Annotated in this window: 219 protein-coding genes, 3 tRNA genes, 8 pseudogenes and 1 riboswitch (1 of these 231 running past the window's edge); of the genes and pseudogenes, 88 read left to right on the forward strand and 142 right to left on the reverse strand. The window is 65.7% G+C overall.

What is annotated here, in order from left to right; translation table 11 throughout:
• A protein-coding gene (locus ACQY5A_RS17375; protein ID WP_428341606.1) for an HAD family hydrolase crosses the window boundary here: on the forward strand, positions 1 to 549 show its 3' portion. 120 nt of this gene lie to the left of the window's left edge; 549 of the gene's 669 nt are visible here — the last part of the coding sequence; its start codon lies beyond the left edge, outside the window; its stop codon occupies positions 547 to 549.
• Between the two features lie 18 nt (positions 550 to 567).
• On the opposite strand, the gene ACQY5A_RS17380 is transcribed toward ACQY5A_RS17375, so the two are convergent.
• On the reverse strand, positions 568 to 1257 hold the full coding sequence (locus ACQY5A_RS17380) for a class I SAM-dependent methyltransferase (RefSeq protein WP_428341607.1): 690 nt from the start codon (positions 1255 to 1257) through the stop codon (positions 568 to 570).
• A gap of 45 nt (positions 1258 to 1302) precedes the next feature.
• Between ACQY5A_RS17380 and ACQY5A_RS17385 the strand changes: the two genes are divergently transcribed.
• A complete protein-coding gene (locus tag ACQY5A_RS17385) occupies positions 1303 to 1722 on the forward strand; it encodes a MarR family winged helix-turn-helix transcriptional regulator (protein ID WP_428341608.1) in 420 nt (139 codons plus the stop codon).
• Positions 1723 to 1737: 15 nt separating this feature from the next.
• Here ACQY5A_RS17385 and ACQY5A_RS17390 read toward each other — a convergent pair whose 3' ends face one another.
• The 3 genes from ACQY5A_RS17390 to rpsB are packed head-to-tail and all read right to left on the reverse strand — an operon-like array spanning position 1738 to position 4824.
• A complete protein-coding gene (locus tag ACQY5A_RS17390; RefSeq protein ID WP_428341609.1) occupies positions 1738 to 3147 on the reverse strand; it encodes an amidase in 1410 nt (469 codons plus the stop codon).
• A 10-nt stretch (positions 3148 to 3157) separates the two neighbouring features.
• Positions 3158 to 3973, reverse strand: coding sequence for a translation elongation factor Ts (tsf, locus tag ACQY5A_RS17395; protein WP_428341610.1), 816 nt, complete (start codon positions 3971 to 3973; stop codon positions 3158 to 3160).
• A gap of 11 nt (positions 3974 to 3984) precedes the next feature.
• Positions 3985 to 4824, reverse strand: a complete 840-nt coding sequence (gene rpsB / locus ACQY5A_RS17400; protein ID WP_428341611.1) for a 30S ribosomal protein S2 — start codon at positions 4822 to 4824, stop codon at positions 3985 to 3987.
• A 300-nt stretch (positions 4825 to 5124) separates the two neighbouring features.
• Between rpsB and ACQY5A_RS17405 the strand changes: the two genes are divergently transcribed.
• Complete coding sequence (locus ACQY5A_RS17405) at positions 5125 to 5586, forward strand: M23 family metallopeptidase (protein WP_428343210.1); 462 nt, start codon at positions 5125 to 5127, stop codon at positions 5584 to 5586.
• On the opposite strand, the gene ACQY5A_RS17410 is transcribed toward ACQY5A_RS17405, so the two are convergent.
• The 6 genes and pseudogenes from ACQY5A_RS17410 to ACQY5A_RS17435 form a co-directional block, all read right to left on the reverse strand.
• A complete protein-coding gene (locus ACQY5A_RS17410; protein ID WP_428341612.1) occupies positions 5587 to 6489 on the reverse strand; it encodes a tyrosine recombinase XerC in 903 nt (300 codons plus the stop codon). It abuts the gene before it with no gap.
• Positions 6490 to 6521: 32 nt separating this feature from the next.
• Positions 6522 to 7682 carry an alpha-hydroxy-acid oxidizing protein gene (locus ACQY5A_RS17415; protein WP_428341613.1) on the reverse strand — a complete coding sequence of 387 codons (1161 nt, stop codon included), beginning with the start codon at positions 7680 to 7682 and terminating at the stop codon, positions 6522 to 6524.
• A 39-nt stretch (positions 7683 to 7721) separates the two neighbouring features.
• Positions 7722 to 8570 (reverse strand): siderophore-interacting protein, encoded by an 849-nt coding sequence (locus tag ACQY5A_RS17420; protein WP_428341614.1) that lies wholly within the window; start codon positions 8568 to 8570, stop codon positions 7722 to 7724.
• A gap of 50 nt (positions 8571 to 8620) precedes the next feature.
• Positions 8621 to 9761: pseudogene (dprA, locus tag ACQY5A_RS17425) on the reverse strand (DNA-processing protein DprA).
• Positions 9758 to 11269: a YifB family Mg chelatase-like AAA ATPase gene (locus tag ACQY5A_RS17430; protein WP_428341615.1), complete on the reverse strand. Its 1512-nt coding sequence runs from the start codon at positions 11267 to 11269 to the stop codon at positions 9758 to 9760. The pseudogene dprA and the gene ACQY5A_RS17430 overlap by 4 nt, the downstream one beginning before the upstream one ends.
• On the reverse strand, positions 11269 to 11637 hold the full coding sequence (locus ACQY5A_RS17435) for a YraN family protein (RefSeq protein ID WP_428341616.1): 369 nt from the start codon (positions 11635 to 11637) through the stop codon (positions 11269 to 11271). The genes ACQY5A_RS17430 and ACQY5A_RS17435 overlap by 1 nt, the downstream gene beginning before the upstream one ends.
• Positions 11638 to 11780: 143 nt before the next feature.
• Positions 11781 to 11841: riboswitch (Fluoride riboswitch) on the forward strand.
• Positions 11842 to 11976: 135 nt separating this feature from the next.
• Here ACQY5A_RS17435 and ACQY5A_RS17440 point away from each other — a divergent pair.
• Both ACQY5A_RS17440 and ACQY5A_RS17445 read left to right on the forward strand, forming a co-directional pair.
• Positions 11977 to 12276, forward strand: a complete 300-nt coding sequence (locus tag ACQY5A_RS17440) for a PE family protein (RefSeq protein ID WP_428341617.1) — start codon at positions 11977 to 11979, stop codon at positions 12274 to 12276.
• A gap of 14 nt (positions 12277 to 12290) precedes the next feature.
• Entirely contained in the window at positions 12291 to 13625 is a 1335-nt protein-coding gene (locus ACQY5A_RS17445; protein WP_428341618.1) for a PPE family protein, read from the forward strand.
• On the opposite strand, the gene ACQY5A_RS17450 is transcribed toward ACQY5A_RS17445, so the two are convergent.
• Positions 13617 to 15617 carry an APC family permease gene (locus ACQY5A_RS17450; protein WP_428343211.1) on the reverse strand — a complete coding sequence of 667 codons (2001 nt, stop codon included), beginning with the start codon at positions 15615 to 15617 and terminating at the stop codon, positions 13617 to 13619. The two genes, ACQY5A_RS17445 and ACQY5A_RS17450, sit on opposite strands and share 9 nt — an antisense overlap.
• 215 nt (positions 15618 to 15832) lie before the next feature.
• Positions 15833 to 17770, reverse strand: a pseudogene (locus ACQY5A_RS17455) (APC family permease); the annotation flags it as partial.
• A gap of 143 nt (positions 17771 to 17913) precedes the next feature.
• Between ACQY5A_RS17455 and ACQY5A_RS17460 the strand changes: the two are divergent.
• Entirely contained in the window at positions 17914 to 18663 is a 750-nt protein-coding gene (locus ACQY5A_RS17460) for an ANTAR domain-containing protein (RefSeq protein WP_428341619.1), read from the forward strand.
• A gap of 12 nt (positions 18664 to 18675) precedes the next feature.
• On the opposite strand, the gene ACQY5A_RS17465 is transcribed toward ACQY5A_RS17460, so the two are convergent.
• From ACQY5A_RS17465 to ACQY5A_RS17505, 9 genes are all read right to left on the reverse strand, one after another.
• The gene (locus ACQY5A_RS17465; RefSeq protein ID WP_007171389.1) at positions 18676 to 18981 is read right to left on the reverse strand and encodes a DUF2469 domain-containing protein; all 306 of its coding nucleotides are present in this window, start codon (positions 18979 to 18981) and stop codon (positions 18676 to 18678) included.
• Positions 18978 to 19751 carry a ribonuclease HII gene (locus tag ACQY5A_RS17470; RefSeq protein ID WP_428341620.1) on the reverse strand — a complete coding sequence of 258 codons (774 nt, stop codon included), beginning with the start codon at positions 19749 to 19751 and terminating at the stop codon, positions 18978 to 18980. Before ACQY5A_RS17470 ends, ACQY5A_RS17465 begins: the two co-directional genes overlap by 4 nt.
• A gap of 2 nt (positions 19752 to 19753) precedes the next feature.
• Positions 19754 to 20611 carry a signal peptidase I gene (lepB, locus tag ACQY5A_RS17475; RefSeq protein WP_428341621.1) on the reverse strand — a complete coding sequence of 286 codons (858 nt, stop codon included), beginning with the start codon at positions 20609 to 20611 and terminating at the stop codon, positions 19754 to 19756.
• 72 nt (positions 20612 to 20683) lie between these two features.
• A complete protein-coding gene (gene rplS, locus ACQY5A_RS17480) occupies positions 20684 to 21025 on the reverse strand; it encodes a 50S ribosomal protein L19 (protein ID WP_428341622.1) in 342 nt (113 codons plus the stop codon).
• 255 nt (positions 21026 to 21280) lie between these two features.
• Complete coding sequence (gene trmD / locus ACQY5A_RS17485; protein ID WP_428341623.1) at positions 21281 to 21970, reverse strand: tRNA (guanosine(37)-N1)-methyltransferase TrmD; 690 nt, start codon at positions 21968 to 21970, stop codon at positions 21281 to 21283.
• Between the two features lie 12 nt (positions 21971 to 21982).
• On the reverse strand, positions 21983 to 22504 hold the full coding sequence (gene rimM / locus ACQY5A_RS17490) for a ribosome maturation factor RimM (protein ID WP_428341624.1): 522 nt from the start codon (positions 22502 to 22504) through the stop codon (positions 21983 to 21985).
• Between the two features lie 11 nt (positions 22505 to 22515).
• Positions 22516 to 22758, reverse strand: coding sequence for an RNA-binding protein (locus tag ACQY5A_RS17495; protein WP_025736282.1), 243 nt, complete (start codon positions 22756 to 22758; stop codon positions 22516 to 22518).
• An 8-nt stretch (positions 22759 to 22766) separates the two neighbouring features.
• Positions 22767 to 23285, reverse strand: a complete 519-nt coding sequence (rpsP, locus tag ACQY5A_RS17500) for a 30S ribosomal protein S16 (RefSeq protein ID WP_428341625.1) — start codon at positions 23283 to 23285, stop codon at positions 22767 to 22769.
• 189 nt (positions 23286 to 23474) lie between these two features.
• Positions 23475 to 23906 carry a nuclear transport factor 2 family protein gene (locus ACQY5A_RS17505; RefSeq protein ID WP_428341626.1) on the reverse strand — a complete coding sequence of 144 codons (432 nt, stop codon included), beginning with the start codon at positions 23904 to 23906 and terminating at the stop codon, positions 23475 to 23477.
• 61 nt (positions 23907 to 23967) lie between these two features.
• On the opposite strand from ACQY5A_RS17505, the gene ACQY5A_RS17510 reads away from it, so the two are divergent.
• The gene (locus ACQY5A_RS17510) at positions 23968 to 24837 is read left to right on the forward strand and encodes a D-alanyl-D-alanine carboxypeptidase family protein (protein WP_428341627.1); all 870 of its coding nucleotides are present in this window, start codon (positions 23968 to 23970) and stop codon (positions 24835 to 24837) included.
• A 200-nt stretch (positions 24838 to 25037) separates the two neighbouring features.
• Positions 25038 to 25433 carry an STAS domain-containing protein gene (locus ACQY5A_RS17515; protein WP_428341628.1) on the forward strand — a complete coding sequence of 132 codons (396 nt, stop codon included), beginning with the start codon at positions 25038 to 25040 and terminating at the stop codon, positions 25431 to 25433.
• Between the two features lie 3 nt (positions 25434 to 25436).
• On the opposite strand, the gene ACQY5A_RS17520 is transcribed toward ACQY5A_RS17515, so the two are convergent.
• The 4 genes and pseudogenes from ACQY5A_RS17520 to ACQY5A_RS17535 form a co-directional block, all read right to left on the reverse strand.
• Complete coding sequence (locus ACQY5A_RS17520) at positions 25437 to 26033, reverse strand: TetR/AcrR family transcriptional regulator (RefSeq protein WP_428341629.1); 597 nt, start codon at positions 26031 to 26033, stop codon at positions 25437 to 25439.
• Positions 26034 to 26041: 8 nt separating this feature from the next.
• Positions 26042 to 27866, reverse strand: a pseudogene (locus tag ACQY5A_RS17525) (N-acyl-D-amino-acid deacylase family protein).
• A 36-nt stretch (positions 27867 to 27902) separates the two neighbouring features.
• Positions 27903 to 28166 carry an MmgE/PrpD family protein gene (locus tag ACQY5A_RS17530; protein ID WP_428341630.1) on the reverse strand — a complete coding sequence of 88 codons (264 nt, stop codon included), beginning with the start codon at positions 28164 to 28166 and terminating at the stop codon, positions 27903 to 27905.
• Positions 28163 to 28645 carry an NUDIX hydrolase gene (locus ACQY5A_RS17535; protein ID WP_428341631.1) on the reverse strand — a complete coding sequence of 161 codons (483 nt, stop codon included), beginning with the start codon at positions 28643 to 28645 and terminating at the stop codon, positions 28163 to 28165. Before ACQY5A_RS17535 ends, ACQY5A_RS17530 begins: the two co-directional genes overlap by 4 nt.
• A 105-nt stretch (positions 28646 to 28750) precedes the next feature.
• Here ACQY5A_RS17535 and ACQY5A_RS17540 point away from each other — a divergent pair, with 105 nt between their 5' ends.
• Positions 28751 to 29173 carry a tautomerase family protein gene (locus tag ACQY5A_RS17540; protein WP_428341632.1) on the forward strand — a complete coding sequence of 141 codons (423 nt, stop codon included), beginning with the start codon at positions 28751 to 28753 and terminating at the stop codon, positions 29171 to 29173.
• Positions 29174 to 29186: 13 nt separating this feature from the next.
• Here ACQY5A_RS17540 and ACQY5A_RS17545 read toward each other — a convergent pair whose 3' ends face one another.
• The gene (locus ACQY5A_RS17545) at positions 29187 to 30254 is read right to left on the reverse strand and encodes an amidohydrolase family protein (protein ID WP_428341633.1); all 1068 of its coding nucleotides are present in this window, start codon (positions 30252 to 30254) and stop codon (positions 29187 to 29189) included.
• Positions 30254 to 31816 carry a signal recognition particle protein gene (gene ffh / locus ACQY5A_RS17550; protein WP_428341634.1) on the reverse strand — a complete coding sequence of 521 codons (1563 nt, stop codon included), beginning with the start codon at positions 31814 to 31816 and terminating at the stop codon, positions 30254 to 30256. Before ffh ends, ACQY5A_RS17545 begins: the two co-directional genes overlap by 1 nt.
• A gap of 95 nt (positions 31817 to 31911) precedes the next feature.
• Here ffh and ACQY5A_RS17555 point away from each other — a divergent pair, with 95 nt between their 5' ends.
• Positions 31912 to 32697: an alpha/beta hydrolase gene (locus ACQY5A_RS17555; RefSeq protein ID WP_428341635.1), complete on the forward strand. Its 786-nt coding sequence runs from the start codon at positions 31912 to 31914 to the stop codon at positions 32695 to 32697.
• Here ACQY5A_RS17555 and ACQY5A_RS17560 read toward each other — a convergent pair.
• The 3 genes from ACQY5A_RS17560 to ACQY5A_RS17570 are packed head-to-tail and all read right to left on the reverse strand — an operon-like array spanning position 32694 to position 36997.
• On the reverse strand, positions 32694 to 35183 hold the full coding sequence (locus ACQY5A_RS17560) for a [protein-PII] uridylyltransferase (protein ID WP_428341636.1): 2490 nt from the start codon (positions 35181 to 35183) through the stop codon (positions 32694 to 32696). The two genes, ACQY5A_RS17555 and ACQY5A_RS17560, sit on opposite strands and share 4 nt — an antisense overlap.
• Before the next feature lie 51 nt (positions 35184 to 35234).
• Entirely contained in the window at positions 35235 to 35573 is a 339-nt protein-coding gene (locus tag ACQY5A_RS17565) for a P-II family nitrogen regulator (RefSeq protein WP_428341637.1), read from the reverse strand.
• Between the two features lie 2 nt (positions 35574 to 35575).
• Positions 35576 to 36997 carry an ammonium transporter gene (locus tag ACQY5A_RS17570; protein ID WP_428343212.1) on the reverse strand — a complete coding sequence of 474 codons (1422 nt, stop codon included), beginning with the start codon at positions 36995 to 36997 and terminating at the stop codon, positions 35576 to 35578.
• Positions 36998 to 37129: 132 nt separating this feature from the next.
• Between ACQY5A_RS17570 and ACQY5A_RS17575 the strand changes: the two are divergent.
• Positions 37130 to 37201: pseudogene (locus ACQY5A_RS17575) on the forward strand (adenosylhomocysteinase); the annotation flags it as partial.
• A 121-nt stretch (positions 37202 to 37322) separates the two neighbouring features.
• Here the strand turns inward: ACQY5A_RS17575 and ftsY are convergent.
• The 8 genes from ftsY to sepIVA form a co-directional block, all read right to left on the reverse strand.
• Positions 37323 to 38627 (reverse strand): signal recognition particle-docking protein FtsY, encoded by a 1305-nt coding sequence (gene ftsY, locus ACQY5A_RS17580; RefSeq protein ID WP_428341638.1) that lies wholly within the window; start codon positions 38625 to 38627, stop codon positions 37323 to 37325.
• Between the two features lie 13 nt (positions 38628 to 38640).
• Positions 38641 to 42243: a chromosome segregation protein SMC gene (gene smc, locus ACQY5A_RS17585; protein WP_428341639.1), complete on the reverse strand. Its 3603-nt coding sequence runs from the start codon at positions 42241 to 42243 to the stop codon at positions 38641 to 38643.
• Positions 42244 to 42254: 11 nt separating this feature from the next.
• A complete protein-coding gene (locus ACQY5A_RS17590; RefSeq protein ID WP_428341640.1) occupies positions 42255 to 42536 on the reverse strand; it encodes an acylphosphatase in 282 nt (93 codons plus the stop codon).
• The gene (locus ACQY5A_RS17595) at positions 42523 to 42936 is read right to left on the reverse strand and encodes an OsmC family protein (protein ID WP_428341641.1); all 414 of its coding nucleotides are present in this window, start codon (positions 42934 to 42936) and stop codon (positions 42523 to 42525) included. The genes ACQY5A_RS17590 and ACQY5A_RS17595 overlap by 14 nt, the downstream gene beginning before the upstream one ends.
• Positions 42937 to 43026: 90 nt before the next feature.
• Positions 43027 to 43887 carry a DNA-formamidopyrimidine glycosylase gene (gene mutM, locus ACQY5A_RS17600; RefSeq protein WP_428341642.1) on the reverse strand — a complete coding sequence of 287 codons (861 nt, stop codon included), beginning with the start codon at positions 43885 to 43887 and terminating at the stop codon, positions 43027 to 43029.
• On the reverse strand, positions 43888 to 44586 hold the full coding sequence (gene rnc, locus ACQY5A_RS17605) for a ribonuclease III (protein WP_428341643.1): 699 nt from the start codon (positions 44584 to 44586) through the stop codon (positions 43888 to 43890).
• Entirely contained in the window at positions 44579 to 45166 is a 588-nt protein-coding gene (locus ACQY5A_RS17610) for a YceD family protein (protein WP_428341644.1), read from the reverse strand. Before ACQY5A_RS17610 ends, rnc begins: the two co-directional genes overlap by 8 nt.
• A 51-nt stretch (positions 45167 to 45217) precedes the next feature.
• The gene (gene sepIVA / locus ACQY5A_RS17615) at positions 45218 to 45955 is read right to left on the reverse strand and encodes a cell division protein SepIVA (protein ID WP_428341645.1); all 738 of its coding nucleotides are present in this window, start codon (positions 45953 to 45955) and stop codon (positions 45218 to 45220) included.
• A gap of 176 nt (positions 45956 to 46131) precedes the next feature.
• Here sepIVA and ACQY5A_RS17620 point away from each other — a divergent pair, with 176 nt between their 5' ends.
• On the forward strand, positions 46132 to 47367 hold the full coding sequence (locus ACQY5A_RS17620) for a permease (protein ID WP_428341646.1): 1236 nt from the start codon (positions 46132 to 46134) through the stop codon (positions 47365 to 47367).
• 387 nt (positions 47368 to 47754) lie between these two features.
• Here the strand turns inward: ACQY5A_RS17620 and ACQY5A_RS17625 are convergent, their stop codons facing one another.
• On the reverse strand, positions 47755 to 48207 hold the full coding sequence (locus ACQY5A_RS17625) for a MarR family winged helix-turn-helix transcriptional regulator (protein ID WP_428341647.1): 453 nt from the start codon (positions 48205 to 48207) through the stop codon (positions 47755 to 47757).
• A gap of 203 nt (positions 48208 to 48410) precedes the next feature.
• Between ACQY5A_RS17625 and ACQY5A_RS17630 the strand changes: the two genes are divergently transcribed.
• Positions 48411 to 49034, forward strand: coding sequence for a hypothetical protein (locus tag ACQY5A_RS17630; protein WP_428341648.1), 624 nt, complete (start codon positions 48411 to 48413; stop codon positions 49032 to 49034).
• Positions 49035 to 49086: 52 nt separating this feature from the next.
• Here ACQY5A_RS17630 and coaD read toward each other — a convergent pair whose 3' ends face one another.
• The 6 genes from coaD to ACQY5A_RS17660 all read right to left on the reverse strand — a co-directional run bounded on the left by coaD (position 49087) and on the right by ACQY5A_RS17660 (position 56320).
• Positions 49087 to 49575, reverse strand: coding sequence for a pantetheine-phosphate adenylyltransferase (gene coaD, locus ACQY5A_RS17635; RefSeq protein ID WP_428341649.1), 489 nt, complete (start codon positions 49573 to 49575; stop codon positions 49087 to 49089).
• Positions 49576 to 49660: 85 nt separating this feature from the next.
• A complete protein-coding gene (gene rsmD, locus ACQY5A_RS17640) occupies positions 49661 to 50215 on the reverse strand; it encodes a 16S rRNA (guanine(966)-N(2))-methyltransferase RsmD (protein WP_428343213.1) in 555 nt (184 codons plus the stop codon).
• On the reverse strand, positions 50212 to 53595 hold the full coding sequence (locus ACQY5A_RS17645; protein WP_428341650.1) for a pyruvate carboxylase: 3384 nt from the start codon (positions 53593 to 53595) through the stop codon (positions 50212 to 50214). Before ACQY5A_RS17645 ends, rsmD begins: the two co-directional genes overlap by 4 nt.
• Before the next feature lie 36 nt (positions 53596 to 53631).
• A complete protein-coding gene (locus ACQY5A_RS17650; RefSeq protein WP_428343214.1) occupies positions 53632 to 54216 on the reverse strand; it encodes a vitamin K epoxide reductase family protein in 585 nt (194 codons plus the stop codon).
• Positions 54217 to 54263: 47 nt separating this feature from the next.
• Entirely contained in the window at positions 54264 to 55031 is a 768-nt protein-coding gene (locus ACQY5A_RS17655; RefSeq protein ID WP_428341651.1) for a DsbA family protein, read from the reverse strand.
• Between the two features lie 182 nt (positions 55032 to 55213).
• Entirely contained in the window at positions 55214 to 56320 is a 1107-nt protein-coding gene (locus ACQY5A_RS17660) for an alpha/beta hydrolase (RefSeq protein ID WP_428341652.1), read from the reverse strand.
• Between ACQY5A_RS17660 and ACQY5A_RS17665 the strand changes: the two genes are divergently transcribed.
• The 3 genes from ACQY5A_RS17665 (at position 56319) to ACQY5A_RS17675 (ending at position 58828) form a co-directional block, all read left to right on the forward strand.
• Positions 56319 to 57161 (forward strand): aldo/keto reductase, encoded by an 843-nt coding sequence (locus tag ACQY5A_RS17665; protein WP_428341653.1) that lies wholly within the window; start codon positions 56319 to 56321, stop codon positions 57159 to 57161. The genes ACQY5A_RS17660 and ACQY5A_RS17665 overlap by 2 nt on opposite strands.
• A gap of 3 nt (positions 57162 to 57164) precedes the next feature.
• The gene (locus ACQY5A_RS17670) at positions 57165 to 58010 is read left to right on the forward strand and encodes an aldo/keto reductase (RefSeq protein WP_428341654.1); all 846 of its coding nucleotides are present in this window, start codon (positions 57165 to 57167) and stop codon (positions 58008 to 58010) included.
• A 371-nt stretch (positions 58011 to 58381) separates the two neighbouring features.
• Entirely contained in the window at positions 58382 to 58828 is a 447-nt protein-coding gene (locus ACQY5A_RS17675) for a RidA family protein (protein WP_428341655.1), read from the forward strand.
• A gap of 115 nt (positions 58829 to 58943) precedes the next feature.
• Here the strand turns inward: ACQY5A_RS17675 and ACQY5A_RS17680 are convergent, their stop codons facing one another.
• The 3 genes from ACQY5A_RS17680 to ACQY5A_RS17690 are packed head-to-tail and all read right to left on the reverse strand — an operon-like array spanning position 58944 to position 60000.
• Positions 58944 to 59084, reverse strand: a complete 141-nt coding sequence (locus ACQY5A_RS17680) for a hypothetical protein (protein WP_428341656.1) — start codon at positions 59082 to 59084, stop codon at positions 58944 to 58946.
• On the reverse strand, positions 59066 to 59488 hold the full coding sequence (locus ACQY5A_RS17685) for a TetR/AcrR family transcriptional regulator (protein ID WP_428341657.1): 423 nt from the start codon (positions 59486 to 59488) through the stop codon (positions 59066 to 59068). The genes ACQY5A_RS17680 and ACQY5A_RS17685 overlap by 19 nt, the downstream gene beginning before the upstream one ends.
• Before the next feature lie 41 nt (positions 59489 to 59529).
• Positions 59530 to 60000, reverse strand: coding sequence for an ion channel (locus ACQY5A_RS17690; RefSeq protein WP_428341658.1), 471 nt, complete (start codon positions 59998 to 60000; stop codon positions 59530 to 59532).
• Positions 60001 to 60269: 269 nt separating this feature from the next.
• Here ACQY5A_RS17690 and ACQY5A_RS17695 point away from each other — a divergent pair, with 269 nt between their 5' ends.
• Positions 60270 to 60788, forward strand: coding sequence for a hypothetical protein (locus ACQY5A_RS17695; RefSeq protein ID WP_428341659.1), 519 nt, complete (start codon positions 60270 to 60272; stop codon positions 60786 to 60788).
• 338 nt (positions 60789 to 61126) lie between these two features.
• Complete coding sequence (locus tag ACQY5A_RS17700) at positions 61127 to 61759, forward strand: hypothetical protein (RefSeq protein WP_428341660.1); 633 nt, start codon at positions 61127 to 61129, stop codon at positions 61757 to 61759.
• A gap of 127 nt (positions 61760 to 61886) precedes the next feature.
• On the opposite strand, the gene ACQY5A_RS17705 is transcribed toward ACQY5A_RS17700, so the two are convergent.
• The 5 genes and pseudogenes from ACQY5A_RS17705 to ACQY5A_RS17725 all read right to left on the reverse strand — a co-directional run bounded on the left by ACQY5A_RS17705 (position 61887) and on the right by ACQY5A_RS17725 (position 67836).
• A complete protein-coding gene (locus ACQY5A_RS17705) occupies positions 61887 to 62117 on the reverse strand; it encodes a hypothetical protein (protein WP_428341661.1) in 231 nt (76 codons plus the stop codon).
• A 584-nt stretch (positions 62118 to 62701) separates the two neighbouring features.
• Positions 62702 to 63412, reverse strand: a complete 711-nt coding sequence (locus ACQY5A_RS17710; RefSeq protein WP_428341662.1) for an HNH endonuclease family protein — start codon at positions 63410 to 63412, stop codon at positions 62702 to 62704.
• Between the two features lie 94 nt (positions 63413 to 63506).
• Positions 63507 to 63953 (reverse strand): annotated as a pseudogene (locus ACQY5A_RS17715) (hypothetical protein); the annotation flags it as partial.
• Complete coding sequence (recG, locus tag ACQY5A_RS17720; RefSeq protein ID WP_428341663.1) at positions 63950 to 66172, reverse strand: ATP-dependent DNA helicase RecG; 2223 nt, start codon at positions 66170 to 66172, stop codon at positions 63950 to 63952. The gene recG and the pseudogene ACQY5A_RS17715, both read right to left, overlap by 4 nt.
• A 2-nt stretch (positions 66173 to 66174) precedes the next feature.
• Positions 66175 to 67836 carry a DAK2 domain-containing protein gene (locus ACQY5A_RS17725; RefSeq protein ID WP_428343215.1) on the reverse strand — a complete coding sequence of 554 codons (1662 nt, stop codon included), beginning with the start codon at positions 67834 to 67836 and terminating at the stop codon, positions 66175 to 66177.
• Between the two features lie 225 nt (positions 67837 to 68061).
• Here ACQY5A_RS17725 and rpmB point away from each other — a divergent pair, with 225 nt between their 5' ends.
• Positions 68062 to 68256 (forward strand): 50S ribosomal protein L28, encoded by a 195-nt coding sequence (gene rpmB, locus ACQY5A_RS17730; RefSeq protein ID WP_428341664.1) that lies wholly within the window; start codon positions 68062 to 68064, stop codon positions 68254 to 68256.
• 13 nt (positions 68257 to 68269) lie between these two features.
• On the opposite strand, the gene ACQY5A_RS17735 is transcribed toward rpmB, so the two are convergent.
• The 3 genes from ACQY5A_RS17735 to ACQY5A_RS17745 are packed head-to-tail and all read right to left on the reverse strand — an operon-like array spanning position 68270 to position 70225.
• Positions 68270 to 68953, reverse strand: coding sequence for a uracil-DNA glycosylase (locus ACQY5A_RS17735; RefSeq protein WP_428341665.1), 684 nt, complete (start codon positions 68951 to 68953; stop codon positions 68270 to 68272).
• On the reverse strand, positions 68950 to 69240 hold the full coding sequence (locus ACQY5A_RS17740; protein ID WP_428341666.1) for a DUF1330 domain-containing protein: 291 nt from the start codon (positions 69238 to 69240) through the stop codon (positions 68950 to 68952). The genes ACQY5A_RS17735 and ACQY5A_RS17740 overlap by 4 nt, the downstream gene beginning before the upstream one ends.
• 4 nt (positions 69241 to 69244) lie before the next feature.
• The gene (locus ACQY5A_RS17745; protein WP_428341667.1) at positions 69245 to 70225 is read right to left on the reverse strand and encodes a thiamine-phosphate kinase; all 981 of its coding nucleotides are present in this window, start codon (positions 70223 to 70225) and stop codon (positions 69245 to 69247) included.
• 74 nt (positions 70226 to 70299) lie between these two features.
• On the opposite strand from ACQY5A_RS17745, the gene ACQY5A_RS17750 reads away from it, so the two are divergent.
• Entirely contained in the window at positions 70300 to 70836 is a 537-nt protein-coding gene (locus ACQY5A_RS17750; protein ID WP_428341668.1) for a DUF3515 domain-containing protein, read from the forward strand.
• 7 nt (positions 70837 to 70843) lie between these two features.
• Here ACQY5A_RS17750 and ACQY5A_RS17755 read toward each other — a convergent pair whose 3' ends face one another.
• Together ACQY5A_RS17755 and ACQY5A_RS17760 are read right to left on the reverse strand one after the other, a co-directional pair.
• Positions 70844 to 71965 (reverse strand): D-alanine--D-alanine ligase family protein, encoded by a 1122-nt coding sequence (locus ACQY5A_RS17755; protein ID WP_428343216.1) that lies wholly within the window; start codon positions 71963 to 71965, stop codon positions 70844 to 70846.
• A 57-nt stretch (positions 71966 to 72022) separates the two neighbouring features.
• A complete protein-coding gene (locus ACQY5A_RS17760; protein ID WP_428341669.1) occupies positions 72023 to 73024 on the reverse strand; it encodes an NAD(P)H-dependent glycerol-3-phosphate dehydrogenase in 1002 nt (333 codons plus the stop codon).
• Positions 73025 to 73199: 175 nt separating this feature from the next.
• Here ACQY5A_RS17760 and cofC point away from each other — a divergent pair, with 175 nt between their 5' ends.
• From cofC to ACQY5A_RS17775, 3 genes are all read left to right on the forward strand, one after another.
• Entirely contained in the window at positions 73200 to 73865 is a 666-nt protein-coding gene (gene cofC / locus ACQY5A_RS17765; protein WP_428341670.1) for a 2-phospho-L-lactate guanylyltransferase, read from the forward strand.
• A gap of 72 nt (positions 73866 to 73937) precedes the next feature.
• Positions 73938 to 76130, forward strand: coding sequence for an RNA degradosome polyphosphate kinase (locus ACQY5A_RS17770; protein ID WP_428341671.1), 2193 nt, complete (start codon positions 73938 to 73940; stop codon positions 76128 to 76130).
• 68 nt (positions 76131 to 76198) lie between these two features.
• Complete coding sequence (locus ACQY5A_RS17775) at positions 76199 to 77131, forward strand: NUDIX hydrolase (RefSeq protein WP_428341672.1); 933 nt, start codon at positions 76199 to 76201, stop codon at positions 77129 to 77131.
• A 71-nt stretch (positions 77132 to 77202) separates the two neighbouring features.
• Here the strand turns inward: ACQY5A_RS17775 and ACQY5A_RS17780 are convergent, their stop codons facing one another.
• The 3 genes from ACQY5A_RS17780 to leuC form a co-directional block, all read right to left on the reverse strand.
• Positions 77203 to 77829, reverse strand: coding sequence for an HU family DNA-binding protein (locus ACQY5A_RS17780; RefSeq protein ID WP_428341673.1), 627 nt, complete (start codon positions 77827 to 77829; stop codon positions 77203 to 77205).
• Positions 77830 to 78028: 199 nt separating this feature from the next.
• Positions 78029 to 78625: a 3-isopropylmalate dehydratase small subunit gene (gene leuD, locus ACQY5A_RS17785; RefSeq protein ID WP_428343217.1), complete on the reverse strand. Its 597-nt coding sequence runs from the start codon at positions 78623 to 78625 to the stop codon at positions 78029 to 78031.
• A gap of 14 nt (positions 78626 to 78639) precedes the next feature.
• Positions 78640 to 80073: a 3-isopropylmalate dehydratase large subunit gene (gene leuC, locus ACQY5A_RS17790; RefSeq protein WP_428341674.1), complete on the reverse strand. Its 1434-nt coding sequence runs from the start codon at positions 80071 to 80073 to the stop codon at positions 78640 to 78642.
• Positions 80074 to 80124: 51 nt separating this feature from the next.
• Between leuC and ACQY5A_RS17795 the strand changes: the two genes are divergently transcribed.
• Both ACQY5A_RS17795 and ACQY5A_RS17800 read left to right on the forward strand, forming a co-directional pair.
• Entirely contained in the window at positions 80125 to 80826 is a 702-nt protein-coding gene (locus ACQY5A_RS17795; protein WP_428341675.1) for an IclR family transcriptional regulator, read from the forward strand.
• Positions 80827 to 81004: 178 nt separating this feature from the next.
• Entirely contained in the window at positions 81005 to 81505 is a 501-nt protein-coding gene (locus ACQY5A_RS17800) for a PPOX class F420-dependent oxidoreductase (protein ID WP_428341676.1), read from the forward strand.
• A gap of 36 nt (positions 81506 to 81541) precedes the next feature.
• Here the strand turns inward: ACQY5A_RS17800 and ACQY5A_RS17805 are convergent.
• The 3 genes from ACQY5A_RS17805 to ACQY5A_RS17815 all read right to left on the reverse strand — a co-directional run bounded on the left by ACQY5A_RS17805 (position 81542) and on the right by ACQY5A_RS17815 (position 82786).
• A tRNA-Glu gene (locus ACQY5A_RS17805) sits at positions 81542 to 81614 on the reverse strand.
• A 95-nt stretch (positions 81615 to 81709) separates the two neighbouring features.
• A tRNA-Gln gene (locus tag ACQY5A_RS17810) sits at positions 81710 to 81781 on the reverse strand.
• Between the two features lie 225 nt (positions 81782 to 82006).
• Positions 82007 to 82786, reverse strand: a complete 780-nt coding sequence (locus ACQY5A_RS17815; RefSeq protein ID WP_428341677.1) for a fumarylacetoacetate hydrolase family protein — start codon at positions 82784 to 82786, stop codon at positions 82007 to 82009.
• A gap of 205 nt (positions 82787 to 82991) precedes the next feature.
• Between ACQY5A_RS17815 and ACQY5A_RS17820 the strand changes: the two are divergent.
• Positions 82992 to 84059 (forward strand): annotated as a pseudogene (locus ACQY5A_RS17820) (MFS transporter); the annotation flags it as partial.
• 142 nt (positions 84060 to 84201) lie between these two features.
• Here ACQY5A_RS17820 and ACQY5A_RS17825 read toward each other — a convergent pair.
• A complete protein-coding gene (locus ACQY5A_RS17825; RefSeq protein WP_428341678.1) occupies positions 84202 to 85212 on the reverse strand; it encodes a 3-isopropylmalate dehydrogenase in 1011 nt (336 codons plus the stop codon).
• Positions 85209 to 86795, reverse strand: coding sequence for a phosphoglycerate dehydrogenase (gene serA / locus ACQY5A_RS17830; protein WP_428341679.1), 1587 nt, complete (start codon positions 86793 to 86795; stop codon positions 85209 to 85211). Before serA ends, ACQY5A_RS17825 begins: the two co-directional genes overlap by 4 nt.
• A gap of 102 nt (positions 86796 to 86897) precedes the next feature.
• On the opposite strand from serA, the gene ACQY5A_RS17835 reads away from it, so the two are divergent.
• Positions 86898 to 87380 carry a DUF4262 domain-containing protein gene (locus ACQY5A_RS17835; protein ID WP_428341680.1) on the forward strand — a complete coding sequence of 161 codons (483 nt, stop codon included), beginning with the start codon at positions 86898 to 86900 and terminating at the stop codon, positions 87378 to 87380.
• A 56-nt stretch (positions 87381 to 87436) separates the two neighbouring features.
• Here ACQY5A_RS17835 and ilvC read toward each other — a convergent pair whose 3' ends face one another.
• From ilvC to ACQY5A_RS17850, 3 genes are read right to left on the reverse strand one after another with little or no spacing between them, the layout of a single operon-like run.
• Positions 87437 to 88438: a ketol-acid reductoisomerase gene (gene ilvC, locus ACQY5A_RS17840; RefSeq protein ID WP_428343218.1), complete on the reverse strand. Its 1002-nt coding sequence runs from the start codon at positions 88436 to 88438 to the stop codon at positions 87437 to 87439.
• Between the two features lie 53 nt (positions 88439 to 88491).
• Entirely contained in the window at positions 88492 to 89004 is a 513-nt protein-coding gene (gene ilvN / locus ACQY5A_RS17845; RefSeq protein ID WP_428341681.1) for an acetolactate synthase small subunit, read from the reverse strand.
• The gene (locus ACQY5A_RS17850) at positions 89004 to 90821 is read right to left on the reverse strand and encodes an acetolactate synthase large subunit (RefSeq protein ID WP_428343219.1); all 1818 of its coding nucleotides are present in this window, start codon (positions 90819 to 90821) and stop codon (positions 89004 to 89006) included. Before ACQY5A_RS17850 ends, ilvN begins: the two co-directional genes overlap by 1 nt.
• Before the next feature lie 352 nt (positions 90822 to 91173).
• Between ACQY5A_RS17850 and ACQY5A_RS17855 the strand changes: the two genes are divergently transcribed.
• A complete protein-coding gene (locus tag ACQY5A_RS17855; RefSeq protein WP_428341682.1) occupies positions 91174 to 91578 on the forward strand; it encodes a PH domain-containing protein in 405 nt (134 codons plus the stop codon).
• Here ACQY5A_RS17855 and ACQY5A_RS17860 read toward each other — a convergent pair.
• Positions 91575 to 92432 (reverse strand): DoxX family protein, encoded by an 858-nt coding sequence (locus ACQY5A_RS17860; protein WP_428341683.1) that lies wholly within the window; start codon positions 92430 to 92432, stop codon positions 91575 to 91577. The two genes, ACQY5A_RS17855 and ACQY5A_RS17860, sit on opposite strands and share 4 nt — an antisense overlap.
• 166 nt (positions 92433 to 92598) lie before the next feature.
• Between ACQY5A_RS17860 and ACQY5A_RS17865 the strand changes: the two genes are divergently transcribed.
• Positions 92599 to 93720, forward strand: a complete 1122-nt coding sequence (locus ACQY5A_RS17865; RefSeq protein ID WP_428341684.1) for a PQQ-dependent sugar dehydrogenase — start codon at positions 92599 to 92601, stop codon at positions 93718 to 93720.
• A gap of 8 nt (positions 93721 to 93728) precedes the next feature.
• On the opposite strand, the gene ACQY5A_RS17870 is transcribed toward ACQY5A_RS17865, so the two are convergent.
• Positions 93729 to 94580 (reverse strand): alpha/beta fold hydrolase, encoded by an 852-nt coding sequence (locus tag ACQY5A_RS17870; protein WP_428341685.1) that lies wholly within the window; start codon positions 94578 to 94580, stop codon positions 93729 to 93731.
• A 105-nt stretch (positions 94581 to 94685) separates the two neighbouring features.
• Here ACQY5A_RS17870 and ACQY5A_RS17875 point away from each other — a divergent pair, with 105 nt between their 5' ends.
• Positions 94686 to 95753, forward strand: a complete 1068-nt coding sequence (locus tag ACQY5A_RS17875) for a hypothetical protein (protein ID WP_428341686.1) — start codon at positions 94686 to 94688, stop codon at positions 95751 to 95753.
• A gap of 7 nt (positions 95754 to 95760) precedes the next feature.
• Here the strand turns inward: ACQY5A_RS17875 and gatB are convergent, their stop codons facing one another.
• From gatB to gatC, 4 genes are all read right to left on the reverse strand, one after another.
• Entirely contained in the window at positions 95761 to 97284 is a 1524-nt protein-coding gene (gene gatB, locus ACQY5A_RS17880) for an Asp-tRNA(Asn)/Glu-tRNA(Gln) amidotransferase subunit GatB (RefSeq protein WP_428341687.1), read from the reverse strand.
• A gap of 54 nt (positions 97285 to 97338) precedes the next feature.
• Positions 97339 to 98370 carry an ATP-dependent 6-phosphofructokinase gene (locus ACQY5A_RS17885; protein ID WP_428338535.1) on the reverse strand — a complete coding sequence of 344 codons (1032 nt, stop codon included), beginning with the start codon at positions 98368 to 98370 and terminating at the stop codon, positions 97339 to 97341.
• A 92-nt stretch (positions 98371 to 98462) separates the two neighbouring features.
• Positions 98463 to 99944, reverse strand: coding sequence for an Asp-tRNA(Asn)/Glu-tRNA(Gln) amidotransferase subunit GatA (gene gatA / locus ACQY5A_RS17890; RefSeq protein ID WP_428341688.1), 1482 nt, complete (start codon positions 99942 to 99944; stop codon positions 98463 to 98465).
• Positions 99941 to 100240, reverse strand: a complete 300-nt coding sequence (gatC, locus tag ACQY5A_RS17895; protein WP_428341689.1) for an Asp-tRNA(Asn)/Glu-tRNA(Gln) amidotransferase subunit GatC — start codon at positions 100238 to 100240, stop codon at positions 99941 to 99943. Before gatC ends, gatA begins: the two co-directional genes overlap by 4 nt.
• A gap of 88 nt (positions 100241 to 100328) precedes the next feature.
• On the opposite strand from gatC, the gene ACQY5A_RS17900 reads away from it, so the two are divergent.
• Together ACQY5A_RS17900 and ACQY5A_RS17905 are read left to right on the forward strand one after the other, a co-directional pair.
• The gene (locus ACQY5A_RS17900; protein WP_428338531.1) at positions 100329 to 100988 is read left to right on the forward strand and encodes an amino acid-binding protein; all 660 of its coding nucleotides are present in this window, start codon (positions 100329 to 100331) and stop codon (positions 100986 to 100988) included.
• A 31-nt stretch (positions 100989 to 101019) separates the two neighbouring features.
• Positions 101020 to 101562 carry a hypothetical protein gene (locus tag ACQY5A_RS17905; RefSeq protein ID WP_428338530.1) on the forward strand — a complete coding sequence of 181 codons (543 nt, stop codon included), beginning with the start codon at positions 101020 to 101022 and terminating at the stop codon, positions 101560 to 101562.
• Here ACQY5A_RS17905 and ligA read toward each other — a convergent pair.
• From ligA to ACQY5A_RS17925, 4 genes are all read right to left on the reverse strand, one after another.
• Positions 101551 to 103629, reverse strand: coding sequence for an NAD-dependent DNA ligase LigA (gene ligA, locus ACQY5A_RS17910; protein ID WP_428341690.1), 2079 nt, complete (start codon positions 103627 to 103629; stop codon positions 101551 to 101553). The genes ACQY5A_RS17905 and ligA overlap by 12 nt on opposite strands.
• A gap of 40 nt (positions 103630 to 103669) precedes the next feature.
• On the reverse strand, positions 103670 to 104383 hold the full coding sequence (gene msrA, locus ACQY5A_RS17915) for a peptide-methionine (S)-S-oxide reductase MsrA (RefSeq protein WP_428341691.1): 714 nt from the start codon (positions 104381 to 104383) through the stop codon (positions 103670 to 103672).
• A 70-nt stretch (positions 104384 to 104453) separates the two neighbouring features.
• Complete coding sequence (locus ACQY5A_RS17920) at positions 104454 to 104996, reverse strand: nuclear transport factor 2 family protein (protein WP_428341692.1); 543 nt, start codon at positions 104994 to 104996, stop codon at positions 104454 to 104456.
• Between the two features lie 46 nt (positions 104997 to 105042).
• Positions 105043 to 106056, reverse strand: a complete 1014-nt coding sequence (locus ACQY5A_RS17925; RefSeq protein WP_428341693.1) for a methionine synthase — start codon at positions 106054 to 106056, stop codon at positions 105043 to 105045.
• A 73-nt stretch (positions 106057 to 106129) separates the two neighbouring features.
• Here ACQY5A_RS17925 and ACQY5A_RS17930 point away from each other — a divergent pair, with 73 nt between their 5' ends.
• Complete coding sequence (locus ACQY5A_RS17930; RefSeq protein WP_428341694.1) at positions 106130 to 106753, forward strand: sensor domain-containing protein; 624 nt, start codon at positions 106130 to 106132, stop codon at positions 106751 to 106753.
• Positions 106754 to 106764: 11 nt separating this feature from the next.
• On the opposite strand, the gene mnmA is transcribed toward ACQY5A_RS17930, so the two are convergent.
• Genes mnmA through ACQY5A_RS17950 form a run of 4 tightly spaced genes read right to left on the reverse strand, consistent with a single transcriptional unit; the run spans position 106765 to position 110794 of the window.
• The gene (gene mnmA, locus ACQY5A_RS17935; RefSeq protein WP_428341695.1) at positions 106765 to 107838 is read right to left on the reverse strand and encodes a tRNA 2-thiouridine(34) synthase MnmA; all 1074 of its coding nucleotides are present in this window, start codon (positions 107836 to 107838) and stop codon (positions 106765 to 106767) included.
• Positions 107835 to 109016 carry a cysteine desulfurase family protein gene (locus ACQY5A_RS17940; protein WP_428341696.1) on the reverse strand — a complete coding sequence of 394 codons (1182 nt, stop codon included), beginning with the start codon at positions 109014 to 109016 and terminating at the stop codon, positions 107835 to 107837. The genes mnmA and ACQY5A_RS17940 overlap by 4 nt, the downstream gene beginning before the upstream one ends.
• A gap of 33 nt (positions 109017 to 109049) precedes the next feature.
• Positions 109050 to 109964: a lysophospholipid acyltransferase family protein gene (locus ACQY5A_RS17945; protein WP_428343220.1), complete on the reverse strand. Its 915-nt coding sequence runs from the start codon at positions 109962 to 109964 to the stop codon at positions 109050 to 109052.
• The gene (locus ACQY5A_RS17950; protein WP_428341697.1) at positions 109961 to 110794 is read right to left on the reverse strand and encodes a GNAT family N-acetyltransferase; all 834 of its coding nucleotides are present in this window, start codon (positions 110792 to 110794) and stop codon (positions 109961 to 109963) included. The genes ACQY5A_RS17945 and ACQY5A_RS17950 overlap by 4 nt, the downstream gene beginning before the upstream one ends.
• Before the next feature lie 149 nt (positions 110795 to 110943).
• On the opposite strand from ACQY5A_RS17950, the gene ACQY5A_RS17955 reads away from it, so the two are divergent.
• Entirely contained in the window at positions 110944 to 112722 is a 1779-nt protein-coding gene (locus tag ACQY5A_RS17955) for a flavin-containing monooxygenase (protein ID WP_428341698.1), read from the forward strand.
• On the opposite strand, the gene ACQY5A_RS17960 is transcribed toward ACQY5A_RS17955, so the two are convergent.
• Positions 112715 to 113110, reverse strand: coding sequence for a PPOX class F420-dependent oxidoreductase (locus ACQY5A_RS17960; protein WP_428341699.1), 396 nt, complete (start codon positions 113108 to 113110; stop codon positions 112715 to 112717). The genes ACQY5A_RS17955 and ACQY5A_RS17960 overlap by 8 nt on opposite strands.
• Positions 113111 to 113173: 63 nt before the next feature.
• On the opposite strand from ACQY5A_RS17960, the gene ACQY5A_RS17965 reads away from it, so the two are divergent.
• Both ACQY5A_RS17965 and ACQY5A_RS17970 read left to right on the forward strand, forming a co-directional pair.
• Positions 113174 to 114658: a cryptochrome/photolyase family protein gene (locus ACQY5A_RS17965; protein WP_428341700.1), complete on the forward strand. Its 1485-nt coding sequence runs from the start codon at positions 113174 to 113176 to the stop codon at positions 114656 to 114658.
• On the forward strand, positions 114658 to 115038 hold the full coding sequence (locus ACQY5A_RS17970; RefSeq protein WP_428341701.1) for an SRPBCC family protein: 381 nt from the start codon (positions 114658 to 114660) through the stop codon (positions 115036 to 115038). The genes ACQY5A_RS17965 and ACQY5A_RS17970 overlap by 1 nt, the downstream gene beginning before the upstream one ends.
• 7 nt (positions 115039 to 115045) lie before the next feature.
• Here ACQY5A_RS17970 and ACQY5A_RS17975 read toward each other — a convergent pair whose 3' ends face one another.
• A complete protein-coding gene (locus ACQY5A_RS17975; RefSeq protein WP_428341702.1) occupies positions 115046 to 115546 on the reverse strand; it encodes a DUF427 domain-containing protein in 501 nt (166 codons plus the stop codon).
• Between the two features lie 103 nt (positions 115547 to 115649).
• Here ACQY5A_RS17975 and glgX point away from each other — a divergent pair, with 103 nt between their 5' ends.
• A complete protein-coding gene (glgX, locus tag ACQY5A_RS17980; RefSeq protein WP_428341703.1) occupies positions 115650 to 117803 on the forward strand; it encodes a glycogen debranching protein GlgX in 2154 nt (717 codons plus the stop codon).
• A gap of 25 nt (positions 117804 to 117828) precedes the next feature.
• Here the strand turns inward: glgX and ACQY5A_RS17985 are convergent, their stop codons facing one another.
• Positions 117829 to 118104 carry a hypothetical protein gene (locus ACQY5A_RS17985; protein ID WP_428341704.1) on the reverse strand — a complete coding sequence of 92 codons (276 nt, stop codon included), beginning with the start codon at positions 118102 to 118104 and terminating at the stop codon, positions 117829 to 117831.
• Between the two features lie 230 nt (positions 118105 to 118334).
• On the opposite strand from ACQY5A_RS17985, the gene ACQY5A_RS17990 reads away from it, so the two are divergent.
• Positions 118335 to 118901, forward strand: a complete 567-nt coding sequence (locus ACQY5A_RS17990) for a dihydrofolate reductase family protein (protein WP_428341705.1) — start codon at positions 118335 to 118337, stop codon at positions 118899 to 118901.
• Between the two features lie 25 nt (positions 118902 to 118926).
• Here the strand turns inward: ACQY5A_RS17990 and ACQY5A_RS17995 are convergent, their stop codons facing one another.
• From ACQY5A_RS17995 to ACQY5A_RS18005, 3 genes are read right to left on the reverse strand one after another with little or no spacing between them, the layout of a single operon-like run.
• Positions 118927 to 119268 carry a DUF3253 domain-containing protein gene (locus ACQY5A_RS17995; RefSeq protein ID WP_428341706.1) on the reverse strand — a complete coding sequence of 114 codons (342 nt, stop codon included), beginning with the start codon at positions 119266 to 119268 and terminating at the stop codon, positions 118927 to 118929.
• Between the two features lie 54 nt (positions 119269 to 119322).
• Complete coding sequence (locus ACQY5A_RS18000; protein ID WP_428341707.1) at positions 119323 to 120279, reverse strand: electron transfer flavoprotein subunit alpha/FixB family protein; 957 nt, start codon at positions 120277 to 120279, stop codon at positions 119323 to 119325.
• A gap of 36 nt (positions 120280 to 120315) precedes the next feature.
• Positions 120316 to 121116 carry an electron transfer flavoprotein subunit beta/FixA family protein gene (locus ACQY5A_RS18005; RefSeq protein WP_428341708.1) on the reverse strand — a complete coding sequence of 267 codons (801 nt, stop codon included), beginning with the start codon at positions 121114 to 121116 and terminating at the stop codon, positions 120316 to 120318.
• A 252-nt stretch (positions 121117 to 121368) separates the two neighbouring features.
• Here ACQY5A_RS18005 and ACQY5A_RS18010 point away from each other — a divergent pair, with 252 nt between their 5' ends.
• From ACQY5A_RS18010 to ACQY5A_RS18025, 4 genes are read left to right on the forward strand one after another with little or no spacing between them, the layout of a single operon-like run.
• Complete coding sequence (locus ACQY5A_RS18010) at positions 121369 to 122190, forward strand: class I SAM-dependent methyltransferase (RefSeq protein WP_428341709.1); 822 nt, start codon at positions 121369 to 121371, stop codon at positions 122188 to 122190.
• Positions 122187 to 123767, forward strand: coding sequence for a 1,4-alpha-glucan branching protein domain-containing protein (locus tag ACQY5A_RS18015; RefSeq protein WP_428341710.1), 1581 nt, complete (start codon positions 122187 to 122189; stop codon positions 123765 to 123767). The genes ACQY5A_RS18010 and ACQY5A_RS18015 overlap by 4 nt, the downstream gene beginning before the upstream one ends.
• Positions 123764 to 125008, forward strand: coding sequence for a glycosyltransferase family 4 protein (locus ACQY5A_RS18020; protein ID WP_428341711.1), 1245 nt, complete (start codon positions 123764 to 123766; stop codon positions 125006 to 125008). Before ACQY5A_RS18015 ends, ACQY5A_RS18020 begins: the two co-directional genes overlap by 4 nt.
• A gap of 39 nt (positions 125009 to 125047) precedes the next feature.
• Positions 125048 to 126400, forward strand: a complete 1353-nt coding sequence (locus tag ACQY5A_RS18025) for a TIGR01777 family oxidoreductase (RefSeq protein ID WP_428341712.1) — start codon at positions 125048 to 125050, stop codon at positions 126398 to 126400.
• An 8-nt stretch (positions 126401 to 126408) separates the two neighbouring features.
• On the opposite strand, the gene ACQY5A_RS18030 is transcribed toward ACQY5A_RS18025, so the two are convergent.
• The gene (locus ACQY5A_RS18030; RefSeq protein WP_428341713.1) at positions 126409 to 127032 is read right to left on the reverse strand and encodes a TIGR03085 family metal-binding protein; all 624 of its coding nucleotides are present in this window, start codon (positions 127030 to 127032) and stop codon (positions 126409 to 126411) included.
• 134 nt (positions 127033 to 127166) lie between these two features.
• On the opposite strand from ACQY5A_RS18030, the gene ACQY5A_RS18035 reads away from it, so the two are divergent.
• The 8 genes from ACQY5A_RS18035 to ACQY5A_RS18070 are packed head-to-tail and all read left to right on the forward strand — an operon-like array spanning position 127167 to position 134754.
• On the forward strand, positions 127167 to 128357 hold the full coding sequence (locus ACQY5A_RS18035) for a polyprenyl synthetase family protein (protein WP_428341714.1): 1191 nt from the start codon (positions 127167 to 127169) through the stop codon (positions 128355 to 128357).
• Positions 128357 to 129889: a phytoene desaturase family protein gene (gene crtI / locus ACQY5A_RS18040; RefSeq protein WP_428341715.1), complete on the forward strand. Its 1533-nt coding sequence runs from the start codon at positions 128357 to 128359 to the stop codon at positions 129887 to 129889. Before ACQY5A_RS18035 ends, crtI begins: the two co-directional genes overlap by 1 nt.
• Positions 129886 to 130848 (forward strand): phytoene/squalene synthase family protein, encoded by a 963-nt coding sequence (locus ACQY5A_RS18045; protein WP_428341716.1) that lies wholly within the window; start codon positions 129886 to 129888, stop codon positions 130846 to 130848. Before crtI ends, ACQY5A_RS18045 begins: the two co-directional genes overlap by 4 nt.
• Entirely contained in the window at positions 130848 to 131219 is a 372-nt protein-coding gene (locus tag ACQY5A_RS18050; protein ID WP_428341717.1) for a lycopene cyclase domain-containing protein, read from the forward strand. Before ACQY5A_RS18045 ends, ACQY5A_RS18050 begins: the two co-directional genes overlap by 1 nt.
• Positions 131216 to 131527, forward strand: coding sequence for a lycopene cyclase domain-containing protein (locus tag ACQY5A_RS18055; RefSeq protein ID WP_428341718.1), 312 nt, complete (start codon positions 131216 to 131218; stop codon positions 131525 to 131527). The genes ACQY5A_RS18050 and ACQY5A_RS18055 overlap by 4 nt, the downstream gene beginning before the upstream one ends.
• Positions 131514 to 132239 carry a class I SAM-dependent DNA methyltransferase gene (locus ACQY5A_RS18060; RefSeq protein WP_428341719.1) on the forward strand — a complete coding sequence of 242 codons (726 nt, stop codon included), beginning with the start codon at positions 131514 to 131516 and terminating at the stop codon, positions 132237 to 132239. The genes ACQY5A_RS18055 and ACQY5A_RS18060 overlap by 14 nt, the downstream gene beginning before the upstream one ends.
• Entirely contained in the window at positions 132236 to 133759 is a 1524-nt protein-coding gene (locus ACQY5A_RS18065; protein ID WP_428341720.1) for an FAD-dependent oxidoreductase, read from the forward strand. Before ACQY5A_RS18060 ends, ACQY5A_RS18065 begins: the two co-directional genes overlap by 4 nt.
• Positions 133756 to 134754, forward strand: a complete 999-nt coding sequence (locus tag ACQY5A_RS18070) for a DUF5914 domain-containing protein (protein WP_428341721.1) — start codon at positions 133756 to 133758, stop codon at positions 134752 to 134754. The genes ACQY5A_RS18065 and ACQY5A_RS18070 overlap by 4 nt, the downstream gene beginning before the upstream one ends.
• A gap of 19 nt (positions 134755 to 134773) precedes the next feature.
• On the opposite strand, the gene ACQY5A_RS18075 is transcribed toward ACQY5A_RS18070, so the two are convergent.
• Positions 134774 to 136246 carry a DUF2867 domain-containing protein gene (locus ACQY5A_RS18075; protein ID WP_428341722.1) on the reverse strand — a complete coding sequence of 491 codons (1473 nt, stop codon included), beginning with the start codon at positions 136244 to 136246 and terminating at the stop codon, positions 134774 to 134776.
• 234 nt (positions 136247 to 136480) lie between these two features.
• Here ACQY5A_RS18075 and ACQY5A_RS18080 point away from each other — a divergent pair, with 234 nt between their 5' ends.
• From ACQY5A_RS18080 to ACQY5A_RS18090, 3 genes are all read left to right on the forward strand, one after another.
• Positions 136481 to 136699, forward strand: coding sequence for a DUF2945 domain-containing protein (locus tag ACQY5A_RS18080; RefSeq protein WP_428341723.1), 219 nt, complete (start codon positions 136481 to 136483; stop codon positions 136697 to 136699).
• A 17-nt stretch (positions 136700 to 136716) separates the two neighbouring features.
• Positions 136717 to 137442: a GAF and ANTAR domain-containing protein gene (locus ACQY5A_RS18085; RefSeq protein WP_428341724.1), complete on the forward strand. Its 726-nt coding sequence runs from the start codon at positions 136717 to 136719 to the stop codon at positions 137440 to 137442.
• A 185-nt stretch (positions 137443 to 137627) separates the two neighbouring features.
• Positions 137628 to 138173 (forward strand): MarR family winged helix-turn-helix transcriptional regulator, encoded by a 546-nt coding sequence (locus ACQY5A_RS18090; RefSeq protein WP_428341725.1) that lies wholly within the window; start codon positions 137628 to 137630, stop codon positions 138171 to 138173.
• A gap of 24 nt (positions 138174 to 138197) precedes the next feature.
• On the opposite strand, the gene fni is transcribed toward ACQY5A_RS18090, so the two are convergent.
• Together fni and ACQY5A_RS18100 are read right to left on the reverse strand one after the other, a co-directional pair.
• Entirely contained in the window at positions 138198 to 139223 is a 1026-nt protein-coding gene (gene fni / locus ACQY5A_RS18095) for a type 2 isopentenyl-diphosphate Delta-isomerase (protein WP_428341726.1), read from the reverse strand.
• 41 nt (positions 139224 to 139264) lie between these two features.
• Entirely contained in the window at positions 139265 to 139777 is a 513-nt protein-coding gene (locus ACQY5A_RS18100; RefSeq protein ID WP_428341727.1) for a MarR family winged helix-turn-helix transcriptional regulator, read from the reverse strand.
• Between the two features lie 91 nt (positions 139778 to 139868).
• Here ACQY5A_RS18100 and ACQY5A_RS18105 point away from each other — a divergent pair, with 91 nt between their 5' ends.
• Both ACQY5A_RS18105 and ACQY5A_RS18110 read left to right on the forward strand, forming a co-directional pair.
• Complete coding sequence (locus tag ACQY5A_RS18105) at positions 139869 to 140351, forward strand: TspO/MBR family protein (RefSeq protein WP_428341728.1); 483 nt, start codon at positions 139869 to 139871, stop codon at positions 140349 to 140351.
• A 16-nt stretch (positions 140352 to 140367) separates the two neighbouring features.
• Positions 140368 to 141708 carry a cryptochrome/photolyase family protein gene (locus ACQY5A_RS18110; protein WP_428341729.1) on the forward strand — a complete coding sequence of 447 codons (1341 nt, stop codon included), beginning with the start codon at positions 140368 to 140370 and terminating at the stop codon, positions 141706 to 141708.
• Between the two features lie 8 nt (positions 141709 to 141716).
• On the opposite strand, the gene ACQY5A_RS18115 is transcribed toward ACQY5A_RS18110, so the two are convergent.
• Positions 141717 to 142454 carry an acetyltransferase gene (locus tag ACQY5A_RS18115; RefSeq protein ID WP_428341730.1) on the reverse strand — a complete coding sequence of 246 codons (738 nt, stop codon included), beginning with the start codon at positions 142452 to 142454 and terminating at the stop codon, positions 141717 to 141719.
• 222 nt (positions 142455 to 142676) lie between these two features.
• On the opposite strand from ACQY5A_RS18115, the gene ACQY5A_RS18120 reads away from it, so the two are divergent.
• Entirely contained in the window at positions 142677 to 143972 is a 1296-nt protein-coding gene (locus ACQY5A_RS18120; RefSeq protein ID WP_428343221.1) for a PQQ-binding-like beta-propeller repeat protein, read from the forward strand.
• Here ACQY5A_RS18120 and ACQY5A_RS18125 read toward each other — a convergent pair.
• The 9 genes from ACQY5A_RS18125 to ctaD all read right to left on the reverse strand — a co-directional run bounded on the left by ACQY5A_RS18125 (position 143969) and on the right by ctaD (position 155949).
• Positions 143969 to 144676 (reverse strand): esterase, encoded by a 708-nt coding sequence (locus ACQY5A_RS18125; RefSeq protein ID WP_428341731.1) that lies wholly within the window; start codon positions 144674 to 144676, stop codon positions 143969 to 143971. The genes ACQY5A_RS18120 and ACQY5A_RS18125 overlap by 4 nt on opposite strands.
• A 1434-nt stretch (positions 144677 to 146110) precedes the next feature.
• On the reverse strand, positions 146111 to 147319 hold the full coding sequence (locus ACQY5A_RS18130) for a THUMP-like domain-containing protein (protein ID WP_428343222.1): 1209 nt from the start codon (positions 147317 to 147319) through the stop codon (positions 146111 to 146113).
• Positions 147277 to 148245, reverse strand: a complete 969-nt coding sequence (locus ACQY5A_RS18135) for a class I SAM-dependent methyltransferase (RefSeq protein ID WP_428341732.1) — start codon at positions 148243 to 148245, stop codon at positions 147277 to 147279. Before ACQY5A_RS18135 ends, ACQY5A_RS18130 begins: the two co-directional genes overlap by 43 nt.
• Positions 148246 to 148284: 39 nt before the next feature.
• A complete protein-coding gene (locus ACQY5A_RS18140; protein WP_428341733.1) occupies positions 148285 to 150384 on the reverse strand; it encodes a cellulase family glycosylhydrolase in 2100 nt (699 codons plus the stop codon).
• 45 nt (positions 150385 to 150429) lie between these two features.
• Positions 150430 to 151188 (reverse strand): enoyl-CoA hydratase, encoded by a 759-nt coding sequence (locus ACQY5A_RS18145; protein WP_428341734.1) that lies wholly within the window; start codon positions 151186 to 151188, stop codon positions 150430 to 150432.
• Positions 151176 to 151994, reverse strand: coding sequence for an NUDIX hydrolase (locus ACQY5A_RS18150; RefSeq protein WP_428341735.1), 819 nt, complete (start codon positions 151992 to 151994; stop codon positions 151176 to 151178). The genes ACQY5A_RS18145 and ACQY5A_RS18150 overlap by 13 nt, the downstream gene beginning before the upstream one ends.
• Positions 151991 to 152833 carry an ABC transporter ATP-binding protein gene (locus tag ACQY5A_RS18155; RefSeq protein ID WP_428341736.1) on the reverse strand — a complete coding sequence of 281 codons (843 nt, stop codon included), beginning with the start codon at positions 152831 to 152833 and terminating at the stop codon, positions 151991 to 151993. The genes ACQY5A_RS18150 and ACQY5A_RS18155 overlap by 4 nt, the downstream gene beginning before the upstream one ends.
• Positions 152834 to 152942: 109 nt before the next feature.
• Positions 152943 to 154178: a phosphoserine phosphatase SerB gene (serB, locus tag ACQY5A_RS18160; protein ID WP_428343223.1), complete on the reverse strand. Its 1236-nt coding sequence runs from the start codon at positions 154176 to 154178 to the stop codon at positions 152943 to 152945.
• Between the two features lie 25 nt (positions 154179 to 154203).
• Positions 154204 to 155949, reverse strand: a complete 1746-nt coding sequence (gene ctaD / locus ACQY5A_RS18165; protein WP_428341737.1) for an aa3-type cytochrome oxidase subunit I — start codon at positions 155947 to 155949, stop codon at positions 154204 to 154206.
• Between the two features lie 185 nt (positions 155950 to 156134).
• On the opposite strand from ctaD, the gene ACQY5A_RS18170 reads away from it, so the two are divergent.
• Positions 156135 to 157235, forward strand: coding sequence for an ABC transporter substrate-binding protein (locus tag ACQY5A_RS18170; protein ID WP_428343224.1), 1101 nt, complete (start codon positions 156135 to 156137; stop codon positions 157233 to 157235).
• Positions 157236 to 157347: 112 nt separating this feature from the next.
• Positions 157348 to 158388: an NAD(P)-dependent alcohol dehydrogenase gene (locus ACQY5A_RS18175; protein WP_428341738.1), complete on the forward strand. Its 1041-nt coding sequence runs from the start codon at positions 157348 to 157350 to the stop codon at positions 158386 to 158388.
• A 1-nt stretch (position 158389) separates the two neighbouring features.
• Here ACQY5A_RS18175 and ACQY5A_RS18180 read toward each other — a convergent pair whose 3' ends face one another.
• The 3 genes from ACQY5A_RS18180 to nrdF form a co-directional block, all read right to left on the reverse strand.
• Positions 158390 to 158743 carry a DUF3349 domain-containing protein gene (locus ACQY5A_RS18180; RefSeq protein WP_428341739.1) on the reverse strand — a complete coding sequence of 118 codons (354 nt, stop codon included), beginning with the start codon at positions 158741 to 158743 and terminating at the stop codon, positions 158390 to 158392.
• Positions 158744 to 158994: 251 nt separating this feature from the next.
• The gene (locus ACQY5A_RS18185; protein ID WP_428341740.1) at positions 158995 to 159828 is read right to left on the reverse strand and encodes a PE-PPE domain-containing protein; all 834 of its coding nucleotides are present in this window, start codon (positions 159826 to 159828) and stop codon (positions 158995 to 158997) included.
• Between the two features lie 791 nt (positions 159829 to 160619).
• Positions 160620 to 161594, reverse strand: coding sequence for a class 1b ribonucleoside-diphosphate reductase subunit beta (nrdF, locus tag ACQY5A_RS18190; protein WP_428341741.1), 975 nt, complete (start codon positions 161592 to 161594; stop codon positions 160620 to 160622).
• Positions 161595 to 161790: 196 nt separating this feature from the next.
• Between nrdF and ACQY5A_RS18195 the strand changes: the two genes are divergently transcribed.
• Positions 161791 to 162237, forward strand: coding sequence for an SRPBCC family protein (locus ACQY5A_RS18195; RefSeq protein WP_428341742.1), 447 nt, complete (start codon positions 161791 to 161793; stop codon positions 162235 to 162237).
• Positions 162221 to 162760, forward strand: coding sequence for a TetR/AcrR family transcriptional regulator (locus tag ACQY5A_RS18200; protein WP_428341743.1), 540 nt, complete (start codon positions 162221 to 162223; stop codon positions 162758 to 162760). The genes ACQY5A_RS18195 and ACQY5A_RS18200 overlap by 17 nt, the downstream gene beginning before the upstream one ends.
• Before the next feature lie 14 nt (positions 162761 to 162774).
• On the opposite strand, the gene ACQY5A_RS18205 is transcribed toward ACQY5A_RS18200, so the two are convergent.
• Positions 162775 to 163344 carry a TetR/AcrR family transcriptional regulator gene (locus ACQY5A_RS18205; protein ID WP_428341744.1) on the reverse strand — a complete coding sequence of 190 codons (570 nt, stop codon included), beginning with the start codon at positions 163342 to 163344 and terminating at the stop codon, positions 162775 to 162777.
• 92 nt (positions 163345 to 163436) lie between these two features.
• On the opposite strand from ACQY5A_RS18205, the gene ACQY5A_RS18210 reads away from it, so the two are divergent.
• The gene (locus tag ACQY5A_RS18210) at positions 163437 to 164333 is read left to right on the forward strand and encodes an SDR family NAD(P)-dependent oxidoreductase (protein WP_428341745.1); all 897 of its coding nucleotides are present in this window, start codon (positions 163437 to 163439) and stop codon (positions 164331 to 164333) included.
• Here ACQY5A_RS18210 and ACQY5A_RS18215 read toward each other — a convergent pair.
• The 7 genes from ACQY5A_RS18215 to ACQY5A_RS18245 form a co-directional block, all read right to left on the reverse strand.
• The gene (locus ACQY5A_RS18215) at positions 164315 to 165874 is read right to left on the reverse strand and encodes a flavin-containing monooxygenase (RefSeq protein WP_428341746.1); all 1560 of its coding nucleotides are present in this window, start codon (positions 165872 to 165874) and stop codon (positions 164315 to 164317) included. The genes ACQY5A_RS18210 and ACQY5A_RS18215 overlap by 19 nt on opposite strands.
• 105 nt (positions 165875 to 165979) lie before the next feature.
• A complete protein-coding gene (locus ACQY5A_RS18220; RefSeq protein ID WP_428341747.1) occupies positions 165980 to 166729 on the reverse strand; it encodes a TetR/AcrR family transcriptional regulator in 750 nt (249 codons plus the stop codon).
• A 114-nt stretch (positions 166730 to 166843) separates the two neighbouring features.
• Positions 166844 to 167311, reverse strand: a complete 468-nt coding sequence (locus ACQY5A_RS18225) for a hypothetical protein (protein ID WP_428341748.1) — start codon at positions 167309 to 167311, stop codon at positions 166844 to 166846.
• 80 nt (positions 167312 to 167391) lie between these two features.
• Complete coding sequence (gene nrdE, locus ACQY5A_RS18230) at positions 167392 to 169569, reverse strand: class 1b ribonucleoside-diphosphate reductase subunit alpha (RefSeq protein ID WP_428341749.1); 2178 nt, start codon at positions 169567 to 169569, stop codon at positions 167392 to 167394.
• Entirely contained in the window at positions 169539 to 169994 is a 456-nt protein-coding gene (nrdI, locus tag ACQY5A_RS18235; protein ID WP_428341750.1) for a class Ib ribonucleoside-diphosphate reductase assembly flavoprotein NrdI, read from the reverse strand. Before nrdI ends, nrdE begins: the two co-directional genes overlap by 31 nt.
• Positions 169995 to 170025: 31 nt before the next feature.
• On the reverse strand, positions 170026 to 170265 hold the full coding sequence (locus tag ACQY5A_RS18240; protein ID WP_428341751.1) for a redoxin NrdH: 240 nt from the start codon (positions 170263 to 170265) through the stop codon (positions 170026 to 170028).
• Positions 170266 to 170685: 420 nt separating this feature from the next.
• On the reverse strand, positions 170686 to 171243 hold the full coding sequence (locus ACQY5A_RS18245; protein WP_428341752.1) for an NAD(P)H-dependent oxidoreductase: 558 nt from the start codon (positions 171241 to 171243) through the stop codon (positions 170686 to 170688).
• A 92-nt stretch (positions 171244 to 171335) separates the two neighbouring features.
• On the opposite strand from ACQY5A_RS18245, the gene ACQY5A_RS18250 reads away from it, so the two are divergent.
• Together ACQY5A_RS18250 and ACQY5A_RS18255 are read left to right on the forward strand one after the other, a co-directional pair.
• Positions 171336 to 171938 (forward strand): TetR/AcrR family transcriptional regulator, encoded by a 603-nt coding sequence (locus ACQY5A_RS18250; RefSeq protein WP_428341753.1) that lies wholly within the window; start codon positions 171336 to 171338, stop codon positions 171936 to 171938.
• Positions 171935 to 173002 carry a DNA polymerase IV gene (locus ACQY5A_RS18255; protein WP_428341754.1) on the forward strand — a complete coding sequence of 356 codons (1068 nt, stop codon included), beginning with the start codon at positions 171935 to 171937 and terminating at the stop codon, positions 173000 to 173002. The genes ACQY5A_RS18250 and ACQY5A_RS18255 overlap by 4 nt, the downstream gene beginning before the upstream one ends.
• Here the strand turns inward: ACQY5A_RS18255 and ACQY5A_RS18260 are convergent.
• Together ACQY5A_RS18260 and ACQY5A_RS18265 are read right to left on the reverse strand one after the other, a co-directional pair.
• The gene (locus tag ACQY5A_RS18260) at positions 172887 to 173837 is read right to left on the reverse strand and encodes an SDR family oxidoreductase (protein ID WP_428341755.1); all 951 of its coding nucleotides are present in this window, start codon (positions 173835 to 173837) and stop codon (positions 172887 to 172889) included. The genes ACQY5A_RS18255 and ACQY5A_RS18260 overlap by 116 nt on opposite strands.
• Before the next feature lie 19 nt (positions 173838 to 173856).
• Entirely contained in the window at positions 173857 to 174516 is a 660-nt protein-coding gene (locus ACQY5A_RS18265; RefSeq protein ID WP_428343225.1) for a TetR/AcrR family transcriptional regulator, read from the reverse strand.
• Positions 174517 to 174655: 139 nt separating this feature from the next.
• On the opposite strand from ACQY5A_RS18265, the gene ACQY5A_RS18270 reads away from it, so the two are divergent.
• On the forward strand, positions 174656 to 176134 hold the full coding sequence (locus ACQY5A_RS18270; protein WP_428341756.1) for a cytochrome P450: 1479 nt from the start codon (positions 174656 to 174658) through the stop codon (positions 176132 to 176134).
• Here ACQY5A_RS18270 and ACQY5A_RS18275 read toward each other — a convergent pair.
• The 3 genes from ACQY5A_RS18275 to ACQY5A_RS18285 all read right to left on the reverse strand — a co-directional run bounded on the left by ACQY5A_RS18275 (position 176131) and on the right by ACQY5A_RS18285 (position 179489).
• Entirely contained in the window at positions 176131 to 176613 is a 483-nt protein-coding gene (locus tag ACQY5A_RS18275; RefSeq protein ID WP_428341757.1) for a homocitrate synthase, read from the reverse strand. The two genes, ACQY5A_RS18270 and ACQY5A_RS18275, sit on opposite strands and share 4 nt — an antisense overlap.
• Positions 176614 to 176812: 199 nt before the next feature.
• Entirely contained in the window at positions 176813 to 178273 is a 1461-nt protein-coding gene (locus ACQY5A_RS18280; RefSeq protein ID WP_428341758.1) for a FadR/GntR family transcriptional regulator, read from the reverse strand.
• 22 nt (positions 178274 to 178295) lie between these two features.
• Positions 178296 to 179489, reverse strand: coding sequence for a thiolase family protein (locus ACQY5A_RS18285; RefSeq protein WP_428341759.1), 1194 nt, complete (start codon positions 179487 to 179489; stop codon positions 178296 to 178298).
• 45 nt (positions 179490 to 179534) lie between these two features.
• Between ACQY5A_RS18285 and ACQY5A_RS18290 the strand changes: the two genes are divergently transcribed.
• Positions 179535 to 179888: a Zn-ribbon domain-containing OB-fold protein gene (locus ACQY5A_RS18290; protein WP_428341760.1), complete on the forward strand. Its 354-nt coding sequence runs from the start codon at positions 179535 to 179537 to the stop codon at positions 179886 to 179888.
• Here the strand turns inward: ACQY5A_RS18290 and ACQY5A_RS18295 are convergent, their stop codons facing one another.
• On the reverse strand, positions 179889 to 180719 hold the full coding sequence (locus ACQY5A_RS18295; RefSeq protein ID WP_428341761.1) for a class I SAM-dependent methyltransferase: 831 nt from the start codon (positions 180717 to 180719) through the stop codon (positions 179889 to 179891).
• A gap of 109 nt (positions 180720 to 180828) precedes the next feature.
• Between ACQY5A_RS18295 and ACQY5A_RS18300 the strand changes: the two genes are divergently transcribed.
• A complete protein-coding gene (locus ACQY5A_RS18300) occupies positions 180829 to 181503 on the forward strand; it encodes a winged helix-turn-helix transcriptional regulator (RefSeq protein ID WP_428341762.1) in 675 nt (224 codons plus the stop codon).
• Between the two features lie 10 nt (positions 181504 to 181513).
• Here ACQY5A_RS18300 and ACQY5A_RS18305 read toward each other — a convergent pair whose 3' ends face one another.
• Entirely contained in the window at positions 181514 to 183679 is a 2166-nt protein-coding gene (locus ACQY5A_RS18305) for an acyl-CoA dehydrogenase (protein WP_428341763.1), read from the reverse strand.
• 166 nt (positions 183680 to 183845) lie between these two features.
• Positions 183846 to 184604, reverse strand: coding sequence for an SDR family NAD(P)-dependent oxidoreductase (locus tag ACQY5A_RS18310; RefSeq protein ID WP_428341764.1), 759 nt, complete (start codon positions 184602 to 184604; stop codon positions 183846 to 183848).
• A gap of 103 nt (positions 184605 to 184707) precedes the next feature.
• Between ACQY5A_RS18310 and ACQY5A_RS18315 the strand changes: the two genes are divergently transcribed.
• The 3 genes and pseudogenes from ACQY5A_RS18315 to ACQY5A_RS18325 all read left to right on the forward strand — a co-directional run.
• Positions 184708 to 186243, forward strand: coding sequence for an ATP-dependent DNA ligase (locus ACQY5A_RS18315; RefSeq protein ID WP_428341765.1), 1536 nt, complete (start codon positions 184708 to 184710; stop codon positions 186241 to 186243).
• A gap of 84 nt (positions 186244 to 186327) precedes the next feature.
• On the forward strand, positions 186328 to 188571 hold the full coding sequence (locus tag ACQY5A_RS18320; RefSeq protein ID WP_428341766.1) for a carbon starvation CstA family protein: 2244 nt from the start codon (positions 186328 to 186330) through the stop codon (positions 188569 to 188571).
• Between the two features lie 642 nt (positions 188572 to 189213).
• A pseudogene (locus ACQY5A_RS18325) lies at positions 189214 to 189768 on the forward strand (phosphatase PAP2 family protein); the annotation flags it as partial.
• A 108-nt stretch (positions 189769 to 189876) separates the two neighbouring features.
• On the opposite strand, the gene ACQY5A_RS18330 reads toward ACQY5A_RS18325, so the two are convergent.
• Complete coding sequence (locus ACQY5A_RS18330) at positions 189877 to 190815, reverse strand: D-2-hydroxyacid dehydrogenase family protein (RefSeq protein WP_428341767.1); 939 nt, start codon at positions 190813 to 190815, stop codon at positions 189877 to 189879.
• Positions 190816 to 190905: 90 nt separating this feature from the next.
• Here ACQY5A_RS18330 and ACQY5A_RS18335 point away from each other — a divergent pair, with 90 nt between their 5' ends.
• The 3 genes from ACQY5A_RS18335 to ACQY5A_RS18345 all read left to right on the forward strand — a co-directional run bounded on the left by ACQY5A_RS18335 (position 190906) and on the right by ACQY5A_RS18345 (position 191932).
• Positions 190906 to 191079 carry a CsbD family protein gene (locus tag ACQY5A_RS18335; protein ID WP_428341768.1) on the forward strand — a complete coding sequence of 58 codons (174 nt, stop codon included), beginning with the start codon at positions 190906 to 190908 and terminating at the stop codon, positions 191077 to 191079.
• A 128-nt stretch (positions 191080 to 191207) separates the two neighbouring features.
• Positions 191208 to 191657 (forward strand): SRPBCC family protein, encoded by a 450-nt coding sequence (locus tag ACQY5A_RS18340; protein WP_428341769.1) that lies wholly within the window; start codon positions 191208 to 191210, stop codon positions 191655 to 191657.
• The gene (locus ACQY5A_RS18345) at positions 191654 to 191932 is read left to right on the forward strand and encodes a GlsB/YeaQ/YmgE family stress response membrane protein (RefSeq protein ID WP_428341770.1); all 279 of its coding nucleotides are present in this window, start codon (positions 191654 to 191656) and stop codon (positions 191930 to 191932) included. The genes ACQY5A_RS18340 and ACQY5A_RS18345 overlap by 4 nt, the downstream gene beginning before the upstream one ends.
• An 11-nt stretch (positions 191933 to 191943) precedes the next feature.
• On the opposite strand, the gene ACQY5A_RS18350 is transcribed toward ACQY5A_RS18345, so the two are convergent.
• The gene (locus ACQY5A_RS18350) at positions 191944 to 192411 is read right to left on the reverse strand and encodes a VOC family protein (protein WP_428341771.1); all 468 of its coding nucleotides are present in this window, start codon (positions 192409 to 192411) and stop codon (positions 191944 to 191946) included.
• 165 nt (positions 192412 to 192576) lie between these two features.
• On the opposite strand from ACQY5A_RS18350, the gene ACQY5A_RS18355 reads away from it, so the two are divergent.
• Positions 192577 to 193392: an enoyl-CoA hydratase/isomerase family protein gene (locus ACQY5A_RS18355; protein ID WP_428341772.1), complete on the forward strand. Its 816-nt coding sequence runs from the start codon at positions 192577 to 192579 to the stop codon at positions 193390 to 193392.
• Here ACQY5A_RS18355 and ACQY5A_RS18360 read toward each other — a convergent pair.
• The 3 genes and pseudogenes from ACQY5A_RS18360 to ACQY5A_RS18370 all read right to left on the reverse strand — a co-directional run bounded on the left by ACQY5A_RS18360 (position 193359) and on the right by ACQY5A_RS18370 (position 194349).
• Positions 193359 to 193827, reverse strand: a pseudogene (locus ACQY5A_RS18360) (SDR family NAD(P)-dependent oxidoreductase). The gene ACQY5A_RS18355 and the pseudogene ACQY5A_RS18360 overlap by 34 nt on opposite strands.
• 10 nt (positions 193828 to 193837) lie before the next feature.
• Positions 193838 to 194140: a hypothetical protein gene (locus tag ACQY5A_RS18365; RefSeq protein ID WP_428341773.1), complete on the reverse strand. Its 303-nt coding sequence runs from the start codon at positions 194138 to 194140 to the stop codon at positions 193838 to 193840.
• Between the two features lie 65 nt (positions 194141 to 194205).
• Positions 194206 to 194349, reverse strand: coding sequence for a long chain fatty acid-CoA synthetase Faa4p (locus ACQY5A_RS18370; RefSeq protein WP_428343226.1), 144 nt, complete (start codon positions 194347 to 194349; stop codon positions 194206 to 194208).
• Between the two features lie 562 nt (positions 194350 to 194911).
• Between ACQY5A_RS18370 and ACQY5A_RS18375 the strand changes: the two genes are divergently transcribed.
• Entirely contained in the window at positions 194912 to 195568 is a 657-nt protein-coding gene (locus tag ACQY5A_RS18375) for a cutinase family protein (RefSeq protein WP_428343227.1), read from the forward strand.
• A gap of 20 nt (positions 195569 to 195588) precedes the next feature.
• On the opposite strand, the gene ACQY5A_RS18380 is transcribed toward ACQY5A_RS18375, so the two are convergent.
• The 6 genes from ACQY5A_RS18380 to ACQY5A_RS18405 form a co-directional block, all read right to left on the reverse strand.
• Complete coding sequence (locus ACQY5A_RS18380) at positions 195589 to 197067, reverse strand: glycoside hydrolase family 130 protein (protein ID WP_428341774.1); 1479 nt, start codon at positions 197065 to 197067, stop codon at positions 195589 to 195591.
• Positions 197064 to 198041, reverse strand: a complete 978-nt coding sequence (locus ACQY5A_RS18385; protein ID WP_428341775.1) for a glycosyltransferase — start codon at positions 198039 to 198041, stop codon at positions 197064 to 197066. The genes ACQY5A_RS18380 and ACQY5A_RS18385 overlap by 4 nt, the downstream gene beginning before the upstream one ends.
• Positions 198042 to 198076: 35 nt before the next feature.
• A complete protein-coding gene (locus ACQY5A_RS18390; RefSeq protein WP_428341776.1) occupies positions 198077 to 199228 on the reverse strand; it encodes a glycosyltransferase in 1152 nt (383 codons plus the stop codon).
• Positions 199229 to 199404: 176 nt separating this feature from the next.
• On the reverse strand, positions 199405 to 199986 hold the full coding sequence (locus ACQY5A_RS18395; RefSeq protein WP_428341777.1) for a TetR family transcriptional regulator: 582 nt from the start codon (positions 199984 to 199986) through the stop codon (positions 199405 to 199407).
• A gap of 9 nt (positions 199987 to 199995) precedes the next feature.
• Complete coding sequence (locus tag ACQY5A_RS18400; protein WP_428341779.1) at positions 199996 to 201747, reverse strand: N-acyl-D-amino-acid deacylase family protein; 1752 nt, start codon at positions 201745 to 201747, stop codon at positions 199996 to 199998.
• Positions 201744 to 202238, reverse strand: coding sequence for an SRPBCC family protein (locus ACQY5A_RS18405; protein ID WP_428341780.1), 495 nt, complete (start codon positions 202236 to 202238; stop codon positions 201744 to 201746). The genes ACQY5A_RS18400 and ACQY5A_RS18405 overlap by 4 nt, the downstream gene beginning before the upstream one ends.
• Before the next feature lie 65 nt (positions 202239 to 202303).
• Between ACQY5A_RS18405 and ACQY5A_RS18410 the strand changes: the two genes are divergently transcribed.
• The 7 genes from ACQY5A_RS18410 (at position 202304) to ACQY5A_RS18440 (ending at position 209738) form a co-directional block, all read left to right on the forward strand.
• Positions 202304 to 202441 (forward strand): hypothetical protein, encoded by a 138-nt coding sequence (locus tag ACQY5A_RS18410; protein WP_428341781.1) that lies wholly within the window; start codon positions 202304 to 202306, stop codon positions 202439 to 202441.
• 100 nt (positions 202442 to 202541) lie between these two features.
• Positions 202542 to 204326: a flavin-containing monooxygenase gene (locus ACQY5A_RS18415; protein ID WP_428341782.1), complete on the forward strand. Its 1785-nt coding sequence runs from the start codon at positions 202542 to 202544 to the stop codon at positions 204324 to 204326.
• Positions 204323 to 205900, forward strand: coding sequence for an SDR family NAD(P)-dependent oxidoreductase (locus tag ACQY5A_RS18420; protein WP_428341783.1), 1578 nt, complete (start codon positions 204323 to 204325; stop codon positions 205898 to 205900). The genes ACQY5A_RS18415 and ACQY5A_RS18420 overlap by 4 nt, the downstream gene beginning before the upstream one ends.
• Positions 205897 to 206766 carry an amidohydrolase family protein gene (locus ACQY5A_RS18425; protein ID WP_428341784.1) on the forward strand — a complete coding sequence of 290 codons (870 nt, stop codon included), beginning with the start codon at positions 205897 to 205899 and terminating at the stop codon, positions 206764 to 206766. Before ACQY5A_RS18420 ends, ACQY5A_RS18425 begins: the two co-directional genes overlap by 4 nt.
• A 147-nt stretch (positions 206767 to 206913) precedes the next feature.
• Positions 206914 to 207351 carry a hypothetical protein gene (locus tag ACQY5A_RS18430; RefSeq protein ID WP_428341785.1) on the forward strand — a complete coding sequence of 146 codons (438 nt, stop codon included), beginning with the start codon at positions 206914 to 206916 and terminating at the stop codon, positions 207349 to 207351.
• 222 nt (positions 207352 to 207573) lie between these two features.
• Positions 207574 to 208668 carry a DUF1611 domain-containing protein gene (locus ACQY5A_RS18435; RefSeq protein WP_428341786.1) on the forward strand — a complete coding sequence of 365 codons (1095 nt, stop codon included), beginning with the start codon at positions 207574 to 207576 and terminating at the stop codon, positions 208666 to 208668.
• Positions 208665 to 209738: an alanine/ornithine racemase family PLP-dependent enzyme gene (locus ACQY5A_RS18440; RefSeq protein ID WP_428341787.1), complete on the forward strand. Its 1074-nt coding sequence runs from the start codon at positions 208665 to 208667 to the stop codon at positions 209736 to 209738. Before ACQY5A_RS18435 ends, ACQY5A_RS18440 begins: the two co-directional genes overlap by 4 nt.
• A 16-nt stretch (positions 209739 to 209754) precedes the next feature.
• On the opposite strand, the gene ACQY5A_RS18445 is transcribed toward ACQY5A_RS18440, so the two are convergent.
• Complete coding sequence (locus ACQY5A_RS18445) at positions 209755 to 210210, reverse strand: DMT family transporter (protein ID WP_428341788.1); 456 nt, start codon at positions 210208 to 210210, stop codon at positions 209755 to 209757.
• A 311-nt stretch (positions 210211 to 210521) separates the two neighbouring features.
• On the opposite strand from ACQY5A_RS18445, the gene ACQY5A_RS18450 reads away from it, so the two are divergent.
• A complete protein-coding gene (locus tag ACQY5A_RS18450; protein ID WP_428343228.1) occupies positions 210522 to 212390 on the forward strand; it encodes a potassium transporter Kup in 1869 nt (622 codons plus the stop codon).
• Positions 212391 to 212424: 34 nt separating this feature from the next.
• Here ACQY5A_RS18450 and ACQY5A_RS18455 read toward each other — a convergent pair whose 3' ends face one another.
• The gene (locus ACQY5A_RS18455; RefSeq protein WP_428341789.1) at positions 212425 to 212883 is read right to left on the reverse strand and encodes a DUF732 domain-containing protein; all 459 of its coding nucleotides are present in this window, start codon (positions 212881 to 212883) and stop codon (positions 212425 to 212427) included.
• Positions 212884 to 213096: 213 nt separating this feature from the next.
• Positions 213097 to 213735: a VOC family protein gene (locus ACQY5A_RS18460; RefSeq protein WP_428341790.1), complete on the reverse strand. Its 639-nt coding sequence runs from the start codon at positions 213733 to 213735 to the stop codon at positions 213097 to 213099.
• 276 nt (positions 213736 to 214011) lie between these two features.
• Here ACQY5A_RS18460 and ACQY5A_RS18465 point away from each other — a divergent pair, with 276 nt between their 5' ends.
• Positions 214012 to 215484, forward strand: coding sequence for a heme-binding protein (locus ACQY5A_RS18465; RefSeq protein ID WP_428341791.1), 1473 nt, complete (start codon positions 214012 to 214014; stop codon positions 215482 to 215484).
• A 139-nt stretch (positions 215485 to 215623) separates the two neighbouring features.
• On the opposite strand, the gene ACQY5A_RS18470 is transcribed toward ACQY5A_RS18465, so the two are convergent.
• The 4 genes from ACQY5A_RS18470 to pgm form a co-directional block, all read right to left on the reverse strand.
• Positions 215624 to 216538: a hypothetical protein gene (locus tag ACQY5A_RS18470; RefSeq protein ID WP_428341792.1), complete on the reverse strand. Its 915-nt coding sequence runs from the start codon at positions 216536 to 216538 to the stop codon at positions 215624 to 215626.
• 199 nt (positions 216539 to 216737) lie between these two features.
• Positions 216738 to 216810, reverse strand: a tRNA-Ala gene (locus ACQY5A_RS18475).
• A 53-nt stretch (positions 216811 to 216863) separates the two neighbouring features.
• Complete coding sequence (locus ACQY5A_RS18480) at positions 216864 to 218108, reverse strand: MFS transporter (protein WP_428341793.1); 1245 nt, start codon at positions 218106 to 218108, stop codon at positions 216864 to 216866.
• The gene (pgm, locus tag ACQY5A_RS18485) at positions 218105 to 219736 is read right to left on the reverse strand and encodes a phosphoglucomutase (alpha-D-glucose-1,6-bisphosphate-dependent) (RefSeq protein ID WP_428341794.1); all 1632 of its coding nucleotides are present in this window, start codon (positions 219734 to 219736) and stop codon (positions 218105 to 218107) included. The genes ACQY5A_RS18480 and pgm overlap by 4 nt, the downstream gene beginning before the upstream one ends.
• A gap of 61 nt (positions 219737 to 219797) precedes the next feature.
• Between pgm and crcB (ACQY5A_RS18490) the strand changes: the two genes are divergently transcribed.
• The 4 genes from crcB (ACQY5A_RS18490) (at position 219798) to ACQY5A_RS18505 (ending at position 222686) form a co-directional block, all read left to right on the forward strand.
• The gene (gene crcB / locus ACQY5A_RS18490; RefSeq protein ID WP_428341795.1) at positions 219798 to 220205 is read left to right on the forward strand and encodes a fluoride efflux transporter CrcB; all 408 of its coding nucleotides are present in this window, start codon (positions 219798 to 219800) and stop codon (positions 220203 to 220205) included.
• Between the two features lie 2 nt (positions 220206 to 220207).
• Positions 220208 to 220567, forward strand: coding sequence for a fluoride efflux transporter CrcB (crcB, locus tag ACQY5A_RS18495; RefSeq protein ID WP_428341796.1), 360 nt, complete (start codon positions 220208 to 220210; stop codon positions 220565 to 220567).
• A complete protein-coding gene (locus ACQY5A_RS18500) occupies positions 220564 to 221646 on the forward strand; it encodes a DUF190 domain-containing protein (RefSeq protein WP_428341797.1) in 1083 nt (360 codons plus the stop codon). Before crcB (ACQY5A_RS18495) ends, ACQY5A_RS18500 begins: the two co-directional genes overlap by 4 nt.
• A gap of 473 nt (positions 221647 to 222119) precedes the next feature.
• A complete protein-coding gene (locus tag ACQY5A_RS18505; protein WP_428341798.1) occupies positions 222120 to 222686 on the forward strand; it encodes a hemerythrin domain-containing protein in 567 nt (188 codons plus the stop codon).
• A gap of 11 nt (positions 222687 to 222697) precedes the next feature.
• Here ACQY5A_RS18505 and ACQY5A_RS18510 read toward each other — a convergent pair whose 3' ends face one another.
• Positions 222698 to 224335, reverse strand: a complete 1638-nt coding sequence (locus tag ACQY5A_RS18510) for a glutamate--tRNA ligase (RefSeq protein ID WP_428341799.1) — start codon at positions 224333 to 224335, stop codon at positions 222698 to 222700.
• Between the two features lie 85 nt (positions 224336 to 224420).
• Here ACQY5A_RS18510 and ACQY5A_RS18515 point away from each other — a divergent pair, with 85 nt between their 5' ends.
• A complete protein-coding gene (locus ACQY5A_RS18515; RefSeq protein ID WP_428341800.1) occupies positions 224421 to 225884 on the forward strand; it encodes a protein adenylyltransferase SelO in 1464 nt (487 codons plus the stop codon).
• Here ACQY5A_RS18515 and ACQY5A_RS18520 read toward each other — a convergent pair.
• Positions 225860 to 226318, reverse strand: coding sequence for a DUF5994 family protein (locus tag ACQY5A_RS18520; protein WP_428341801.1), 459 nt, complete (start codon positions 226316 to 226318; stop codon positions 225860 to 225862). The two genes, ACQY5A_RS18515 and ACQY5A_RS18520, sit on opposite strands and share 25 nt — an antisense overlap.
• Positions 226319 to 226582: the final 264 nt, after the last annotated feature.

Consider the following 226582-nt stretch of genomic DNA (forward strand, 5'->3'; position numbering starts at 1 on the left):
ATCCTCGGTCTCATCGGCCGGTCGGGAGACGAGTTGATGAACGCTCTGCTGGGCGACGAGCTCGCCGACGCGCACGGCTCACGCGTGAAGAAGCTGCACACCAAATACTTCCTCGACTCCGCGCCGCTGCTGCGCCGGCTACCCGGCACGCGTGAACTGCTCGAGGCCATTGCCGAAAGAGGTTGGCAGTCGGTGCTTGCCACGTCCGCCGGAGACGAGGAGTTGGAAGTGCTACGCAGCGCACTCGACTCCGAGGACCTGATCACCGCCGTGACGTCCGCGGGCGATGCCGATCGCGCGAAGCCGCATCCCGACATCGTGGCCGCCGCGTTAAAGCGTGTCGACGCCACATCGGCCGACGCCATCTTCCTCGGCGATGCGGTATGGGATGTGCACGCTGCACAACGCGCCGGCGTGCCGGTTGCCGCGGTACTCACCGGCGGCACTTCGCGGGAAGCGCTGGTCGACGCCGGAGCCGCACAGGTTTACGACGGACCGCTCGATGTGCATGCGCACATCGAGCGGTTTGGTCAGCTCGTCGGAACCTGACGGGTTCCGTCGTCCGGCTCAGCCCAGGTGGGCCGACAGCAGCCAGGCCGGCAGCGACTTACGGCCGTTACCTTCGTCGCAAACGCCCTCGAAGGGGAACTCGGGGCTGTCGGTGCCGACGAAGTTGCCGTGAATGCGGGCCGGCCGGATCTCGTCGATGACCCAGTACTTCGACACGACGTCGCGAAGCTCGTCGTCGGTCACTGGGTTGGCCGGAGCGCCTTCGCCCGTTCTGGCGAAAACCAGTACGTAGTACGACGCGCCCGGCTTGGCGGCCCGCACGATCGAACGCTGGTAGCCGTCGCGCAGCTCGACGGGCATGGAGTGAAACAAGGTGCTGTCCACGATGGTGTCGAACCGGCCTTCGGAACCGGTTGGCCAGGTCGTGAAGTCAGCGATGTTGGCTACCTTGAAGGAGGCCTTCGTCAGCCCCTGCCTGGCGGCCTCCGCCGTGGCCAGCGTGATCGCGGTGGGCGAGGCGTCGAGTCCAACCGTGTTGTGGCCCAACGCGGCAAGGTGTAGCGATAACGCCGCTTCGCCGCAGCCGGCGTCCAGCACGTCGCCGGTGATCTTGCCTTGGTCGATGAGCGCGGCGATCTCCGGCTGCGGCTCGCCGAGGCTCCACGGCGGCCGCGCGCCCGCGAACTCAGTGGCCTCGCCGCGGTAGGCCGGATCGAAGTCGAAATCGAATTTCGGTGTTTCAGTCATATCCCAGGTATATCAACCAGGCTGATATATGTCAACATTGTTGATATGGGAGCAACCGAGGACGCACCGCTGGGCTATCTGCTGTTCAACGTGATGGCCGCGCTACGGCCCGAAGTAGCGGCCGCGCTCAGTCCGCTGAGCCTGACGCTTCCCGAATTCGTCTGTATGCGAATGCTTTCCACAAGCCCGGGGCTGTCCAGCGCCGACCTGGCCCGGCTCGGTAACGTCTCGCCGCAGGCGATGAACACGGTGTTGCACAAGTTGGAGAGTGCTCAGATGGTGGCTCGCCCCGCGTCGGTGGCGTCCGGCCGTGCGCTACCGGCCTCGCTCACCGCGGACGGTCGGGCACTGCTGGAACGCGCCGAGGCCGCGGTGGGTGAGGCAGACGCCCGGGTGCTGGGCAAGCTGTCGGCAGCCCAGCAACGCGAGTTCAAACGGATGCTGGCGACGCTGGGACCCGACTAGGCATATTTGTCCGAACTAGGCCTGCTGGTCGATGCGCGCCCAGGGCCGGGCGTCCTCGAGTTCGTAGGCCAGTTCCAATAGCTGCGCCTCGTGTCCGGTTGACGCGGAGAACATCATCCCCACCGGCAAACCGTTGGCGGACAACGCCAATGGCAACGAGATGGCCGGCTCCCCCGTGACGTTCTGCAGCGGCGTGAACGCGACCCAATCTTGCAGCCGGTCGATAATCTGCTCGTAGTCGGCCATCGGGTCGAGATACCCGACCTCCGGTGTCTCGTCGGCCAAGGTTGGCGTCATCACCACGTCGTAGGTGCGGGCCAGACGGGCCGTGTGCCTCCGAGTGCGGGACAGCCGCAACAACGCCACCGGGATGCGATGCAGATTGCGGCGCGCATGCCGATCCAAGCCCCGCGACAGGTTGTCCAGCCGGGTCACGTCGAATCCGTCGAAGGTGCGCTTGTTCATCTGGATCTGGCCCATTGCCAGCAGACCCCAGTACAGCACGAAGTCTGAGACGAAACTGGTCGGGACTGGCGGCTTTTCGAGGTGGTCGACGCGATGGCCGAGTTCTTCGAGCAGTGCGGCGGATTTTAGTGTCAGCTCGCGGACCTCGGGGCTGGACTCCCGCAGCAGCGAATGGGTGATGACGGCGATCCGCAGCCGCTTCGCGCCCGCGTGCTGCACATGGCCGATGGGTGGGAGCTTGCCGGCGGGCCAGATCCGCTCGGCCTCGGCGTAAAACGCCGCGGTATCCCGCACCGACCGGCTGACCATCCCGTTGGCGACTATGCGGATCGGCATCTGACTGACTTCTTTGTCCAGCGGTAGCCGACCGCGGGACGGCTTGAGCCCGACAAGCCCGTTGCACGACGCCGGAATTCGGATCGATCCGCCGCCGTCGTTGGCGTGCGCGATCGGGACGGCGCCCGCGGCGACGAACGCGGCGGAGCCCGACGACGACGCACCCGCGGTGTGGTCGGTGTTCCACGGGTTGCGCACCGGCCCGAGCCTGGGGTGTTCGGCCGAGGCGCTGAACCCGTACTCCGACATCTGGGTCTTGCCCAGCGGTGTCACGCCGGTAGCCAGGTACATCCGGGCGAAGTCGCTGTCGACGTCGGCCGGCCGCGGCGGCCACGCATCGGTGCCACGCATCGTCGGCAGTCCGGCGAGGTCGACGTTGTCCTTGATATACGTCGGCACGCCGCTGAACAGTCCCGCGCGAGCCGGTGCCGCCGCTTGAGTTCGAGCACGGTCGAATGCCTTGAAGGCCAAGCCATTCAGCGCAGCATTGACCGCCTCGGTGCGGGCGATGGCCGCCTCGACCACCTCGGACCTGCCGATGCGGCCCGCCTGTATCGCCTCGGAAACACCCACCGCGTCGAGGTGGCCCAGTGCGTCGTCACCGAATGCATGCACGTGTCGCATTCGGCTGATGCTACTGCTGGCCGACCTCGAACCGGGCGAACCGGGTCACGGTGACACCGGCTTCGTCGAGCAACGCCTTGACCGTCTTCTTGTTGTCCGAGACTGAAGGCTGCTCGAGTAGCACGGCGTCCTTGAAGAAACCGTTCAGCCGGCCCTCGACGATCTTGGGCAGAGCCTGGTCCGGCTTGCCCTCCTCCTTGGCGGTCTCCTCGGCGATGCGCCGTTCGCTAACCACCACCTCTTCGGGAACATCGTCCCGAGTCAGGAAGCGGGCCTTGAGCGCGGCGATCTGCAGTGCGACCGCGTGCGCCGCGCTGGTGTCGTCACCGGTGTATTCGACCAGCACACCCACGCCGGGCGGCAGGTCGGCCGCACGCTTGTGCAGGTAGGTCTCGACGTTGCCGTCGAAGAACGCGACCCGGCGCAACTCGAGCTTCTCGCCGATCTTTGCCGACAGCTCGGCGATCACCTGCTCGACCGTCTTTTCACCGACCTTGGCGGATTTGAGGGCATCGACGTCGGTCGCCTTGGCCTCGGCAGCAGCGCTGACGATCTCATTGGCGACCTTCTGGAACTCCGCATTCTTGGCGACGAAGTCGGTCTCGCTGTTCAGCTCGATCAGCGCGCCGCCCTTGGCGGCGACCAGGCCCTCGGCGGTAGCGCGCTCAGCGCGCTTGCCGACGTCCTTGGCACCCTTGATCCGCAACGCTTCGACGGCCTTGCCGAAGTCGCCGTCGGTCTCCACCAGCGCGTTTTTGCAGTCCAGCATCCCGGCGCCGGTCAGCTCCCGAAGTCGCTTGACGTCGGCAGCGGTGTAGTTCGCCATCTCGGCCTTTCCTAGGAAGGGTCAGGGGTTGATTCAGCTGCGACCGCGGCGGCTTGTTCGGCCGGCGCGGCGGTAGCGGTCGCCGATGCGAGCAGCTCCTGCTCCCATTCGGCCAGCGGCTCGGCACCTTCGGCTTCGGGCTTGCCGTCGCCGCGACCCACACCGGCACGCGCCTGCAGGCCTTCGGCCACCGCGGAGGCGATCACCTTGGTCAGCAGCGCCGCCGAGCGGATCGCGTCGTCGTTGCCCGGGATCGGGTAGTCGACCAGGTCGGGGTCGCAGTTGGTGTCCAGGATCGCGATGACCGGGATGCCCAGCTTGCGGGCCTCACCGACGGCGATGTGCTCCTTGTTGGTGTCGACCACCCAGACCGCCGACGGAACCTTCGCCATGTCGCGGATACCGCCGAGGCTGCGGTCCAGCTTGTTCTTCTCCCGGGTCAGCATCAAGATTTCTTTCTTGGTGCGGCCCTCGAAGCCACCGGTTTGCTCCATCGCCTCGAGCTCCTTGAGCCGCTGCAGGCGCTTGTGGACGGTCTGGAAGTTGGTCAGCATGCCACCCAGCCAGCGCTGGTTGACGTACGGCATGCCGACCCGGGTCGCCTCGTCGGCGATGGACTCCTGCGCCTGCTTCTTGGTGCCGACGAACAGCACCGAACCGCCGTGCGCGACCGTCTCTTTGACGAACTCGTACGCCTGGTCGATGAAGGTCAGCGTCTGCTGCAGGTCAATGATGTAGATGCCGTTGCGGTCGGTGAAGATGAACCGCTTCATCTTGGGGTTCCAGCGACGGGTCTGATGCCCGAAGTGGGTGCCGCTGTCAAGCAGCTGCTTCATGGTTACAACAGCCATGGATTTGCCGGCTTTCATTTGTCGGTTCATGCCTGGCGACGGGTGACGCCTGGCCCTGGCGACTGCTGCGATGCCGAACCCGCTGGTAAAGCTGTCAGACGGGACCGCCCGGCACGCGGTGCGAACTCCTGGTGAAACGGGAGACGCGATGCAGACGCGCGAAGTCAGCTCGTAATACGGGCTGCGCAGTGGAGTTTACACGGTTCTCCCCAGGTGCTTTGTCCACAGCGCTGGCTGGCCGGTTCGCGACTGCCGGGGTGAACTGGCCGGGTGCAACGGGCGGCGACGATCTCGGCGGTGATGCTGGTCTGCGCATCGCCGGCCGGCGGTGACGGTGTCCGGCTGCAGTGGCCGCTGCGACCGACGCCGGCCGTGCTGCGATCCTTCGACGCTCCCTCGCCGAACTGGAACCGTGGCCATCGCGGCGTGGACCTGGCGGGCAGGCCTGGTCAGCCGGTCTACGCCGCGGGCGACGCCACCGTGGTGTATACCGGGACGCTGGCCGGCCGCCCGCTGGTGTCGCTGACCCATCCGGGCGGCCTGCGCACCAGCTACGAGCCGGTGCGGGCCGATGTGCAGGTCGGACAGCGGCTGACCGGGGGGACGGCGATCGGCGAGCTCCTGGCCGGACATCCCGGTTGCCCGGTCGCGGCATGCCTGCACTGGGGCGCGATGTGGGGTCCGGCCTCCGGCGCCGACTACGTCGACCCGCTGGGGCTACTCGCGTCGACACCGATACGGCTGAAACCGCTGCACGGGTAGTCAGGCCCGCGGGTGGGCCTGGTCGTGCACCGCACGCAGCCGGGCCACGGTGACATGCGTATAGAGCTGGGTGGTCGCCAGGCTGGAATGGCCCAGCAGTTCCTGCACGACGCGCAGATCGGCCCCGCCCTCGAGCAGATGCGTTGCCGCGCTGTGCCGCAGGCCATGCGGACCCATATCGGGAGCGCCGTCCACGGCGCCGACCGTCTCGTGCACCACGGTGCGTGCTTGCCGTACGTCGAGCCGTCGTCCCCGCGCCCCCAGCAGCAGCGCCGGACCGGAATCCGCGGTGACCAGCTCCGGACGGCCATCGGTCAGCCACCCGCGCAAGGCGTCCGCCGCGGGCTCGCCGAACGGCACGCTGCGCTGCTTGTTGCCCTTACCCAACACTCGCAATAATCGGTGCCCGTTGTCGATGTCGTCGATGTCCAACCCGCACAGCTCGCTGACCCGAATACCGGTGGCATACAACAACTCGACGATCAGACGATCCCGCAACGCCATCGGATCACCTTGCTGGGAACCGGATTTGGCCGCCGACATGGCAGCCAGCGCCTGGTCCTGCCGCAACACCGCCGGCAGCGCACGGCGCGCCTTGGGCACCTGCAACCGAGCCGCGGGATCACCGGTCAGCAGACCCCGCCGCATCGCCCAGGCGGTGAAGGTCTTGACCGCCGACGTGCGGCGCGCCAGCGTCGTTCGGGCGGCGCCGGCACCCGCCCCGGCGGCAAGCCACGACCTCAGGATCGGCAGGCTCAATGCCTGCAGGCCGCTGTCGGGAGCGCGCTCGCCCAGGAATGCGAACAACGACCGCAGATCACCCAGATACGCGCGGCGGGTGTGCACCGAGCGAAGGCACTGCAGCTCCAGGTAGCTGTCGAATTCGTCGAGGATCGCCTCCACCACCTCACCGTCGCAGAGACGCGCGCCAGGACTCAGGTGACGCGCCGCAGGGTGTCCGGAGTGAGATCTTTCAGCGTCGGATAGCCGTCGACCGCCATCGTCAGGTCGGCCTCGGCCAGCAGCGTCCGCAGCACGTGCACAATGCCGTCGACGCCGCCGAGCGCCAAGCCGTAGGCGTAGGGCCGCCCGACACCTACCGCGGTCGCGCCGAGCGCCAACGCCTTGACGACGTCGGTGCCGCTGCGAACTCCCGAGTCGAACAGGACCGGCAACCCGTCAGCGGCTTCCACCACTCCCGGCAGGCAATCCAGCGCGGGCAGTCCCCCGTTGGCCTGACGGCCGCCGTGGTTGGAGCAGTAGATTCCGTCGACGCCACCGTCCCTGGCGCGACGCGCGTCGTCGGGGTGGCAAATGCCCTTCACGATCAATGGCAGCGTGGTCAGCGAGCGCAGCCAGGGCAGGTCGTCCCACGTCAACGGATTCCCGAACACCGAAATCCACTGCAGCACCGCGCCCTGCGGGTTCTCCTCGGGAGTTTGCGCCAGGCTCGCCCGGAACACCGGGTCGCTGGTGTAGTTGCTCAGACACTTGCCGCGCAGTTGCGGGAAATTCGACGTGCTCAAATCGCGCGGGCGCCAGCCGGTGACCCAGGTGTCCAGGGTGACGACGATGCCTTTGAAGCCGGCCGCCTCGGCCCGGTGCACCAGGCTGGCAGCCAGGTCCCGGTCGGTCGGTGTGTAGAGCTGAAAGAAGCCGGGCGTCTCGCCGAATTCGGCGGCCACGTTTTCGAGCGGGTCCTCGGTCAGCGTCGACATGACCATCGGCACCCCGGTGCGGGCGGCGGCGCGTGCGGTGGCCAGGTCGCCGTGGCCGTCCTGGGCGCACAGCGCGATCACGCCGATCGGCGCCATGAACAGCGGGCTCGGCAGCTTCAGCCCGAACAGATCGATCGAGAGATCGCGCTGCGCGGCGCCGACGAACATGCGCGGGACCAGACCCCATTGCTGGAAGACGTCGGCGTTGGCCCGCTGGGTGCGCTCGTCGCCGGCACCGCCCGCGACGTAGGACCAGATCGACGGGGGCAGAGCCTTTTCGGCCTTGGCTTCCCACTCCGCGAAGACCATCGGCAGCTTGGGCACTATCCCGCCGAGGCCCTGAAGGTAGATCTCGTTCTGATAGTCGCCGAATGCCATGCGATGAGCATGCCAGCCGACAATCAGGCTGACGAGGCCCTACTGGGCTCCGGCCTCGGCTGCGGCGAGTTCCTTCTTCCACTGCCGGAAAGTCTCTTCGGTGCGACCGCGACGCCAGTACCCCGATATCGAGGCCCATTTCGCATCCACGCCACGCTCTTTGCGGATATAGGGCCGCAGGTTGTGCATGACGGCCTGCGCCTCGCCGTGGATGAAGACCTGCACCTGTCCGGGAAGCCAGAGGACGGTGGTGACGGCTTCGACCAGAGGCGCGTTGTCGCCGGCTCGATCCTCGGCCACCAGGTCGGCCCGGCCGCCGCGGTAAAGCCAGTTGATCTGGACGCCGTCCGGGGCGGTCAGCGGAATTTCGTCTTCGGGCTCGGCGATTTCGATGAAGACCCGGCCAATTGCGTTGGCAGGCAATGCTTCCAAGGCGACACTGATGGCGGGCAGGGCGGTCTCATCACCCGCCAGCAGGTGCCAGTCCGCCGCCGGGTCCGGGGCATAGGCGCCGCTGGGACCCATCAGATACATCGGCTGCCCGGGTTGCGCCGCCGCGGCCCATGGCCCGGCGGCGCCGTGGTCACCGTGCACCGCGATGTCGACGACGATCTCGCGGGCAACCGGGTCGGCGCGACGAACAGTGATGGTCCGCACCACCGGCTTCTTGGCGGCCGGCAGGTCGGCGAAGGAATCCAGCGTCAACGGCTGCGGCAACGCGGCCACATCGACGTCGTCGGCCACGAAGACCAGCTTGACATAGGAGTCGGTGAACTCGCTCGGGGTAAACGTGTCGAAGCCGTTGCCGCCCAACACAACTCGAACCATGTGCGATGTGAGTTGCTCGGTGCGCACCACTTCAAACGTGTGCACTGGTCGACCTGACACCTGGTTCCTCTCCCTGGGCACTGACCCATTCGACTATAGAGGCGCACCGGTTATGGCGGTTGCCTACGAGTGCGCACGATCCGCCAGCCGCCGTCGCGACGCTCGGCCAACCCGGCGATCTCCAGCATCGCCAGTGGCGCAAGGAGCCGCGCCGGCTCCACTGCGGCGGCGACCGCGATCTCGTCGACTGTCGCGGTCCCGCGCCCGGGCAGCGCCTCGTAGACCCGCCGCTCGTCGTCGCTCAGTCCGTCGAGCGGGCTTGCCGGACTGAGCTGCTCGGAGGCCAGTTCCCCGATCCGGCCGACCAACTCGACGACGTCCTCGGCGCGGGTGATGACCTCTGCGCCTGTCCGTAGCAGCGCATGACAGCCGCCCGACGCCGAGGAGGTGACCGGGCCCGGGACCGCGCCGACGACTCGGCCCAGGGCCCGAGCCCACGCGGCGGTGTTGGCGGCGCCGCTGCGCAAACCGGCCTCCACCACGATCGAGGCCCCGGCGAATGCGGCCACCAACCGGTTGCGGGTCAGAAACCGGTGCCGGGCCGGACGAACCCCCGGCGGATATTCGGTGACCAGCAGTCCGTCGGTGGCAATGCGATGCAGTAGTGCGGAATGCCCTGCGGGATAGGGAATATCGATACCCCCGGCCAGAACCGCTACGGTGAGACCATCGACCGACAGCGCCGCGCGGTGCGCCGCACCGTCGATTCCGTACGCCCCGCCGGAAACCACGGCGACATCGCGCTCGGCCAAGCCCGACCGCGAGATCGGCGGCCACGTGCTCGCCGTAGCTGGTGGCCGCGCGGGTCCCGACGACGGCGGCGGCTCGCTGCGTAACGTCGTCGAGCCGCGCCGGGCCGAGCACCCACAACGCCATCGGCGGCCTGCCCTGCGGTCTCGCCGCAACCGCGGCGCCGCCGAACGCGGTGAACGCCAGGCTGGGCCATTCGTCGTCGTCCGATGCGATCAGCCGCCCACCGCGGCGCGTAAGCAATTCGAGATCCTCGACGGCGCGGTCGATGTCACGCCTCGCCTCGGTGCGTCCCGCAAGGGCGTCGTCGACCTGGCCTCGGCGCACCCGCTCGGCCGCTTCGACGGGACCCACCCGGGCCACCAGCGCGGCGAGCTCGATGCACGGCGGCTCGACGACGCGTGAAAGATACGCCCACGCGCGCTGCGTCACGTCGGTCACCGGGATTCCCCCGGCTGGCGGAAGCTCAGTGCGGTGGCCACCTCGTCGCGCCCCGGTGAGGTGCGGCCGGCCAGGTCGCTCAGCGTCCACGCGACCCGCAGCGTCTTGTCGAGCCCGCGAATACTGAGCAGCCCGTGATCCAGCGCGGTCCGCAACGGCTCCATCGCGGCGGTGCTCGGGCGAAACCGGCGTCGTAGCAGTGTTCCGCTCACCTCGGCATTGGTTCGGAAACCATGCTCGCGCCAACGCTGTGCCGCGGCGTCGCGCGCAACCGTGACCCGGCGGCGCACCTGCCCCGTCGACTCGGCCTCGGCGGTCGCAAACACACTCATCCGGACCGGATACATCTCCACGCGCAAGTCGACGCGGTCTAATAGTGGCCCGGACAGCCGCCCGAGATAGCGCCGTTTGACCGCCGCTGCGCAGATGCAGTCCTGCGGGTCAGCCGGCGCGCAGGGACAGGGGTTGGCCGCCAGCACGAGCTGAAAGCGGGCGGGATAACACGCCACCCCGTCGCGGCGGGCGAGGCGAATCTCTCCCTCTTCCAACGGTGTTCGCAAAGCCTCCAACGCACTGACGCCGATCTCGGCGCACTCGTCGAGGAACAGCACCCCGCGGTGCGCGCGGCTGACGGCGCCTGGCCGGGCCATTCCCGAACCGCCGCCGACGAGTGCGGCGACGCTGGAGCTGTGATGCGGCGCCACGAACGGCGGCCGGGTGATCAGCGGGGTGGCGTCCGAGAGCAGACCGGCCACCGAATGTATCGCGGTGACTTCCAACGACTCGCCATTCGACAGCGGCGGAAGTAGTCCCGGAAGACGTTGCGCCAGCATCGTTTTACCGACACCGGGTGGCCCGGTGAGCATCAAGTGGTGCGACCCGGCAGCGGCGACCTCGACCGCGTAGCGCGCCTGGGCCTGGCCCACCACGTCGGACAGATCTGCGGGCGGTTCCGCCTCGGGAAGTGACCCGCTGATCGGCTCGTCCAGCCGCGCCGAACCATTGAGCCATCCCAGCAACTGCGCCAGCGTACGCACACCCCAGACGTCGATGCCGTTGACTAAGCTGGCCTCGGGCAGGTTCTCGACGGGAACCACCGCGACGCCCCAGCCGGCGCTTTTGGCGGCGAGCACCGCGGGCAGCACCCCGCGCACCGGCCGGACCCGTCCGTCCAGTGCCAGCTCACCGAGCACTACGGCGGTTTCCAGTGTTCGCCACGGCGTTTTGCGCTGCGCCGACAAGACCGCGGCCGCGAGCGCCAGATCGTAAACCGATCCCATTTTGGGCAGTGTCGCCGGTGACAACGCGAGCGTCAGGCGCGACATCGGCCACTTGTCGTTGCAGTTCGTGATCGCGGCGCGGACGCGGTCGCGGGACTCCTGCAGCGCGGCGTCGGGCAGGCCCACCAGATGCACACCGGGTAAGCCGGACGTGATGTCGGCTTCGATCTCGACGATCTGGCCATCCAGTCCTAGCACCGCGACCGAGAATGCGCGTCCGAGCACCATCAGCCCAGGCCTTGCAGGTGCGTGAGTTCCGGGGTGCGCCGCCGGCCGATTCGCACGCCGATCACGTCGATCCGCACGGCTGCCCACCCCTGGTCCTGAGCGGCCAGCCAAATCCCGGCCAGGCGACGCAGTCGGCGTACCTTCTGCTCGGTCACCGCCTGCGCCAGGCCGCCGAAGCCGTCCCCAGTGCGGGTTTTGACTTCGACGAACACCACCGTGTCGACGGCCGGGTCGACGGCGATCACATCCAGCTCGCCGTAGCGGCAGCGCCAGTTGCGGGCCACGATCCGCAGCCCGAGATTCCTCAGGTGCTCAGCCGCCAACCGCTCACCCAGCGCCCCGATTTCGGCTCGCGTCAACGTCGTCATGCCGCCACCCTGTTGCAGGGCGCCGACTCCGGTCTCCGCCGCGCACCGATCACCACCGAACAACGGCCGGTTATCCCCAGTTAGGTAGTAATCCCCAATGAACCTGCGCGCCGCGTTGATCTACCGTTCAACCGTCATTAACATCGCGTTCAGGCGATGAAGCTCGCCTTAACCGCCGTATCGGCTGATGGCTTCTACCGACCGCACCGGGCTAGAAGGCGGGGTGGTAACCGTGACTCCAGGTTCCGCCGTTTTGCGGCCAATTCAACGAATTCACTTGCTGGCGTACGGTATTCGCGCGTCTTTAGTCGCATGTGATACCCACCGAGAGGAACTCCGATGTTATACGTCACGACGCACCCCGAGGCGCTGAGCGCCACCGCCGCCACCTTGGCCGGCGTCGGCGCCACGATGAGTGCACAGAACTCTGCCGCCGCGGCGCCTACGACGGGCGTGGTCCCGGCCGCCGCCGACCAGGTATCTGCACTGGCAGCCGCCCAATTCGCCGTCCACGCGCAGATGTACCAGGCGATCAGCGCCCAAGCCGAGGCGGTCCACCAGCAACTGGTCAGCACCCTGGAAAACAATGCGACGTCGTATGCGGCCACCGAAGCCGCAAACGCCACGACAGCCAGTTGAGTCGGGACAGCACAATGGATTTCGCGACTTTACCGCCGGAAGTCAACTCCGCTCGAATGTATGCCGGCCCCGGCCCGGGGCCGATGTTGGCCGCTGCCTCGGCGTGGGACGCACTGGCCGCCGAACTCCAGTCCACCGCGGCGTCCTACCGGACGGCGATCTCCGAGCTGACCGGCGGACCGTGGCTGGGCGCGTCGTCGGCGGAGATGACGGCGGCGACCACTCCATATCTGGCGTGGATGACCACGTCCGCCGCGCAAGCCGAACAAACCGCCACGCAGGCCAGGGCGGCCGCAGCGGCCTATGAAACCGCGTTCGCGATGACGGTGCCGCCGGCGGTGATCGCGGCCAACCGGAGTCTGCTGGTGACGCTGATCGCCACCAACGTGCTCGGGCAGAACACCGCGGCCATCGCGGCCACCGACGTCCACTACGCCGAGATGTGGGCCCAGGACGCCACCGCGATGTACGGCTACGCAGGCTCGGCTGCGACGGCATCGACGCTGACGCCGTTCGCGCCGCCACCCCCCACCACCAACCCGGCCGGCGGGATTCAGCAAGCCGCTGCGGCGGCGCAGTCGGTCGTGTCGAACGGTACGCGCGTGCTCACCACGATCCCGCAGGCCTTACAGGGACTCGCCACCGCGGCGGCACCTGCAGCGACAGCGTTCGATCCGACGACGCTGCTGCCGTTGGTGACGATCCCGTTTTCCGCGACCGCCGTAACCACCGGGACGATAGGCATCTCGACGTCTCTCATAGGACTCGGCACGACGGTGCGAGCGCTGCTCATCAACGCCGACCGCGACTTCGCCCTCGGCAAAGGCCCGTTCACCGGCAACGGCGTCGGCGGGACGATGCTGCCGCAGTGGATCATCAACGGGACCGGCGGCATTGGCGCCCCGTCGGACGCCGTCCCGGACTCGGAAGGATCGGCGAGGTTCGGCCAGGCGAACAAGGTCGGCCGGTTGTCCGTGCCGTCGGGTTGGACGGTCGCCGCCCCCGAACTCCGTCCGGCCGCCTACACACTGCCGATCACCAACGCCGCCGCGGCGCCGGAGGTCGGCGGGGCCGGCAACCTGTTCAGCAGCATGGGCTTGGCCGGCGCGGCGGGCGGTGCGGTCGGTAGCACCGCGTCGGCCGGACGCGGCAATGAGCGGGTGCGGATCACGCCGCGGCCAAGGCCGGCTCCGCCGAAGCAGCAGCCGCCGCAGGAGGCAGTCGCCGCGATCGCCACCGAACTGGAGGAGCTGGCCACGCGGGCCCAATCGCTGTTGAGCAAGTTGGCCGAATCCGGGCTGCTGACCACCGAGGAGGTCAGCGAGCAAAAGCGGCGTTTCCTAAGCTGACGAGTTCGCCGTCGCCTCGCCGGCCGCTTCACTCTTGTGCAGCCGAGCCGTCGCGGTCGCCTGCGCAATCCGCGATCCCACGTCGTAGGCCACGATCTGGGCGGTGGCACCCTCGACTCGGCTGACCGCGCCGGCCATCTTGTCCGCGGTGCGGTCATGCAGCAGCCGGCCCACCAGCGGCGCGTAAGTACGGCGCGGCAACAACACCGTCACCTTGGTGCTCGGGTCGTCCTCGATCTCGCGCATCACCAGTTCCTGTGCCGAACGACTGAGGTTGCGGTCGGGACACTCGAGCATCTGCAGCGGAATGTCGTCCTCGAAATGCTCCCAGCGGTCGTGCAGCCGCTGAGCATGACGAGTGTCGATGATGAAGTGCACGGCGCTCAATTTGTCGGCGCGCAACTCGCTCGCGTAGTGCAGAGCCTCGATGGTCGCGAAGTCGAAGTGGTCCACCAGAACGACGACAGTGTGGTGCGGGTGCTTGACCACCTCTTGACGCTCGGTCAGCTGCATCTCCAAAACCGAGTTCTCGCTGCGGTATTCCTTGTTCAGGCGCATCAATGCGAACACCAGGATCGGGAAGACCACGATCACCAACCAGGCGCCCTCGGTGAACTTCGCGATCGCAAAGATCAACACGACCGTCGTCGACAGGATCGCCGCGGACAGGTTGATCGCCAGCTTGCGACGCCACCCAGGATCACGGTGGCCCAGGTGGTATTTCGTCATGCCGTAACCGCAGATCGAGAAGCCCATGAACACGCCCATGGCGTACAGCGGCACGACAGCGTCGACCGAGCCGTTGGTGACGATGACGAGCAGGGTCGATGCCACGGTCAGCACGATGATGGCGTTGGAGAAAACCAGTCGGTGCCCGCGCTTCATCATCGGCCGCGGCAGGAAGCTGTCCTCCGCGACGAAGCTGGTCAACGCCGGAAAGCCGTTGAAGCTGGTGTTGGCGCCGAAGAACAAGATCGCCGCGCTCGCCGCCTGCAGCAGCGCGAACAGGATGTTGCCGAAGGTTCCGCCGCCGAAGACCGCTCGGGCGATCTCGGACAGCATCGAGGGGTATCCCGCGGCGTACGGGGTCGCGTGGGTGACGTGGGCGAGCCAAATGACGCCGAACAAGAGGAATCCGAGCAGGCTCGCCATCATGGTCAGCGCCTTGCGGGCGTTGGGGCCCTGCGGCTGGCGGAAGACGTTGACCGCGTCGGCGATCGCCTCGACCCCGGTCAGTGAGGTGCCACCGTTGGCGAACGCCCGGAGCAAAACCAGGATCGTGGCGCCCATGATGAAGCCGTTGCCTTGGTGAACCGATACTGCTCCCTCGATGTGCTCTGGGTCGTATTTCGTTAAGCTCCCGAATATTTCGCGAACCACACCGGTCACGATCAGCGTCGTCATCATCGCGGCGAAGGCATACACGGGGACGGCGAACAGCCGGCCGGCCTCTTTCATACCGCGGAGATTGCCGAACGAGAGCATCAGCAACGCTCCCACGGTGATCTCGAGGTGGTACGGGCCCAGACTGGGTATTGCGGAGACCACCGCGACGGTGCCCGCCGAGCACTGGATGGCGACCGTGACCACGTAGTCGATCAGCAGTGCGGCCGAGGAGAGCTGCGCGACTTTGGGTCCGAAGTTGGCGCGCGCCACCACGTACGAGCCGCCGCGCTGGGTGTAGACCATCACCACCTGCCGGTACGACGCGGTGACCAGCGCGAGGATCAGCAGGATGACCCCGGCGAGTGGAAGAATCAGCGTGAATGCTGCGATCCCGGCCGCGGGCAGTAGTTCGATCAAGATCTGCTCGGGACCGTACGCGGTCGACGAGACGGCGTCGGGCGAAAGAGCGCCTAGCGCAATGGGATTCGACAGACTCTCGTGCTCGAGGTCTTCGTTGATCAGCGGCTTTCCCAAGAAAAACCGCTTCCATGCGTCGGTGAAAGTCGACGGGGCCTTGTGCTCGTCAGCCAGCTCTACCACGGTGATGCTCTTCCCCGCCCTCACGGTAAAAATTTTTACGCGATACTTACGCCCGTGAGGGTAGCGGCTCTGCTTGTACTTAGCAGACCCAACTAGGTGGTAGCAGCGCTTATTCTCAGCCAATTACCAGGTCAGCTGGTCTGAGAAGATCAGAACCGCTGCGTGCTGGCCTGAGCTCGCCCCGTTGTCTCGGCGGGTCGGCCGGCGTCCTTGCCATCTGCGTCGCGGAGCGCCCGCGCTACCCGAGATCCGACGTCGTAAGCCAGGATCTGGGCACTGGCGCCCGGGATCCGGCTGATCACCCGGGCCATCATGTCCGCGGTCCGATCGTGCAGCAGTCTTCCGGCCAGCGGCGAATACATCCGGCGGGGCAGCAAGACGGTTACGGCGCTGTCCGGGTGGTCCTTTTTGACCTGCGCGACCAGCTGCTGGGCGGCGCGGCCGAGCTGTCGATCCTCGCAATCGACCATTCGTAGTTCGGTGCTCTCACCAAAACGCTGCCAGCGCACCTGCAGACGCGCGGCGCGGGCCTCGTCCAAAACGAAGTGCACCGCAGTCAGCCGTTCGGCGTGCAATCCCTTGGCATAGCGCATCGTCTCGACCTCGGCCGGGTCGATGGAGTCGATGAACACCAACACCCGATGCGACGCGTGCAGGGATAGATCAGGACGTCGGACCGTAGACATCTCCAGCACCGACGCTTCCGCGCGATACTGCTTGTTGAGCCGAATCAACACAAATACCAACGTAGGAAACACCACCACGATCAGCCAAGCGCCTTCGGTGAACTTCGCGATCGCGAAAATCATCACCACGATCGTCGACAACAGACCGGCCGAAAAGTTGACCGCCAGCTTGCGTCGCCAGCCGCTATCACGTTGGGATAGATGGTGTTTGGCCATGCCGTAGCCGGCCATCGCGAAGGCGCTGAACACCCCCATCGCGAACAGCGGAACCAGTGCGCTCACCGAGCCGCCGGTCGCCAGCAGCAGCGCGATCGCCAGGACCGTCAACAGAACAATCGCATTCGAAAACACCAGCCGGTGGCCACGTTTCAGCAGCGGACGCGGCAAGAAGCCATCCTCGGCGACGAAGTGTGCCAGCGCGGGGAAACCGTTGTAACTGGTGTTGGCGCCGTTGTAGAGAATCGCCGCGCTCGCCGCCTGCAGCGAGAAGTACAGCACGTTGCCGACCAGGCCGTCACCGAACACCGCACGGCCGATCTCGGACAGCATCGAGGGGTATCCCGCGAGGTATGGAGTCGCATGCGTCAAGGACGCCAACCACGCCACGCCGGCCAGCAGCAGCCCCAACGTCCAGGCCATCACGGTCAGCACCCGACGGGCATTGAACCCGGCCGGTTGCCGAAAAAGGTTGACCGTGTTGGAGATTGCCTCCACACCTGTCAGCGACGAACCGCCGTTGGCGAACGCCCGCAAGATCACCAGGATGGTCGCGCCCATCACTAGACCATTGCCCTGGTGCACCGGGACGGCTCCGGCGATGTGGGCGGGGTCGTAGGTCGGCAGATCGCCGAATACCGCGCGGACCATCCCCACCACGACCATCAGCGTCAGCATGGCGATGAACCAGTACGTCGGCACCGCGAACGTACGGCCGGCCTCGCGGAGCCCGCGGAGGTTGGCGAAGCAGAAGATCAACACCGAGCCGACGGTGATCTCCAGGCTGTAGGGGCCCAGCGCAGGTAGCGCGGACACCACCGCCACCGTGCCCGCCGCGCACTGGATCGCGACGGTGACCACATAGTCGATCAGCAGAGCCGCCGCGGCGACCTGCGCGACCCGTGGTCCGAAGTTCTCGCGGGCCACGACGTAGGAACCGCCGGCCCTGGTGTAGGTCACCACGACTTGACGGTAAGAGGCGGCGACCAGCGCCAGGATCAGCAGGATCACCCCGGTCAGCGGCACCAGCAGAACGAACGCCGCCATCCCCGCAGCTGGGAGCAACTCGACCATGATCTGCTCGGGGCCGTAGGCGGTCGAAGAGATGGCATCTGGCGAAAGCGCGCCCAAGGCAACAGGATTCGACAGCTTTTCGTGGCGAAGCTCGTCGGTGATCAACGGCTTGCCGAGAACGACCCGCTTCCACCCGTCGACGAACGACGGCGCGACCTTCTGCTTGGCAGCCGGAAGTGTCATCAGCCATTCCTAACCGATGGCAAAGCTGCCCGCCGCCATCCTTACGGCATCTTGACGCGCTTCGCCGAGTCGATCGACCCGAGACCACGACGGAAACGTCGATAGGGTGGGCGGCGACGCGAGCGGCTTGGAATGATGTAAGCGTGGCGCAGGAGGCAAACATCGGTCAGGGCGACGAACCCACGGCAGCGGACCCTGCCACGGTTTTCTCTACGCTGGCCGAGATCATCTACCAGGGGTCGGAGTCGAGCCAGATCTACGCGGCTATCTGCGTCGCCGCGACTCTGGTGGTCACCGGGTGCGATCATGCGAGTTTGCTGGTGCGCCGCGACGGTCGCTACGTCACCGTCGGAGCCAGCGACAGCATTGCGCAGCGCATCGACGACATGGAACGCCTCGCCGGCGACGGACCGTGCGTCGACGCGATCGAAGAAGAGACGCCACAGATCGAAACCGACCTGGCCACTCCGAATCAGTGGCCTGAACTGGCGAAACGGATTATCGCCGAGACGCCCGTCCGCGGGGCGATGGGATTTCGCATCCTGGTGGACAAACGCAAAACCGGGGCCCTCAACTTGTTCAGCGACAAAGCGGACGTCTTCAACACCGAATCTGCCGGGCAGGCCATCGTGCTGGCGTCCTTCGCCAGCGTGGCGATCAACGCAGTCGCGCAGGGGGAGGACGTCTCCACCTTGCGGCGCGGGCTGCTGTCCAATCGTGAGATCGGTAAGGCCGTCGGGATGTTGATGATGCTGCACGGCGTCGACGAGCAAAACGCCTTCGACATCCTGCGCCGGTATTCGCAGGATCTGAACATCAAATTGGCCGACGTGGCGCGCTCGGTCATCGACAGCCGCGGCAAGCCAATATTCGGCGAGGGCGACCGGGTCTAGCGCCTCGACGCCCTACTCGGGCAGGCGCAGCTCGGGCTTTTCAACCTCTTCGATATTGACGTCTTTGAAGGTCACGACGCGGACCTGCTTGACGAATCGAGCCGGCCGGTACATGTCCCACACCCAGGCATCGGACAACCGCAGCTCGAAGTAGACCTCGCCGTCGGCGTTGCGTGGAACCATCTCCACGCTGTTTGCCAGATAAAACCGGCGCTCGGTTTCCACCACGTAGCTGAACTGCCCCACGATGTCCTTGTATTCGCGGTACAGCGAGAGCTCCATCTCGGTTTCGTACTTTTCGAGATCCTCGGCACTCATCGGCTCAGCCGTCCTTCTCCGTCCCGCGGTCGATTGACCAGATCCATCTTTCCCCACTCATCCTCGATCTGCTGACCCGGCTGGCATTCCGCCAGGGTCCGGATGCCCTGCTGGTCCGGCAACGCCACCCGCCGCACGTTGATGAACGAATACCGATGCTCCGCGCAGGGGCCCAGCTCGCGCAGCGCCGACGAATGCGCCGGGGTGCTATAGCCCTTGTGTACGGCGAAGCCATAGCCGGGGTGATTGTTCTCCATCGCCACCATCAGGCGATCCCGGCTGACCTTGGCCAGCACGCTGGCCGCAGCGATACACGCCGCGGCCGCATCACCACCGATCACCGGCAGCGACGGCACGGCCAGCCCGGGCACCCGGAAGCCGTCGCTGAGTACATAGCCGGGGCGAACCGACAGTCCCGCCACCGCCCGTCGCATCCCTTCAATGTTGGCCACGTGCACGCCGCGCCGGTCGACCTCGGTCGACGGGATGAACACCACGTGATATGCCAGCGCGTATCGGCGGATCAACGGGAACAGCTTTTCCCGTGACTTCTCGGTGAGCTTTTTCGAATCATCAAGATTAGCAAGGCTTTCCAACCGACTGGGCCCGAGCACGCACGCCGCGACCACCAGCGGTCCGGCGCAGGCGCCTCGCCCGACCTCGTCGACCCCGGCCACCGGTCCGAGCCCGCTGCGATACAGCGCGGACTCCAGGGTTCGCAGGCCCGACGATTTGCGGATCACCGTCCGCGGCGGCCAGGTAGTGGCCATGCCTACTGATTCTGCTGCGGGTTCACCGCGCGCACACCACCCCATCGCGACGGCGGCCACACAATGAATCTCGCCTTGCCGATCACATTGTCGACCGGCACCGTGCCGGCCATCGGGTCACCGGTGCACAGCAGACCGTTCATCGCATCGCCGGGAGTGCTGGTGCAGTGGGCCCGGGAGTCCGCCGAATGGGTGCGGTTGTCCCCCATCACCCACACTCGTCCCTGCGGGACGTGGACGGGCCCGAATTCGGGCCCCAGGCACGGGTAGACCGCCGGGTCGGCGTTCAGCGTGGCCGGATCCAGGTACGGCTCGTTCAATCGCTTGCCGTCGACCGTCAGGCCGGTGTTGTTGCGGCACTGCACGGTCTGCCCGCCGGTCGCGATGACGCGTTTGACCAGGTCGTTCTCGTCGGGCGGCACGAAGCCGATGAACGACAGCGCGTTCTGCACCCAACGGATCGCCGCGTTGTGCGAGCGGATCGACTTGTAGCCCACGTTCCAGGGCGGCGGGCCCTTGAAGACGATGACGTCGCCGGGCTGCGGCGTGCTGAACTGGAAGGTGACCTTGTCGACCATGATCCGGTCTCCGACACAACCCGAGCACCCGTGCAGCGTGGGCTCCATCGATTCCGACGGAATCAGGTACGGGCGGGCCACGAACGTCAACATGACGTAGTAAAGGACCAGGGCGATGACCGCAAGGACGACGGTTTCGCGCAGCGCCGCCCGCTTTTTGCCGGTGTGCTCGTCCGCGTGAGCCGAGTCCGGATCCGGGGCGGACGGCGGGCTCTGCGCGACTTCTGAATCGGCCGTGCCGGAATCGGGTTGACCCTCGGACGAGTCGGTCGTTTCAGTCACGGCTTCAGCGTAGCCAGCATGGCCGTGTTGTTCGGCACGGCCGCCGGAGAATCGCCGACGGGGCGCTGAAAATCAGCGCTTCTCCTTGATTTTGGCTTTCTTGCCACGCAGTTCGCGCAAGTAGTAGAGCTTGGCGCGACGGACGGCACCGCGAGTCACGACATCGATGTGGTCGATGTTGGGCGAGTGCACCGGGAAGGTCCGCTCGACGCCCACGCCGTAGCTCTCCTTGCGGACGGTGAAGGTCTCGCGGACCCCGCCGCCCTGGCGGCGCAACACCACGCCCTTGAACACCTGGATACGCTCCTTGGCGCCCTCGATGACCTTCACGTGCACGTTGATCGTGTCGCCGGGGTTGAAGGCCGGGAGGTCGTCGCGCAGCGACGTCTTGTCGACGAAGTCCAGCGTGTTCATGTCGGAGACACTTCCTTGTGGTCGCGGCCATGTGCCGCTGCTCGCCGGGTGAGCAGGCAGCTCAGCCGATGGATTCGGACATCTGGGAGTCTCGCGGTGGGCGGCGGCGAGCCGACCGGCCGGCAACCGCTGGAGACAACTGGTCAATTGTGCCAGATCGGGCCCACGCGGCGAAATCACGGCGAATCGCGACGTCTCCCACCCCGTCCCGCCCAACCGCGACGTGGGCAAATGGCAGGCCACGGGCACCGACGGCTAGGTCCGATCTTCTCGCCACAGGTCCGGACGGCGTTCGCGGGTGCGCTGCTCGGATGCCTGACGCCGCCAGGCCGCCACCCGGGCGTGGTCACCGGACAACAACACCTCGGGGACATCGAGTCCACGCCAGCTCGGCGGCCTGGTGTAGGACGGCCCCTCGAGCACCCCGTCTGAGTGCGAGTCGTCCTGGTGCGACACCGGATTACCCAGGACGTTGGGCAACAGCCGCAGCACCGCCTCGATCATCACCAGCGCCGCGGACTCACCGCCCGGCAACACATAGTCGCCGATGGACACCTCCTCGACCCGCAACCGCGTGCCGGCGTCCTCGGCGACCCGCTGGTCGATGCCCTCATACCGGCCGCAAGCGAACACCAGATGCGATTCGCCGCCCCACCGCTGCGCGATCGACTGGGTAAACAATCTGCCTGCGGGTGTCGGGACTACGAGAAGTGTTTCCTCAGAACAGATCTCGTCGATCGCTTCACCCCAGACCGGCGCCTTCATCACCATCCCCGGCCCACCGCCGTAGGGTGAATCGTCGACCGAGCGATGCACGTCGTGCGTCCACCGGCGAAGATCGTGCACGTTGAGCTGGACCAGTCCCGACTCGATTGCCTTGCCCGGCAACGATTGTCGAAGTGGATCCAGATATGACGGGAAAATCGTCACGACGTCGATTCTCATATCGGCGCGTCCTCAGCTCTCCAAATCCAGGAGACCATCGGGCGGATCGACGTCGACGACACCGTCCTGCAACGACACTGACGTGACGATGGCGCTGACGAACGGCACCAGCAACTCCGGCGCCTGGTCGCGCCTGACGGCCAGCAGTTCGCCGGCTGCCGTGTGCAAAACCTCGGTGACAGTACCGAGTTCTACGCCGGCCGTCGTCCGCACCAGAAGACCTTCGAGTTGATGGTCGTAGTAGGTGTCCGCCTCGTCGATCGGTGGCAGGTCCGCTGTGTCGATCACGAAGACACTGCCTCGCATCGCGTCGGCGCCGTCGCGGTCGGCCACGCCTGCCAGCCGCAGCAACAGGCGAGTGCCGTGCGGGCGAACCGTCTCGACGGTGTAGGTGCCCTCGCGGCGGTCACGTCCTTTGGCGCGCAACACTGAACCCGGGGCGAATCGAAGCTCCGGGTCGTCGGTACGTATGTCGACGACAAGTTCGCCGGTGACGCCGTGCGCTTTGACCACACGCCCGACTGTCAACTCCACGGGAGTCTCCGCTACTGGTCGGTGTCCACCACGTCGACACGAATGCCGCGGCCACCGATGCCGGCGACCAGCGTGCGCAGCGCGGTTGCGGTCCGTCCGCCGCGACCGATCACCTTGCCGAGATCTTCGGGGTGGACGTGCACTTCGACGGTCCGGCCGCGCCGGCTGGTCACCAGGTCGACGCGCACATCATCGGGGTTGTCGACAATCCCGCGGACCAGGTGTTCGACGGCGTCGACGACGACGGTACTCATGGCGGCGGTCAGCTCTCGGTTGCCGGTTCGGCCTGCTCGGCGGCAGCGCCCTCCGCGGCCGGGGCAGCCTCAGCGGCTACGGCGGGCTCCGCCTCTGCGGCCTTGTCGGCCGGCTTGTCCGCGGCGGCCTTCTTCGCCGGAGCCTTCTTCTGCTTGGGCTTGGCGGCCTCGGTCTCGGGAGCGCCGTCGGCGGCGGCCAGGGCCGCGTTGAACAGCTCCAGCTTGCTCGGCTTGGGCGCGGCGACCTTCAAGCGACCCTCAGCGCCGGGCAGTCCCTTGAACTTCTGCCAGTCACCGGTGATCTTCAGCAGCTTGAGCACCGGCTCGGTGGGCTGAGCACCGACCGACAGCCAGTACTGGGCGCGCTCGGAGTCGAGCTCGATCAGGCTGGGCTCTTCCTTGGGGTGGTACCGGCCGATGACCTCGATGGCCCGGCCTTCGCGCCGCGTGCGCGAGTCGGCGACGGCGATGCGGTACTGGGGATTGCGGATCTTGCCGAGCCGCGTGAGCTTGATTTTCACAGCCATGGTGAAGCCACTTCTCCTACGAATGTCACGCTGCAATTCAGCGATTCGGGCGGGAATGCCCGGATCCGGTTTTGCCTCGCGTGTGTGACCGCCGAACAAGCACCGCAGTAACGGTGGGTCGCGCGACGGACAGCCGCCTATTGTGCCAGAGCCAGGGCCGAAGTCAGAAATTCGCCGAGAGCGCGATCGCTATAGGATCTTCTGGAAGCACTTGGTTTCGACTCGGCGGGTCATCCGCCAGCCGTCGACGGTCCGGGAGAACTCGTCGTCGTACCAGAGGCCGCAGAACATGATCTGATCTTGACCTTTCTGGGCTCCCCCCGGCAATACCATCGGGTTGAAGCAGATCGTCCGCGACGACGCGGTATCCCCATCGATGCGGACCGAGAAGTTGCCCAGCATGTGGGCGTACATCGGGAAGTTCGGCAACACGTCCGCCAGCCAGGCCTTGACCTCGGGATAGCTGCCTTCGATCCCGCCGAGGGCGGTGTAGTCGATGTAGGCGTCCGAGGCGAAGACGGCATCGAGATCGTCGAAGCGGCGGCTGTCGATCGCGGTGGAGTAATCGGTGATCAGCTGCTGGATTTCCAACCGGTCAGAGATTTCGGCGAGGCTCAACATGGCTTGATTGAACACCCGCCGACGCGGCGACCGGACGCGCGGGCCGGTATGGTCGCTTGCCATGCGGATGCTGATCGCCGCAGTCGCGACTGCGGTCACCTTCCTCGGCGCCGGCACCACAGCGTGGGCCGACTCCGGCGTGCAACCGGTCGGCTCGGTGCCCATCCCCGACGGCCCGGCCCAGACGTGGTTGGTGGCGGACCTCGATTCGGGCCAGGTGCTGGCCGCGCGTGACGAAAACCTTCGCCACCCACCGGCGAGCACGATCAAGGTACTGCTGGCGCTGGTCGCCCTCGACGAGCTGAGCCTCGACTCGAGCGTCGTCGCCGACATCGCCGACACCCAGGTCGAGTGCAGTTGCGTGGGCGTGAAAGCCGGTAGCTCCTACACCACACGCCAACTGCTCGACAGCCTGCTGCTGGTGTCGGGCAACGACGCGGCCAATACGCTGGCGCACGCGCTGGGCGGGCAAGACGCGGCCGTGGCCAAGATGGACGCCAAGGCTGCGTCGCTCGGCGCAGTGAACACGCAGGCGTCGACGCCGTCCGGCCTGGACGGACCCCGCGGACCGGGCTGGTCGACCGCCCACGATCTGGCGGTCATCTTCCGCGCGGCGATGGCCAACCCGGTGTTCGCTCAGATCACCGCCGAGCCGTCAGCGATGTTTCCGGGCGAGACCGGGGACCACCCGATCGTCAACCATGACGAGTTGCTGTCGCGTTACCCGGGCGCGATCGGCGGCAAGACCGGTTTCACCGACGCCGCACGCAAGACCTTCGTCGGCGCTGCCGCACGCGGCGGCCGCCGGTTGGTCGTCGCCATGATGTACGGGCTGGTGCACCAGGGCGGACCGACCTACTGGGATCAGGCCGGCAACCTGCTCGACTGGGGGTTTGCCCTCAGCCCGCAATCGGGAATCGGCACGCTGTAGGCCTCCGACGACAGGTGCCGCGCTTTCGGCTAGTCTTCTGTTGCCGTGGGATTCTATTGGACGGGAGTCCAATGTGGAGTCCGCGGCGTCCTGTCGACACGCGTCGGCACTGTCCGTAGGTTGAGTCGCCAGCCATTACCCACGATGTCTGCGTTACCGGCAGTCTTACGCAGGAACAGGTAAGGAAATGAGAGTCGATGATGGCTGACAACCAACACGCCGAATCTGATTCGCCACCTCAATCCGACAACGACGACTTCAGCGCCCGTGAATCAGAAGTCGACGGCCTGGCGGTGGTGTCCGTCAGCGGAAGCGTGGACATGCTCACCGCGCCCGGCCTGTCCGAGGCCGTCGAGGCCGCGCTCGCCAAAAAGCCGAAGGGCCTGATCGTCGACCTGTCGAAGGTCGAGTTTCTCGGTTCGGCCGGCATCAGCGTCTTGATGAAAACTCGCGACACCCTCGGCGACACCACCCCGTTCTGTGTGGTGGCCGACGGGCCGGCGACCCACCGGCCGCTGACCCTGCTGGGCATCAACGAGCTGATGACCCTGTGCCGCAGGCTGGACGACGCGGTCAGCAAGCTCACCGACAGCTGACGATCAGGTCGGCAGGCCGACCCCGCTCAGCAAGGACGACAACAAGGCGATGCGGCGGTCTTCTATGTCAGGCTGCGGCAGCACCGCCCGCAGCATGGCCGCTCCGTCAAAGGTGTTGGTCAGCAACGCCACCAGGACCGGGAACGTCTCCTGCGCGAAACCGTCGGCGCCGGGCAGCGCCCGCGCGGCGTCGCAGATCTTGCTGGTGTACTGCTCGAGGACGTGCTGCAGCGTGGCGTTGAGTTTCTCGTCGGTCCGCGCGGCGATCATCAACTCGTAGAGCACCGCGTTGGTGGGGCTGCTGGTGATGTCTCGAAGGATGGTCAGTCCCGCTTCCAGCGCCGGCCGGTCCGACGGGATGGCCGCGACCTGCTTGGTGAACGAATCGAGTTGGCGCCGTAGCACTTCGTAGGCTGTCGCGGCCATGAAGTCACCCATGGTGTCGAAGTGCCGGAACAGGGCACCGACCGATACCCCGGCCCGCTTGGTGATCACCGCGGCCGACGCACGCGCATACCCGACCTCGATGATCGTCGCGATGCTGGCTTCGAGCAGACGCGCCACCGTCTCCTCCCGGCGCTGCTGCTGGGTCCGTGCCATCGAAGGACCTAAGCGCCCGAGGCGGCGAGCTGTGGCTGACCCGCGCCCGCCCGCAAGTAGCGGCCCGACTTCACGGTCTTTCCGTACCCCTCACGGAACTGGCCGTCGCGGAACACAATTGCGCCGCCAACGCCCGTAGCCACCACCGCGGCGTCGTTGCGATTGACCATGCGGCTCAGATCGCCGTAGAACGGCACCTTCTCCTCGTGGTAGCCGTCCACCGCATCGTCCAGGCCTGTGGGGTCGATGACGACGAAGTCGGCGCGGTCGCCTTGGCGCAACGTCCCGGCGTCCAGGCCGAACCAGTCGGCCACCTCGCCGGTCAGCCGATACACCGCGCGTTCGATGGTCATGAATGGCTCGCCCTGCCGGTAGGCATCCAGCGTGCGCTTGAGGAACCGCAGCGAGAAGTTGTAGAACGCCATGTTGCGCAGATGCGCGCCGGCATCGGAGAAGCCCAAGTGGATACTCGGCTCTCCTGCGAGCTTGTTGAGCTGCTTGGGCCGGTGGTTGGCGACGGTCGTCGTCCAGCGCACGTTGCGCTCACCGTTCTCGACGAGAACATCGAGGAACGCGTCGAGCGGATGCAGCCCGCGTTCGTCGGCGATCGCGCCGAAACTCTTGCCGACCAGGTTTTCATCGGGGCATTCGACGATCATCGCCTCGTGAAAGTCCTTGTGCCACAGTGACGGTCCGAGTTTGACGCGATCGAACTGGCGACGGAATTTGCGGCGGTATTCCTTGTCGGCGAGCAGTTCGTTGCGCTCCAGCTGGTCCCGCAGGTGCAGCGCGGCGGTGCCGGCACCGAACTCCTCGAAGACCGGGAGGTCGATGCCGTCGGAGTACAGCTCGAACGGCACCGGCAGGTGCTGGAAGCGCACCTTGGAGCGCAGCAGGAAGTTCATCAGTCGAGTGCCCCGGCCGAAGACGTGCACGGCAAACGGCATCGACTTGGCGTCGGCGGATACCAGCAGGCTCATCCGAACCGCTTTGCGTAGCCCCAACATTGGGCTGCTCGACAGGAAGAACAACAGCGCCGACTCGGCCTTGGCGACATTGGGCGCGCTCTGCAGGATCCGGCCGCGCTTGCGAAGAACCTTGATGAGCTTGCGGCGTTCGCGCCACGTCGCGAAGGTCGAGGGCAACGCGCGGGAGCGGAAGCGGTCGCCGTCGAGCTTGTCGATCGCCGCGTCCATTCCAGACATGCCGAGCATTCCCGCCTCGAGCGCATCGTCGAGCAAGGCCGCCATCTTGTGGAGTTCGGCGTCGGTCGGCTCCACGTCGCGGGTGGTGGCGCGCTCCAGACCCAACACCGCAGTACGAAGATCCGAATGTCCCAGCAGCGAGCTGACATTCGGGCCGAGCGGCAGGCTGTCGAGTGTCTGAACGTATTCCGCGGGCGTCGACCACGTCTTGTCCTGCAATGCGCCCAGGACGAACTTGCGTGGAACCGCCTCGACGCGGCTGAACAGGTCGGCGGCGTCGTCGGCGTTGGCGTAGACCGTCGACAGCGAACACATGCCCAGCAGTACGGTGGTCACTCCGTGGCGCACCGACTCACGCAGGCCCGGATCCAGCAGAACCTCCGCGTCGTAGTGGGTGTGCACGTCGACGAAACCGGGCACGACCCACTTGCCTTTCGCGTCGATGATCTCGGCGCATCCGGTGTCGTCTAGCGGGCTCGACGCGACCGTCACCACCACTCCGTCGCGAATGCCCAGCGTGCGGGTCTGCGGCGCGCTTCCGGTGCCGTCGAACCACAATCCGTCACGGATGATCACGTCGTAGCTCACTGCTGTCCTCCGCATCGTTGGGGTGATGCGAAGCTAACATAGAGAGTAAGTACTCGCAATCTTTCTTTAGCCGGCCTTATAGTCGCACCAGCACCGCGTTGAAGAAGGCTGCCTGGTCCACCGACCCGCGGCCACCGCCCACAAACGTCGCGGTCGGGCGGCCGCTGAATTGTTCGGCGTGGGCGCGTATCGCGGGAATCACTTCACCGTCCAAGGCACCGGCCGCGCAGGCGATGCTGTCCAGGTCGTTGCGCTTCAGCGTGGTCCGGGCCGGCTCACGCAGATCGGATTGGCCGGCGCCGACCACGAATTCGGCGAGCCGATCGGCGGCGTACGTCATGCCGTCACCGTCTCGAACACGGTGGGGGCACGAAGATTGCCGTCCCTGGCGTACTCGATGCGCCGAAGCATGTCGTCGGACATGTCGGGCATGTGCGCCAGATCGAACCAGCGTGCCTCGAGGCTCTCGTCGTCGGCGGGAAACGGTTCGCCGCCTGCCCAGTCCATGCGGAAGACGTGGTCGAGATATTGCGCGTGGTCGCCGTTGACGTGGACGACCGGACGGCTCACATGCACCCACGCCAATCGCCGTGCGACCGCGTCGACACCGCTCTCCTCCAACACTTCTCGGACGGCGCAGTCGGCCGGGTTCTCTCCCGGATCGACGATGCCGGTGACCGGGGTCCACGCGCTGTTGTCGGACCGTTTGATCAGTAACACCTGGTGATTTCGGATCACCACCGCGGTGATGCCGGGCAGCCACAACGGCGCGTGCCCGATGTGCTCGCGGAGCTCAACGATGAATTCGGGTACCGGCACGCTCCCCTGTCTAACAGACACCGCGCAGCGGACACCTCGGGCTCTAGTCTTTCATCTCAAGCTCCGCCCATTCCCGTTCTCGGGTCACCGCCGGAAGGACCGCACATGCCGCTCGCTCGGATCGACCTCATCGAGGGCAAGTCGGCGGCATATCGCCGCACCATCGCAGACGTCGTGTACGACAAGATGATCGAATGTTTGGGAGTGCCCGAGGATCGCTTTCAGACCATCACCGAACACAAGGCCGAGAACTTCTTTTTCGACCCCGACTACCTCGGTCTGTACCGGTCCGAGAACTGCGTCTTCATCCAGCTGGTCTTTCTCGACGTCGCGACCCCCGAGCAGAAGGCCGCGTTCTACAAAGCGGTCGTCGACCAATTCCAGGAGAAGCTTCAGCTTCGGCGCGAGGACGTGTTCTTCAACCTCATGACTGTCCAACCGGCCGACTGGTCGATGGGCAACGGCGAGGCCACCTACATCAATGGGGTGCCGACCGACCGTCTCGATCCGAACTCTGTCGAGGGCTGAGTGGTCAGGTCGTTCAGAACAGCTGCCCGCGCAGAACGAGCACATCCGGGCGTTGCAGCACCTCGGGGCCGTGGCGGGGATCGTCCTTGTAGCACAACAGGTCCGCCGAAGCCCCGTGGTGCAGGGCCGGCCTGCCCAGCCATTGCCGAGCGTCCCAGCACGCCGCACCCAGCGCCTCGCCTGCGCTCATCCCGATGCCCTTGAGCGCCTCGACCTCGTCGGCGATACGCCCGTGGGCGATCATGCCACCGGCGTCGGTGCCGGCGAAGATGCGTACGCCGGCGTCCCGGGCTGCGGCCAGTCGTGGGTAGCAGTTGGCGTACAGGTCGCGCATGTGTGCGGCGTAGGTCGGATACTTCGCCGCGGCGTCAGCGATGCCGGGAAAGTTTTCGACGTTGATCAGCGTGGGCACCAGGGCCGTTCCGTGTTCGACCATCAACTCGATGGTGTCGTCGGTGAGCCCGGTGCCGTGTTCGATGCAGTCGATGCCCGCCCTGATCAGTCCGGGCAGCGCGTCCTCGCCGAAGACGTGTGCGGTGACCCGAGCGCCGTGGGCGTGGGCGGCCTCGATCGCGGCGGTGAGCACGTCGTCGGACCACAGCGGCGCCAAATCACCTATGCCGCGGTCGATCCAGTCGCCGACCAGCTTGACCCAGCCGTCGCCGCGCTGCGCCTGCAGGGCCACCGCGTCGGGGAGCTGTGTCTCGTCTTCGATGTCGATCGCCAGACCGGGGATGTAGCGCTTGGGGCGGGCCAGGTGCCGGCCGGCGCGGATGATGCGCGGCAGGTCGTCGCGGTCGTCGAGGCTGCGAGTGTCGATCGGCGATCCGCAGTCGCGCAGCAGCAGCGCGCCGGTCTCGCGCTCGGTTTCGGCTTGCGCGATCGCTTCCTCGAGGTCGACACCGCCGCCCGGCCCGAGCCCGACATGGCAGTGGGCGTCGACCAGCCCGGGCAGAATCCAGCCGCCGTCGAAAATGGTGTCGGCTGTGCCGATCGGTTCGCGGCTGATCCGGCCGTCGGCGATCCATAGTTCGATGGGTTCTTCGTCGGGTAGCCCGACCCCTCGAACGTGGTGAGGCACTACTTGTTGCCCGGGAACTTCAACTTGGACAAGTCGAAATCGGCCAGCCCCGGCGGTAATTCGTCGAGGCCCTGCGGCATGTTGGACAGGTCGGGGAAGCCGGCCGGCAACCCTGCGCCGAGCGGGCCGCGGACCTTCGGCTGGGTCGGCCCGAACTTCTTGCCCTTCTTTCCCTTGCCGCCCTTGCCTTTTGCGGCTTTACGGGTTGCCGACTTACGCCCCAGTCCGGGGATGCCCATACCGCTGACCATCGAGGACATCATCTTGCGAGCCTCGAAGAAGCGGTCGACCAGCTGATTGACTTCCGACACCGCCACGCCCGAACCGTTGGCGATGCGCAGGCGCCGTGAGGCATTGATGATCTTCGGGTCGGCCCGCTCCTGCGGCGTCATGCCGCGGATGATGGCCTGCAGCCGGTCTAGTTGGCTGTCGTCGACGGCGGCCAGGGCCTCCTTCATCTGCCCCGCGCCGGGCAGCATCCCCAACAGATTGCCGATCGGGCCCATCTTGCGGATCGCCAGCATCTGCTCGAGGAAGTCCTCGAGTGTGAGCTCGCCGGAACCGATCTTGACCGCGGCGGCTTCGGCCTGGCCCGCGTCGAAGACCTGCTCGGCCTGCTCGATCAGGCTCAAGACATCGCCCATGCCCAGAATGCGGCTGGCCATCCGGTCCGGGTGGAAGACGTCGAAGTCTTCCAGCTTCTCGCCGGCCGATGCGAAAAGAATCGGCACCCCGGCGATCTCTCGCACCGACAGCGCGGCACCACCACGGGCGTCGCCGTCCAGCTTGGTCAGCACCACACCGGTGAAGCCGACACCCTCGCCGAACGCCTGCGCGGTGGCCACCGCGTCCTGGCCGACCATCGCGTCCAGAACGAAGATGACCTCGTCGGGGTCGACGGCGGTGCGGATGGCGCCGGCCTGGGCCATCATCTCCTCGTCGATACCCAGCCGTCCGGCGGTGTCGACGATGACGACGTCGAAGTGCTTGGCGCGCGCCTCCGCGAGCCCGGCCGCGGCGACGGCAACCGGGTCACCGGGGGCTGCGCTGTGATCGGTGTCGACCGAGGAGCCTGGGTGCGGGGCGAAGACCGCAACCCCGGCCCGCTCCCCCACGATTTGCAGCTGGCTGACCGCGCCGGGCCGCTGCAAGTCGCAGGCGACCAGTAACGGGGTGTGACCCTGGTTGCGCAGCCACAGCGCCAGCTTTCCCGCCAGCGTGGTCTTGCCGGAACCCTGCAGACCGGCCAGCATGACGACGGTCGGCGGTGTCTTGGCGAAGGCCAGCGTGCGGGTCTGGCCGCCGAGGATGCCGACCAGTTCCTCGTTGACGATCTTGACGACCTGCTGGGCGGGGTTGAGGGCGCCAGAGACCTCCGCACCCTTGGCGCGCTCTTTGATGCGGCTGACGAACGACCGGACGACGGGCAGCGATACATCGGCCTCCAACAACGCCAGCCGGATTTCGCGGGTGGTGGCGTCGATGTCGGCCTCGGTCAGCCGGCCCTTGCCGCGAAGTCCTTGCAGGGCACCGGTGAGCCGATCGGAGAGCGATTCAAACACGCCGCCCAGCCTAATGGCGATCGCCGAGCGTCGGGTTGCTGGGCCAGATAGCTGGGAGTCGCAACGACAAGTCGACGCTGGGCCACGATGGACGCATGCTCGAGGTGATCGACAAGGGATCCTGCGACGATGCGCATCCGGTGCCGCTGCTGTTCGTCCACGGCGGTTGGCATTCCGCCTCGTGCTGGAGCAACTTCGTGGACTACTTCGCCGACGCCGGCTACCGCGCGGTGGCAGTGAGTCTGCGCGGCCACGGGGGCAGCCCGACCGACAAGCCATTCCACACGTGCTCGATCGCCGACTATGTCGATGACGTGCGCACCACCGCCGAGAACCTCGGCGGTCACCCGGTCCTCATCGCGCATTCGCTGGGCGGCTTCGTCGTGCAGCGATACCTGGAGACCCACGATGCGCCGGCCGCGGTGCTGGTGGCATCGGTGCCGCCGCAGGGCGTGCTTGGGCTGGCGACGCGAATCTGGAGCCGCCACCCGTGGATTTCCATGCGATCGCTGCCGGTCGGCAACCTGACCGGCTTCATCGGTACCGCGCCGCTGGTTCGCGAACACCTCTTCAGTGCCTGCACGCCCGACGACATCGTCGAATCATCCGCTGCGGGTGTGCAATCCGAGCCGGTGCGCGCTTCTCTTGTCGACCCGATGATTCGGCGGGTGAGAACAAAACGGGTCAGCACCCCGGTGTTGGTGTTGGGCGCCGCGGACGACGGCTTGGTGACCAGCGCCGAGGTGCTCGCCACAGCACGCGCCTACCAAGCCGAGGCCGAGTTCTTCTCTGACATGGGACACAACATGATGCAGGAGCCCGCCTGGACGAGCGTCGCCGACCGGATCGACGCCTGGCTGCGAAACCGCCGGCTCGGCTAGACCGCGGCCGCGTCCTGCGGGGCCTTGGGGCCTTCCAGGATCGCCAGCAGATGGTGCTCGATCGCCGACCGGGTGCTCGAGCCCGGCTCACCGGTCGCCTTGGAGGCCTTGCTGTGCTCCGGCAGCGCGATGCAGAACACATCGTCGACCATCGACCCTCGCGTGCTGACCTTCGCCCAATCGATGTCCACCCCGGCGCGCTCGAGTGCACCGGTGAGCAGTGCGAGCAGACCGGGACGGTCGTTCGCCCGGATCTCGATGATCAACCGGCCCGGCGTGCCCTCGAACCACATGATCCGCGGAGGCGCGAACGAGTGATGGACCGGAACCGCGGTGGGCGCCTCGCCGATCGGCTTGGGCTTGGTGTCGGCCGACCGCTGTTCCAGCGTGCCCAATACGTCGGTCTGCCCACCGAGCGCACGGATCAACTGCTGGCGCAGCAAGCCCGACGCGGGCGGGCTGCCGAAGTGGGGTGCCACCACGAATTCGCTGATCGCGACGCCGTCTTGGACGTTGATCGACGCCGAGTGGACGCGCAGCGAATTGAGCGTCAGCACCCCGGCCGCTTTGGAAAGCAGCCCGCGCTGGTCCGGGGCGATCACGACGGCATGGTGCAGCCGACGGTCAGTGCCCGGCCGCAGTTCGACGTGCACCTTGCGATCAGCGGCCAGCGCCATGTACTCGGGGTCCAGCGGATCGGCTTCGGGCAACGCCTCGCCGTTCATCGCCATCCGCGCCCGGCGCACCAGATCACCGACCAGCGAGGCTTTCCAGTCGCTCCACACCCCCGGCCCGGTAGCCAGCGAGTCGGCCTCGGTCAGTGCGTGCAGCACGTCCAGCAGCACGGGGTCGCCATTGAGCGCATCGCAGACCGCGGCGATGGTCTGCGGATCGTTCAGGTCCTGCCGGATCGCGACTTTGGCCAACAGCAAATGGTGAAGCACCAACGTGGACAGCATCTCGACGTCCGATGGCCACATGCCCAGCCTGGTGCCGATCTGGGTGGCCAGCTGCGCGCCCAGCACGCAGTGGTCGGCATCGCGGCCCTTACCGATGTCATGCAGCAACGCGGCCAGGATCAATAGGTCCGACCTCGCCGCTCGGGTGGTGAAAATCCTTGCCCGCGAGACAGTTTCGGCGAGGTGGCGATCGACGGTCCAGATGTGGACCACGTCGCGTGGCGGAAGGTCGCGCACCGCTCCCCACTCCGGGAAGAGCCGGCCCCACAGCCCGGTGCGATCCAGGGTCTCGATGACTGCGATGGTGTCCGGGCCTGCGGTCAACATGACCAGAAGATTGTCCAACGCGTCGCGCGGCCACGGCGTCGGCAATTCTGGCGCGGTATCGGCCAACCGGCTCAGCGTGGAAACCGAAATGGGTAACCCGGTGACCGCGGACGCGGCCGCCACCCGCAGCAGCAACGCGGGGTCGCTTTGCGGTCGGGCATCGCGGGCCAGCACGATCTCACCGGCGTACTCGACCACTCCCTCGTCGAGCGGTCGACGCGGGCGCCGACGGATCGCCGACATCCCGCGCCGCGGAAGCGCATTGGAGGCGGTCCGCAGCCCGGCGTCCACCCGATAGCTGATGGTGCGTCCCACATCGGAGAGCACCCGGGACAGGTCGAAGCGGTCGCCGATGTGCAGCGCGGCGCTGATCTCATCGGCAAACTGGGCCAGCACCTGGTCATGCCCGCGGCCCGAGACCCGATGCAGTTCGGTGCGGACGTTGAGCAGCATCAGATGGGCACCCGTCAGCGAGCCCAACGGGTCATCCGTCTCGCCCACGGCCAGCCGGTCGGTGAGGTGAGCGATGGCCAGCGCGTCGAGCAGTTGAATGTCACGCAGGCCACCGCGACCCGATTTCAGGTCGGGCTCGGCCCGGTGGGCGATCTCACCGAAGCGACGCCACCGCGCATGGGTTTCATCAACGACTTCGCCGAAGATGGATTGGATTCCCGAGCGCCACTGGCGACGGATTCCCTCGACGAGGCGGCCGGACAGCTCCTCGTCGCCGGCGATATGGCGGGTGTCGAGCATCGCCAGGCAGGCGGAGACGTCTGCGCCGGCGACCTTCAGCGTCTGAGCAACCGTACGCACACTGTGATCGAGACGAATGTTAGCGTCCCACAACGGATACCAGAGCGAATCGGCGACGTCTCGGACGGCGTCGGTGTTCATTCCGTCGTGCAACAGCAGCAAGTCCAGATCGGAGTAGGGCACCAACTCGCGGCGACCCAGTGAGCCCGTGGCGACGATGGCGAAGCCGCTGCCGGGCATGATGCCGATCTCGGAAGCCTTTGTCGTCAACCAGAACTCGTGCAGTTCGCCCCACGCTTCGCGTAGGGCGGCGGAGTCGAGTTCACTCGGCCCGCGGGCAAGCAGTTTCTCCCGGGCGGCAGCCAAATCGTTTGCCGCACCGGATATCTTGCCCGCCGTGGCCTCGTGTCCTGGCGGATCAGGTAACTCTTGCTCGCGCTGCGTCATTCCAATCCTGGGCGGACCGGCAAAGCCGACTGGGTCTCCATGCGGCCCGAGTCAGATCGCATCCGCTCCGCGCTCACCGGTGCGGACTCGCACGACGGTTTCCACGGGGCTGACCCACACCTTACCGTCGCCGATCTTTCCGGTCCGGGCGGAACGCACGATGCTGTCCAGCACTTTGTCGGCATCGTAGTCCTCAACCAGCACCTCGACCCGGACCTTCGGCACGAAGTCGACGGAGTATTCGGCACCGCGGTAGACCTCGGTGTGGCCCTTCTGCCGGCCGTACCCCTGAACCTCGCTGACCGTCATCCCGAGAATTCCGACCTGCTCGAGGCTGGCCTTTACGTCCTCGAGCGTGAACGGCTTGACGATCGCCGTGATCAGCTTCATTTCTATTCCGCCTCTACTTTGTCGCCCACTCGATCTTCCGAGCCATGACCACGAGCGCCCTCCGGCTCCGGCAGGCTTGCATGCGGAAGTGCAGAACCGGTCGCTGTCGCGAAATCGTAACCGCTCTCTGCGTGCTGAGACTCGTCGATGCCCACGGCTTCTTCCTCAGGACTCAGACGCAGCCCGATCGTGTACTTGAGTATCAGGGCAATTATCAGCGTGACGATGGCCGAGTAGAACAGAACGCTGAACGCGCCGATCGCCTGTCGCTCCAATTGGCCCCATCCGCCGCCGTAAAATAGGCCCTTCGTTGCGCCCACTACGCCGCCGTTGATGGCAGGGCTCTCCGGAGCGGCAACCAGACCGACCAGTAGCGTGCCCGCCAGCCCGCCGACCAGGTGCACACCGACCACGTCCAGCGAGTCGTCGAAGCCCAGCTTGAATTTCAGCCCGACCGCCACGGCGCAGAGGGAGCCGCCCACCGTGCCAATCACCAACGCGCCCAACACATTCACTGAGGAACAGGACGGCGTGATGGCGACCAGTCCGGCCACCACGCCCGATGCAGCTCCCAGCGTCGTCGCGTGGCCATCGCGGATGCGCTCCGTGACCAGCCAGGCGAGCATCGCCGCGGCGGTGGCCACCGTGGTCGTGATGAACGTCGACGCGGCGACACCGTTGGAACTGGTGGCCGATCCGGCGTTGAACCCGTACCAGCCAAACCACAGCAGACCCGCACCGAGCATCACAAACGGCACGTTGTGCGGGCGGAACAGCGTGCCGGGCCAGCCCTTGCGCTTGCCGAGGACGATCGCCAGGACCAGGCCGGCCGTACCGGAGTTGATATGGACCGCGGTCCCGCCGGCGAAGTCGATGGCGTGCAGCTTGTTGAGAATCCAGCCGCCGTGTTCCGCCGTGATGCCGTCACCTGCGAAGACCCAGTGCGCGACCGGGAAGTAGACGAGCGTCGCCCAGAGACCGGCGAACACCAGCCACGCGCTGAACTTCAGCCGGTCGGACACCGCTCCCGAGATCAATGCGACCGTGATGATCGCGAACATCAGCTGGAACGCCACGAACACGTTCATCGGCAGCGTGCCGGCCAGCGGGATGTTGGTCGCCGCAACGCCTTTGGCGGCATCCGCGGCCGCCGCGTTACCGCCGATGAGACCCTTCAGACCGAAGTATTCGGTGGGGTCACCGAATAAGTCGTCGGTGTCATTGCCGAAGGCGATCGAGTAGCCGTAGAGCACCCAGAGCACCGTCACCACGCCCATCGCGCTGATGCTCATCATGAGCATGTTGAGCACGCTTCTGGCGCGGACCATGCCGCCGTAAAAGAACGCCAGTCCCGGGGTCATCAACAGCACCAACGCGGAACTTGCCAGCATCCAAGCGGTGTCGCCGGTGTCGGGCTGGCCCATTATCGGGAAACTCACTCGCTATCACCTCCGGTAGGCCATGGAAAGCCGCCAGACAAATGCCTGCGGCCTGCACGAGAACCTTGCAAAGTAGTTGTTACAAAAAGCGGCGCTGAAAGGTTTCGCCGGTGTTACATCTGCTCAGAGCAGGCGGAGTACATCGGCGTCGATGTGGAAGGCCCGTACAAGCCGGACCACTACCGCTACGTGACCACCTCGCCGAGCGCCCGGCCATTCGGGCGTTCGGTGCCGAGTGCCCGGTTGGCGGGGCACTCGAGACCATCAATCAGCACAGCGCGGCGCAGCCGGGTGCGGCGGGTCGACGCCATCAACCGAGAAGCGCGTCGACGAAAGCGGCCGGCTCGAACGGCGCCAGATCGTCCGGCCCCTCACCCAGTCCGACGAGCTTGACCGGCACCCCAAGCTCCTGCTGGACGCGAAAAACAATGCCGCCCTTTGCCGTGCCGTCGAGCTTTGTCAGCACCGCTCCGGTGATCTCGACGACGTCGGCAAACACCCGCGCCTGCGCCAAGCCGTTCTGGCCGATCGTCGCGTCGAGGACCAGTAGCACCTCGTCGACCGCTGCGCGCCGACTCACCACCCTTTTGACCTTGCCGAGCTCGTCCATCAGCCCGGTCTTGGTGTGCAGCCGGCCCGCGGTGTCGATCACGACCACGTCGGCGCCCAACTCGATGCCTTTGTCGACGGCGTCGAAAGCAACCGCTGCGGGGTCGGCACCCTCGGGACCGCGCACCACATCGGCGCCGACACGAGAACCCCAGGCCTGCAGTTGATCGGCGGCCGCCGCCCGGAACGTGTCGGCGGCGCCCAGCACCACGCGGCGGCCGTCGGCAACCAGAACACGTGCGAGTTTGCCTACGGTGGTGGTCTTTCCGGTGCCGTTGACGCCGACTACCAGCAGCACGGACGGGTGGTCATCGTGCGGCAGCGCGCGCACCGAGCGGTCCAGGCCGGGCTGCAGCGCGGCGATCAGCACTTCGCGCAGGACCGCGCGCGCATCGGCCTCGGTGTGGACGTCTCTACTGGCGAGTTTGCTGCGGAGTTGAGCCACCACCGAGTTGGTCACGGTCGGACCCAGGTCGGCGATCAGCAGGGTGTCTTCGATCTGCTCCCAGGAATCTTCGTCGAGATCGCCGCCGCCGATGAGGCCCAGAAGGCTGCGGCCCAAGGCATTCTGTGATCTGGACAGGCGCCCGCGCAGTCGCTCCAATCGCCCGTCGGCCGGGGCGATCTCATCGATTGCGGGCTGTGCTGCGACCGGCGACGGCGCGGCGGGTTCCGGCTCAACCGGAGGCTCAACCGGTACGGCAGCCGTATCCGGCTGGGGCAGTTGAACATCGGAGACCGGCCGTTTGTATGCATCACGCGGAATGGCCGCGTCATCGCCGACACCGGGCAACCCGGTGGTATCGATCCGGTCGTCAGTATCGCTGCGGCTGAACGTGATTCCCGATGACGCAGCGTAGCCGCCGGAGCGGTCAAGGGTGGGAGTTTGCCCGCCCGACGACAGTCTGATCCGCCGTCGCCGGTAACGCACCAGTCCCACTACCAGGATGGCGATGACGGTCAGTGCGGCGACAACGGCAATCGCGATCCACAGGACTTGCGGCAACGTGTTTCCTCGCTTAGGTAATCGTGACCAGCTGGTCGACCTGGTGACCGCGCATCCGTTGCGAGATCACCGTGGTGATGCCGTCGTCGCGCATCGTCACGCCATACAGCGAGTCAGCGACCTCCATGGTCGGCTTCTGGTGAGTGATGACAATCAGCTGCGAGTTGGCCCGCAGCAGCTCGAACAGGCCGATCAACCGCCGCAGGTTGGTGTCATCAAGCGCCGCTTCGACCTCGTCCAGGATGTAGAACGGCGACGGGCGGGCCCGGAAGATGGCCACCAGCATCGCCACCGCGGTCAGCGACTTCTCGCCGCCGGACAGCAGGGAAAGCCGCTTGACCTTCTTGCCGGGTGGACGAGCCTCCACCTCGATACCGGTGGTGAGCATGTCGTCGGGGTCGGTGAGCAGCAGCCGGCCCTCACCGCCGGGGAACAGCGAGGCGAAAACCCCCTGGAATTCCCGTTCTACGTCGACGTAGGCCTCGGTGAACACCTGCAGAATGCGGGCATCGACATCGGCGACCACGTCCAGCAGATCCTTGCGCGCCGCCTTGACGTCCTCAAGCTGAGTGGACAGGAAGTTGAAGCGCTCTTCCAGCGCGGCGAACTCCTCGAGGGCCAACGGATTGACCCGGCCCAACTCGGCCAGCTCACGTTCGGCGCGTTTGGCGCGGCGCTCCTGGGTGGGCCGGTCGAACGGCAGCGGCGCCGGCACGGTCACCTGCTCGCCACGCTCGCGGGCCTGTTCGTATTCGGCCATCTCGAGCTCGGTCGGTGGCAGCGCGACCTCGGGTCCGTATTCGGCCACCAATACGTCCGGCGACATGCCGAATTGCTCGAGCACCATCTGCTCGAGCTGCTCGATCCGAAGCGCCGCTTGCGCTTTGGCGACCTCGTCGCGGTGCAGCGACTCGGTCAGCACTCCGATCCGAGCGCCCAGCGAGTTCACCTCGTCGCGGACCGCAACCATCGCGGCCGAACGCTGCTGGCGCTCGGCGGCCAGCTCGTCACGGTTTCGCGAGGCCGCGCCGACCACCTGACCCAGCCGGCCGGCCAACCGCCGACCGGCGTCGGCGACCGCGGCCGCGGCCGCGGCAGCATGCTGACGCGCGGCCCGGGCCTGCTGGGCGCGCACCCGCGCCTCGCGTTCGGCGGCGGCAGCGCGGCGAAGCGAATCCGCCCGCCCGCGAACGGCATTAGCGCGTTCCTCGGCGGTGCGCACGGCCAGCCGGGCCTCCACCTCGACGCCGCGTGCAGCTTCGGCGGCCGCGGCGATCTGCTGGCGGAGCTCGCCATGCTCGGGCTCGGCTAGAACACCCTGGGTTTGTTCGACGTTGCTGAGCCGGGTCTCGAGATCGCCGAGCTCGCCGAGAGTGTCGGCGCGCCCGGTTTCCAGCTCCTCCCGTTGCCGCATCAGCCGGTGCCACTCCTCGTCGGCGGCGCGGGCGTCCTGGCCCATCCGGCCGAGTTGCTCGTAGATCGCCGAGATGGCGGCATCTGATTCGTTGAGCGCCGCCAGCGCCTGCTCCGCCGAGTCCTGCCGGGCGACCTGTTCGCTCATCGCCCCGGACAGCGCCGCGCCCAACTCGCTGGTCTGCGCCTCAGCAGCGGCGAGTTCGGCTTGCGCCTTGGCGATTTCGGAGGTGAGCTCCAACGTCGACGGTTTGCGGTCCGATCCCCCGATGACCCGGCCGGCGCCGACCAGGTCGCCGTCGCGGGTGACCGCGCGCAGCTGTGGACGATCGGCGACCAAACTCATGGCTTCGCTGAGGCCGCCGACTACGGCGACACCGGACAGCATGGCGGCCAGCGCGCCGCGCAACCGTGCCGGCACCTCGACCAGATCGAGGGCCCAGCGTGTGCCGTCGGGCAGGGTGCCCAGTTGCGCCTGCTCGTGGACGGGCCAGTCGCTCAGCACGATGGTCGCGCGGCCACCGTCGGCGTGCTTCAGCGCGGTCACCGCATCGGTGGCGGCGCCGAAGCTGTCGGCGGTCAACGCGTCGGCGGCAGCACCGAGGACCGCGGCCAGCGCCGCCTCATAACCCGACTGCACTTTGACCAGCTTGGCCACCGAGCCGAAAATGCCTGCGCTGCTACGATTTTCAGTAAGCCACGCCGCGCCGTCGCGGCGTTCGAGGCCGACCGACAGCGCGTCGATGCGGGCCCGAAGCGACGCGACTTGACGTTCGGCGCCACGCTCGGCGGTTTGCAGCTCGGCGACCCGCTCGTCGGCCGACCGCATCGCAGCGACCGTCCGGTCGTGATGCTCGTCGAGACCGACTTCGCCCTGGTCGAGTTCGCCGACCCGGCCCTGCACGGTTTCGAACTCGACCTTGGCCTGCTGGGCCCGGGCGGCGGCCTCCTCGATTCGCTCCGACAGCTTGGCGACGCCGTCATCGATCGACTCGACGCGCGCGCGCATCGTCTCAACCTGGCCCGCCAGCCGGGCCAGGCCTTCGCGACGGTCGGCCTCGGCCTGCACCGCCGCCACGTGAGCCTGCTCGGCCTCGGTCGCGTCGCGCTCGCGGTCGGCCAACTCGGCACGGGCGGCGTCGAGCCGGCTGCGGGTGGCGGCGAGCTCGCTGAGCAGCTGTCGCTCGGCGGCCGCCACCTGTTCGGCCTGCGCCTCTAATTCGTCGGGGTCGGGGCCACCCGTCGACGCGGTTTCGACGTCCAGGTGCTGAGCCCGCTCACTGGCGATACGCACTGTCGCGCTGACCCGTTCGGCCAAGGCGGACAACCGAAACCAGGTCTGTTGCGAGCGCTCCGCGCGCTCCGAAAGGCGGGTCAGCGCCTTCTCGTTTGCGGCCAGTTCTTCGGACGCGAGCGCCATCCGGGCCGAGGCCTCCTCGTGCTCGCGGCGCAGCGTCGCCTCGGCGTGGTTGGTGTTGTTGAGCTCGGACTGGCGGGTCACCACGTCGTCGGCGGCCAGCCGCAACCGCGCGTCGCGCAGATCGGCCTGGATGGTTTGCGCGCGGCGAGCCACTTCGGCTTGGCGGCCAAGCGGTTTGAGCTGGCGACGCAGCTCGGTGGTCAGATCGGTCAGCCGGGCCAGGTTCGCCGACATCGACTCGAGCTTGCGGACCGCTTTTTCTTTGCGCTTGCGGTGTTTGAGTACACCGGCGGCTTCTTCGATGAAAGCCCGGCGGTCTTCGGGCCGGGATTCCAGGATCTCGTTGAGCTTGCCCTGGCCGACGATGACGTGCATCTCGCGGCCGATTCCAGAGTCGCTCAGCAGTTCCTGCACATCCATCAAACGGCAACTGCTGCCGTTGATTTCGTACTCGCTGGCCCCGTCTCGGAACATCCGCCGGGTGATCGAAACCTCGGAGTATTCGATCGGCAGCGCGTTGTCGGAGTTGTCGATGGTGACAGTGACCTCAGCGCGGCCCAGCGGCGCACGTGACGAGGTGCCCGCGAAGATGACGTCCTCCATCTTGCCGCCCCGCAGCGTCTTGGCGCCCTGCTCCCCCATCACCCACGCCAGGGCGTCGACGACGTTGGACTTACCCGACCCGTTGGGTCCGACAACTGCGGTGATGCCCGGCTCGAAGCGCAGAGTCGTCGGCGAGGCAAAGGACTTGAAGCCCTTCAGCGTCAGACTCTTGAGGTACACGGCGTGCCAGACTACCGCTCGACGAAGCCGCTGATGGCTTCGCCGCGCGGCGACCAATCCACCACAACGTTGTCGACGTGGCCAGGTGTTTTCCCACTACGTAACAGGCGTAACAGTTGTTCACAGGCGTCACGGGTTCCCTGCGCAACCACGTGCACCCGGCCGTCGGGGCGGTTGGAGGCGTAGCCGGTCAGCCCGAGCTCCAGGGCGCGGGATCGGGTCCACCAGCGAAAGCCGACACCCTGCACCCGGCCGTGCACCCACGCGGTGAGCCGAACCTCACCGCCCGACATCGACGACCTGGAAGTCGACTTTCGTTCCTGATTTCAGCGTTCGCCCGACCGTGCAAACCTGGTCGACCGCACGCTGGACCACAGTGCGGACCCGCGACTTCTCGTCGTCGTCCAAACCCGACAGGTCGATTTCGAGCACTTCGTCGAGCAGCGGATAGACCTCCTGCTGGCGGTCGGCGTCGCCCGACACCCGAACGGTCGCCCGGTAGTCGTCGCCCAGTCGCCGGGCCAGCGGCGAGTCGCTGGACATTCCGCTACACGCGGCGACCGCAATCTTCATCAGCTCACCGGGTGTGAACACCCCGTCGACGTCGTCGGATCCGATGAGCACCTCTGCTCCGCGCGAGCTCTGGCCGGTATAGCGACGCACTCCGGTGCGCTCGACCCACAGATCAGTCATGAGTAGTTTCTACCCGCCGGATGACTCTGCGCTCAGGGCGCGTGTCACTCGCACTTTCGCGCCGTGGACGCAGAGTGAACACGAGAAACCTCAGCGCCGCGGCCGTGGCTGGCAGCGCGGGCAATAGAACGACGACCGGTTCATGAATTTGTCGCGGCGGATCACCGCGCCGCAGCGCCTGCACGCCTGGCCTTCCCGGCCATAGACGTTCAGCGAGCGGTCGAAGTAACCCGATTGGCCGTTGACGTTGACATAGAGCGAGTCGAACGACGTACCGCCCTGCGCTAACGCATCACGCATCACCTCGGCGGCAGATTCCAGCAGCGCCGTCAGCTGTTTGCGAGTCAGCGCCTCGGCCAGCCGAGCGCCGTTCACCTTGGCGCGCCACAGCGACTCGTCGGCGTAGATGTTGCCGATCCCCGACACCACGGTCTGGTCGAGCAGCTGGCGTTTGATCTCGGAGTGCTTGCGCCGCAACACCTTTACCACCGCGTCGATGTCGAAGCGCGGGTCCAGCGGGTCGCGCGCCACATGCGCGACAGGCACCGGGACAAGGCTGTCGTCGACCGTAACCAGGTCGGCCAGCAGCCAGCCACCGAACGTCCGCTGGTCGACGAAGCTCAGCGTGGTGCCGTCGTCGAGCAGGGCGGCGATGCGCAGGTGCCCGACGTTAGGGACCTCCCCGAGAAGCATCTGCCCGCTCATGCCGAGGTGCACGACCAGCGCCTGCTCGTCGCCGCTCGGCCCGTCCAGGGTGAGCCACAGATACTTGCCGCGCCGATCGCTGCCGGTGATCCGGGCGTCGAGCAGGCGCGCCGTCAGGTCGGCGGGCCCGGCCTCGTGGCGACGGACGGCGCGGGGGTGATGCACGCGGACCGCGGTGATGGTCTTGCCCACCACGTGAGCCTGCAGTCCGCGCCGCACCACCTCGACCTCGGGTAGTTCAGGCATCTAGCCGGCAGTCTCCCTGGATGCGGCAGCGTCTACCTGGGTCAGCGCCTCGCAGGCCTTCTCGGCGGCCTTCTGCTCGGCTTCTTTCTTGGTCCGCCCGATTCCGGATCCGTATCGGGTGTCCCGCACGACGACGACCGCGGTGAACTCGCGCTTGTGATCCGGCCCGGTGGCGGTCACTTGATAGGAGACCGTGCCGAGGCCGCGGGCCGCAGCCAACTCTTGCAAGGTGGTCTTCCAGTCCAAAAGCCCGCCGGCGTCCAGCAATTCGCTGAACAACCGCAGGATGACCCGCCGCGCGGCCTCGATGCCATTGTGCAGATAAATGGCGCCGAGCAGGGACTCGAGCCCGTCGGCGAGGATGCTGGATTTTTCCGTGCCGCCGGACTTCAATTCGCCGCGACCCAACAGCAGGTGCGCGCCGAGTCCTTGATCGGTCAGCGACCGCGCCACCTCGGCCAGCGCCTGGGTGTTGACGACGCCGGCCCGCATCTTCGCCAGATCGCTTTCCGGGCGTTGCGGGTGACGGTGGTACAGCTCGTCGGTCACGGTCAGCCCCAGCACAGCGTCGCCGAGGAACTCCAGGCGCTCATTGGTGGGAAGTCCGCCATGCTCGTAGGCATAGCTGCGATGCGTCAGCGCGAGGGTCAGCAGATCGTCGGGCAGATCGACCTCGAGCGCGTCGAGCAGATCACTCATCGCCGGTTCCGTCGTCGTCGGACCCCAGCATCGTCGTCAGTTTCGCCCAGCGCGGGTCGATCTCATCGTGGTGATGACCCGGCTCGGCGGCGGCCAACGCGACGCCGCACGTTGCGCACAGTCCCGGACAGTCGTCGTGGCACAGCGGGGTAAACGACAGTTCCAGACCGACGGCGTCGATGATCGGCTGTTCCAGGTCGACGGTGTCGGCGATGACGCGCCCGACTTCGTCGTCCTCGGTGGTGGCTTCGGTGATGCTGTCCGGGTAGGCGAACAACTCGGTCACGTCCACCTCGACGTGCTCCTGGAACGGCGTCAGACACCGCGCACACTCGCCCGCGATCGGCGCCGACACGGTCCCGCTCACCAACACACCTTCGGACACCGATTCCATCCGGAAGTCGAGTTCCATGGGTGCACCGGCCGCGATGCCGACCAGGTCCAGGCCGATACGCGTGGGGTTCGCCACCGTCTCGTGCAGAGGGAACATCGCTCCGGGACGTCGCCCCAGTCGTGCGATGTCGACGACGAGCGGCGATCCCGAACGTGGTTGTGCCGTGTGGCTACGCTGGCGCGCCATGTCCGCGATTCTACGGACGCGACCAGTGACCCCGTGCCACCGGTGGAAGAGCTACCGCTGTGCGTAGTCGTGCACGCCCGCCGCGGTCCGTAACTGATGGCGGCCGCGATTGACCGAACGCAGGGTGGTGTTGAGGTGCTCCTCGAATTCGGCGAGTTTGCTGTCGACGTAGATGTCGCACTCGCCGCGCAGCCGGTCGGCCTCGACGTGTGCGTTATCGATCAGCCGCGCTGACTCGGCATTGGCCGATTGCACGACCTCGGTCTGGGACACCAGCCGCTGCTGTTCTTTGATGCCTTCCTGGACGGCTTTCTCGTAAGAGATGTTGCCGTTTTCGACGAGACGGTCGGCCTCCGACTTCGCCCGACCGGTGGCGGCCTCGTACTCGCGCTTGGCGGACGCTGCGGTGCGTGAGGCCTCTTCGCGCGCCTCGCCGACCATCCGTTCGCTGTGCTGACGGGCTTCACCGACCATCCGGTCCGCTTGCGCCTTGGCGTCGGCCAGGATGCGATCGGCCTCCGCGCGGGAGTGGTTCAGCAGCGATTCCGACTCGGTGGTCGCTGACAACACCATCGCGTCCGCATGCGCCTTGGCCTCGTGCAACAGCGAGTCGCGGGCGTCGAGCACGTCTTGGGCGTCGTCCAGCTCGCCCGGGATCGCGTCCTTGATGTCGTCGATCAATTCGAGCACGTCACCCCGGGGGACGACGCAGCCCGCGGTCATGGGGACGCCACGAGCTTCCTCGACAATGGCACCCATTTCATCGAGCGCCTCAAAAACTCGGTACACGGCAACACCCTCCCGGCTTCGTTGTTGTGACCAGTGTGCCTGGTGTTACTTCTGTGATTGCGTTGCCAGGCTCGGTGTGTCGGGCTTTTAGGTCTCAGATCGATCCCAATTACCTGCACACTTGACCTGAGTATGTCGACTCACCCGCTGGAGCGGCAATCCCGCACCGGCCCGAAATGCGGATCGGTGCAAGCACGCGGACGATAGGAATACCCCCAGGGGGTACTGAGGTTGCAGGTGTGATGGCACATGCGGTGGCACACGCGTTAGCCCTGTCGGGGTCCATGACGTGGGAGATCCTATGGGCGTTGATCCTGGGTTTCGCCCTGTCGGCCGTCGTGCAGGCCCTGGTGCGCCGCTCGACCATCGTGGCCCTGATCGGCGATGACCGGCCCCGAACGCTGGCCGTCGCGGCCGGACTGGGCGCGGCGTCGTCCTCGTGCTCCTACGCCGCAGTGGCGTTGGCCCGGTCGCTGTTCCGCAAGGGTGCCAATTTCACCGCCGCCATGGCGTTCGAAATCGGCTCGACCAACCTCGTCGTGGAATTGGGCATCATCCTGACGCTGCTGATGGGCTGGCAGTTCACCGCCGCGGAGTTCGTCGGTGGCCCATTGATGATCGTGATTCTGGCGGTGTTGTTCCGGCTCTTCGTGCGCTCGCGACTTGTCGATGCGGCACGCACCCAGGCCGACCAGGGACTGGCCGGTTCGATGGAAGGCCATGCGGCGATGGACATGTCGGTTCAAAGCGAAGGCTCCTTCCTGCGGCGGTTGTTCTCGCGGGAGGGCTTCACCTCGGTGTCCCATGTGTTCGTCATGGAATGGGCCGCGATACTCCGCGATCTGGTGATCGGGCTTCTGATCGCCGGCGCAATCGGGGCGTGGGTCCCCGAATCTCTCTGGCAGCACTTCTTTTTCGCCAACCACCCGGTGTGGTCGGCGGTGTGGGGGCCGATCGTTGGGCCAGTCGTGGCTATCGCCTCGTTCGTCTGCTCGATCGGCAACGTGCCGCTGGCCGCGGTGTTGTGGAACGGCGGCATCAGCTTCGGCGGCGTCGTCGCGTTCATCTTCGCCGATCTGCTCATCCTGCCGATCCTGAACATCTACCGGAAGTACTACGGCGTCGCGATGACGCTGACGCTGCTGGGCACCTTCTATGCCGCCATGGTCACCGCCGGCTACCTCGTCGAAATCCTCTTCGGAACCGCGGGTCTCATCCCGTCGCAGCGCAACGCGACGGTGATGGAGGCCGGCGTCTCGTGGAACTACACGACCTGGCTCAACATCGCCTTCCTCGGACTCGCCGCTCTGCTCGTGGCCCGCTTTGTGATCACCGGCGGCATACCAATGCTCCAGGCGATGGGTGGCCCGCCAGACACAGAGCACGAGCACGGCCACCACGACTGCCAGTAGACCTCTCAAACCATCTGCGTCACTTGGCTTCACGTGTGGATAACTTTCCACCAGTGCCGTCCTGTTGCCTCACGTCAAGATGCGCGCGAAGGTGGATTCGTTGCCTCATGTGATTGTGCGCGCTTGGGGACTCGGGCCCGGATGGCAGGTTGGGACTTGCTGCGCCCAACGCGTCGCCGCCGAACGGCAACGAAACCTCAACGCTCGCAACAGCCGCCGAGCCAGCCGTCCAAGCTACTTCGGACTCGCCCCACCGGTCAGCGACGACGACGACCGACCGCCCTTCTAGGGCGCGTCAGCTAGTGACGACGACGATCACGCCCGAAGCCTGATCGGAGACCTCCGGAGTCCGCGCCGATCTTATTTCGGTTCAGTCGCGGGACTCCGCTAGGAGGCAGGGCATGCCGCGGCGTTTTCGGTCGGCGGATTGCCGGCGCGATACAGCAGGCGCTTGAGTTGGCGCCGATCGGCGAGACTCAGGTGAGCCAGCAGCTGTTCGTCGGAGGATGCGACGGCGCTTTCGGCACGCTTGAGTAGGGCCTTGCCCTTGCGAGTGAGCTGAGCCGGGAGTGCACGACCTGCCGTCGCCGTCGCAGGCCGGGTCACCAGACCTATCTCTTGCAACCCTTGAAGTACCTGGTTCATCGCCTGCGCGGTGACATGGGTGTGGCGAGCGAGCTCGGCGCTGGTGCGGCCCGGGTCGTCGTCCAAGATGCGCAGGCAGACGAATTCGGGCAGCCCGAGCCCGAGCGGTCGTAATGCCTGCACCGCGTGGGGGCGCAAACGGGCCATCAGCCCGCGCACCAGGAAACCCAGCGGTTGATCGTCGATTTCGCTCATCTCCCCCATGCTGACATGGAAGTACGGGCCCCGCGTTGTAATAACGGGCGCGTCGCGCAGCAGTCGAGCGCCTTCTTCAGCTTTTTCTCTCAGCAATATCAAGTTTGTTGACACACATGTTTTCCTTCGGTATCAAGGAACTAGAGATGCAATGTGGCGATCGGGCCAACCGGCTCGTCGCCGTTACGCGAAGGAGAACAGCGATGTTTGGTGGAGGATTTTCTGGTGGGCCCGGTCGGGGTGGACCCGGTTGGGGTGGACCCGGTTGGGGTGGACCCGGTTGGGGTGGGCCCGGTTTCGGTGGACCCGGTTCGGGCGGTCCCGGTTTCGGGGGCCACGGCTGGGGCGGCCATGGCGGACCCGGCGGACGCGGTGGGCGCTACAAGCGGGTCGTAGTCGGTACAGCGGCCCTGTTGCTCGACGGACCGGCGAACGCCGAGCAGATCGTGCAGCGTGTTTCCGAGGCTACTGACGGAGCGTTCGCGCCGCCGGTGGAGATCGTCGAGCTGGCGATCGGCAAGCTGGCCGGCCGTGGTTTTGTAACGGTCAGCGACGGGGTCGCCACTCTGTCCGAGCTGGGCCGAAACGTGTTGCAGTGGAAGGGCGTCAGCAGCGAGAGCATCCACGCGCGGCTCGCCCAGGCCGGCAAGTTCAAAGACGTCGCGAAGATTCGATGGGGTCTGTTCGAGCTCGCCGGGCTGGCGCGGACCATCCACTGGTCAGGCACCGACGCTCAGAAGGAAAAGCTCGCTGAAGCGCGGGCCAAGGTTCTGGCAGCGATCACCGAGGCGAAGCAGTCTCTGCACGGCGCTCTCGCCGAGAGCTGAGATAACCACACCATCAGCGCGGCCGCGGCTTTCGCCCGGTCGCGCTGGTGGTTTACTGCCCTTTGGCCGAGTGCAGCTTCTCGGCGAGCCGACCGTTCACCGGATCGGGTAGCAGCTCGGTGACGTCGCCGCCGAGCAGCGCGACTTCTTTGGCCAGCGACGACGATACGAACGAATACCGCGCGGTGGTCGCCACGAAGAACGTGTCGACGCCGGCCACGTGCTTGTTCATCTGTGCCATCTGCAATTCGTATTCGAAGTCGGTGCCGGTTCGAAGACCCTTGACGATCGCCGTCATTCCGCGGGACCGGACAAAGTCGACCACTAGACCCTGGCCCGACTCCACTCGCAAGTTGGGCAGGTGGACCGTCGACTCCTCGATCATCGCGATCCGCTCGTCGATGTCGAACATGCCCTTCTTGGCGGGATTGATCAGGATGGCCACCACCACCTCATCGAACTGAGCCGCCGCTCGTTCAAAGACGTCGATGTGGCCCAATGTCACCGGATCGAATGAACCCGGGCAAACGGCGCCGCTCATATGCGCCGCTCCTGCTGCCCTTTTCGGATCGCACTGCTCTGTCGATCGTCGCCGGCGGTCATACGCGAAAACGGTACACGCAGACTCAGAGGCGTTCGGCCAGCTCCAAGCGGGTGTCGCCGTAAATCCGCGGCTGCCAGCAGTCCCACCCGTCGGGCCAATTCAATGGCGGACCGCTGGTTGCACGCTCCACCACGGCGACGCTTCCGTCCCGCACCCAGCCGTGGGCCGCCAGCGTCGTGAGGAGCGCCTCGACCTCGCGCCCGTCCACCTCATAGGGCGGGTCGGCCAGCACCAGATCAACCGGCGCGGTGGTTCCGGCCGCCAGCACCGCAGCCACCTGCCCGCGTCGCAGGGTCGCACCGGGCAGGCCGATCGTTGCGATGTTGCGTTCCAGCACCGCCGCCGCTCGACGATCGGACTCGACGAACACCGCCGAGCCCGCTCCGCGCGACAACGCCTCGAGTCCCAATCCCCCGGAGCCCGCATACAGGTCGAGCACCGACAGGCCGGTCAGATCCAGCCGCGCGGTCACGATGTTGAACAAGGATTCACGCACCCGATCGGTCGTCGGCCGGGTTCCGCGGGGCGGGACAGCGATGCGCCGCCCGCCGGCGACACCGCCAACGATGCGCGTCAGCCGAGCACCACCAGCAAATCGCCACCTTCGACCTGCGCGGTGTCCGAAACGGCCACGCGCTCGACCGTGCCGTCGGCGGGAGCGGTGATCGGCGCCTCCATCTTCATCGCCTCGATCGTGGCGATGGTCTGACCGGCGCTGACCTTGTCACCGGCCGAAACCCCTACGGTCACAACCCCGGCGAACGGAGCGGCGATGTGATTCGAGTTGCCTCGGTCAGCCTTCTCTGCGGCAGGAACCTCGCTGGCAATGCTGCGGTCCCGCACCTCCACCGGCCGCAGCTGACCGTTGATGATGAACATCACCGTGCGCATCCCGCGCTCGTCGGGTTCGGAGATCGCCTCCAACCCGATCAGCAGCTCGACACCGGGCTCCAACTGCACCCGGTGCTCCTCGCCTTGGCGAAGGCCGTAGAAGAACTGGTTGGCCGACAGCCGCGACGTGTCGCCGTAGGACTCTGAATGCGACTCGTATTCCTTTGTTGGGCCGGGAAATAACAGGCGATTGAGGGTGGCCTGGCGTTTGTGGCCTTGCAACCCCAGCGCCGTTTCGTCCTCGGGGGTCAGCTGCTCGACCGGCTTGGGCTCACCGCGGCCGGCTAAGGCTTTCGAACGCAAGGGTTCCGGCCAGCCGCCCACCGGGTCGCCGAGATCACCGCGCAGAAAGCCGAGGACCGACTCCGGGATGTCAAATTGCTCTGGGTGCAAGGCGAACTCGTCGGCGCTGAGGCCTGCGCCCACCAGTGCCAGCGCGAGGTCGCCAACCACCTTCGATGACGGCGTGACCTTGATCAGCCTGCCCAGCACCCGATCGGCACCGGCGTACGCCTCTTCGACTTCCTCGAACCGGTCCCCCAGCCCCAGCGCTATGGCCTGTTGGCGAAGATTCGACAACTGACCGCCGGGGATCTCGTGGTGATACACCCGTCCGGTTGGTCCGGGAAGCCCGGATTCGAAGGGCGCGTACACCTTTCGTAGTGCCTCCCAATACGGCTCCAGCGCGCAGACCGCTGCGAGTGACATCCCGGTGTCGTAGTCGGTGTGCGCGGCAGCCGCCACGATCGAACTCAGCGCCGGCTGACTGGTGGTTCCCGCCATCGGGGCCGATGCGCCGTCGACCGCGTCGGCGCCCGCCTGCCAGGCGGCGATGTAGCTGGCCAGCTGACCGCCCGGGGTGTCGTGGGTGTGCACGTGCACCGGCAGGTCGAAGCGACTGCGCAGCGCACCGACCAGTTGTCGGGCGGCTTGCGGACGTAGCAGGCCGGCCATGTCCTTGATGGCCAGCACGTGCGCTCCGGCGTCGACGATCTGGTCGGCCAGTTTCAGGTAATAGTCCAGCGTGTAAAGATTCTCGGCCGGATCGGACAGGTCCCCGGTGTAACACATCGCGACTTCGGCGATCGCAGAACCGGTTTCGCGTACCGCGTCGATCGCGGGGCGCATCGATTCGAGATTGTTCAGCGCATCAAAGATCCGGAAAATGTCGATCCCCGTCGCCGTGGCTTCGTCCACGAACGCCGAGGTGACCAACTCTGGATACGGCGTGTAGCCAACGGTATTACGGCCCCGCAGCAGCATCTGCAGACAGATGTTGGGCATCAATTCGCGTAGCTCTGCCAGCCGCTCCCAGGGGTCTTCCTTGAGGAACCGCAGCGCCACGTCGTAGGTCGCGCCGCCCCAACACTCGACCGACAGCAGCTGCGGCATGGTCCGCGCGATGTAGGGCGCAACCAGTCCCAGGCCGCTGGTGCGCACCCGCGTCGCCAGCAGCGACTGATGGGCGTCCCGGAAGGTGGTGTCGGTGACACGAACCCCCGATGAGTCACGCAACCAGCGCGCGAAACCTTCGGGACCCAGCTCGACCAGAAGTTGTTTGGAGCCCGCCGGTGGCGCCTTCGGCAGATCGATATCGGGCAACTTGTCCTGCGGGTACAGCGCCGACGGTCGGGATCCGTGTGGCTTGTTGACGGTCACGTCGGCCAGATAGTTGAGGATCTTGGTGCCACGGTCCGCCGATGACCGCGCGGTGAGCAACGCCGGGCGGTCCTCGATGAACGAGGTGGTGACATGGCCGGTCTGGAAATCGGGATCATCCAGGACTGCTTGCAGGAACGGGATATTCGTCGACACGCCACGGATCCGGAACTCCGCGATCGCCCGCCGCGCCCGGTTCACCGCAGTGGTGAAGTCGCGGCCCCGGCAGGTCAGCTTGACCAGCATGGAGTCGAAGTGTGCGCTGACCTCTGCGCCGAGATTGGTTCCGCCGTCAAGACGTATGCCCGCGCCACCCGGGCTGCGGTACGTGGTGATCCGTCCGGTGTCCGGCCGGAAGCCGTTGGCTGGGTCTTCGGTGGTGATCCGGCATTGCAGCGCGGCGCCGTGCGGGCGAATGTCCTCTTGGCGCAGGCCCAGATCGTCGAGGCTCTCGCCGCCCGCAATGCGCAGCTGGCTGGAGACCAGGTCGACGTCGGTGATCTCCTCGGTGACGGTGTGCTCCACCTGGATCCGGGGATTCATTTCGATGAAGACGTGGTGACCACGCTCGTCCAGCAGGAACTCCACCGTGCCCGCGTTGCTGTATCCGATGTGGCGGGCGAAGGCGACCGCGTCGGCACACATCTTGTCCCGCAGTTCTTCTGGCAGGTTCGGGGCGGGCGCCACCTCGATGACCTTCTGGTGGCGGCGCTGCACACTGCAGTCCCGCTCGTAGAGATGAATCACGTTGCCGTGCGTATCCGCTAGGATCTGCACTTCGATATGGCGCGGGTTGAGCACGGCCTGTTCGAGGTAGACGGTGGGATCCCCGAACGCCGACTCGGCTTCACGGCTGGCCGCCTCGATGGCTTCGGGCAGCGCGTCGGCGTCGGTGACCCGGCGCATCCCTCGGCCACCGCCGCCGGCGACCGCCTTGACGAACAACGAGAATTTCATCGCCGACGACGCCGACACCAACTCATCGACCGACGACGACGGCGCCGACGACGTCAGGACCGGCAGACCCGCTTCACGGGCCGCGGCGACCGCCCGGGACTTGTTGCCGGTGAGCGACAGCACTTCGGCTTTGGGGCCGACGAACGTGATGCCTTTCTTCGCGCACTCGGCGGCCAATTGCGGGTTCTCCGAGAGAAATCCGTACCCGGGGTACACCGCGTCGGCACCCGCGGCGCGCGCGGTGTCGACGATCTCGCTGACAGACAGGTACGCCCTGACCGGGTGGCCGATCTCGCCGATCTGATAGGACTCGTCGGCCTTCAAGCGGTGCAACGAGTTCCGGTCTTCGTACGGGTAGACAGCGACGGTGCCGACGCCGAGCTCGTAGGCGGCCCGGAACGCGCGAACGGCGATCTCGCCGCGATTGGCAACCAGCACTTTGGAGATCACGTACGTCCCTCTTCAATAACTAGGCGGGCAGGTTGTTCAGATCAGGGTGGACCAGTAGTCCCAGAACCGGACCACGATCAGCAGAAAGACGGCGGTGAACCAGATCGTGGCGATCGACCACCGCCAGTGGTGGAGCTCCCGCGCGACGACTCCGCCGCGGCCGTCACCATTGGGCCCGAACGCAATCGAGGCGACCACCACGAGCAGTGAGATGGTCGCCACCCACACCACCATGCAGTACGGGCACAGCGCCCCGATGCGATAGAGGCTTTGGATGATCAGCCAGTGCACGAACCCGGTCGCGGCCAGCGTCCCGAGGGTGATCCCGATCCAATACCAACGTGGCAGCGGCACTTTGGCCACCGCCAGCACACCGGTGACGAAGACGATCGCGAACGCGGCGATTCCGATCAGCGAGTTCGGGAAGCCGAACGCCGATGCTTGCGGCGTCGTCATTACCGAACCGCAGGACACAATCGGGTTGAGATTGCACGACGGCACATACGACGGATTGACCAGCAGTTCGATTTTCTCGATGGTCAGCGTGGCCGAGGCGATCAGGCCGGCCACACCCGCGATCAGAATCCACCACGCGCTGGCCGATGGGACTGGCGACGCTATCGTCGAATGTTCGACCGGCCCATCGGTTTTGGCTGCCGCCGAGGTGGTCACGACGCTGCTGGGGTCGCAGCCGAGTCGATTCCGGGCACGTCTCCGACGATTGCTTTGATCTTTGCGACGAATTCTTGCGGCGTCGTCCACTGGTAGTCCTGGCCGTTGATGCGCACCGTCGGGGTGGCGTGAATGCCTGCCGACGTGATCAAGCCGTCGACCATCGGGATATATTTGCCGGACTTGATGCACTCGGGCACCTTGCCCACCACGCCGGCTTCGCGGGCCAACTCGACCAGCCTCGCGTTGTCAGGGAATGCTGTCCCGGCTTCGTCGGGCTGAATGTCCTTGGTGTACAGGGCGGTGTGGAATCGGCGGAAGGCGTCGATCGACTCGTCGGCGACGCAGTACCCGGCGTTGGCGGCTCGCGACGAGTATTGCTGGTTCTGCGGCCTACTGAGAAAGCCGGTCATGTAGTAGTCGGCGGCGATCTCGCCGCCGTCGATCAGCTTCGAGACCGTCGGCCCGAATCCCCGCTCGAAGTTGCCGCAGGCCGGGCAGAGGAAGTCCTCGTAAAAGGAGACCACGGCCTTCGGATCGTGGGTGCCGTCCTTGACGACCAGCTTGCTCGACGTCACCCGGATGGCCCGGGCTCCGTCGGTAGAGGTCTTCTTGCTGTCCGGCAGCACGGCCCAGACGACAAAAACGGCGAACGCGATCACGATCGCGGTGAGCCCAGTCCGGACCGCCAAGTCACGTCGGCGTCCGGCGGCGTTGAGGTCGTATTTCGCTGGACGGTTCGATTTGGCGGCTTTTTCGCCCATGGGTCAGGTCACCATTTCCACATAGTCGGCTTCGTTGCCCGGCCGCGGTGCGGTCGGCGGTAGCGCCCTAGCCTACCGGCGTCGCAATAGCCAGGTCGCGTGGTGACGATTGAGGGCGGCGCGGCCTGAGGTGGGGGTGCCTCCCAGCCGCGCAGCGGCGAGGGGAGGGACGCGCAATCGACTCAGACGCGGCTGAGATGGGCTCGCAGCGCCGAAATCAACTCCGTAGTGGCCTGCGCGCTTCCACCGCCCAGCGGGAACAGGTTGGCAAATCCGTGCGTGAGAGATCGCATTGACCGCCAGTCGACGTGGGTCCCGGCCTTGTGGAGCGCCGCCGCGTAGCGGTCTCCCTCGTCACGCAACGGGTCGAAGCCCGCGGTGGCGACCAGCGCGGGCGGCAGCCCGGCCAACGAGTCAGCCAACAACGGCGAAATCCGCGGATCTGCCGGCTCGATGCCCGAGCCGTCCAGGTACTGGACCTCGAACCAGTCCATGTCGGCTTTGGTGAGCAGAAAACCCTCGGCGAACAGACTCAACGACCGGGTCTGCGCGGTGAAGTCGGTGCGCGGGTAGATCAGCCATTGCAGCACGGGCTGCGGGCCACCCTGGTCGCGCGCCAGTTGTGAGACGACGGCCGCCAGGTTGCCGCCGGCGCTGTCCCCGCCGACGGCCACTTTCCCGGGGATTGCGCCGAGTTCCTCGGCGTGTTCGCACGCCCACTTGAACGCCGCGTAGGCGTCGTCGACCGCGGCCGGTGCTTGGTGCTCAGGGGCCAGCCGGTAATCGACCGACAGCACGTGAACATCGGCGTCGCGGCAGGCCAGCCGGCATAACGCGTCGTGGGTGTCCAGGTCGCCAATAGTCCAGCCGCCGCCGTGGTAGAAAACCAGCAACGGGGTTGGCTTCGTGGCCGCCGGCCGATAATGCCGGGCCGGGATGGGGCCGGCCGGTCCCGGTAACGACAAGTCCCGGACGCCGACATGCACCTGCGGGCCGGCGAACGCCATCAACGATTCCCGCATCAGAGCCCGAGATGCCGCAACGTCGTCACCTACCGCCAAGCCCTCGATGCCCATCGCGTGCTGTGCCGACAGCATCAGCTGCAACGTCGGATCAAGCGTGTTGCCGTCGACCGTGACCGAACGGCCGCCGGCCAGCAGTCGCACGGCGCGCGTTGGTACCCACGGAATCACCTTGACGCCGACTTTGGTAGCGACGCTTTTCAGCCAGTTGGCCCAGCCACCGGTCGCGAGCTGCGGAGCCGGTGCGCCTGGCAGACTTCGTGTCATGGCTAGTCCCTCGAGTCCCTCGGTCCCACTGAACGACGGTCATTCCATCCCCGCGCTCGGATTCGGCGTTTTCAAAGTCCCGCCGTCCGACACCGAGCAAGCGGTGAGCACCGCGCTGCGAGCCGGATACCGCCATATCGACACCGCCTCGGTGTACGGCAACGAACGCGAGACCGGTCGCGCGGTCGCGGAGTCCGGCGTGCCCAGGGACGAACTTTACTTGGTCACCAAGCTTTGGAATTCCGAGCAGGGTTACGACAGCACACTGGCCGCGTTCGACGTCAGTATGGACCGGCTGGGCATCGATTACCTGGACCTTTACCTGATCCATTGGCCGATGCCCAAGCTGAACATGTTCATCGACACCTTCAAAGCCTTCGCTCACCTGCGCGACCAGGGCCGGATCCGGTCGATCGGGGTCAGCAACTTCGAGCCCGAACACATCAACGCGCTCGTCGACGCCACCGGGATCGTGCCGGCCGTCAATCAGGTCGAGCTGCATCCGCGGCTGCCGCAGACCGAACTGGGCGAGCTACACGCCCGCCTCGGTATCGCGACCGAGGCGTGGGGGCCGCTCGGGCAAGGATCGCTGCTGACCAGCCCTGCTGTCACTGCCGTCGCCGAGGCCCGCCACCGCACCCCGGCGCAGGTTCTGATTCGATGGCATCTTCACCTCGGTAATATCGTCATCCCCAAGTCGGTAAACCCCGAGCGGATTGCGAGCAACTTCGACGTGTTCGATTTCGAATTGAGCGAAAACGACATAGCGTCTATCTCCTCGCTCGATGACGGAAACCGGCTCGGTCCTGATCCACGAACCTTCGACTTCACAGGCAGGTGAAAGATGTCGGGCGGCCCTGACCTTTCAGTCCCCTCCATTGCACTCAACGACGAAAATACGATGCCGGTACTCGGCCTCGGGGTCGCCGAGCTGACCGAGGACGAAACCGAACGCGCCGTATCAACGGCGCTCGAGATCGGCTACCGGCTGATCGACACCGCCTCGGTATACGGAAACGAAGCCGCCGTCGGCCGGGCCATCGCGGCGTCGGGAATCCCGCGCGCCGAGTTGTTCGTCACCACCAAGGTCGCCAACGCCGACCACGGATTCAACGTCGCCCAGGACGCCGTCAAGGTGAGCCTGGACAAGCTCGGGCTGGACTACGTCGACCTCTTTCTCGTGCACTGGCCGCAGCCGCAGCTGGGAAAATACGTGGACACTTTCGGCGGCCTGATTCAGGCCCGCGGCGACGGCCATACCCGCTCGATCGGGGTGTGCAACTACACCGAGGAGTACCTGGAAACGGTCATCGACCTGACCTACGTCACCCCCGCGGTCAACCAGATCGAGCTGCACCCCCTGCTCAACCAGGCCGGATTGCGGGCGTTCAACGCTCAACACGACGTCGTCACCGAGGCGTACAGTCCGCTAGCGGTCGGCAGGGTGCTGGACAACGCCACCGTGACGTCGATCGCCGGCGAATACGGCCGCACCCCGGCGCAGGTGCTCATCCGGTGGAGCATCCAGCTGGGCAACGTGGTGATCCCGCGCTCCGGTAATCCCGAGCGGATCGCCAGCAACTTCGACGTCTTCGACTTCGAGTTGACCACCGCCCACATGGAAGCGCTGAACGGGCTCAACGATGGCACCCGAGTCCGCGAGGATCCGCTGACCTACACCGGCGTCTAGCGTCCGGTCGGGCAGGTCGTTGCGGCCTGCCGCAGCACGTTGCTCGAGACCAGGTCGATCGGGAGCCCGTATCTGCGCCTCCGGGCCTGCCGGCGTCGGCGGAAGGAATGCAGTTCCCGCACCAAGCGACTACGCCGCGGCTAGGCGCTGGGCCGTGGTACTGCTTTGCCAACAACACAGGAAATGAGACAGCGTGACTGCGGGAACGCCTCGCGAAACCGCGGCGCGAAGCCTGTCCCAAATCTCTACAAATGAGACTGAGGGCCGCCGCCTAGTCCCAAGCTCACCCTCATGGGCGTTGATTGGTTATCAACGACCGTCGCTGAGGCTCGGGACTGTAGGCGGTTGACACGGTGGGATGGAGAGCCGCGATGACCGCTGTCAAATACCTAAACCCGGAGTCCGCCGCCGCGCCAGCAGGCAAGTACAGCCACCTGAGCATCACCTCGGAGAAGGCGCGCATCGCGACGTTCGCGGGACAGATCGCTACAACCACCGGATCTAAAATGCCCGAAGGCGTCGCAGATCAGGCCCGTCTGGTCTTTGCCGCGATCGAGACACTGCTCGCCTCACAGGGTGCCGCGCCAGCGGATCTGATCAGACTCTTGACCCTCCTCGTGGGCCGCGACAGCCTGACGAAGTTCAATACGGTGCGCGATGAGGTATACGCCGACTGGTTTCCCGACGGTTCCTACCCGGTCAACACGGTGGCCATCGTCGCAGGGCTAGCAGCCGAGTCAATCCTCATTGAGATCGAGGGGAGCTTCGTGTGCCCACCACCGGTGAACCAAGAGCTGGGCGTAACCGCTCGCGAATAGCACCGTCGACTACGCCTGATCTTCGACAGCGAAACCATCGTGCGAGACGCGAAGTGGTCGGCTACGAATTTTCAGTAACGAGACAACCTGCCGGGCTCGCCCGTTGGTAGATCAATCAAAGGTAGCGAAGAATGGCTTCGTTGAACGTGTCGTCTATTGGTTCTCTAGAGAACCAGCGACGGTAGAACAAAGGGCCAACGATGCCCGCGACAACGTTAGCAGGGCTTCGGTTTAGCTCTACCTCGCCGCGTCCCAATGCTTGATTAATGACCTCAACGACTGGACCATCATTTGGGCATGAAGGGCAGCCTGCATTCGCGCCACGTGCTCGTCTCGTTCGGCGGCGTCAATGATCGACGGCAGAATGGACGTCCATCCGGCAGAAGCTAATTCTCGGGCTAGGGCTTCATTCAGCTCACGGATGTCGCTGGCGAAGCTACCGCTGTCTGGGGTCGCAGAGGCAGTACCGATGCGCGAACACGCGTCCAGCAGCAATGCACTGCGCGAGGGCCAATGTCGATAGATCGTGGTCTTGGCGACTCCCGAGCGGCGTGATACCTCGTCGATGCTGACGCCGCCGATGCCACCCTCGGTGAGTAGCCGATAGGTCTCGGTGAGCACAGCATCTTTGGACCGCTCGACACGCTTATCGGTCGCCATGTCTGAACTGTCACCAACGACAATTCCCATCGGAAAGCTGTCTAATCTTTCGGGTTAAGAACACGATTAAAAGCCGTAGCAATTGCACCCGAAATGAGCATAAGGCTCACCAGCATCTGTGCTGACACTAGAATGCGGACACTGTCGTTATTTGGTTTAATGTCCGCCATTCCCGTTGTTGTCGCAGTGCTCATTGTAAAGTACAGCAGTTGGATGTGGGATGGGTGCGCGGGACAGAAGGCGGCGGACGATGACTGATCAGACAGCAGAAGGTAGAACCAGGCAAACAACCCCTCGGTAAGCATAAGTACCGCGAACACAATTACGGCGTCATGCGCAACTGAGTTGAAAAGTTTTAGTCTAAAGACTGCGAACAACATTAGCACCGGGACAATTAGCAGTAGTAGCAATAAAATAAGTACACTTAACCACTCGGGAAGATCTATATCTGGGCCGAAGCCAAAGAAAAGAAACCACCACGGCAGCGTAGATGCTATGAAGATCAAAACCACATAGACATGGTCCCTCCGATGCGGCTTCTGTTGAGTTATGTCCGTCAACTCTCCCCCTTATGCTTCGCTCGACGAGGTGGCCATACCGCATTAACGCGGATCCGCTTACACGATGAACTCTCTCGGCGCGCCAGCGCGACGTTCCTTAGATCGACGTCATCAAAAACAGGCCCATCGCCGCGCTGACCGCACGGTCGTTTCGTGCGACACCGCGCTTCAGTATGCACGCCGATAACTCCGTGCCACCGTCGCTCTCAGCACTGTCACAGATGGCGAAAACTAAACTCGCCGCATCGTTCAACAAGCCCGCTGGAAGTGAGAAATCACGTTTGAGGTGGACCAAACTCCTCGCTGTCGCGACGGTGACGGCGGCGTTGATCGCCGCACCCGTATCGGCTAGTGCAGACGCCGTCCCCAGCACCGATGAGGTGGTCGCCGTCCTGGCTAAGCTGACCGACCCGGGCATTCCCGCGGAGAACAAGACTGACATCGTCACGCCGGGATTCACCCCTGATGAAGCCGGGACAATCGACAATCATCTGAACCGAATGAACGTGAACGTGTTCGGCGGGCTGCTTCCCCCGGCCTTCGTCGTGACCGACATCCAGCACGCACCCAACAACTCCGCTGGGGCCATCGTGGCCACCACAGGGGGATATAAACACGCCACTCACCCTCGGCCCATCGTGCTGATCGATCAGGGCGGGCACTGGCTGATCACGCACGACACCGCAATGACCGAGTTGGACGCGTTATGGAGCGCCGCCAATCGGGACCAGACTAATTAGTCAGATGCGGAATAGTCCCGCACTCATCACACTGAGCGTCGTCCCGGTCTGACTCGTTCTTGCTGTGTCTCGCCGGGCGTCGAATGTACTCACTACGTGCTGGCAATCTCCAACATTCCCTAGTCCGTCTCCGACCGTTGACGGCAACGAAACCATCGGAAAGCTAGATGGTCTGCTGCGAGCTCGTTCCAGCGTTGATTTTGGGCGAGCGGGACTGGAGCTTGTGAGTGGCTGGGATTGTCCTCGCCCCCTTCTCTGCTGAGTGCAAGCTGAGATAGGTTGAGCTCAGCCTTATATCGGCTATAGGGTCCACGTCCCCTTCTTGCAGAAGGACCCCCATGAAGAGCTTTGACCGCACTATTCATTGCGCGCTGCAGTGGACGGCCGGCGCCGCGTTGGCCGCGACCGCCGCGGCATCGGGCATGGGCGCCGCCGCGGCGGATACCCCCACCGACGTTCTGGGCCCCATCACCGATGCGGCCGCGACTGCGCCGCTGGCTGCCAGCCTAAGCAATGAGTACTTTCCGGCTGCGATTCCTTACAGCGCAGACCCGACCAACCCCTTTTCGCCGGTCTACACGATCGAGCCTGTCGGCGCCCCCGAGGTGTCGGTGACCACGGCCAGCGGCGAGGTGGACGGTACCCAAGCCTTCTCTGTCGACACTCTCGGTATCCCGGTCGGCACCTTCACCGGACAATTCGACTACTCGCCGATCTCGAGCCCGGCCTTTGTTTTTGGTAACCCCTACGGTGACTTCATCCTCGCGACCGACACCACCGGCACACCCGTTCCCGATGGCACCGGCTTTCTGCTCGACGAATTCGGGTTCGGCTTCGGCAACGTCTTCGAGTCCTCAGAAAACGCCGCCAACACCGCCTACACCGTCGGTGACTTCCTGCTCACACCCTACGGCGACATCAACATCAGCCCGATCGTCGAAGCACTGATGAACTTCACCGGCACCCTCTGAACCCTCGTTGCGGCGATCAAGACCACCGCGATCGCCGGCGCCCGGCGGTAAATACCGCGCTTTCGCTACGGCGTAGGCAATGGGGCTGGCAAGTCAGTACCGGGGTCGTGAGCCCGACGGTGGGGGATCACAGGTGACAGTACCGCCCCAGGCATTTCTTGAGGACCTCCGGCGTGGCCCACGCCACCATTCCCAGGACCTCCGGCGGGGCCCCCGTCACCAGGTCCACCGCCACCGGGTCCACTGCCAGCATGTCCACCGCCCCCAGGTCCACTGCCAGCATGTCCACCGTCGGCATGTCCACCCTCAGCATGTCCACCCTCAGCATGTCCACCCTCAGCATGTCCACCCTCAGCATGTCCACCGCCATGACCCCCGCGGGCAGGAACAGGCATCGGAGCGGCCTGCGCGACTGGCGCTGCACAGACCAGTGCGGAAGCGGACAACACCCCAGCAGCGACTTTCCGGCCTCTCACGGCGGCGATCTTAATTCCGGTATGTGAGTTCATTCGTGGTTTCTCGCTTCCAGCGGGCGTGTTCAACGTTGCGCCCCGAGGGTAGTTTTCTCCAACTGTGAGAGTGTTGAGAACGGAGTGGCTTTTGGTCTCGCACCGTGACCGATGCGCATGTGAGTGACGCGATCGGCCTTGGCAGCGTCGCGGTCTCGGTTCTCTCGGCGTGTTGGGCGGTGATCCGGCCGGACACTGGACGTCCGGCACTTATTCAAGGCGGTCAGGGTCAAATCACACGGCCGATCGCAGTATCCGCCCGAGGTGGCCTCCCTCGACGACACAGTGTCTCGATAACCAGAGTTTTCGGCACGCCGGCGCTGAACAGCATCGCGGGCGTCATTGCGGCTAAATCGTTTTGGACGAACGCTGCGGGGTCGTGTACGTCAAAGCGTCCTTCTGGGGCCGCAAACGAGGGGTGGCTTACCCATGCTCAACCTTTCGGGCAGTTTTCAGCAGCGCCACGCAAGACCGCGGCCGAAGGCGCATCGACAGGCAGCCCGTAACCCCGCAACACTGCGATGAATTGCATCGCGTACTGACAGTGGAACGCAGCGTTCGGCGGCATCCATAACACGGGTTCCTTATCGCCCTTGTCCTGGTTCGCCTGACCCTCTACCGCGAGCAGATTGGCCGGATCATTGGCAAATCGCACGCGCATTTCGTCGGTCCACCCATAAGCCCCCATATCCCATCCGTAAGCCAAGGGCGCGATGTGGTCGATCTGCACCGCCTCACCCACTTTCGCGCCACGATGAAAGTCGATGGTGGCGTTGGTATATGGGTCATGCAGGACTCCGGTGGCGACGGCATCCGGACATCGTTTGGTCGACACGTAGGTCTTGTCGACCAGGTCACGGTTGAGAATGTCATCACGGGTGTCGCAGCCGTTGCGGCCGCCAGGGGCGTCGTTATCGTCGGTCCACGCCTCACCGAATGCTGCACGCCGGTAGTCATAACGGCGGATCCGCAGTGGCACCACCGCAACTCCGGCCAACACGTCGACACCGGGCGCTACCGTCGGGACATCAGCCTGCGCGAGGAATTGCGCATATCGCTCGGTAGACGATTCCACCGTCTGGTAGGCCACCAGGATCGAAAGGATCGCCGCGACCGCCAGCCATGTCAGCTGCCTCTTCGTCATCGGACCACACGCCTCTTCATGATCAATGTCCGAACACTGTGAGCGGCATGTCATCAACGCATTCACCACAGCAAGTGCATCTGCTATGAGTCAGAGCTGCGGATACGATGTAGTCGATCTGGACGGCCTCGCCGACCTTGGCGCCGCGGTGGAAGTTGATGGTGGCGTTGGTATACGGGTCGTGCAGGGTGCCGGTCTCGACGGCGTCGGGACAGTGCTTGGCGAACACGTAGCTCTTGTCGACCAGGTCGCGAGTGAGGATGTCGTCGCGAGTATCGCAGCCGTTGTGACCGCCGGGTGCGTCGTTGTCGTCGGTCCACGCTTCGCCGAACGCGGCGCGGTGATAGTCGTAGTGACGAACTCGCCACGGCACTATGGCGATTCCACCCAGCACGTCGACTCCGGGCTGCACGGTCGGAACGTCGGCACGAGCCGCGAACTCCCGGTCGCGATCCCCCGCCGACGTGACCGCCACCTGATAGGCAACCAGCACAGCGAGAATCGCGATCGCCGCGAGCCACGGCCATCTTCTGCGGGTCACGACTTGTCCAGAAATTCGATGCGCTCGTTGCCGGTGAAGGGTGCACCCAGCAGCGCCAGACCCGGATACGCGTCCGGGTCCTCATAGGCCTGTTCGCAGAAGTCGCGCGCCGCCTCGATGACCTCTCGATGATCGATCAGCGACAACAATCGAAGCGTGATCGCGCGGCCAGACTGGCTGCGGCCCAACACATCTCCCTCACGCCGTTCCTGCAGATCCAAATCGGCGAGCTCGAAACCGTCGAGCGTTCCGGCGACCGCACTCAGTCTCCTGCCCGCACGCGAATCCGGCGTCATCCAACTGACCAGTAAGCAGACGCTGGCGTGCTCCCCGCGCCCGATGCGGCCACGCAGCTGGTGCAACTGGCTGACGCCGAAGCGGTCGGCATCCATCACCAGCATCACGGTCGCGTTGGGCACGTCGACGCCGACTTCGATGACGGTGGTGCACACCAGCACGTCGATCTCGCGGGCGCGAAACGCCGCCATCACGGCATCTTTCTCGTCGCCGCTCAACCGCCCGTGCATGAGGCCGAGCCGAAGATCTGCCAGTTGGCCGCTACCGAGCCGCGCATAGAGCTCTTCGACTGTGGCCGAGGGCCTTTGGTCTCGGTCGCTCTGGCCCCCGCTGTCGGAGTCGTCGATCCGCGGTGCCACGACGTAGGCCTGCCGACCTTGGCCCACCTCTTCGATGATGCGATGCCAGGCCCGGTCCAGCCAGGCAGGTTTGTCCTTGACGAAGATCGCGGTGGTGGTGATCGGCTGACGGCCGCGGGGAAGCTCGCGCAACGTCGACGTCTCGAGGTCGCCGAAGACGGTCAGCGCCACCGTCCTCGGAATAGGTGTCGCGGTCATCACCAGCAGATGCGGCGTGATACCGGCAGGTGCCTTGGCCCGCAGCTGGTCTCGTTGTTCTACACCGAACCGGTGCTGCTCGTCGACGACCACCATGCCGAGCTTGTGGAACTCGACCGCGTCTTGCAGTAACGCGTGGGTACCGACGACGATGCCGACCTCGCCGCCGGCGATAGCGGCGCGAACCTGTTTCTTCTGCGCCTGCGACATCGAGCCCGTCAGCAACGTCAGCCTGGTCGCGTTGTCCTCGGCGCCGAGCTGTCCACCCATCGCCAGCGGCCCGAGCACGTCGCTGATCGACCGGAGATGCTGTGCAGCGAGCACTTCGGTGGGCGCCAGCAAGGCGCATTGATAGCCGGCGTCGACCATCTGCAGCATCGCCAACACCGAGACGATGGTTTTGCCCGAGCCCACTTCGCCTTGCAGCAGCCGGTTCATCGGCCGGGACGTTGCCAACTCGCCGGAGAGCACGTCCAGCACCTCGCGCTGACCGGCAGTCAACTCGAACGGCAAGCGCTGCAACAGTTCCTGTTGGAGACCGGCCGTCGTCGACGGCGCCACCGGCCCGGACTGGGCGAGTTCGCCGTGGCGTCGACTGACCAACGCCCACTGCAGGCCCACCGCCTCGTCGAAGGCCAGCCGTTCGCGGGCTCTCCGCCGATCGGCGCCGTTTTCGGCAAGGTGGATTGCCCGCAGTGCCTCGTCTTCGGAAGCCAGCTGGTGTGTGGCGCAGAGCTTTTCAGGAAGAGGGTCCGGTACCGGATCGAGCACCTCGAGGACCTGCCGAACGCAGTTGAAGATGTCCCAGCTCTGCAACTTCGCGCTGGCCGGATAGATCGGATAGAAGGTGCGCTCGAATGCCTCTTGCAGCACTTCCCCGCTCACTGCCTGCGAGGCGTTGGCGATCATCGTCAGCGACCGGCTGCCGCGGTTGCGTCCGTCGGCCGCGTCCAGCACCAGGAAGTCGGGGTGGGTCAGTTGCATTGCACCTCGGAAGTACCCGACATCGCCGGACAACATGACGCGGGTGCCCTTGGACAGCTGGTCGGTGATCCACTTTTTCGGATGGAAGAACGTCGCGGTGACTTTGCCCCGGCCGGACCCGAGGGTCACCCGAAACAGCTTGTCTTTGGGGCGGCTTTTGATCGAAAGCAGCGCGGTGTCAGTGATCTCGTCGACGAGTGTGATGTGCTCGCCTTCCGGCGGTTGCTCGTCGTCGGCGCCGCGGACGGTGGCGCCTTCGACGTAGCTGCGCGGGTAGTGGCGCAGCAGGTCGTCTACCGTGCGGATGCCGAACACTTCCTCGAGGGGGCCGGCGGCTTTGGCGCCGACGACGTAGTCGAGCCGGTCGCTGAGCGACGCCACCGCTACTCGACTCCGATCAGCAGCGCGTCGCCGCGGTGCCCGGTCTGATAAATCGCTAGCTCACTTCCTGCGTGGTGGTCGTGCACGTGGGCGCGCAGCGCGGATTCGACGGAGTCCGCGTCGATGCCGCCGCCGACCAGCACGGTGACCAGTTCCCCGCCGGCGCCCAGCAGCAGATCGATCAGACCGGTCGCGGCCGAGGCGACATCGGGCGCCACGATCAGGACCTCGTCGCCGGCGATGCCGAGCCCGTTGCCCGGCTCGCAGGTGCCCGCCCACGTCAACGCGGTCTCGGTCGCGACGCGCACCGTGGCGTGCCGTGCGCTGCCCGCCGCGCGAGCCATCGTGTAGCCGTCGTCGACGGCTTGGCGGCCCGGTTCATGTACCGCCAGCGCCGCCAGGCCCTGCACCATCGACCCGGACGGCAGCGGCACCACGTCGATACCCCAGCCGATTGCCGCGGTGCAACCGGCGACCAGCTCCTCGGCCAGCACATAGCCGTTGGGCAGCACCAACACCTGCGCGGCGCCGGTGTCGACGACAGCGCGCAACAGTTGCTGCGCGGTGATCACCGTCGTCGGATTCTCGGCGTGCGGATCGGGCCGCAGCACGCAGGCGCCCTCATCGGCGAACAATTCGGCCGCCCCTTCGCCGTCGACAACGGCGAGCACCGCCCGCTCCCGCGTCCAGCTGCCCGGCGGCAGTCCGCTGGTACCGCTGCTCAGCATCGAGATCTGGATCCGTCGCGGGTCGCCGAACGCCAGGCCCGCTTCGATCGCCGCTCCGGCGTCGTCGGTGTGCACGTGAACCGAGTAGCCGCCGACGACGCCTGACGTCGCAATGGCGACCGATTCACCGAGTTCGTCCAGCCGCTCGCGCAGCTGTTCGGCTTCGTCGTCGTCACAACCGCCCAGCAGGTACATCACTTCGAATTGCGGCGCCGGTAGCCGCACGGCGAGCTCAGGTGACGGCCGGGGCGGTGCCGGCAGATACACCTTGCGGCTGGGGGCCTGGCCGGTGATCGTCGAGCGCAGCGCGTCGAGCAGGACCAACAGACCGCGACCGCCGGCGTCGACCACGCCGGCCTCTCCCAACACGTCCAGCTGCTCAGGCGTTCGCTCCAGCGCGACCACCGCGGCGTCACCGGCGGCGGTAACCGCCTGCGGCAGCCCGTCCCCCGCGGTCGCCGACTCTTCGACGGCCTCACCGGCGGCTTTCAGGACCGAGACGATCGTCCCCTTGACCTCGTGACCACCCATCGAGGCGACCACCAGGTCGACCCCACGGTGCAGCGCGGCGCCGAGCAGCGCAGCGTCGATGTCGTGCAGTCCGCCGCCGGATTCGGCGGAGGCATGCGCGGTGACGTCGGCGATGCCGCGCAGGATCTGCGACAAGATCACCCCGGAGTTGCCGCGCGCGCCATGGAGCGCGCCGGATGACAGGGCCGCCGCCGTTGTGACGACGTCAACGGATTTGGCCTCGGTATTGGCCTCGGCCAGCGCCGAGCGCATGGTGAACAGCATGTTGACGCCGGTGTCGGCGTCGGCGACGGGAAACACATTGAGCCGGTTGATCTCGTCGATATGGGTGATCAGGTCGCCCACGGCGGTGTGCGCCCAGTCACGCAACGCCGACGCGTCCAGCGCGCGACCCGGCCCGGCCAGCAGCCCCGATCCCACGTCACTGAATCCCACCTGGATGGCACCTCCTCACGCCGTCATCAGTGCGCGCCAGCCTATCCACTCGCGATGACACCGCAGGTCTCGTGACACCCGCCGTTTGTTGATCGTTTTGGCAGTTCTGCCCAGCGGCAGCTATTCTTTCCTGGTCGCCGGGCCACCCGTAACGTCGTCCAGGTCGTTGGCCCCAGAGTCTGAGGAGTTTCGAGTATGGCTGCCGTCTGCGATATCTGTGGGAAGGCCCCCGGCTTCGGCAAGTCGGTGTCGCACTCCCATCGCCGGACCAGCCGTCGCTGGGACCCCAACATTCAGCGCGTGCGCGTCGCCAACCGTCCGGGCGGCAACAAGCACCGTGTCAACGTCTGCACCTCGTGCCTCAAGGCCGGCAAGGTCGTGCGCGGCTGACCGTTCGCTTCTTCTACGGCAGCTGCCAGTCGACGGGCTCGGCGCCCAGCTGAGCGAGCAACTCGTTGGCGCGACTGAATGGACGCGACCCGAAGAATCCCCGTGCCGCCGATAGCGGTGAGGGATGCGGTGATTCGATCGACAGGCAGTCCTTGCCGGTCAGCATCGGCCTGAGCGTCGAGGCATCGCGCCCCCACAGAATGGCCACCATCGGCTGGCCGCGATCCACCAGGGCGCGAATCGCGCACTCCGTGACCGGTTCCCAGCCCTTGCCGCGGTGCGATGCCGAGTTACCCGGCTGGACGGTCAGAACTCGGTTGAGCATCAGCACCCCGCGTTGCGCCCACGGGGTGAGGTCGCCGTTTTCCGGCGGAGGAAAGCCGAGGTCGCTGGCATATTCTGTGAAGATGTTCTCCAGGCTTCGCGGGAGTGGTCGCACGTCCGGGGCCACCGAGAAGCTCAGGCCGACAGCATGTCCGGGGGTCGGATAGGGATCCTGGCCGACGATCAGCACTCGCACCTTGTCGAAGGGAAATGTGAAGGCGCGCAGCACGTTCTCTCCGGCGGGCAGGTAGCCACGGCCGGCTGCGATTTCGTCACGAAGGAACTGGCCCATGGTGGCGACCTGTCCCTCGACCGACTGCAAGGCGGTGGCCCACCCGTCGTCGATGAGGTCACGCAGTGGGCGGGCCGTCACGCCAACCCCTTCACCAGCAGCACCACCGAATCAGCCCCCGCCTCGCGGTCCTTCGAAATATTCTGGTATTGCGGCGATTCCGACCAGGAGCGGAATTCCGACTCGTCCGGAAACGACATCAGCACCACCTTGTCCCGATTCCAGCGGCCCTCGACGATCTCTGGTCGCTCGTCGGCGGCCAGCAGTGTGCCGCGGTATTGGCCGAACACCTCCATGAATCGCCTTTGGTACCGGTCGTAGGCGGCCCGGTCGGTGAACCGCAACTGGGCGATCGCGTAGACGGTCACCGCGTCACCCTACTGCCCCATCACCGACCTCAAAGGACTGCCAACCGGCATCACCGGCCCACGGCGCACCATCGACGAACACCGCCGGTGGCCCGCCGACCACCCGTCCGATCACCCGCCACCCCTGGGGAACACGACCGGGGAATGCGGCGACCAGAGCATGATCTTCGCCCCCGCCCAACACCCAGTTCCACGGGTCGACTCCGACGGCCTGTGCCGCGCCCGCCACGGCGTCGCGGTCGGCGCTCAGCGCGTCGGTACGCAGGTCGACGGCGACGCCGGACGCATCCGCAACATGACGCAGATCGCCGATCAGGCCGTCCGAAATGTCGATCATCGCCTGCGCCCCAGCCTCGGCAGCCACCCGGCCCTGCCGGTAGGGCGGCTGCGGCACGAGGTGGCGCTGCCGAAATTCGCCGAACCGATCAATACCTCTGGCCCACAACGCATATCCAGCGGCCGAAGGGCCCAATTGACCGGCGACGGCCAGCTGCGAGCCGGGTCGCGCGCCGGATCGCAGCACCGGCGCCAGGCCGCCCAGGTCGCCGAGCACGGTCACCGACACCACCCACTGCGGGCTGCTGACCAGGTCTCCCCCCACGATCCCGGCGCCGATCTGGCCGGCCTCGAACCACATCCCGTCGGCGAGCGCGTTGACCTGTCCAGCCGGGGTGTCGGCCGGCGCTCCGACGCCGACGACGAATGACGTGACTCGGGCGCCCATCGCTTCGATATCGGCGGCGTTCTGCGCCACGGCTTTACGGCCGATGTCGTGCGGTGTCGACCAGTCCAGCCGGAAATGACGACCTTCCACCAGCATGTCCGTGGACACCACGACGCGGCCGTCACCGGCCGACACCACCGCTCCGTCGTCGCCCGGCCCGACGATGACATCGGCCGATGCGGGCCGGTTCCGGGTCAGCCGGTCGATCACCTCGAATTCACCGACCTCGCCGAGCGTGCGATCCGACTCACCGTTAGCCACGCCGCCTCCTCGCCGATCGCCGTTTGCGCTCAACGGTAGGTTCTAGAACGCCGAGATCGAGCAGAGGGTGAGACATGGGCGATTCCGAGGGGACCGACACCGACGGTCCGCCACGGGCAGCGTTGATCGCCGCGTTGGTAGTGGCAGTCGGCACCATCGCCGTCGTTCTGGCCATCGCGGCCACCCACCACCGAACAACTCCTGCGGTGATCGCCGCTGTGCCTGCGCCGCAGGCGCAAGATTCGGCCTGCGTGAAGCTGACCGACGCCCTGCCCCAGCGACTGGGCGACTACAACCGGGCTCAGGTGGCGGCGCCGGCGCCGGCCGGCGCCGCCGCCTGGCAGCCCGCGGGCGCCGGGGATCCCGTTGTGCTGAGGTGTGGCCTCGAGCGTCCCCCCGATTTCGTGGTCGGATCTCCGATCCAAGTCGTCGACCGGGTGCAGTGGTTCGAAGTCAGCCAAGATCAGCGATCGACCTGGTACACCGTCGACCGAGAGGTCTACGTGGCGCTGACGTTGCCGCAGGGCTCCGGGCCGACGCCGATCCAGCAGCTGTCCGATCTGATCGACCGCGTCATGCCGGCCCGCCCGATCAACCCGTCGAGAGGCTGATGGGCGACTAACCCAGACCCGTCCCGCGAGACAGCGCGGTCTCCACCATGGTCGCCAGCAAGGTCTCATAGTCGACGCCGCTAGCCGCCCACATCCGGGGATACATCGAGATCGTGGTGAATCCGGGCATCGTGTTGACCTCGTTGATCAACGGCCCGTCGTCGGTGAGGAAGAAGTCCACCCGGGCCAGACCCCGGCCGTCGATCGCGTTGAACGCCCGAATTGCCAACTCGCGCACCGCGACGCTGTCGTCATCGTCGATTTTGGCGGGCACGTCGAGCTCGGCGGCGTCATCGAGATATTTGGTCGCGAAGTCGTAGAACGCGTCTTCGCGTCCGCGGACCCCGGCCACCCGGATCTCGCCAACGGTGCTGGCTTGCACTGTGCCGTTTGGAAATTCGAGGACGCCGCATTCCAGTTCGCGACCTACGATCGCGGATTCGATGATCACCTTCGGGTCGTGCTTGCGGGCATAGGCGATCGCATCGGGCAGTTCCTGGCGGCTGGTCACCCGGCTCACCCCGATCGACGAGCCGCCGCGCGCGGGCTTGACGAAAGCCGGAAGGCCAAGCCGGTCAAGCTGTTTGGCGTCCAGCGTTGACTCCGACGGACGCAGCACCGCATAGTCGCCGATCGGCAGCCCCTCGGCCACCAGCAGCTTCTTGGTGAATTCCTTGTCCATCCCGGTCGCGCTGGCCAGCACCCCGGCGCCGACGTACGGCACGCCGGCAAGCTCGAGTAATCCCTGGATGGTGCCGTCTTCGCCGTAGGGCCCGTGCAAGACCGGGAAGACCACGTCGACCGACGCCAGCACCTCGGCCCCGCCGGGCGACAGCGAGACCAGTTGACCGGCGCGGCGCGGGTCGGCCGTCAGCGCGAGCTCCCTGCCCGACTCCGAACTCACGCCCGGCAACTGCCGGCCGGCGATGGCCAGCGCATCGGGGTCCCCGTTGGTGAGGACCCACGAGCCTTCCGGGGTGATGCCGACCGCGACGACCTCGAACCTGTCCGGGTCGAGATTGCGCAGAATGCTGCCCGCTGAGACGCAGGAGATAGCGTGCTCGCTGCTGCGCCCGCCGAAGACGACGGCGACCCGGACACGACCCGAACCGGGCGTGCTGGATGACAGGCGGGCTTCCACAACCTAGAGAGGCTACCGGCTGGCGCCGCGGTGCTGGTTACGAGCTCATTCCGGCTTGGTGCTGCGGCCGAGCAGCAAGGCCACCGCTTGATCGACCGATAACCCCTTGTGACAAACCCGGTGCACGGCGTCAGTGAGGGGCATTTCGACGTCGTAACTCGAAGCCAATGCCAGCACCGACTCGCACGAGGTCACCCCTTCGACGACGTGGCCGTCGCGCGCCTGTAGCGCCGACTCCAGGGTCTGGCCCCTTCCCAGAGACTCGCCGAACGTGCGGTTGCGCGAATGGCTCGACGTGCAGGTAGCGACCAGGTCGCCGACCCCGGCCAGACCGGCCAGCGTGGCGCCTTTGGCACCGACCGCGATGCCGAGCCGCATGATCTCGGCCAGCCCGCGGGTAATGATCGCCGCCGCGGTGTTTTCTCCCAGACCTACGCCGGCCGCCATTCCGCAGGCCAGCGCGATGACGTTCTTGCACGCACCGCCGATCTCGGTGCCGATGACGTCGGCGTTGGTGTAGGGCCGGAAGTACCCGACGTTCAACATGCGCTGCAAGGCGACCGCCCGCCCGGAATCGCTGCAGGCGATGACAGTGGCCGCGGGTTGCCCCGCGGTGATCTCGCTGGCGAGGTTCGGTCCCGATATCACCGCTACTTGCGACGGGTCGACACTCGTCACATCGACGATCACCTGGCTCATTCGCATCAACGTGCCAAGCTCGATGCCCTTGGCCGCACTGACAAGCGTTGCGCCGGGCGTGACCAGGCCCGCCCAGTGCTCGAGGTTCGCCCGCATCGTCTGCGCGGGCACGGCCAGCAATACGGTGGTCACCCCACTGAGCGCTTCGGCTGGATCCGTCGTGGCGGTGATGCCCGGCGGTATCTCCACGCCGGGCAAGTAGTCGGGGTTGTAGCGGGTGTTGTTGATCTGGTCGGCGATATCGGATCGCCGCGCCCACAACGCGACCTTGCCGCCCGCGTCGGCCAGCAGTTTGGCCAGCGCCGTCCCCCACGCACCGGAACCCATTACTGCTGTCGTGGTGGGCATGGTCGACTGATCTCGTCCCGTCAGTGTGCTCTAACTCCCGGCGCTTCACCGTAGCTCAGCGCCCCAGCTCGGCGACGATGCAGATCGCTCCGCGATCTGAGGAGAAGCCGGGCCATCAAACCCAGCTCGGCGACGATGCAGATCGCTCCGCGAACGGCACTGGCAGGATGGTGCGGTGAGTCGCAGCCGAGCCGACGCCGACGGGGACGTCGGCCTGATCGTCGCCGTCAAGCGTCTGGCCGCCGCCAAGACCAGGCTCGCGCCGATGTTCTCTGCACCTGCCCGGGAGAACATCGTGTTGGCAATGCTGTTGGACACACTCAACGCCGCGGCGCGAGTCAGCTCGGTCGGCCGAATCACTGTCGTCACGCCCGACGACGCCGCCGCCGCTGCGGCAATCGAGCTCGGCGCGGACGTACTCGCCGATCCGACGCCAGGCGGTCACCCGAACCCGTTGAACAATGCGATCGCCGCCGCCGAGCGGGTGGTGTCCGAGTCATTCTCGAATATTGTTGTCCTGCAAGGCGATCTGCCGGTATTGCAAACCCGGGAACTCAGTGCGGCGATTGCGGAGGCTCGCCGCCATCACCGAAGCTTTGTCGCCGACCGGCTCGGCACGGGCACCGCAGCGCTCTGCGCGTTCGGCACCGCGCTCGACCCGCAGTTTGGGCTGAATTCATCTACACTGCACCGTAATTCGGGCGCGGCTGAACTCACTGGCGAATGGCCGGGATTGCGCTGCGACATCGACACCCCCGAGGATCTGGCGGTCGCACGCCGGCTGGGGATGGGGCCCGCGACCACGCGAGCGGTCGAAGGTTTGGAACACCAGGCGGGGTAACGACGGGTAAACAGCGCCTCAACGCCGAGTGTTCGATCCTCAGTCGGTGGCAGCACCCCCCACCGATGGGGAATGATCTCAAGGGTGACTGACATCGAAGCCCCGGACAAGAGCGTCGCCGAGTCGGCCGAATGGCCAGCCACCGATTCGGCGCCTGGTGCACCGCCGGCCACCACCGCCGCCGCAGTCGAGAACCCACTCCCCGAAGACCGCTACCTCAACCGCGAACTGAGCTGGCTGGACTTCAACTCGCGCGTCCTCGCGCTCGCCGAAGACACGTCGCTGGCGTTGTTGGAGCGCCTGAAATTCTTGGCGATCTTTGCTTCTAACCTCGACGAGTTCTACATGGTTCGCGTTGCCGGCTTGAAACGGCGCGACGAGATGGGCCTATCGGTGCGCTCCGCGGACGGACTGACCCCACGGGAGCAACTCCGCCGGATCGGCGAGCAGACTCAGCAGATCGCCACCCGGCACGCCGAGGTGTTTCTCAACTCGGTGGAGCCGGGGCTGGACGGCGAAGGCATTCACATCGTCACGTGGGCCGATCTGGATTCGGCCGAACGCGACCGGCTCTCGACCTACTTCACCGAGCAGGTTTTTCCGGTCCTGACCCCGCTGGCGGTGGACCCCGCGCACCCGTTCCCCTTCGTTAGCGGCCTGAGTCTGAACCTCGCGGTCACGGTCAGACAGCCGGATGACGGCGGTCAGCACTTCGCGCGAGTCAAGGTGCCTGACAACGTCGATCGCTTCGTCGAGCTCGACGACCGCGACAGCGCGGACCAGTCAGCGGTCCAGAAAGAAATTCGCTTTCTGCCGATGGAAGAGCTGATCGCAGCCTTCCTGACCGCGCTGTTCCCCGGCATGGAAATCGTTGAGCACCATGCATTCCGCATCACACGCAACGCCGACTTCGAGGTCGACGAAGACCGCGACGAAGACCTGCTGCAGGCGCTGGAACGCGAGCTTGCCCGCCGTCGGTTCGGATCGCCGGTGCGCCTCGAGGTGGCCGACGACATGACCGAACACATGCTGGAGCTGCTGCTGCGCGAACTCGATGTTCATCCCGGTGATGTCATCCAGGTGCCGGGACTACTTGATCTTTCCTCGCTCTGGCAGATCTACGGCGTCGACCGTCCGGCGTTGAAGGATCCCGCGTTCGTTCCGGCGACCAGCCCCGCGTTCGCCGACCGGGAGACGCCGAAAAGCATTTTCGCAACCCTGCGCGAAGGCGATGTGTTGGTGCACCATCCCTACGACTCGTTCTCGACGAGCACGCAGCGATTCATCGAGCTGGCCGCCGCCGACCCGAATGTGCTGGCGATCAAGCAGACGCTTTACCGCACCTCCGGTGATTCGCCGATCGTTCGGGCCCTCATCGAAGCAGCCGCTGCGGGAAAGCAAGTGGTGGCACTGGTGGAAATCAAGGCTCGGTTCGACGAACAAGCCAACATCAAGTGGGCGCGTGCGCTGGAGCAGGCGGGCGTCCACGTCGCCTACGGCCTTGTCGGCCTGAAAACGCACTGCAAAACGTGTCTGGTGGTGCGGCGCGAAGGTTCGACCATCCGTCGTTACTGCCACATCGGGACCGGTAACTACAACAGCAAGACGGCCCGGCTGTACGAGGACATCGGCCTGCTGACCGCCGATCCTGACATCGGCGCGGACCTGACCGATCTGTTCAACACACTGACGGGCTATTCGCGCAAGCTGTCCTATCGCAACCTACTGGTCGCACCGCACGGTATTCGTGTGGGCATCACCGAGCGCGTCAACCGGGAGATCGCCGCGCACAAGACAACCGGTAACGGGCACATCCGGTTGAAGATGAACTCCCTTGTCGACGAGCAGGTCATCGATGCGCTCTACCGCGCGTCGCAAGCCGGTGTGCACGTGGAGGTCGTGGTGCGCGGAATTTGTGCGCTGCGCCCCGGCGTCGAGGGTTTCTCCGAAAACATCACCGTGCGATCGATTCTCGGACAATATCTGGAGCACTCGCGAATCTTCAACTTCGGCGCCATCAACGAATACTGGATCGGCAGCGCCGACATGATGCATCGCAATCTCGATCGCCGGGTGGAAGTGTTGGTCCAGGTCAAGGATTCCCGCCTGACCGCTCAACTCAACGACATCCTCGACTCGGCGCTGGATCCCGCAACGCGCTGCTGGGAATTGCGGCCGGAAGGCGTGTGGAAGGCGTCACCGCAAGAGGGCCACTCGGTGCGCGATCACCAGGTGTCGCTGATGGAGCAGCACCGCAGCCCCTAACCGACAGGAAGACGCAAACTTCTGGCCGCAGGGTCCGAACGGGCCCGAATTGACATGCAGGAGTGCAGGTGTCGACACAATCCTCGTCGGGGCGATCGGCGAGCAAGACCGTTCTCGCCGCCGGCGGCGTGCTGTGGCGACCGGGGCACCGCCAATCCGCCCCCGAGGTTGCGGTGATTCACCGTCCGCGCTACGACGACTGGTCGCTGCCCAAAGGAAAAGTCGACCCCGGCGAAACGGAGCCGGTGACCGCTGTGCGCGAGGTGTTCGAGGAGACCGGGTACCACGTCGAGCTCGGCCGTCGGATCGCGTCAGTGAGCTATCCGATCGAACAACGCACCAAAAAGGTGCAGTACTGGTCGGCCCGCAGTCTCGGCGGCAGCTTCGCCCCCAACAACGAAGTCGACGAGCTCATCTGGCTGTCAGCCGCCGCCGCGATCAAGAAAGTGTCGTATCCGTACGACCGAAAAGTGTTGCGGCGGTGGGCTGAACAACCAGCGGATACCAAATCGGTCCTCATCGTGCGGCACGGCACCGCGGGCAGCAAGTCCCGATTCTCCGGGGACGACAAAATACGGCCACTGGACAAGAAAGGCCGGGCGCAGGCTGAAGCACTCGTCGCCCAGCTAACGACCTTCGGTCCCACCGATGTGTATTCCGCGGATCGCTTGCGTTGCCACCAGACGGTGGAGCCGCTCGCCGAAGAGCTGGGCGTTGCCATCAACAACGAGCCCGCCCTCACCGAAGAGGCGTACGCCGACAACCCGAAGCGCGCTCGACGCCGAGTTCTACAGATCGCGGACTCGTGTCGCACGCCGGTCATTTGCACTCAAGGCAAGGTGATTCCGGACCTGATCGCCTGGTGGTGCGAACGCGATGGGGTGCGCGCGGACAAGTCCCGCAATCGCAAAGGCAGTACGTGGATGCTGTCACTGGCCGACGGCCGGCTGATCGCGGCCGATCACATCGGCAGTGCGCTGGCCGCCAACGTGGAGGCCTGACACGCAAATTCGCCACGGACGGCTCAGGAAAGCCGGTTCCGCGGCGAATCTGCGTGTGGTGCGGCTAGTGCTTAGCGACGACCGCGACGGGCCGTCGTCTTCTTGGCCGGAGACTTCTTGGCCGCAGACTTCTTGGCCGGAGCCCGCTTGGTTGCGGCCTTCTTGACCGGAGCCTTCTTCGCGGCTGTAGTCGTCCGCTTGGTCGCGGCCTTCTTGGCCGGAGCCTTCTTCACTGCAGCCTTCTTGGCCGGAGCAGCCTTCTTGACGACCTTCTTCGCAGCCGTCTTCTTGGCCGGAGCCTTCTTAACGACCTTCTTCGCAGCCGTCTTCTTTGCGGGCGCCTTCCTGGCCACCTTCTTCGCTCCACCGCTTGCGACGACACCACGCTTCACAGCCGGTCCTTCCGATGGGAGTTTCTGTGCGCCAGAGACAACCGCTTTGAATTGTGCGCCGGGCCGGAAAGCCGGCACTGAGGTCGGCTTCACCTTCACCGTCTCACCGGTACGCGGGTTGCGGGCCACACGGGCCGCGCGGCGGCGCTGCTCGAACACACCGAAACCGGTAATTGTGACGCTCTCACCTTTTTGGACCGCGCGAACGACGGTGTCGACAAAATTCTCGACGGCCGCGGTTGCGTGCCGACGGTCCGAGCCCAATTTCTCAGTGAGTGTATCGATGAGCTCTGCCTTGTTGACCATCCATATCCTCCGAAGCTAGTGGCCCTCGTTGGACCGACTAGCAAACACGGTAAACCCTCAAGTGCCTGATTTCCAAGAGCCACGCGCAATTTCAATGGATCTCGGCGAATTTTTTAGCAATCCGCTTGCCGCGCTTGGTAGGTGGCGCAGCTGTTGAATACCGCCGTGTGCCGCCGCGAATTCGGGCTGAATCGAGCCGTTAGGCAACCGGCAAAGTCGTCGGCTTCCAGTCCGGGCGGCTCGCTTCGAAAACTTCTATGTGGGCGCGTTTCCGCAGCGTAAGGGCTATGTCGTCGAGACCTTCAATCAGCCGCCATGCGGTGTAATCGTCAATCGTGAACGGCACCACCACCGTTCCCGCCGACACATTCCGATCTTGAAGATTCACAGTGATTTCCAGCCCAGGGTTGCTCTCGATGAGCTTCCAAAGAAGTTCGACATCATCTTGAGCAACTTCGGCCGCTAACAGACCGGACTTGCCCGCATTGCCCCGGAAAATGTCACCGAAGCGCGACGAGATCACCACTCGGAAGCCGTAGTCCATAAGCGCCCACACGGCGTGCTCGCGGGACGAACCGGTGCCGAAATCCGGTCCGGCGACCAGTACTGAACCTCGGTCGAATGGGCTCAGATTAAGGATGAAGGACGGATCGTTGCGCCATGCCGCGAACAATCCATCGTCGAAACCTGTTCGGGTGACACGTTTCAAATAGACCGCGGGAATGATCTGGTCGGTGTCGACATTGGAGCGCCGCAGCGGCACTCCGATCCCGGTGTGGGTGCGAAAGGCGTCCATAATTTCTCGCTTGGTCAATTCAAGTCGTCCGGCGCGGAGAGTTTTCCGCGCACCGCCGTGGCGGCAGCGACGGCCGGCGAGACCAGATGTGTACGGCTCCCCTTGCCCTGACGGCCTTCGAAGTTGCGGTTCGACGTTGCCGCGCAGCGCTCCTGCGGTGCTAATTGGTCGGGGTTCATGCCCAGACACATCGAACAGCCCGCCTGACGCCACTCGGCGCCCGCAGCGGTGAAGATCTGGCCCAGGCCTTCACTTTCGGCCTCTTCACGGACCCGCATCGACCCTGGCACGACCAGCATCCGAACACCGTCGGCGACTTTTCGGCCGCGTAGGATCTCGGCGACCGCACGAAGATCCTCGATGCGGCCGTTGGTGCACGATCCGACGAACACCGTGTCGACCGCAATCTCCCGCATCGGCGTCCCGGGCCGAAGATCCATGTACGCCAGCGCTTTCTCAGCCGCCTGTCGCTCGTTATCGTCGGTCATCAACTCCGGGTCCGGGACGGCGGACCCCAGCGGCACGCCCTGGCCGGGATTGGTCCCCCACGTCACGAACGGGGTCAACGTTGCGGCGTCCAGATAGACCTCGGTGTCGAATTCGGCGCCGTCGTCGGTGCGTAGTTGGTCCCAATACGCCCGCGCCGCATCCCACTGGGCGCCCGTGGGGGCATGCGGGCGGCCGCGCAGATATTCGTAGGTGGTGGCATCCGGTGCCACCATGCCCGCCCTGGCGCCGGCTTCGATGCTCATGTTGCAGACCGTCATCCGCGCTTCCATCGACAGCGATTCGATGGCGCTGCCGCGGTATTCGATGACGTGGCCCTGGCCGCCACCGGTTCCGATCTTGGCGATCACGGCCAGGATGATGTCCTTGGCGGTCACCCCGGCCGGCAATTCGCCGTCGACGTTGACGGCCATTGTCTTGAACGGTCGCAGCGCGAGTGTCTGGGTGGCCAGCACGTGCTCGACCTCGGAAGTTCCGATGCCCATTGCGATTGCGCCGAATGCGCCGTGCGTGGAGGTGTGGCTGTCACCGCACACGACGGTCATGCCCGGCTGGGTCAGACCCAGTTGCGGCCCGACGACATGGACGATGCCCTGTTCGATATCGCCCATCGGGTAGAGCCGGATCCCGAATTCGTCGCAATTGCGGCGCAGCGTCTCCACTTGTATGCGGGACACCGGGTCGGCGATCGGCTTGTCGATGTCGATCGTCGGCACGTTGTGGTCTTCGGTGGCCAGCGTCAGATCCGGACGGCGCACCGGCCTGCCGGCCAGCCGCAGACCATCGAACGCCTGCGGACTGGTCACTTCGTGAACCAGGTGCAGATCGATGTAGATCAGGTCGGGTTCGGTGCCGTTGCCCGATGCCACCAGGTGGTCGTCCCACACCTTTTCCGCAAGCGTGCGCCGGCGCGCTGCGTCGTGGGCTGAAGTTTTAGTCACGAGCTCATCCCAATTCGTTGATCTCACTATGCGAGACGCTAGTATCTCTCTGTGAGACAGGATAGCGGCATCGGCGTTCTCGACAAAGCCGTGGAGGTACTGCAGACAATCGCGGAATCACCCTGCGGGCTAGCCGAATTGTGTAAACGAACCGGACTGCCGAGGGCCACCGCACACCGGTTGGCCGCCGGCCTGGAAGTTCACCGGTTGCTTGCGCGCGACGGCGAGGGGCGGTGGCGCCTGGGACCTGCAGTCAGCGAATTGGCGGCTCAAGTCAACGACCCGATCCTGGCGGCCAGCGCGACGGTGCTGCCGCGGCTGCGGGAGATCACCGGCGAGAGCGTGCAGTTGTACCGCCGCGAAGGCACTTCACGAATTTGCATCGCTGCGTTGGAACCTCCTGCGGGCCTTCGCGATACCGTCCTGGTCGGCGCACGATTGCCGATGACGGCAGGCTCCGGCGCCAAGGTGCTGTTGGCCTATAGCGACGACGCCACCCGGGCCGCGGTGTTGCCCGGCGCCAAGTTCAGCGACCGCACACTGGCCGAGGTACGGCGACGCGGTTGGGCGCAAAGCGCCGCGGAACGAGAGCCCGGGGTGGCCAGCGTGTCAGCGCCGGTCCGCGGTGCCGGCGGTTCGGTGGTCGCGGCCATCTCGGTGTCAGGCCCGATCGATCGCATGGGTCGACGGCCGGGCGAACGTTGGGCCGCAGATCTGTTGGCGGCCGCGGACGCCTTGACCCGGCGGTTGTGAGTCGAGCCTCGCCGAGTGTGCGTCCAAGGCGGAGCGCCCGATCGAGTGTGCTTCCAGGGTGGCGACACGCCGACGGCCGGCACCCTCAGCGCACACTCGAAGCCGTCGACGCGCACTCGACTCGAGATGTGATTGCCCGCGGTTCGGGCCGTAATGGGTGACCTGAGACACTGTCGCCATGGGAACGAACCAGCGTGCGCAGATCGTCATGTCCGAGGCGGAGATCACCGACTTCGTCGCCAGTAGCCGTACCGGCACGCTGGCCACCGTCGGTTCCGACGGACAACCGCATCTGACCGCCATGTGGTACGGCGTGGTCGACGGCGAGATCTGGCTGGAGACCAAAGCCAAGTCACAGAAGGCCGTCAACCTCAAGCGCGATCCGCGGGTGAGCTTCATGATCGAGGGCGGCAACACCTATGACAGCCTGCGCGGGGTGTCCTTCGAAGGCATCGCCGAGATCGTCGACGAGCCGGATGCGATCTTTCGTGTCGGTGTCAGTGTGTGGGAGCGCTACACCGGGCCCTACACCGAAGAGGTGAAGCCCGCAGTCGACATGATGATGAACAAGCGGGTCGCGGTACGTATCGTCGCGCAGCGCACCCGGTCGTGGGACCATCGCAAGCTCGGAATTCCGGAGATGCCGGTCGGCGGTTCGACCGCGCCTGCGGCCGGTTAGCGCGCCGGGCGCGCTAGCTAGGCGAAGAAGGATAAGTAGCCCCGATGGGATTCGAACCCACGCTACCGCCGTGAGAGGGCGGCGTCCTAGGCCGCTAGACGACGGGGCCGGAACCAATCCGAGGAGCCAGCATAGCTGACTGCCACACGCCCACCTAATCGCTCGGCGGCCCAACGACGTTGGAAGAGCGAAGTAAAAATACTGCTGGGGTACCAGGACTCGAACCTAGAATGGCGGTACCAGAAACCGCTGTGTTGCCAATTACACCATACCCCATTGGCTGCCTAAAACTGCTGGTCAGGGCCTTGCCAGTCGACCCTGCGCGGTCGTACGGGCAGTGCTGCCAGCCGTGATGGGCCGACGAGCAGACTACCAAACAAACAACTCATCTCTCACCAGCGCCCGACCGGTTGCGGCCGGAAGTCGACTCCCCGAAGTCGCTGCGCGACGAGGCCAACACCGGCGACGGCAGACACGACAGTTACGGGCCGATTGAGGAGTCTACGAATCCTGTTTTTGAACAACAGGATTCGATAGCGTCCCGATGCCTGAAATGGTGATGTTGACGGTGTCTCCGTCGACGATGGGGCCCACGCCCGCGGGTGTGCCGGTGAGGATAAGATCGCCCGGCAGCAAGGTCATCACCCCCGAGATCCATTCCACGATCGCCCCAACGTCATGGATCATCAGCGACGTCCGACTGTCCTGCTTGACCTCGCCGTTGACGTCGGTGCGCAACTCCAGATCGGCCGGGTCGACCTCGGTCTCGATCCACGGGCCGACGGGGCAGAACGTGTCATGGCCCTTGGCCCTGGTCCACTGACCGTCGGACATCTGTTGGTCGCGCGCGGACACATCGTTGGCGATCGTGTAGCCGAGGATGCTCTCGGCAGCCCGGTCGGCCGTGACGTCTTTACAGGGCCGGCTGATGACCGCCGCCAACTCGCCCTCGAAGTGCACCGGCGATGCGTTGGCGGGCAATCGAATCGGCACGTTCGGTCCGATGATCGCCGTGTTGGGTTTGAGGAAGATCACCGGGTCGGTGGGTGCGGCACCGCCCATCTCCGTGATGTGGTCGGCGTAGTTCTTTCCGATGCAGACCACCTTGCTGGCCAGGATCGGGGCCAGGAGTCGCACATCGGCCAACGGCCAGGAACGACCTGTGAAGGTGGGCGTGCCGAACGGATGCTCCGCGATCTCGCGGACGGTCATGTCATCGTGCTCACCCTCGATCGAGACGAACGCGACGCCATCGGGGCTGGCAATTCGGGCAAGGCGCATTCGCCTTAGCCTAGTGAGCGGTCGCAAGCGCGGCGAAGCCGGGCGCAGCGGGCCGTGACCAAAAGACGGCCGAGCGGTCGCAAGCGCGGCGAAGCCGGGCGCATCGGGCCGCGACCAAAAGACGGCCCAGCGGTCGCAAGCGCGGCGAAGCCGGGCGGTTGCCGCTTCGACCCCGGCCGCCATACTGCTGTGCGAGCATTGATCAATGCCGACGGACCCGACGGGCACGGTCGCACTCCATGCGAGACGGCGCTGGTCGATCGTCATTGTCTCGCTACTGGTGACCGCGAGCGCGTTCGTCTTCATCAACGGCGTCGCATTCCTGATCCCTGCCCTGGAAGAAGATCGAGGCGCACAACTGGCCGAAGCTGGGCTCCTGTCGTCGATGCCGAGTTTCGGCATGGTGGCGACACTGATCCTGTGGGGCTATCTGCTCGATCGGGTAGGCGAACGAATCGTGTTGACGATCGGTTCAGTGCTGACAGCCGGTGCCGCCTACGCGGCCTCTAACGCGCACTCGACGATTGGGTTCGGCGCCTGGCTGTTCGTGGGCGGCATGGCGGCCGCCAGCTGCAACTCGGCCGGTGGCAGGCTGGTCTCCGGATGGTTCCCGCCGGAGCAACGAGGCTTGGCGATGGGCGTCCGACAGACCGCGCAGCCGTTAGGAATTGCGTTGGGCGCGTTGGTCATTCCGGTATTGGCTGAACGCAGTCGGTCAGCGGTGTCGGGCATGATCTTCCCAGCCGTGCTGTGTGCGGCAGCGGCGGTGCTCAGTGTCGTTGCCATCAAGGATCCGCCACGCAAAGAACGGGCCGACGCGTCCGAACAAGAACTGGCCAACCCCTACCGCGGTTCATGGGTGCTACGCCGAATCCATGCCACCTCAGCGCTGTTGATGGTGCCGCAGACGCTGACTGTGACGTTCATGCTGATCTGGCTGATCGCGAATTACCAGTGTTCGATCTTCGCGGCAGGCTGTGTCGTCACGGTGTCGCAGGTGCTCGGCGCGGTGGGCCGGATCCTGGTCGGCAGATGGTCGGACCGGGTCGGCTCCCGGCTGCGTCCGGTCCGCGTGATGGCAGTCGTGGGCGTCCTGACCATGGCCGGGTTGGCGTTCGCCGATCATCTGCACCTGTTCATCGCTGTGCCGCTGATGGTCTCGGTGGCCGTCGTGTCGGTTCTCGACAACGGCCTGGAGTCCACGGCGATCACCGAGTACGCGGGACCGTTCTGGAGCGGGCGGTCGCTGGGCCTGCAGAACACGTATCAGCGGCTGATGGCCGCCGGCACGCCACCGGTGCTGGGTGACCTGATTGCCGGATCGGGTTATTCCCTGGCATTCGCGCTGTGCGGGATCTTCCCGTTGCTGGCGGTGCCGATCGTGCCGGCCAAAACGTTACCGCCCGGGCTGGAGACTAAAGCGCGGACGCTATCCTTTCGCCGACTTCGGCGGTGGATAGCTTTTCGCTCGGGCGACTGGCCAGATGGGCAGCCACGGCCCGGTCCACTCGCGCGGCGGCAGCGTCTTCGCCGACGTGGGAAAGCAGCAGCGCCACCGACATAACGGCGGCGGTTGGATCCGCGATCCCTTGCCCGGCGATGTCGGGCGCACTGCCGTGCACGGGCTCGAACATCGACGGGTTGGTCCGGGTGGCGTCGATGTTTCCGCTGGCGGCCAACCCGATACCACCGCACACCGCGGCGGCCAGGTCGGTGATGATGTCGCCGAACAGGTTGTCGGTGACGATCACGTCGAAGCGCCCGGGGTCGGTAACCAGGTGGATTGTCGCGGCGTCGACGTGCTGGTAGGCGATCTCGACGGCGGGATACTTCTCGCCGACCTCGGCCACGGTCCGTGACCACAGCGACCCGGCGAAGGTCAGCACGTTCGTCTTGTGCACCAATGTCAGATGTTTGCGGCGCTGCTGGGCGCGCGCGAAGGCGTCTTCGACGACGCGGCGGATCCCGAACGCGGTGTTGGTGCTGACCTCGGTGGCTACTTCGTGAGGGGTGCCGACGCGGATCGCGCCGCCGGTCCCGGTGTACGGGCCTTCGGTGCCTTCTCGGATCACCACAAAGTCGATCTTCGGGTCGCCGGCCAGCGGGCTGCTCACACCCGGATACAGCCGGCCTGGCCTCAAGTTGACGTGATGGTCGAGCGCAAATCGCAGTCGCAGCAACAGGCCTCGCTCCAGCACCCCGCTGGGCACCGACGGGTCACCGATCGCGCCCAATAAGATGGCGTCGTGCTCACGCAGTTCGGTCACCGTGGAATCGGGCAGCAGTTCGCCGGTGGCGTGGTAGCGCTTGGCGCCCAAGTCGTAGTGCGTCGTCGCCACGCCGGGTAGCACCGTGTCGAGAACCTTGACCGCTTCGGCAATCACCTCCGGGCCGATTCCGTCGCCCGGAATGATGGCCAGTTTCACGACAGGTCAACCACTTCGAGCTTGTTGGCTGAAACTGCGGACCTGATCTCGGATCGGACGTCGGCGGGCACATCGCGGTCCAGTCGCAGCAGGATCGTCGCGCCGGGACCTTCGGCGTCCTCGGACAGCTGCGCGGCCTGGATGTTGACCCCGGCGGTACCCAGCAGCGTGCCGATCTTGCCCAGTGCCCCTGGCTGATCGCCGTAGTTGATGACCAGATAGATGCCTTGGGCGCGCAGATCGAAGTTTCGGCCGTTGATCTGCACGATCTTCTCGACCTGCTGCGGACCGGACAGTGCTCCGGCCACGTTGACGACCGAACCGTCGGCAGCTACCGCCCGCACGTCGACGACGCTGCGGTGGTTGGGACTCTCGGTGGCGGTGCTGATGTCGGCGGCCACACCGCGCTCTTCGGCGATCGCCGGCGCGTTGACGAACGTCACCTGGTCTTCGATGACTGCCGAGAACAGGCCCCGCAGCGCCGAAAGTCGAAGCACCTCAACATCTTCACTGGCCAACTCGCCACGGACCTGCACCGACAACGATCCCGGAAGTTCGTCGCTGAGTGCACCGGCGAGGACGCCGAGCTTGCGCACCAGATCCAGCCACGGTGCCACCTCTTCGTTGACCACCCCGCCGCCGACGTTGACGGCGTCCGGGACGAACTCCCCCGCCAGCGCAAGCTTGACGCTGACCGCGACGTCGGTGCCGGCCCGGTCCTGGGCCTCTTCGGTCGAGGCGCCGAGGTGCGGCGTCACCACGACCTGGGGCAGCTCGAACAGCGGGCTGTCGGTGCACGGCTCCTTGGAGTACACGTCGAGCCCGGCGGCGCGAACGTGTCCGCTGGTGATGGCGTCAGCCAACGCGGCCTCGTCGATCAGCCCGCCTCGGGCGGCGTTGACGATGATGACGCCAGGCTTGGTTTTCGCCAGCGCCTCTTTGTCGATCAGCCCCGCCGTCTCCGGGGTTTTCGGCAGGTGCACGGAGATGAAGTCGGCGCGGCCGAGCAGCTCGTCCAGCGACAGCAACTCGATACCGAGTTGGGCGGCGCGCGCCGCCGACACGTAGGGGTCATAGGCCACGATGTGGGCCTCGAAAGCTGCCAGTCGCTGTGCGACGAGCTGCCCGATGCGGCCCAGCCCGACCACTCCGACGGTCTTGCCGAAGATCTCGGTGCCCGAGAACGAAGAGCGCTTCCAGGCGTGCTCGCGCAAGGTGGCGTCGGCCGCGGGGATTTGGCGGGCGGCGGAGAGCAGCAATGCCAAGGCGTGCTCGGCAGCACTGTGGATGTTCGACGTCGGCGCGTTGACCACTAGCACACCGCGTTCGGTGGCGGTCTTGACGTCGACGTTGTCCAGGCCGACGCCGGCGCGGGCGACGATCTTCAGTTTCGGCGCGGCGTCGAGCACTTCGGCGTCGACGGTGGTCGCCGAGCGGACCAGAAGTGCATCGGCTTCAGGCACCGCCGCGAGCAGTTTCTCGCGGTCCGGGCCATCCACCCAACGCACCTCGACCTGGTCGCCCAGGGCTTCGACGGTTGATTCGGCAAGTTTGTCAGCGATGAGAACAACAGGCAGGCTCACGCGGCCACTCTAATGGTCGGGCTTCTACCGAGTCGCGGAGCCTATGGGTGTCGGTGCCCCGGTGAATGCTGTCGGCAAGCACTACGACAGGAGGAATGGCACATGTGCTGGAAATGCGATCACCCGGATTCCACCATGCAGGAGTGGATGGAGCTCATCTACGAGAAGGTGAAAGAGAATGGTTGGATCGTGCAATACGTCAGCGGCCACATGTCGTTCGCCTACACGATCGGATTACACGAGCGCGGCCTGCCCGAGCTGTTGGTGACGGGGATGCCGCCAGAGCGGGCGAACCTTGTGCTCACCACCGTCGGCGAATATCTCCTCAAGGGTGGGCGGCCGGTACCCGGTGAGCGGATGTTGATCGGCGGTGAGCTCCTGCTCGATTTCGTCCAGGTGCAACACCCGAGCGCGCACCTGAAATTCGCGGCCAACTTCTACGGCCCCGATCTGCGGGCCCTACAGCTGGTCTGGCCGGACGAACACGGACATCGGCCGTGGTGCGCGGAGTTCAGCAACGGCGGGGTCCGGCAGCCGGTGTTCGGCATCCGCGTCGACCCACCCGAACGTCGAGATCGACGGTAGTGCAACGACACGCCGAAACTTGTTGCGCTAACGTCGATCTCGACGAAGCTTGGGTGCTAGGCAGTTTCTGTGATCGGCCGGTCGACCCAGCTCATCAGGTCGCGCAGCTTCTTGCCGGTGACCTCGATCGGGTGCTCGGCGTTCTCCTTGCGCAGACCCTCGAGCTCCTTGTTGCCGCCGTCGACGTTGGCGACCAGCTTCTTGGTGAAGCTGCCGTCCTGGATGTCGCGCAGGATCGCGCGCATACGCTCCTTGGTGTCGGCATCGATCACGCGCGGGCCGGACAGGTAGCCGCCGAATTCGGCGGTGTCGGACACCGAGTAGTTCATCCGGGCGATGCCGCCCTCGTACATCAGATCGACGATCAGCTTGAGCTCGTGCAGCACCTCGAAGTAGGCCATCTCCGGCGGGTAGCCCGCCTCGACCATCACGTCGAAACCGGTCTTCACCAATTCCTCTGTGCCACCGCACAACACGGCCTGCTCACCGAACAGGTCGGTCTCGGTCTCGTCTTTGAAGGTGGTCTTGATGACGCCGGCGCGAGTGCCGCCGATGGCCTTGGCGTAGGACAGCGCGAGCGCCTCGCCGGTGCCGGTCGGGTCCTGGTCGACCGCGATCAGCGCGGGAACGCCCTTGCCGTCGACGAACTGACGACGGACCAAGTGCCCCGGGCCCTTGGGTGCGACCATCGCGACGGTGACGTTGCCGGGCGGCTTGATCAGGTCGAAGTGGATGTTGAGCCCGTGACCGAAGAACAGCGCATCGCCGTCTTTGAGGTTGGGTTCGATGTCGTTCTTGAAGATGTCGGCCTGCGCGGTGTCGGGCGCCAACAGCATGATCACGTCGGCCCACTTGGCCACCTCGGCGGGGGTGTCGACGGTCAGGCCCTGCTCCTCGACCTTGCCGCGCGACTTCGAGCCTTCCTTCAAGCCGACCCGAACCTCGACACCGGAGTCGCGCAGGCTCAGCGAGTGCGCGTGGCCCTGGCTGCCGTAGCCGATCACACCGACTTTGCGGCCCTGAATGATCGACAGGTCGGCGTCGTCGTCGTAGAACATCTCCAAAGCCACGTGAATGTCTCCTTCGTTATTGGCTTTTCGAACTGATTGGGTTATTTGGCGGTCCCGATGGCGCGTGGTCCCCGGGTAAGTGAGACCACTCCCGATTGGGCGATTTCCCGGATGCCGAACGGCTCGAGCACCTTCAGCAGTGCTTCCAGCTTGCCGCGGTCGCCGGTGGCCTCGATGGTCAGCGATTCCGGCGACACGTCGATCACTTTGCCGCGGAACAGGTTCACCGCTTCGATCACCTGACTGCGGCTCCCGGCATCGGCGCGGACTTTGATCAGCGCCAGCTCACGAGACACCGAGTTGTTGTCGTCCTGCTCGATGATCTTGATGACGTTGATCAGCTTGTTGAGCTGCTTGGTGATCTGCTCGAGCGGGGTGCTCTCGGCGGAGACGACGATGGTCATCCGCGACATGTCTTTCTGCTCGGTGGCGCCCACTGCCAGCGATTCGATGTTGAACCCGCGCCGCGAGAACAGCGCCGCGACACGGGCCAGCACACCGGGCTTGTCTTCGACCAACACCGAAAGGGTGTGCGTGGTCGTCGTTCCTGTCATTATGCGTGCCCTTCGATTCCGTCGTCGAACAGCGGGCGAATGCCGCGAGCGGCCTGGATCTCATCGTTCGAGGTCCCGGCGGCCACCATCGGCCAGACCTGCGCGTCGGCGCCGACGATGAAGTCGATGACAACCGGACGGTCGTTGATCGCGCGGGCCTGGGCAATGACGTCTGCCACATCCTCTGCACGCTCGCAACGCAATCCGACACAACCGAGCGCCTCGGCCAGCTTGACGAAGTCGGGGATCCGGCGCGAGTGGGTGGCCAGGTCGGTCTGCGAGTACCGCTGCCCGTAGAACAGGGTCTGCCACTGGCGCACCATGCCGAGGTTGCCGTTGTTGATCAACGCCACCTTGATCGGTGCGCCTTCGATAGCGCAGGTGGCCAGCTCCTGGTTGGTCATCTGGAAGCAACCGTCGCCGTCGATGGCCCACACCTCGGCGTCGGGACGGGCGAACTTGGCGCCCATCGCCGCCGGGATCGCATAGCCCATGGTGCCCAAACCGCCTGAGTTGAGCCAGGTTCGGGGCTTCTCGTAGGAGACGAACTGCGCGGCCCACATCTGGTGCTGTCCGACGCCCGCGACGTACACCGCATCGGGACCGGCGATCTCGCCCAGTTTCTCGATGACGTACTCCGGGCTCAAGCTGCCGTCGCTCTGCGGCCCGTAGCTCAACGGGTAGGTGGACTTCACGTCGTCGAGGTAGGTCCACCAGTCGGTGATCTCGCTCTTCGAATGCGCATCATCGTGGCGCAGCGCTTCGATCAGCGCGGTGATGACGGCCTTGACGTCACCGACGATCGGCACGTCGGCGTGCCGGTTCTTGCCGATCTCCGCAGGGTCGATGTCGGCGTGGATGACCTTGGCCTCGGGCGCGAACGAGTCGAGCTGCCCGGTGACCCGGTCGTCGAAACGGGTGCCCAGTGCGATCAACAGGTCGCTGCGCTGGAGCCCGGCGACCGCCGCGACCGTGCCGTGCATGCCCGGCATGCCGAGGTGTTGGCGGTGGCTGTCGGGGAAGGCGCCGCGCGCCATCAGCGTGGTAACCACCGGGATGCCGGTCAGCTCGGCCAGTTCGCGCAGCTGCTCGGTGGCCTCGCCGCGGATGACCCCGCCGCCGACGTAGAGCACCGGCTTCTGGGCGGCAGCGATCAGCTTGGCCGCTTCGTGGATCTGGCGGTTGTGCGGTTTGGTGTTCGGCTTGTAGCCGGGCAGATCCATCTGCGGCGGCCAGCTGAACGAGCACGGCGCTTGCAGCACGTCTTTCGGGATGTCGACCAGCACCGCGCCGGGGCGTCCGCTGGCGGCGATGTGGAACGCCTCCGCCATCACCCGCGGGATCTCGTCGCCGTTGCGAACCAGGAAGTTGTGCTTGGTGATCGGCATGGTGATGCCGGAGATGTCGGCCTCCTGGAAGGCGTCCGTCCCGATCAGCGCACGCCCGACCTGGCCGGTCACCGCGACAACCGGGATGGAGTCCATCTGCGCGTCGGCCAGCGGGGTCACCAGGTTGGTGGCTCCGGGACCAGAGGTGGCCATCATCACGCCGACCTTGCCGGTGGCGTGGGCGTAACCGCTGGCCGCGTGGCCGGCGCCCTGCTCGTGGCGGACCAGGACGTGCCGCAGCTTCTCAGAGTCGAAAAGCGGGTCGTAGACCGGGAGCACGGCACCGCCAGGGATCCCGAAGATGACCTCGACGCCGAGCTCCTCCAGTGAGCGGATTACCGACTGCGCACCGTTAAGTTGCTCAGGCGCAACATTTTTCGGCCGAACCGTCGGCGGCTTGGCGGCGGACTTGGCCGCATCTGTGGCGATACGAGCCACATCCGGCGACGCAGGCTTCGGTGCCGGTGTCTGCGGCTCGGAGTGCGATCTGGTGGGTGCGCTCACGGTGTCCTCTGTCCCTCTTTGTCACTGCTTGGTTCTGCTTTTGCTCTGGAAAGTCGACGGGCAACAAAAAACCCCCGTCAGCTCAGCAGCTGCACGAGGGTTGCGCGTTGGTCTGGCTTGATCAGTCAGGCACCAACGCGCAGGCGGATTACTACGAGCTCTCCAGAAGTGTTCATCGCCCCACGACGGTAGCCGCCGTACTGGTCAAACGTCAAATCCCGGCAGCCGCCAGATTCCGGGGGCGACCCAGGTCAGGCGTCGATGCCATGATGCTTGCATGGCAGGAGATTCGTCGCAGGAAGCGGCGCCCGCACCGCCGGTGGTGCTCAGCATCTCACCGATGGCGCATATCGCGGTGGGCTTCTTCGCCCTCGGCCTACTCATCCCGGTGCAGACGTGGCCGGCGTCCGCTCCCCTGCTGATCATCCCGGTGGTGCTGTCGGCGTTGATCGTGCGGCTTCGGACCGAGGCTGACGACACCGGAGTCACCGTGCGTACGCTGCTCGGCAGCCAGTCGGTGCGCTGGGAGGAGATCGTCGGCCTGCGATTCAACAAAGGCTCATGGGCCCGCGCCCAACTGGAGAATGGACACCAGCTGCGACTACCCGCTGTCACCTTCGCGACCCTGCCGCAGCTGACCCGGGCCAGCGCAGGCCGCGTCCCCAACCCGTACGCGGATTAGCTCACCGGGTTCGCGCCGTTGAGCAGGATCCACAGCCCCACACCAGCGCCGATACCCACCACCAGGGCGGCGAACGATCCGATGAACGGTCGACGTGCCCAGCCGCGACCGGCGTCGAAGCCGTAACGTCCTGGTCCGGCCAGGATCACGGCGGTCGAGAGCACGATCAGCGTGATCTCGTATTCGTGCCCGTTGGGCAGGAAGTACGGGAACGAGCGCGGGTTGTGCTGTGCTGCCATCCCGGCGATCAGGCTGTTGGTCAGATAGGCCAGCGCGCCCGCCGCCGCCAGCGGCGTGAACAGTCCGAGTAACAGCAGCACGCCCGCAGCAATCTCGCCGCCGGCCGCGCCGTACGTGAGGATGTCGGCGTGCTGGTAGCCGATGTCGGACAGCTGGTTCTTGAAGCCGTTCAGGCCTTCCCCGCCCCACCAGCCGAACAACTTCTGCAGCCCGTGCGCGGCGAAGACGGCACCGAGGCCGACTCGGAGAATCAGCAGGCCGAGGTCTTGGGTGCCGCGGCGGTCGGCGGCGCGCATCGCCACGTCGTCGTGGTGCTCGTGCTCGTCGATGCCGTCGGACGCGAAGATCGCATGCTGACCGGTGGGCTGAGGCTGATACGGCAAGGGCTCCTGCCTGCCGCCGATCAGCCCGAACCCGCTGCTCGACGACCGGACACTGCCGGAGTCAGCAGCGTCGTAGTGCGGAATCATCGTCGTCTCGAAATCGCCCGCGTAGGTGTCCGACGGCAGATCGTCCTCGGGGTCGACCAGGCTCGCGGACGACGGCCGCGCCGGAGTCGGCACCGCCGAGGAGTCCTGTCGTTGCCAATGTGCGTCATTCGGTTGACTGCTCACCCGTGCCAGGGTAAGGGCAAATTCTGCCGAATCGGGGATTTGAGCGGCGCTTTCGCGGTTGCGATTTGCGCGTCGTGAGGCACGCGCCGGCGTTTGCGGACAAATGCGGGCGCTGCGCGGTACCCGTCACGGGCGCAAGCGCGAACGTATCCGTAATCTGGCAGCTATGCGGTTGTGGTGGTCGGGGCGGCGCGGCATGCCTGTGCTCTGCTCGGCGATGCTCGTTCTGGCTGGTTGTGCCCAGTTCAACGACGTGCAGTCGCAACCGTTCACCACCGAGCCCGAGCGGCACGGCGCGCCGAGTTCGACGCCACCCCCTCCGCCGCCGCTGCCTGACAAGCCGTTCCCCAAGGAATGTCCCGCGCCCGGGGTGATGCAGGGCTGTCTGGAGAGCACCAGCGGCCTGCTGATGCAGCCGGACAGCAAGTCGGCGCTCGTGGCCGAACGGACCACGGGCGCGGTGAAAGAGGTATCGGTGAGCGCCGAGCCGAAGGTCAAGACCGTCATCCCGGTCGACCCGGCCGGTGACGGCGGGTTGATGGACATCGTTCTCTCACCGACGTACTCGCAGGACCGGTTGATGTATGCCTACATCAGTACGCCCACCGACAACCGCGTCATCCGCGTCGCCGACGGCGACACGCCCAAAGACATCCTGACCGGAATTCCCAAGGGCGGCAACGGGAATACCGGTGCTTTGCTGTTCACCAGCCCGACCACGCTGGTTGTAATGACCGGCGACGCGGGTAACCCCGCGATTGCCAACGACCCGGCATCGCTGGCGGGCAAGGTGATTCGCATCGAGCAGCCCACCACGATCAACCAGGCGCCGCCGACGACGGCACTGCGCGGCATAGGCGTGGGCGGTGGCATGTGCACCGATCCTGTCGACGGCTCGCTTTTCGTCGTCGACCGGACGCCTACCTCAGACCGGTTGCAGCGAATCACCAAAGACTCCAAGGTTTCGACGGTCTGGACGTGGCCGGACCGGCCTGGGGTCGGTGGCTGCGCGGCGCTGGACGGCACCATTCTGGTCAACCTGGTCAACACCAAGCAGACGGTGGCGGTCCACCTCGCGCAGGGCACCGGCGCCGTCACCGGTCCACCCGACGTCGTCCGCCAGGACACACACGGACACGCGTGGGCGCTGCGGATGTCGCCCGACGGCAACATCTGGGGCGCGACCATCAACAAGACCAGCGGCGACGCCGAGAAGTTGGATGATGTGGTGTTCCCGCTGTTCCCGCAGGGCGGCGGCTTCCCGCGGGCCAACGACGACAAGACATAGGTCGGAAATTACGTTGCGGCAGTGCCGCTTTCGCTGCCGCTGAACAAGAACCGCTCAATCAGCGCGCTCACCAGGGGCGGGTTCTCCAGGCCGGCAAGGTGAGCCACCCCGTCGAGAATCCGAACGGATGCGCCCGGGATGCCGTTGGCCATCTCGATCGCATCGCGGGGCGGGAACGTCGCATCCTCGGTCCCACCGACCACCATCACCGGCGTGTGGATCCGGTCCAGCAGGGGCCGCTGGTCAGGCCGGCGCGGAACCACGCTCTTGACTGCCCACGACACCGACGCGATGTCGGCGGACTTCACCGTGCCGATAACGTGCGCCACCACGTCAGGACGCTCCCGCATGGTGGTCGGACCCAAAAACGCTTTCAGCACCGAGTGATTCAGCAGCGGTCCGATCCCACCCGTCCATTTCGCCACCCGAAGCAGGATCGCGAACTCGACTTTCTGGCGGAAACTTGCCCGGCCGGCGGTGCAGTTCATCAGCACCGATCCCCCGACCCGGTCGGGATACGTCGCGGCGAAGGTCGCGCCGATCATGCCGCCCCAGGAGTTGCCGACGAAGTGCGCCTTCTCGAGGCCGAGGCCGTCGAGGATGTCGGCGACACAGCGAGCGCAGTCGTCGAAGCTGAAGAAGTCGGTCAGCGGCTGGCTACCGCCCTGGCCGGGCGGGTCGACGAGGACCACCTGTCGGCGGGCGATGAGCTCGCCGGCCACCCCATGCCACATGTCGCCGGTCATCAGCAGGCTCGGCCAGAAGACGATCGGCGAACCAGATCCGCCGACCTGCAGCCGAATTCGGCCGAGCACGGTGTTCACTGTCTGCTCTCGGAGCTGATCGTCGATGCTGGTCATCGTCGACAACCATAGTGACCACGCGACTTCCGCGTTTAGGTATCCCTCAGCAAGATCTCAGCTATCATCTACCTATCGCAGGGGGCCGTCGCCGAGGAGACTGTCGTGTACCTCACCACTCGCCCCCTGATCACCGCAGCCGTCGTCCTCGTCGGCGTCAACGCTGTCGCCGTCACGCCAGTGGCCGCGGCCTCGCCCGATGCGCTGGTCCGCGCGGTTCAGCTGACAAGCTTCGACCCCAACAATTGGCTGGATGTCCTGCAGCTGGCATCGACGAACGCCACCGATATCTACGATCACTTCGCCCCGGCCCCGTTCCCCGACCTGCAACAGTTCGCCGCCAACCTACCGACCTACTTCGAGGGCACCCGGAGCATCAGCAGCGACCTCACGGCGGCGGGCAACGCGGCCATCGTGCCATTCGAGCCGACCAACCCCGAGCCGTACATCTACCCGTCGCTGGATCCGACGTCCAGCAACATCGGTATCAGCCTCCTGGGCGCCCATCTCTTTGACATACCCCTGCCGGGTAAGGCCGGTCTGCTTGACCTCCTGACCAACGGGCTTCAGTTCACGATTGGGATCTGTCCGCTATGCACCCACGTGGACATCGACGTCCTCGCGCTTCTCATCGGCCAGACGGCCGCAAACCAAGTCGAGCCGTACCTCAATTTCGTTGGGTCACCGCTGAGCGGGGTGCTGTGGGGGGACATCGGCACCACACTGGGGCCGACCGTGCAGTTCGACAACGATGTCACCGCGATCGGCGCCGCGCTGTCCGGCCCCACGCCGGACTACATGACGGCTCTCCAGGAATTGCTGAACATGCCGGCAAACGTCACCAACGCATTCCTCAACGGCTACGGCAACATCGACCTGTCGACACTGCTCAACGATTTCGGCGCCCAGTTGCCGGCCTCAGATGCGAATTTCGTGCTCGACTTGGGCGGGCTGCTCAGCCCGGCTGGCTCGCTGCTCAACGGCATCGGCTTCAGCGAAACGCTTGGAGACTGCAGCATCGGCTGTGCCACTTTGGACGTTCCCACCTCGGCGGTCGGGCCGATCGCTTCCATGATCGGGCTGGACCAGGCGATCGCGGAAGCTATCGGCTGGGATGGCGTCGGTAACCCGCTGGCGGGACTGCTCTCCGAGCTGACCGGCGGTCTGCTCTGAGGCCCGGCTAGCCGCAGGCGGCGAGCACCAGTTCGCGCACCTGCGCCGCGTCGGCCTGCCCTTTGGTCGCCTTCATCACGGCACCGACGATCGCGCCGGCGGCCTGCACTTTGCCGCCGCGAATCTTCTCGGCCACATCGGGATTGGCGGCCAGGGCTTCGTCGACCGCGGCCTTGATCAGCGAGTCGTCGCGCACCACGGCCAGGCCGCGAGCTGTCATGACCTGGTCGGGCTCGCCTTCACCGGCCAGTACACCTTCGACGACCTGACGGGCCATCTTGGTCGTGAGCTTGCCTTCGTCCACCAGAGCCACGACCGCGGCGACTTGGGTTGGGGTGATAGACAATTCATCGAGTTCGATGCCGGCCTCGTTGGCCTTCTGCACCAGGAAGTTGCCCCACCAGGCGCGCGCCTGCTCGATGGGTGCGCCCTGATCGACGGTCGCGATGACCAAATCGACAGCGCCGGCGTTGACTAGGTCGCGCATCACCTCGTCGGAGATACCCCAGTCCTGCTGAATCCGCTTGCGGCGCAACCATGGCAGCTCTGGAATGGTCTGACGCAGCCGCTCGACGAGGTCACTGTCGGGGGCGACCGGCTCCAGGTCGGGCTCGGGAAAGTAGCGGTAATCCTCTGCGGTTTCCTTGGTGCGACCCGAGCTGGTGTAGCCGTCCTCGTGGAAGTGCCTGGTCTCCTGGATGACTCGGCCACCCGACTCCAGAACAGCGCCCTGGCGCCTCATCTCGTAGCGAACAGCTACCTCGACACTCTTGAGCGAGTTGACGTTCTTGGTCTCGGTGCGAGTACCGAATTCGGCTGCGCCCGTTGGCTTCAACGACACGTTGGAGTCGCAGCGCAACGAACCCTGGTCCATCCGGACGTCGGAAACTGCCAATGCGCGCAACAGGTCTCGCAGCGCGGTGACGTAGGCGCGGGCGATCTCCGGTGCCCGCTCGCCGGTACCTTCGATGGGCCTGGTGACGATCTCGATCAACGGCACGCCGGCCCGGTTGAAATCGGCCAGCGATGTTGTCGCCCCGGCGATGCGGCCGGTGTCGCTGCCCAGGTGGGTCAGCTTGCCGGTGTCCTCTTCCATGTGGGCCCGCTCGATCGCCACTCGATACGTGGTGCCGTCTTCCAGCGGAACATCGAGGTAGCCGTTAATCGCGATCGGCTCGTCGTACTGCGAGATCTGGTAGTTCTTCGGCTGGTCCGGGTAGAAGTAGTTCTTCCGGGCAAACCGGCCCCACGGCGCGATATCGCAGTTGAGCGCCAGGCCGATCCGGATCGCAGATTCGACCGCGGCCTCGTTGAGCACGGGCAGCGAGCCTGGCAGGCCGAGGCACACCGGGCATACCTGGGTGTTCGGCTCGGCGCCGAATTCGTTGGCACAGCCACAGAACATCTTGGTAGCGGTCGATAGTTCGACGTGCACCTCCAAGCCGAGTACCGGCTCGTAGTGCGCAAGCACGTCGTCGTAGTCGAGGAGTTCGCCCCCAGGAGCACTGGGAACGCTCGCCACAGAAGTCATGACGACAATTCTAATTGGCCACCGGGGAAGCCGTTCCATCGCCGCCCGGACCTGTCAGCCGAAGAACGCCGCCGCGTCGTCGTAGCGACTCTGCGGAACGAGTTTGAGCTGACGCACCGCGTCGGCTAGCGGCACCCGGCCGATGTCCTGGCCGCGCAGCGACACCATCTGTCCGTATTCGCCGGCGTGTGCGGCATCGGCCGCGTTGACGCCAAACCGAGTCGCCAGTACGCGGTCGTAGGCGGTCGGAGTACCGCCGCGCTGAACGTGGCCGAGGACGGTCACCCGGACGTCTTTGTTGATCCGCTTCTCCACTTCGACCGCCAACTGCGCGGCGACACCGGTGAACCGCTCGTGACCAAACTCGTCGGTGCCGCCTTGGGCCAGCTCCATCGAGCCTTCAGCCGGCTTGGCGCCTTCGGCGACCACGCAGATGAAATGCGAGTCACCGCGCTGGAAGCGTCGCTTGACCAGACGGCACACCTCGTCGATGTCGAAGGGCTGCTCGGGGATCAGCGTCATGTGCGCGCCGGAGGCCAACCCGGAGTTGAGCGCAATCCAGCCCGCATGCCGCCCCATCACCTCGACCAGCATCACCCGCTGATGCGACTCGGCCGTGCTGTGCAACCGGTCGATGGCGTCGGTGGCTACCATCAGTGCGGTGTCGTGGCCGAAAGTCACGTCGGTGCAATCGATGTCGTTGTCGATGGTCTTCGGTACACCGACCACCGGCACGTTTTCTTCGGACAGCCAGTGCGCGGCGGTCAGCGTGCCCTCACCGCCAATCGGGATAAGGACGTCGATGCCGTTGTCATCCAGCGTCTGCTTGACCTGGTCCAGGCCAGCCCTCAGCAGGTCCGGATTGACGCGGGCGGTACCCAGCATCGTTCCGCCCTTGGCCAGCAGTCGGTCGTTGCGATCGTCGTTGGCGAGCTGGACCCGCCGGTTCTCTAGCAGTCCGCGCCAACCGTCCTGAAACCCCACCACCGACGACCCGTAACGGGAATCGCAGGTACGCACCACCGCCCGAATGACGGCATTGAGTCCAGGACAGTCACCGCCACCGGTGAGAATTCCGATCCGCATGCCCTCATCTTGCCGGGTGCTGGGCGGTGGCGCGAGCAGACGCAGAATCGCACGCGACAGGCGATTTTCACGCGAGTCTGCGTCTGCTCGCGCTAGATGGCGGAGGGCAGCGCGCCCCGAGCGGCCTCGTAGGCTGCGCCCACCCGATAGATCCGGTCATCCCCCAGCGCCGGCGCCATGATCTGCAGTCCGACCGGCAGGTTGTCGTCGTCGGACAACCCTGACGGCACCGACATTCCGCAGTGTCCGGCCAGGTTCAACGGCAGCGTGCACAGATCGAACAGATACATCGCCAGCGGGTCGTCGACCTTCTCCCCCAACGGAAATGCCGTCGTCGGCGTCGTCGGAGACACCAGCACGTCGACCGACTGGTAGGCGGTGTCGAGGTCACGCGCGATCAGCGTGCGCACTTTCTGCGCTTGGTTGTAGTAGGCGTCATAGTAGCCAGCCGACAGCGCATAGGTGCCAATCATGATGCGTCGCTTGACTTCCGGCCCGAACCCGGCGGCCCGGGTCAACGCCATCACTTCTTCGGCGCTGTGGCTGCCGTCGTCCCCGACGCGCAGCCCGTAACGCATCGCGTCGAAGCGGGCCAGGTTGCTCGACACCTCCGACGGCAGGATCAGGTAGTACGCGGCCAGGGCGTGATCGAAATGAGGACAGTCGACTTCGGACACGTCGGCGCCGAGCGCGGTCAGCTGCTCGACAGCTTTGTTGAACGACGCCAGCACGCCGGACTGGTAACCCTCGCCCCGCAGCTGCCGGACCACTCCGACCCTCACACCGCTGAGATCGCCTGCGGCGCCGAGCTTAGCGGCGCCGACGACGTCGGGTACCTCAGCCTGGATCGACGTCGAGTCGCGTGGGTCGTGTCCGGCGATCACCTGATGGAGCAGTGCGGTGTCCAGCACCGTGCGTGCACAGGGCCCGCCTTGATCCAGCGACGACGCGCAGGCCACCAGGCCGTAGCGCGACACCGTGCCGTAGGTGGGTTTGACTCCGACGGTTGCGGTCAGCGCGGCCGGTTGGCGGATCGATCCGCCGGTGTCGGTGCCGATCGCCAGCGGCGCCTGGAACGCCGCCAGCGCGGCGGCGCTACCGCCTCCCGATCCGCCCGGCACCCGGTCGGTGTTCCACGGATTGCGGGTCGGTCCGTAGGCCGAGTTCTCCGTTGAAGAGCCCATGGCGAACTCATCCATATTGGTCTTGCCCAGGATCGGGATTCCGGCCGCGCGCAGCCGCGCGGTGACGGTGGCGTCGTACGGCGAGCGGTATCCCTCGAGGATCTTCGACCCGCAGGTGGTCGGCATGTCGACGCTGGTGAAGACGTCCTTGAGCGCCAGCGGGACCCCGGCCAGGGCCGACGCCGGCTGCTCGCCGGCGGCCAGGGATTTGTCTGTGGCTGCGGCGGCCGACAACGCCGCATCGGCGGCGACGTGCAGGAATGCGCTGTATCGCTCATCGGTCGCCGCGATCTGATTCAGAAAGGCCTGGGTGACCTCGGTCGAGGACAGCTCTTTGGTGGCGATCTTCGCGGCCAGCGTGGCGGCGTCCTGCCGAATGATGTCGGTCATTCCGCTTCTCCGAGAATCTGCGGAACCGCGAAGCGGCCGTCGAGGGCCTCAGGCGCTGCGGCGAGCGCCTCCTGCTGAGTCAGGCACGGCGCGACCTGGTCCGGGCGGGTGATGTTGACCGCCTTGAGCGGGTTGTCCGTCGGTTCGACGCCGGCGACGTCGACGGCCTGGATCTGGCCGACGTGGGTCAGGATGGCGTCGAGTTGGCCGGCGTAGCTGTCCAGCTCGTCGTCGGTCAGCGCCAGCCGAGCCAGCTTGGCCAGATGGGCTACCTCGTCGCGGGAAATCTGGGACACGGCTGAAAAGCCTAACCGGGCGACGACGCGGCCCGCGCCGGGCCGCCGCCGACATGCCAAGGGCTCGCCGCTGTGTAACAGTGACCGCGTGCCGTCCTATCTGCTGCGGGTTCAGCTCGCCGACCGACCGGGAAGCCTCGGCTCACTGGCCGTGGCTCTGGGATCGGTAGGCGCTGACATCCTTTCGTTGGACGTCGTGGAGCGCGGACCCGACTACGCCATCGACGATCTCGTGGTCGAGCTACCACCGGGGGGCATGCCCGACACACTGATCACGGCGGCCGAAGCGCTGCAGGGCGTACGGGTGGACAGCCTGCGACCGCACACCGGACTCCTGGACGCCCATCGCGAATTGGCGCTCATCGACCACGTCGCCGCCGCAGGTAACACCGCCGCCAAGTTGCAGGTGCTGGTCGACGAGGCGCCGCAGGTGCTGCGGGTCAACTGGTGCACGGTGCTGAGCAAAACCGAGGATGAGTTCGAGAGCATCGCGGGCAGTCCCGGCGCGCCGGAGACGCGACTGACCGCCGCGCCGTGGATGCCCATCGAGCACGCCATCGCGCTGGACGCCACCGAGGATTGGGTGCCTCAGGTCTGGCGGGACCTCGACACCACACTGATCGCGGCTCCACTGGGCACCCCGAACACCTCGGTGGTTCTCGGCCGGCCTGGTGGCCCGGCATTCCGACCGTCGGAGGTGGCCCGGCTCGGGTATCTGGCCGGCATCGTCGCGACCCTGCTGCACTGAATATTCCGGCAGACGGAGTATCCATGCAGGTGTGAGCTTGCTATCCGACGCCCAGATCGCCGCGCTGTCCCCCGCTGAACGGCGGCAGTTGATCCAACGTCTCGAGCGCCCGCTGTCAGAGCTGCTGCCGGTCGCCCTGGCGCACCGGATCCGCTGGGGCTGGCTGGGGATCATGACCGGTGGCACGTTGGTGCTGATTCCCTGGATCGTGTACCTGGCTTTCGCGCTGCCCGATGACTATCTGGTACACGACTGGACGGCGACCTGGGTCGGCTTCGACCTGATACTGCTCGGCTTGATGGCGGCAACCGTCGTATTCGGGCTGCTGCGACGACAAGTGATGCTGCTGACCGCGTTCGCGACCGGAGTGCTGTTGATCTGCGATGCGTGGTTCGACCTGATGACGGCCGGCGCCAACGACTTTCGGATCGCGATCCTGACCGCCGTGCTGGGTGATCTCCCCTTGGCCGCCATCCTGATCACCGGCGCGCTTCGCCTGATCAGGTTCACCGTGGTACGAATGTGGCTGCTGGAACCGAAGACCCCGCTGTGGCGGTTGCCGCTACTCCCCTGAATCAGAAGGCCCCTCTGCCAACAGCTTTCGGAACCCGTCCTCGTCGAGAACGGGCACTCTGAGTTCTACTGCCTTGTCGTACTTCGAGCCGGGAGAGTCGCCGGCGACCACGTAATCGGTTTTCTTCGACACCGAACCGGCGGCCTTTCCGCCGCGGGTCAGGATCGCTTCTTTGGCGTCGTCGCGGGAGAAGCCGGCCAGCGACCCGGTGACGACGATCGTCACGCCCTCCAGCGTCCTGGGCACATTGGCGTCGCGCTCGTCGGCCATCCGAACGCCGGCCGATCGCCATTTGTCGACGATCTGGCGATGCCAGTCGACGGTGAACCATTCGGTCACTGCGTCGGCGATGGTCGGGCCGACACCCTCGACCGCGGCGAGTTGTTCGGTCGACGCCGACGTGATCGCGTCCAGGTTTCCGAATTCGGTGGCCAATGCCCGCGCCGCTGTCGGCCCGACATGCCGGATCGACAATGCCACCAACACCCGCCACAGCGGCTGCTTCTTGGCGGTGTCCAAGTTGGCCAGCAGGCGTTTGCCGTTGGCGGACAACGTGCCGGCCTTGGTGGTGAACAACTCCGTACGCAACAACTCGTCTTCGGTGAGGCTGAACAGATCACCCTCGTCGTCGATCACCTGTGCTTTCAGCAGCGCGGTGGCCGCCTCGTAGCCGAGTCCTTCGATGTCGAACGCCCCGCGTCCGGCGACGTGGAACACCCGCTCGCGCAGCTGCGCGGGGCAGGACCGGGCATTGGGGCAGCGAATGTCGGCGTCGCCCTCCTTCGCAGGCGCCAACGTCGTTCCGCACTCGGGACACGTTGTAGGCATGACGAATTCACGCTCGGAGCCGTCGCGCAGGTCGACGACGGGACCGAGCACCTCGGGGATCACGTCACCGGCTTTGCGGATGACCACGGTGTCGCCGATCAGCACGCCTTTGCGTTTGACCTCGGCGGCGTTGTGCAGCGTCGCCAGGCCGACCGTTGATCCGGAGACGGTGACCGGCGTCATGAACGCGAACGGTGTGACCCGCCCGGTTCGGCCGACATTGACCCGGATGTCGAGCAGTTCGGTCTGAACTTCCTGCGGCGGGTATTTGTAGGCGATCGCCCATCGCGGCGCACGCGAGGTCGAGCCGAGCCTGCGCTGCAGCGTCACGTCGTCGACTTTGACTACCACACCGTCGATTTCGTGATCCACGTCGTGGCGGTGCTCGCCCCAATAGGCGATCCGCTCGAGGGCGCCGCCCGCGTCCTCCACCCGGGTGGTGTGGTCGGAGACCGGCAGCCCCCAGGCGGCCAGCGCCAGGTAGGCATCGTGCAGGGTGTCCGGACGGTAGCCCTCGACATGTCCCAGTCCATGGCAGATCATCCGGAGTTTGCGACGCGCGGTGACGGCCGGATCCTTTTGCCGCAGCGAGCCCGCCGCGCTGTTGCGGGGGTTGGCGAACGGCGTCTTACCGTCCTCGACGAGGGCGGCATTGAGCGCCTCGAAATCGGCGAGCCGGAAGAACACCTCACCGCGCACCTCGAGCACGTCGGGCACCGGATGATCGTCGCTGGGGGTCAGCCGCTCCGGCACGTCGTCGATGCTGCGTGCGTTGAGCGTGACGTCCTCCCCGGTGCGCCCGTCGCCACGGGTCGCGGCCCGAACCAACCGGCCGTTGCGGTACACCAAAGCCAATGCGACGCCGTCGATTTTGAGTTCACAGAGGTACGGCACGTCCAATCCGAATTCGCCTCGGACGCGGTCGGACCAGAGGTCGAACTCCTCGGCGCTGAACACGTTGTCCAGCGACAGCATCCGCTCCAAGTGCTCGGCCGAGGTGAAATCCGTGGCGAAGCCGGCGCCGCCGACGAGTTGGGTCGGCGAGTCGGGTGTGCGCAACTCGGGGTGTTCATCCTCGAGGGCGGCAAGACGGCGCAGCAGTGTGTCGAAGTCCGCGTCGGAGATGACCGGCGCATCGCGCACGTAGTAACGGAACTGGTGTTCACGTACCTCGTCGGCCAGTTCGCCCCACGCGCGACGCACCTCGGGCCCAATGGGATCAGCCTCTGGTGAACTCACCCTGGCAGGCTATCGGAGGCTGCCGACAGCCCTCTGTCAGCTAGTCGCGGTAGAGCTCCGGGAAGTCCGCCTTCAGCGCGCCCAGCTTGGGCAGGTCGTTGGCAACGATGTAGGCGTTGTTCGGATGCAGGCTGAGGTAGTCCTGGTGGTACGCCTCGGCCGGAAAGAAGGACGCTCCCGTCGTCACAGTCGTGACAATCGGCGCGGGAAAGGCGCCCGCCTGGTTCAGCTGGCCGATGTAGGCGTTGGCGATCTTCGCCTGACTGTCGTTCTGGGCGAAGACCACCGAACGGTAGGACGGGCCTACGTCGGGACCCTGGTAGTTGAGTTCGGTCGGATCCTGGACGACGCTGAAAAACACCCGCAGCAGTTGACCGTAGCTGACCTGAGTCGGGTCATAGGTGATGCGCACCGACTCGGCGTGCCCCGTGGTCTCGGTGCCCACGGTCTCGTAGTTGGCTGTCGCGGCGTCTCCGCCGGCGTATCCGGATTGCGCCGCCGACACCCCTTTGACGTGCTGGAAAACGCCCTGCACACCCCAGAAGCAGCCGCCGGCCAGCACTGCGGTCTCGGACTTGGAACCTCCGCTCGCCGGCTCGTCGATTGTCGGTGACGGAAGTGCACTCGCCGTCGTGCCGCTCGCGGTCGGCATCACGGGGCTCCGAACGAGAAACGCCGCGGCGGCCAGCCCGATCACGGCGAGCCAGCTCGCCAGCACAACTCGTTGACGCCCGGTTCCAGTTTTGCGATTCATGCCCATCCCTTGTCCCCTCCCCAGAGACCGCCAGCTTATAGGAGTTGCGCGAACGGCGCCCCTGGCGAATTCATGGATGAGATGACCTCAGTAACGAAAAGAATTCGTGGGAGGGATCGTCGGACCCGGGCCGGCCCCGGGGGGTGTCCCGGGTCATCGGATGGCTGGTGTCGACCGCCGACGGATCATGGACATGCGCCCAGTCGGTGACGACGCACCGCGTGGTGAATTTCCATGTCCCGTCCCGCTTTTCATATTTATCCAGATAACGCCCGCCCACCACGACCTCGGTTTCGCCATCGCGCGCGGCGAAGGAGTGTGTCGCAATGCTGTAGATCTCGCCCTCGGCAATCTGGCCGCTGATGGCGAAGTTGGTGGTGGTGATGTGGTGTTGCATCGAGCGAACGTAGGGCCGCGCCTCGGCAAGGCTGCGCAAAAAGGTGTCGACGGAACCCGATGAGAACGATCCGTGACTGTCCTCGGCGTCCGGGTGATAGAGACCACGAAGAGTCTCCAGGTCGCCGCGATCGACTGCGCGGGCGTAGCCGTTCACGAGCTTTCGCAGCGCATATTCGTCGAGCATTTCTTCTACGTCGGGTCGGGCGATGGCCATCGTGCAACGCTAGCTGGGGGCCGTGTCCGCAGGCCTGGATGGGCAGCTAGATGGCGTCGGGGTCGTCGGCGAAAGCCTCGGCGACTTGGCGCACCAGGCCGACAGCGGTGCGAGCCCAGTCCGGAGTCGCGCCGGCCAAGCCACATGCCGGGGTGATGCCGATGCGGTCGCGCAACACCGACCGGCCGAAACCGAGTCGATCGGTGATGGCCGCCGCACTGGTGGCGACCTCTTCGACCGCGGGGCGGCGGTCCGGCGCGCTGGACGCCACCACGCCCAGCATGACGACCCGCCCCGATTCGACGAACTCTCCGACGGCGTCCAGATCGGCAGCTCGTAGTTTTGCGACGTCGACAGCGACCGCGCTGATTGTGCTGTCCTGCAAAGCTTTCCACGGAATCGACGAGCCGCAGCTGTGTACGGACACTTCCGCACCGGCGGCGGCTGCGCAGATGTCGAGCATCGTGGTGGCCAGCGTCTCCTCGATGGCGGCCACCGAGCTCAGCGATGTGACACCGCCCAGCCGGCCCGCGACGGCGGCGGGCAGCGAGGGCTCGTCGAACTGCACGACCACCGGCACGTCGAGTCGACGAGACATCGACGCCCGGTGCGCGGCGACCCCCTCGGCCAGCGAGATGGCGATGTCGCGCAACGCACCCGGATCGGTGATCGCCCGGTGCCCGTTGGACAGCTCCAGCTCCGCGGCCAGCGTGATCGGCCCGGGCGCCTGTACCTTGACCGGTCGCCCGCTGCCCCGCAGGCCCGCAATCTCCCAAGCCTCTTCGAGCGCGTCGATGTCCTCGGCGAGCAGGCTGGCTGCCCGTCGGGTAACCGCGCCGGGCCGGCCCACCAGCCGGTAGCCGCGCGGCACGGTGTCGATGGCGATGTCGATCAACAGCGCGCCAGCTCGCCCGATGATGTCGGCGCCTACTCCCCTGGCGGGCAACTCGACCAGATGCGCCATCGCAGCACCCAACTCGCCGACGACGACTTCGGCTGCCGGCCGCGCGGCGGTGCCGGGCCATGACCCGATGCCGGTGCCGGTTGCGAAAACGCTCACCGGAGAACCGTATTCGATCGCGGTTTCGCAGCGCCGGGCAAGGGCAGCTGAGTGCGATTACGCTCTGCTCAAGATGACGACGCGACGGCTGATGCTGTGTGCCGCGGCTGTGCTGGCCGCGGCCTGTACCCGCGTGGTGGACGGCACTGTCGCCGAGGAATTCGGCGCCGCCTCTAACCTTTCCGGTGTCGACGTCGCGCGGGTGTTGCTCGATCAGTCCCGCATGCAGGCGATCACCGGCGGCGGCGAGCACCTGACGATCATCCCGTCGATGGATGCCACGTCCCCGGTCGACATCGACACGCTTGCCCACACTGCGCCGCCGTGCCGTTTCGTCTACTCCGACACCGCGACCTTCGGGCCCGATATCGAGGCGTTCCACAAGACCACGTTTCAAGATCCACCGCACGGCGGCCTGATCTCGGAAGGTGCCGCGGCCTATCGCGATGCGGCTACCGCCCGGCGCGCGTTCGGGGCGTTGGTGACGACGGTTCGCGGCTGCGCCGACAGCTCGGCCGGGTTGGGCCTTCTCGGCGACTGGACGGCCGACGACCGGTCGCTGCAGACCAGGCCGGGCGACTGCGGACGCGATTACCTGCTGAAGTCCGTGGTGCTGGTCGAGGTCACCTACTGCGGCTTTCCTGACTCGGTGTCGACGATCGTGCTGTCCAACATCGCCGCCAACCTGCCGGGATAGACGACGAAGCGTTACGACGCGGCGGCGATGGTGGCGCTGCCGAGCACTTCGTCGCCGTCAGGGTCGCGGCGGTACAGCACCAGCGTCTGGCCCGGCGCGACACCGCGCAGCGGGCTGCGCAGTCGGACTGTCAGCTCTTCGCCGCCCGGTTGCGCTTCGGCGTCGACCGCTTCACCGTGCGCGCGCACCTGCACCGCGCACTCGATCGGTCCGTCGGGCACGGTGCCCGCGGTGAACACGCTCTGGTGGCCGGCCAGCTGCCATATCTCCAGGTCAGCGACCGACCCGACTTGAACGGTGCCGGTCTCGGCGTCGATCGCGGTGACGTAGCGCGGCTGGCCGTCACGTCCGGGGCCAGCGATACCGAGCCCCTTGCGCTGGCCGATCGTGAAACCATGCACACCGTCATGGGTGGCCAGCACGGCGCCGCCCTGGTCGACCACCGGGCCGCGGCGCACCCCGATGCGCGCACCGAGGAAGGCACGGGTGTCGCCGGACGGGATGAAGCAGATGTCGTGGCTGTCCGGCTTTTCGGCGACCGACAGGCCGCGGCGGGCCGCCTCGGCACGTATCTGGGTTTTGGGGGTGTCCCCGATCGGGAACGCGGCATGGCGCAGTTGACCGGCAGTCAGCACCGCAAGCACGTAGGACTGGTCTTTGTCGGCGTCGACGGCACGACGCAGTCGCCCGTCCGAGAGCCGGGCGTAGTGACCGGTGGCGACCGCGTCGAAACCCAGCGCCAGCGCGCGAGCGGCCAACGCGGAGAACTTGATCCGCTCATTGCAGCGCACACATGGATTCGGGGTTTCGCCGCGGGCATAGGACGACACGAAGTCGTCGATCACGTCTTCTTTGAACTTGTCGGCGAAATCCCATACATAGAACGGGATCCCGAGGACATCGGCGACTCGCCGAGCGTCGCCGGCATCTTCTTTGGAGCAGCAGCCGCGCGAGCCGGTCCGCAGCGCGCCGGGGGCGTGCGAGAGGGCCAGGTGGACGCCGACGACATCGTGGCCGGCATCGACCATTCGGGCCGCGGCGACTGAAGAGTCGACGCCGCCGCTCATCGCCGCGAGCACCCTCATCGGGACACCCCCGCGGTGGCTAGTGCCGCCTGCCGGGCCCGGGCCACCGCCCCGGGTATCACCTGCAGCGCCGCGTCGACGTCGGCGTCGGCGCTGGTGTGCCCCAAGGACAGGCGCAGCGATCCGCGGGCACTGGCAGCGTCAGCGCCCATCGCGATCAACACATGTGACGGTTGCGCCACGCCGGCGGTGCAGGCCGATCCGGTGGAACACTCGATTCCATTGGCATCCAGCAACATCAGCAGCGCATCACCTTCGCACCCGTCGAAGGTGAAGTGCGCATTGCCCGGCAGCCGGCGGACGCCGGTGGCGCCGTTGAGGCGAGTGTCCTCGACCGCAGCGAGCACACCGTCGATCAGCCGGTCCCGCAGCTGTCTCAGCCGCGCACTATTGGCGTCCAGCCCGTCGACGGCCAGCGCAACCGCGGCGGCCATGCCGACCGCGGCGGCGACATCAGGTGTGCCAGAACGAATGTCACGCTCCTGGCCGCCACCGTGCAACAACGGTGTGCAGCCGACATCGCGCCGAAGCAGCAATGCGCCCGCTCCGGGTGGGCCACCGAACTTGTGCGCGGCCACACTCATCGCGGAGAGCTGGCTGGCGCCGAAATCGACGGGTAGCTGACCGACCGCTTGGACCGCGTCGCTGTGGATGGGAATATCGAATTCGGCTGCCACGGCCGCAAGTTCGTTGATCGGCATGATCGTGCCGACCTCGTTGTTGGCCCACATCACCGTCACCAGCGCGACGTCGTCGTGGATCTGCAGAGCCTCGCGGAGGGCCGCTGCCGACACCGACCCGTCCGCGCCCGTCGGCAGCCAGGTGACCTCGGCGCCTTCGTGCTTGACCAGCCAGTTGACCGCGTCCAGCACGGCGTGGTGTTCCACTTCGGTGGTGATAACGCGACGGTGGCGCGGCTCGGCATCGCGGCGGGCCCAATAGATGCCCTTGACGGCGAGGTTGTCGCTCTCGGTGCCGCCTGCGGTGAAGATCACCTCAGACGGCCGGGCACCGAGTTTGGCCGCGATCAGCTCGCGGGCTTCCTCCATCCGCCGGCGCGCGAAGCGACCGGTGGCGTGCAGCGACGAGGCATTACCGACGCTACTCAGGACAGCCGTCATCGCCTCGATGGCAGCGGGGTGCATCGGGGAGGTGGCAGCGTGATCCAGGTAGGCCATGACTTGCCCAGGATAGCGACGCCCGCATAGGGGTCAGGACGCCAGCACGGACGACCGCTGGCCGTGGCCGGAATGCGGGACCGCTGTGGCACGGATCGCGGCCTGGCAGCGACGGGCCAACTCCCGCCGATCATCCCCCGGCAGCTGCAACGATTCGACGTAGAGCCGCGCGACCGTGCGGCGGGCGACCATCAGTCGGCCGATCGAGGCCAGCAGTGTGTCGTCGCCGATGTAGGCCGGAACGGTCGACACCCGGCCGTCGCGGTGCTGGTAGCGCAACCGCAGCGGCTGGACCGGCCGACCAGTGTCGATGGCGGCCTGGAACATGGCCGGGTAGTACGGCCCCGACCCCTGGTGGGAGTGCCCCGCCGTGCCCGATGGTCCGGACAGGCCGCACCAGGTGGTGCCCTCCGGGAAGGCCACCACCGTGTGGCCGGCGTACAGCCGAGCGGCGACGGTGGCCACCACCTCAGGCAGCTCGCGCAGCTTGGCGCGTTCGATCGGGATGACCTTGACGATGCGGGCCATCATCCGCACCGCCGACGTGGCGGCCACGTCGGCGCGGGCCACAAACGACAGCGGCGATGCCCGCCACCGGCTGGACGGCAGCGTCGCGCCGATCGTCAGGATGTCCAGCCAGGACGTGTGATCGCTGACCACCAGCACGCCGGGCAGATTGCGGATCGGCCCGCCGGAAACGGTGATCTTGACCCCCAGGCACCACAACAGCAGTCGGCAGTAGATCTGGCGTGATTTCGACCAGCCCGGCAGCACCCCCGCCAGCAGGGGCAGCGCGGGCGCCAACAGGAGCAGTAGGGTGATCCGCCGTGCGACCCGCAGCGCCACGATCAGTCGCCCAGTTGCCTGGTAGCCCCCGACCCGGATGCAGCCGGTGTCGCACGTCGCCCGCGGCAGCCAGGCGTGGTCACGCGGCGCTGGCGTGTTCACCACGCCGCCCGGCCCGCTGCTTCGGTGGCCGCCGACACTGACCGGAGTCGCCGCAGATAGCGAGTATCGGCGTGCCGTTTGTCCAGCAGTGCCGGGAAGTCACCGACACCGAAGTCCGGGTCGTGGGCCGGCTCACCGCAAATTTGCGCTCCCAATCGCAGGTAGCCGCGCAGTAGCGGCGGTATCACCGGCCGCGCGGGCGGTGCGATGTCGTCGAGGCGACGTCCGTCCACGATCACTGGCCGGCGCGGGTGCACCCGGTACTCGGCGGGGGCGGCGTGGCGTCGCGACACGAAATCCCGGACGCCGCGGATCTGGGTGCCGTCTGGCTCACCGTCCACCACCACCGGCACCGACACGCAACCGGAGACGTAGTCGTAGTCGCAGTGGTCGAGGTAGGCCAGGATGCCGGCCCACATCAGGAGCACGACGGCCCCGCTGCGATGGTCGTTGCGCACCACCGCGCGGCCCATCTCCACCAGCGACGGCCGCAGCGAGTCCAGCGCCCGGATATCGAATTCCGTTGCGCTGTAGAGCCCTCCGGCTGCGACGGCACCGGTCGGCGACAGCATGCGATAGCAGCCCACCAATTCGCCGGAGTTTTCCTCGCGAACAAGCAAGTGGTCACAGTGCTCGTCGAAGCGATCGGCGTCCAGGCTGTCACTTTGTTGTGAGAGGGCATAGCCTGGCTCGCTACTGAACACCTCGTGGCGCAGCCGCTGAGCGGCTTCGATAAGGCCGGGATCGGTCGACAGCAACAACGAATATCGCGGTTCGGCGGACGAACACGTCCGCTTCTCGGCAGGTATGAGTACCGACGCTGTGGTCATAAACGCCACAGTTGCGTTGTTGTTCAGCCAGATGGCATCAGAGCCGTGACGTGTCCGTGCACGGTAGATGACGATGTCGCAGCGGCAATTTGAACAATCACTGGCGTTTAGGCGTCGTCCGGCCCACAAACTTGATTGACTGTTCAGCCGTGACCTCTAGCAGCAGCGCAAGGCCATTCGATCCCGAGGCGTTGCGGAGCAAGTACGCCGAGGAGCGCCAGCGCAGGCTACGCGCTGACGGCATCGCGCAATACGTGGAGATCACCGGCGCATTCCGCAAGTTCGGCGATGATCCGTGGGCCGACCCGGACTTCAGCCGCGACCCGATCCACGACGCCGTCGACGTCGCAGTCGTCGGCGCGGGTTTCGGCGGGCTGCTGATCGGGGCGCGATGCAAGCAACTCGGCGTCGACAACGTGCGGTTGATCGATAAGGCCGCCGACGTCGGCGGAACCTGGTACTGGAATCGCTACCCCGGAATCGCCTGCGACGTTGAATCCTACGTCTACATGCCGCTTCTCGAAGAGCTCGGTTACATCCCGACCGAAAAGTACGCCAAGGGCCCCGAAATCTGGGCGCACTGCCGTCGCATCGCCGAGCATTACGACTTGTACCGCGATGCGTGCCTGCAGACCGAGGTGCAGGAAATCCGTTGGGAGTCAGCAATTTCCCGCTGGGTGATCTCGACTGACCGTGGTGACGAGATCCGGGCGCGCTTCGTGGCGATGGCCAACGGCTACCTGCAAAAGCCGAAACTGCCTGGCATTGCCGGTATCACGGACTTCGGCGGGCACACCTTTCACACCAGCCGCTGGGATTACGAGTACACCGGCGACCAGCTGGGCGCTCTGGCCGACAGGCGGGTCGGAATCGTCGGCACCGGCGCGACGGCCATTCAGTGTGTGCCGAGGCTCGCCGAGGCGGCCGGTCAACTGTTCGTCTTCCAGCGCACCCCATCGACGGTGGACGTGCGGGCCAACCGTCCGACCGAACTGGACTGGGCCGCGGCACTGGAGCCGGGGTGGCAACAGCGACGGATGGAGAACTTCCAAATCCTCACTGCCGGTGGGTCATCCGATGAAGACCTGGTCGACGACGCGTGGACCAGCCTCACCAAGAAAATGCCGATCGTCAACGAAGGCGGCCCGAATGCCGCCGAGCTGGCCGACTTCGCCAAGATGGAGGAGATCCGCGCCCGCGTCGAAGCCGTCGTCACCGACGCCGCGACTGCCGCGGCGCTCAAACCCTGGTACGGGTACTACTGCAAGCGACCCTGCTTCCACGACGAATACCTGCAGGCCTTCAACCGCGACAACGTCACCCTGGTCGACACCCGCGGGCTCGGGGTCGAGCAGATCACCGCTGAGGGCGTAATAGTGGCCGGCATCGAATACCCCTTGGACTGCTTGATTTTCGCAACCGGATTCGAAGTCGGGACCAGCTACTCGCAGCGCACCGGTTTCGATATCATCGGCCGAGACGGGCTGACCCTCACCGACAAATGGGCGGATGGCGTCCGCACGTTGCACGGCTTGCACGTCAACGGTTTTCCGAATTGCTTCGTCGAGAGCATCGCCCAGTCCGGCTTCACGGTGAATTTCCCGTATCTCATCGACACTCAGTCTCGCCACATCGCCTGGGTCATCGCGTGGGCGCTGGAGCATGACGTCGCCGAAATGCAGGCGACCGCGGACGCCGAAGCCGCCTGGGTCGACACCGTCGTCGAGCGTTCCAGCGTCATCGCCGGCCGACGCGAATCGTGCACTCCCGGGTACTACAACCGCGAGGGTCAGGCGACCGCGCGGCTGAACCGGGACAGCTTCTTGTTCGGCAGCCCAACCGAATACGCCGATATCCTGGATGCCTGGCGAACAACCGGCACGCTCGAGGGGTTCGACCTTCGCGAGTCCAGCGGTCAGCTCAACTAGACAGGTCGACCCGCAGAACCAGGCGGGGCTTCCTACCGCGCGCCAGAATGCGCTCGATGAACGTCACGATGACGAACTCGAAGCCGTACTTGCGACGGATCACCCCGGCCAGACGCTCAACGGTCGCGGGCTCGGTGATCACCTCGGCAACTCCGCCGACCGGAGCGGCGCCTTCGCGGACCTTGCCACCACGGCTACACGGAACCAGCGTGACCCGGGGATTGTTTCTGGCCCGTTTGGCCTTCCAACTGTCGACCGGCGTCCAAAAGAAGAGGTGGTCGCCGTCGCGGCCGATCCACATCGGCGATGCGACAGCGATGCCGTCCTTCTTGAAGGTTGTCAGGGATACGAATTTCTCCGTACCCAGTGCTGACACGGCGTCTGCCATCGTGTTCCTCGATCCATGCCCGGCCCCGGAAAATGATTCGGATTCTGCAGCAAGGGTATGGCAATGACTATGAGTTCGGACACCCGACGCTGGTGCTTCGCCGATCAGCTCGGGCCGCATTTTCTCGATGAACCCGACCAGCCGGTCCTGCTGATCGAGTCGCAGGCGGCGTTCACCCGGCACCGCTTCCATCGTCGCAAGGCGCACTTGGTGCTGTCGGCGTTGCGCCACCGCGCGGCCGAACTCGGCGATCAAGCGACGTTCGCGCAGACGCGTACCTACCGTGAGGCGCTCGATCAGCTCGACGAGCCGATCAGCGTGTGCCAGCCCACTTCATGGGCCGCTGATGAATTCGTCCGGTCACTGCCGGACGTCGATGTTTTGCCGGCCCGCGGATTCTGCACCGACCGCGAGGCATTCACGGAATGGGCCGAGGGCCAGCGCGCGCTCAAGATGGAAAACTTCTACCGCGACGCGCGACGGCGATTCGACCTGCTGATGGACGGCAACCGGCCGGCCGAGGGACGATGGAACTTCGACGCCGACAATCGTGAGCCCGCGCCCGACGGTGGCGATCTCGGGATCACGGCACCGTGGCGACCCGACGAAGACGAGATCGACGAACAGGTCCGCGCTGATCTGGACCGTTGGGAGCGCGACGGCGAGGTCGCATTCGTCGGCCGTGACGGCCCGCGCGAATTTGCCGTCACCGCGGTCGAAGCGCAAGCCGCGCTCACGGTTTTTGTGCGAGATCGCCTGCCGCACTTCGGCCCTCACGAAGACGCCATGCTCAGTGGCGACCGCTTCATGGCGCACAGCCTGCTGTCGGCGCCGATGAACCTGGGTCTGCTCGACCCATTGGACTGCGCCTACGCCGCCGAAGACGCCTACCGATCGGGCACAGCACCGATCGGCAGCGTCGAGGGCTACATTCGGCAGCTGATCGGTTGGCGCGACTACATCTGGCATGTCTATTGGCATTTCGGCAAGGGCTACCGCCGCCGTAACGCGCTAGACGCTCACGCCCGCATACCGAAATGGTTCGCCGAGCTGGACGCCGACGCCGTCGACGCGAACTGCCTGAAGGACGTACTCGCCCAGGTCCGCGAACACGGGTGGGTACACCACATTCCGAGGCTGATGGTGCTGTCGAATTACGCCCTGCAGCGCGGGTGGAATCCCTCCGCGGTCACCGACTGGTTCCACCGCTGCTTTGTCGACGGCTACGAATGGGTGATGGTCGCCAACGTGATCGGCATGTCGCAGCACGCCGACGGCGGGCTGATGGCGACCAAGCCGTACACCTCCGGCGGCGCCTACATCAATCGGATGAGCGACTACTGCGGCGATTGCCGCTACCGTCCCGGTGAGCGGGTGGGCGATCGGGCCTGCCCGTTCACCGGCGGCTACTGGTGGTTTCTGGACCGCAACGCCAAACACCTCGAGAACAACCACCGGATGAATCAGCCGCTGGCCGGTATGCGACGACTCAAGGATCTCGGCGACGTCGTCGAACAACAACGAAGTCTGGGAGGGAACGCCCCGTAATGCTTGCCGTCCACCGATTCATCGCTGCACCACCGTCGGTGGTGTGGGACGTGCTCGTCGATCTCGACGCGTGGCCGAAGTGGGGCCCGACGGTCAGCGGGGCGTGGCTCGATCCCCCGCACACCCGCTTGGAATTGGGCGCAACCGGTAGCGTGCGCACGCCATTGGGTTTCGCCGCCCCGTTCACCATCACCGAGTTCGAAGCGGGCCGGCACTGGGCGTGGAAAGTGGCCGGCATCCCGGCAACCCATCACCGGGTCGAGCCGGCCGACGGCGGCGCGCGAGCGAGTATGTCCGCTCCGTTGTGGGCGACCGCCTATCTGTCGGTGTGCGCGATCGCGTTACGTCGTATCGAGGCGATCTCGACTGCTGCACTGTGATCCGGCGTCACCAACCCATCGATCCCGGAATTCCCTTGAAAGGGCCGACAATCCAGCTGGTGATCCAACCGCCGTAGAAGCCGCCCGGCTGCGGGGCCACCACCTCACCGTTGACCGTGCACTGATCCACGGCCGCGGCCATCACGGCGATCGCACCCGCCAGCGGCGCGAAACCACCAGCGGGCTGAAGGTAGGTCCAAGCCGCCTGCGGCGCCACCCGCACCTCGGTCACCAGGTCGTAATACGTTGCCTGTCCTTTCCATTCACACCACGAAGCGCCGTCAGCGGGGCGCAGCACCCCGTCGGCGAAAGCGGTGCCGGGCAGGTAGTAGGTCGGCGGATGACTGGTCTCCAGCACCCGCCAGGCGCGCGTGGTCGAGGCAATCGTTCGGCCGGCCAAGTCGACGGTGATCGAGCCGGCGAACTCCTCCAGCCTCGGCGGGCGCGGATAGTCCCACACCGATTCCTGTCCGGGTCCGGGCTTATCGGGGGTCGGCCAACGATTCATTACTGCATTGTGCCCCGGTTCACATGATGTGTGACTAGCCGCCTGGTGGGTAACCTGCACCGTCGGGTCGCGGCTCCGCGGCCCTTTGACGAAAGAAGGCGCTGTGACAGAAACCGCGGAGTCGACTCGGTCGGTGCGCATCGAGCAGTGGCCGGGCAAGGCCTACCCGCTCGGCGCGACCTACGACGGGTCGGGCACCAACTTCGCGGTGTTCAGCGAGGTCGCCGAGAAGGTGGAGCTCTGCCTCTTCGACGCCGACGGCAACGAAACCAGGATGCCGCTCAACGAGGTCGACGGCTTCGTCTGGCATGGCTTCCTGCCCACCGTCGAACCCGGTCAGCGCTACGGCTACCGAGTGCACGGGCCCTATGACCCGGCCGCCGGGCAACGGTGCAACCCCAACAAGCTGTTGCTCGACCCCTACGCCAAGGCGATCGACGGGAATTTCGAATGGCACCAGTCGCTGTTCAGCTACAACTTCGGCGACCCCGACAGCCGCAACGACGACGACTCCGCGCCGAACATGCCGAAGTCGGTCGTGATCAACCCGTATTACGACTGGGGCAATGACCGCCCGCCGGGCCACGAATACGCCGACACCGTCATCTACGAGACACACGTCAAGGGCCTCACGGAGTTGCACCCCGACATTCCCGAGCGGATGCGCGGCACCTACGCCGGCATCGCCCACCCGGTGATCATCGAGCATCTGAAGAGTCTGGGCGTCACCGCGATCGAGCTGATGCCGGTGCACCACTTCGCCAATGACTCCACGCTGGTGGACAAGGGACTGTCAAACTACTGGGGCTACAACACAATCGGCTTCCTGGCGCCCGATTTCAAGTACACCTCCAGCACCACACCCGGCGGCCAGGTGCAGGAGTTCAAGACCATGGTCCGCGCCCTGCACGAGGAGGACATCGAAGTCATCCTCGACGTCGTGTACAACCACACCGCCGAGGGCAATCACATGGGGCCGACCTTGTCGATGCGTGGGATCGACAACGCGGCCTACTACCGGTTGGTCGACGACGATCAGCAGTACTATATGGACTACACCGGAACCGGCAACAGCCTCAACGTCGGGCATCCGCACACGCTGCAACTCATCATGGATTCGTTGCGGTACTGGGTGACCGAGATGCACGTTGACGGATTCCGCTTCGATCTGGCCTCCACCCTGGCCCGCGAGTTCTACGACGTCGATCGTTTGAGTGCGTTTTTCGAACTGGTGCAACAGGATCCGATCGTCAGTCAGGTCAAGCTGATTGCCGAGCCGTGGGATGTCGGCCCGGGTGGTTATCAGGTCGGCAACTTCCCTCCGCAATGGACCGAATGGAACGGCAAATACCGCGACACCGTTCGCGACTACTGGCGCGGCGAGTCGGCAACCCTGGGCGAGTTCGCCTCGCGGCTGACCGGCTCGGCCGATCTCTACGAGTCCACCGCTCGGCGTCCGGTTGCGTCGATCAACTTCGTCACCGCGCACGACGGCTTCACACTGCTAGACCTGGTGTCCTACAACGAAAAACACAACGACGCCAACGGCGAAGACAACAACGACGGCGAGAGCAACAACCAGTCATGGAACTGCGGGGTCGAAGGACCCACCGACGATCCCGAGATCAACGCGCTGCGGGCGCGCCAGCAACGTAATTTCCTCGCCACAACGATACTGTCGCAAGGTGTTCCGATGATTTGCCATGGCGACGAACTCGGGCGCACGCAGGGCGGCAACAACAACGGCTTCTGCCAGGACAACGAGATCACCTGGGTGCACTGGGACAAAGCTGACATCGACCTGGTGGAGTTCACCCGGTCGGTGTCCGCCCTGCGGGCGGCACATCCGGTGTTCCGGCGCCGCCGGTTCTTCACCGGGCTGCCGGTCCGACGGCGAGGCGCCGAGGGGCAGCTCGATATCTCCTGGTTCCGGCCGGACGGCTCTGAAATGACCGACGAAGACTGGGATTCGGGCTTCGGTAAGTCAGTAGCCGTTTACTTGAACGGATTGGGCATCCCCGATCTCGACGCCCGCGGGCAACGGGTGACCGACGACTCGTTCCTCCTGTGCTTCAACGCCCACCACGAGCCGATCGAATTCACCCTGCCACCGGCAGAGTTCGGCCGGGCGTGGACGCCCGTTGTCGACTCGGCCGCGGAAACGGCGAATGTGGAAGACCCGCAACCGACTCCGGCCGGCAATGCTGTCCAGGTCGCCGCGCGGGCGATGGTGGTGTTGCAGGCCGACGACGAGTGAGCCATCGGCGTAACCGATTTGTAATTTAGTGTGGCGCCTCGGAGATCTTGCTGTCGGGCTTGCCCAGCGTCTGGCAGTACGTGGCCGCCGACAACCGGGTGGCGGTGATCTGCAAACTCGCCGGGTCAGTGCCGCTCTTGTCCTTGAGCATCTTGCTGACCTCGTCGTTCTGCTTCTTCTCGTCCTGCGTGGTGAAGTCCTTGCACTTGGTGTCACCACCGGTGTTGATGATCTGCGAAGCAGAACATCCACTGAACATGAGCGCGGCGATCACGAGCGCCCCAGGCACCATTGCCTTCATCGTTAAGCCTTTCCTAGACCGAAGTAGCAAGTCTTTATACACCGCTGCGTGCGATCTCAAACCTCGCCGAGCAACGATCAAAACCTGTGGGTGACCGGGGGGAGAAAGCCCGTCGCGACGATCGTCGAATCTAACTTCGCGACAGTGCGTTTGAGGAGCAAAGTCCCGAGCCGGACGACATCTCGCGTGGCGTCGCGCTGAGTTTTGCTCTGTGATGCAGTCTGATCTGCATGGGCAAACTCATTTATGGCCTCAACGTGTCGGTGGACGGATACATCGCCGACGCGCAAGGCAACATCGATTGGTCCGATCCGAGCGAAGAACTGCACCAGTACTGGAATGACTTCGAGCGGGAAACCGCCCTCTCGTTCTACGGGCGGCGGCTTTACGAACTGATGTCCGCGTACTGGCCGACCGCCGACAAAGTCACGGACGCCACCCCTCAGATCGTCGACTTCGCGCAGGTCTGGCGCGACATGCCCAAGGTCGTGTTCTCGCGCACCCTGGAGTCCGTCAACTGGAACTCCCGCCTGGAACGCGGTGACCCGGTCGAAGTGGTGACGAGGCTGAAGGCCGAAACCGACGGCAGGCTGGAGGTGGCCGGCGCGACGCTGGCCGCACCGATCGTGCAGGCCGGACTGGTGGATGAGTACCGGATTGTGGTCGCGCCCACCGCCGTGGGCGGCGGCACACCGTTCTTCCCGACACTGCCGTCATGGATCTCGCTGCGACTGTTGGAGAACCGCAGCTTCCCGGGCGGCACGGTCCTGCTGCGCTACGAGGCGAAACACAACTAGATCCGACTTGCAGTTCGGCGAACTGCTATCGGGGTGGCGATATCCGTATCCGGATGGGCCCGCGCGGCGGGTGGCGAGGATCGACGGCTTCACCGCGCTGAGTGATGTCCACATCCCCGTTGCGCGCCAATGCCAGAGCGGTGCTGCGACTGTCGTTCATCAGGTCTCGCCAATGCTCTCCGCCGACGGCACGCGCCGCATCCGATGGGCAGATGCTGGAGTCCGGCCCGCGATGGGCCGCCAGCGCCAGGATCGCCGCGCGCAAACGGGTGACGGCCGATGCGCTGCCGAGCGCGGTCGCCGCGAGATCGGCTGTCGGACCGTCGCCGTCGGACACCGTGGCCAACTCGCGCTGCGGATCGCTCACGTCACCAGGCTAGGCCGGAACGCGCAGGCAGGCGTGCGGGGCTTTCGCGAGTGATCAGCCCTTGCGGGTCTTGACCGCATCGGTGAGCTGCGGCGCGACCTTGAACAGGTCACCGACAATTCCGTAATCGGCGATCTCGAAGATCGGCGCCTCTTCGTCCTTGTTGACCGCGACGATCGTCTTCGAGGTCTGCATGCCGGCGCGGTGCTGGATCGCCCCGGAGATGCCCAGCGCGATGTAGAGCTGCGGGGAGACCGTCTTACCGGTCTGGCCCACCTGGAACTGACCCGGGTAGTAACCGGAGTCCACCGCCGCGCGCGAGGCACCGACCGCGGCACCCAAGGAGTCAGCCAGCTCCTCGACCACGGTGAACTTGTCGGCGCTGCCGACACCACGACCACCGGACACCACGATGGTGGCCTCGGTGAGTTCCGGACGGTCGCCCGCGACCGCGGGCTCGCGCTTGGTGATCTTGGTGGCGTTCTCGGCCGGCGCGGGCACCTCGACGTCGACCTTCTCGCCCGCGCCATCGGAGGGCTCAGCCTCGATCGCGCCTGGCCGGACGGTGATCACCGGGGTGTCGCCGTTGGCCTGGCCCTCGACGGTGAACGCGCCACCGAAGATGGACCACACCGCTTTGTTGTCGGGTTGTACCTCGACCACGTCGACCAGCAGACCTGAACCGATCCGCGCCGCAAGCCGGCCCGCGATCTCTTTGCCGTCGGCATTGGCGGCCAGCAAAACGGCTGCCGGACTGGCGGATTCGGCGAGCGAGGCGAGCACGTCGACGGCCGGGGTGATCAGGAAGCTCTCCGCCGCGTCGGATTCGGCGACGTAGATCTTGGCGGCGCCGGCCGACTTCAGGCCTTCGATCAGCGGCTCGGCGGTGCCAGGCTTGCCCACTACGACGGCGGCCGGTTCGCCCAGAACACGTGCCGCAGTGATCAATTCGGAGGTGACCTTCTTGGGGGCACCTTCAGCGTGCTCGACGAGCACAAGTACTTCAGCCATGAGTTGTCCCGTGTCTTTCGGTTGAAGGTTGACGTCTCAGATGATCTTCTGGCCGACCAGGTACTTGGCGATGTCGCTTCCGCCTTCGCCCTCGTCGGTGATCTTTTCCCCGGCGGTCTTGGGCGGCTTGGGGGTCGACGTCAGCACCTTGGTGCCCGCGTTGCCCAGACCGACCTCGTCGGCTTCGACACCGATCTCGGCCAGTGTGAGCTTGGTGACTTCCTTCTTCTTGGCGGCCATGATGCCTTTGAAGGAGGGGAATCGCGGCTCGTTGATCTTCTCGTTGACGCTCACGACGGCGGGCAGTTTGGCCTCGACAGTGAATACACCGTCGTCGGTCTCGCGCTCGCCGGTGATCTTCTCGCCGTCCAGCGACAGCTTGCGCAAGTGGGTCAGCTGCGGCAGACCCAGATACTCGGCGATGACGGCCGGGACCGCGCCGCCGGTCCCGTCGGTGGCCTCATTGCCGGCGATGACTAGCTCGGTGCCCTCGATGGTCCCCAGCGCGCGCGCCAGCGCCCAGCCGGTCTGGACGACGTCCGAGCCGTGCAGCCCGTCGTCGAGCAGGTGAACGGCTTTGTCGGCGCCCATGGACAGCGCCTTGCGGATCGCCTCGGTGGCCCGCTCCGGACCGGCGGTCAGCACGGTGACCGAGCCCTCGGTGCCGTCGGCGGCTTCCTTCTCCCGGATCAGCAGCGCTTCTTCGACAGCGCGCTCGTTGATCTCGTCCAGCACGGCGTCGGCGGCCTCACGGTCCAGCGTCCAGTCGCCGTCCTTGAGTTTGCGCTCTGACCAGGTGTCCGGGACCTGCTTGATCAGGACCACGATGTTCGTCATGAGAGTGGCTCGTCCTCCTCGAGTGAGTCCCGCAGCCTCGAGCGGCAGGACTAAAGGTCACGTCTTGTGCGACCCGCACCCGCATGTTACTGACCGGTAACTTTGTGCGGTTCGCTCCTTCACCATAGCGGGTCGTCCTGCAGGTTCTGTCCCCCCGGTGCCTTCAGGAGCGGGCGGCGGCCTGCCCCAGGCACCGAATACCCGCCGCTAAGCATTCGCGAACCCTTCACTACGGGTTAGCCTGCCTATTCAATGAGCGCATTCATCCCCGATGCCCCGCACGCGACCGCGGACGCCGCCCTGCCGTTGACCGGTGAACGGACCATCCCGGGCCTTGACGTGGAGAACTACTGGTTTCGCCGCCATGAGGTGGTCTACCAGCAGCTGGCGCAGCGCTGCGTGGGCCGCGATGTGCTCGAGGCGGGCTGCGGCGAAGGCTATGGCGCCGATCTGATCGCCGATGTCGCACGCCAGGTGACCGCCGTGGACTACGACGAGGCGACCGTCGCGCACGTTCGGGAGCACTATCCGCGGGTGCGGGTGATCCAGGGCAATCTTGCCGAGCTGCCGCAGCCTGACCAGTCGTGTGATGTCGTGGTCAACTTCCAGGTCATCGAACATCTGTGGGATCAGCCACAGTTCGTCCGCGAGTGCGCACGGGTCCTGCGTCCGTCCGGCGTGCTGATGATGTCCACGCCGAACCGGATCACGTTCTCGCCAGGCCGCGACACTCCGATCAATCCGTTTCACACCCGCGAGCTCAATGCCCAGGAGCTGACGGAGCTGCTGAGTGAGGCCGGCTTCGCGATCGACGGTGTGTATGGCGTTTTTCACGGGCCGCGGCTCCTCGATCTGGACGCCCGCCACGGCGGCTCGATCGTCGACGCCCAGATCGTGCGCGCCGTTGCCGATGCTCCCTGGCCGGCCGACCTGCTGGCCGACGTCGCGGCCGTGGCCGCTGCGGACTTCGACATCGTCGAAGCCGGCACCGTCGAAACGCGACACATCGACGACAGCCTGGACCTGGTCGCGATCGCGGTGCGCGCCGCCGAGATCGAGGAGCGGCGCCGATGACTGCGACGAAACCTAGCGAGCCGGTGCCCGGGCTGTTCACCCTGGTGCTGCACACCCATTTGCCGTGGCTGGCGCATCACGGCCGCTGGCCGGTCGGCGAGGAGTGGCTCTACCAGTCGTGGGCGGCGTCGTATCTGCCCCTGCTGCGGGTCCTGCGCCGACTGGCCGACGAGGGTCGGCACCGACTGATCACCCTGGGCGTCACCCCGGTCGTGATGGCACAGCTCGATGATCCGTATTGCCTTGACAGGTTGCATCATTGGCTGGCCAACTGGCACCTGCGCGCCGTGGAGGCCGCCAGCGTGCGCCCCGGAGAGTCCACCGATGGATGCCCCGCGTCGGCGCCGGAAGCACTGCAGGCCTTGGGTATTCGCGAGATGGCCGAAACCGCGGAAGCGCTCGAGGATTTCACCACCTACTGGCGTCATGGCGCCAGTCCGTTGCTGCGACGGCTGATCGACGCGGGCACCGTCGAACTACTGGGTGGTCCGCTGGCCCACCCGTTCCAGCCGCTGCTGAATCCGCGACTCCGCGAGTTCGCGCTGCGGGAAGGGTTGGCCGATGCCCGGCAACGGTTGGCGCACACGCCAACTGGAATCTGGGCGCCCGAATGCGCCTACGCCCCGGGCATGGAACACGACTACGCCGCCGCCGGGGTCGGCCATTTCATGGTCGACGGCCCGTCGTTGCACGGCGACACCGCGCTGGGCCGGCCGGTCGGTGACGCGCACGTCGTCGCCTTCGGGCGCGACCTGCACGTGAGTTACCGGGTGTGGTCGCCCAAATCCGGCTATCCGGGTCACGCGGCTTACCGCGACTTCCACACCTACGACCATCGGACCGGCCTCAAGCCGGCCAGGGTCACCGGCCGCAACGTCCCCTCGGAGAAAAAAGCGCCCTACGACCCCGGGCGCGCCGATCACGCAATCGACAGCCACGTCGCGGATTTCGTCGATGTGGTACGGCGCCGACTGCTGTCGGAGTCCGAGCGCATCGGTCGACCCGCGCACGTGGTCGCCGCTTTCGACACCGAGTTGTTCGGCCACTGGTGGTACGAGGGGCCGGCCTGGCTCGAGCGGGTGTTGCGAGCGCTGCCGGAGGCCGGGGTGCGCGTCGGCACGCTGAGCGACGCCACCGGTGCGGGCCTGGTGGGTAGCGCCGTCGATTTGCCGCCCAGCTCTTGGGGTTCCGGCAAAGACTGGCAGGTCTGGTCGGGTGACAAAGTCACCGATCTCGTGCAGCTCAACGCCGAGGTCGTCGACACCGCGCTGGCCTGCGTCGACAAGGCTCTGACCCAGAACGCGTCGCTGGACGGGCCGATCCCCCGCGACCACGTCGCCGATCAGATCCTGCGCGAGACCCTGCTTACGGTGTCCAGCGACTGGCCGTTCATGGTGAGCAAAGACTCTGCCGCCGACTACGCCCGCTATCGAGCTCACCTCCACGCTCACGCCACCCGCGAGATCGCCGGCGCCTTGGCGTCGGGGCGGCGCGAAGTGGCACAGCGCCTCGCCGACGGCTGGAACCGGGCCGACGGCTTGTTCGGCGCCCTCGATGCCCGGAGGCTGCCGCGATGAAAATCCTGATGGTGTCGTGGGAGTACCCACCGGTGGTGATCGGTGGACTGGGCCGCCATGTGCATCACCTGTCGACCGCGCTCGCCGCCGCCGGTCACGAGGTCGTCGTGTTGTCGCGGCGCCCGACCAATACCGACCCGAGCACGCACCCATCGTCAGACGAAATCAACGAGAATGTCCGGCTTGTCGCCGCTGCGCAGGACCCGCACGAGTTCAGCTTCGGCACCGACATGATGGCCTGGACGCTGGCGATGGGCCACGCGATGGTCCGCGCCGGGCTCTCACTCAAGCGACTGCGCAACGACGAGCGGTGGCGACCCGATGTGGTTCACGCGCACGACTGGCTGGTTGCCCATCCGGCGATTGCGCTGGCCGAATTTTATGATGTGCCAATGGTTTCCACGATCCACGCGACGGAGGCCGGGCGGCATTCCGGCTGGGTCTCCGGGGCGATCAGCCGTCAGGTGCACGCGGTCGAGTCGTGGCTGGTGCGTGAATCTGATTCGCTGATCACGTGTTCGGCGTCGATGAGCGAGGAGATCAACGAGCTGTTCGGGCCCGGGCTGGCCGAGACCACCGTGATCCGCAACGGCATCGAGGCGGCGCGCTGGCCATTCGCACGTCGTACGTCACGCACCGGTCCGCCGGAACTGCTGTATGTCGGCCGGCTGGAATACGAGAAGGGTGTGCACGACGCGATCGCCGCGTTGCCACGGATCCGGCGGGCCCACCCCGGCGCCACCCTGACCATCGCGGGCGAAGGCACGCAGCAGGATTGGCTCGTCGAGCAGGCCCGTAAACACCGGGTGCTCAAGGCAACTCACTTCGTCGGTCGGCTCGATCACGACGACCTGCTGGCCGCATTGCATCGTGCCGACACCGCCGTGCTGCCCAGTCATTACGAGCCGTTCGGTCTGGCCGCCCTGGAGGCAGCCGCCGCCGGCACCCCTCTGGTGACTTCGAACATCGGCGGCCTCGGCGAAGCGGTGATCAACGGCGAAACCGGGATGTCCTGCCCGCCGCGCGATGTGGCGCGGCTGGCCAAGGCCGTCATCACGGTGCTCGATGATCCGGCAGCGGCGCAGCGTCGGGCGCGGGCCGCACGACAGCGCCTCACCGCGGATTTCGACTGGCACACGGTGGCCGACGAGACCGCGCAGGTCTACCTGTCTTCCAAGCGCGCGGAGCGCCAGCCGCTGCCTCGGCTGCCCATCTTGGAGCACGCGCTGCCGGATCGGTAGGCAGCAGCGCTCGGGCGACGCGCGAGTACCGTCGGCCCCATGGGACTTGAGTATTCGAGCGTGATCGATGCGCCCATCTACGAGGTGTTCGACTGGCATGCCCGGCCCGGCGCATTCAACCGGCTCACGCCGCCGTGGTCGCCGATGCGCTTGATCGCTGAAGCCGATTCGTTGGAGAACGGGCGCGCCGTACTCGGCCTACCGGGCGGTCTGCGCTGGGTGGCCGATCACCAACCCGACGGCTATGACCCGCCGCGACGCTTCGTCGATGCCATCGGCGCCGACGGCCTGGCGTCGCTGCCGGCCAAGCTGGCGGTGCGCTGGCGGCACACCCACGACTTCGAAGAGGTCAGCGACGGGCGGACGCGAGTGATCGACCGGGTCGCGACACCGGTCCCGGCCAGGGCGTTGCGGCCCATGTTCCGATACCGGCACCAGCAGTTGGCCGACGACATCGCCGCGCACCGGGCAGCGGCCGCCCACGGGTTGACCCCGCTCACCGTCGCCATCAGTGGCGCTTCCGGGCTGGTCGGCGCGCAGTTGGCCGCCTTCCTGTCCACCGGCGGACACCGGGTCGTCCGCCTGGTACGGCACTCGAGCACTAAACCCGATGAGCGGCAATGGAATCCGAACGATCCCAGCCCTGACATCCTGGCCGGTGTCGACGCGGTGATCCACCTCGCGGGTGCCTCGATCGCGGGCCGATTCACCGACGACCACCGCGCCGCGATCCGCGACAGCCGGATCGGGCCCACTCGCCGGCTCGCGGAGCTGATCGCGAAATCCGCCGACGGACCCCGGGTTTTGGTCACCGCGTCGGCGATCGGCTACTACGGATACGACCGGGGCGAGGAGTCCCTGACCGAAGACAGCGAGCGTGGCGAGGGGTTCCTGGCCGACGTGGTCACCGACTGGGAGGACGCGACCACCCCGGCCGCGCAGGCCGGCACCCGCGTGGTGCGGGTGCGCACCGGCATCGTGCAGTCTCCTGCCGGCGGGACGCTGCGGCTGCTCCGACCGCTGTTCTCCGCCGGACTGGGTGGCCGGCTCGGCAGTGGTCAGCAGTGGTTCTCGTGGATCGGAATCGACGATCTCGTCGACGTCTATCATCGCGCGCTGTGGGATGACGACCTGTCCGGTCCGGTTAACGCGGTGGCCGCCGAACCGGTCCGCAACATCGACTACACCCACGTGTTGGCTCACGTGCTGCACCGGCCCGCGCTGCTGCCGGTACCGCCGCTGGGACCGAAGGTGCTCCTCGGCGACCAGGGTGCGCGCGAACTCGCGCTGGCCAATCAGCGGGTGCTGCCTGCGCGACTGCTCGAGGCTGACCATCGCTTTCGTCGGCCCGACCTGGAGCAGACCCTGAGGCATCTGCTGGGGCGTCGCTAGAACCTGCGCTAGAGACCGCGGGGCGCCGCCTGTACCGCGGCAACGGCCTGCGCGTCGCCGTCGAAGCGGAGGCGCACCGCGTCGCGGCCCGCGACGAACAGCAGCAGCTCCTGCGGCTCGCCGGTGATGGTGACTTTGTCTCCGCGACCGACCCGGGCGATGCGGTCACCAGCCGGCGTCTCCAGGTCGAGCTGAGCGGGCAATTTGCCCAACATCATCCGGCTCATCAACCCGAGCTGACGGCGAAGCTGCGTGGCGGTTGTCTCGTCGAGCACCCGTGGCTCCCAGCCATCGACAGCTCGGCGCACGTCCTCGTGATGAATGAACATCTCGCCGAGGTTGGCGACGGGGTCCAGCAGCTTGAACGGCGAGTAGATCGGCGGCCCGGAGGCCACCCGGTCGACCAGGGCGTCCCAACTGGTCGAGGTCGCGGTCTTGTCCTGCACCTTGGCGGTGTAGTCGGCCAGGAACGGGACCGCTAGCCCGAGTGTGGCGTCCAGACGTCGTTCGCGAACCACCAGGTGAGCGGCGAGATCGGTGGTGTTCCAGCCCTCGCAGAGGGTCGGCGCATGCGGCCCCACCGCACGGAACGTGGCCACCAGCGCGGCTCTTTCGTGTTGGGCTGCAGTCATGATTTCCACCATAGGTGAGGGCTCTCGCTGGCGAGCGAAGCAGATGTTCAGTAAGTTAATCTTTAATCTTGTGAAGCGATCCTTGCTTCGCTAGGGCGAACATGTTTGTCTGCGCCGCGTGGGCGGTACAGCGTGTGAGTCCAAGCCGTACAAGCAGGTCGCGACCCGATCCATCGAGAGGGGCCCACGTGGGCGAGGTGCGTGCACTCTCGTTAGCACCGGCCGTAACGCCTGCTGAGCTAGATCAGCAAGGCTGGTCGGATCCCTCGAAATTCGAGGCGTGGCGAACCGGACTGCGCCGCAGAGTCCTCACGCATCTCAGCGGCTTTGTCTCCGCGCGGTGCACGGCCGAACTGGCTGAGTCCGGCGTGGAGGTGGCCGGCGACATCCTGTTGGATTTCGTAGCCGGTGGCAAGTGCCTGCGCTCGACCTACATGTACCTGGGCTGGCTCGCCGGATCCACCGAAAGCGACGAAGCGCTGTCCGCGTCGGCCGGATTGGAACTGCTGCACGCATTCGCGCTACTCCAGGACGACGTCATGGACGCGGCCTCGTCGCGGCGCGGTCGACCTGCCGCGCACATCCGATTCAGTCGGTGGCACCGCGATCGCAAGCTCTCCGGTCCAGCGGATCGATTCGGTGAGTCGGCGGCGACCCTGCTCGGAGATCTCTGCCTGATCTGGGCCGAACAGATGCTACGGGAGAGCGGCGTGGAACACCGGAGTCTGCAGCAGGCGTGGCCGCGCTACGACCTGATGCGCACCGAACTCGCGGTGGGCCAGTTCGCCGATCTCGCAAACGATGTCCGCGATCTGCCGTCGATGGACACCGTCCTCGAGGTGGCACGGCGCAAGTCAGGCAATTACACCGTGCGACGCCCGTTGGAGATCGGCGCGGCCATGAGCGGTTGCAGCGATCGCACGATTTCAGGCCTGAGCCGCTACGGCGAAGCGGTCGGTGAAGCGTTCCAGTTGCGCGATGACCTGCTCGGGGTGTTCGGCGCCGAAGCGGAGACCGGGAAGCCCGACGGCCAAGACCTGATCGAACGCAAGGCCACCAGCGTGGTCATCGCCGCACACCAGATGGCGGACGCGCCGACTCGCCGGCAGCTGACCGAGCTGATGAACACAGGCGATCTCGACGACGACGCCATCAACCGCTGGCGGACATTGATCTTCACCACCGGAGCCGTGCAGTGGATCGAGGACACGATCAGCGACCGGGTCACCTTCGCGCTCGACGAACTCCACCAGCTTCGGATCGGCGATTCGGTGCGGGCCGCGCTGACGAACATGGCCGCCGTATGCACGGAGCGAACCGAATAATGCGCAGCGTGAAAGGTCCGAGCACCCAGGTCGTCGTCGTCGGCGCCGGCCTGGCAGGACTCACCGCTGCTCTGCATCTGGCCGGCCGCGGTCGCGAAGTGACCGTCGTCGAGCGGGAGAGCTGGCCCGGTGGGCGCGCGGGACGCGCCGACATCAACGGCTACCAGCTCGATACCGGGCCGACGGTGCTCACCATGCCCGACATCATCGACGAAGCCTTCGCCGCGGTCGGCGAAAACCTCTCGGACCGGCTGGATTTGATGACCGTCGATCCCGCGTATCGCGCGCAATTCTCCGACGGCAGCAGCCTCGACGTGCACAGCGACGGTGATCGGATGGCCGACGCAGTCGCCGAATTCGCCGGCGGCAAACAGGCCGAAGGCTATCGGAAACTGCGCGACTGGCTGACCCGGTTGTACCGGGCGGAGTTCGACGGCTTCATCTCCGAGAACTTCGATTCCCCACTCTCACTGGTGAATCCGCAACTGGCGCGGCTGACGGCGCTCGGCGGCTTCCGCAAGTGGGACACCATGGTCAATCGCTACGTCTCCGATCCGCGGCTGCGGCGGGTGTTCACCTTCCAGTCGTTGTACGCCGGGGTCGCCCCGAAGCAGGCGCTGGCGGTGTACGCGGTGATCGCCTATATGGACACCATCTCTGGGGTGTACTTCCCGCGCGGCGGGATGCGGGCGTTGCCCGACGCGCTGGCTGCCGCCGCCACCGATGCCGGGGTGCGTTTCGTCTACGGCGCGACGGTCACAGGCCTAGAGCGCAACGGAAGTCGGGTGGCGGCCGTGCTCACCGATACCGAGGCGCGGATCGCCTGCGACTCCGTGGTGTTGACCACTGAGTTGCCTACGACCTACGCGTTGCTCGGCCGCACGCCGCGACGCCTCGGCCGTCTGCGGCCCGCGCCGTCGGCAGTCGTCGCGCATATCGGCCGCAGACAGTCATCGTCGACGACGAACAACGCTCTGGCACACCACAACATCATCTTCGGCGAGGAGTGGGACCGGACGTTCACCGACATCATCCGGGACGGCCGGCTGATGTCGGATCCGTCATTGCTGGTCACGCGCCCGACGGCCAGCGACCCGAGCCTGGCCCCGCAGGACCATGAACTGTTCTACGTCCTCGCCCCGGCGCCGAACCTCGACCGTGGCGTCGTCGACTGGTCGCACATCGGTGACAGCTACACCGAGCAGCTCATCGAAACCGTTGGCGCACGCCTGATTCCGGGCTTCCGCGACGGCGCCGAGGTACTACGCGTCGTCAACCCCGAAGACTGGGCCGCTCAAGGGATGGTGGCCGGCACCCCGTTCGCGCTGGCTCACACGTTCGCCCAGACCGGACCGTTCCGGCCGGCCAATCTGGTGCGGAGCACCGAGAATGCCGTGTTGGCCGGATCGTCGACCGTTCCTGGCGTCGGCGTGCCAACGGCAATGATTTCCGGCCGACTGGCCGCCGACCGCATCACCGGCGTCGGTGAGGGATCGAAACGTACCGTCATCGCGAAAGCCGGCCGGTCATGATCCGCACCGAGCTGAGCGCCGCCGGCATTGACGACCCGGATCTGCGCGGCGCATACCGGCGTTGCCGCACACTCAACGCCGCGCACGGCCGCACGTTTTTCCTGGCGACCCGACTACTGGCGCCGGATCAGCGTCCACCGATCCATGCGCTCTACGGCTTCGCCCGCTATGCCGACGACATTCTCGACGATTTCGATCCGGCGCTCAACGCCAAGATGCGCTCGGCGCGCTTGCAACAACTGTCCGACGAATTCTTCGCCCACCGAGAAGATCCGGACAACCCCGTGCTGGCAGCTGTCGAGCACACCGCGCGGCGCTTCCACATCAGTGACGAGTTGTTCGCCGACTTTCTGACATCCATGCGGATGGACCTGACGATCACCGACTATCCCGACCGCGAGGCGCTCAACCTGTACATGAAAGGCTCGGCGGAATCCATTGGGCTACAGGTACTTCCGATCCTCGGTACGGTTACCGCCGAAGACGAGGCCGCGCCACACGCGGCGGCGCTGGGCAGGGCATTTCAGTTGACGAACTTCCTGCGCGACATTGACGAAGACCTGATGCGTCAACGGGTTTACCTGCCCGCCGACGAGCTGGCCGCCCACGAGGTCGACCGCGACGTGCTGATGTGGTGCCACCACAACCGCCGCACCGACCAGCGGGTGCACAACGCGCTCGTCGATCAGCACCAGGTCGCCCGCGAGGTTTACCGTTACGCCGCAGCCGGTGTCGCGATGCTGGAGCCGCGCTCGCGGCCGTGCGTCACGGCCGCGCTGACGTTGTACTCGGAGATTCTCGACCGCATCGAAGACAGCGACTTCGCAGTGTTCACCCAGCGCGCGACGGTTGGCAACGGGCGGCGGCTGCGCGTCGCCGGTGCCGGCCTGTTGCGCTCGTGGCGGGCACGGCTGGCGCACCCGGCCGGGTCAAGGGTCGGCAGATCTGGTGTGGGGTAATGGATCACTGGCAATATCTGATCGTGCTCGGTGCGTGCCTGGCGATCACTCTGCCGTTGGAGATCTTTCGCCCCGGCGTATACCGGCAAGCGTGGCGGGCCGCGCGCGCGGTGCTACCCGTCGCCGCCGTGTTCGTGCTGTGGGACGAAGTCGCGATCGCCACGCACATCTGGACCTACAACCCGGCCTACGTCACCGGTGTGTACCTCCCGTCCCGCATGCCGATCGAGGAGGTCCTGTTCTTTCTCGTGATTCCGTTGTGCGCCCTGCTGACCTACAACGCGGTCAGCGCCATCCTGCGACTGCGCAACCGGCCGATGACCGCGGGCGACAATGCAGAACGCCGTGATGCCGGGGAGCGGCGCCAATGACGGGCCTGGGCTATTCCGTTCCGGCCGTGGTGTCGGCGCTGGGCGTCGGTGCGCTCGAATTGATGGTTCTGCGTACCGGGCTGTTTCGTCGTCGGGCCTATTGGTTGTCGATGCTGATCGTGATCGGATTCCAGGTTCTGACCGACGGCTGGCTGACCAAGCGCAGCGCCCCGATCGTGGTGTACGACGACCGGCAAACCAGCGGAATCCGGTTTCCGTTCGACATCCCGGTCGAGGACTTCCTGTTCGGCTTCGCCTTGGTCACCGCCGTCCTGCTGCTATGGGAGCGTCAACGTGAGCATCAGTAACGCCGGGCTGCCCCGCGCTGAAGTGCCGGCCGCTTTCGACGTCGGCGCACACGCATACGACCGGTTGGTCGCCTCCAGCCCGGGATACCATGCTCACCTTCGACTTTCGGCTCAACGATTGCAGCTGCCGAACCAGGGCCGCGGGCTGCGGTTGCTCGATGCCGGCTGCGGCACCGGCGCATCGACGGCTGCGTTGCTGAGCGTCGCCCCCCATGCCGAGATCGTGGCCGTCGACGCGTCGCGCGGAATGCTCGACGAAGCGGAGGCCAAATCCTGGCCCTCCTCCGTGCGTTTCGTGCACACGCCGGTAGAAGGCCTCGACGAAAACGGCATCGTCGGTCCGTTCGACGGGATCCTGGCCGCGTATCTGATCCGCAACCTCTCCGACCCCGACACCCAGTTGCGAGCATTGCGCGGCCTGCTGGCACCCCGCGCGCCGCTGGCGGTGCATGATTACTCGGTGCGCGATTCCCCTGTCGCCACCGCCATCTGGCACGCGGTGGCCTGGGGCATCATCATCCCGTCCGGCTGGTTGCGGACCCGCGACGCGACGCTGTACCGGCACTTATGGCGCAGCGTGTTGACCTTCGACGGCGCAACACAATTGCGGCAACGGATGCGCGATGCCGGGTTCACACCGGTGCGCAGCGATACCATGCCGGGCTGGGAAGCCAACATCGCGCACACCTTCCTCGGGCACGCGCCGTCATGACCGACCGGCATCGCCGCACGTTCCCGGCGCCACAGGGCCTGCACAGCGCCGAGGCGCTGGCGTCCCAACCACGAGCCGTCGTCGTTGGTGCCGGAATCGCGGGCCTCGCTGCGGCCACGGGGTTGGCCGAGCGTGGCGTCGCCGTCGACGTCGTCGAGCGCGAGAAATATCTCGGCGGTCGGGTCGGCGCATGGACCGAAAGCTTCGATGGTGCCGACCTTGCAATGAACCGGGGCTTCCACGCCTTCTTCCGGCAGTACTACAACCTGCGGGCGTTGCTGGGCCGCGTCGATCCGAAGCTGTCGATGTTGACCGCGGTCGACGATTACCCGCTCATCGACGGCGACGGCCGTCAGGACACCTTCCGTGGCCTACCCCGCACCCCACCGTGGAACGCGCTTGTATTTGCCTTGCGCAGCCCGACTTTTCGGCTGACCGACCTGGCCAAGATCGACGCGCGAGCCGCAGCGCCGCTTGCCGCGGTGTCGCTGCCCGACATCTTTGACCGCCTCGACCACGTCGACGCCGACACCTTCCTCAAGAGCATCAACTTCCCGGTGGCAGCGCGGCACTTGGCCTTCGAAGTCTTCTCCCGCAGCTTCTTCGCCAGCCCCACCGAGTTGTCGGCCGCGGAACTGGCCACCATGTTCCACATCTACTTCCTCGGCTCCAACGAGGGCCTCATCTTCGACGTCGCCAACGCCAACTACGACACCGCACTGTGGAATCCGTTGCAGCAGTATCTGGAAGGCCTGGGAGTTCGCTTCCATCGAGGCGTTTCGGTGGCGAGCATCAGCAGCGGCCAGGGCCAGGCTTTTCGCGTCCAGACCGATGCCGACGGCCAGTTGGACGCCGACGCCGTCGTGCTGGCCACCGACATCGGTGGACTGCAGCGGATCGTCGAGGCGTCACCCGGGCTCTGCGACGACATGTGGCGGGCACGAATCAAACGGATGCGTACGGCCCCACCGTTCCTGGTGCAGCGACTGTGGCTCGACCGCCCGGTGGCGCGCAGCCGTGCCGCGTTTCTCGGCACCGCCGGCCACGAACCGGTCGACAACATCAGCGTCCTGGAACGCTACGAAAGCGAAGCCGCCGACTGGTCCCGGCGCTGCGGTGGATCTGTCGTCGAATTACATTCGTACGCAGTCGAATCCGCGCAGGCGGACGATGCGATGCTCGATCGTCTGCACGAGCTGTACCCCGAGACCCGCGGCGCGCGCGTCGTCCACGAACGGACGCTGCGTCGCCACGACTGCCCGCTGTTCGCCCCGGGTACCTACGCAAACCGGCCCACCGTCGTCACTTCACGACCCGGGCTGCTGCTGGCCGGCGACGGGGTGCGCATCGACTTACCGGTGGCGCTGATGGAGCGTGCCGCCACCACCGGCTGGACGGCCGCCAACGAGGCACTGCAGCGATGGGGACTCGCCGGCCACGAATTGTCCACTGTTCCCACCCAGGGACGCTCGACACTGCTGCGGTATCTCGTGGGCCGAGAAGGGCGTTCGCGATCATGAACCTCGCCGACAACATGCGCCGCCGCTGGCCCAAAGACTGGCCACTGCAACCGATCCCGCCGGGGGCGTGGACGGGCCAGCGCCCGACCTATCGCGACGCCTCCCCGACCGTCATCGACGCCGCACTCGACCGGTCGCAACGTCGACCCACGGGCAACTGGTACACGTTCGCGGCCAGCCGCGACGTGCGCGACGGACGGCCGTTCGGCACCCGCGTCGCCGGCACCGAGCTGGTCGCCTGGCGCGATCAGCAGTCCCGGCTGTGCGTCGGCCCGCGCAGCTGCCCGCATCTGGGCGCCGATCTGGCGACGGCCACCGTCCACGACGGCGCGTTGATCTGCCGCTGGCACGGGATGTGCCTCGACCGCGACACCGACGAATTCGGTTGGCGGACACTGCCCAGCTACGACGACGGCGTGTTGGCATGGGTCCGGCTCGACAGCGTCGGCGGCGAGCAGCCGCTCGATCGGCCGGTGATCCCGGCCCGGCCGATCGGCGACACACTGGACGCCGTCGCCAGGATGGTCGGCACCTGTGAGCCCTCCGACATCATCGCCAACCGCCTCGATCCGTGGCACGGCGCGTGGTTTCACCCCTATTCGTTCACCCAGCTCGAGGTGCTGACCACTCCCACCGATGAAGTGGACAGCTTCATGGTGGCGGTGACCTTTCGCATCGGCCGGGTCGGGGTCCCCACCGTCGCCGAGTTCATCAGCCCCGAGGCGCGCACCATCGTGATGCGCATCGTGGACGGCGAGGGGGTGGGCAGTGTGGTCGAAACTCACGCGACACCAATTGGATTGGGGCCGGATAAGCTACCCCGAACGGCAGTGATCGAAGCGACTGTCGCCCACTCCGACCGGACCGGCTTCCAGCGGGCACGCCTTGCCGCCCCGCTGATCACCGGGCTCATGCGTGTCGCGGCTGCCCGGCTGTGGAAGGACGACCTCGCCTACGCCGAGCGCCGCTACCAACTGCGTTCCGGCACCGGGTAAACCGGCTGCGCGACGCGGGTTATGCGCGGGTCGCAGCGACCAAGCCGCGTGCCCTCGACGTGATGTCCCGAGCGATACCCGCGAAGATCGCGCTACGGAACGGCGTCGAAGCGATCCACCACGCCTCACCGGAAAAACCATAGGGCTGAAACAGAGCGCGCTGACGATAATGCGAGCCGCCATTGCCGTCATCACGCACCGACAGTTCGAGCCATAACCGGCCCGGCCGAGAAGCATGTCCGCGCAGCCGTAACAGGTGCGGACGATCCGTTTCCTCCACGAGCCACCCGTCCAGCTCTTCTCCGGAGTGCAGGTGCTGCGGCTGGGATGACGCTCGTCCGCGGTTGGTGGTGCGGGCCGGCAGGCCGAACCAGCCGCGCAACGCCCATGCCGGTAACGCCGCCGACAGACCGTCAGTGGCGCCGATCGACTCGAAGACTTGCCACATCGTTTCGCTGTCGGCGTCGACTCGGCGCTCCAGCACCTGCTCGTGCAGCGCTCCGCCGGCCCAATCCGGGTCGGTGTTCAAGGGCTGCGACGGGCAATCGTCGGCGGCGAGATGCGCCCAGCGGGTGTGCAGTTCGGGCTCACTGATACGCGCCAACGCCAACTCGACAGCATCGTCGAAGTGCATCAGGCCACCGTCAGGGTCCGGTATGTGCGCGGCGATGTCGTGCTCGTTGCACACCACGTCGTTCTCCAGCGAGTCCATCAGCGACGAAGCCAACGACCGCGGTAGCGGGGTGATCAGATTGACCCAGTGCGAAGAGAGCCGCGGACTCAGGACAGGAACCGGGATCGAGACACGTTTGGGCAAACCCGCGATTGCCGCGTACCGCGCGCTCATCTCCGTATAGGTGAAGATCTCGGGGCCGCCGATATCGAAGGCCCGGCTGACATCTGCGGGCAACTCTGCCGCCTCGGTGAGGTAGTACAGCACGTCGCGCACGGCGATGGGCTGAACTCGGGTGCGCAACCACCTGGGGGTGACCATCAACGGAAGCCGCTCGGTCAGGTAACGCATTATCTCGAAGCTGGCCGAACCCGCGCCGACGATGACGGCCGCACGTAACTCCGCCGTGGGAACGCCTGACTTCGAGAGCAATTCGCCTACTTCGGCGCGGGACGCCAAATGGGCGGACAACTCTTGCTGGTCGGGGATGATGCCGCCCATGTAGACAATGCGCGACAGTCCGGCCTCGCCGGCCGCGTCTGCGACGATCGATGCGCCGCGGGCGTCGACGTTGACGAAATCCGCCGCCAGCATCGCATGAACCAAGTAGTAGAGAACCTGCTGACCGTCCAGCGCTTGGCGCACTTTGTCGGCGTCGGCGACGTCGCCCTCAACCACCTCCACACTCTCGCGCCAGGGCACGTCGTCGAGTTTGGCGGGGGTCCGGGCCATCACCCGGACGTCGTGACCGGCCGACAGCAATTCGGGAACGAGGCGCGTACCCAGGTAACCGGTGGCACCGAAGATGACACACCGCATCGCTCACTCCTTGGCTCTAAGTCGAGGCGGCTCCGTCTACCGCAACGAGGGGTATACCCGCAATCGCTGAACTCCACTTGCGGTGATCCGGGACCGCAACTTGCATCTTCTTCACAAGGTGAATAGTTAAGTTTATAGTCATATCTAGCCGAACGTGCAGTAGGTATCGGGGTCGGGAACCCAGCAAGATCCAACCGGGCTTCGGTCCGCGACATCGTCAGGAAAGGCCACCCGATGGCAGACCAACACTTTCGCAAGGGCGACAAAGTCGAATGGAATAGCCACGGCCAGAACGTCACAGGCACGGTGGCGGAGAAGATCACCGACGACCGGGAGGCGGCCGGCCGCACGGTGCGTGCGTCCAAGGACGAGCCGCAGTATCGCGTCATCAGTGACAAAACCGGCGCCGATGCTGTGCACAAACCGGACGCATTGAAACGCCGCTCATCGTGAGCACGCTCAGCGTGAACATGCCTCAGTCGCATGAACTTCGCCGTAGTTGGCGATCGGATGGGTATCTGCGAGCGACGCGATTGGTTCGAGACCTCCACCAGCGCGCGGCGTTCGACATCCCCGCTCTGCTGCGCGAGGTGATCGACGGCGCGGTGGAGCTGGTGCCCGGAGCGCAATATGCGGGCGTCATGGTTGCCCAACGGCGGCGCCCTAGCGAGCCGGCGGCCGCGACTCATCGATATCCGGTTCTGCTGGACGAAATTCAGAGCCGCTGTCAACAGGGGCCCGGGCTGAGCGCAGGCGCGCTGCAGGACAGCATCCGCGTCGACGATCTCGCCGACGACGATCGGTGGCCGCTGTACAGCGAGCAAGCGGTCAAGCAGACGCCGATCCGGTCGATCCTCGCGATAGGCATGTTCAAAGAAGGCGGGACCGCGGCCACCCTCAGCTTCTCCTCCGAGGTCCCCCACGCTTTCGATGACGAGGCAGTCAATATGGGCTTGGTTTTCGCCACTCACACCGGGCTGGTGTGGAACTTGATGCGGCGCGATGAGCAGTTCCGCTCTGCGCTGGCCTCCCGTGATGTCATCGGCCGGGCCAAGGGCAGGATGATGGAACGGTTCAATATCGACGATAACCAAGCGTTCGCGATGCTCAAGCTGATGTCTCAAGACTCCAACACGCCTATTGCACAGTTAGCGCAAAGCGTTGCGGCAGGCCAAGTCTGGCCCTCGCAGGAGTAACGGACCGTTACGCGACAACTGATCTCGCCGACAATGACACGACGCCGCCGCGACCAGGAAACCCAAGCCGGTAGTCGAAGGTTCAGCGAATCGGCGCGACATTGTGTAATGTGCTGGCGTATTGTCGCTGATCCGGCAGGTATCCGATACCGCGGATCGGGAATCGCGAAGAAGGATGCGATCGGGTGACCAAGCGGGGTATGAACAGTTCACTTCCCAGCAGGCCACGGCTTGAAAAGCTGATGTCGGCCGACATGCGGGCGGTGACGGCGCAGTCGGACCGGGTGGGTCGCTATTTCGCGCGCCAGCACGCCGTGAGCGGCAATGACTTCCACGCACTTCTGCACGTCATGGTCGCCGAGACCGCGGGAACGCCGCTGACGATGGCCCAGCTACGGCAGCGGATGGACGTCTCACCGGCAGCGATCACCTATCTGGTCGACCGGATGATCCACGCCGGACATATCCGGCGCGAATCGGATCCCGCGGACCGACGTAAGGCGCTGCTCCGCTACGAGGCCAGCGGCATGGAACTAGCGTACGGATTTTTCACACCGCTCGGAATCCATCTGCGCGGCGCGCTTGCGGATCTGCCGGACGAGGATCTGGCGGCCGCGCATCGAGTTTTCAGCGCGATGATCGCCGCGATGTCGTCGTTCGAGGGCGATCTCATCGTGCAACATCAGCAGGCGCCGCCTGTGTGCGCCGCTTCCGCGCGCGATCTGGTCTAGCTCGAAAGAGGCTGAGCGCCATAGCTACTGGGTCGGAGTAACGCCAATCTGGCCCAGTGCCAACAGATCCGCCGCGCCAGAACCGTGCAGGCAGATCCGCAACTCGTCGATGAATCGCTGCAGCCAATCCACGACGGCCGCTGTCGATTCGATCGCTGCGGGCAGTAAAGGACGGGCCACCGCCACCACGTCGGCGCCCAGCGCCAGCGCTTTGGCCGCGTCCATTCCGGTGCGGATACCGCCGGAGGCGACCAGTGGAACGGCAGGCAGTGCCGCGCGCACCTCGACGATCGCCTCCGCCGTTGGTATTCCCCAGTCGGCCAGATCAGGGAACCGGACCTCGCCGTAGCGCACAAGTTGCTCGACTCGTGACCACGAGGTGCCGCCGGCCCCTGCCACGTCGATCGCGGCTACCGGCAGTTCGCCTGACTGACCAGTCAATTCGGAGACGGCCGCGGCGCCGATCCCATGGCCGACCTCCTTGAGCAGGATCGGATATTCCAGCGCGGCCGCGACCTCACGCAGCCGGCCGAGTGACCCGGAGAAATCGCCGTCGCCGTTTCTTTGGACAGCCTCCTGCAGCGGATTAGTATGCACCGCAAGTGCATTGGCGCCGACCCGGCCGAGCGCATTCGAAATATCTTCGACGGCAGCCGCCGTCAGCTGCGCGAGGCCAATATTGCCGAACAGCAATACATCCGGCGCGACATCGCGAACGGTGAAGCTAGAGGCCGCCCGCTCCCCTAGCGCGCTGTCCAGCATGATCCGCTGCGAGCCGAGCATCATGCCCAGACCGAGCAGTTGTGCGGCTTCGGCCAGATTCTTGTTGATCGTCTTCGACAGTTCGGCACCACCGGTCATCGCGCCGACCAGCACTGGGGCACGCAGGGGCGCGCCGAGAAAGTGGGTGGACAGGTCGATATGAGTCAGGCTGGTCTGAGTCAGCGCGTTGTACGGCAGGCGATAGCGCTCCAGACCGGTGGTGACGCCGGAGTAGCCGACCCGGTCGTCCAGGCACACGTCGATATGACGTCGCTTACGCGTCGTCATCCCAGTCGCATCGGCCGGCACAGCACCTTCGTCCACGTCGCTCAATTGGCTGCCGGCCCGGGCGGCTTGAATGCCACGAGGTCGTCTTGATATCGCCGCATCGCCTCGACCAACGCGGTGAACACTCTGCTAGCCGCCTCCAGGTCGGCGTCAGGTAGCTCCGCCATCGCGTCATGAGAGTGAGCGCCCAGCGGAGCGAAGAATGCCCGCGCAGTCGCCAGCCCGGAATCGGAGTAGCGCAGGATGACTTTTCGCCGATCGGTCGGGTCAGATTGGCGAGTGATGTGGCCGGAGGCCATCATCCGGTCGACCAGATACGTGATGGCGGCGCCCGAGAGTCCCATCCGCTGGCGCAGCTCGCCCGACGTCACCGGCTCCCCCGCCGTCTCAGCCACCATGACATGCAGCAGCGCCCGAAAGTCAGTGGGCCGCACGTCATGTACGGCAGCGAAAGCCCGGCCGATCTGCTCGGATCCAGCCGTCATCACGCGCAGGTAGGCGGAGATCTGCTGCTCCAGTGCGGCTCGGCCGCCCGCGGTCTCTTCAGGGCCCATGGCGTGTACCAGCTTATCCGTCTCACGCCATTACTTCAGTTGATTAATACTTAATTGACTGAAAGACTTGGTCGAGTCGAAGGGATCTCACGTGAACACAAAGACTCTGGCCGCCACGACGCTCGCCGTCGGCGCCACCGCCGGCATCGGAAGCGTCGCCAGTCAGCCGCGGATCACCCGCTGGTATGCCCGGCTCCAGAAGCCGCCCTATGTGCCGCCCAACGAGGTGTTTCCGATCGCATGGACCACGCTGTACGCCGATATCGCGGTGACCTCCGCGACGGCCATCGACCGCTTGCGCGCGGCGGGCCGGCACCAGGAGGCCCGAAACTATGTCATCGCGCTGACTGCGAACCTGACTCTCAACGCCGGGTGGAGTTGGCTGTTCTTCAAGTACCAGAAGCTGGGCGCCTCGGCGGTCGGGGCGGCGGTCCTGGCCGCCAGCAGTGCCGATCTGACCAGGCGGACCGCCGCGGCGGATCGGCGGGCCGGACTCGCATTGTTGCCGTATGCGCTGTGGTGCTCGTTCGCCACTTTGATGTCCGGGCATATTTGGGTACTCAATCGCCGATGAGTCTGGTGATCTGCTGATGCCCGCCCTGTTGTGGTTCCGCCGCGACCTGCGACTGCGCGATCTTCCGCCGCTGTTGCGCGCCGCCGCTGACAGCCCCGACGTGCTCGCCTGCTTCGTGCTCGACCCGCGCCTGGAGGCGTCATCGGGCGATCGGCGGATGCAGTTCTTGTGCGACTCGCTCCGCCAGCTGCGCGACGATCTGGACGGCCGGCTGCTGGTCACCCGGGGCCGGGCCGAAGAGCGAATTCCGGCCCTGGTCAAGGAAATCGAGGCCCCGGCGGTACATGTCTCGGAGGACTTCTCGCCGTACGGCCGACGACGCGACGAGCGGGTGCGCGAGGCGTTGGGCGACGTGCCGTTGGTGGGGACGGGATCGCCGTATCTGGTGTCGCCGGGACGGGTGACCAAAGACGACGGCGATCCCTACAAAGTATTCACGCCATTCTTCGGCCGGTGGCGCGACATGGGGTGGCGTTCGGCGGCCCGCTCGAACGCGAAGTCCACGCATTGGGTTGATCCCAAGCAACTGGGCAAGCGTGCCAAACCGGCGGAGATACCCGACCCCGGCGTCGAACTCGATCTGCTCGCGGGTGAGGCTGCCGCGCGACGGCAGTGGAAGACATTTGTCGACAAAGGTCTCGAGGACTACAGCGATGAACGCAACCGGCCGGACCACGACGGCAGCAGCCGGATGTCGGCCCACCTGAAGTTCGGCACAATTCACCCGCGCACTATGGTCGCCGACTTAGACGAGCGCCGCGCCGGTGCCCGGGCTTATCTGCGGGAGTTGGCCTTTCGCGACTTCTACGCGGCGGTGCTGCATCACTGGCCCGAGAGCGTGTGGTGGAACTGGAACCGCGACTTCGACGCCATCGAAATCGACTCAGGCAAGGACGCCGAACAGCGCTTTGAGAAGTGGAAGGCCGGCGAAACAGGGTTTCCGATCGTCGACGCGGGCATGCGTCAGCTCCGGGATAGCGGTTGGATGCACAACCGGGTACGGATGATCGCCGCATCGTTTTTGGTCAAAGATCTGCATCTGCCCTGGCAGTGGGGTGCCCGCTGGTTCCTCGATCAGCTGGTCGACGGCGACATGGCCAGCAATCAGCACGGCTGGCAGTGGTCAGCGGGCTGCGGCACCGATGCCGCGCCGTACTTCCGGGTGTTCAACCCGGTCCGGCAGGCCGAGAAGTTCGATCCCGCAGGCGATTACGTTCGCCGATGGGTGTCCGAGCTGGCCGACGCCAAAGACGTCACGCTGACCAAAGGCGAGCGCCCGGCCGGCTATCCCGAACCGATGGTCGACCACACCGCGGAACGCAGCGAAGCGCTGCGCCGCTACCAGAGCATGGGCTGACGGAGCGATCAGCGAGCGGCCTTTTTGCGCTCGATGTCAGCCAGCGCCGCAGCTAGTTCGGCACGCTGGGCCGCGGAGGTCTCCCACGCCAGCTGTCGGTTCTTGACCACCTTGGCCGGAGCACCGACCGCAATCGAGAAGTCGGGCACCTCACCTCTGACGACGGCGTGTGACCCCAGCACGCACCCCCGGCCGATGGAGGTCCCGCGCAGTACCGTCGCCTTGACACCCACCCAGGTGTCGGGTCCGATCCGTACCGGAGCTTTGACGATGCCCTGGTCTTTGATCGGCAAGGTGATGTCGTCCATGCGGTGGTCGAAATCGCAGATGTAGCACCAGTCGGCCATCAGCACCGAATCGCCGAGCTCGATGTCGAGATAGCAGTTGATCACGTTGTCGCGACCGAGGACCACCTTGTCGCCGAATCGCAGCGAGCCCTCGTGCGCGCGAATGGTGTTCTTGTCGCCGATGTGCACCCAACGCCCGATTTCCAGCTGCGCCAACTCCGGCGTCGCATGGATCTCGACGCCCTTGCCGATGAACACCATGCCGCGGGTGATGATATGCGGGTTGGCCAGCTTGAATTTCAGCAGCCGAAAGTAGCGCACCAGGTACCACGGTGTGTAGGCGCGGTTGCGTAACACCCACTTCAATGAGGCCAGCGTGAGGAACCGGGCCTGACGTGGGTCACGCAAATTCGAGCCCCTCCAGCGACGGTGGATCGGGGCTCCCCACATGCTCGTCATGGCCGAAAAGCCTACTGCGGCGACGATGCGCGCCGGGACGGCGGGCTGAGGAGCCGGACCATCAGAAACTGCGGCCGGAAAGGCACACCAGACAATCGGTCTCACCTGGGTCGGCACAGGTTACCCTCGGCTGTACGCGATATCCGCTGATGGCCGCCGCGCCATCGCGTCCCGGAAGGATTGGGAACCGCCACCGTGTCCTGGCCGATTGCCCGCCGTGCACTGCGGCATTGGTCATCGGTGGTCTCGGTCCTAGTGCTGGCAGGGGCCGTGGCGGGCTGCGGCAACACCGACACCTGGGTCGACACCGTGCCGGCCGAGGGTTGGCCAGCCCAGTACAGCGACGCCGCCAACAGCAGCTACACCGCGACGCCCGGCGCCGAGCGACTGAACCTGCGCTGGACCCGCTCGGTGAAGGGTTCGCTCGCTTCAGCGGTGGCGCTCAGCTCGCGTAACTGGCTCGCCGCGAACGCGCAGACCCCCGGCGGCTGTTCCCTGATGGAGTGGGAGAACGACGACAACGGCCGGCAGCGCTGGTGCACCCGGCTCTATCAGGGCGGCGGTAATTCCAGCCCACTGTTCGACGGATTCGACAACCTCTACGTCGGTCAGCCCGGCGCTATCGTGTCTTTCCCTGTCACACAGTGGATTCGCTGGCGCCGGCCGGTGATGGGAATGCCCTCCACGCCAAGGATTCTGGGAAACGGCCACGTGTTGGTGGTCACGCATCTGGGACAGGTGCAGGTTTTCGACGGCCACCGCGGCACGGTGGTCGGCAACTCGGTCGATCTGGTCGACAACGTCGACCCGAGTGACTTCACCCGCGGACTGGACGATTGCGGACCGGCGAAAGAGGGCTGCCCGGTCGCGGCCGCTCCCGCATTCGCCAAGGAGAGCGGGCTGATCGTGGTCGGACTCTGGGAACCGGGCGCCCCGACGCCGATTCTGGTCGGGCTGAAATACCACCCCGGGCAGAATCCGCTACTCACCCGGGAATGGACCAGCAACGCCGTCGCCGACGGCGTCCAGGCCAGCCCGGTGATGTCCAGTGACGGTTCCACGATTTACATCAACGGGCGCGACGAGCGGCTGTGGGCTCTGCATGCCGCCGACGGCAAGCCGAAATGGTCGGTCCCGCTCAAGTTCCTGGCGCAGACTCCCCCGTCGGTCACACCGGGCGGGCTGATCGTGGCGGGCGGCGGACCAGACACCCGCCTGGTCGCGTTCAAAGACGCCGGAGACCATGCGCAGGAGGTCTGGCGACGCAACGATGTCAGCCCTTTGTCGACGTCGAGCCTGGCGGGCAGCGGAGTCGGCTACGCCGTAGTGACCGGTGGACCGGGCGAAGGCGCGCGCGGGATGACGCTGTTGGTCTTCGACCCGGGCAGCGGACGAAGCCTGAACAGCTACCGCCTGCCGGAGGCCACCGGTTATCCCGTCGGCGTCTCGATCGGCCGTGATCGCCGTGTCGTCACCGCGACCAGCGACGGTCAGGTGTACAGCTTCGCGCCGAGTTAACCCTTGACGGCCAGCGGCGGAATGGCGTTGCGCGGGACATGAACCTGACTCGCCCCGGCCAGTGACGGCAAAAGTTCACCGGGCGCGAAGTAGAAAATAAGCTCGTCGTCGGTGATCGCAAAGTTTTGGTAATGCGAGGCGTCCAGACCGGACCCCGGCGATATTGCGGCACCCAGTCCGGTCTGCTTTCCCACCTCACGTTGCACGATGGGATAAATCGAATCGAGCGGCTTGGTATTCGGGGCGAAAAGTGTGTCGAAAGTGATCGCTTTTTGCCCGGCGACGTCGTAATCGAAGCCCTTGTAAAAGGTCGACGGGCGCGGGCCGCCGAGATCTTCGAAAACCTTGAGTACGACACTTCGAGTGCCGCCGGGCGCCTGACCGGAGTGGTATTGCTCGGAGGTGACTTCCATTTGGTAAGGCACCTCGCGCGGTCCGGAAGCCTGCGAAGACGTCTGTGCGACGTTGACAAAGCCGTCGCGATTTTGGGTAAGAAAATCGGACAGCGCCTGGTCTGGATAATCGACCGGAAACGTCATGTTCAGTGTGTAGGTGGGCGACGACGAGCGCACATTGCACGTCTGATCGTCTTGGAGCGAGCCGCCGAAGTTGGTGCACAGCGAGTCAGCGGCCGCGACCGCACCGCCGGACCAGCCCAGCAGGGCTCCGGCCGCTACCAGCGCGGCCGACATCAGGTTGCGCATCGGTCGACTCGTCCTCGCAGACTCAGAACGGCTGAAATGCCGTCTCGCCAGCGTACCTGGCCCCCCGTCGCGACGGACCGCAAACGTCTCGCTGATGAGCGCCTGCCCAGGTCAGCGGCCACCGTCCTCCCCTACGGCGGCCGCCGACCCGGCAGGCGGGTCTTAGAACAGGGCCGCGAGCTCCGTCCAGACGTTGCTGGAGTCCACGACAAGCATTCCCAGCCGTGCGAAGGCGCGCGTGCGTGTCATCGAGTTCCTTTCCTCCAACACGCCATGTAAACGGCGTGCCTCCTGCTATCGGCGCCCACCGCATCGGGTGGGCATAGCCTATGCGCAGGCGTCAATTTTGTTCGAACAAAGTCTAATAATCCGGAAAAATTCCGTATGTTTTTTTCACCTGATATCTCGAGCCACCAGTATTGCGGGCTCCGGCAGACACGCGTTTTGTAGGCTTTCGATCGGATCCAGCGGTGACAGGTATGGTTTGGGCGCACGTCACCTCGAGTGGCGGCAAAGGTCTGACAGCGCAATACAAGCGATCGCGCCGGATTCCGTCCGCGCCCGCGAACCGCTTGACTGACTCTTCGGAACTTCGCTAAGGGTCACACACGTAGCGCCGGTTGACACGACGCTGTTTTGAAGAAATCGTTGTTACGAGTCTGAACGACGCGTACTCAACGGTGCGTGGACCGACGGCCGGGGCGGTTGCACGCCGGCCTGCGGGTTCGTTCGCAGCCGTTTCCCTGTTGCACAACCAGCTCGCTGGCGCCGGAGACCGACGCGTCCGTAGTGCCTGAAGCGGCGTTGACGACGCTATATGCGGCGACGTCCGGGGTCAGTGACACTGTCGCGCTGATCACGAAGCCCGCAGCCAGCAAGCTCAGTCGAGCGATGCGATGAGAGTTCATCGATGAACTTCCTTTCGCCGACGGCCTGGTCGGCAGCGTGGAATTCGTCGTCACAACGTCTACGGATCAAGGGTAGGGCAGGAACTTTGTTAAAACCAGGTTACCTGACAAATGTTCACGAGTTAGCAAGCTCGGATGCTGGTGTCGCGCCTGAAACACCGTCACGTGCAGGCAAGGGTCGGGGAATGATGCCGCGCGTAGGTAGCTATTGACGCTGCTGGCAAATCCACGAAGCACCGGTCCCGGCGGGCTCGCGTTTTTTTCTGAACGTGAACCCGCCCGGAAATCGGTGGCTACCGGCGGTCTCGAACCGTCGGTAGTCGCGCGGCCGGGGGCGGCGGAGCCGCAGCAACCACATCATGTCCCGGTGATGCTTAGCTGCAGCCGTGCCAACCCCCGGCGCGCTGAGATCAGTCTGCGGCTCGAGCGCGGTGCAGTTCATGGGGAGATTTCCCTATTTTTCCCGGATCGCCCCCGTGCCCGAGCCTGTGACGCGTCGGGGGCGGTTGCCGACCCGTTCGGGTCCTCAGCGCGACGGACGGCAGACAAACGCAATGCCCCGGGCCGCTGTGCCCCTGCCGATCCGGGTGATAACGGTGCTCAGTGCCTGACTGCCGCGCAACACCATCCGCCGGCGCAACGCGTCGGGGTCGACGTCAACGCCGCGGATCAGGATCTCCAACGCCCCGCAGTCCAGCGTCGCCAAGGCCTGACGCAAGCGGCGCTCGTCGAACGGGAGTCGCTCGATAACCTCGAATCCGCGGACACCGGAGGGCAATCGATCTCCCGACAGGTAGGCGATGTTCGGGTCGAGTTGCCACAGCCCGTGCCGCGCGGCGAAGTGACGCACCAGACCGGCTCGCACGACCGCGCCGTCGGGGTCGACGATCCATCGACCCGCGTCGCGGACCTCGCACTCGTCCGGATCGGCGTCGGTGATCTGTTCGCCCGGATCCAGGATGCTGGCCCGCCGGCGCACGCCCGGCTCGGCCAGGCCCGACGACCACAGACACGCCTCTCGCACCGAGCCGCGATAGGAGATCACCTCGATCTCACCGTCGAAGCCGAGCCGGGTCACCGCGTCGAAATCGATTCCAGGCGCACACTTCACCACCACATCACGGCCCCGGTATGCCTTGAACAGATCGTCGAGTGCAGGCTGGTAATCGCGCGGATCGAAACGTCTTCGACCGCCGCTGCGTCGCGCCGGGTCGGCCACCGCCACCGCGTCACGGGTCACCGGATGCAGCGCGTCGGCGCGGCACAAACCGACGGCGTCGCCCAGGTTGTGCCGCGCCATCGCCAGCCGCACCGGGTCGATGTCGCTGCCGACCAGCCCAGCCGCCGAGCCGCGCAGCGCGGCCAGCTCGGTACCGACAGAGCAGGTCACATCGTGAACCACCCTGCCGCTCAACCGCTTCGATCGATGCAGCGCGACCGGTGCCGCGCTGGCTTGCTGCAGCGCTTCATCGGTGAACAGCCAGTCGCGGGTACCCGGCAGCCCGGCAAGCTTCGCCTCCGCACGGCGACGCAGCAACACCGTCTCCACCAACACCGGCGTCCGGTCGCCGAATTGCTTTCGCAACCGGGCGATCTCGGCGACGCGGTCGGTCAACGGAACGGCCCCGACCACAGCCAGTGCGGCCGATCCCTCGTCGGACGTCAGGTAGGCGACGTCGTCGAGACCGAAATTCAGGACGGCTTGACCCCGGTGATCTCGACGTTGTAGAACCAGCCCTTGGGCACCACGTGCCGCCACACATTGCCGTCGGCCCAGCTCAGCAGCTTCCAGCTGTTGAACGCGAAGTGGGCCCACCCCCAGCCCAGCTTGTCCGGCGGTACCGCGTACTCGAAGGTCCGAAGCGGCCAGCCGAGCATCGCCGCGGTGAACTCGACGGTGGCGGTATCGACGTCGACGGCGCCGGCGGCGCGGGCCATCTTCTCCAGGTCGGACGGGTCGAAGGTGTGCAGATCAACGATCGACTCCAGCGCCGCAGCGCGCGAGGACTCGTCGAGCTCGGCTTGCGGACGCCGCCAACTGTCCAGCCCGGGCAACTTGGTGACATTGGTCGCGACCCGCCACGTCAACGTCGACAGCGTGCGCGCGTAGCTGTTGCCCACGGTGGTCGGTTCGCCGGCGAACACGAACCGGCCGCCGGGCCGCAGCACGCGGAGCACCTCACGCAATGTGAGCTCCACGTCCGGAATGTGGTGCAGCACAGCGTGCCCGACGACCAGGTCGAAGGAATCGTCGTCGTAGGGGATGCGCTCGGCGTCGGCGACCCGGCCGTCGATGTCGAGCCCCAGCGCCTGTCCGTTGCGGGTGGCGACTTTGACCATGCCCGGCGACAGGTCGGTGACCGAGCCGCGTCGGGCCACCCCGGACTGGATCAGGTTCAGCAGGAAGAAGCCACTGCCGCAGCCCAGCTCGAGGGCGTTGTCGTAGGGTAGCCGGTGGATCTCGTCGTCGGGGACGACGCTGTTGAAGCAGTTCCGGGCGTAGTCGATGCACCGCTGGTCATAGGAGATCGACCATTTCTCGTCGTAGTTCTCCGCTTCCCAGTCGTGATAGAGCACCTGGGCCAGTTTGCTGTCGTAGCGGGCGGCCTCGACCTGCTCAGCGGTGGCGTGCGGTTGCGGCGCCGGGTCGGTACTGGTCATGGTCGACCAGCCTAACCGAGCGGCTCACGGGTGTTCTCGTCATGTTCCGGCAGCGCGGACGGTGACGGTCACCGCGCTGGCGCCGGCATTGGAGGCGATCACCAGCTGCGCGGCGTTGGGCGCGGACAGCACGTCGCCGCCGGTCACGCTGACCTGGTAGCCGTTCGGAAACTCGACGGTCGGTATCGAGATGGTGGTCTGCGAACCGGCCGCGAAGGTGCCCAAACCATTGGCCTGGTCGGTGGAGTAGCTGAACTGCAAGGTGCCGTTGTCGAACGAGTAGGAGGTCGGGATGCCTGAGATCGCCTGTGGGTGCGGCTCAACCAGAGTCTCCAGGTTGGCGGTATTGACGTTGGCGCCGACCGGCGGATCCATCGGGTTGTAGACCAGGGACTCCGACCCCGGCGGATTCGCGCTGGTGCTGATGTCGCCTTGGCCGGAGTAGGCCCACTCCGTCCACCCGATGAGGTGTTGGTCGGCGCCCTGCATCGGCGCCAGGATCTGCGCTTGGTCGCTGGTCGCGCCGAACTCGGTCATGAATGCCGGAATCCCATGCTCTTGCGCCTCGAGAAAACTCTCGGCATTGCCCACGATGCCGCTGACGCTCGGTATGCATCCGAGCGGGCCGAGGTCGAATTCGCAGTAGTCGTGGAACGACAGCACGGTGTTGGAGGCGTCCACCGTGCCCAGATCGGTCGGTATACCCGCGTTGGACAGCACGTTGGGTTCGAAGAAAATCGGTGTGCTGGGGTCGACCGCCCGGATCGCGGCGGCGCCCTGGTCGTAGAACGGGGTCAGCTGCTGGCTGTCGAAAAACGGGTTGCCGAACAGGGTCGGCAGGAACGACGCCACGCCCGGCGACGGCTCGTTCATCAGCTCGAAGCCGGCCACGTTGGAGTTGCCGTTGAAGGCACTGCCGACGTACTCGAGCATCTGGCTGTAATTGTTCTCCAAGCCAATTCCGTTAGGAGCGTTGGCATTCGACCAGAACGATTCCCAGGCCTGCTGCTCCGCGGGATTGAAGAACTCGTTGTACGGGAAGGGCAGCGACGGGTCGGCCACCCCGTCGGTCTGCACCGCCCAATCGGGCGCGCCTTCGCCGCCGAACGCGGTGCTGTAGGCGTCTTGGTGGAAGTCGATGATGCTGTAGATGCCGTGGTTGCCCAGGGTTTGGACGGTCTGCTCGATCGAGTTCAGGTAGCCGCTGTCGAAGACGCCGGGGTTGGGCTCCAGGTCGGACCAGATCACGCCCACCCGGACCGCGTTGAAGCCGTTTGCGGCCAGAAACGCCGCGTCGTCGTCGCCGAACCCGCTGGTCGCCGGGTCGCCGGTGGCAACCTTGTACACATCGTTGAGCCCGTGCAGCAAGACGACCTCACCGTCGCTGTTGGTCAGCCAGCCGCCGGACCCCCCGAGCGGCAGCAGCGAACCTTCCGGGTCGGCTGTCGGACCTTCGGGCAGCGTGCCGAAGTCACCGACCATGCCGTGCTCGCCGTACGTCCCGGCATTGCCGCCGGCCCCGCCGAGCGCGGGCAGGCCGGTAGCCGTGGCGCCCGCGCCCGCGTTCCCGCCGTCACCGCCGATGCCGAATAGCGAGCCAGCGTCCCCGCCGTCGCCGCCCGCAGCGCCTGCACCACCCAATCCCCCGTCGCCGCCGTTGCCGAAGAAACCCTCGGCATCGCCGCCGGAGCCTCCCATGAAGCCGGCTTCAGTGCTGTCCCAGCCGTTGCCGCCGTCGCCGAGCCACACGCCGCCGTCACCGCCGTTGGGGTCGCCCATTGTGCCGTCGACACCGTTGCCGATCAGGAACTGCCCCGACACCGTGTTCAGCAGATGGTCGACCTGCTCACCGAACGAGCTGTTGATCCAGCTCTCGACGGCGACGTGTAGCGGATCGTAGACGTATTGCTGGAAAAGCGGTGCCGCAGAGAGCGTTTCGGCGCCCGTAGCGCTCGCCGCAAGCGCCTGATCGACGGCGTGATCGGTGAGTTCGGCGGTGCTGGCGGTGACGACGAGGTCGCTGAGCACATCGCCGAGGCCGAAGTCGTCCGCGCGAGCGACCGGCGCGGAAAACACCGACACACCCGCGACCGCAGTTGCACAGATACCGGCGGCCATGCCGCATCTCCGGAAGATCATCGCGACCTCCAAGGACGCCGACGCCGATGTGAGCCAGCCCATACTCTAAGTCGGTCGGGCCGTCGATCGTCGCGAATTGGCGTCGAATACCTCCAGGTAGCGGCGGCGTTCGGCGGCCCATCGTTCCGCCGGAGCAAGCCGGTAGAGATCGTCGATGCCAGCCTTGGCGGCGGCGAGGGCAGCGCGAGGCGCGTCCACGAAACGGCTCGCCCACGCCGCCGCGGCGTCGTACACGCCATCGGGGGCCACCATCTCGTCGATCAGCCCCAGCTCCCTGGCCCCTTCGGCGTCGAGGAACCGGCCGCTGTACACCAGTTCCTTGGCCCTGCTGGTCCCGACCGTGCGGGCCAGGCGGGCCGTGCCGTCGCCGTCGGGAACCAGCCCGGCCAGGATTTCCGTCGCGCCGAACCGGACGTTGTCGCCACTCACCCGCCAGTCGGCGGCCAGCGCCAGACCCAGGCCAGCCCCCAGCGCGTATCCGGTGATCGCGGCGACGGTCGGCTTGGGGATCGCTGCGACCGCGTCGACGGCCGCGCGGTGCACCAGTAGCCAGCTCTCGGCTTCCGTCGGCGTCAACGTGCGTAGCTGGGGCATGTCGTCGCCCGCGGAGAAGATCTCATGGCCGCCGAAGAGGATGACGGCGGCGATGTCGTCGTGCCGACTCACCTCGGCCGCGGCCTGCTCGATCTCCCGGTAGACCTGCCGGGTCAGCGCGTTGGTCGGCGGCCGCGAAAGCACCAGCGTCCCGACCCCTGGATGGTCTGGGTCCAGGTGGACGCTGACGAACTCGCTCAATGCCGCCACTTGAGTCCGCCCGCTTTGCGGGCACGGTGATAGCGGTCAGAGTCAAAGAACTCGAAAATCCAGTTGTCGCCGTCGATTTCGACGTTCGGCTGGACGGCGACGATCTGACGCTCGACCCCCAGTACGTCGGCGACCGAGCGCCCGATCAGCGAGTCCAGCTGCGTCCATGTCGGCGGCAGCAGAAAGCAGCGGCCGGCTTCGAATTCGGCCACAGCGGCCCGCGGCGTAGCCCACTCGGCACGGTCGGACTCGGTGTTGTCGCCGTCGGCGCGCTGTCCCTCGGGCAGTACACCGACGAAGAAATAGGTGTCGTAGCGGCGGGTGCGCTCAGCCTCCGGCGTCACCCAATTGGCCCAGGGCCGAAGCAGATCGGCCCGCAGCACCAAGTTTTCCCGGCTCAGGAAATCGGCGAACGACAGCGTCCGATCAGCGAGCGCCCGGCGGGATTCGCGGTACACCGACGCGTCGCTGACGATGCCGCTCGGGTCGTCGGCCGGACCGGCGAACAGCACACCGCATTCCTCGAAGGTCTCGCGGGCCGCGGCGCACACCAGTGCCTCGGCCAAGTCGGTGTCGGTGCCGAACCGCTGCGCCCACCACTGCGGCGGCGGCCCGGCCCACGCGATCTCGGCGTTGCGGTCGCGGTCGTCGACGCCGCCGCCGGGGAACACCACTGTCCCGGCGGCGAATTCCATTCCGGCATGCCGTCGCATCAGGAAGACCGAGATGTCGTCGGGGTCTTGCCGTAACAGCATCACGGTCGCGGCCGGCCGCACCGGTAGCGGTACGAACATGTCGTCAGTCATGAGCGCCTCCGATGTGCCGCGCGGGTGCGGGTGCGACGGGCGAAGTAACGCCCGTCGATCACGTCCACATCGATCGACTGGCCGAACGCCGCGGACAAGTTCCCTGCGGTCAGCACATCGGACAGCAGGCCCGCCGCGACGATCCGGCCCTCCGACAGCAGCATGCAGTGGCTGAAGCCGGGCGGAATCTCTTCGACGTGATGGGTGACCAGGACCAGTGCGGGCGCGTCGGGATCGGCGGCCAGGTCGGCCAACCGCGCCACCAGCTCTTCGCGCCCGCCCAGGTCGAGACCGGCGGCGGGCTCGTCGAGCAGCAGCAGCTCGGGGTCGGTCATCAGCGCGCGGGCGATCAGGATCCGCTTGCGCTCGCCCTCGGACAACGTCTCGTAGCGGCGGTCAGCGAGATGCTCGGCGCCGAGGCTTTCCAACATGTCGACGGCGCGGTGGTAGTCGACGTCTTCGTAGCGTTCCCGCCAGCGACCCAGCACCGCATAGCCGGCCGAAACGACCAGGTCGCGGACCACCTCGTTGCCCGGAATACGTTGTGCCACTGCCGATGAACTCAAACCCACCCGCGAGCGCAGCTCGGACATGTCGACCCGGCCGAGCCGTTCCCCCAGCACGTAGGCCACCCCGGACGTGGGATGCTCGGCGGCGGCGGCGATGCGTAGCAACGATGTCTTGCCGGCGCCGTTGGCCCCGATGATCACCCAGCGTTCGTCGAGCTCGACCGACCAGGTCACCGGCCCGACCAGGGTGTGGCCATCGCGGCGCAAGGACACGTCGGTGAAGTCGAGCAGCAGGTCGGGGTCGACTGTCTCACGCGTGTCGTCGGCCACCCGACCATCGTGCCGTACCGCGACGCCACGAGGTCGCCCACCCCGGCGAGCAGCCGCAGAATCGCACACGGATGGCGCGTACCACACGATTCCGCGTCTGCTCGGCCAGCTATTGGGGCGGGATCTCGATGCGGCTCACCACGCCGTCGAGCGCGTCCGCCGCCTCGATCTCACCGCGCGTCACGCCGAGCAGGAACAGCACCGTATCCAGATAGGGGTAGCTCAGCGACGCGTCAGCGACCTTGCGCAGTACGGGCTTGGCGTTGAACGCGATGCCCAGCCCCGCCGCGGACAGCATGTCGATGTCGTTGGCGCCGTCGCCGACCGCCACCGTCTGTGCCATCGGAACTCCGGCCTGACTCGCAAAGTCGCGCAGCGCCTTGGCTTTCCCGGCACGGTCGACGATTTCACCGACGACCCGCCCGGTGAGCTTGCCGTCGGCGACCTCCAACACATTCGCGGCGACGAAGTCCAGCATCAGCTCGTCTGCCAACGGTTGAATGACCTGCCGGAAACCACCGGAGACCACCCCCACGTGATAACCCAGCCGGCGCAACGTACGGATGGTGGTGCGCGCCCCGGCGGTCAGCTCCACGTCGTCGGCCACCTCGTCGAGTACCTCCGCGGGTAGACCGGCCAGCGTTTCGACCCGCTGGTGCAGCGACTCGGCGAAGTCCAGTTCGCCCCGCATGGCCGCGTCGGTAATCGCGGCGACAGCCTCTTCGGCACCCGCGCGTGCCGCGAGCATCTCGATGACTTCCTGCTGAATCAGCGTCGAGTCGACGTCGAACACGATGAGCCGCTTGGCTCTTCGCGCGATGCTGTAATCCTCCAGCGCGACGTCGACGCCCACGTCGGCGGCGACCCGCGTCAGCACTTCCTGCAGCTGTCCCCCACCACCCGCCGGTACCGACACCCGCAACTCGAGGCCGGTGACCGGATAGTCGGAGACGCCGCGGATCAGGTCGATGTTGACGCCCAGCGCGGCGACCTCGCGCGCCACGGCGCCGAACGCCTCGGCGGTGATCGGACGACCCAGCACCATGATCGTGTGCGTCGAGGGCTCCCGGATGATTCGCAGATCGTCGCTGCGTTCGATGCTGACGTCCAACCCGACCGAGTGGATCGCCGCCTCGACCTCATCCCGAAAAGCCTTGCCCTCAACGACTTCCACCGGCGCGGTCACCAACACACCCAACGTCAGCCGGGCTCGGATCACCACCTGCTCGACGTTGAGCAATTCGACCCGGTACCCCGAGAGGACTTCGAAGAGCGCAGATGTCACACCGGGCTTGTCGTGGCCGGTGACGGTGATCAGCGCCGACACCTTGCGGGGCGTAGTCACCCCAGATAGCCGCCGCGAGAAGCGATCACGAACGAACTTGAACGTCGTCCGCCCGGGTGACGTCACCGTCCGACGGTCCGTGCGACCGGCCCACGTGGGCTTCGGCTCGGATCCGTTCGATCATGTGCGGGTAGTGCAGCTCGAACGCGGGGCGCTCCGAGCGGATACGCGGCAACTCGGTGAAGTTGTGCCGCGGCGGCGGGCAACTGGTGGCCCACTCCAGCGAGTTGCCGTAACCCCATGGGTCGTCGACGGTGACCACTTCGCCGTATCGCCAGCTCTTGAAGACGTTCCAGACGAACGGAATCATCGATATGCCGAGGATGAAGGCGCCGACCGTGGACACGACGTTGTAGGGCTGGAACCCGTCGGTGGGCAGGTAGTCCGCATACCGACGAGGCATTCCGAGGTCGCCCAACCAGTGCTGGACCAGGAACGTCGTGTGGAATCCGATGAACGTCAACCAGAAGTGCAGCTTGCCCAGGCGCTCGTCGAGTAGGCGGCCGGTCATCTTCGGGAACCAGAAATATGTGCCGGCAAAGGTGGCGAACACGATGGTGCCGAACAGCACGTAGTGGAAGTGCGCCACAACGAAATAGGTTTCAGTCACTTCGAAGTCAAGGGGCGGGCTGGCCAGCAGCACTCCGGTCAGGCCGCCCAGCAGGAACGTCACCAGGAAGCCGATCGAGAACAGCATCGGCGTCTCGAAGGTCAACTGCCCCTTCCACATCGTCCCGACCCAGTTGAAGAACTTGATCCCGGTGGGTACCGCGATCAGGTAGGTCATGAACGAGAAGAACGGCAGCAGAACCGCGCCGGTGGCGTACATGTGGTGCGCCCACACCGCTACCGACAGCGCGGCGATCGACAGCGTCGCGTAGACCAGCGTGGTGTATCCGAAGATCGGCTTGCGGGAAAACACCGGGAAGATTTCGGTCACGATGCCGAAGAACGGCAGCGCGACGATGTACACCTCGGGGTGACCGAAGAACCAGAACAGGTGCTGCCACAACAGGACGCCGCCGTTAGACGGGTCATAGATGTGCGCGCCCAGATGCCGGTCGGCTGCGAGCCCGAACAGCGCCGCGGTCAGCAGCGGGAACGCCAGCAAAATCAGGACGGACGTCACCAGGATGTTCCAGGTGAAGATCGGCATCCGGAACATGGTCATGCCAGGCGCTCGCATGCAGACCACGGTGGTGATCATGTTGACCCCACCAAGGATGGTGCCCAGACCGGCGATGATCAGACCCATGATCCACAGGTCGCCGCCCGCGCCGGGTGAGTGAACGGCAGAGTTCAGCGGGCTGTAGGCAGTCCAGCCGAAGTCGGCGGCGCCGCCGGGAGTGATGAAGCCCGCAATAGCAATCAAGGCGCCGAATAGGAACAGCCAGTACGAGAAGGCGTTCAGTCGGGGGAACGCCACGTCGGGCGCGCCGATCTGCAGCGGCAGCACCAGGTTCGCGAAACCGAACACGATCGGCGTCGCATAGAGCAGCAGCATGATCGTGCCGTGCATGGTGAACAGCTGGTTGTACTGCTCGTTGGACAGGAACTGCAGTCCAGGCGCTGCCAACTCGGTACGCATCAGCAATGCCATCAGGCCACCGATGAAGAACATGACGAAGCAGGTGACCACGTACATGATCCCGATCAGTTTGTGATCGGTGGTGGTGATGAGCTTGTAGACCAGGTTGCCTTTGGGGCCTGTTCGAGGCGGGTACGGGCGACTAGCCTCGAGTTCTCCCAGCGGGGGCGCTTCGGCAGTCAAGAGCTCCTCCAAATGTCGAGCAGGGCAACCGCGATCAATTGTGGCTGAGTCTAGCCGTCGAACGGGCGCACCGGCGGACAGGTCCTACAAACTGTCGTAATAGGCCGGTGAACACGTTTACCCGGCCACACCGCGTGCTCGCCGGAGTCGGCTTCACCTGGCCAGATGTTAACGTCGGACCCGTGTTGCTCAGGGGTGTTCGACCCGCTCTCGCTGCTGCCGCCGTGGCAACAATCTGCGCCGCCGCCTGCAGTGGCTGCGGCTCCCCCTCGTCCGGGGGCAGCGCCGCGCAGTCGGCCTTGATCATCACCAGCACCACCCAGATCGCCGGCGCGGGAGTCCTGGGCAACCAGCGCCGACCCGACGAGTCGTGCGCTCCGGAACCGGCCGCCCCCGATCCCGGTCCATCGCCGCGACCCGCGCACAACGCGGCCGGGGTTCAGCCCGACATTGCCGAGGTTCCTGATGAGCCGCAGCGAATCGTCGTGCTTTCCGGCGACCAACTCGACGCGCTGTGCGCGCTGGGACTCCAGTCGCGCATCGTCGCGGCCGCACTAGGTGATGGCTCGTCGCACCAGCCGTCATACCTGGGCACCGTCATCCACAGGCTGCCCAACGTGGGCACCCCCAGCAACCCCGACCTCGGCGCGATCAAAGCCGCCAAGCCCGATCTGATCCTCGGCTCGCAAGCCCTGACACCGAAGCTGTATCCGGCGTTGGCCGCTGTCGCGCCGACGGTGTTCACTGGATCGCCCGGCGCCGCGTGGCAGGACAACCTACGCGGGGTGGCCGAGGCGACCGCACGCGCCGACGCCGCGAACGACCTGATCGACCGCTTCACCACCAAAGCCCACGACGACGGCGCCGCGCACGACGCCGCCCACTACCAGGCATCGGTCGTGCAGTTCACCGAGAACGCGGTGCGGATCTACGGCGCCGACAACTTCCCGGGCAGCGTATTGACCGCGGTTGGCGTGGATCGCCCTGCGGCTCAACGCTTTACCAACAAGCCCTATGTCGAGGCGGCTAGCACCGACAACGACCTGGCGGGCAATGCGAACTTCTCAGCGGCCGACGCCGACGTGATCTATGTGTCGTTCGATTCCCCCGAAGCCAAGGACCGCGCCCCGACCGTCTTCGAGAGCGACGCGTGGCGCAAGTTGTCGGCCACGCACGACAATCGCGTCTTCGTGGTCAACAACGAGATCTGGCAGACCGGCGGGGGCGTGGTCGCCGCCCGCGGCATCATCGACGACTTGCGCTTTCTCAACGCTCCGATCAACTAGCCGGCGGTGTGAAGTCGCACGCACCCAGCGAAATACATAGCTTATCTATACTAGGCTCGAGGCCGTTCACTAGAATCGATACGAAACCAAGCGCACCGAAGAGGACTTACTGATGAGCACTGTTTCCGCTTACGCCGCCACCGAAAAGTCGGGGCACCTGAGCAAGACCACGATCGAGCGCCGCGATCCCGGCCCGCACGACATTGCCATCGACATCAAGTTCGCTGGAATCTGCCACTCCGACATCCACACCGTCAAAGCCGAATGGGGCATGCCCAACTACCCGGTGGTGCCCGGCCACGAAATCGCCGGAGTCGTCACCGCGGTCGGCTCAGACGTCAGCAAGCACAAGGTCGGCGACCACGTCGGCGTCGGGTGCATGGTGAACTCCTGCGGCCACTGCAGCAGCTGCACGGCCGGCCTCGAGCAATACTGCAAAAACGGCGCAACGTTCACCTACAACGCCACCGACAAAGACGGCACACCGACGCAAGGCGGGTACAGCCAGGCGGTCGTCGTCAACGAGAACTTCGTGGTGCGGATCCCCGACTCGATCCCGTTGGACCTCGCGGCTCCCCTGCTGTGCGCGGGAATCACACTGTTCTCGCCCCTGCGGCATTGGAAGGCCGGCGCTGACACCCGGCTGGCGATCATCGGGCTCGGCGGGCTCGGGCACGTGGGCGTCAAGCTCGGTGCCGCGATGGGCGCCGATGTCACGGTGCTCTCGCAGTCGCTGAAGAAGATGGAAGACGGTCTGCGGCTGGGCGCCAAGCACTACTACGCCACCGCCGACAAGCACACCTTCAAGACGCTGCGGAACAGCTTCGACCTCATCCTGAACACCGTTTCGGCGAACCTGGACCTCGGCGCCTACCTGGGCCTGCTGGACGTCGACGGCACGCTGGTCGAACTGGGCATCCCCGAGCACCCGATGGAGGTGCCGGCGTTCCCGCTGGCGCTGGCACGCCGCAGCCTGTCCGGTTCCAACATCGGCGGCATTGCCGAAACGCAAGAGATGCTGGACTTCTGCGCCGAGCACGACGTGACGCCCGAAATCGAAGTCATCGAGGCCTCATACGTCAACGAAGCCTACGAGCGGGTACTGGCCAGCGACGTGCGCTACCGCTTCGTGATCGACATCTCAACTCTGTGAGTTAGCCCCCGAGGCCGGCCGTCGTGCCGGCTTGGTCGTTGATCCCGGACAACGGCCAGCCGGCGGCGGCCAGCCTGGCGGCTACCCGCGCGATGTTTTCCGGGCCCGCGTCGTAGTGCGTCATGTCGGAGATGAAGTCCGCGATCACATCACGGTTGACGTTGCCGTTCGACAACTCTTCCTCGTCGATCGAGTCGACGACCTCGGTGATCTCTTCCTCACTGAGCGGTGTGCTGCGCAGCAGTGCCAGCAACGCGATGCGGTCCGGCCCGGGAACACCTTCGGGGTAGCCGACCTGCAGCCATGCGATGACCGAGCGAAAGAAGTTGGCCGCGGAAGCTGGTGTTATCGCCACGCGACCAGTGTCGTGGTTGCGGGCTGAACGTCGCCACCGTCCAGCCCGACTACCGTCCACAATTCACGAGCCGTTCATTCTCCGACGAGCGGGCGTACCCGAATGTGCGCGCGAACCGCGCGATCGAAACCCCGCCGGTAGACGGCTCCACGACCCTGGAATCTGCACGTCGGCACCACCCGAGATAGGCCGTGAAGCGGCCGATCGCCGTATTTAGCGCGCATCCCGCGCGGAAACTCAGGAAGCCGTCGTCATTGCCCGGTCCACACGTTGATAAACGCGTCGAACAGCTCCGGGAAGGTGAGAGTCGGTATGTCGTGAACAGTTGTCAATCCCTCGGCTACCGTTGTGGCCGAATTGACCTCGGCTTGTGTCAATCCGAGATAGGCCTCGTGGAGTCCCAAACCGAGCAAGATCTGCTCCCAGGTCGAGCCAATCGTGGTGGGCTGCGCCCAGATGTCGCCGTCGATGTTGTACACCTCGGTCGGGTACAGATTGTCGGGGACGCCCGTCGGGTTGGCACCGAGCATCACGAACCGTAAAGCGTCTTCGGGGATTTTGTCGACTTGGAGTTGATGTTCGGCGAGGGCTGCGATGGCGCTGCTCTGTGAGTACGTGAAGATGGTCAGCGGGTCGCTGCAGACGCCGGCGGCGTTACAGCCCATCTCGCCGGCGTTGTAGTCGGTGACGATCGCGTTGATCAGGTCGTTCTGACCGTCCAGCACGCTCGTATCGAAGGTATAGGTTTCCGGCGTAGTCAGTGCCAGCGTCGACGCGGTGGTGCCGTCGTACCCGTTCGGGTCGAGGTACAGGTGTGTCGCTTCGCTGATGTAACTAGCATTAGGTGTCGGCACGCCGGTAGCGCCCAGAACGAGTGCGTTGGTCGAGCCGGACAGAAAGTCGGCGTCGGTTGGGCCGGCCAGCGATCCGCTGGAACTAGCGGCGCTGCTCGGGCCCCCGAGCAACCAGTCGGTTATCGCGTTTTCGGCAGCGCTCCAGAAGTCGCTGTTGGCATCGGCGTTGGCCGGGCCGGCAAACGCTACCGCGGCGCTGCACAGCGCGGCGCCAAGAATCACTTTCTTCATTGCTCCCCCTCGTTTTCATAATCAGAGCTGATGCCGCCTGGCCACACTGTTAGGCAGCAATTGCGCTGTCGACGTTCCCCGGTGGCTGTCGATGAGAATCTCTCAGCCGCGATTAAGATATCGCTCAACGTTTGTGCGACATATGGAAACGGCGTCAAACTTATAGCCTTTTTTCAGCGACGATTCCATTCTGCGAGACGCATTTCTGGTGTATCTGAGAGTACTTCTGGGGTGCCTGAGGCCGGTCGAGTTTCTTTTTGCGGCTGCGGTGCCGCGTTATTAAACCCAGAGTCTTGAAGGCTTCGTGCCTGTTACGGACGTCGTCGAATCCGGGTAACCCTTTACGCTTGATCACGCCCACGACCCGCTTCAGCGGACAACCACCTCAGAGACCGCTGCACGCCATTTTAGGTTTCGATGAGTCCGGCGATGCTGGAGTAGGCATTCCGCAACAGAAAGACCCGAATTCTTCACATCCCGGAAACCAAACAGTCCGCCCGAAATCGATGCCGTTCAACCAAGGCCAATCTTGGGCCGAGCCGATGATTCCCTGAGGTCTGAGCCAAAATCACGTTGATGTAACTGCATGCACTTAGTAAACGGTTTTCGAATAAATGCCAAGCGGTTCACGCGCGGCGTACCGCGCCTTCAGGAGCACTACTCCAGCCTTGACGGTTCATTCAAAAGCATTGCGGGCCAAGGATAATGGGTCGACAGGAGCATCGATTCGTGCAGCCGACAAATCGCCGAGGTTGGCAAGTATGACCCGGCAAATAGAGCTGTGAGCTGCTCTAGAAGTTCCAGTCCTCGTCTTCGGTGTTGACCGCCTTGCCGATCACGTAGGACGAACCCGAGCCGGAGAAGAAGTCGTGGTTCTCGTCGGCGTTGGGCGACAGGGCCGACAGGATCGCCGGGTTGACGTCGGTCTCCTCGCGCGGGAACAACGCCTCATAGCCGAGGTTCATCAGCGCCTTATTGGCGTTGTAGCGCAGGAACTTTTTGACGTCCTCGGTCAGGCCGACCTCGTCGTAGAGATCCTGGGTGTACTCGGCCTCGTTCTCGTACAGCTCGTAGAGCAAGTCGTAGGTGTACTCCTTGAGCTCAGCCTGCGTCGTCGCATCTTCGAGCGCCAGGCCCTTCTGGTACTTGTAGCCGATGTAGTAGCCGTGCACGGCCTCGTCGCGAATGATCAGCCGGATCAGGTCGGCGGTGTTGGTGAGCTTGGCCCGGCTCGACCAGTACATCGGTAGGTAAAAGCCGGAGTAGAACAGGAAGCTCTCCAGCAGGGTCGAGGCCACCTTGCGCTTCAGCGGCTCGTCACCCTTGTAGTACTCCATCACGATCTCGGCCTTGCGCTGCAGGTTCGGGTTCTCCTCCGACCAGCGGAACGCTTCGTCGATCTCGGTGGTCGAGCACAGCGTCGAGAAGATCGAGCTGTAGCTCTTCGCGTGCACCGACTCCATGAACGCGATGTTGGTGTAGACCGCTTCCTCGTGCGGCGTCAGCGCGTCGGGGATCAGGCTGACGGCGCCGACCGTGCCCTGGATGGTGTCCAGCAGCGTGAGCCCGGTGAACACCCGCATCGTCAGCTGCTTCTCATTGGGCGTCAACGTCCCCCAGGAGGGGATGTCGTTGGACACCGGCACCTTCTCGGGCAGCCAGAAGTTTCCGGTCAGCCTCTCCCAAACCTCTGCATCCTTGTCGTCTTGCAGACGGTTCCAGTTGATCGCGGAAACCCGGTCGATCAGCTTCATTCCATCAGTCACCAGAACCCCACTTCACCAGGACGGATAGTCGTCGTACATAGGTCACAAACACTACCCCTGGGGTGCGACAAGGCGACGGAACACAAGCGGTTGTGTTCGCGTGTCGCGCAGGAGTTGGCATCACGACATGCATACCCGGGATGGGCGCCAGATTCACGTCTGGAAACGCTGATCTGTTGCATGTACCATTTGGTACATGTTTACCGAAGACAGCATCGAGATCGGCGCTCCGGCGCCGTTGGTGTGGGAGGTTTTCAGCGACGTCGAACGCTGGCCCGAATGGACCGAGTCGGTGACGTCCCTGGTCGGCCGGGATGGCACCAACTTGGCTGTCGGAAAACGGTTTTCGATCAAGCAGCCGGGTATGTCGAGGCTGACGTGGAAGGTGACCGACATCGACCCCGGTCTGTCCTGGACGTGGGTGCAACGCGCACCTGGCGCGTTCACCAGCGCCCGCCATGACGTCATCGCCCAGCCGGACGGGCGCACCCTGGTACGCCAGCAACTCGACCAGCGCGGCGTGCTCGGCGCCCTGGTGGCGCGGTTGATGGCCAAGAAGACCAAGCGGTTCCTCGAACTCGAAGCACAGGGACTCAAGGCCCGGTCTGAGCAGATCCACCGCGCCAGTGGCCGACTCTCCTGATCAGAGCCGGCGCAGTCAGCTACTGGACAAGCTGGTCGAGGAGTTCGCCGCCAGCGGCGTCGGCCACCGATCGCTGCGCGAGGTGGCTGAGGCAGTCGGTACCAGTCATCGAATGTTGTTGCACCACTTCGGGTCCAGAGAGGACCTGCTCGTCGCCATCGTCGAAGCGGTCGAGCGACGCCAGATGACCCTTCTCCCGGATCTACCGACCGATCCGGCCGACAATTTCGCGGCCATGTGGGCCGACGTCAGTCGTCCAGAACTGCGACAAGCCGAACGACTCTTCTTCGAGTGCTACGCCCGCGCTTCGCAGGGCGAGAAGCCGTTCGACCGCATGGTCCCCGGCGCTGTGAACGGCTGGCTCGATGAAGTCGACGCCGTCACAGATGAACCGGTCGACCGCGCCGTCGCTCGGCTGGGGATGGCCGTCGTCCGCGGCCTGCTGCTGGATCTGGTGGCCACCAACGACGACGCCGGCGTGCAAGCGGCAGCGGATCTGTTCGTTGGCTTGCTGCGTCGCTGACGACATTTGTTGCACTACTTGGACTTCGGCAACATCGAGATGACGGTGTCGACGAGTTCCTCGGCGTTGGTATGCCATTTGTCCAGATCCATGTTGCTACTCAGATCCAATCCCGTGATGCCATGGGCGGTGGTCAACAGAAGTGCACCGTAACGCTGTGCGTGTCGCGGACCGGTCATCCGACCTACGATGCCGAGAAACAGGCTCTGTGCACGCTCAGCCGACCTGACCGCTGCGAGATCATCCGTCCGCGTGGTGAACATGAGCCGATACAGGTGCGGTCGGGTGCGGCCGACGGTGATGAGGGCCAGCAGGGCCGACCGTAAACACGACTGCGCCGAATCATCGCTCACGGAAAGCACTTCCAGGGCATCACCGAGCTCACTCATCCCGTTGGCCGCCAGAACCGTGAGCAGAGAATCTTTGTCGGCGAAATGTCGGTAGGCCGCCGAGCGCGACACACCGCTTCGAGCCCCCACCTCCCGCAGCGTCACCGCCTCGGGTCCACCGAGGTCGAGCAGAACCCCCGCCGCATCGATCAGCGAACGGCGGGTCGCCGCCGCACTCTCCGCTCGCGTCGTCACCTGCAGAGCATAAGCCCGCGTTTTCAGTTGACAACGTCAACACAGCTGCTAGTTTGAGTGGACACCGTCAACTCAAACGCTTGGAGAGCGCCATGGCAGCACATCCCGACCGTAACGAGCTGATCGTCGTGACCGGAGCTTCGACCGGGATAGGCGCGGCCACCGTGAAAGAACTGGCGCACAGAGGCTTTCACGTGCTGGCCGGTGTTCGCCGCGAGGCCGACGCCGATGCTATGCGAGGCCTGGGCATCCCGAGCACCGAGCCGTGCATCCTGGACATCACCGTGGAGTCGGACATCAGCGCGATCGCCGACCGAGTCGCCCGCGACCCGCAGCGTCGTCCTCTTCGTGCTCTGGTCAACAATGCCGGGATCGCGATCAACGCGCCGGTCGAAACGTTGCCGATGGCGCACTGGCGTCGACAATTCGAGGTCAATCTCTTCGGCCAGATCGCCATGACGCAGGCGCTGCTACCCGCCCTGCTGAGCAGTTCGGGCACGGTGGTCAATGTCAGTTCCGTCGGCGGCAAGGTGGCTTTGCCGACGTACGGCGCCTACGCCGGTTCGAAGTTCGCGCTGGAGGCGGTCAGCGACGCGTTGCGACGCGAGGTCAGTGCTGCCGGAATCAAGGTCGTCGTCATCGAACCCGGCGCGGTCAAGACCGAGATCGCCGAGCGCGGGATCACGACCTCCGAAGGGCTCAAGGCGGACATGACCGTTGCGGAACTCACCCGCTACACCGAAATCATGGATTCGGTTATGGCACAGGCTCGATCGTTCAACGAGACAGGCGTCTCCGCCGAAGTTGCCGCCGCCGTGATCGCAAAGGCCGTGACCGCAACTCGTCCCCGCACCCGGTATACGGTCGGCCGCGACGCGGCGATCCTGCTGCGGATCAGCCGATTCCTCACCGATCGCACCCTGGATCGGATTGTGCGGCTCCAACTTCGGCAGTTCGCTCCGAAAAAACGTCAGCCGAGCGGGGCTTGAGCGTTTGTCACCGCGCGCGAGCCCGTTCCCACCCCCAAGAATTTGTACTCGGCGAGTTTCAGCGAGCGGGTGTCGCGCCAGTACTGCCAGGTCATGCCGCTCCACAGCGTCCGGTTGACGCCGTGCTCGTCGAGATACCAGCTGTTGCAGCCGCCGGTGTTCCATACCGAGCCGGACAGCTTGCTCTGCAGTTCGGTATTCGACCTGTCCTGAGCAGAACGACTGGGCGCCAACGCCTGTGCCCCCGTTTTGTCGACCGCCGCGATCGCCTGGGCGACGTAATGGATCTGCGACTCGATCATGAACACCACCGAGGTGTGCCCCAGCCCGGTGTTCGGCCCGAGCAGGAAGAACAGGTTCGGCATTTCGGCGACCGCGATGCCGCGATGCGCGACCACCCCCTCCCGGTTCCAACGGTCGACCAGATCCTCGCCGCGCGGGCCCTTGACGTCGACATAGGTGTAGGAGTCGGTGGTGTGGAAGCCGGTGGCGTAGACGATGACGTCGGCGGGATGCTCGACACCATCGTCGGTGACGATGCCGTCGGCGGTGATGCGGTCGATCCGGTCAGTGATCAACGTCGCCTTCGGATCGGCCACTGCCTGATAATAGCTGCCGGAGTAGAGGATTCGCTTGCAGCCGGCGCGGTAGGTCGGGGTCAGCCGGCGGCGCAGCTCTTTGTCGCGGACATTGCGGCGAATATTCCACCTGCCGACCAATTCGACGGCACGCAGCAAGCTCGGACGTTGCGTCATCGCGAAACCGAGCCCCTCGAGCCCCCAGTAGATGCCGGACCGCACGGCCAGCCGGAGGCCGGGCACCATCGCAAAAGCCTTGCGAACCGCGTTGGGCAGCAAGCTGTTCGGCCGCGGTACCACCCACGGCGGTGTGCGCTGGTAGAGCTGTACCTCGGCGACGCCGGCGCTGCGGCCGATCAACTCCGGCACGATCTGGATGGCGCTGGCACCGGTACCGATGATCGCGAGGCGCTTACCTGTCAAGTCGACGCTATGGTCCCACCGCGCGGAATGGAAAGCGGCGCCGAGGAATTCGTCCATACCCGCGATGTCCGGCATGCTCGGGATATGCAGCGCCCCGGCGCCTGAGATCAGGAACTGGGCGACGTACTCGTCCCCCGACTCGGTGAATACGTGCCAGCGATACTCGTTGTCGTCCCAATGCGCGCGGCTCACCTTCTCGCCGAACCGGATGTATCGACGCAGGCCGTACTTGTCGGTCACGCCCCGGAGGTAGTCCAAGATCTCCGGTTGCGGCGAGAACAGCTTGCTCCACGTGGCTTTCGGTTCGAAGGAGAACGAATACAGGTGCGACGGTACGTCGCAGGCGCATCCGGGGTAGCTGTTGTCGCGCCAGGTGCCGCCGATGTCGTCGGCCTTTTCCACGATGACGAAGTCCACACCCTGGCGCTGGAGCGCGATTGCCATGCCCAGCCCGGCGAACCCCGTTCCGATGATGAGCGCGCGGGTGTGGACGGGCCGCGCCGGCACGTCGGGTCGGGTGGTCGACTCGGCAGTACTCATGTCAGTTCCTTCTCATCGCTTCGCTCTGCATCGTCGCCAGCGCGACTCATGTACGCCGCTCCTGTTCCTCGCTGCCGATATCCGGCACCGAGGGTATCAACGCCGCTAGCTCGCGGCGGAGTCGTGCGGCACCGCGTTGTGAATGGGTTTATCTGGGTCCACCTTGATGCCCAGCAACTCAGCGGTGCCGACGATGACACCCATCATGATTGTGGTCAGATGCTCGACGAACTTGTCCCGCGGCATCCGTCGCGGACTGTCGATGTCGGATCCCAGCCACCACTCGGTGGCCGAGGCAGCCGACCCGAAAGCGGCGTGGGCCGCCAACTCGACGGCCGCATGGTCCAACTCCATGTCCTGAAGCTCGTTGTCGAACATGTCGGCCATGGCCAAGGTGATCTCCCGGCCCTCATTGAAAGTCCGGAGAGTCGACTGCGAGGTCGACACTGAGCGGTCCTGGATGAAGACTCGCAGCACGTTCGGATGCTTGTCGACGAGGCTGACGTATTCCTCGACGCTGCGCCGGATGACCTCGCGGGCCGAATCGGTCGCCAAGTCGATGGACGGGAAGATCGCCGCCCACAGCATGTCGCGAAGCCGCACGCCGATCGCCTGGAACAGGTCGGATTTGTCGGTGAAATGGCGGTAGATCTTGGGCTTGGCGGTGCCGGCTTCTTCGGCGACCTCCCGGACGCTGAGATCAGGGCCTAACCGATCGATCGCACGAAACGCCGCGTCGACGATCTCACTTCGCACCTTTTTGCGGTGCTCACGCCAGCGTTCGCTGCGCGCGTCGACCTTCACCGCAGGCTTGGGCCCAGGGTGAGGAAGCGCCGGTCGGGGAATTCTGACCACGTCAAGCACCATACCTCGACGCAACCGCTGACCTGGGCAGACCCGGCCGTAGCTGCGAAGTGCCCCGGGCCTCCTTGTGCCGATGACTACGTGGGGTCAGGGGCCGGACCGGGGTCAGGTGATGGAGTCATGCGGGGCCGTGGAACGGTCTTCGGCTGTCTCGGAGGTCCGTTGCCCATGGGATCGATCCGACTCACGACGTGGCTGCTCTTGCTGATCCGGGTCCTCACCTCTGCGGCTGCGCGGGTCGAGTTGGTCGGCTTGCTGCACCTTTGCACTCACCTCGTCGCGCGCAGCCTCCGCTTCGCTCTGATGAGTCGCGGCGCGCTTCTGCAGCCGCGCGGCTTCGGCCGCCTTTGCTTCGGCCTCCGCCTGTGCCGCCCGTGCCTTGGCGGCAGTCTCCTTGCCGAGCGCTTCACGGCGTTCCACCTGTGCGGTGTCTTCGAGAACCTGCTCGCGGATGCGGTGAGCTTCTGCTTGCCGGCGCCGACGACGATTCCTGCCGGCGAACGCGACAATCGCAGCGATGAGCAACAGTGCCGCCACTGCGACGACGATCCATACGGTGGTGCTGGTAGTCATAGCGACTCCTCTGATCAAACTCGCGTCATGCGAGCCAGGATCGTTGGATTGCCATCGCCACTGTTTTCAAACCCGCGGCCCTAAAGCATGCAGGAGACGCAGCCCTCGACCTCGGTGCCTTCCAGCGCCATCTGCCGCAGCCGGATGTAATACAGCGTCTTGATGCCTTTGCGCCAGGCGTAGATCTGCGCCTTGTTGACGTCGCGGGTGGTCGCAGTGTCCTTGAAGAACAGCGTCAGCGAAAGCCCCTGGTCCACATGCTGAGTAGCCGCCGCGTAGGTGTCGATGATCTTCTCGTAGCCGATTTCGTAAGCATCCTGGTAGTACTCCAGGTTGTCGTTGGTCAGATACGGCGCCGGGTAGTAGGCCCGCCCGATCTTGCCTTCTTTGCGGATCTCGATCTTGGACGCGACCGGGTGGATCGACGAGGTCGAGTGGTTGATGTAGGAGATCGATCCGGTCGGGGGCACCGCTTGCAGGTTCTGGTTGTAGATACCGTGGGCCTGCACCGACTCCTTCAGCCGTCGCCAGTCGTCCTGGTTCGGGATGCGGATGCCGGCGTCGGCGAACAGCTGACTCACCTTGTCCGTCTTGGGTTCCCAGGGCTGCTCGGTGTACTTGTCGAAGAACTCCCCCGACTTGTACTTCGAGCGCTCGAATCCGCCGAAGGCGTGACCGCGTTCGATCGCGATGCGATTCGAGGCCTTCAGTGCGTGATACAGCACCGTGTAGAAGTAGATGTTGGTGAAGTCGATGCCCTCGTCGGACCCGTAGTAGATGCGCTCGCGGGCCAGGTAGCCGTGCAGGTTCATCTGCCCCAGTCCGACCGCGTGAGAATCGTTGTTGCCCTGCTCGATCGACGGCACCGACCAGATGTGGGTTTGGTCGCTGACCGCGGTGAGCGCGCGGATCGACACTTCGATGGTCTGGGCAAAGTCCGGCGAGTCCATCGTCTTGGCGATGTTCAGCGAACCAAGGTTGCACGAAATGTCTTTGCCCACTTTGGAATACGACAGGTCGTCGTTGAACAACGACGGGGTGGAGACCTGCAGGATCTCCGAGCACAGGTTCGAGTGGGTGATCTTGCCCTCGATCGGGTTGGCGCGGTTCACCGTGTCCTCGAACATGATGTACGGGTAGCCGGACTCGAACTGCAGCTCGGCCAGCGTCTGGAAGAACTCGCGCGCCTTGATCTTGGTCTTGCGGATGCGCGCGTCGTCGACCATCTCGTAGTACTTCTCGGTGATCGAGATGTCGGCGAACGGCACGCCGTAGACGCGTTCGACGTCGTACGGCGAGAAGAGGTACATGTCCTCGTTGTTCTTGGCCAACTCGAAGGTGATGTCCGGGATCACCACGCCCAGGCTCAGCGTCTTGATCCGGATCTTCTCGTCGGCGTTCTCCCGCTTGGTGTCGAGGAACCGGTAGATGTCGGGGTGATGAGCCTGCAGGTACACCGCGCCCGCGCCCTGGCGCGCGCCCAACTGGTTGGCGTAGGAGAACGAGTCCTCGAGCAGCTTCATGATCGGGATGACGCCCGACGACTGGTTTTCGATGTTCTTGATCGGTGCACCGTGTTCGCGAATGTTGCTCAGCAGCAGCGCAACTCCCCCGCCGCGCTTGGACAGCTGCAGTGCGGAGTTGATCGAGCGCCCGATTGACTCCATATTGTCCTCGATGCGAAGGAGGAAACAACTCACTGGCTCACCGCGCTGCTTCTTGCCCGAGTTCAGGAAGGTCGGCGTGGCCGGCTGGAAGCGGCCGTCGATGATCTCGTCGACCAGCTTTTCCGCCAGCGCGGTGTCGCCGGCGGCCAGGGTCAGCGCAACCATCACAACGCGGTCCTCGAAACGCTCGAGGTAACGCTTGCCGTCGAACGTCTTCAGCGTGTACGAGGTGTAGTACTTGAACGCGCCGAGGAAGGTCGGGAACCGGAACTTCTTGGCGTACGCGCGGTCCAGCAGGGTCTTGACGAAGTTGCGGCTGTAGTCGTCGAGAACCTCGCGCTCGTAGTAGTTCTCTTTGATCAGATAGTCGAGCTTCTCGTCCTGGTTGTGGAAGAAGACCGTGTTCTGGTTGACGTGCTGCAGGAAGTACTGATGCGCGGCTTCGTGGTCCTTCTCGAACTGAATCTTGCCGTCGGCGTCGTACAGATTCAGCATCGCATTCAGCGCGTGATAGTCAGTCTCCGCCGGGCTCCCGGCAGCATGAGCATGCGTGCCGGTGGTTACAGGCTCTGCAGCGACGGTTGTTGGCACGTCTGTTCCTTCCAGAAGTCAGCGAGACCGGTTTGGACGGCTTGCACGTCGTCCGGGGTCCCCATCAGTTCGAAGCGATAGAGGTAGGGCACACCACATTTGCGGGACACCACGTCGCCCGCATAGGCGAATTCGGTACCGAAGTTGTTGTTGCCCGCGGCGATGACGCCGCGAATCAACGATCGGTTGTGTTCGTTGTTCAAGAAAGCGATCACCTGTTTGGGGACATAACCGCCGCGCTCCATATCAGCGATGCTCGGGTTGCGCAGGCCACCCCCGTACGTCGGCAATACCAGCACGTACGGCTGGTCGACCTCGATGCGACCGTGCAGCGGGATCCGCGTTGCCGGCATGCCCAGCTTCTGCACGAAGCGGTGGGTGTTCTCCGAGACGCTGGAGAAATACACCAGGCTGTAAGACGGCACGACGATCCCCCTCCGGTTCCTACGTTGTCGGCTACGCGCTGAGTACGGCAGCGGTGAGCGACTTGATCCGGTCCGGCCGGAAGCCCGACCAGTGCTCGTTACCCGCCACCACGACGGGCGCCTGCAGGTAGCCGAGGGCCATCACGTAGTCACGAGCTTGGGAGTCGAGGCTGATGTCGACCGTGTCGTAGTCGATGCCCAGCTTGTCCAGCGCCTTGTAGGTGGCGTTGCACTGAACGCAGGCGGGTTTGGTGTAAACGGTGACGCTCATCGGCGGTACGACCCCTCTGTCGACGGTGGGAAAAGGGCAAGACTGGCAACTACACGTGTACTGCTATTCAGCGAACCGCCGCGCCGCAGAATTCCCGTCTCGCCGGTCCGCGTCAGCCGGCTTACGCTGCCGGCTGGTGCGTCCCGACCGACCAGGTGGATCTGAGGTCTGTCGGTGTCGGGAACACTACACCTAGTGGTCGACATTGAAGGTAGATACAAGATGTTCTGAAAAACATTCATGGAATTCCCTGGTCGTAAGCCCTCGCGCGGACGTGTCTTCGGCGTGTCGCAGGTCACAAAACGGCCTCGCAACGGTATACGAAAAGGTCTACCACCCGGCACCGACAACTCCCGCCGGCCGAGTCCGCGCAGCAAAGCGCCACAGCGGCATGCGAACCGCTGCGGCGCCCGGCAGAAATTAGCTGACTTCGGCAGCCAGCTTGCCCACCGCGTCGCGCACGTTTGCCGACACGTCCGCATGCTCGCGCGGGTGCTGACCTTTGAGCGTCTTGAACGGAACGGACAGTTTGATCGCATCGACCACCCGGGCGCCGGCAATCCCGAACGACTTGCGGGTGTCGTCGTGCGCCCACACCCCGCCGTACTGGCCGAAGGAGCCGCCGATCACCGCCAGTGGCTTGCCTTTGAGCGCGCCGTCGCCGAAGGGCCGGGACAGCCAGTCGATCGCGTTCTTGACGACGGCCGGGTAGCTGCCGTTGTACTCCGGCGTGATTACCAGTGCGGCGTCGGCGTCCGCCGCGGCGGCGCGCAGCGCGGCCACCGGAGCCAGAACCGGCGCGTCGGCGTTCATCACGTCGTCGATCTCCTCGTTGTAGAACGGCAGATCGCCGAGGCCTTCGAAGATCGTCAACGCGACGCCGTCCGGGGCCACCTCAGCGGCCAGCTCGGCTATTTGGCGATTGATCGACGCGGCACGCAAGCTTCCTACCAGCGCCAACACCGTGGTGTCCGGCATGATCTGGGTTCCCTTCGATTGTTGATGTCCATCTTTGCACCGAATTAACCGGACTATGGTCCGCTTTGTTCCGGTGACGCTACAGTAATTTTGTGAGCGCTATCGACCCGGTTCGCGACCTGCCGGTTTCCGAACCGCAGGAACGCGGCGACGCAGCGCGCAATCGTGTCCTGTTGCTGGACGCGGCCCGGCGACTGATCGACGAGCGTGGCGCCGACGCGGTCACCATGGACGACATCGCCGGTGCCGCCGGCGTCGGCAAAGGCACGGTGTTCCGCCGCTTCGGCAGCCGCGCCGGTTTGATGATGGTGCTGCTCGACGAGGATGAGCAAGCCAACCAGCGGGCATTCATGTTCGGCCCGCCGCCGCTGGGCCCCGACGCGCCGCCGCTGGATCGGCTGCTGGCGTTCGGGCGGGCCCGGCTGCGCTTCGCGCACACCCACCGCGAGCTTCTGGTGGCCGCCAACCGCGATCCGCAATCCCGCTTCGGCGCACCGGCGATGGTGCTGCGCACCCACGTCCGGATGCTGCTGGCCACGGCCGGCACCACGGGTGATCTGGACGCCCAGACCGATGCCCTACTCACGTTGCTGGAGGCCGACTATGTCGAGCACCAGCTCACCGAACGCGACCGATCTCTGCAAGCGCTGGGCGATGCGTGGGAAAGCCTGGCGCGCAAGCTTTGCGGAACGTGAAGCCACGCTGGATCCTGCACGTCGACCTCGACCAGTTCCTGGCGTCGGTCGAATTGGAACGCCACCCCGAATTGGTCGGGCTGCCCGTCATCGTCGGAGGTAGCGGCGACCCGACCGAAGCCCGCAAAGTGGTTACCTGTGCGTCCTACGAGGCGCGCGAATTCGGTGTGCACGCCGGCATGCCACTGCGCACTGCGGCCAGGCGCTGCCCGGACGCCACCTTCTTGCCGTCCGACCCCGAGGCCTATGACGCCGCCTCCGAACAGGTGATGGCGTTGCTGCGCGACCTCGGCCACCCCGTCGAGGTGTGGGGATGGGACGAGGCGTATATCTCGGCGCCGGCCGAGGAAGCGCCTGACGATCCCGAGGCATTGGCCGAGCAAATCCGCGCGGTGATCGCGGCGGCCACCGGCTTGTCCTGCTCCGTCGGCATCAGCGACAACAAGCAGCGCGCCAAGGTCGCGACCGGCTTCGCCAAGCCGGCCGGCATCTACACGCTCACCGACTCGAATTGGATGACCGTGATGGGCGACCGGCCCGTCGACGCACTGTGGGGTGTCGGTCCCAAGACGGCGAAAAAGCTTGCTGACCTTTACATCACGACGGTGTGGCAGCTGGCGCACACCGACGCCGAGCTGCTGACATCGACGTTCGGGCCCCGGACCGGGCTGTGGTTGCTGCTACTGGCCAACGGTGGCGGAGACGACACGGTCAGCTCCGAACCATGGGTGCCGCGCTCCCGCAGCCACGTCGTCACGTTCCCGCACGACCTCACGCAACGATCCGAAATGGATTCAGCGGTAATCGAATTGGCGAAAAAAGCACTGCGCGAAGTGGTGGCGACCTCGCGGATCGTGACCCGGGTGGCCGTGACGGTGCGCACCAACACGTTCTACACGCGCACGAAGATCCGCAAACTCGACGAGCCCACCACCGATGCCGGCGTCATCATCGCGGCGGCGTTGCGGGTGCTGGATCTGTTCGAGCTGGACCGTCCGGTGCGGCTGTTGGGGGTGCGGCTGGAATTGCAGATGCCGAGCGAGCCACGGCCGGCGCCGGCTTGAGCGTCTTGGTGAACACCGCGTTCACTTGCCGCATCGCGACGCTATAGGGCCACCACGCAAGGCGTTTGAACGCATACAGGGCGCGGATGTCGGCCGAGGTGTAGATCAGGAACCGATTCCTGGTGACACCGGTCAAAATCTTGTCGGCGGCTTTTTCCGGCGACACCGCGTGCCCGCTGAAGCGGTCGACCCAGCGGCTCACCTGCGGATCGTCGCGGTCGACGCCGGCGATCTCGACGGTGTTGACCAGCGGGGTCCGCACCGCGCCGGGCACCACGACCGACACGCCGATGCGGTACCGGGCCAGGTCGAACCGCAGCACCTCGGAGAGCCCGCGCAACCCGAACTTGCTGGCGCTGTAGGCGGCATGCCACGGCAGGCCGATCAGGCCCGCCGCCGAGGACACGTTCACCAAGTGTCCGCCGTTGCGAGCCGCCACCATGTGCGGCACAAAGTTTTCGATGACGTGGATCGGACCCATCAGGTTGATCGAGATCATCTTTTCCCACTGCTCGTGTGACAGCCGGTCGACGGTCCCCCAGGCCGAGACCCCGGCGATGTTCATCACGATGTCCATGCTCGGGTGGTTGGCGTGAATCGCCTCGGCGAACGCCGCGACCTCGTCGTGGTTCGCGATATCCAGCGCCCGGTACTCGGGAACCTGAGCCCCGAGCGCGCGGACCTCATTGACCGTCTCGAGCAGACCGTCGGCGTTGCGATCGGTCAGATACAGCTCGGCTCCTCGGCTCGCGAGCTGCAACGCGGTCGCCCGGCCGATGCCGCTGGCCGCGCCGGTGATCAGACACCGCTTGCCCGCGAACGTCTTCTTCGACATGGGCAGTGACCATACCGGCCTAGGCAGGTCGCGGACCGCCCCACAGAGCGTTGAGCCACAACGCCTCGAGCACCCGTACCCCGCGCTGCACGTCGCCGTGGTCGCCGAGATACGCGGAGTCGCCGGACAGCATCTGCGCGGTGGTGACCGACAGGGTGCGCACCAGCGTCGGGATGTCGTCGCTGATCGGGTGGGCGGTGCCGGCCCGCAACTCGTCGTTGACGATGCCGATGATCTGTTGGACGACGCCTTCGACCTGTTGGTCGAGCAAATCGCGGATCTCGGCGTCGGTGTTGCGTGCGGCATTGCAGGCCGACATCACCGGGTCGTTGTGGGCGTAGACGGCCGCCGCACTGCCGACCATCCGCCTCGCAAACGCCGCCGGCGACTCGTCGGCCGCGCGCGGCGCGAAGTACTCGGTCAACTCTTCGAGTTCGTGGGTGGCGTCGGTGAGAATCTGGGCCAGCACGGCGTACTTGGAGTCGAAGTAGAAGTAGAAGCCCGATCGGGCCACCCCGGCGCGATCGCTGATGGTACTCACCGACAGCTGGGCGAACGGCTTCACTTCCAATAACTCGCGTACCGCCTGCACGATGGCGTGGCGCTGGCGATCCCCCCGCCGCCGTGGAACCGGCGCGACCGGAGTCTGCTCGATCACCCGGTCGCCTCCTTGCTCGATGCGCACCCTAAGACCTTGCCCTACGCCATAGCCAAAGGGAAACTTGACAGCCGTCAAGTTTGCCCTAAAGATTGTCACCGAGTGACGTCTGCCACACCGTCGATCGACCTTGGCCGCACGCCCGCACGAAGGAGTGTTAATGGCGACCATCAGCACCACCGACTACCTGGTCGATCAGGCCAAGCGCCGGCTGACCCCGTCAATCAACAACTTTCCCGGCATGGCTGCCGTCGAGCAGCGACTGCTGAACACCAACTGGACTCCCAGGAAGCTCGCGGATCCGCCGCCGGGCAGCGGGCTCAAGCCGGTCATGGGCGATCGTGGCCTACCGGTCGTCGGCCACCTCATCGAGATGATGCGGGGCGGACCGGACTACCTACTATTCCTGTACGAAACGAAGGGTCCGGTTGTCTTCGGTGACTCACCGGTCCTGCCGGGCGTCGCGGCGCTGGGTCCCGACGCAGCCCAGGTCATCTATTCCAACCGCAACAAGGACTACTCGCAGCAGGGCTGGGTGCCGGTAATCGGCCCGTTCTTCCACCGTGGCCTGATGCTGCTCGACTTCGAGGAGCACATGTTCCACCGGCGGATCATGCAGGAAGCGTTCGTCCGCTCTCGGCTGGTCGGTTATGTCGAGCAGATGGACCAGGTCGTCTCGCAGGTGGTGGCCAACGACTGGGTGGCCAACGACCCACGTTTTCTGCTCTACCCCGCGATGAAAGAGCTCACCCTCGACATCGCGTCGATGGTGTTCATGGGTCACGAACCCGGCACCGACCATGAGCTGGTGACCAAGGTGAACAAGGCCTTCACCATCACCACCCGCGCTGGAAACGCGGTCATCCGTACCAGCGTGCCGCCGTTTACCTGGTGGCGCGGTCTGCAGGCCCGTGAGCTGCTGGAGAACTACTTCCGTGAGCGGGTCAAGGAGCGCCGCGGCAAGGAGGGCAGCGACCTTCTCACGGTCCTGTGCCACACCGAGGACGAGGACGGCAACAGCTTCTCCGACGAGGACATCGTCAACCACATGATCTTCCTGATGATGGCCGCGCACGACACCTCGACATCGACCTCGACGACGATGGCCTACCACCTGGCCGCCAACCCCGAGTGGCAGGAACGCTGCCGCGATGAATCCGATCGGCTCGGTGACGGTCCGTTGAACATCGAGTCACTTGAGAAGCTGGAAACGCTCGATTTGGTGATGAACGAGGCAATCCGGCTGGTGACACCGGTGCAGTGGGGAATGCGCCGGACCGTGCGCGACACCGAGTTGCTGGGCTACTACCTGCCGGCGGGCACGAACGTCATCGCGTACCCGGGGATGAACCATCGCCTGCCGGAGATCTGGACGGATCCGCTGAAATTCGACCCCAATCGGTTCGCCGAGCCGCGCAGCGAACACAAGCGGCACCGCTATGCGTTCACGCCATTCGGCGGCGGCGCGCACAAGTGCATCGGGATGACGTTCGGCCAGCTGGAGATCAAGATCATCCTGCACCGGCTGCTGCGCCGCTACCGCCTCGAGCTTGCCCGACCCGAGTACCAGCCCAAGTGGGACTACGGCGGTATGCCGATCCCGATGGACGGCATGCCGATCGTGTTGCGGCCGCTTTAGCGATTCTCCGCGTACAGCCGATTCGCGCAGGCGATGACCGCCGAGAGGGCGGACTGCGTCGGATCCTCCGAGTAGCCCATCGCCCACTCGGCCCGGCAACCGTCGGTGCCCTGGATGAAGGTCGCCGTCGTGACGTCGGACTGCAGCTGATGAAACCGCAGCATCTCGACCGAGACACCGTGCTCGTAGAGCATCGCGGTCAGCGCCGCGACCGGGCCGGTCGCAGTGGCGGTGGCGGTTTCGATGCGATCGCCGACCGCCAGCGTGGCCTGGAACGTCCTGGTTCCCAGTTGGGTCGCCCGACGATTGGTGTCGGTGCGGTGCCAGTGTCTTAGACGCAACGGCCCGGCGCTCGGCGCATAAGTGGCGGTGAAGGTGCTCCACGACATGGTGTCGGCGTCTTCGCGAAGTCCACGCGGAAGCGGATTGCCGTCGAACAAGAGTGTCGACGATTCGGATGGAGCGAGGGTGATGGTCATGTGCCGGTCTTCTCTAACTCTGGAAGAGTGACCGACGGGTAGTAGCTCTCGACCCACAGCGGGGGGTCGGTCTGGATCAGACCCCGCTGCGGGTGCTGGCTACTACGAGAAGATGATGCACGATCGCCGAGGTTAGACGGTGACCGCCGGGCGGTGCAACTCATTTATCCCCGGCAAAGTCACAGTATTCCCGGCCAGGTCACAGCCACCAGGACGCGGCGGCGTCCAAGTGCCGTCGGATGCGGTGACGGGCCAGGCTGTCGTCGCCGTGCGCGATCGCTTCGATGATGCGCAGGTGAGCGTGTCTGACGTCGACGAGATCGGCGTGGCTCGGGACCGGCTGGTCGGTGCTGGTCCAGTACCGACGGAAGACCTCGACCAGGATCCGTAGAAACAGCTCCAGCACGGCGTTGCCGGCCAGCTTCGCCAACCCGGCATGAAACAGGAATTCTTCGACGCCGGCCTTGCCCGGATCATCGCCGGCCTGCTCGATCATCAGGCGCTGGCTGTCGAGAAACGCCCGCACCTCGGGCGCGTCGTGGCGCGCGACCACCTTGGCGACGTTGTCGATCTCGATGGCGTCGCGAATCATGGTGAGGTCTTCTCGACACGGCTCGCGGTACTGCAGGAAGAGCGCGATGGTCTCGATGCTGGCCTGCGCCTGGGGCTCGGCCACCACCAGCCCGCCGCCGGGGCCGCGCCGGGTGGTGGCGACGGCGTGATACTCCAACAGCCGCACCGCTTCTCGAAGCACTGCCCGGCTCACCTGGTAGCGCTCCAGCAGCGCGACCTCGGATCCGAAGACCTCGCCCACCTGCCAGCCGCTGCCGGCGATGTCGTCGCGGATGGCGGCGGCCACCGCTTCAGCCAGTTTGCCTGGTGGCGCTTGATGATCGGCGATGCGGGCTCGCGAGCGGCCGGCGTGGCGATGATGGTCTCGCAGCCATGTCGTGGTCGACGCGGCATGGTGTTGGCTCAGCGTCATGGCGCGCGCGGCGTCGCCGGCAATGACGGCGTCGACGATGGCGGAGTGGTCACGGCGGCGGTGCTCGATCGCCTCGACCGCGTCGCCGGCGGAATCCAACCGCGAATCTTCGGCATAGCGGACGGTGAGCCGGATGAGAATGTCGATGAACAGTTGCAGCACAGGGTTTTTGGACTGTTCCGCCAGCGCGCCGTGAAACTCGTCATTCGGCGTAGCCAGATCGGGCCGGCGGTCTTGTTCGGCGCGCAGCACGGCGCGGAGTCGGTCGATGCCGGTCTCGTCGATGCTCAGCGCGGCCCGCGAGGCGGCCAGCGGCTCGAAGAGCAGCCGGGCATTCAGCAGGTCGTCGACGGTGGTGCCCAAATACTCCAGATAGATGATGATCGCGTGAGTGGCCGGCGCCGCGTCCGGCTCGCAGACCAGCAGACCACCGTTCGGTCCGCGACGCATGCGAGCTACCCGGTGATGCTCGACGAGTCGGACGGCTTCCCTCAGCACCGATCGGCTGACCTGGTAATGCTGCTGAAGCGCCTGCTCCGAGCCCAGCGACTGCCCCACCGGCCAGCCGCGCCGGATGATGTCAGCCTCGATGCGACGGGCGATCTGCGAAGCCCGCTTGTCGGGCCGGCGCTCGTCGGCGGCCCTACCGGATCCCGCACGCGGGTCACCGCTCAACTGCGCACCCGCACAGCATGATTCAGCACGTCAGCAACAAGCACCCGGCGATCGGTCCGCCGCCGACCGCCGCGACGGCCACCTCGGGCCGCTCGCGCACCTGCCGCTCTCCCGCCTGACCGCGCAACTGCAGACAGGCCTCGTGCAGCAACCAGTAACCGTGCATACGTCCGGCCGAGAGCTGGCCGCCGTAGGTGTTCAGCGGCAGGGCGCCGTCCAGCGCGATCCGCGCGCCCCCTTCGACGTACGGACCGGCCTCGCCGTCACCGCAGATTCCGAGGGCTTCCAGCCAGGCAAAGGTCAGGAAAGTGAACCCGTCGTAGAGTTCCGCGAGATTCAGGTCGGCCGGCGTCAGGTCGGTCCGCGACCACATCTGCGCTGCCGCGTCGACGGATGCCATCTTCGGATAGTCGGCGCGGTGAAACCAGCCGCCTGCGCCGTTACTGCCGCCGACCGCTTCGACTTTGACGGCCCGATGCGGACAGTCCTTGGCATAGCCGGCGGCCGAGACCACCAACGCGACCGACCCGTCGATCGGCACATCGCAGTCCAGCAGCCCCAGCGGCGAAGACACCGGGCGCGCTGCGAGGTAGTCCGCCATGGTCATCGGATCCCGGTACACCGCACGAGGATTCAGCCCGGCATTGCGTCTGCTGTTGATCGCCAGCCAGCCCAGCTGCTCCTTGGTGGTCCCATACAGCTCCATGTGCCGGCGACATGTCAGAGCCAGCCAGTTGGAGGCGGAATATGCTTGGGCGGCAACCAGATCGCTGACGTCATCCATCGGACCGACGACCGGTGGCGTCTCGCCCTCCGGCGTGTCGAACATCTTCGCCATCGGCGGCGGGGGTGCATTCTCGTCCTGCTTTTGCAGGACCGTGCCACCCAGCATCTGGATGGTCCGGTAGATGAGCACATGCCGCGCATGACCTTCAGAGACCGCACGGCACGCCGAGATCACCGGGTTCATCAGGCCGCCGGTGTTGAACCCCGTCCCGCAGTCGGACGTCTCGATGCCCAGTTCGGCATTGACCTCGGCGGCGGGCGTGTCACCCAAGGTGGCAATGCCGTCGATGTCGGTGGCGGCCAAGCCGGCGTCGTCGATCGCGGTGCGGACCGCTTCCATCGTCAGTTCCAACCCGGGAATGCCGGTGCGACGGCCGATTCGGGAGATACCGATGCCGGAAATGATCGCGTCTTTTTCGAAGTAGCTCATCTGCGCCGTCCGTTAAACCAACCCGAAGGAATTGAGTGTACTGTATTGCCCGTGTCAACCGAGGCGACGTCACAGCTGCTGATCGAGCACTGCGACCACTGCGCGCACTGGGTCCATCCCGCCGCCGGCACCTGCCACGACTGCGGGGCCGCACTGGTCGCAAAGCCGGTCTCGGGGCAGGGCGCGGTCTTCACCTACACGATCAACTACCACGCTTTCAACCCGGAAATCCCGACGCCCTACGTCATCGCGCTGGTCGAACTCGACGAACAGAACGGCCTCAGGGTCGCCGCGAATATCGTTGACTGCGAGCCTGATTCAGTGACGTGCGGGATGCGCGTCGAAGCCTTGCCTGAGTCCGGCCCGGCCGGCGCAGCACGCTTTGCTCCCGCCAGTTGATCAACGCCTTCGCGCGGTGACCAGTAGGTACTCCCACTCCATCGTCGACGACCCAGCCAGATAGCGGTCGCCCAGGTCCGCCAGCTCGACGTCCAGTGCAGCGGCTTGGTCCGGTGCGTCGGCGATGCCGCGATACGCCGAGATCGTCGGCCCGTAGTAGATCTTGAAAAAGTCGCGGAACGCCGCCCCGTCGCCGAACCGGTCCACGCTGAGCGCGCGACGCTCCGCGACGAAGTCGGTGATGCCGTCGCCCAGCAGAGCCCGCACGTAGTCGGCGTCGCCCCATCTGGGCGGCGGCCGCACACCAGGCGGCGGTGCCGGAATGTACGCCTTCATCGTCGCGAACATCTGGCCGATAAAGCCTTCCGGTGTCCAGCTGAGCAGCCCGATCGTCCCGCCGGGACGGCAGACCCGGACCAACTCGTCGGCCGCGCGCTGATGGTGCGGGGCGAACATCACCCCGACGCAAGACATCACCGCATCGAACTCAGCGACGCCGAACGGTAGCGCTTCGGCATTGGCCTCACACCACCGGACGTTGAGACCTCGGGCGAGCGCCGCACCGCGCTCCAGCAGCTCCGGAACCAGGTCGCTGGCAGTCACTTTCGCACCGATCAGCGCGGCGGGAATCGCCGCGTTGCCCGAACCCGCGGCGACGTCGAGCACCCGATCACCCGCGGCGATCCCGCTGGCCCGCACCAGTACCGGGCCCAGCGGTGACACCACTTCGGTTGCCACGGTTGCGTAATCGCCGAGCGCCCACAGCGCGCGATGCCTGCTTTCGATTCCGTGATCGATCGTCACGGCGTTGTCGTCAGTTCTTGTGGTCATACCGCAATGGTCGGGTGCGCTGACGGGTCGTTTCCAGTCTCAGATCTGAACCCGCCGTGGTTCACGATCTGTACTAGTCAATTTCGCTGTGGGGCGGTGTACTGGAGAGATGTCGACGTATGGCCAGTTCTGCCCGATCGCGAAGGCGATGGAGTTGCTCGATGAACGATGGACCCTGCTTGTGGTGAGTGAGTTGCTGCGAGGCAGCGCGCATTTCAACGATCTGCGGCGCGGGCTTCCGAAGATGTCACCGGCGCTGCTGTCCAAACGACTCAAGTCGCTGACCCGTGCGGGTGTTGTCGAACGCATCGAGACCGACGGCCGGTCCTCGTACCGGCTTACACCGTGCGGGCAGGAACTCTCCGGAGTCGTAGGTGCGCTCGGCGCGTGGGGAGTTCGCTGGATCGGTGAGCTCGGGGATGGCGACCTGGACCCGCACCTGCTGATGTGGGATATCCGCCGCACCGTTTCCGTCGACACCTGGCCACGAGCCCGGACAGTGTTGGCGTTCAACCTCATTGACGTGGACCTTAAGGCCGCCCACTGGTGGCTGGTGGTGTCCGAAGGGGTGCCCGACATCTGCGATTTCGACCCCGGCTACGACGTGGCCGCCACCATCGAGACCAGCCTGCTCACCCTGACCCAGATCTGGCGCGGCGACGTGTCATGGTCGCGGGCGATGATCAACGGCAACGTTGCCATCCACGGAACGGCGGATGCCCGCCGGGCCGTGCCGGGCTGGCTCGGCCAGTCGCTCGCCGCCGCGGTCCCCCGGCCGGCCTGAACACGCTGCGCTAGTTGATCAGCGGGTCGCGCGGCATCCCGAGGATCCGCTCGGCGATCTGATTGCGGGTGACCTCGGAGGTGCCGCCCGCAATCGCCATGGCTCGAGCGCTCATCACGAGACGCCCCGCCAGCGCGCCGGCACCGTCGTACAACGCGGTCTCGGGCCCGGCCAGCGCCGCCGAGATCGCGCCGCCCTCGACCATGTGATCGGCCAGCTTCAGCTTGGTGACGTTGCCTTCCGGGCCCGGGCCCGCGCCCTCGACGCTGCGCGCGACACGGCGCAAATTCAGCAGCCGCAGGGCGTTCTCCTCGGCCAGGTACCGGCCGACCCGAGTTCGCCCGCCCACCAACCGGTCCGGCTGATCCTTGACCTGTTGAACCAGTTGCGTCGCCAGACCCGCATAGTAGGAACCACTGCCACCGATGCTGACCCGCTCGTTGCCCAGCGTCGCCCTCGCGACCGTCCAGCCGGTGTTGGGTTCGCCGACCACGTCTTCGTCGGGGACAAACAGGTCGTTGAAGAACACCTCGTTGAAGTCCGCCCCGCCGGTGATCTGGCGCAGCGGTCGCACCTCGACTTCGGGAGCCTTCATGTCCACGATCACCGTGGTGATGCCGGCGTGCTTGGGCGCATCCGGGTCGGTGCGCACGGTGGCCAGCCCGCGCGCGCAGTAGTGCGCCCCGCTGGTCCACACCTTCTGGCCGTTGATCTTCCAGCCACCGTCGACCCGGGTGGCCTTCGTTCTGATCGATGCAGCGTCCGACCCGGCCTCGGGCTCGGAGAACAGCTGGCACCAGATCTCGTCTTTGCGCAGCGCCTTTTCGACGAATCGCTCGATCTGCCAAGGTGTTCCGTGTTGAACCAGGGTCAGGATCACCCAGGCGGTGATGCCGTAGTCGGTGCGTTTGATGCCCGCGGCGCGGAACTCCTCCTCGATCACCAGCTGCTCCACCGCGTCCGCGGCCAGTCCCCACGGCTTGGGCCAGTGCGGCATCACATAGCCGGTCTCGATCAGCTTGTCCCGCTGCGCCTGTTTGTCCAGCGCGGCGAGTTCGGCGACGTCCGCGTGGATCCGGGTTCGCATCTCCTCGGCTTCCGGCGGCAGGTCCAGGCTGTTCTCCCGGGTGACACCGGCGGCGGTGCGCTCGAACACGTCTTCGGCGGGCGCGTCGCCACCGAAGAGCGCCGTTGCGACCAGCGCGCGGCGAAGGTGCAGATGCGCATCGTGCTCCCAGGTGAAGCCGATGCCGCCGTGCACCTGAATGTTCAGCTCGGCGTTGCGCGCGTAGGCCGGAAAGACCAGTGCCGCAGCCGAAGCCGCCGCCAGCCGGAATTGCTCCTCATCTTCGGATGCCGCACGCGAGGCGTCCCACACCGCGGCGATGCCCGATTCGGTGGCCACCAACATGTTGGCGCAGTGATGCTTGATCGCCTGGAAGGTGGCGATGGTCCGGCCGAACTGCTGACGCACCTTGGCGTAGTCGACAGCCGAATCGACACAGTCGGCGGACCCGCCGACCGCTTCGGCGGCCAGCAGCGTTCGCGCGCGGGCCAGTGCCGAGTCGCGCGCGCCGGTCAGGATGTCGTCGTCACCGACGCTGACTTTCTCCAAACGGACGCGTCCGGAGCGCCGGGTCGGATCCAGGTTCTCCGGCACCTCGACCGTGACGCCGGAGCGACCGCGGTCCACCAGCAGCACGTCGTCACCGGCGGCGATCAGCAGCAGGTCGCCGAGGCCGGCGCCCAACACGATGCCGGCGTCACCGTCGGCCACGCCGTCGCTGAGGCTGACGTTGCCGGCCAGACCGATTCCCGCCGTGACCGTTCCGTCGATCAGCCCCGGCAGTAGCCGCGACTTCTGTTCCGCGGTGCCGTCTTTGGCGATGACCGCCGACGCGATGACGGTGGGCACGAAGGGACCCGGCGCCACCGCACGACCGAGTTCGTCAATGACGACCACGAGTTCGGGCAGGCCGTATCCCGAGCCGCCGTGCTCCTCGTCGATATGCAGGCCCAGCCACCCGAGCTCGACGAGGCCCTGCCAGAACGGCGGCTTGTCCTCTTCGGGCGCATCCAGCAGCGACCGAGCGGCTGCGCGGGCCTTCTGCGAGTTAAGGAACCCGCGGGCGACCTCGGCGAGTTCGCGATGGTCGTCGGTCAGTGCGATACCCATGACAGGGCCTTCCTCTTGGACGCCTTCGGCCGGTGGGAAAGAGTGTACTTAAATGCCGCCGTCGTCCGACCGAATGGTAGGTCGGCCGGGACGGGTCGCGAGGCAGACGTCAGGGCTGCGATCCGGCCCAGACCACGACCATGACGTGAGATTCGCGCGGAACGGACTACTTGGGTGCGAAGCGCTGGCCGGCGTCCAGACGCAGGCACTGACCGTTCAGCATCGGGTTGTCCACGATCGCCGCGACCAGCTTGGCGTACTCCTCGGGGCGGCCCAGCCGCTTCGGGAACGCCGCGTCCTTGGTCAAGGCGGTGGCGAACTCGTCGGGAATGCCCTTGGTGATCCCCGTTGCGAACAAACTCGGTGCGATCGCCAGCACGCGGATGCCGAGTGAACCCAGGTCACGCGCCATGGTCAGACACATACCCGCGATGCCGGCCTTGGCTGCGGTGTACGCAACCTGGCCGATCTGGCCCTCGAAAGCTGCGATCGAGGCGGTGTTGACGATGACGCCGCGCTCGTCGTCCTCCGGCTCGTTCTGGCTCATGTGGCTTGCGGCCAGCCGGCTGATGTTGAAGGTGGCGATGAGGTTGAGGTCAATGGTCGACTTGAACGACTCGAGGTCATGCGGGCCCGTTTTCGACAGGGTCCGCTTGGCGATGCCGCCACCGGCCGTGGTCACGGTGACATGCAGGCCGCCGAGCTTGTCGACCGCGGTCTTCAGGGTCTCCTCGGTGGCGTCGAAGTCGGTCACGTCCAGCGGATAGAAGTCGCCGTCGATGCCGGCCGCGACGTCTTTACCGTCCGAACCCTCACGGTCGAAGATGGCGATAGAGGCGCCGCGGGCGTGCAGCAACTCGGCGCTGGCGCGACCCATGCCCGAGGCACCGCCGATGACGATGACCTTCTTGCCGTTGATCTCCATCCAAACCTCCCTGTTTGTCCGGGCAGTGCCGGCGTTAGCTGATTGCCCTGCACGTTATCGCGGCCGTGCGTGACGTTGTCGGTCAGGCGTGTAAAGCTGAGTCGTGCTGCTGATCGACGTCGCGACCACCTCCGTCGACGTCGGAGGCTCCGCTGCGCGACGAGCCAAGATCACGCGGATCGCCGCATTGCTGAGCCAAGCCAAGTCCGACCCCGCGCTGGTGGCGATCGTCGTGGCCTGGCTTTCCGGCGAGCTGCCGCAGCGCCAAATCGGCGTCGGCTGGGCGGCTTTGCGGTCGGTCCCGCCCGCCGCCGCGCAACCGAGCCTGACCGTCGATGGCGTGGACGCGACGCTGTCCGCGATCGGCGCGGCCGCGGGCAAGGGCTCTCAGTCCAGGCGCGCCGAGCTGGTTGCCGAATTGTTCTCGTCGGCAACGGAAGTCGAGCAGACCTTCCTGCGGCGATTGCTAACCGGCGAGCTGCGTCAGGGCGCCTTGATCGGGGTGATGGCTGACGCGGTCGCCGTGGCGGCACAGATCCCGGCCGCCGCGGTACGCCGCGCGGCCATGCTCGGCGGCGCCCTGCCCGCGGTCGCCGCCGCCGGGCTGAGCGGCGGAACGGCAGCGCTGGACGCCTTCACCCTGCGCGTCGGCCGGCCCGTCGGCCCGATGCTGGCGCAGACGGCCGCAGACGTTGACGAGGCGCTGCAAAAGCTCGGCGGCGAGGGTGTTTTCGAGGCGAAGCTGGATGGCGCCCGCGTGCAGATTCACCGGAGCGGCGAACAGGTCACCGTCTACACCCGCAGCCTGGACGACGTCACCGCGCGGCTGCCCGAGGTGGTCGAGGCGACGCTGGCGCTGCCGGTGCGCGAGCTGATCGCCGACGGCGAAGCGATCGCGTTACGCCCTGACGGCCGGCCGCAGCCCTTCCAGGTCACCGCCTCGCGATTCGGCCGCTCCGTTGATGTGGCCGCCGCCCGCGCCGCGCAACCGTTGTCGGTCTTCTACTTCGACATCCTGCACCGCGACGGTGTCGACCTGCTCGACGCGCCGACCACCGAGCGGGCCGCAGTCCTCGATGAGATCGCGCCACCGCAGAACCGGGTGGATCGGCTGGTCACCTCGGATCCGGTTGCAGCGGGCGATTTTCTGGACGCGACGCTGGCCGCCGGCCACGAGGGTGTGATGGCCAAGTCGCTGACTGCGCCCTACGAAGCGGGCCGGCGTGGGGCCGGCTGGCTGAAGGTCAAACCCGTCCACACCTTGGATCTGGTGGTGCTGGCCGTCGAGTGGGGGTCCGGGCGGCGGACGGGCAAGCTGTCCAATATCCATCTCGGCGCCCGCGACCCGGCCGGCGACGGCTACGTGATGCTGGGCAAGACCTTCAAGGGCATGACCGACGCGATGCTGGAATGGCAGACCGCACGATTTCAGGAACTGGCCGTCGGAGGCACCGACGGGTACGTGGTTCGGCTGCGGCCCGAGCAGGTGGTCGAGGTGGCGTTCGACGGCGTTCAAGCGTCGTCGCGCTACCCCGGCGGGTTGGCGCTGAGGTTCGCCCGGGTGCTGCGCTATCGGGACGACAAGGGACCCGGGGAGGCCGACACCATCGACACCGTGCGGACCATGCGACAGAGCTGAACCGGCGGCTGCGCGAAAGTGAACGGCGCGACGCGACACGCCGATCGAGCGTCGGCACGTTAACAGTCGCGTAGGGTCCCGGCCGTGGAAGGGCGCAACACACACTTCAGTTACGTCCACACCGACGCCGATCTGCCGCCGGTGGCCGTCATCGACCGCTCCCCGATCGGCACCCGCCACAAGATCGTCTTCGGACTCGTCGCCGTTGTCGGCGCAGTGGCCTGGACGATCATCGCCTTTGTTCGCGGCGAGACGGTCAACGCGGTCTGGTTCGTCGTGGCAGCGATCTGCACCTACGTCATCGGATACCGCTTCTATGCGCGGTTGATCGAGGCGAAGATCGTGGGCCCGCGCGATGACCATGCCACTCCCGCAGAGGTTTTGGACGACGGCACTGACTACGTGCCGACCGACCGGCGGGTGTTGTTCGGCCATCACTTCGCCGCTATCGCCGGAGCCGGACCGCTCGTCGGGCCGGTGCTGGCCACCCAGATGGGTTACCTGCCGTGCAGCATCTGGATCATCGTCGGCGCGGTGTTCGCCGGCGCCGTCCAGGACTACTTGGTGCTGTGGATCTCGACCCGGCGGCGCGGCCGCTCGCTCGGTCAGATGGCCCGCGACGAACTCGGCGCCCTCGGTGGCGCCGCGGCTCTGGTCGGGGCGTTCGTCATCATGGTGATCATCATCGCGGTGCTCGCGCTGGTGGTGGTCCGTGGGTTGGCCGAAAGCCCGTGGGGCGTGTTCTCCATCGCGATGACGATCCCGATTGCCGTGTTCATGGGGTGTTATCTGCGATTCATCCGCCCCGGACGGGTCACGGAAGTGTCGGTGATCGGCTTCGTGCTGTTGCTGCTCGCGGTGGCGTCCGGCCACTTGGTCGGCGAAACAGCTTGGGGCGCTTCGTGGTTGAACCTGTCGCCGGTGACCGTGTCATGGTTGATCGTCGGCTACGGATTCGTCGCGTCGGTGCTGCCGGTCTGGCTGCTACTCGCGCCGCGCGACTACCTGTCGACGTTCATGAAGGTCGGGGCCATCATCCTGCTGGCGATCGGCATCTGCATTGCGCATCCGGTGATGCACGCCCCGGCGATCTCTGGTTTCGCCGCTCACGGTGGCGGTCCGGTGTTTTCCGGCTCGTTGTTTCCGTTCTTGTTCATCACCATCGCGTGCGGAGCGCTGTCAGGATTTCACGCGCTGATCTCATCGGGCACCACACCGAAGCTGCTGGAAAAAGAAAGTCAGATGCGGCTAATCGGCTACGGCGGCATGCTCACCGAGTCGTTCGTCGCGGTGATGGCGCTGATCAGCGCTTCGATACTCGACCAGCACCTTTACTTCGCCCTCAACGCGCCGACCGCTCGAACCGGCGGCACCGCGGCGACGGCCGCCGAGTACGTCAATCACCTTGGCCTGTCGGGGCCGCCGGCAACCGCAGCCGAGCTGAGTGAAGCCGCCGCCGGCGTGGGCGAAAAGTCGATCGTGTCCCGCACCGGCGGTGCGCCGACGCTCGCGGTCGGCATGTCCGAAGTGCTGCAACGGGTTCTGGGTGGGGCAGGCCTCAGAGCGTTCTGGTATCACTTCGCGATCATGTTCGAGGCACTGTTCATCCTCACCGCCGTCGACGCCGGCACCAGGGTCGCGCGCTTCATGCTCTCCGACGCCCTGGGCAACCTCGGCGGTCCGCTGACCAAGCTGCGGAACCCGAGCTGGCGCCCGGGCGTCTGGATCTGCAGCCTGGCTGTGGCCGCCGCCTGGGGCAGCATCCTGCTGATGGGCGTCACCGACCCGCTGGGTGGAATCAACACGCTGTTCCCGCTCTTCGGTATCGCCAATCAGCTGCTGGCTGCGATCGCGCTGACCGTCGTGACGGTCATCGTCGTGAAAAAGGGTTACCTCCGATGGGCGTGGATTCCGGGAGCACCGCTGCTCTGGGACCTGACGGTCACCCTGACCGCGTCGTGGCAGAAGATCTTCTCCGCCGATGCCAGCGTCGGCTACTGGACACAGCATTTCCAGTACGCGGACGCCCAGGCGTCAGGCAAAACGTCCTTCGGCGCGGCCAAGAACGCCGATCAGCTTGCCGCCGTCACCCGGAATACCTTTGTCCAAGGCACGCTGTCCGTTCTGTTTGCGGCGGTGGTGGTGATCGTGGTGGTGGCCGCAATCGTCGTGATAATCAAGGCATTTCGCGGCGGTGGCTTGCCGCTTTCCGAGGACGACCCGGTGCCGTCGAAAATGTTCGCACCGTCCGGAATGATCGCCACCGCCGGAGAGCGCACGGTGCTCCGCCAATGGCGCGTACTCGCTCTCATGCATCTCGACGAGTGATGTGCGGTAACCGGCAGCGAATTCACAGCACTCGCGTAGGAGCTCGCAAAAGCGCTCGTCACCTACGCTAAACCCATTCACCGACAGTGTATTTCGCGGATCGTCCGGTCCCGTCGTCCTTCGCGACGACAATGAACAGGTGGGAAACAGCCGGAGAAGCATAGGGTCGGGCTGGTGTCAGTAATTACCGATCGCCGGGTCCGGCTGTTCAAACGCGATCGCCGATCCGATGTCACGGTGGGCCGCCCGATCCCCCCGACGCCCACTGTCCCGTCGCGGACAATCGGCGCCGACCCGGCGCGCCGCGAGCGTTGGCTGACGCGGGCGCGGAGAGGATCGGTCACAATCTGGGCGGCGGTAGTGATCTACCGAACCGCGACGGACGGGCTGGCGTTCAACCGCGAACTGCTGCTGCTTTACATCTCGACCGGACTGACCGCCGCGAGTATCGGCCGTGGGCACAAGGTGTTCGCGGTACTGCGCGATTGGCTGCCGTGGGCACTCGTGCTGGTGCTCTACGACCTCAGCCGAGGAGCGGCCGGCACGCTTGGCGACCCCACCGTCTGGCGATTCCAGCCCGCCGCGGACCGGCGGTTGTTCTTCGGCACCGTGCCGACGGTCTGGCTGCAGGAGCACCTCAAGATGGCGCAGCCACCGTGGTGGGAAGTCATCATCAGCAGCATCTACATGTCATTTTTCGTCTTGCCCTACGTGGTCGCCGGTGTGTTGTGGCTGTACAACCGGGCCAAGTGGGCGGCGTTCGTCCGTAGGTTCGTGACGCTGTCGTTCGCCGCACTGGCGGTGTACGTGGTGATGCCCGCCGCGCCGCCGTGGGCGGCAGCCAGTTGCACGCCCGGCGACGTCGCCGATGGGCCGTCCAACCCGCGTTGCATGTTCCGCGGCCCCGCGGGTGTTCCCGACGGCGGACTGCTGGGCGCGATGCACATGAGCCAGCCTGATGCCCACCAGTTCGTGGAGCGGATCTCCACCCGCGGCTGGGGAACCCTGCATCTGCAGTCGGCCGGGGCACTGCTCGACTCCGGACAAGCCAGCGTGAACCTGGTCGCCGCGATTCCTTCGCTGCACGCCGCGGTGACGGCGATGATCTCGATGTTCCTCTGGCGACGGGTCAGGCGCGGCTGGCGCCCGCTGCTGGTCGCCTACCCGTTGGCGATGGCGTTCGTCCTGGTGTACTCCGCCGAGCATTTCGTCGTCGACATCCTGCTGGGTTGGGCGCTCGCCGCCGCGGTGACGGCGGCGATGGGTCACGCGGAATCGTGGTGGTCGCGGCGCCGCGAGCCCAGATCAGCCGCCGCTGTTCTGACTCAGCCAGCGGCCGATCTTGGCGGCCGCCTCGCCGTAGAACACCCGATAGACCTGCTCAGCGACGTAGCCGATGTGCGGGGTCGCGACCACGCTGTCCAGCGATCGCAGCGGATGCCCAGACGGCAGGGGCTCGATGTCGAAGACGTCAAGGCCGGCACCGGCGATGCGCCGCGACCTCATGGCATCGACGAGCGCCGACTCGTCAACGATCGGGCCGCGAGAGGTGTTGACTAGCAACGCTGTTGGCTTCATCAGCGCCAGTTCGTCTGCTCCGACCAGGCCGCGGGAACGCTCGCTGAGGACCAGATGGATCGTCAAGACGTCTGCAGAGGTGAACAACTCGTCCTTCGACACGTAGGTCGCGCCGGCTTGTTCGGCTGCCTCCGTGGTCAGGTTGGCGCTCCACGCGATGATGTCCATGCCGAACGCCTTGCCGACCTGTGCGACCCGGCTGCCGATGCGGCCCAACCCCAGGACGCCCAATACGGTGCCGCCGAGCTGGCGGCCCACAGCGGTCTGCCAGCCGCCGCCTCGCACAGATACCGACTCGTCGACGATCCGGCGGGCCGCGCTCAGGATCAGCGCCCAGGTGAGCTCGACCGTCGACTCCACGTAGCCGCCGGTGGTGCTGACGTAGATGCCTCGCTCCTTGGCGGCGGCGACGTCGATGGACGCGTTGAACGGCCCGGTCGAGGCGATCATCTTGAGCCGTGGCAGGCGATCGATCACGTGTCGCGGCAGCGGCGTGCGCTCACGCATCACACAGACCACGTCGAACGGCTCGAGCCGCTCGACGACGGCGTCCGCCTCGGCGACGTGGTCGTTGAACACCGTGATCGTCGCGCCGGCCGCGACCTCCGACCAGTCAGCCATGGTCAGCGCGACGTCCTGGTAATCGTCGAGAATTGCGACCCGCATCGTGCAAATCTCGCACATCAGGTTTGACCCGTTTTCGGGGCGGGTAGTTGTCCCGACGCGAAGTTGAGTCCCAACGCGAGGGAGTGAAACATGGGCGCCCACGACAAAGTGAGCAACAAGATCGACGACATCGGCGGCAAGGCCAAAGAAACATTCGGTAAGGCCACCGGCGACGGCAGCACTGAGGCCGAGGGCAAGCTTGACCAGGCAAAGTCCAGCGTCAAAGACGCTGTTGAGAACGTCAAGGACGCCTTCAAGAAATAGTCACCCAAGCCAGCACAAAGGACGGCCACCGGTGGATTCAACCCCGGTGGTCTTCCGCTTTTCTGGGGAATTTTCAACAAGTAGAGCCCAGTGGCGTGGAATCGGCGTCAGCGGGTAACCATTCCTTTATGCCAACCGTGTCTCGTCAATTCTCCGTGAAGCCGCCACCATCCCAGGTCGTCGAATACCTGAAACACTTCGAAAACACCGAAGAATGGGATCCCGGCACCCAGACGTGTACGAGGACCAGCGACGGTCAGGTCGGTGAGGGATCCACATGGCACAACGTCTCAAAAATCTTCGGCGTCACGGCGGAACTGACGTACACCCTCGAGCAGCTGACGGCATCCCGGCTCGTTTTCGTCGGCGATAACAAGTCCTCGACATCGCGGGACACCATCACTGTCGACGCAGCAGGATCCGGTTCCGTGCTCACCTACCGAGCTGATCTCACGATGAAGGGTGCAGCCAAGCTGCTGAACCCAGTGATGAAACTCGTCTTCGAAAAACTGGCGACCGACACCGAGAAGCAGATGACGACAGTGCTGAACCAACTCACCGCGAAGCAACCGAAATGATCGGGACCGTAGTAGGGGCGATCGTCATCGGCCTGATCGTCGGAGCCCTGGCGCGCCTCATCCTTCCGGGCAAGCAGAACATCGGAGTCGTCGTCACCGTTCTGCTCGGCGCGATCGGGTCGTTCGTCGGATCCTGGCTGACCTACAAGCTGATCTTTCCCAACGAGCACAGCGGATTCGGGCTCACTGCCTTCCTGGTCGGCGTTATCGTCGCGGTCATTTTGATCGCGATCTACGTCGGCATCACCGGCAAGCGCGGCAGGGCTTCCCGCTGATCGAGTGGACTCTAGTGCGAGGTCCAGTGTTCGCCTGACGATTCGCCGTCTGCCGGTTCGTTGACGGCGAATACGAATGGCGCGAAGACCACCTCACGACCATCCGGATCGCGGTAGGTAACCGCCCCCGTCGCCGCCCAATACGGATGAGAATCAACGGGTTTGGCTCCTGACTTTGCGAGTCTGGCGGTGGCTCGCTGCTGTGCGGCGGCGTCGGGAAAATACAGGCACAGCTGCTCGTGGCTGTCGACCGCAACCGGCTCGGTGGCCTCGACAATTTCGAACGTCAGCGTTGACCTTGGTAGGCCGAATATCGCACCGTTGCTGCCAAAGCTTTCCGCGAACGTCGCGCACAGCGGCAGGCCGACCAGGTCGCGGTAAAAGCGGACAGTATCGTCGAAATGCGCTGAGCGGCGGGCGAATCGGAGAGCACCGATCGACGCCAATTCCGAGGGCCATGCTGCTCGCGGGTGAGTCATGCCGACTATCCTAAAACCTAAACTAATGTTCAGGTCAAGTGCTGGCCGAGACCGCGATTGGCGCCGGTGGCCACCGCCAATGACCCGTCGATGCGCGTGGTGCTGCCTTCTGATCGATCGTGCCGATGGGTTGTCCCTTCTGTTCCACCGTGTTCAATTGCCTCTATGAGTCATCTGATCCGCGTCGAGGTCACCGACGATCACGTCGCCACCGTCGAGTTCGAGCGCGGCCCGCGCAACCATTTCGACGCCGGCCTGATCGCCGAGCTGGCCGACACTTTTGAACGTCTTGACGCCGATCCGAACGCACGCGCAATCGTGCTCTGCTCGTCGGGCCGACACTTCTGTGCGGGTGCCGATCTGCCGGGCGCCCTGAATGGAAGCCAGCCGACGGTCGCGGGATCGGCCGGCTCGCTCTACGAGGAAGCCGTGCGACTGTTCGCCGCCCGCACTCCGATCGTCGCGGCCGTGCAGGGCGCGGCGGTGGGCGGCGGTCTCGGCTTGGCGCTGGTGGCCGACTTTCGGGTCGCCGGGCCGTCCACCCGGTTCATCGCGAACTTCAGCCGGCTGGGCCTGCATCAGGGATTCGGCATCACCGTCACGCTGCCGGCGGTGGTCGGGATGCAACGCGCGCAGGAGTTGTTGTACACCGGCCGCGAGGTGCCAGGTGGTGAGGCGTTCAGCATCGGTTTGTGCGACCGACTGGTCGGCGACGACGTGGTGCGATCGGGCGCTCATGCCGTTCGCGGCCGAGGTCGCCGCGACTGCGCCGCTCGCTGTGGAGTCGATACGTCGGACCTTGCGTGGCGATCTGGCGGAACGGGTCCGCGCCGCGACGGTCAAGGAACAGACCGAGCAGATCCGACTCGCGGCGACAGCGGATTTCATCGAAGGAGTGTCATCCACCGCCGAACGGCGCCAACCCCGCTTCACCGGCTCGTGAGCACTCAGCCGGCACCTTTGCCGTTGTCCACCCGATAGACCGCCCCGTGGACTGCGGCCGCGGCGTCGCTGGCCAGAAACGCGATGACGTTCGCCACGTCGAGAGGTGCCATGAAGCCACGCGGTGAGGCTGTGCGCATGATCGTTCACCGCAAGGTCGTCTGCTCAGTCGTCGGTCGTCATCGACTCGGTTCGACGCATCTGGTGTCGCCCTGCGATGTTGATCAGGACGTCCAGGCCGCCCCATTCGCGGATGCACTGCCCGATCGAGTCTTCGCAAGCCTGCGCCGATGCGATGTCCACCGATGCGTACGAGCCACGACCGACGTCGGAGAACACCTCGGCCAGCCGGGTGGTGTCCCTGCCGATGCCGAAAACCGTTGCGCCCTGGCGTGATAGCAGCCGTACGGTCTCAGCGCCGAGACCCGATGACGCGCCGGTCACGAATACGATCTTGCCGTCCAGCGTTGTCATCTGAGTTGCCTCACCAGCCTGGCGCACTCCGGTAGGAGCGCATCCGCGTAACGCTACCGCGCAACAGCCCAAGGGAGGCAGGCATTCTCGGTCCGATCAGCTCGACTATCGGCTCGGCCCGCAGGCTGCGGCGAAAGCGACGCGCGGCGAGCAACACGAGCAGATGGACTGTCCGCTTTCCCAGGGCGACCCGGCTGGTCCGCTTCTTCCACGTCGATGGAGCCGAACCGGCACGCCGGCCGCAGTAGTAACCGGCGGACATCGCCAACGCCAGAGCAGCGAACGCCGCGAGCACCGTCATGGTGATGAGCATTTCTGGTCATCATCGCGGTGAGGTCACACGCGAGACACACCTCGGCCAATAACCGAAGTAGAGCGCTAGCCGAGCTCGCTGTCGACGTAGACGGAGACGTAACCGATCGGGATACCGGTCCACATCGCGATGCACTCGCGTGCTGCGATTTCGACTGCGGCCCGCCGGCTGGCGCGGGTCGTCCGGCCGATTTCGGGGATCAGGATCATCCATCCGTCGGCATCGCGAGTGACTTCGATGTCGAAGCACTGGCCGACCGTTGGACCATTGACGCGGGGTGCGAATCGCTGGGCGCTACGCACCTGTCGGGGGCGCACCAGCACGGACTGAATGGGCATGGCCGCTTTCTGGAGTCGAAATAAACCGCGCGCAAGCGTATTGCGAAATGGGGCGAAAACCTAATCTGCGGCGAGCCTAGTCGAAACGATCTACAAAAATGCGGCCTCAGCTGCGGTTTCCCCCTCCCTAGACGCGTCGGGACATCAGCTCGTCACCTGCAGTTTTCCGCACAGCCGACGCGTCGGGGATGAACCGGACTAGCACCGGTGTTGCAACGTGCTGAGTTTGACCATCAACAGCGCGGGATATGAAGATGTCCGTCGGCATCGTCGCCGGAGGCCGGACTGCGTGGGAGTCGCCCACCGCATAGGCTTGAAATATTCCCGCCCGACGAAAGGCACCAGCGTGCACGAGACAACCCGCTATGGCATATCGCCCCTGTCATGGTGCGCGCCGCTGTTGACCAAGGTCCTGCAGTTCTCCGCCGTCCTGATGACGATGCTCGCAGCGGCGATCGCGGGCCCGGCGATCGGCACCGCGGCGGCCGACGGACCGTGCTCGGACGTCGAGGTCATCTTTGCGCGCGGCACCCTGGAACCGCCCGGCCCCGGCACGGTGGGGCAGGAATTCTCCGACGCCTTGATATCTCGCCTAGGTGGCCGCTCGGTCGATGTGTACGGAGTCAATTACCCCGCCTCGCTGAGCTTCGGGCAAGCCGCCGACGGCGTGGCTGATGCCGCCAACAAGGTCATGGACACCGTGAACACCTGTCCCGCCACGAGGATCGTTCTCGGTGGTTACTCGCAGGGCGCCGCGATCGCGGCCTACATCACTTCCGACAGCGTCCCGCCGAACTACCAGCTGCCCGCCGGCATCACCGGCCCGCTGCCGCCGAACGTCGCTCCGCACGTCGCCGCCGTCACCCTGTTCGGCAAGCCCTCCAACGGGTTCCTCAACCTGGTCGACCACGACGCCCCGCCGATCACCATTGGCCCGCTCTACGCTCACAAGACGCTGGACCTGTGCACCCCGCAAGACCCCGTGTGCTCTTCGGGCGAAGGATTCAGCCGCGCCGCGCACAGTGCGTACAAGACGAATGGTATGACAGACCAGGCCGCCGACTACGCCGCCGGCAGGCTAGGTCGCTGAGCCGAATCTGCTCGATCCGACTACTCGACGAGCGTCGCCAGCAGCTGCGAAAGTGGCACGGTAGCAAGGCCAATAGCACCGTCATTGATTCCGTAAGGGATCACCAGGGTGTCGGCGTGCACGAGCGCGCCGCAGGAGTAGACCACGTTGGGCACGTAGCCGTTCTGTTCGTCGCGGGCCGGGCTGAGCAGCGGGCGTCGGAGCCGGCCCAGTACCCGGGTCGGATCGTCCAAGTCGAGCAGGATTGCACCGATGCTGTAGGTCCGCATCGGCCCGACGCCATGGGTGAGCACCAGCCAGCCTGCCTCGGTTTCGATTGGCGGGCCGCAGTTTCCGAGTTGCAGCGCTTCCCAGGATTCCGTCGGCTGCTGGCACGGTGATGCGCTCGTCCAGACCGCCAAATGGTCGGCGAAGGCGACGGTGTTGGTCTCGCGATCCGCTCGCGACATGGCGGCGTAGCGACCATTGATTCGCCGAGGGAACAGGGCCAGGCCTTTATTGGCCGCCGCTTTCCCGACGAGCGGTCCGGAGGTGAAGGACCGGAAGTCCCTGGTCGTCAGCAATTGCTGGCTGATGTGCGATCCGCTGTAGGCCGTATAGGTGGCGTGGTAGGTGACTGAGCCGTCGTCGTCGACGAAGCGGACGAATCGGGCATCCTCCATACCGGCCTGCTCGGCTTCTACCGACGGCCACAGCACACACTCGGAAAGGTCTACGTCGCTGGGGAATTCGACGGCATAGGACCGTGCGGCGACGGTGCGGATGAGGGCGACAGCGCGCTCCCCGTGTCCCCGGGTGCTCAGGTTGGCCCTCAGCTCGCCGAGTCGAGCGTCGAGGTCTGCTCGCGCGAACCGGTCGCCGAGCATATCGAAGACATAGTTCGCGGCCTCAGCGGCATTACCGATGCGGCCGAGTTCGCCGCGGAACACCGCGGCATCGAGCAGCGCGCCCGATACGCGTCCTGTGGTCGCGTAGCGCGCCGGCTCGTCGATGGTCGCCCGGCCCGCAGCATCAACGACACCGGTGCGGAAACCGATCGACGAGCGGTGTCCCTCCCCGATCCCACGCACGCTCATCACGAATCGCAGGCTGCCCGGCGCGGAGTCGGTCTGGTCCGGGTGGGCGACGATGCTGGGGTTGCACAGCGCCGCACCCTCGATGGAGTACTCGCTGGTAAAAGTCGCTCCCAACAACAGCATTCGCGCATCGGACAGCGGCGTGTCGGAATTCAGGCGGTCCGCGAGTTCGTGGGCGTGCCGACGGAACGTGCCCACAAGGTCACGATGACGTCCGTCGAAGCGGACGATCACGTCGTCCAGGGATGACGACACGTCGTCGTCGGTCAGGGCGAGGATGCGTTCGAGCACCACTCCTGCCCGGGACTCCTGTAGCTCGAAGCCCTCCTGGCCGGGCACGAATAACTGGGTGATCACCCGTCCCGGGTTGGCCGCGATCTGGTCGGGGTTGCGAGAGACGAGCCCACTGAGCGCCAAAGTCACTGTGCAACCAACGAAAAGCGTTGTGCTTGCTGCAAGGTGGAGATCACCGCAAGGGTTGATTCGGCGCCCTGGTTGAGGTTGACGCAGTCGGCCAGCAATCCGTCGAAGCCGCCGCCGGTCTCCCTGTCCCACATGAGCAACCCAGAGTCGTTGACGCCCTCGAACCAGGCCGCGCACGACCGGACACCATCTAGCCAAATCGCCCGCGGGTCGGCGGCCGCAGCACGTGCGCAGGCGTCGGCCAGGGTGGCCACCTCGACTGGCTGCTGGTCGAACGCGGGACGGCTGTCCTCCGGTCCGCGGCCTCCCACGGGGGTGGGTGACACATGGCCGTCAGCCGATTCGTAGGCCAGCAGCCACTCGAGCAGATCGAGGCCAGCTTGTTTCAGCTCTGGGTCTTCCAGCGCGGCGCCGGCGGCGATCATCGCCTCGGGCAGAATCGCATTCGCGTATGCGAGCCTGGGCTCGGGCCACGGCCAGTCCGGCTCGGAGTTCGGTCTCGCGACTGTGGCGGCGTAATCGGCGAGGAGTCGAAGGGCCGCGGAGTTACCGGGCTCGACACTCAGGAGTTCGGCAGCACCGACGGCGGCGAACGCCATCGCCCGCGGGTGCGGCGACCTGGCCTTGGCGGCGCGCTCGAACTGAATCACCGCCAATCGGCGAACCAGGCTGACGCCGCTGTGGGCGGCGGCGGTGCCGAGCCCCCAGATACAGCGGCCCCAGTGGTCGCCTGTGGTCGGCTGGTCGGTCCAGCGTCCAGCGTCATCCATCCGGTTACGGCAGGAGCCGTTGTAGGACTGGCCATCGTTCAAGAACTGCAGCGCCTTACCGGCGAGGCCCTTGACGGCACCCGATGGGTCGGGGTCGCGGGTCGTAACGACCAGCACCCTGGCCATGTCGTCGGTGCAGTACCCGTGCTCGTGGCGGGGCTCGGTCAAGCAGGCATGCTCGAAGGTGCCGCGATGATTGGTCATTCGCAACAGGTGCGCAAACACCGGCGCCACGCCGGTCACGCCGGCGCCGCTTGAGTGACCAGCAGGCGTTGCGCTTCGGTGATGTAAGCGTCGACGACGACGGGCCAGGCGATGGATGGGGCCAACCCGCGGGCTTCGGTGGCCATGGATTCGGCGACGCGCGGTTCGGTCAGCAGCTGGCGCAGCGCTGCGACCAGTGCGTCGGAATCGTCATGAGCGACGACGGTTCCCGCACCGCTGCCGAGCAGTTCGACTGCATGCGGGAAAGCGGTGGCGACAATCGGGCGGCCACTCGCAAGAGAGTCGACCAGAACGCCGGAGGTGACCTGTTCCTTCGAGTCGTAAGGCAGGACGACGACGGTCGCCGACTGGATGAGCGCGGTGAGCGCTTCGGGCGTGCGGTAGACAGCGTCGAAGGAAACCGAATCAGCAACGCCGAGGCGTTTCGCTTGCGCGACAAGCTCTTCGCGATACCTATCCCCCTGTGCGGCAAGGACCTTGGGGTGAGTACGGCCGGCGATGACGTACCGCGGCGGGCGGGGCAGGTGCTTGAGCGCAACCATGGCGTCGATGACCCGCTCGATGCCCTTGCCCGGTCCCAGCAGGCCCCAGGTCAAGATCGTCGGTTGGTCGGGACGTTGCGCGCCAGTGGCATTTGGGAGCGCCGCACCATGCGGGATGACGGTGACCTTATGGCGATCTACGGCGAAGCCCGAGCACAATCGCCGGCGCGCCACCTCTGACATCACGATGATGTGATCAGCCAATGCCATCACCGATTCGAGCACCGAAAGTTGGTGCGGAGTAGGATCTTTGAGCACTGTGTGAACAACGACGAGCGACGGGACGCCTAAACCGGTCATGATCTGGACGACTTCGTCTCCGTCGGTACCGCCGTAGATGCCGTACTCATGCTGGATGATCGCGACTTCGCTCTGATTCAGGAGCTCGGAGGCCGCCGCCACCGAGGAAGCCGAGCCGTTGACGAGCTCGCCGACGACGTTGGGCGCTTTCGACATGTGACCGTCGGCGATGCGCACGACGCTGACGTCGGCGCCTTTGGCCGTCAGCCCCTTTGCCAGGGCCTCACTGAAGGTCGCCAATCCACAGGCCGTCGGCGCGTAGGTGCCGAGGATGCCAAAGCTTGGTGCATACGAAAAGTGTTGCAGTCCAAAGGGAGCAATCACGTGCTGAAACAACGACGGAGCATTCAAAGTTATCCCGACTGAGCGGTAAAAAAGTTGTGTCCGGCATGAGCGGATGCTCGAGCAGATCAGCGTGAGAAACTGAGCCGTTCCGGATGGGCTGGGAGTGCCAACGTCTCCAACGCTACACCCTGGCAGGCCGATAGCCGCTAGCGTGGTCAGCTGCGCGCGCTGAGGCCGGCGAGCAGCATGTCGAGTCCCTGCGTGTAGCGAGCGTCCGGCGACTCGGTCAGCTGATGCGGCAAGCCGGCGAGGGCCTGCTCGAACGACACCGAACCCAAGATGAAGATCATCAGCAGGATTCGGGCCGACTCGCGCCGGCCCGGTGGCACCCCGGCATCGGCGACGAGTTGCTGCATCAGCGCGTCGATTCGTTGCGCCGCGCCTTTCGCGGGCTGCGTCTGCAAGACATCGGCGATGCCGTCGATCTTCAGCATCGCCGCGCGTGCACTGTTCGCGACCACGCGGATCCGCTGTTGCCACGGACCAGATTTAGGTAATTCGACCGAAGCGAGCGTGGCCTCGGCGATCAGATTCAGTAGTTCGGCTTTGCCGTCGACGTAACGGTACATCGCGGTGGTCGACAGCCCCAGTTCGGTGGCCAACGCCCGGACGGTGACGGCACGCACGCCGCTGCGTTCGGCCAGGCGCACCGCGGCCGCGACGACGAGGCCGCGGTCGAGCTCCCCGTATCGCAGCGACTTAACCCGCGTCTCGGACGCAATACTGCCGTCGTTCACCGTCTTTGGCTATGCCGCTGCCATGGGCCGCGGACCGCGGACCAGACCGCCCGGCCGGTTGTCGGTGAGTTCGCCGTCGGCGACGATCGTCTGTCCGAGCACCAGCGTTTCGATGTAGCCGTCGGATCGCTGAATGAGCCGTCCAGCGCCGGCGGGCAGATCCATCACCTTCTCGGGGTAGTGCAGGCCGAGGTTGTCGAGGTCGATGAGGTTGACGTCGGCCCGCCGGCCAGGCTGCAGCACACCGCGGTCGCCGAGGCCGTAGAACGCGGCCGGGTCGCCGGTGAGCCGATGCACCGCCGTCTCCAGCGGTATCCGCGGGCCGCGGACCCGGTCACGGACCCAGTAGGACATCAGATAGGTCGTCATGCTGGCGTCGCAGACGATGCCGCAGTGCGCTCCCCCATCACCGAGGCCTTGCAGGCTCAACGGGTCCGACATCATGTCGTGCAGGTGGTGGTAGTCGTTGCCTGCGTAGTTCAGCAGCGGGAACAGCAGGAACTCTTTGCCTTCGGCATGGAGAAGAGTGTCGTAGGTGACCTCCCATGGATCGCGGCGCTCTCGCTCGGCGATGGCCGCGATGCTGTCCTCGGGCGACGGTTCGTAGTCGAGTCGCTCTCCGAGCGGGTAGAGCCGCTTGAACATGTGGCGGTTGAGTTGATCGGCCGACGGCACATCACTCGGGTCGGGTGTCTCCGCGAGAATCCTTGCCTTCAGCTGCGGGTCGCGAAGCGCCCGCACACGCTGGTCGAGCGGCAGACCCATCAGCGACCGGTAACTGGGGCGGTGCCGGAACGGGTTCATCCGCGACTGGTGACCCATCAACATGCCGAACGCGCGGCTGGCCACTTGTGGTCGTACGTTCGCGCCGGCGGCGTTCGCCGTACGCACGGCGCCGAACCAGCGTTGCCAGTCGTGCGGGTCCTGCTCGTTGACCATGGCCAGGAAGGTCAGCGGTATCCGGAATTGCTCGCCGAGCCGGCTGATCCACTCGACCTCGGCATCGATGGAATGTCTCTGGTCGCCGCCTATTTCACCGCCCACGCCGGCCGGCACCACCTGGAGCACACCGCGTCCCGCCTCGGCCATCGCCGTCATCAAGGCAACGAGCTCGTCCTCGTCCGAATATGTTCCGGGCACCGGCTGCCCGCTCGCGCTGCGATGTCCCGCCGTGCGACCGAACGACATGCCAAGAGCGCCCGCACGTAGGCCGTCCGTGACCGCCTGGCTCATGGCGGCGAGGTCGTCGGCGGTCGGGGCGTCGAGCGCGCGATCACCCATCACGTAGGCCCGCAGTGCGGCCTGCGGTAACTGGGTGCCGACGTCGACGGCGCGCGGCATTCTCTCCAGCGCGTCGAGATACTCGCCGAAAGATTCCCACTCCCAGGTGATTCCCTCGGCCAACGCGCTGCCGGGGATGTCCTCCACGCCCTCCATCAGCTCGATGAGCCAGTCGTGCCGGTCGGGGCGAACCGGCGCGAAGCCGATCCCGCAGTTACCCATGATCGCGGTGGTGACGCCGTGCCAGCACGACGGCGTCAGGTGCGGATCCCAGGTGGCCTGGCCGTCGAAGTGCGTGTGTACGTCGACGAATCCCGGTGTCACGGTGAGACCGTCGGCATCGATGGTCCGGCGCGCAGAGCCGTCTATCCGGCCCACCTCAACGATGAGTCCGTCCCGCACACCGATATCTGCGGTGCGCGCAGGCGAACCCGAGCCGTCGACGACTGTCCCGCCGCGAATGATCACGTCGTAGCTCATGACACCCTCTTCGTCGCACCGGCATACCTGAGTGCGTGCTCGTAGATCGCAGTGTTGTCAGCGGAGATCTTCGCGTGCACCCGCCCCTCGAAGAGGGCCCGCAGGATGGGATTGTAGGCGTGATACGTCTCGTGGAACGTGACAAGCGTTGTCCCGTCCTGCTGTTCGTCGAGTTGGTGGTATCCCTCCGCGCGTGACCACAGCGGCTTGCCGATGGCGACGTAACGGGACAGCTTGTTGACTTCGGCCTCGGTGACGACCTCCCAGGACCGCGCTTTGCCACCGGACATCAGGTAGCCGGGAACACCGAAGACACAGGTCCGAACCAGCCCCTGGCCTGCCTCATCGCCTTCGGCGAGAATTTCCATGCTGCCGCCGGGATATTCAAGGATCCGAGGCGATGACGCGTCGGGTGGGACCGGCGGATGCAACACTCGCCAGACCCTGCGGGCCGGGGCCTCGACATGGAACACCGCCGAGAAGGACCGCACTAGCGCTGCCCCACGGCTTTGATCTCGATGTCCACACCGATCCGTTCTGCCGGCACCACGTCAACGTGGCGGCGATCGACTTCAATATTTACACCGTTAACTTCTTGCCGACAAGGTCCGCTACCGGCGACAACACAGCGGCATCGTCGATGTCGACCCGGGAACAGTTCGGCACGGCGACCCGCGGCGCACTCATCGACTGACAAGAGCGCGCCGCCGCATCGCATCGAGCGCGGCCCTGAACGGTTTACATCTGGCATAAACTTTGTAACATCAGCATGGTGCTGACGAAATGGGAGAGCCGTGGCATTTGATCCCGAAGCCGTCCGCGCCAAGTACCTCGCTGAACGCGACAAGCGCCTCGTCCCGGGCCGGGCGGCCATCCGTGACCTGACCCATGACGAATATGTCGCCGGATACCGAGCGGATCCCTTCATCCCCGTCGCCGAGCGAGCGTCTATCACCGACGATCCCGACGTGGTGATCGTCGGCGGCGGCATCGCCGGGATCCTCGCCGGCGCCCATCTGCGCAGGGCCGGCGTCGAACGCATCCGGGTCGTCGATGCCGCCGGCGGTATCGGAGGTACCTGGTACTGGAACCGCTATCCGGGAGTGATGTGCGACGTCGAGTCCTACCAGTACCTCCCCATGCTCGAAGAACTCGACTACATCCCCACCCGCCGTTACGCCTTCGGCGAAGAGATCCGACAGCACCTGCAGTCCGTTGCGGAGCGTTTCGACCTGGTCTCCGACGCCCTCTTCCACACCTCGGTCACTCAGACGACGTGGGATGACGACACACACCGGTGGACGGTTCACACCGACCGAGGTGACAGGCTGTCCTGCCGCTACTACGTACTGGCGGTCGGAATCCTCAATCTGATGAAGTTGCCGGCGATCCCCGGAATGGACGGGTTCACCGGTCGCGCATTCCACACGGCGCGATGGGATTACGGCTACACCGGGGGCGGCCCGGGCGAACCGCTCACCGAGCTCGCCGACAAAGCCGTCGCGTTGGTCGGGGTGGGTGCAAGCGGGCTGCAGTGCCTGCCACCGCTCGCCGATGCGGCCGAGCACGTTTACGTCTTCCAGCGCACGCCGTCGGCGATCGGCCTACGGGGTAACCGGCCCACCGATCCCTCGTTTGCCGAAGGCTTGGAGCCCGGTTGGCAGAAGGCTCGGATGAATAACTTTCAATCGGTCATGTTGGGGCGCGAAGTCGACACCGACCTCACCGATGATGGCTGGACGCGCCATTACGCCGCGGTGCAGAATCCGCCGCGGCGTAAAGGCATGACTGTCGAGGAGTTCACCAGGATCGCCGAGGAGATCGACTTCGGGATCATGGAAGAACACCGGACACGGATCGATGAGCTGATTACCGACCCCGATACCGCGGCCGCCCTCAAGCCGTATTACCGCTATCTCTGCAAGCGGCCATGTTTCCACGACGAGTACTTCGACGCGTTCAACCGTCCCAACGTCACTCTCGTCGACTGCCCTACCGGCATCGAGGAAATCACCGAACAAGGGCCGGTGGTCGACGGCCATCAGTACGAGGTCGACTGCATCATCTACGGCACCGGTTTCGAGGCCGAAGTCACGCCGCTGCAGCGCCGTGTCGGCCATGACATCGTCGGTCGCGCCGGCATCTCGTTGGCCGAGAAGTGGTCCGACGGCGCCGCCTCGCTGTTCGGGTTGATGAGCCGCGGTTTTCCGAACATGTTCGTCATGCCGGCTCCGGGTCAACAATCAGTCGTGACCGTCAACTACACCCAACTCGCGGTGCTGGGCGCCGAATTCATCGCCGGCACAGTGTCACAGCTCGAAAAGCAGGGACACCAGATGTTCGACGTGAGCGCCGACGCGGAGGCCGACTGGATTCGACAGATCATCGAGACGCACGTCGACCCGAGCGCCGTCATGTCGGCCTGCACGCCGTCGCGACTCAACAACGAGGGCGACCCCGGCGGCATCAAAGCGCAGAACACCAACTTCGGTCCAGGATTCGGCGACTTCTTCGCCTACCGCGATCTGCTCGAAAACTGGCTCTCAGCGGCTCAACTCGACGGCCTGGAGGTGACATGAGCGATCGGCGGCGGGTAGTCGTCGTCACCGGCGGCGGCGGTGGTATCGGCGCAGCGATCGCCGAATCGCTCGGCCGTACCGGCGCTTTCGTCGTCACCGTCGACCCGCTGGTCTCCGTCGATGGCTCCGAACATCTTCCCCAGCCCACCGAAACTACCGCCGACCGCATCGTCGCGGCCGGCGGTGCGGCCCGGGCCTCGGCAGCGTCGGTCACCGATGAGCCCGCAATCCGGCAACTGTTTGTAGAGCTGGCCGACGAGTTCGGCGGGCTCGACGCCGTGGTCAACGTCGCGGGTATCAGCCGGCCCACCAGCTTCACCAGAGGCAGCGACGACGATTGGCTCAGTGTGCTGTCGGTGCACCTCGACGGCTATCGCAACGTCTTGGGCGCCGCCCTGCCGTTGATGGCGGCGGCGGGGCGGGGTCACATCCTTGGCGTCACCTCCGGGTCTGGTTGGCGTCCGGCCGACGGGGGCGCCTACGGATGCGCCAAGCGCGCGGTGGCCGCACTCACCTGGCAGCTGGGTCGACACGCACCCGCGGGCGTGGTGGTGAACGCGATCTCGCCGATCGCCGCCACCCGCATGGTCGCTGCAGCACTCGGCAGCGCGCAAGCCAGCGCCTCGGCTACCGGCGGATTGTCACTGGGCTCCATGCCTGCACCAGAACACTTGGGGCCGTTGGGTGCTCATCTGGTAGACGACACCTTCACCGAATGCCAGGGTCAGGTGCTCTTCGCGGGCGGGTCCGAGGTCGCGGTCATCGAGGAGCCCCGGCTCATCGAAGTGGTGCGCAGCGACGACGTTCCTTCGCTGCCCCATCTGTTCGAGATCGCGACCTCCGTCGCCCTCGTCGCCGCTGAGGCCCATCAGGTCAGTGGGGGCGGTAGCAACGTCCGCCTCGGATCGATCTTCGACGTGGCGCCGACCGAGAACCTCTCGACCGCAGCGGGTTCCTGCGCGGTCGTCGCCAACCGGCCCGACGTCGCGGCGGCCGTGACCGCCGCCGTGAAGGCAAGGGGTGTGACGCCCCATTCGATCGACGATCCCGCGGCACTGGCCGACCTGGACGAGCTGGACTCCATCGTGATCGCTTTATCGGGTCGTTCTCCCACGAGCGGTGCGACGTCGAGCTGGGAGCGCATCCTTGCCGAGCACGACGGCCTCGTCGACGACATTTACGTCGACGCCCAATGGTCAAGAGCGGCAGCCGTATTCGCCGAGAGCAAGCAGCGACCCGTCCGCGTGGTGACGATCACCGAGGCCAGCACTGCCGGGGGTCGAAGTCGCGCCCAGGCCTCAGCGCAGCTCGCCCGGGGCGCCCGAACTGCCACCGCCGATCTGGTCGCTTCCTTCGCCATCAGCGCCGAATCCGAGGACATCCCCGCCGAGCTGGCCGCTCACCTGGCCTGCAGCCCAGCCGTGGACGGCCTCTCCGGGGCCGAATTAGCTACCGGCGCAGGATGGTTCGGGCTGCGCAGCCACCCACGACCGATCGGAAGTATCAGCTTCGGAGGGCCCGCGGTCCCCCCGTGGTTCGACGACACCCTCCGAGAGGTGGTGAGGCCGAGGTGATCGTCAAGCCCGCTCGCATCGTCGATGCTCACGTACATCTATGGGACCCGGCCCGCGTCGATTGGTATCCCTACCTGTCGACGAGCGGCGACGAGTTGAACATGGGCGACGTATCGGGGATGTCGCGCCGCTTCGACGTGCCCACCTATCTGACCGAGTCCGTCGGCTGGAACGTCGAACAACTCGTCAATGTGGCGGCCGCCACCGGCAGCTACTCGATCGACGAGACCCTCGAGCTGGACCGACGAGCGGAGGCCGACGCCCACCCCGATGCCATCATCGGCGGGCTACCACCGACGGACTCGGTGCTCGAAGCGGTGGCCGCTCTCGACGCGCAGATGGCAGCGCCCCGCTTTCGCGGGGTCCGTCCGATGGGAGCCCTCGAAGAGCCCCTCCCGGCGGCCGACGTGCTCGGCGCCCTGCAAGAGCGCGATCTGGTGTTCGAAGTGATGACTCACCCCGATCAGCTTCTGGCAACTGCCGCGGGACTCGAGCACTTCGGTGATCTGGTCGTGGTCATCGAACACACCGGCTGGCCGCGCAACGACTCCCACGAGGAACGTGCGCTGTGGACGGAGGGTATGAATGCCCTTGCGACCCTTGGCAACAACGTGCTGTGCAAGCTGTCCGGCCTTGCCATGCCACTGGGCTCGATGGCCGTCGACGTCATGGCGCCATGGCTCGAGCACGCCATTGGCGCATTCGGCGTCGACCGCTGCCTGTTCGCGAGCAATTTTCCAGTCGACGGGATGCATGGCTCGCTGGACGAGCTGTACACCGCCTACTCGGCCGTGACATCGGGAGTCGGTGCCGAGGACCGCGACAAGCTCTTCGCCGCGAACGCGAAGCGAATCTACCGTTTGTAGCGCGGCGGGCGCATCGGCCGCAGTACCACGCTGCGGGCGGCTAGAATCAGACGTATCCAAGTCGGTCTAGTCGCAGAGCTTTTCGCCTCCAGCGATCCGCGACTTACGTCCTTCCTGCAGTTTTCGCTCGACCGAAGGTGATGAGACGTGACGGATACCCGTAACCAGCCCATCTCAGAAATCGAGCCCGGTCGGTTCACGTTGATCTTCGACTACGAGGCCGACCCCGACGAGACCGCTTTTCCTTTTGAGATTCAGTTCGACTGGGACGGGGAGACCGCGACCTCCTTCGTGTACGACGTGTGGGAGGACCCCCATCAGCCGACGTTCGTCGCCGAAGTCAACAGCGCGCCGGTCGCAGGGTGGGCGTCCTGGGCCAACGGAGAGGACGTACTCATCGCCTTCACGCAACCCGTTGCCGACGAAGAAGGTTGGGCGCGCGTCGAATCCGGTGCCCCGGGCGCGTCGCTCCACGATGTGGATGGAGCGCTGAGCGAGCCCGAGACGTGGATCAGCTTCGCGAGACTGCTTCATGCAGTGGTGATGGATGATCCGGTGCAGTGCATGACCCGGCAGACTTATTGACGCTCTCGGTCGCGAAGGCAGGAGACCCAGGCTGATCGGGTACAGTTAACACGCCGGTAACCTTGCCGGCGCTCAGGGATGACTCGTTGAACGTTGGGCACACCAGCCCGCCACGATCCCGTCGCCTTCTGGGACTTCTCAGAGGATTTTATGTCTTCGCTCGTCGGTGGTACCCCTTTTGTCAGCGCGTCCAAACGGAGCGATCCGGCAGCTCCCTTCGACTTGCCTACTGGCTCCGCCGCCATCGTCTACTGCGAGGGCCAGTTCGGCGAGCAGGACGGCAAGACCGCTAACGGCCTGGTCCGACACTCGGAAAAATACGAGATCCTCAGCGTCATCGACAGCTTTCGGGCCGGAGCCGATGCGGGGAAACTTCTCGACGGCACCGCCAACGGCATCCCCGTCCTGGCATCGCTGGCCGAATCCATCTCGCACGCCGGCCGCGTACCTGACTATCTGATCTGTGGGTTGGCGCCCGCCGACGGTCTGCTGTCGAACGCGCAGCGGGTCGTATTGCTCGATGGCATCGCCCGCGGGATGCACATCATCAATGGCTTGCACGAGTTCCTCAACGACGACGCCGAATTCGTGGCGGCGGCCGTGATCGCCGGCGTCACCATCACCGATGTTCGCCGACCCAAGGACAAGCGCGATCTGCACCTGTTCTCCGGCCGGATCTTCGACGTCACCTGTCCCAGGATCGCGATCCTGGGTACGGACGGCGCGATCGGGAAGCGCACCACCGCCACCTTGCTGGTCCAGGCACTGAACGCGCACGGCATCAAAGCGGTCATGGTCGGTACCGGTCAGACCACCTTGATCCAGGGCGGCAAGTACGGCGTCGCGCTGGATGCGCTTGTCCCCCAATTCTGTTCGGGCGAGGTCGAGCACCAGGTCGTCGCCGCGTTCGAGGGTGAGGACCCTGACGTGATCGTGGTCGAGGGCCAGGGCGCGCTCAGCCACCCCGCGTACATCACATCGGCGCACATCCTGCGTGGCAGCCGCCCGGCGGGCGTCATCGTGCAGCACGCGCCGAAACGCAGGGTGCTCGGCGACTTCCCGATGGTGGCCATGCCGACCGCGGCCAGCGAGATCGCGTTGATCGAGGCGTTCGTCGAGACCCGCGTCATCGGGGTCACGATCAACCACGAGGAGATGACCGAAGAGGAGCTGAACGACTCGATCGCCGAGCATCATTCGCAGCTCGGTCTCCCGGTCACCGACCCGCTGACGCGCCCCGCGTCGGATCTGATCGAGATGGTGCTGACTGCCTTCCCCGCGCTCGCGGCGGTGGCCGACCAGCCCACCCCGGTGTGACGCCTCGGCTCGAGGCCGATCTCGGCAAGCTCGAGCAGAACACGCGAATCCTGGTCGACCGGCTTGCAGTGACGGGCATCCGGGTCATCGGGATCACCAAGGCCGTGCTGGGTTCGCCGGGAGTCGGCGCGGCCATGCTGCGCGGCGGTGCCTGCGGCCTCGGCGATTCCCGGGTATCGAACCTGGCTCGGCTGACCGGCCTGGACGGCTCACCGTTACGCACGTTGATCCGCTCACCCATGCTCAGCCAGGTGGCGCGCGTCGTCGACATCGCCGACGTCAGCCTGAACACCGCGGCCGTCGTGCTGGCGGCGCTCAATCAGGTTGCGGTGCAGCAAAAGCGGACCCATGCCGTCGTGCTCATGGTCGAGCTGGGTGACCTACGGGAGGGTATCGCGCTCGATGACGTCCCCCAGGCTGTGCAGGCCGTCCTGGGTCACTCCGGCCTCCGGCTCGTCGGTCTCGGCGCCAACCTTGCGTGCCAGAACGGCATCATTCCCGACGACCACAACATGGGCGTCCTCACCGGGCTGGTGGACAAGATCGAGGCGCTGCACGGAATCTCCTTCGGCATCGTCTCCGGCGGTAATTCGGCGAACCTGAATTGGGCCCTGCACACCCACGATGTCGGCCGGATCGACGAACTGCGACTCGGCGAGGCCATCCTTCTCGGTGTCGATCCGCTGTACCGGAACCCGCTCCCAGGCCTGCACACCGACGCCTTCACCTTGAGCGCCGAGGTCATCGAAGTCGCCATGAAACCAGCTCAGCCTTGGGGAGATCGCGCGCAGTCGGCCTTCGGCGAGGCGCCGGCCCGCTCGGGGAGCAAGATCGTGCACCAAGCAATCCTGGCCCTCGGCCGCCAAGACGTGGACCCGGACGGTTTGCAGCCACCCGAGGGCATCAGGATCCTCGGGATGAGCAGCGACCACCTGATCGTCGACCTCGGCGATCACCCGGTCGCGGTCGGCGACGAGATCGACTTCGGCGTCGGCTACGGCGCACTCGTGCGGGCGATGACGTCACCCTTCGTCACCAAGGTCGAGCACCTCGGGCAGCCCACCGATTGAACGCACCGCGTTGAGGTCAGTTCTGGGTGATGAGAACAACGCCGATCACCAGGACAACCGCCCCGATCGCACGCACCGGGGTGATCGGGTGCGGCGCAACGCGCAGCCACCCGAAATGATCAATCGCCAACGACATCAACAGGTTTGCGCTCACCGTTAGGGCGGCGTAGGTGCCGGCGCCGATCGTGCCGACGAACAGCAGGCCGGCTACTACGGCGAGGGAGCCGATGATGCCGCCGAGCGGCGCCCACCATGGCATGCCCTGGAGATCCGCCGCGGTCGGCAGTGGCCGCACGAAAACGGCTGCGATGATCACGAACACGGCCACGATGAGGGCGAACGACACCAGTGTGGCCAGCCACGGGTTCACCAGCGAAACCCGTAGTGCGTTGTTCATCGGCGCACCCATTGCCTGCAGCACGCCCGCGAAGGAAATCAGAGGGAACAGCCACAGGGAGGTGGTCGATGTCATCAGTAGTCGCCTTCGTTCGGTGGGGCTCCGCGCCTCGATGTCGTATGGATGCGGTTGCGCCCATATCCTGCCGTTCTTCTGACGGAACGCACCGGAGGATGTGCTCGCGTTGACCAACAGGTGAACGCTGGAGTTGTGGCTCGGCGCGGAGGGTCGCGGCCAGCTTACGATCGATCCGCTACGCCGCTACCCGCAACCAATCACCCGACGACACGGTGCGGCTGAACGAGGAGCTCACCGTGCAGATAACTACAGAACCTGTGGCACCGCTTCGCACGGTCGGCCGCACCGGTGCCGTGCGCCTGGGCGTCATGATCGGCGCGCTCGGCGTCGTGTTCGGCGACATCGGAACCAGTCCGATCTACACGCTGGCGACGGTCTTCAACCCCACCGACCCGCACCCGGTGCCGCTCAACATCGACAACGTCTACGGCGTCGTGTCACTGCTCTTCTGGTCGGTGATGACCATCGTCACGCTGACCTACGTCACTTTGGTGATGCACGCCGACAACGACGGCGAGGGTGGGATCATGGCGCTGATCACGCTGCTGCGGCGTTTCGGCGGACAAGGCGGACGCCGGACCATCGCGGTGCTGGCAGGGCTGGGCATCTTCGGTGCGGCGCTGTTCTTCGGCGACAGCATGATCACCCCCGCGATGTCGATGATGTCGGCGGTCGAGGGCCTCAAGGTGGTCGAACCATCGCTCGCGGAGTGGGTCGTCCCGATCACCGCGGTGATCAGTTTGATGCTGTTTGCGGTTCAGCGCTACGGGACGAACGCCGTCGGTCGGTTGTTTGGTCCGGTGATGATCGTCTGGTTCGTCTCGATCGGCGCCTGCGGCGTGAAGGGCATCCTCGGCCACCCGCAGATCCTCAAGGCGCTGTCGCCGACCTACGCGGCGACGTTCGTGGTCGGGCACGCCAGGATCGCGTTCTTCGCGCTCGCCGCCGTCGTGCTCGCGGTCACCGGCGCGGAGGCGCTCTACGCCGACATGGGCCATTTCGGTCGAAAGGCCATCACCCGGGGCTGGCTATTCGTCGTGCTGCCGGCCTGCACTCTCAGCTACCTCGGCCAAGGCGCGTTGGTGCTCGGCGACGAATCCAAGGCCAGCGCCCCGTTCTTTCTGCTCACCCCGCATTGGGCGCAGCTGCCCATGGTGCTATTGGCAACCGCCGCAACGGTTATCGCATCTCAGGCAGTGATCACCGGGGCCTATTCGGTGGCATCGGCGGCCGCTCACCTGAGCTATCTGCCGAGACTGCGGATAACGCACACCTCGGAATCGACGGTGGGCCAGATCTATGTGCCGTGGATCAACGGTCTACTGATGGTCGCGGTGCTCATCCTGGTGTTCGCCTTCCGCAGTTCGGCGGCGCTGGCCTACGCCTACGGTATGGCGGTAACCGGAACGATCAGCATCACCACACTGCTGTTCTTCTACACCGCCCGCAAGAGGTGGCATACACCGCTGTGGCTCATCGTGATCGGCGCCGGGTTGCTGTTGACGGTGGACCTGTTGTTCCTGGCGGCGAACTTGACGAAACTGGTCCACGGGGCGTGGCTGCCGCTGCTCATCGCCGTGGTTGCGTTCACCGTGCTGTCCACGTGGCAACGGGGACAGGACATCGTCACCCGAGCGCGGACGCAAGCTGAGGGACCGCTTCGTCCGTTCGTCGACCGGCTGGCCCACGCTCAGCCGCCCTTGGTGCGCACCAAGGGCACGGCGGTTTTCCTCAATCGCGGAAAAGAGACCACGCCCTTGGCGATGCGGGCCAACTGCGAGCACAATCACGTGCTCCATGAACACGTGATCATCATGGCGATCGACACCCTGCCCGTCCCCCGCGTGCCCGAATCCGAGCGAACCGAAATCGACGACCTCGGCTACGGCGATGACGGAATCGTCCATCTCACCGCGCATTTCGGGTACATGGAAGCGCCCGATGTTCGCGGCGTGCTTCGCCTGTTGGACCCGTCGCAGACTGAGGGCAAGATCGACGTCGACGGCGCTTCGTATTTTCTGTCCGACCTCGAATTGACCATGGGCGCAGCAAAGAACATGGCGCAATGGCGCAAGCACCTGTTCATCGCGACATCCCACATCACCGCCGACGCCGCCACCTACTTCGGTCTACCTCCCGATCGCACCGTGGTCATGGGTTCGCGGATTGAGATCTAGCCTGACGGCGATCGACCTCATGAGGTGGGGAAGCTTATCCCCCACCTCCAGCTGGAGCTCCACCACCACTGGCCCCTGCGGTACCCGGGTCGTAGGTGGTGGCGCTGTTGGCATTAGATCCACCCGGACTGGGTGCCGGGTGCGGTTGCGCCGCCGGGCTGGAAGCAGCGGGTGGCGCTACCGCTCCCCCATTATGTTGGGGGCATAGTTTGTTCTCCGCGACCTCCACGAACTTGGTGGCGCCGGCGGTCGTGAAGCCTGGGTTCTGGTCAATCATGGCTTTGACGATGTCGGCTTGTGCGTGGCCCTGGTCCATCAGATCGCATGCCCTCCGGCCGATCCCGACGGCGTCAGGTCCGCTTTTATAGCTGATGCCCGCGCTGTTGAGCCCAGCCACAAAGGCCGCGTCGCCGCCCGTGTCGGCCTGCGCGGGGGCGGCGATAGCGATGAGCGCGGCGAAGCAGGCAGGCAGCCCAAGCAGTCGCATCTTCATGTAAATCTCCCCTTTAATGTCCATTCCCTAACACTGCTAAGCGGCTACCCGCGACGGGTTTTGATACACGGTTGTCAAAGTGAACGCGGGCCGAATTCTATGCGGCTACCACCATCCAACGCTGCAACGCCCAGCGCCGCAGCGCTACTGACCGTCGTCGGCCACGGTGGCGGGCGGGCGACTGTCGGCGTCATAGTTGCTCATGAATTCCATTCACACACCACCCGTCGTGCAAATGAAGAGGTCAATCCCCGGCACGTCGTCGAACAAGACCGTGACGTCGCCGGCCATTGCGCGGGCTTTGTCCTGCGTGGAGTGGTAATCGTCGGCCATGAAGGAAAGCGCGGTCAGTCCCTCGGGTGCCGTGTCCCGCAGCTTCTCGGGAACGTCGAGCACCTCGATGAGTCCGGCATCGCCGCTTCCGAGCATTGTCAGGGTCGCACCGTCAGACGGCGGCCATCCCAGCGTTGTTTCGAGAACCTCACCGGGAAGGGCGAATTGGCTCTGCACGTCCATACCGACGACATCGGTGAGGAACTTGATGAACGTGTCCGCCGAGTGGCTGCACATGACGACGTGGTGGAGGTGATTGGGCACCAGCGACCTCCGTTTCAAGCCGATGCAGTTGCGGCCGCGAAAGCCCACTACCGCGACGGCGAGCACGAAAGCGATGCCGGTGAACGCCGTGAAGAGTAGGTACGTCCGCCGTCGATGCGCGGCCCAGGGCCGGGCCAAATTCGGCTGATGGTCCGACGAAGCGTGCGTCACGACGTCCGATGTCATTGCATCATCCCTATTTTCGTGGTCTTTGGTGGTCGCCATCGCGTGCAGGAAATCGGCTGAGTTCGTCACCGAGAATCTGCCGCGCGCTTGCTGTTATCCGCGATGCTGAGCACTCGCTCAGCGTACAACTCTGGCTGACCGCCGGTTCAGTTTTGACCGGACCGACCGCCCATCGGCGTTGGTGGGGATCTGCCCGGCGCATACCGATTGCCGTTGTTATGAGTGCGAGCCCCGGGGCGAAAAGGTCATGGGGATTTGTAATCGGGTAGTGCACTACTCGTGCCGCCGACGCGGCCAACAGCGAGCATGGCGATGCCAGGTCTCATCGCCGATAGGAAAGACATCATGGTCGCCCTTCCCGCAACACACCTCAAAACCGCTACAGAGATACCGGACCGCTTCACCATCAACGAGGTTCCGGTCGAACCCGGTATCGCACCGTTGGCCGAGACGCAGCCGCCCCCGCCACTGGGCCCACTCGCGGCATTCACCGACAAGTTCACGGGTCGCGGCTTCAACACAATATTTCGTCCGCAGAACCCAACGACACCAACCGATCTCCCCGTTCCGCAACCGGACAGCGACAACATCCTCGAGTTGAACCTGACCACTGAGTTGTTGTCTTTCATGGAACCGCTGGGCAGTGTCCCGAACCGGGGCAGGGAGCAGGCCGACATCTTTCTGAACGGCGTCCCTTACCTGCAGTCGATCAGCGACGTCACAGATCCGCTGAAGACCACCCCGATTCATCTGGAACCGGGAATCTGGGTAATCGTCCCTCCCACAACCGATCCCGCCCAGCCGATCACCACGGTGGCGCGGATGGCGTCGATCCCGCACGGCACCACCATCAACGCGCAGGGCACCATCGCGTCGATCGCGGGCGGACCGGCCAGCGGCGGATCGGCACCGGCCGAGCAGCAGATCCCATTAGTCGCGAGTGGGCAGAGCGCGATTACACCCTTTTCCACCGCCAGCGGGGACCCTTTTCCCTTTGACAGCCAGACAGTTACCAATACCGGAACTGCGCGGATACCCCAGGATCTGTCCAGCGTTCCGGCGATCACCCAAGAGCTGCTCGACAATCCGAACAGCCTACTGAACGATCACATTGCGGGTGTGACCATTTTGTTCACTGACGTACTCACAATCGACACCCAACAGCCCGCGATACCGGGTGGCGGCACGGACAACATCGACTTTCTTGTCGGTGACGCCGCGGCTCCAAACGCGGACGCGCACCGGATGTCGGCGATGTTTTGGATCGAGATCGTGCAAGCCCAAATCGAGATCGGTCCCCTCAACGCCGGTGGATCGCAGAACGTGTCACCGGTCGTCCCCGCCGGCGCGCCGGCACCGACGTTCACGGTGACCTCAGCATCGGCAATCACCGACAAGCAATCGATCACCGTGACCTACACACAGATTCAGTACAGCCAAAACGTGTCGCTCAACTTCGCCACACTCACCTGGCCACACATGTCGGTGGCCACCCTGGTCCCATTCGCGAACATCGCAACCACGGTCTATGTCGTCGTGCCAGGTGACACCCTCAGCGGCATCGCCGGCCGATTCGGGATCACGCTGGGCGCGCTGGAAGCAGCCAACCCGCAGATCACCAATCCCGATCTGATCTTGCCGGGACAAGTCGTCAGGATCCCCGCGAACACGGTCGTCTACACGGTCCAACCGGGTGACACTCTCAGCGGCATCGCCGGGCAGTTTTTCGGCGTCACTTTAGATGCGCTGGAAGCGGCCAACCCGCAGATCACCAATCCCAACCTGATCGTTCCCGGGCAGGTCATCAGGATCCCGTGACTACCACAAACCGGTAAGGACATCGTCGGTCGAAAACCGCAGCAGCGCGTGCGACGGTTACGACGCAGGTCGTTGGACCGCTCGCGCCAAGGCGACCCGCATCGTAGGTGCGTGCGATCGCGCGGGCGGAAGCTTGACGCTAGAGCGCGCCACGCCATTGGGGAAGACGCTCGTCGAGCAGCGTCACGCACTCTGGAACGTGTGAATACGCGGGGAGTAGTTCACGCAGATCGCGGACGACGTCGGATGATTTGCTCCCGTCGGGGTCGCGAGCGCCCGATAGCCACAGCAATTCGCGATCGAGCCGGCCGCGGAACCAGGATCCGGCTTGAGCCGTTGCCTGTCGGGCTGGAGCATTCGTCCGGAACGTGTACGCTCTGTTCTCTCCGTCTCGGCTGACCGACCGAACGCTGAGACCGAACACCATGAACGGCACGATGGAAACGTCGACGATGTCCACTCTCGGCAGGGCGTGAATGTCGGGATGCTGACTCACCTGGTCTGCGAAACCACGCTGCCAGTCGGCCTTGCTTCGCAGCCAAGCCTCCTCTCGCTCGGGATGGGCTTGTTCATAACGCTCGCCAACAGCGTCGATAACGGCGTCTGCTGCCACTTCGGCGAGATTGTGGATGAACTCACTGCCCGGCAGGAACGGAGTCACGACTTTGGTCAAAACTCCAGCGGACCGCTGAGTACGGGTCACCGGCTTCTTCGGCGGCGCGGGCAGAGCCTTAGCGGCTCTTCTTCTTAGGATCAGTAAGCCGTCGGCAAAGCTCACCGTGCGGACGCCGGCCGCTGGCGGATGCCACCGCATACGCGACCGCAGATCGAGCAGGTCCGGACCTGGACCCAGGTTCACACCTAAACCGAAAGGTATGTCCATGCAGAAATCACTGAGTGCGATATCTCGAGCTGTTGGTGAAGGGACCGCCGAGTGCCGCGGAATGGAAACGGTGTAGCGGCGATGGCGGCTGAGAACCATATTTCCTCTGCAAGACCGGTGGAGCGCCGCATGCGGTGCGATCAGGTTTGCACCTCGGTGGTCGGGACGCAACGCCCTACCGTGTCATTGGCCTCGATGTACCGTTGTGGCCGCCGCCCGCTCCCTTCGATCCCAGTGCCTTCGATCGCGGCGAAACGACGGAGTCTCTAGGTCATGAGCGGGCAGGGGGCGTTTGCGGCGTCTGAGCAAACAGCTTCGGCAAACGTACAAACCGAGTTTTTCCCTGGTGGAGAAAAGGTGCAGCTAAGGGTGGAGCTAAGGGGATTCGAACCCCTGACCCCCACACTGCCAGTGTGGTGCGCTACCAACTGCGCCATAGCCCCAAGATGTGCTTGTCGAAGTTACACCACGGCCTGCCAGCCATCAAAGTCGCTGATCAGACTGCGTCATCCAACGCTGGTAGGGCGTGCGTCGTACCGGTCTCGGGCGCGAACACCCAGACCACGGCGGCGGCCAGCATGATGACTCCGCTGACCGTGAAGCCCCACGCGAAGCTGAAATGCTCCGCGATCTGAGCCACTACCAGCGCCCCGACGATCGCGCCGAAGTCGGCCATCATCTGAAACGCCGCGACCGGGGTGCCGGCGCGGGCCGAGTTACCCAGGATGTCAGCGATCGCCGCCTGCTGCGGTGACGTGTACACCCCCGACGCCGCACCCGCGACGCATGCCGCGGTGAGAAAGACCGGCAGCGACGTGGAGACACCGAGCCCGATCGTCGCCACCCCACACGCCAACAGTCCGCTGATCAGCAGCGAGCGCCGGCCGATCCGGTCCGACAGATAGCCGCTGGGCATCACCACGATCAGGTTGCCGATCGCGAACACCGCCAGGACCAGACCCGTCATGCGTGGCCCGCGGCTCAGCACGTCCGAGATGAACAGCGGCACAACCGCCATCCGCACGCCGAACACCGACCATCCGGTGGCGAAGTTCGACACCAGCGCCGCGCGATACGCCCGATGCGCAAGTGCGGCACGCATGGTCACTTCCGTGTGAGCCTTCTCGGCGGGCGCACTCAACGTGGACCGCCGCAGGCTGTAGAAGACCACGCCCGCGGTCAGCAGCATGGCCACCCCGTAGATGAGGAACGGGGCCCGGAGACCGAATCCTGCTGTGAGACTGCCGACGAGCGGGCCGCCGACCATGCCGACCAGGAATGAGGTGGCAAACAGGCCGGCGGCCCGGCCACGTGCGTCGGGTGGGCTGATCCGGATCATCAGGCCCAGCGCCGAGATGAAGAACATCGTCGAACCGATGCCGCCAATTGCCCGGAATACCAACAATTCCCAGTAGGTCTGCACGAATGCGGACAGGCCGGTCGATACCGACACGATCAGCAGACCCGACACGTAGACCGGCCGCTCCCCCAGCCGCTGCACCAGCAGCCCGCTCGGTGGCGCGAAGAACAGGCGCATCACCGAGAACAAGGTGATCGCGAACGTCACCGCGTCCATGCTGACCCCGAAGGTGCGCGCATAGACCGGCAGCACCGGCGACACCACGCCGTAGCCGAGCGCGGCCACTACGTTCGCCCCGATCAGCACCCACGCCTCGCGCGGCAGGCTCGTCTTGTCAGTGCGCCACGCAGTCAAGCGGGCGCGTGGGGCGACGAGGATCACCCAATGACTTTATCCACAACGTGTTGCGCAGCTCTCTGGACGTCGGATAAGTGATCTGGACCACGAAATGACTCAGCGTAGATCTTGTAGACATCTTCGGTGCCCGACGGCCGCGCGGCGAACCATGCGTTGGCCGTCGTCACCTTCAAACCACCAAGCGGTGCGCCGTTGCCAGGCGCCGTCGTCAGCTTCGCGGTGATCTCTTCTCCGGCCAGATCGGTGGCGCTGACCTGGTCCGCAGACAGCTTGGCCAGCCGGGCCTTCTGGTCGCGATTCGCGGGCGCGTCGAGCCGTGCGTAGGTGGGCGCACCGTATTTCTCGGTCAGCTCGTGATAGCGCTGCGACGGCGTGCCCCCGGTGACGGCGAGGATCTCGCTGGCCAGCAGCGCGAGGATGATGCCGTCCTTATCGGTGGTCCACACCGATCCGTCGCGGCGCAGGAACGAGGCCCCCGCCGACTCTTCGCCTCCGAACCCGATGGTGCCGCCGATCAGGCCGTCGACGAACCACTTGAATCCGACCGGCACCTCGACAAGTTTGCGTCCGATGCCGTCGACCGCGCGGTCGATGATCGACGAGCTCACCGCGGTCTTGCCGACGGCAATGCCGGCGGGCCAGGACGGGCGATGGGTGTAGAGGTAGTCGATGGCCGCCGCCAGATAGTGGTTCGGGTTCATCAGACCGGCATCGGGGGTGACGATTCCGTGCCGGTCGGAGTCGGCGTCGTTGCCGGTGGCGATCTGATAAAGGTCCCGGTTGGCGATGAGCGAGGCCATCGCGTCCGGTGAGCTGCAGTCCATCCGGATCTTGCCGTCGTGGTCGAGCGTCATGAACCGCCACGTCCCGTCGACCAACGGGTTGACCACGGACAGGTTCAGCCGGTGCCGCTCCCCGATCGCGGCCCAGTAGTCGACGCTGGCCCCGCCCAGCGGATCGGCGCCGATCCTGATCCCGGCCTTGCGGATGATGTCGATGTCCACCACGTTCGGCAGATCGGCGACATAGGCATCCATGTAGTCGTGGCGCTGCGCGACCTTGAGCGCACGCGCCAGCGGCACCCGCTTCACCGCCTCGCCACTACGCAGAATCTCGTTGGCGCGCTTGGCGATTGCGTTGGTCGCATCGGTGTCGGCCGGACCACCGTTGGGCGGGTTGTACTTGAATCCGCCGTCAAAGGGCGGGTTGTGCGACGGCGTCACCACGATCCCGTCGGCCAATCCGTCGCTGCGGCCCCGGTTGTAGGTGAGGATCGCGTGGCTGATCGCCGGAGTGGGCGTGTAGCGGTCGGCCGAGTCGATCATCGCGACAACGTCGTTGGCGGCGAGCACCTCCAGCGCCGATACCCACGCCGGCTCGGAAAGCCCGTGCGTGTCACGGCCGATGAACAACGGACCGGTGGCGCCGTGGGCCGCCCGGTACTCGACGATCGCCTGGGTGATCGCCAGGATGTGCGCCTCGTTGAATGCGCCGTTCAGCGCCGAGCCGCGATGACCCGAGGTGCCGAACACCACCTGCTGGGCGACGTCGTCGGGATCGGGTTCGATGGAGTAATACGCGGTGACCAAGTGAGGCAGGTCGACGAGGTCTTCGGGCTGGGCCGGCTGACCGGCACGTGGGTTGGCCACCATGTCGTCAATTGTGCCGAATAAGCTGCCGAGGCACTCCCTGCAACCGAAGGGATTTCGACGAGTGGCAAGCTCCGCGTCGCCGCGCGACTACCGGGAGTTGGCCGCGGTGTTCGCCGGAGGGGCGCTAGGCACCCTGGCGCGCACCGGCCTGAGCACCCTGGTGGCCTCCGACCCGGGTCGCTGGCCGTGGCCGACATTCACCGTCAACATCGTCGGCGCCTTCATGGCCGGTTATTTCACGACGCGACTGCTGGAGCGGCTGCCGTTGTCGAGTTATCGCCGGCCGCTGCTGGGAACGGGGCTGTGCGGAGGTCTGACCACGTTCTCCACCATGCAGGTCGAGACGCTGAGGATGATCGAGCATCACCACTACGGTCTGGCCGCTGAATACACTTGCGCCAGCATCGTTTTGGGGTTGCTCGCGGTCCATCTGGCCACGGCCATGGTGCGTCGGGTGGCGGTGCGCTGACCATGGTGTGGATCGCGGTGGTGCTTGCCGGCGGCGTTGGCGCGGTGCTGCGCTTTCTGGTGGACGGCGCGGTCGGCCGGCGAGTGGCGAAGTCGGGCCTGCCGTTCGGAACGCTGGCGGTCAACATCAGCGGCGCCACCCTGCTCGGGTTCCTCGGCGCGCTGGCGTTGAATCGCTACGCCGCGCTGGTGGCGGGCACCGCGTTCGTCGGTTCGTACACCACGTTCTCCACCTGGATGCTGGAGACGCAGCGACTCAGCGAGGAGCGGCAGGTCCGCAATGCCGTCGCCAATATCGTCGCCAGCGTCGTGCTGGGCATCGGGGCGGCGTTGTTCGGCCAATGGATCGGCGGTCTGCTGTGAACCAGCCTGGCCTCAAGCTCACGACCTATTTCGGCGAGCGCCAGCGCACCGTCGGTGACGGCGGGCGGCCCAGGTTTCTGGCCGAAGCGTTGCTGGACCTGTTCGACACCCGGGGAATCGCGACCAGCGTGATGCTGCGCGGCATCGCGAGTTTCGGACCGCGGCACGTGTTGCGCACCGACGAATCGTTGAGCCTGTCGGAGGATCCGCCGGTGGCGATCGCTGCGGTCGACGTGGAATCGAAGATCGGCGGTTTGGTTGACGACGTGATCGCGATGACCGGTCGCGGTCTGGTGACACTCGAACGCGCACGCCTCGTCAGTGGCGTTGACGTTACGGTCGGCGCCGACGACGCGGCCAAGCTGACGGTCTACATCGGACGCCAAGAGCGCGTCGCCGGCCTGCCGGCACACCGAGGGGTGTGTGAGCTACTGCATCGAGAGGGATTCTCGGGCGGCGCAGTGTTTCTCGGCGTCGACGGCACCGCACACGGCGAGCGCTACCGGGCCGCCTTCTTCAGCCGCAACGTCAACGTCCCGCTGATGATCATCGCGGTCGGGACGCCGGCGCAGGTGTCAGCGGCGGTCGCTGAACTCAGCGGCATCGCGCCGCGTGCGTTGCTGACCGTCGAACGCGTGCGGCTGTGCAAACGCGGCGGCGAGCTGTTCGACCGCCCACCCACGCTGCCCGACACCGATGAGCAGGGCCGGCCGCTATGGCAGAAGGTGATGGTGCACACCAGCGAGGCCACCACGCATGGCGGCGTGCCGATCCATCGCGCGCTGGTGCGCCGGCTGCTGGAATCCGGAACGGCACGCGGCGCAACCGTGCTGCGTGGCATCTGGGGATTTCACGGCGATCACAAGCCGCACGGCGACAAGCTCTTTCAGCTGACGCGACGGATGCCCGTGGTCACCGTCATCATCGACTCCCCGGAGTCGGTCGCACGCAGCTTTGGCATCATCGACGAACTGACCGCCGAGCATGGTCTGGTCACCAGTGAGGTGGTCCCGGCGGTGGTGTCGGTCGACGGCCCGGACCGCGACGGCGACGGTTCACTGGCTCGCCACGACTATTGAGGCTCAGCCTCCGCCGCCCGCGCCAGGCGCTCCGCCTGCGCTCCCCGCCCGCTCCAGTAGTCCTGGCTCGGGTCGTACTGCGCCACCGGCAGAGTTTGTTGCAGTGCCGGCGGAGCGGGCGACTGAGTGGGAATGTCATTGCTTTCCTTCGGGTTTCAGACGCAATCCGATGCGCCGTCGACGGCGAACACCGCCCGGCTGGTGCAGCTGCTCTCGACGGCCCTGACCTCGGTGAACTCCAGGATCTGACGCTGGACGTCGGTCAGCCGGGGCGATGTCAGATCGTTGAGGTCGATGCCGGCGCGGTCGGCGACGTCGCGATCCGAAGAGCCAGATCGGCCGCTCCTCCTTCTCGACGCAGTGCCGAATGCAGAGTAGCGCCAGTAATACGGCGTTTAACCGCACTCCGCCGGGGTACGCCCACCTCAACCGGTCAACGGCCGGAGTCCGTCAAGGAGCGAAGGGCGTACCGCATGTCCGAGATGATCATCGCGTCGCCCGACGACGTGATCCAGTTCCTCAAGGCGCAGCACAACCTGATCGAGGACATGTTCGACCAGGTCCTGCACGCGTCAGATCCGAAGGCGCGCGAGACACCGTTCGTGCAGCTGCGGCAGCTGCTGGCGGTACATGAGACCGCCGAGGAGATGGTGGTGCATCCCCGGGCGCGCCGCGAGGTAGAGGCCTTCGACTCGATCGTCGATGCCCGTCTCGAGGAGGAGCATGACGCCAAACAGCTGTTGTCCGGCATCGAAAAGATCGACATCACGTCAGACGAATTCATCGAAGAGCTGACCAAGCTGCGTGATGCGGTACTCGACCACGCCTCACACGAAGAGAAGTACGAGTTTCCGAAGCTGCAGGAGCAACTCAGCGACGCCGAATCCAAGCGGCTGACCGTTGCGGTGCACGCGGCTGAGGCCATCGCACCGACCCGCCCGCATGCCGGCGTGGAATCGCCGCTGCTGAACTTCGCCGTTGGACCGTTCGCGTCGATGCTGGATCGCGCGCGCGACCTGATCGAGAACGGGCTCAGCTAGACAAACGCGCGTCAGGCGGTGAGGCAGCTGATCCGCCGGATCACCTCGTCGCGGCCCAAAGCGCGCGCGATCTGGAACAGGTCCGGACTCTTCGTCGAACCGGTCAAGCCGACCCGGATCAACTGCGACGCCTCCCGGATCGAGCCCGGGTAGGCGTCGGGGTTCTTCTTGTATTCCTTGGCGTTTCCCGCAAAGCCGAACTTGTTGGCCAGATCCCGGATCTGCTGGAACCACTGCACCGGGTCGTCGAGATCCTGGTAGGACGCAACGAAGTCACCCGCGAAGGAGCGCACCAGATCGGCCGGCAGCCCGCCCAGTTGGGCCTCGTCGACAGCCACCGGCGTGAACAGATCGGCGAAGAAGAATCCGTACGCCGGGCGAAAATCGGACCATTTGCGGAGATCCTTGCGCGGGTTGTCGACGCCGTCGCGCTCGACCGCCAAGGCGGCCAGCGTCTGCTCCGGATGGGCTTCGATGACGCGCTGCAACTCGGGATCGAACTCCGCCGCCCAGGCCGTCACCGCCGCGTAGATCTCCGGTCCGCTCAGCGTTGCGATGTGATCGGCACTGATGTCTTCCAGTTTTACCAGATCCACCAACGGGCCGGCGCCGCCACATTCGGCCAGCGATATCGGCGCGGCAAGAGCCTCGGGCAGCGGAGTTTCCGCCAGCCGGCCGTTGGCCAGGCCGCGTAGGTAATAGAGCACGGCGTCGGCGGGATAGCCGGAGCTGATGTAGAAGTCGACGTCGGCTTCGGGGTCTTTACGTTTGGACAACTTCCGCTTGCCGCCGGGGATCTGCTTCATCAGCAGCGCGATGTGCGCGTAGGTGGGCGGCTCGAAACCCAGCGCCCCGAACAGTTGAAGATGCAAGGCCGTCGACGACAGCCACTCCTCGCCACGGATCACCAGGTTGCACCGCATCAGGTGGTCATCGACAGCATGGGCGAAGTGGTAGGTCGGCAGTTGCACCGCCGCCGAGGACTTGAGAATGACCACGTCGTTGTAGTTGTCCTCCATGGACAGTTCGCCGCGGATCGCGTCGGTGAAGGAGGCCCGCCCGCCGGTGCGGCCGGGCGAGCGGAAACGCAGCACGTACGGCGTTGCCTTCTCCAACTGCTCCCGCACAGCCGCGCCGTCGGCGTCGCGCCAGATCGCCCATTCGCCGTAGTAACCGGTCGGTCGCTTCAGTTGTTGCTGGCGGGTGCGGGCCTCGGCAAGCTCCTCGGAAGTGGCGAAGCACAGGTAGGCCTTCCCGCAGCGCAGCATCTCGCGGGCGTAGCTGAGGTAGATCGTCGCCCGCTCCGACTGGCGGTATGGGCCGTACTCACCCCTACCCACCCCCTCGTCGGAAACGACTCGAAAGTAGGCGAAGGCACGATCGAACTGCTCGTAGGCGCCGGCTACTTCCCGCGACTGGTCGGTGTCTTCGATCCGCACGAAGTACCGGCCACCGCTCTGGTGTGCGACCGACTCGTCGATCATCGCCGTGTAGATGCCGCCGAGGTGAATGAAGCCAGTCGGCGACGGGGCCAGCCGGGTCACCTGCGCGTCGGAGGGTAGATCGCGAGGCGGATAGCGCTGCTCCCACTCGCCCGGCTCAGGCAGATCGGCGGGAAAGAGGCGGTCAACCTCGTGCGGCTCCAGCATTCCGGTGACAGCTCCAATCTCGGCAGGTTGCCTGGTCGATGGTAGTCACGCTGGTGACCGCCGGTGCCGCCCGTAGGCTGGGCGGATGAGCGTCGCCCCGGATATCACCGTTGCTCTGCAGGACCGCTTCGCGCGCGATCTGCCCGAGATGGTCATCAGTTGGCAAGCGCAGAGTTTCCCCGCCCCGCGGCTGCTGGCGTTCAACACACCCCTTGCTGTCGACCTGGGCCTCGACCCCGCCTGGCTGCAGGGCCCGGACGGGCTGCGCTTTCTGGTTGGCAACAACGTGCCCGACGGCGCCGCGCCGGTCGCCCAGGCGTACGCGGGTCACCAGTTCGGCGGCTACGTCCCGCAACTGGGCGACGGACGCGCACTGTTGCTGGGCGAGCTCGCCAACGCCGACGGCCGGCTCCGCGACATCCACCTCAAGGGTTCGGGTGCGACCCCGTTCGCTCGCGGCGGCGACGGCTTGGCAGCGGTGGGGCCGATGCTGCGCGAGTACATCATCAGCGAGGCGATGCACGCGTTGGGCGTCCCCACCACCCGATCCCTGGCCGTAGTGTCGACGGGCCGGATGGTGCAGCGTGAGACGGCGCTGCCGGGCGCTGTACTGACCCGCGTCGCCGCCAGCCACCTGCGGGTGGGCAGCTTCCAATACGCCGCTGCGACCCGCAATCTCGACCTGGTGCGGCGCCTGGCCGACCACGCGATCGCCCGCCACTACCCCGGTGCCGCCATGCTCGACAATCCCTATCTCGCACTGTTCGAGGCAGTGGCCGCGGTGCAGGCGTCGCTGGTGGCGCATTGGATGCTGATCGGCTTTGTGCACGGTGTGATGAACACCGACAACATGACGATCTCCGGCGAGACGATCGACTACGGCCCCTGCGCCTTCATGGAGGCCTACGACCCCGACACGGTGTTCAGCTCGATCGACCAGTGGGGCCGCTACGCCTACGAAAACCAGCCCGTCGTCGCAGGCTGGAACCTCGCCCGGTTCGCCGAAGCGCTGCTGCCGTTGCTGGCCGACACGGTCGACGAAGGCGTCGCCCTCGCGCAGAAGGCGTTCGACGTCTTCCGCGTCCAGTACGACGCGACCTGGACCGACGGGATGCGCGCCAAGCTCGGCCTACCCGAGGACGTCGAAGCCGCGACCATCACGCCGGTGGCCGAGGAGCTGCTCGCCCTGCTCAAAGAGAGCCACGTCGACTACACCTCGTTCTTCCGCGCTCTGAGTCACGCAGCGCGCGGTCACGCCGAACCGGCGCGCGGATTGTTCATCAACCTGGCCGGTATCGACGAGTGGATCGCGCGCTGGCGCACGCTTGGTCCGGATGCGGCAACCATGAACCGAAGCAATCCGGTGTACATCCCGCGCAACCACCTCGTCGAAGACGCGTTGACCGCGGCTACCGCCGGAGATCTGAATCCGTTTCAGGAGCTACTCGCGGCGGTCAGTGCTCCGTACGACGAGCGGGCGGGTCTGGACCGCTATGCCAGCCCCGCGCCGGAAGACTTCGGCGGCTACCGAACCTTCTGCGGCACCTGAGCTTCCAGACTGACGGCGCGCTGCTTCACAGCGGCCTGCAGGATCGATCCCGCGGTGATGAACGCAGGTTTGTCGCGGTCGGCGGGAACGATGGACAGGCCGGCCGCCCGGCGCAGCACCATCAGCGCCAGGGCGCTGTAGGTGGTGTAAGCGATGATCAACAAGTTGACCCGCCCCTCCACGCCGTTGAGCGTGATGATGTGCTGCGGTTTGTGTTCCCAACCCGGCCAGTTGAAGTCCGGTGGCCGTTGCAGGTGGGGCCAATTGACGTTGATGGACGTGATGTCGCCCAGCATCGGGGTCAGTGCGGCGACCAGGCCCGGTAGCTCGATGGTCATGCGATCGACCCGAGGCCACCATGCTCCGTCGATGTCGCCACCCAACCGGTTGGCAACCGAAAGCCGGACAGGATTCGCCGACCGCCAGTCGCTCATACTACGGCTAAGCGATACGAAGCGGAAAAACTGCTGTTCAACGGAATTCCTTCACGGCTGGCGTCGCCCCTGCCGATGCAGGACGGCGGAGGAATTCCGTTGCCCGTGAATGCGATCCGCGCGTATCACGTTGCATCACCGCTGACAACGAAACGGCTCTCTGTCCAGAGTACGCCACGCGCAGTGGTTTGTAACCTCGGCATGAGGTAGCGGTCAACCAAATAGCCGTTTGCGCGTACAGTGGTAGAAACAATCGGGGAGACG

It is taken from the genome of Mycobacterium sp. (assembly GCF_965277065.1).
Classification (GTDB): domain Bacteria; phylum Actinomycetota; class Actinomycetes; order Mycobacteriales; family Mycobacteriaceae; genus Mycobacterium.

Bases quoted from the DNA above. Each gene is read 5' to 3' on its own strand.
- ACQY5A_RS17465 (WP_007171389.1), bottom strand. From the start codon at position 18,981: ATGAGTGCCGAGGATCTCGAAAAGTACGAAACCGAGATGGAGCTCTCG.
- ACQY5A_RS17670 (WP_428341654.1), top strand. From the start codon at position 57,165: ATGTCGGGCGGCCCTGACCTTTCAGTCCCCTCCATTGCACTCAACGAC.
- ACQY5A_RS18375 (WP_428343227.1), top strand. From the start codon at position 194,912: ATGACGATGCTCGCAGCGGCGATCGCGGGCCCGGCGATCGGCACCGCG.
- ACQY5A_RS18245 (WP_428341752.1), bottom strand. From the start codon at position 171,243: ATGCCGGACACCACGGTGTTGGCGCTGGTAGGAAGCTTGCGTGCCGCG.
- leuD (WP_428343217.1), bottom strand. From the start codon at position 78,625: ATGGACGCCTTTCGCACCCACACCGGGATCGGAGTGCCGCTGCGGCGC.
- ACQY5A_RS18225 (WP_428341748.1), bottom strand. From the start codon at position 167,311: ATGACTACCAGCACCACCGTATGGATCGTCGTCGCAGTGGCGGCACTG.
- ACQY5A_RS17435 (WP_428341616.1), bottom strand. From the start codon at position 11,637: ATGACGACGTTGACGCGAGCCGAAATCGGGGCGCTGGGTGAGCGGTTG.
- ACQY5A_RS17625 (WP_428341647.1), bottom strand. From the start codon at position 48,207: ATGAGCGAAATCGACGATCAACCGCTGGGTTTCCTGGTGCGCGGGCTG.
- ACQY5A_RS18125 (WP_428341731.1), bottom strand. From the start codon at position 144,676: ATGCGCAACCTGATGTCGGCCGCGCTGGTAGCGGCCGGAGCCCTGCTG.
- ACQY5A_RS18505 (WP_428341798.1), top strand. From the start codon at position 222,120: ATGTCCGAGATGATCATCGCGTCGCCCGACGACGTGATCCAGTTCCTC.
- ACQY5A_RS18110 (WP_428341729.1), top strand. From the start codon at position 140,368: ATGCCCGCCCTGTTGTGGTTCCGCCGCGACCTGCGACTGCGCGATCTT.
- ACQY5A_RS18260 (WP_428341755.1), bottom strand. From the start codon at position 173,837: ATGTCGAAGAAGACGTTCGCGGGCAAGCGGTGTCTGATCACCGGCGCG.
- ACQY5A_RS17965 (WP_428341700.1), top strand. From the start codon at position 113,174: ATGACTATGAGTTCGGACACCCGACGCTGGTGCTTCGCCGATCAGCTC.
- gatB (WP_428341687.1), bottom strand. From the start codon at position 97,284: ATGACTTCTGTGGCGAGCGTTCCCAGTGCTCCTGGGGGCGAACTCCTC.
- ACQY5A_RS17610 (WP_428341644.1), bottom strand. From the start codon at position 45,166: ATGGCGCGCCAGCGTAGCCACACGGCACAACCACGTTCGGGATCGCCG.
- mutM (WP_428341642.1), bottom strand. From the start codon at position 43,887: ATGCCTGAACTACCCGAGGTCGAGGTGGTGCGGCGCGGACTGCAGGCT.
- ACQY5A_RS17430 (WP_428341615.1), bottom strand. From the start codon at position 11,269: ATGGTGCTCGGACGCGCATTCTCGGTCGCGGTGCTAGGACTGGATGGC.
- ACQY5A_RS17770 (WP_428341671.1), top strand. From the start codon at position 73,938: ATGATCTCAAGGGTGACTGACATCGAAGCCCCGGACAAGAGCGTCGCC.
- tsf (WP_428341610.1), bottom strand. From the start codon at position 3,973: ATGGCGAACTACACCGCTGCCGACGTCAAGCGACTTCGGGAGCTGACC.
- ACQY5A_RS17470 (WP_428341620.1), bottom strand. From the start codon at position 19,751: ATGGCCACTACCTGGCCGCCGCGGACGGTGATCCGCAAATCGTCGGGC.
- ACQY5A_RS18305 (WP_428341763.1), bottom strand. From the start codon at position 183,679: ATGGGTATCGCACTGACCGACGACCATCGCGAACTCGCCGAGGTCGCC.
- ACQY5A_RS18080 (WP_428341723.1), top strand. From the start codon at position 136,481: ATGGCAGACCAACACTTTCGCAAGGGCGACAAAGTCGAATGGAATAGC.
- ACQY5A_RS17990 (WP_428341705.1), top strand. From the start codon at position 118,335: ATGGGCAAACTCATTTATGGCCTCAACGTGTCGGTGGACGGATACATC.
- ACQY5A_RS17700 (WP_428341660.1), top strand. From the start codon at position 61,127: ATGAAGAGCTTTGACCGCACTATTCATTGCGCGCTGCAGTGGACGGCC.
- ACQY5A_RS17530 (WP_428341630.1), bottom strand. From the start codon at position 28,166: ATGACGTACGCCGCCGATCGGCTCGCCGAATTCGTGGTCGGCGCCGGC.
- ACQY5A_RS17445 (WP_428341618.1), top strand. From the start codon at position 12,291: ATGGATTTCGCGACTTTACCGCCGGAAGTCAACTCCGCTCGAATGTAT.
- ACQY5A_RS18020 (WP_428341711.1), top strand. From the start codon at position 123,764: ATGAAAATCCTGATGGTGTCGTGGGAGTACCCACCGGTGGTGATCGGT.
- ACQY5A_RS18010 (WP_428341709.1), top strand. From the start codon at position 121,369: ATGAGCGCATTCATCCCCGATGCCCCGCACGCGACCGCGGACGCCGCC.
- ACQY5A_RS18345 (WP_428341770.1), top strand. From the start codon at position 191,654: ATGATCGGGACCGTAGTAGGGGCGATCGTCATCGGCCTGATCGTCGGA.
- ACQY5A_RS17950 (WP_428341697.1), bottom strand. From the start codon at position 110,794: ATGACCACAGCGTCGGTACTCATACCTGCCGAGAAGCGGACGTGTTCG.
- ACQY5A_RS18445 (WP_428341788.1), bottom strand. From the start codon at position 210,210: ATGACATCGACCACCTCCCTGTGGCTGTTCCCTCTGATTTCCTTCGCG.
- gatA (WP_428341688.1), bottom strand. From the start codon at position 99,944: ATGACCGACATCATTCGGCAGGACGCCGCCACGCTGGCCGCGAAGATC.
- ACQY5A_RS18055 (WP_428341718.1), top strand. From the start codon at position 131,216: ATGACGGGCCTGGGCTATTCCGTTCCGGCCGTGGTGTCGGCGCTGGGC.
- ACQY5A_RS18075 (WP_428341722.1), bottom strand. From the start codon at position 136,246: ATGCGGTGTGTCATCTTCGGTGCCACCGGTTACCTGGGTACGCGCCTC.
- ACQY5A_RS17620 (WP_428341646.1), top strand. From the start codon at position 46,132: ATGCGGATCGGTGCAAGCACGCGGACGATAGGAATACCCCCAGGGGGT.
- ACQY5A_RS17555 (WP_428341635.1), top strand. From the start codon at position 31,912: ATGCTCGAGGTGATCGACAAGGGATCCTGCGACGATGCGCATCCGGTG.
- ACQY5A_RS18085 (WP_428341724.1), top strand. From the start codon at position 136,717: ATGCCTCAGTCGCATGAACTTCGCCGTAGTTGGCGATCGGATGGGTAT.
- ACQY5A_RS18285 (WP_428341759.1), bottom strand. From the start codon at position 179,489: ATGAGCTACTTCGAAAAAGACGCGATCATTTCCGGCATCGGTATCTCC.
- ACQY5A_RS18355 (WP_428341772.1), top strand. From the start codon at position 192,577: ATGAGTCATCTGATCCGCGTCGAGGTCACCGACGATCACGTCGCCACC.
- ACQY5A_RS17815 (WP_428341677.1), bottom strand. From the start codon at position 82,786: ATGCGCCTTGCCCGAATTGCCAGCCCCGATGGCGTCGCGTTCGTCTCG.
- ACQY5A_RS18335 (WP_428341768.1), top strand. From the start codon at position 190,906: ATGGGCGCCCACGACAAAGTGAGCAACAAGATCGACGACATCGGCGGC.
- ACQY5A_RS18420 (WP_428341783.1), top strand. From the start codon at position 204,323: ATGAGCGATCGGCGGCGGGTAGTCGTCGTCACCGGCGGCGGCGGTGGT.
- ACQY5A_RS17560 (WP_428341636.1), bottom strand. From the start codon at position 35,183: ATGACGCAGCGCGAGCAAGAGTTACCTGATCCGCCAGGACACGAGGCC.
- ACQY5A_RS18005 (WP_428341708.1), bottom strand. From the start codon at position 121,116: ATGACGAACATCGTGGTCCTGATCAAGCAGGTCCCGGACACCTGGTCA.
- rpsP (WP_428341625.1), bottom strand. From the start codon at position 23,285: ATGGCTGTGAAAATCAAGCTCACGCGGCTCGGCAAGATCCGCAATCCC.
- ACQY5A_RS18000 (WP_428341707.1), bottom strand. From the start codon at position 120,279: ATGGCTGAAGTACTTGTGCTCGTCGAGCACGCTGAAGGTGCCCCCAAG.
- ACQY5A_RS17800 (WP_428341676.1), top strand. From the start codon at position 81,005: ATGGGAACGAACCAGCGTGCGCAGATCGTCATGTCCGAGGCGGAGATC.
- ACQY5A_RS18275 (WP_428341757.1), bottom strand. From the start codon at position 176,613: ATGACCATCACCCTCGCTCCATCCGAATCGTCGACACTCTTGTTCGAC.
- rplS (WP_428341622.1), bottom strand. From the start codon at position 21,025: ATGAACACGCTGGACTTCGTCGACAAGACGTCGCTGCGCGACGACCTC.
- ACQY5A_RS17855 (WP_428341682.1), top strand. From the start codon at position 91,174: ATGGCAGGAGATTCGTCGCAGGAAGCGGCGCCCGCACCGCCGGTGGTG.
- ACQY5A_RS17495 (WP_025736282.1), bottom strand. From the start codon at position 22,758: ATGAGTACCGTCGTCGTCGACGCCGTCGAACACCTGGTCCGCGGGATT.
- ACQY5A_RS17440 (WP_428341617.1), top strand. From the start codon at position 11,977: ATGTTATACGTCACGACGCACCCCGAGGCGCTGAGCGCCACCGCCGCC.
- coaD (WP_428341649.1), bottom strand. From the start codon at position 49,575: ATGAGCGGCGCCGTTTGCCCGGGTTCATTCGATCCGGTGACATTGGGC.
- ACQY5A_RS17685 (WP_428341657.1), bottom strand. From the start codon at position 59,488: ATGGCGACCGATAAGCGTGTCGAGCGGTCCAAAGATGCTGTGCTCACC.
- ACQY5A_RS17940 (WP_428341696.1), bottom strand. From the start codon at position 109,016: ATGGCCTACCTGGATCACGCTGCCACCTCCCCGATGCACCCCGCTGCC.
- ACQY5A_RS18270 (WP_428341756.1), top strand. From the start codon at position 174,656: ATGGCGACCATCAGCACCACCGACTACCTGGTCGATCAGGCCAAGCGC.
- ACQY5A_RS17595 (WP_428341641.1), bottom strand. From the start codon at position 42,936: ATGACTGATCTGTGGGTCGAGCGCACCGGAGTGCGTCGCTATACCGGC.
- ACQY5A_RS17515 (WP_428341628.1), top strand. From the start codon at position 25,038: ATGGCTGACAACCAACACGCCGAATCTGATTCGCCACCTCAATCCGAC.
- fni (WP_428341726.1), bottom strand. From the start codon at position 139,223: ATGACGACGCGTAAGCGACGTCATATCGACGTGTGCCTGGACGACCGG.
- ACQY5A_RS18215 (WP_428341746.1), bottom strand. From the start codon at position 165,874: ATGAGTACTGCCGAGTCGACCACCCGACCCGACGTGCCGGCGCGGCCC.
- ACQY5A_RS17960 (WP_428341699.1), bottom strand. From the start codon at position 113,110: ATGGCAGACGCCGTGTCAGCACTGGGTACGGAGAAATTCGTATCCCTG.
- ACQY5A_RS18295 (WP_428341761.1), bottom strand. From the start codon at position 180,719: ATGACCACAAGAACTGACGACAACGCCGTGACGATCGATCACGGAATC.
- ACQY5A_RS17920 (WP_428341692.1), bottom strand. From the start codon at position 104,996: ATGGCCATCGCCCGACCCGACGTAGAAGAAATGCTCGACGAATATGCG.
- rpmB (WP_428341664.1), top strand. From the start codon at position 68,062: ATGGCTGCCGTCTGCGATATCTGTGGGAAGGCCCCCGGCTTCGGCAAG.
- ACQY5A_RS17520 (WP_428341629.1), bottom strand. From the start codon at position 26,033: ATGGCACGGACCCAGCAGCAGCGCCGGGAGGAGACGGTGGCGCGTCTG.
- ACQY5A_RS18175 (WP_428341738.1), top strand. From the start codon at position 157,348: ATGAGCACTGTTTCCGCTTACGCCGCCACCGAAAAGTCGGGGCACCTG.
- ACQY5A_RS17865 (WP_428341684.1), top strand. From the start codon at position 92,599: ATGCGGTTGTGGTGGTCGGGGCGGCGCGGCATGCCTGTGCTCTGCTCG.
- ACQY5A_RS18240 (WP_428341751.1), bottom strand. From the start codon at position 170,265: ATGAGCGTCACCGTTTACACCAAACCCGCCTGCGTTCAGTGCAACGCC.
- ACQY5A_RS17385 (WP_428341608.1), top strand. From the start codon at position 1,303: ATGGGAGCAACCGAGGACGCACCGCTGGGCTATCTGCTGTTCAACGTG.
- ACQY5A_RS18350 (WP_428341771.1), bottom strand. From the start codon at position 192,411: ATGACTCACCCGCGAGCAGCATGGCCCTCGGAATTGGCGTCGATCGGT.
- ACQY5A_RS17405 (WP_428343210.1), top strand. From the start codon at position 5,125: ATGCTGGTCTGCGCATCGCCGGCCGGCGGTGACGGTGTCCGGCTGCAG.
- ACQY5A_RS18100 (WP_428341727.1), bottom strand. From the start codon at position 139,777: ATGGGCCCTGAAGAGACCGCGGGCGGCCGAGCCGCACTGGAGCAGCAG.
- ACQY5A_RS17970 (WP_428341701.1), top strand. From the start codon at position 114,658: ATGCTTGCCGTCCACCGATTCATCGCTGCACCACCGTCGGTGGTGTGG.
- ACQY5A_RS18135 (WP_428341732.1), bottom strand. From the start codon at position 148,245: ATGACCAGTACCGACCCGGCGCCGCAACCGCACGCCACCGCTGAGCAG.
- ACQY5A_RS18300 (WP_428341762.1), top strand. From the start codon at position 180,829: ATGTCGACGTATGGCCAGTTCTGCCCGATCGCGAAGGCGATGGAGTTG.
- ACQY5A_RS18070 (WP_428341721.1), top strand. From the start codon at position 133,756: ATGAACCTCGCCGACAACATGCGCCGCCGCTGGCCCAAAGACTGGCCA.
- ACQY5A_RS17750 (WP_428341668.1), top strand. From the start codon at position 70,300: ATGGGCGATTCCGAGGGGACCGACACCGACGGTCCGCCACGGGCAGCG.
- ilvN (WP_428341681.1), bottom strand. From the start codon at position 89,004: ATGACAGGAACGACGACCACGCACACCCTTTCGGTGTTGGTCGAAGAC.
- ACQY5A_RS18310 (WP_428341764.1), bottom strand. From the start codon at position 184,604: ATGGAGATCAACGGCAAGAAGGTCATCGTCATCGGCGGTGCCTCGGGC.
- ACQY5A_RS18115 (WP_428341730.1), bottom strand. From the start codon at position 142,454: ATGACGAGCATGTGGGGAGCCCCGATCCACCGTCGCTGGAGGGGCTCG.
- ACQY5A_RS17570 (WP_428343212.1), bottom strand. From the start codon at position 36,997: ATGGGCCAGCCCGACACCGGCGACACCGCTTGGATGCTGGCAAGTTCC.
- pgm (WP_428341794.1), bottom strand. From the start codon at position 219,736: ATGGTGGCCAACCCACGTGCCGGTCAGCCGGCCCAGCCCGAAGACCTC.
- ACQY5A_RS18465 (WP_428341791.1), top strand. From the start codon at position 214,012: ATGGTCGCCCTTCCCGCAACACACCTCAAAACCGCTACAGAGATACCG.
- ACQY5A_RS17975 (WP_428341702.1), bottom strand. From the start codon at position 115,546: ATGAATCGTTGGCCGACCCCCGATAAGCCCGGACCCGGACAGGAATCG.
- ACQY5A_RS18370 (WP_428343226.1), bottom strand. From the start codon at position 194,349: ATGATCCTGATCCCCGAAATCGGCCGGACGACCCGCGCCAGCCGGCGG.
- ACQY5A_RS18050 (WP_428341717.1), top strand. From the start codon at position 130,848: ATGGATCACTGGCAATATCTGATCGTGCTCGGTGCGTGCCTGGCGATC.
- ACQY5A_RS17510 (WP_428341627.1), top strand. From the start codon at position 23,968: ATGCGGATGCTGATCGCCGCAGTCGCGACTGCGGTCACCTTCCTCGGC.
- ACQY5A_RS18450 (WP_428343228.1), top strand. From the start codon at position 210,522: ATGATCGGCGCGCTCGGCGTCGTGTTCGGCGACATCGGAACCAGTCCG.
- ACQY5A_RS18185 (WP_428341740.1), bottom strand. From the start codon at position 159,828: ATGAAGAAAGTGATTCTTGGCGCCGCGCTGTGCAGCGCCGCGGTAGCG.
- ACQY5A_RS17780 (WP_428341673.1), bottom strand. From the start codon at position 77,829: ATGGTCAACAAGGCAGAGCTCATCGATACACTCACTGAGAAATTGGGC.
- ACQY5A_RS17380 (WP_428341607.1), bottom strand. From the start codon at position 1,257: ATGACTGAAACACCGAAATTCGATTTCGACTTCGATCCGGCCTACCGC.
- ACQY5A_RS17885 (WP_428338535.1), bottom strand. From the start codon at position 98,370: ATGCGGATCGGAATTCTCACCGGTGGCGGTGACTGTCCTGGACTCAAT.
- ACQY5A_RS18330 (WP_428341767.1), bottom strand. From the start codon at position 190,815: ATGCGGGTCGCAATTCTCGACGATTACCAGGACGTCGCGCTGACCATG.
- ACQY5A_RS17695 (WP_428341659.1), top strand. From the start codon at position 60,270: ATGGCGAAAACTAAACTCGCCGCATCGTTCAACAAGCCCGCTGGAAGT.
- ACQY5A_RS17565 (WP_428341637.1), bottom strand. From the start codon at position 35,573: ATGAAGCTGATCACGGCGATCGTCAAGCCGTTCACGCTCGAGGACGTA.
- ACQY5A_RS18340 (WP_428341769.1), top strand. From the start codon at position 191,208: ATGCCAACCGTGTCTCGTCAATTCTCCGTGAAGCCGCCACCATCCCAG.
- ACQY5A_RS17675 (WP_428341655.1), top strand. From the start codon at position 58,382: ATGACCGCTGTCAAATACCTAAACCCGGAGTCCGCCGCCGCGCCAGCA.
- ACQY5A_RS18030 (WP_428341713.1), bottom strand. From the start codon at position 127,032: ATGACTGCAGCCCAACACGAAAGAGCCGCGCTGGTGGCCACGTTCCGT.
- msrA (WP_428341691.1), bottom strand. From the start codon at position 104,383: ATGAATCGCAAAACTGGAACCGGGCGTCAACGAGTTGTGCTGGCGAGC.
- ACQY5A_RS18025 (WP_428341712.1), top strand. From the start codon at position 125,048: ATGGGACTTGAGTATTCGAGCGTGATCGATGCGCCCATCTACGAGGTG.
- ACQY5A_RS18455 (WP_428341789.1), bottom strand. From the start codon at position 212,883: ATGAAGATGCGACTGCTTGGGCTGCCTGCCTGCTTCGCCGCGCTCATC.
- ACQY5A_RS18515 (WP_428341800.1), top strand. From the start codon at position 224,421: ATGAGCGTCGCCCCGGATATCACCGTTGCTCTGCAGGACCGCTTCGCG.
- ACQY5A_RS18195 (WP_428341742.1), top strand. From the start codon at position 161,791: ATGTTTACCGAAGACAGCATCGAGATCGGCGCTCCGGCGCCGTTGGTG.
- ACQY5A_RS18065 (WP_428341720.1), top strand. From the start codon at position 132,236: ATGACCGACCGGCATCGCCGCACGTTCCCGGCGCCACAGGGCCTGCAC.
- ACQY5A_RS18150 (WP_428341735.1), bottom strand. From the start codon at position 151,994: ATGACTGACGACATGTTCGTACCGCTACCGGTGCGGCCGGCCGCGACC.
- ACQY5A_RS18045 (WP_428341716.1), top strand. From the start codon at position 129,886: ATGATCCGCACCGAGCTGAGCGCCGCCGGCATTGACGACCCGGATCTG.
- ACQY5A_RS17930 (WP_428341694.1), top strand. From the start codon at position 106,130: ATGACGACGCGACGGCTGATGCTGTGTGCCGCGGCTGTGCTGGCCGCG.
- ACQY5A_RS17655 (WP_428341651.1), bottom strand. From the start codon at position 55,031: ATGGGCGAAAAAGCCGCCAAATCGAACCGTCCAGCGAAATACGACCTC.
- ACQY5A_RS18365 (WP_428341773.1), bottom strand. From the start codon at position 194,140: ATGCTCATCACCATGACGGTGCTCGCGGCGTTCGCTGCTCTGGCGTTG.
- ACQY5A_RS17505 (WP_428341626.1), bottom strand. From the start codon at position 23,906: ATGTTGAGCCTCGCCGAAATCTCTGACCGGTTGGAAATCCAGCAGCTG.
- ACQY5A_RS18015 (WP_428341710.1), top strand. From the start codon at position 122,187: ATGACTGCGACGAAACCTAGCGAGCCGGTGCCCGGGCTGTTCACCCTG.
- mnmA (WP_428341695.1), bottom strand. From the start codon at position 107,838: ATGAGGGTGCTCGCGGCGATGAGCGGCGGCGTCGACTCTTCAGTCGCC.
- rpsB (WP_428341611.1), bottom strand. From the start codon at position 4,824: ATGGCTGTTGTAACCATGAAGCAGCTGCTTGACAGCGGCACCCACTTC.
- ACQY5A_RS17870 (WP_428341685.1), bottom strand. From the start codon at position 94,580: ATGACCAGCATCGACGATCAGCTCCGAGAGCAGACAGTGAACACCGTG.
- ACQY5A_RS17415 (WP_428341613.1), bottom strand. From the start codon at position 7,682: ATGGCATTCGGCGACTATCAGAACGAGATCTACCTTCAGGGCCTCGGC.
- rnc (WP_428341643.1), bottom strand. From the start codon at position 44,586: ATGAGTGATCTGCTCGACGCGCTCGAGGTCGATCTGCCCGACGATCTG.
- ACQY5A_RS17665 (WP_428341653.1), top strand. From the start codon at position 56,319: ATGGCTAGTCCCTCGAGTCCCTCGGTCCCACTGAACGACGGTCATTCC.
- ACQY5A_RS18520 (WP_428341801.1), bottom strand. From the start codon at position 226,318: ATGAGCGACTGGCGGTCGGCGAATCCTGTCCGGCTTTCGGTTGCCAAC.
- ACQY5A_RS18510 (WP_428341799.1), bottom strand. From the start codon at position 224,335: ATGCTGGAGCCGCACGAGGTTGACCGCCTCTTTCCCGCCGATCTGCCT.
- ACQY5A_RS18210 (WP_428341745.1), top strand. From the start codon at position 163,437: ATGGCAGCACATCCCGACCGTAACGAGCTGATCGTCGTGACCGGAGCT.
- ACQY5A_RS18385 (WP_428341775.1), bottom strand. From the start codon at position 198,041: ATGACCAATCATCGCGGCACCTTCGAGCATGCCTGCTTGACCGAGCCC.
- ACQY5A_RS17390 (WP_428341609.1), bottom strand. From the start codon at position 3,147: ATGCGACACGTGCATGCATTCGGTGACGACGCACTGGGCCACCTCGAC.
- ACQY5A_RS17835 (WP_428341680.1), top strand. From the start codon at position 86,898: ATGTGCTGGAAATGCGATCACCCGGATTCCACCATGCAGGAGTGGATG.
- ACQY5A_RS17705 (WP_428341661.1), bottom strand. From the start codon at position 62,117: ATGCTGAGGGTGGACATGCTGAGGGTGGACATGCTGAGGGTGGACATG.
- ilvC (WP_428343218.1), bottom strand. From the start codon at position 88,438: ATGTTCTACGACGACGACGCCGACCTGTCGATCATTCAGGGCCGCAAA.
- ACQY5A_RS17630 (WP_428341648.1), top strand. From the start codon at position 48,411: ATGTTTGGTGGAGGATTTTCTGGTGGGCCCGGTCGGGGTGGACCCGGT.
- crtI (WP_428341715.1), top strand. From the start codon at position 128,357: ATGCGCAGCGTGAAAGGTCCGAGCACCCAGGTCGTCGTCGTCGGCGCC.
- ACQY5A_RS18400 (WP_428341779.1), bottom strand. From the start codon at position 201,747: ATGAGCTACGACGTGATCATTCGCGGCGGGACAGTCGTCGACGGCTCG.
- ACQY5A_RS17760 (WP_428341669.1), bottom strand. From the start codon at position 73,024: ATGCCCACCACGACAGCAGTAATGGGTTCCGGTGCGTGGGGGACGGCG.
- crcB (WP_428341796.1), top strand. From the start codon at position 220,208: ATGGTGTGGATCGCGGTGGTGCTTGCCGGCGGCGTTGGCGCGGTGCTG.
- ACQY5A_RS17660 (WP_428341652.1), bottom strand. From the start codon at position 56,320: ATGACACGAAGTCTGCCAGGCGCACCGGCTCCGCAGCTCGCGACCGGT.
- ACQY5A_RS17540 (WP_428341632.1), top strand. From the start codon at position 28,751: ATGCCGCTCGCTCGGATCGACCTCATCGAGGGCAAGTCGGCGGCATAT.
- ACQY5A_RS17985 (WP_428341704.1), bottom strand. From the start codon at position 118,104: ATGAAGGCAATGGTGCCTGGGGCGCTCGTGATCGCCGCGCTCATGTTC.
- ACQY5A_RS17710 (WP_428341662.1), bottom strand. From the start codon at position 63,412: ATGACGAAGAGGCAGCTGACATGGCTGGCGGTCGCGGCGATCCTTTCG.
- trmD (WP_428341623.1), bottom strand. From the start codon at position 21,970: ATGAGAATCGACGTCGTGACGATTTTCCCGTCATATCTGGATCCACTT.
- ACQY5A_RS17590 (WP_428341640.1), bottom strand. From the start codon at position 42,536: ATGTCGGGCGGTGAGGTTCGGCTCACCGCGTGGGTGCACGGCCGGGTG.
- ACQY5A_RS18140 (WP_428341733.1), bottom strand. From the start codon at position 150,384: ATGATCTTCCGGAGATGCGGCATGGCCGCCGGTATCTGTGCAACTGCG.